Genomic DNA, 194,759 nt, shown 5'->3' on the forward strand with positions numbered 1-194,759 from the left:
CCCGCGCGATCGATGCCCTGCTGCTCGTCCTCGAGGGTGAGCACCCCGAAGCCGACGGGCTTGCCCGTGCGCACGGCGACCTCCGTCAGCCCCATGGTGGCGGCGTGCGAGACGTACTCGAAGTGCGGGGTGCCCCCGCGGATGATCACGCCGAGCGCGACCGCGCCGTCGAAGCCGGCTTCGAGCGCGCCCTGCGCGACGACCGGCAGTTCGAACGCGCCCGGCACGGGCAGCTCGACGACCTCCGCGCCGGTCTCCGCGAGCGCGCGGCGCGCGCCCTCCAGCAGGCCGTCCGCGATGCGCTCGTGCCAGCGGCCGTGCACGATCGCGATGCGCAGCCCGCGTCCGTCGAGGCGGTGGGTCTCGGGGCGTCCCTCTCCGGCCATCAGTGCTCTCCCTGCTCGTCGTTCTGGGTGATGACCGCCGGCAGCTGGTGCCCCATGCGGTCGCGCTTCGCCTGCAGGTACTGCTCGTTGAAGGTGCCGACCCCGACGAGCAGCGGCACGAGCTCGGAGACCTCGACGCCGTGCTTCTCGAGCTCCGCCTGCTTGAGCGGGTTGTTCGAGAGCAGCCGGATCGACTCGAGCCCCTGCTGCTTGAGGATCGCCGCCGCGGCGCCGTACTCGCGCGCGTCAGCGGGCAGGCCGAGCGCGAGGTTGGCGTCGAGCGTGTCGAGGCCGTCCTCCTGCAGGCGGTAGGCCTTGAGCTTGTTGATGAGGCCGATGCCGCGCCCCTCCTGCCCGCGCAGGTACACGACCATGCCGTTGCCCGACTCCTGCACCTGCTGCATCGCCGCGTCGAGCTGCGGGCCGCACTCGCACTTGAGCGAGTGGAGGGCTTCGCCCGTGAGGCACTCGGAGTGCACGCGCACGAGCGCGCCGTCGGAGAGCTGCCCGGCGATGATCGCGACGTGGTCGGCGCCCGTCTGGCGGTCGCGGTAGGCGGCCATGCGGAAGGTGCCCCAGCGGGTCGGCACGTTCGTCTCGACCTCGAACGACACGCGCGCCGACTCCTCGTTCGCGCCCTTGCACGCGGTCGGCAGGCCGCCGGCGTCGAGGTAGTCGATGAGGTCGGCGATCGTGATGACGGGCAGGCCGTGCTCCTCGCCGAACGCGATGAGCGAGGGGAGCCGGCGCAGCTCGCCCGAGTCCTCGACGAGCTCGCCGATCGCCGCGACCGGCTCGAGGCCCGCGAGCTGCATGAGCTCGACGGCCGCCTCGGTGTGGCCGGGGCGCTGCCGCACGCCGCCCTCGACGGCGCGCAGCGGCACGATGTGGCCGGGCCGGCGGAGGTCGGCGGGCGTCGCGGCCGGGTTCGCGAGCACGCGCAGCGTGTGCGCGCGGTCGTCGGCGGAGATGCCCGTGCTGTCGCGGTCGGCGGCGTCGACGGTGATCGTGTACGCCGTCTGCCGCGAGTCCTCGTTCTCGAGCACCATGAGCGGCAGCCCGAGCTCGTCGGCCCGCTCGCCCGTGAGCGGCGCGCACAGGTAGCCGGAGCTGTGGCGCACCAGGAAGGCGATCCACTCGGCCGTCGCGAGCTGCGCCGAGAGGATGAGGTCGCCCTCGTTCTCGCGGCCCTCGTCGTCGACGACGATGATCGGCTTCCGGGCGCGGAGCGCCTCGAGCGCCGCGTCGATCGTGGTGATGCTCATCGTGCGTCCTCCCGCTGGAGCATGCGCTCGACGTGGCGAGCGACGATGTCGGTCTCGATGTTGACCCGGTCCCCGACGGCGCGGAACCCGAGGGTCGTCGACTCGAGCGTCTCGGGGATGAGCGAGACCTCGAACCACTGCTCGGCCTCGCTCGGCGCGCTCACGCCCGACACGGTGAGGCTGATGCCGTCGACGGCGATCGAGCCCTTCCGCACCACGAGATGCGCGAGCTCGGGCGCGAGCGAGAAGCGCACCGTGCGCTGGCCGTCGCCGTCGGTGACGGCGAGCACGGTCGCGGTGCCGTCGATGTGCCCCTGCACGATGTGGCCGCCGAGGCGGTCGCCGACCGCGGCGGCGCGCTCGAGGTTCACGCGGTCGCCCGCCCGGCGGTCGCCCAGCGTGGACATGTCGACCGAGATCTGCATGACGTCGGCCGTGAACGCATCCGTCGTCTGCTCGACGACCGTGAGGCACAGGCCGTTGACGGCGATCGAGTCGCCGTGCGACGCGTCGCTCACGACGAGGGGGCCGCGCACGGTGAGGCGCCACGCGTCGCCCTGCTCGGATCGGTGCGGCTCGAACGAGACGATCTCGCCGAGCTCTTCGATGATGCCGGTGAACATCACTGCTCGCTCTCTGTCGTGGCCTCGACCAGCAGGTCGCGGCCGAGCTGCTCGAGTCGCGTGACCGCGAGGCGGCGCTGCTCGTCGATGGTGCCGACGCCGATGGCGTCGATCGCGGTGCGCGGGCCCCCGAGGAGGGTCGGCGCGAGGTAGATCGTGAAACGGTCGGCGAGCCCGGCGCGGATGAACGCGCTCGCGAGCGTCGGGCCGCCCTCGACGTAGAGGGATTGGATGCCGTCGGCGGCGAGGGCGCGGAGCTCGGCCTCGATGTCGCGGCCGGCCGTGCGGAGGCCGCGCGGGTGCGCGCGGAGCGCGGCGGCTGCGGGGATGTCCCGCTCGCCGAAGACGACGGGGAGCGGCTGCGGGGCGTCGTCGACGCCGGGGATGCGCGCGGTGAGCTTGGGGTCGTCGGCGAGCACCGTGCCCGTGCCGACGGCGATCGCGTCGTGCGCGCTGCGCTCGCGGTGCACGTGCGCCCGCGCCTCGGGGCCGGTGATCCACCGACTCGAGCCGTCGGCGGCGGCGGCGCGGCCGTCGAGCGACTGCGCCCACTTGACGGTCACGCGGGGCCGGCCGGTGCGCTGCACGAAGAGCCAGTCGGCGATGAGCGCCTCGCCCTCGGCCTCGTCGAGCCGCTCGACCTCGACGCCGGCCACGGCGAGGCGCGCGGCGCCGCCGGAGGAGGCCTCGCCGGGATCGGCGGCGGCGTGCACGACGCGGGCGACGCCGGCCTCGAGCAGCGCGACCGCGCAGGGGCCGGTGCGGCCGGTGTGGTTGCAGGGCTCGAGGGTGACGACGGCGGTGGCGCCTCGGGCCTCGCCGGGCGCGAGCTTCGAGAGCGCGTCGACCTCGGCGTGCGGAGTGCCGGCGCCGCGGTGCCAGCCCTCGGCGAGCACGCGCCCGTCGGGGGAGAGGATGACGGCGCCGACCTGCGGGTTCACGCCCCGAGGGCCGAGCAGCGCGAGCTCGCGCGCGCGAGCCATCGCGCTGCGCTCCGCCGCGCTGATGCTCGCGGTGCCGTTGCCTGCCATGCCGTTCCCTTCCGAACGCGCGCGGGGAACGGGGGGTCGCGAGCGACCCCACGTGCGCCTCCCCTCCGGACTCTCACCGTCGGTGCTGGAATTCCACCAGCTCAGCCGATCGGCCGCTCGGGTTCGAGCGGGCCTCTCGGGTCGCGGACTGTCACCGCCGGTTCAGACTTGCACTGACCCCGGGCACGTTGCACTTGCCACCCTACAACTCGACTCCCGCGCGCCCCATTCCCGCCCGACGCAGCCCGGCCTCGCGCAGAATTCCGGCACTCTGCGCGGAACGGGCCCGCTGAGCGCAGAGTTCCGGCACTCTGCGGCGGGCGCGGCGGCGGCGGTCAGTCGAGGGGCGGCCAGGGGCGGGCGTCGGCGGGCATGCCCGACGCGACCCGCACGGCGTGGTGCTGCAGCACCGGCTCGCCGCGCTGCGTGCCCTGCTCGGTGCCGAGGTAGGCGAAGCCGGCGGCCTTCGCGACCCGCATCGAGCCGAGGTTGCCGTCGTAGCAGCGCCAGTGCACCTCGGGCCACGTCAAGCAGCCCTCCGCGTGCCCGACCACGGTGCGCAGCGCATCCGCCATGAGTCCCTTGCCCTGCGCGTCGGGGTGCAGCCAGAAGCCGACCTCGCCGCGCTCGGTGCGGAGCCCGATGACCCCCGCGAGCGGCCCGCGCAGCGATTCGCGGATCGCCCACACGCGCTCATCGTGCTCGCCGCGCCAGCCGGCGGGCGCGAACCCCCGCACGAAGCCCTCCGCGTCGGCGCGCGAGTAGGGCCACGGGGTGTCGAGGAACCGCCGCGCCTGCTCGGTCGAGCACGCCTCGACGACCCGGTCGACGTCGTCCTCGCGCAGCGCCGTCAGCAGCACCGTGCGGCCGAGCACCGGCAGCGAGGGTCCCGCGAGCGGCGCGGCGCTCATCGCAGCCCCATCGCCTCCAGCGCGCGGGCGAGCGTCGCGTCGGCCACCTCGGCCGCGCGCTCGGCGTTCGCGGCGAGCAGCCGGTCGAGCTCGGCGGGATCGGCGAGCAGCTCGAGCGTGCGCTCCCGCACTGGCGCGAGCTCGGCGACGACCGCGTCCGCGACCGCGGTCTTGAAGACGCCGTAGCCCTCGCCCGCGAACTCTGCCTCGAGCGACGCGACGGGTGTGCCCGTCATCGCCGAGAGGATGTCGAGCAGGTTCGTCACCCCGGGCTTCGCGGCCCGGTCGGCGCGGATCGAGCCGTCGGTGTCGGTGACGGCCGAGCGGATCTTCTTCGCCGTCCTCGAGGGCTCGTCGAGCAGCCAGATGACGCCCTTGTCGTTGTCGGCCGACTTCGACATCTTCGACTCGGGCGATTGGAGGTCGTAGATGCGCGCGCCGCCCGCGAGGATGACGGGCTTCGGCACCGTGAACGTCTTCCCGAAGCGCTTGTTGAAGCGCTCGGCGAGGTCGCGCGTGAGCTCGACGTGCTGCTTCTGGTCGTCGCCGACCGGCACGACCTCGGTGTCGTAGAGCAGGATGTCGGCGGCCATGAGGATCGGGTACGTGAACAGGCCGACCGAGGCCGCCTCCTGCCCGCCCTTGACCGTCTTGTCCTTGAACTGCGTCATCCGGCTCGCCTCGCCGAAGCCCGTGATGGTCGCGAGCAGCCACTGCAGCTGCGCGTGCGCGGCGACGTGCGACTGCACGTACAGGCACGAGCGATCGGGGTCGATGCCGCCCGCGATGTACTGCGCGGCGAGCGTCCGCACCTGCTCGCGCAGCACATCCGGAGCCTGCGGCACCGTGATCGCGTGCAGGTCGACGATCGAGAAGAAGGCGTCGAAGTCGCCCTGCATCGCGCGCCACTGCTGCAGCGCGCCGATGTAGTTGCCGAGGTGGAGCGAGCCCGAGGAGGGCTGCATCCCCGAGTAGAGGCGGGGGTTGGGCATGGATGCGTTCCTGGGGTTCGTGATCAGAGGTCGTAGTCGACGATGACGGGGGCGTGGTCGGACCATCGCGTGTCCCACGCGCTCGCCCGGTCGATCCGGTAGTCGCGCGCGACCTGCGCGAGGGCGGGGGAGGCCATGTGGTAGTCGATGCGCCAGCCGGTGTCGGTGTCGAACGCCTTGCCGCGCTGCGACCACCACGTGTAGGGGCCCTCGACGTCGGGGTGCGCGGCGCGGCCGACGTCGACCCAGCCGTGCCCGCGACCGCGCTTGCCGTCGACGCCCGTCACCATGCCGGTGCCGAAGAAGCGGTCGAGGTAGCTGCGCTCCTCGGGCAGGAAGCCGGCGTTCTTCTGGTTGCCCTTCCAGTTCTTGATGTCGAGGGGCGTGTGGCCGACGTTGAAGTCGCCCATCACGACGACGTGCTCGGCGTGCTGCCGCAGCTGCGGCAGCCGCTTGGCCATCGACTCGAGGAAGCGGTACTTGTCGTCCTGCTTCTGGCTGCCGACCTCGCCGCCCGAGTGGACGTAGGCCGAGACGACCGTCAGCAGCGTCTCGCCGACGAGGAAGTCGGCCTCGAGCCAGCGGCCCTTCGTGTCGAAGGTCTTCAGCCCGATGTCGGTGCGGTGCTCGATCGAGGGCTCGCGCGAGAGCACGGCGACGCCTGCGCGGCCCTTCGCGGTCGCGGGGTCGTGCAGCACGTGCCAGCCCGGCACGAGCGGCAGCAGGTCCTCGTCGAGGGCGCGCACCTCCTGCAGCGCGACGATGTCGAAGCCGCCGGCCTCGAGCCACTCGCCCATGCCCTTGCGGAAGGCGGCGCGCACGCCGTTGACGTTGACGGAGGCGATGCGGACCATGCGATCGAGCCTACCGAGGCTCGCCGACGCGCGGCTCCGCGGCGGGCGCGCCTCCGCTGCTCAGCGGAGCCGCTTCGCGAGCCGGCGGTGCACCTTCGCGGCGTCGTCGCCGTCGCGGCGGGCGGCCCGCACCTCCTCGAGCAGCTCCGCCGCCCGCTCGGGGGTGAGCGTCGCGTCGAGCCCGCCGATCTCGACGAGCCTCGTGTAGGCGCGGCCCGTGTCGGTGACCGCGACGAGCGCGAGCACGACGAGCAGCACCTGCATGATGAAGCCGAGCCAGATGAGGATGATGACGGGCGCGGCGATCCCCGCGAGCAGCGGGTTGTTCTCGACCCCGCGGAACAGCAGCGTCGCGAGCTGCTTGAGCACGAAGAAGGCGACGCCGCACGCGAGGGCCGCGGGCACCATCTGCTTCGCGGGCAGCCGCAGCCGCCCGCCGAAGCGGTAGAGCAGCAGCACGACCGTCGAGTCGAGCACGAGCTGCACCGCGTAGCCGATCAGCTGCGCCGACCAGCCGAGCCCGAGCGCGTCCGCGAGGCTCTGCGTCACGACGAGCACGGCGGAGGAGACGACGACGAGCAGCCCGATGCCGATCGCGACGCCGAGGTCGCCGAGCTTGAGCAACAGGAAGTTCGACGGTGCCGCGCCGAGGTCGAACATCGCGCGGAAGCCCTCGCGGCTCACCGCGATCCACGCGATCGCGGTGATGAGGATCGCGACCGAGGCGATGAGGCCCGTGTAGCCGACGATGCTCGAGCCCGTGAGCTGCTCGACGTCGAGTGCCCCCTCGGGCCCGAGCAGCCCGGGGATCGCGGATCCGACCGACTCGATGACGGCCTCGCGCAGCACGACGTTGTCGCCCAGCACCGCCATGAAGATGGAGAAGGCGAGGAAGAGGGCGGCGAAGAGCGACAGGAACGCCTGCAGCGTCATGCCCTGCGCGAGCACGGGGCCGCGCATCTCGAGGAAGCGCTGCCACGCCCGCACCGGCCACGACCGCATCACGCGGTCGACCAGCTGCTTCATGGGCCCCCTCGCACGCTCGTGGCAACGCTCGGCGAGGCCAGCGTAGTGTTGCCGCATGAGTGCGCTCGCAGGAGTCGGGGTCGGGCGCGGCATCGCTGCCGCGAAGGTGCTGAGGATGCCGGAGCCGCTCGCCCCGCCGAGCGACGAGCCCCTCGCAGCCGCCCCCGACGCGGAGCACGCGCGCGTGCAGGAGGCGCTCCAGCACGTCGCCGACGAGCTCAACGCTCGGGCCGCCGCCGCGGGCGGCGAGGCGCAGCAGGTGCTCGAGGCGGCGGCGCTCATGGCGCAGGATCCGGCGATCCTCGACGACGTGCGCTCGCGGCTCGAGGGCGGTGCGAACGCCGAGCGGGCGACGTGGGATGCGTACGCGGCGTTCCGCGAGATGCTCACGGCGATGGGCGGCTACATGGGCGAGCGGGCGACCGACCTCGACGACGTGGCCCAGCGGGTCGTGGCGCGGCTGCGAGGCGTGCCGGCGCCGGGCGTGCCGGTCTCGGACGAGCCCTTCATCCTCGTCGCGCGCGACCTCGCGCCCGCCGACACCGCGACCCTCGACCTCGAGCGCACGCTCGCGCTCGTCACCCAGGAGGGCGGGCCCACCTCCCACACCGCCATCCTCGCGCGCTCGAAGTCGCTCCCGGCGGTCGTCGGCGTCGTGGGGCTGCTCGACGCGGCCGCCGACGGGCAGCGCGCGATCGTGGACGCGCGGGCCGGCACGGTCGAGCTCGACCCCGACGACGCATCCGTCGACGCCGCGCTCGCCGAGCGGGAGGCGCGCCTCGCCGCCGCCTCCGCGCCGATCACCGAGGGCGCGCTCGCCGACGGCACGAAGGTGCCGCTGCTCGCGAACGTCGGCTCGCCGAAGGACGCGGCGGCCGCGGTCGCAGCCGGTGCCGAGGGCGTGGGGCTCTTCCGCACCGAGTTCCTCTTCCTGGACGCGTCCGCGGCGCCGAGCGTCGAGCAGCAGACGGCGTCGTACACCGAGCTGCTGCAGGCATTCCCCGGCAAGAAGGTCGTCGCGCGCGTGCTCGACGCGGGCGCCGACAAGCCGCTGTCGTTCCTGAACGACGCGCACGAGGAGAACCCGGCGCTCGGGCTGCGCGGCATCCGCGCGCTGCGCGCGAACGAGGCGATCCTGCGCGACCAGCTCACGGCGCTCGCGAACGCCGACGCGGCGACCGAGGCCGAGCTGTGGGTGATGGCGCCCATGATCGCCGACGTGGAGGAGGCGGAGTACTTCGTCGCGCTCGGCCGCGAGCTCGGCCTCAAGGTCGTGGGCGCGATGGCGGAGGTGCCCTCGATCGCCGTCGTCGCCGACCAGGTGGTCGAGGCGTGCGACTTCGTCTCGATCGGCACGAACGACCTCACGCAGTACACGCTCGCCGCCGACCGGCAGCTCGGCTCGGTCGCGGCGCTGCAGGACCCGTGGCACCCGGCGGTGCTGCGGCTCGTGAAGATGCTGGGGGATGCGGGGGCTCGCGCGGGCACGCCGGTGGGCGTGTGCGGCGAGGCGGCTGCCGACCCCGCGCTCGCGGTCGTGCTCGTCGGGCTCGGCGTCACGACGCTCTCGATGAGCGCGTCGGCGATCGCCGACGTGCGCGCCGAGCTGCTGACGGTGACGCTGGATGAGGCGCGCGCGCGGGCTGAGCGCGTGCTCGCCGCCCGGTCGGCCGCCGAGGCGCGGCAGCTCGCCGCCGCCGTCTCTGCGGGCTGAGGCTCAGCCCACCCCGGAGGTCCGCTTCCGCGAGCCCTGCGCCCGCGCGATCGCGACCGCGAACTCGCGGGCCCGCTCGCGCTCGCCCTCGATCGGCAGCACGACGACCTCGCGCGCCACGGCGCCCACCTGCTTGCGCAGCCGACGCCTCGCGCGCGATCGCCGCGCCGCGCCGACGGCGCCGCCGATGATCGCGCCGACGACGCCGAGCACGACGCCGAGCAGCAGCCCGCCGATGAGCAGGGCGAGCGGGATCGGCCAGCCGTCGAGCCACGTCGCGGTGCCCTCGACCTGCGGGATGACCGGCGCGACCATGCCCCACAGCGGCAGCAGCACCGGCAGCAGCAGCCACACGCCGCCGAGCACGGCGGCGATGAGCGCGAGCCACTGGAGCGCGCCGAGCAGCGGCCACCACCACGAGGCGCGAGCGCCGAGGTCGGTGCGCGCGACCGCCCGGTCGAGCTCGGAGGGCAGCGACTCGAGCGCGACCGCCGCGTGCTCGTGGATCGCCGCCGACCAGCCCTCGCCGAGCCCCGCCGCGGCCGCGTCGGCGTAGCTGCGCACCGCGGTGCCGGCCTGCGCGCGCTGCGCGGCGCTCATCGGCGGCAGGCTCGTGCGGTGCACCTCGGCGTCGCGCCGCGCGTCGCGACCGGGCGAGAGGTGGAGGCGCCGCAGCGGGTCGGGCGCGAGCCGCAGCACCCACGACGTGAGCGGCCAGCCCGTCACCTGCCCGGCGCGCTTGCGGTAGGAGCCGGCGACCGCGTTCGCGACCGCGTCGACGTTCGCGGCGGCCGCGAGGCCGCGCTCGAGCGACTGGGTGTCGGCGGCGCGCACCCTGCCCGGCACGCCCGCGGCCTCGAGCCGGCCCGCGACCGAGCGGATGTCGGCGGCGAGCCGCTGCGACGCCGCCTTCCGCTCCGCCGCGAAGCGGGCGATCACGCGCCGCAGGTCGTCGACCCCCGCGCCCGTCGTCGCCGACACCGGCAGCACGAGCACGTCGCCGAGCCCGTCGCGGCGGAGCAGCCCGCGCAGCGACTCGACGACGCGGCCGACCTCGGCCTCCGGCAGTCGGTCGACCTGGTTGAGCACCGCGGTCGTCACGGCCGCGTGGCTCGCGAGCGGCGCGATGAAGTCGCGGTGGATGACGGCGTCGGCGTACTTCTGCGGGTCGACGACCCAGACGAGCACGTCGACCTGGCCCGCGAGCCGCTCGGCGATCGCCCGGTGCTCGAGCGCCACCGAGTCGAAGTCGGGCAGGTCGAGCACGATGAGCGAGAGGTCCTGCCCCTCGGCGAACGGCCGCTCGACGATGCGCCGGTCGCTCACCTGCAGCCAGTCGAGCAGGGCGGATGCGCCGCGCGGGTTCCAGACGGCGGCGAGCGGCACCGAGGTGGTCGGGCGCCGCACGTGCGTCGTGGCGATCGGCTCGCCGACGAGCGCGTTCATGAGCGACGACTTGCCGGAGCCCGTCGCGCCGAAGAAGCCGACGACGGTGTGCTCCGACGAGAGCGCGCGGCGCTCGGCGGCGCTCGCGACGATGCGCCGCACCGCCTCGAGCTCGTCCTCCGGCACCCGGCCCGCGCCGAGCTCGGCCGCCTCGGAGAGCGCGCCGAGCAGCGCGTCGACGGTCGGCTCGCTCACCGGCCGGCCTCGTCGTCGTGGTCGGGGCGGGCGCGCGGCAGCACCGGCGGCGGCGCCCAGCGCGAGGGCCGCTCGAGCTCACGCACCTCGTCGGCCTCGCCCTCGAGCGGCGGCTCCCCGTCGTCGTCGAGCACCTCCGCCTCGACGAGGTCGCTGCGCTGCACCTCGCGCGAGGTCGGGCTCGCGGCGCCCACCGACCGCATCGCGGTCTCGAGCTCCGCCGCCCGGTCGCGCAGCGCATCCGCCGTCGTGCCCCGCTCGACCGGCTCGAGCAGCGCGTCCCAGCGGGCCGCCTCGGCGTCCATGAGCGCGCGCACGCGGGCGTCGAGGTCGTCGCGCGCCTGCGCGGCGAGGCGACGCACGGCGTCCTCGCCGAAGATCGTCTCGAGCAGCTTCTGCCCGACGACCGCCGAGCCGCCGGCGATCGCGAGCTCGGCGCCCGTGAGGCCGCCGGTCGAGCCGAACACGACGACCATGAGCGCGACCGTGATGACGTTGAGGCCGAGCGACATGACGCGCGCCTTCGTGCGCTTGCCCGCGGCCTGCTCGGTGATGAGCTCGATGAGGCCCTGCTGCCACTCGCGCACGAGCCGGCTCGCGCGCTCGGAGAGGTCGGGGGACGGATGCGCGAGGTCGATGCCGCTCGTCAGCTGCCGCCCGACCGCGCCCTGCCGCACGCGCGACCAGGCGTCGGATGCGGCGCGACCGGCCTCGTCGACCATGACGGCGAGCAGGCCGCTCTCGATCTCGTGCTCGACCTCGACGGCGGGCGCGGGCCTGCCCTGGAACCACGCGACGACGCGGTCGCGCGTGCGGGAGTACCAGGACTCGACGGTGCGGAAGACGTCGGAGGTGCCGACGAAGTCCTGCCAGCGCGCGAGCACCTCGCCGCGCAGCAGCACGCCGTCGCGCGTCGCCTCGTGCACGCGCTCGGCCGCGTCGTCGTGGGCCGTGCGCACCGTGGCGCGCAGATCGCGGACGACGACGAGCTGCTCGTCGCGCGCCTCGGCGACCGCGCGAGCGGTGACCGCGAGCCGCTCGACCGCCCCGGCGAGCGTGCGCCCGGCGACGCGGGCGCGCTCGGCGCGATCGCCGGCGATGCCCTGCAGCCACCCGCCGACCGCCGCGGCGGCGCTCGCGGGCAGCATCCCGCGCTCGTCGAGCGGCGACTCGGTGACGACGAAGACGGGCGCGGTGCCGAGGCCGCGCGCGGCGAGCATCTGCCGCAGGTCGGCCTCGACCTCGGCCTCGGCGCCCGGCGGCACGCGTCCCAGCACGACGCCGACCGTGATGTCGCGCGCGGCGGCGTCGTCGAGCAGCCGCCACGGCACCGCGTCGGCGTAGCGGTTCGCGGTCGTGCAGAAGAGCCACAGGTCGGCCGCGGCGAGCAGCTGCGCCGCGAGCTGCCGGTTCTCGTCGGCGATCGAGTCGACGTCGGGCGCGTCGAGGATCGCGAGCTCGCGCGGCACGCGGTCGTCGGCGACGAGCACGACCGAGCCGACGAGCGCGGCATCGGGGTCGTCGCCCGCCTCGTGCGACGGTGGCTCGCGCACGACGCCCGTGATGCGGGAGAGCCCCGGCAGGATGCGTGAGGAGGCGAACCACGCGGCATCGGCGGGGGAGTGGAGCAGGATCGGCTGCCGGGTCGTCGGGCGGATGACGCCCGTGCGGGTCACGGGGTGGCCGACGAGGGCGTTGACGAGCGTCGACTTGCCCGCACCGGTCGAGCCGCCGACCACCGCGAGCAGCGGCGCGTCGAGGTGCGCGAGCCGCGGCTGGATGTAGTCGTCGATCTGCCGCACCGCGGCCTTCCGGGCGTCGCGCGCGGCGTCGGCGCCCGCGACCGCGAGCGGGAGGGCGACGCCCTCGAGCGCTGCCCGCAGCGCGTCGAGGCGGTCGAGCGCCGCGATCGTGTCGGTCACGCCGCCAGTCTGCCCCATCGCGCGCTCGGGTCGGGTGCGGCGCGGCCGCTCAGCGGCGCCGGCCGCGGAGGCGCGCGACGATCGTCGCGATCGCGATGAGCGCGGCGGCGGCGATCGCCGCGATGCCGGTGGGCACCGACTCCGGCTCGCCGGTGAAGCGGCCGACGGCGATCCACGCGAGGCCCCACGTCATGGCGAGCGCCGGGGCGATGCGGCCGCGGCTCCAGAGCGCGAGCGCGACGCCGATGAGCGCGACGACCGCGAGCACGGCGATCGACCAGGGCTCGAACGGGGAGGGCTCGACGCCGAGGTCGGCGAGGAACGCGGCGGTGTTCGCGGCGGTCGCGACCGAGACCCAGCCGAGGTAGAGGCCGAACGTGCCGTCGACGACGAGGGCCTCGACCCACGAGTCGGGGCGGCCGCGGCGCAGCAGCACGAAGATCGCGATGAGCACCGCGAGCAGCGCGACGATGATGACCTCGGTGAGCCACAGCACGTCGGCCTGCGCGGCGAGGATCCACGCCGCGTTGAGCACGAGCGAGCCGATCGCGAGCCAGCCGGTCGCGCGCTGGCGGCGGTCGGCGTGCTGCTTGGGGAGCACTTGCCACACGGCGTAGGCGGCGAGGCCGAAGTAGATGACGCTCCAGATCGAGAACGCGGGGCCGTCGGGCGCGATCGGCGTCGCGGCGTCGGAGAGCGCGCCGCCCGCCGACGAGCCGATCTCCTGCCCGCCGAAGAGGCCGCCGCCGAGCGTCGCGGCGGCGATCGTGATCGGCAGCGCGAGCAGCGCCGCCCACGCGCGGACGCGGTCGGCAGTCGTGGGTGCGCCGTTCCTCGAGAGCGGGGCGCGGGTCTCGGATGCGGTAGCCATGGCGGCGACGATACGTTGCCAGGCTAACAATCTCCTGGGCCCGGACGACGGAGGGCCGGTCCCGAGCGGGACCGGCCCTCCGTGCAGGTGGCTCGGCTAGAGCTTGACGCCGGAGATGAGCGCCTGCTTGACCTCTGCGATCGCCTTGGTGACCTGGATGCCGCGAGGGCACGCATCCGTGCAGTTGAAGGTCGTGCGGCAGCGCCACACGCCCTCCTTGTCGTTGAGGATGTCGAGCCGCACCTGGCTCGCCTCGTCGCGCGAGTCGAAGATGAAGCGGTGCGCGTTCACGATCGCGGCCGGGCCGAAGTACTGGCCGTCGGTCCAGAACACGGGGCACGAGGTCGTGCACGCCGCGCACAGGATGCACTTCGTCGTGTCGTCGAAGCGCTCGCGCTGCGCGATCGTCTGGTGGCGCTCCTTCTCGGGCTTGCCCGAGGCCTGCAGGAACGGCTGGATCTCGCGGAAGGAGTCGAAGAACGGCTCCATGTTGACGATGAGGTCCTTCTCGAGCGGCAGGCCCTTGATCGCCTCGACATAGATGGGCTTCGAGATGTCGAAGTCCTTCACGAGCGCCTTGCACGCGAGGCGGTTCTTGCCGTTGATGCGCATCGCGTCGGAGCCGCAGATGCCGTGCGCGCACGAGCGGCGGAACGCGAGCGACGGGTCCTGCTCCCACTTGATGCGGTGCAGGGCGTCGAGGATGCGCTCGGTCGGGTACATCTGCACGTCGTAGTCGACCCAGCGCGGCTCGTCGTCGACCTCAGGGTCGAAGCGGCGCACGATGACCGTGACGTTGAACGACTGCGGCGCGTCGTGCGACGGGGCGGGCTGCGTCTCGCGGTCGGCGCCGTCGTACGCGTTCTCGACGGGCTTCGGCTCGGTCGACGACTGCGCGGCGGCCTCGGCGACCTGGTGCGCGCTCGACTGGTCGTCGGTCGAAGCGGTGTCGGGGCGGTCGGCCATCGGCGTCGGCGCGCCGGTGGGGCCGCTCTGCGCGGCGTGCACGCCCGAGTCCTGGCCCTTGGGGTCGCCCTGTGGCAGCTGGTTGTCGCTCATCAGTACTTCCGCTCCGTCGGCTGGTAGTGGGTCACGCGCACCGGCTTCCAGTCGAGGCGGATGCCCTGGCTGGCGCCCGTCTCGGCGGCCGTCCGATACGCCATCGTGTGCTGCATGTAGTTGACGTCGTCGCGCGTGGGGTAGTCGTCGCGCATGTGCGCGCCGCGGGACTCCTTGCGGTTGATCGCCGAGACGACGACGACCTCCGCGAGGTCGAGCAGGAAGCCGAGCTCGACCGCCTCGAGCAGGTCGGTGTTGAAGCGGCGGCCTCGGTCGTGGATGCGCACGTTCGGGTAGCGCGAGCGGAGCTTCGCGATGTCGGCGAGCGCCGTCTGCAGCGTCTCCTCGGTGCGGAACACCTGGGCGTTGCGGTCCATCGTCTCCTGCAGCGCCTTGCGGATCTCGGCGACCGACTCGGTGCCCGTGCCCTCGCGCATCTGCGCGAGCATCTTCACGACGCCGTCCGCCGCATCCGTCGGCAGGTCGACGAAGTCGGCCGTGCGAGCGTACTCGACCGCGTTGTTGCCGGCGCGCTTGCCGAACACGTTGATGTCGAGCAGCGAGTTCGTGCCGAGGCGGTTCGCGCCGTGCACCGAGACGCACGCGCACTCGCCGGCCGCGTAGAGGCCCGGGATGACGGTCTCGTTGTCGGAGAGCACCTCGGCGTCGTTGTTCGTCGGGATGCCGCCCATCGCGTAGTGCGCGGTCGGGTAGACGGGCACGCGCTCGACGACCGGGTCGACGCCGAGATAGGTGCGGGCGAACTCGGTGATGTCGGGCAGCTTCGTCTCGAGCACCTCGGCGCCCAGGTGGGTGCAGTCGAGGTAGACGTAGTCCTTGTTCGGGCCGGCGCCGCGACCGTCGAGCACCTCCTGCACCATCGAGCGGGCGACGATGTCGCGCGGCGCGAGGTCCTTGATGGTCGGTGCATAGCGCTCCATGAAGCGCTCACCCGAGGCGTTCCGCAGGATCGCGCCCTCGCCGCGGGCGCCCTCGGTGAGGAGGATGCCGAGGCCGGCGAGGCCCGTCGGGTGGAACTGGTAGAACTCCATGTCCTCGAGCGGCAGGCCCTTGCGCCAGATGATGCCGACGCCGTCGCCCGTGAGCGTGTGCGCGTTCGAGGTGGTCTTGTAGATCTTGCCGAAGCCGCCGGTCGCGAAGATGACGGCCTTGCCCTGGAAGACGTGGATCTCGCCGGTCGCGAGCTCGTAGGCGACGACGCCCGCGACGCGCTTGCCGAGCGGCGTCTCGGTCATGACGAGGTCGAGCGCGTAGAACTCGTTGAAGAACTCGACGCCGTGCTTGACGCAGTTCTGGTACAGCGTCTGCAGGATCATGTGGCCGGTGCGGTCGGCGGCGTAGCACGCGCGTCGCACGGGCGCCTTGCCGTGGTCGCGCGTGTGCCCGCCGAAGCGGCGCTGGTCGATCTTGCCGTCCGGCGTGCGGTTGAACGGCAGGCCCATGTTCTCGAGGTCGTAGACCGCGTCGATCGCCTCGCGCGTCAGGATCTCGGCCGAGTCCTGGTCGGTGAGGTAGTCACCGCCCTTGACCGTGTCGTACGTGTGCCACTCGTTGCTGTCCTCCTCGACGTTCGCGAGCGCAGCGGCCATGCCGCCCTGCGCCGCGCCCGTGTGGGAGCGGGTGGGGTAGAGCTTCGTGATGACGGCGGTCGACGCCTTCGGGGCGGCCTCGATCGCGGCGCGCATGCCCGCGCCGCCGCCGCCGATGATGAGCACGTCGTGCTGGTGGTAGTGGATGCCGTCGGTGACGGAACTCGTCTCAGCCATGTACCTGGTGGTCTCCGGATCTCGTGCTTAGAGGTCTGCGCAGAACGACGGCAGCAGCGAGGGGTCTGCGGTCGGCGGGCAGGGGTCGAACGTGAAGGTGATGAGCGTGCCCAGCAGGATGAGGATCGCTGCCGCGACCGCGATCGCGCCGAGCGCGATCTGGCGGATGCGCGGCTTGTGCACGTAGTCGTTCACGATCGTGCGCATGCCGTTCGAGCCGTGCAGGATCGCGAGCCACAGCATCGTCACGTCCCACCAGCGCCAGAACGGGTCGGCGAGCTTGCCGCCCACGAAGCCGAAGTCGATGGCGCTGATGCCGCCCGGCGTCCAGATGAGGTTGTAGGCGAGGTGGCCGAAGATGAGCACGACCAGCACGACGCCCGAGGCGCGCATGAAGATCCAGCCGGCCTTCTCGAAGCTCGGGCCGCGCTTCGAGCGCGCGGGGTAGGCGTAGTTCGGGTTCTCGATCGTGGTGCTCATCACTCGGCCCCCTCCATCGGCGAGAAGACGTTGATGAGGTGGTTCGGCACGAAGTAGGCCATCAGCACGACGACGACCCCCATCACGATCCAGAAGAGCGGGCGCTGGTTGCGCGTGGCCCACGGCCACACGTCGACGAGGATGATCCGCAGGCCGTTGAGCGCGTGCAGCACGACGGCGCCGACGAGCACGACCTCGCCGAGCCCCATGATGGGGTTCTTGTAGGTCGCCATGACGGCGTTGTACGCCTCGGGGCTCACCCGGATGAGTGCCGTGTCGAGCACGTGCACCAGCAGGAAGAAGTAGATCGCCACACCGGTGATGCGGTGCAGCACCCACGACCACATGCCCTCGTTGCCGCGATACAGCGTGCCGCTGAACGAGGTCTTCCGGGGCGAGGGGTCGGGGAGGGTGAGGCTGCTCGATGTCTCAGACACGCGCGTTCCCTCCAAGGATTGACCGGGCTAGTGCGTCCATCCTATGCCCGCGGCGCGAGCTGGTCGGGTCCGCTCGCGAACCGGGCCGTCGTCGCGCGCGCTCTGGGCGAACGGCGGCGGGGCGGCGCGGGCTACGCGTCCACGAGCCCGTCGGCGCCGCGCAGCGCGCGCTGCGCCGCCGCCTCGTAGTGGCGCTGCAGCTCGTCGCACACCGCGCCCCACGACCGGCCGAGCACGCGCCGCCGGCCGGCCTCGCCCATCCGCGACCGCATCGCCGGGTCGAGGGCGAGCGCCGAGACGGCGCGGCGGAGCTCGGATGCGTCGTCGGGCTCGAAGAGGAAGCCGGTCGTGCCGTGCTCCACGAGGTCGATCGGCCCGCCCGCGCGGGGCGCGACGACGGGCAGCCCGCTCGCGGCGGCCTCCTGCAGGGTCTGCCCGAACGTCTCCTCCGCGCCCGTGTGGACGAACGCATCCATCGCCGCGTACGCGGCCCGCAGCGACGTGCCCTGCAGCTGGCCGAGGAACACGGGCGCGAGGTCGGCGAGCTGCCGGCGGGTGTCGGCCATGCCGGGTCCGTCGCCGACGATCGCGAGCCGGATGCCGTCGAGGCCCTCGAGCGCTCGCAGCCGCTCGAGCCCCTTCTCGGGCGCGACGCGGCCGACGTAGCCGATGATCGCCTCGCCGTCGGGCGCGATCCGGCGGCGCAGCCGAGCCGCGGCGGGGCCCTGCCGGTTGTCGGGGTGGAAGCGCTCGAGGTCGACGCCGCGCGCCCAGGGGTGCACGCGCTTGACACCGGCTCCCTCGAGGTCGGCGATCGCGGCGCTCGAGGGCGCGAGCGTGCGGTCGGCGCCGTTGTGGATGAGGCGGATGACGTGCCACGCGAAGGCGGCGCCCGCGCCGAGCCGGTTGCGGCGCGCGAACCCCGCGACGTCGGTCTGGTAGATCGCGACGCTCGGCAGGCCGATGCGGGCTGCCTCGGCGATCGCCTGGCCGCCGAGCATGAAGGGGCTCGCGGCGTGCAGTACGTCGGGCTGGAAGCGCGCGAGCAGCGCCGCGACCTGCGGGCTCGGGAGCCCGACGGGGAACTGCCGGTACGCGACCGAGGGCACCTCGTGCACCGGCACGCCGCGGTAGTGGAGCGGCGCGCCGCAGCGCGGCGCGATGACGATCGCCTCGCGGCCGGTGTCGACGAGGTGGTCGAGCACCCGGCACACCGACGTCGTCACGCCGTTGACGGTGGGGAGGAAGCTCTCCGTCACGATGGCCACCCGCTCGATGCGCACGACGCCAACGGTAGGGCGGATGCGTGGCGGCGTCACGAGGGCTCGGTGAACGGCGGGTGAAATGCTCGCCCGGCGCGGAGCGGCCTAGAGTCGTCGGCATGCCCGCCCTCGACGACTTCTGCAGCATCATCCCCGCCGGCGGCGTCGGTTCGCGGCTGTGGCCGCTCTCCCGCGCGGACGCCCCGAAGTTCCTGCACGACCTCACCGGCAGCGGCAAGACGCTCCTGCGCGCGACCTTCGACCGGCTGCAGCCGCTCGCGGGCCCCGGCCGCACGATCGTCGTGACCGGGCGCGCGCACCGCGCGGCGGTCGAGGCGCAGATCCCCGAGCTCGACGACGCGAGCATCGTGCTCGAGGCCGAGCCGCGCGACTCGACCGTCGCGATCGCGCTCGCCGCGGCGATCCTGCGCCGCCGCGAGCCCGACGTCATCGTCGGCTCGTTCGCCGCCGACCACGTCATCGACGACGAGCGCTCGTTCCGGCGCGCGGTCGCCGAGGGCGTCGCGGCGGCCCGATCGGGCCGGATCGCGACGATCGGCATCACGCCGACGGAGCCGGCGATCGGCTTCGGCTACATCCGCACGAACGGCCCGGCCGAGATCGAGGGAGCCCCGAGCGCCGCGATCGTGCGCGAGTTCGTCGAGAAGCCCTCCGCCGAGCGCGCGCGGCGCTACGTCGAGAGCGGCGAGTACCTCTGGAACGCCGGTATGTTCATCGCGCGCGCCGACGTGCTGCTCGAGGAGCTCGCGCGCGAGGAGCCCGAGCTCGCGGCGCACATCGACGAGCTCGCCGAGGTGTGGGACGAGCCGGCGAAGCGCGGCCCCGCGGTCGACCGGCTGTGGCCGCAGCTCAAGAAGATCGCGATCGACTACTCGGTCGCCGAACCGGCCGCCGAGCGCGGCACCATGGTCGTCGTCCCCGGCCACTTCGACTGGGACGACGTCGGCGACTTCTCCGCCGTCGCGAAGCTCCACAACGGCGGTCGCCGCGGCCGGCTCGCGATCCTCGGCACCGCCGGCACCGTGCTCGCCGACTCGGCGAGCGGCATCGTCGTGTCGCAGTCGAACCGCATCGTGTCGGTCGTCGGCATCAAGGACGTCGTGGTCGTCGACACCCCCGACGCGCTGCTCGTCACGACGACGGCGAACGCGCAGCGCGTGAAGAAGGTCGTCGACGCCGTGCGCCTCTCGGGCAACACCGACGTGCTCTGAGCCGCCGCGGCGTCGTTCGCGCTCGACCGGGGCGGGGGCGCCCGATCGGGGCCGGCGCGCCCGGCCCGCTCGGGCGCATCCGCCCCGCTCGGCGCCGGCGAGCGAGCGCGCGCGACCGGGCGGCACCGCGCCGCCCGCGCGACGGTTACGATGGCGCCGACCCGCTCGAAGGAGACACCGTGGCCCGCTCGCTCGCCATCCCTGCGCTCGCCGCCCTGCTGCTGCTCGCCGGCTGCGCCGCGCCGCCGCCCGCCGAGACCGAGGGGCCGGGAGCCTCTGGCGACGCCGAGCAGTCGCTCGAGTGCGCGCAGATGGTCACGAACTCTGGCGGCCTCAACGACCGCTCCTTCAACGAGACGAGCTGGGCGGGCATGGAGCGCGCGGAGGCCGAGCTCGGCGTCGAGGCCAACGTGCTCGTCTCGACGACCGAGAGCGACCTCGCGCCCAACGTGCAGGCGGCGGTCGAGACCGGCTGCGGCTTCGTGCTCACCGTCGGCTTCGAGCTCGCGGCCGCGACCGCCGAGCAGGCCGAGACCAATCCCGACGTGCAGTTCGCGATCGTCGACGAGATCGTCGAGGCGCCCAACGTGCGCTCGATCGTCTTCGACACCGCGCAGGCCGCGTTCCTCGCGGGCTACGCCGCCGCCTCGGTGAGCGAGACGGGCACCGTCGCGACCTTCGGCGGCGGCAACCAGCCGCCTGTCACGCTCTTCATGGACGGCTTCGCGGCCGGCATCGACGCCTACAACGAGGCGAAGGGCACCCAGGTGCAGCTGCTCGGCTGGGACCCCGAGGCGCAGGACGGCACCTTCACGGGCGACTTCGAGAACGTCGCGAACGGCCGTTCGCTCTCGGAGGCCTTCATCGCGCAGGGCGCGGACGTCATCCTGCCCGTGGCTGGTCAGGTCGGCGAGGGCGCGCTCACCGCATCCATCGACGCGGGCGGCGCGGCGCTCGTCATCTGGGTCGACAACGACGGCTTCGAGACGCTGCCGGAGGAGTACCGCGGCATCCTGCTCACGAGCATCATGAAGAACACCGAGGATGCGGTGGTCACCGCGGTCGGGGACGCCGCCGACGGCACGATCTCCGACGAGCCCATCATCGGCACGCTCGAGAACGGCGGCGTCGACATCGCCCCGTTCCACGACCTCGACGCGCGCGTGAGCGACGAGACGAAGGCCGAGCTCGAGGCGCTCCGCGAGCAGATCATCGCTGGCGAGATCGTCGTCGAGTCGCCCTCGAGCCCCTGACGCACCCTCAGGGTTTGCAACGATTGCGTTTCGGTGGCCCGCGGCGGCGGTTGCGGGCGTCGTCGCGGCCCTATGCTCGACCATCATGCGCTCCGCCGCGTCGCGGCGAGCATCCTTTGCACTGGAGGATCCCTTGAAGTTCACCCGTTCCGCCGCGCGCGGCGGCGCCATCGCCCTCGGCGCGGCGCTCCTGCTCGCCGGCTGCGCCGCAGCACCTGACGCCCCGTCGAGCACGACGGACGCGTCGGCCGACCCCGCCGCCACCACCGACATCCAGCCCTGCATCATCTCGGACGCGGGCGGCTTCGACGACCGCTCCTTCAACCAGCTCGGCGCCGAGGGCCTCCGCGCCGCGTCGGAGACGATCGGCGTCGAGCCGATCGAGGTCGAGTCGCAGTCGGACGCCGACTACGCCGCCAACCTCACGAGCGTCATCGACGAGGGCTGCAACATGATCGTGTCGGTCGGCTTCGCGCTCTCCGAGGCGACCGCCGCGGCCGCCGAGGCGAACCCCGACCTCAGCTTCACGATCATCGACGACAACGCGATCGACCTGCCGAACGTCAAGCCGATCATCTACGACACGGCGCAGGCGGCGTTCCTCGCCGGCTACGCGGCCGCGTCGTACTCGGAGTCGGGCGTCGTCGCCACGTGGGGCGGCATGCAGTTCCCGACCGTGACGATCTTCATGGACGGCTTCGCGGCCGGCGTGGAGTACTACAACGAGCAGAAGGGCGAGGACGTCCAGGTGCTCGGCTGGGACGTCGAGGCGCAGACCGGCTCGTTCACGGGTGGCTTCGAGGCCGGCCCGACGGCGCAGCAGATGGCCGACACCTTCATCCAGCAGGGCGCCGACGTGCTCCTGCCGGTCGGTGGCCCGATCTTCCTCTCGGCCGCCGAGGCGATCCGCGACGCGGGCGCCGACTCGGGCATCGCGATGATCGGCGTCGACGCCGACCTCTACGAGACCTCGCCCGACTACGCCGACCTCTTCCTGACGTCGATCATGAAGGGCATGTCGGAGGGCGTCCAGACGGTGGTCGAGGAGGCCGCCGCGGGCAACTTCAGCAACGAGCCGTACGTCGGCACGCTCGAGAACGAGGGCGTGAGCATCGCTCCGTTCCACGACTTCGAGGGCTCGGTCGACCCCGAGCTGCAGGCAGAGCTCGACGAGATCGAGGCGGCGATCATCGCCGGCGAGATCGAGGTCGGCTCGCCCTCGAGCCCGGAGTAACCAGGCACAGCGCGCGTGGGGGTCGGCGCAAGCCGGCCCCCACGCGCGTGCGCGGCCCCGCGGACCGCGCGCCCCCGATACATTCATCAGTCGTCGCCGTCGTCGTCGAAGGAAGGCACATGACCGTCGAGCCAACTCCCCTCGGGGCACCCACCCTCGAGCTGCGCGGCATCACCAAGCGCTTCGGCGCGCTGACCGCGAACGACCACATCGACCTCGAGGTCCGGGCGGGCGAGATCCACTGCCTGCTCGGCGAGAACGGCGCCGGCAAGTCGACGCTCATGAACGTCCTCTACGGCCTCTACCGCGCCGAGGAGGGCGAGATCCTGCTCGACGGCGAGCCGCAGTCGTTCGCCGGCCCCGGCGACGCGATGCGCGCCGGCATCGGCATGGTGCACCAGCACTTCATGCTCATCCCCGTCTTCACCGTCGCCGAGAACGTGCTGCTCGGCCACGAGCGCGAGCTCGGCGGGCTGAGCGGCGCGCGCCAGAAGGTGCGCGAGATCTCGCAGCGCTTCGGCTTCCACGTCGACCCCGACGCGCGCATCGAGGACCTCCCCGTCGGCGTGCAGCAGCGGGTCGAGATCATCAAGGCGCTCTCGCAGGACGCGAAGGTGCTCGTGTTCGACGAGCCGACCGCCGTGCTGACGCCGCAGGAGACCGACGAGCTCATGGCGATCATGCAGCAGCTGCGCGACGAGGGCACCGCGATCGTCTTCATCACCCACAAGCTGCGCGAGGTGCGCGCGATCGCCGACCGCATCACCGTCATCCGGCTCGGCAAGGTCGTCGGCCAGGCGAGCCCCGAGTCGTCGACGACCGAGCTCGCGTCGATGATGGTCGGCCGCGCCGTCGAGCTGACGGTGCAGAAGAACCCGCCGGTGCTCACCGACAACGCGCTCGTCGTGTCGAACCTGACGGTGCTGGATGCGCTGGGCCAGAAGGTCGTCAACGACGTTTCGTTCACGGTACGCGGCGGCGAGGTGCTCTGCATCGCCGGCGTCCAGGGCAACGGCCAGACCGAGCTCACCGAGGCCATCCTCGGCCTGCAGCACCGCGTGACCGGCTCGATCGACCTCAACGGCAACGAGCTCATCGGCGACTCCGTGCGCGAGGTGCTCGACGCGGGCGTCGGCTTCGTGCCCGAGGACCGCAAGGTCGACGGGCTCGTCGGCGACTTCTCGATCGCCGAGAACCTCATGCTCGACCGCTACAGCGGCGCGCCGTTCGTGCGCGCCGGCACCGTCGACCGCGAGGAGCGCGACCGCTTCGCGGCCGAGAAGCTCGAGTCCTTCGACATCCGCGCGCAGGGCATCGAGACGCCCGTCGGCACGCTCTCGGGCGGCAACCAGCAGAAGGTCGTGCTCGCGCGCGAGCTCGGCCGCCCACTCGCCCTCTTCGTCGCCTCGCAGCCCACGCGCGGCCTCGACGTCGGCTCGATCGAGTTCGTGCACAGCCAGATCATCGCGACCCGCGACGCGGGCATCCCCGTCATCGTCGTCTCGACCGAGCTCGACGAGGTCGTCGGCCTCGCCGACCGCATCGCGGTCATGTACCGCGGCGGCATCGTCGGCATCGTGCCGGCCGACACGAGCCGCGACACGCTCGGCCTCATGATGGCCGGCGAGCGCGTCGCCGGCGCCCCGAACCCCGAGCCCTCGAAGGGAGCCGTAGCGTGAACGAGACGCCGCGCGACGCCGACGACCCGATCGAGCCCCACGCCCCGCAGCGACCGGGCGGCTCGCCCGACTCCGGCGCGGCCCCCACGGCCGTCCACGCGCCGGCCGAGGCGGAGGTGCAGGTCGCGGCACCCGTCGCCCCGACCGACGACCGCACCGCCGACGTCGACGACCCGTGGGGGAGCGCCTTCCGTCGCATCATGGGCGGCAACCTCGTGATGGCGGTGCTCGCGATCCTCACCTCGCTCGTCGTCGGCGGCATCCTCATCGCCGCGACCGACGAGCGCGTGCAGGAGACGGCCGGCTACTTCTTCGCCCGTCCCGGCGACATGCTCTCGGCGGTCTGGACCGCGGTCTCGGGCGCCTACCTCGCCCTCTTCCAGGGCGCGGTGCTCAACTTCGCAGCTGCCGATCGCGGCTTCATCTACCTCATCAAGCCGCTCACCGACACGCTGAACTTCGCCACCCCGCTCATCGCCGCGGGCCTCGGCGTCGCGCTCGCGTTCCGGGTCGGCCTGTTCAACATCGGCGGCCGCGGGCAGATGCTGTGGGCCGCCGCGGCCTCCGCGTGGGTCGGCTTCGCCTTCCAGATGCCGCCGATCCTGCACGTCATCGTCGCGATCCTCGTCGGCATCGCCGCCGGCGCGATCTGGGCGGGCATCGCCGGCGCGCTCAAGGCGTACACGGGCGCGCACGAGGTGATCTCGACGATCATGCTCAACTTCGTCGCGTTCTGGTTCATCACCTGGATGTTGCGCACGCCCGGCCTGCTGCAGAACCCCGGCGGCAACAACCCCATCTCGCCGCCCATGCCCGAGACGGCCATCCTGCCGTCGATCTTCGGCCCGCCGTTCGTGCTGCACTGGGGCTTCCTGCTCTCGGTGCTCGCGGTGATCGTCTGCGCGTGGCTCATCAACCGGTCGAACCTGGGCTTCCAGTTCCGCGCGGTCGGCTACAACGCATCCGCCGCCCTCAACGCCGGCATGAACGTCAAGCGCCTCACGGTCTACGCGATGCTCCTCTCGGGCGCCTTCATGGGCCTCGCGGGCGCGCAGCAGGTGACGGGCGCCGTGACGACCGGCTTCACCGCCGGCATCGACGCGGGCATCGGCTTCGACGCCATCACGGTCGCGCTGCTCGGCGGCTCGACGCCGTGGGGCACCTTCTTCGCCGGCCTGCTCTTCGGCGCCTTCAAGGCGGGCGGCTTCCGCATGCAGGCCGCCGAGGGCGTGCCCGTCGACATCATCCTCGTCGTCCAGTCCTTCATCGTGCTGTTCATCGCCGCGCCGCCGCTCGTGCGCGCGATGTTCGGCCTGCCGCAGCCCGGCAGGAAGTCGCGCCGCCAGCGCCGCGACGAGGCCGCGCTCGCCGCGATGACCCAGCAGAAGGGAGCGCAGTCGTGACGACGCAGCAGCCCACCGCCGCGCAGCCGCACGCCGAGACGACGCAGCAGCCCACCGCCGCGCAGCCGCACGCCGAGACGATCGAGCTCGAGCGCGCGGTCGTCAAGCACTGGAAGGCACCGGTCTCGTACGCGGTGCTCACGCTCGTCGCGCTCGTGCTGTTCGTCGTCGCCTCGCGCGACGGCTCGACGACGCTGCGGCTCGCCTCCGTCGGCGACTTCGTCGCCCTCCCGGATGCGGTGCTCCCGGTGCGCGCGACCGGCATCGTCGTCGTCGTGCTCCTCGCCGCCCTCACGGCGGTCTCGACCTGGCTCGTCGCGACGGTGCGGAAGCAGGGCTTCTGGCTGCCGCTCGCGTTCGGCGTGCTCTTCGTCGTCGCGTTCCTCGTCTGGGCCGGCGCCGACAAGATGATCCCGATCCCCGGCCTGCTGTTCGCGACCGTGGGCCTCTCGGTGCCGCTCATCTTCGGCGCGATGGGCGGCGTCATCTCCGAGCGCGCGGGCGTCGTGAACATCGCGATCGAGGCGCAGCTGCTCTCCGGCGCGTTCAGCGGCGCGGTGATCGCCTCGTCGACCGGCAGCGCCGTGCTCGGCATCCTCGGCGCGATGCTCGCGGGCGTGCTCGTCTCGATGGTGCTCGCGGTCTTCGCGATCCGCTACTTCGTCGAGCAGGTCATCGTCGGCGTCGTGCTCAACGTGCTCGTCGTGGGCCTGACGAACTTCCTCTACTCCTCGGTGCTCACCGCGAACCCCGCGCTCAACTCCCCCGACCGGCTCCCGCGCATCCCCATCCCCGGGATCGAGACGATCCCGATCATCGGCCCGGCGCTGTTCGAGCACACGGTCATCGTCTACGCGATGTTCATCATCGTGCCGGTCATCGCGTGGGGCCTGTTCAAGACCACGTGGGGCCTGCGGCTGCGCGCGATCGGCGAGCACCCGCTCGCCGCCGACACCGTCGGCATCAAGGTCAACCGGCTGCGCTTCTGGAACGTCGCGCTCGCCGGCGCCGTCGCGGGCCTCGGCGGCGCCTACTTCACGCTCGACACGACCGGCGCCTTCAACCGCGAGATGACGGCGGGCCTCGGCTACATCGCGCTCGCGGCCGTCATCTTCGGCCAGTGGCACCCGCTCAAGGCGACGGCGGCGGCGCTGCTGTTCGGCTTCGCCTCGGCGCTGCAGCAGACGCTCGGCGCGATCGGCTCGCCGGTGCCGAGCGAGTTCATGCTCATGCTCCCGTACGTCATCACGCTGCTCGCGGTCGCCGGCTTCATCGGCCAGTCGCGAGCGCCGGCGGCGAGCGGCAAGCCGTACATCAAGCAGTAGGCGGCCATGGCTGAGATCGACTGGCAAGCGCTGCACGACGCGGCGGTCGCGGCGACGGAGCGGGCCTACGTGCCCTACTCGAGGTTCCCGGTGGGCGCCGCGGCGCTCGTCGACGACGGCCGCATCGTCGCGGGCGCGAACATCGAGAACGCCGCCTACGGCGTCACGCTGTGCGCCGAGTGCTCGCTCGTGAGCGCGATGGTCATGGGCGGCGGCGGGCGCATCGTCGCGTTCGCGTGCGTCAACGGCGCAGGCGAGCGGCTCATGCCGTGCGGCCGCTGCCGCCAGCTGCTCTTCGAGCACGCGGCGCCGGGCATGCTGCTCGACACCGTGAGCGGCATCCGCACGATGGCCGAGGTGCTGCCGGATGCGTTCGGCCCGGCACAGCTCGACGAGTACGCAGAGCACGAGGAGAGGGAGCACCGTGGCTGAGGCCTTCGACGCCGTCGACATCATCCGCACGAAGCGCGACGGGGGAGCGCTCTCGACCGCGCAGATCGACTGGCTCATCGACGCCTACACGCGCGGCTACGTCGACGACCCGCAGATGGCGGCGCTCACGATGGCGATCCTGCTCAACGGCATGGAGCGCCGCGAGATCCACGACCTCACGACCGCGATGATCGCCTCCGGCGAGCGCATGGACTTCTCGGCGCTCGACAAGCCGACGGTCGACAAGCACTCCACGGGCGGCGTCGGCGACAAGATCACGCTCCCGCTCATGCCGCTCGTCGCCGCGTTCGGCGTCGCGGTGCCGCAGCTGTCGGGCCGCGGCCTCGGGCACACGGGCGGCACGCTCGACAAGCTCGAGTCGATCCCCGGCTGGCGCGCCGACCTGTCGAACGACGAGATGCTCGAGCAGCTCCGCACCGTCGGCGGCGTGATCTGCGCGGCCGGCTCGGGCCTCGCGCCCGCCGACAAGCGGCTCTACGCGCTCCGCGACATCACCGGCACCGTCGAGGCCATCCCGCTCATCGCATCCTCGATCATGTCGAAGAAGATCGCCGAGGGCACGGGCGCACTCGTGCTCGACGTGAAGTTCGGCTCCGGCGCGTTCATGCAGGAGTTCGAGCGCGCGAAGGAGCTCGCCGAGACGATGGTCGCGCTCGGCCGCGACGCGGGCGTCGAGACGCGCGCGCTGCTGACGACGATGGACGTGCCGCTCGGCCGCGCGATCGGCAACGCGAACGAGGTGCGCGAGTCGGTCGAGGTGCTCGCGGGCGGCGGGCCCGCCGACGTCGTCGAGCTCACGGTCGCGCTCGCGCGCGAGATGCTGGATGCGGTGGGGCAGCCCGACGCGGACGTCGAGGCCGCGCTCGCCGACGGCCGCGCGATGGACGTCTGGCGCCGCTTCGTGCTCGCGCAGGATGGCGACCCCGACGCGCCGCTCCCGGTCGCGAACGAGACGCACACGGTCGTCGCCGAGCGCGACGGCGTGCTCGCGCGGCAGGAGGCGCTGCCGTTCGGCATCGCCGCGTGGCGGCTCGGCGCGGGCCGCGCCCGCGCGAGCGACCCGGTCGTGCACGCCGCCGGCATCGACCTGCACGTCAAGCCGGGCGACGCGGTGCGCGCGGGCGACCCGCTCTGGACCATCTCCGCCGACGACGAGAGCCGCATCCCGCGTGCGCTCGAGGCGCTCGAGGGGGCGTGGGAGCTCGCGGCGCCCGGCACGGTCGTCGAGGTGCCCCCGATCGTGCGCGAGCGCATCGCCTGACGCGCGCGCTCTCGGGTCGCGGGTCTTGCGCAGCCTGGCGCGGGCGGCGAGACTGGCGCCGAGGCGGCACCCAGCCGCCGTCCAGGCTCGCGCCGTGCGTCCTGCTTGGCTCGACGCATCCGCACCAGTCAGCCACCCCTGAGGAGCCAGTCGTGACCGATCCCCAGCTCAACCGCCCGAGCAGCGCGTACGTCGGCGACACCACGCAGCCCGCGGGCAGCACCTACGGCGCGTCGGAGCCGAAGACGCTCAGCGTCGTCGCGCTCGTGCTCGGGCTCGCTTCGATCTTCATCGGCGGCTCGATCCTCGTGCCGATCGCGGGCATCGTCGTCGGCGTCATGGCCCGCAAGCGCGAGCCCGCGGGCCGCACGATGGCGCTGTGGGGCATCTGGCTGAGCGTCGCGATGCTCGCGCTGTGGGCGCTACTGTGGATCGTCGCGGGCGGGCTCATCCTCGCGGCGATCGGGCTCGCCGCGTCGGGCGCTTGACGCGACCGGTGCCTCGGTCCGCGGCGGCATGCCGCGGCGCGGCCCCGGCCGATACGATCGAGGCTCAATGCACCCCGATGACGGAGGCGGAATGAGCCGGTACGAGGTCGACGGCGTCGACATCCAGACGCTGCCCAAGGTCAGCCTGCACGACCACCTCGACGGCGGACTCCGGCCGCAGACGGTGCTCGAGCTCGCCGACGAGATCGGGCTCGAGCTGCCGGCGAGCGATGCCGACGCGCTCGGCGCGTGGTTCGCCGCGCAGTCGAACTCCGGCTCGCTGCCGGAGTACCTGAAGACCTTCGACATCACGACCGCGGTCATGCAGACCGAGCACGGGCTGCACCGGGTCGCGAAGGAGTTCGTGCTCGACCTCGCCGAGGACGGCGTCGTCTACGGCGAGATCCGCTGGGCACCCGAGCAGCACCTGCAGCGCGGACTCTCGCTCGACCAGGCGGTCGAGGCGGTGCAGGCCGGCATCGAGGAGGCGATCGACCTCGTCGAGTCGCACGGCCGCGGCATCCGCGTCGGCCAGCTCATCAGCGCGATGCGGCACCTCGACCGCGCCGACGAGATCGCCGAGCTCGCGCTGCGGCACCGCGACAAGGGCGCGGTCGGCTTCGACATCGCCGGTCCCGAGGCGGGCTTCCCGCCGTCGCGGCTCGCCTCGGCGTTCGACCGGCTCGCGAGGGCGCACTTCCCGGCGACCGTGCACGCGGGCGAGGGCGACGGCCTCGCGAGCATCGAGGATGCGCTCTTCGCCGGTCGCGCGCTGCGGCTGGGGCACGGCACGCGCATCGCGGAGGACATCGAGGTCGAGCAGGAGCGTGACGACGCGATCGTCGTGCGCCTCGGCGAGCTCGCCGAGTGGGTGAAGGACCGGCAGATCCCCCTCGAGCTGAGCCCGAGCTCCAACCTGCAGACCGGCACGATCGCGCAGTGGGGCGACTCGCTCGAGGACCACCCGATCGACCTGCTGCTGCAGCTCGGCTTCGCGGTGACCGTCAACCCCGACAACCGCCTGCAATCGGGCACGACGCTCACGCGCGAGCTGGGGCTCATGGTCGAGGCGTTCGAGTGGGACCTCGACGACCTCGAGGAGGTGACGCAGAACGCGGTCGCCGGCGCCTTCTGCTCGCTCGAGGAGCGGGAGGAGCTCGCGGACGAGATCGCCGACGGCTTCGACGACCTCCGATGACGCTGCCGCTCGACGAGGCGACGTTCGCGCCCGGGGTGCACGCCGCCGACTGGCGCGCCGCAGTGCGCGCCGCGGGGGTCGACCTCGTGACCGCGCGCGCGGTCGGCCGCGCGTACGTCGAGGAGCTCGTGCAGCAGATCGAGCAGGCCGGGCCCTACTGCGTCGTCGCACCCGGCGTCGCCGTGCCGCACGCGCGGCCGAGCGCGGTCGTGCGCCGCGACGCGCTCGCGATCGTCGTGCTCGACGAGCCCGTCGCCTTCGGCCACCCGCACCACGACCCCGTGCGGGTCGTCATCGGGATGGCCGCGACGAGCCCGAAGGGCCACTTGCGGATGCTCGCGGAGCTCGCGAACGCGCTCGACGGCGAGGGTGTCGCCGATGCCATCGCGGCCGCCTCGACGCGCGACGACGCGATCGCGGCGCTGCGCCGGTAGGGAACCCCGGCCCGGGACGGGCCGGGGTTCTGGCGTCGCGCCGGAGACCCGAACGGGTCTCCGGCTTCAGCTCTCGCGCGCCAGCAGCGGCCGCACCGCCTCGGCGATCGCCGCGACGCGCTCGCGCGCCGCGCGCACGCGCGCCGCGGGCGGCCCGTCGGTCGACGTCGCGTCGATGTAGACCTTGAGCTTCGGCTCGGTGCCGCTCGGCCGCACCATGACGCGCGAGCCGTCGTCGAGCGTGAAGCGCAGGATGTCGCCGATCTCGCCGTGCTCGGGCAGCGCGAGGTCGTCGGCGGCGACGACCGCCGCGCCCGCGAGCTCGGTCGGCGGCGCCTGCCGCAGCGCCCCCATGAGCGCGGGGATGCGCGCGAGGTCGGTGACGCGCACGCTCACCTGGCCCGACTCGAACGCGCCGAACTCGGCGGCGAGCGCGAGCAGCTCCTCGGCGAGCGACGAGCCGCGCTCGTGCAGCTCGCTCGCGAGCGTGAGGATGCGCACGAGCGCCGAGATGCCGTCCTTGTCGCGCACGGTGCCCGGGTTCACGAGGTAGCCGAGCGCCTCCTCGTAGCCGTAGACGAGGCCAGGCACGCGCGAGACCCACTTGAAGCCCGTGAGCGTCTGCACGAACTCGAGCCCGTGCGCCTCGGCGATGACGCCGAGGCCGGGGGAGGAGACGATCGAGGCGGCGAGCACGCCGTGCCCGCGCGCCGCGCGCGCGGCGTCCCAGCCGAGCAGCAGGCCGACCTCGTTGCCCGTGAGCATCCGCCAGCCGGCCGGCGCCGACGCATCCGGCACCGCGACCGCGAGCCGGTCGGCGTCGGGGTCGTTCGCGAGGATGAGCTCGGCGCCCTCCGCCGTGGCGAGCGCCATCGCGAGGTCGAGCGCGCCCGGCTCCTCCGGGTTCGGGAAGTCAACGGTCGGGAACGCGCCGTCGGGCTCGGCCTGCTCGGGCACGACCGTCACCGGCGGGAAGCCCGCGGCGTCGAGCACGGCGCGCACCGTCTCGAGGCCGACGCCGTGCAGCGGCGTGTAGACGACGCGCGGGCCGCCGGCGCCCGGCATGCCCTGGTCGGGCTGGCCGATCGCAGCGGTCGCCGCGACGTACGACTCCCAGACGCCCTCGCCCGCGACCTCCGGCTCGCCGCGCGGGTACTCGGTCACGGGCACGGCGGCCGCCTCGACGATGCGGGCGGCGATCTCGGCGTCGGCGGGCGGCACGATCTGGCTGCCCTCGTCGGCGCCGCCGAGGTACACCTTGTAGCCGTTGTCGGCGGGCGGGTTGTGGCTCGCGGTCACCATGACGCCCGCGCTCGCGCCGAGGTGGCGCACGGCGAAGGCGGTGACGGGGGTCGGCAGCAGCCGCGGCAGCAGGATCGCCCGCACGCCAGCGCCAGCGAAGACCTCGGCGGCGTCCCGCGCGAAGCGCTCCGAGCCGCGCCGCCCGTCCCAGCCGATCACGACCGAGGGGTAGGGCTCCCGGTCGACGAGGTAGCGCGCGAGCCCCGCGGAGGCCTGCTGCACGACGACGGTGTTCATGCGGTTCGGCCCCGGGGCGATGCGGCCCCGCAGCCCCGCCGTGCCGAACTGCAGGCGGCCGCGGAACGCATCCGTCACCTCGGCCATCGCGGCCTCGTCGCCCGCCTCGGCGGCCGCGATCGTCGCCTCGAGCTCCGCGCGGGTCTCGGGGTCGGGGTCGGCCGCGGCCCAGGCGCGGGCGGCGTCGAGGCTCATGCTCGGGCGCCGATCGCGGCGACGACGTCGGCGAGCAGGCGCGAGATGCGGCCCTCGGCCTCGCGGCCGGCCTCGATGACCTCCTCGTGCGAGAGGGGCGTGGTCTGGATGCCCGCGGCGAGGTTCGTGATGAGGCTCAGGCCGAGCACCTCCATGCCCGCCTCGCGCGCGGCGATCGCCTCGAGCGCCGTCGACATGCCGCAGATGTGGCCACCGATCGCCTTCGCCATCTGCACCTCGGCGGGCGTCTCGTAGTGGGGCCCGCGGAACTGCACGTAGACGCCCTCGTCGAGGCTGCCGTCGACCTCGCGCGCGATGTCGCGCAGCCGCGGCGAGTAGAGGTCGGTGAGGTCGACGAACGTCGCGCCCTCGAGCGGCGAGTCGGCGGTGAGGTTGATGTGGTCGCTGATGAGCACGGGCTGGCCGGGCGTCCAGTGCGGCTTGATGCCGCCCGCGCCGTTCGTGAGCACCATGACGGATGCGCCTGCCGCGGCCGCGGTGCGGACGGAGTGGACGACGCGGCGCACCCCGTGGCCCTCGTAGTAGTGGGTGCGGGCGCCGATGACGAGCGCGCGGCGACCGTCGTCGGTCAGCACCGAGCGGATGGTGCCGACGTGGCCCTCGAGCGCGGGCTTCGAGAAGCCCGTCACCTCGGTCGCGGCGATCTCGTGGGTCGTCTCGCCGATGAGGTCGGCGGCGCGCGCCCAGCCGGAGCCGAGCGTGAGGGCGATGTCGTGCGACTCCACGCCGGTGATGCGGCGGATGTCGTCGGCGGCCTGGCGCGCGACCTCGCGCGGGTCTGCGGGGGCATCGAGGGGGTGCGTCATGGCGCCCACTCTAAGGGCGCTGCGCCCGTAGGCTGGGTCACCATGGCCATCGGCGCGACCGTCCACACCTTCGAGGTGCAGCTCTCCGACGTCGACCGCGGGGTCTACGAGGAGCTCTCGCTCAAGGTCGCGCAGCACCCCTCCGAGACCGCGGCGTTCATGGTGACGCGCGTGCTCGCGCTGTGCCTCGAGCACGAGGAGGGCATCGCCTTCGGCGACGGGCTCTCGGGCGGCGACGAGCCCGCGGTGCTCGTGCGCGACCGCACGGGCGCGCTCGTCGCGTGGATCGAGATCGGCGCGCCCGAGGCCGAGCGCGTGCACCGCGGCAGCATGGCGGCCGATCGCTGCGCCGTCTACACGCACCGCGACCCCGAGAGGGTCGCCGCGCGCTGGGCAGGGAAGCGCATCCACCGCCCCGAGGACGTGCGGCTCGTCTCGTTCGACCCCGGTTTCGTCGACGCGGTCGCCGACGCCGTCGCGCGCCGCACGTCGATGACCGTCTCGGTGACCGAGGGCGTGCTCTACGCCGAGGTCAACGGCCGCGCGCTGTCGACGGCGATCCACGAGCGCCCGGCGGGCTGACGCGCGCTCAGCTCCATCGCGCGGATGCGGGATGATGGAGCACGTGAGTGCATTCGAGCGCAAGCAGCGCGTGGTGATCATCGGCGGCGGACCGGGCGGCTACGAGGCGGCGCTCGCGGGAGCCCAGCTCGGTGCGGAGGTGACGCTCATCGAGCGCGCCGGCGTGGGCGGCAGCGCCGTGCTCACCGACGTCGTGCCCTCCAAGACCCTCATCGCCTCCGCCGAGTCGGCCGCCGCGATCGAGCAGGCCGACGAGCTCGGCGTGCAGCTCTTCGCGCGCGGCGACCGCGACCGGCCGCTGCGCCCCGAGGTCGCGGTCAACTTCACGAAGCTCAACAAGCGCATCCGCCGGCTCGCGAACCGGCAGTCCGACGACATGCGGCAGACGCTCGAGAGCCTGGGCGTGCAGGTCGTCGAGGGCTACGGCCGCTTCACGAGCCCGACGACGGTGGCCGTCTCGACCGGCGGCGCGAACGCGAAGGACTTCGACTCGTTCGAGCTCGACACCGCGGTCGTCTCGGTCGGCGCGCGCCCGCGCGTGCTGCCGAGCGCGCAGCCCGACGGCGAGCGCATCCTCACCTGGACGCAGCTCTACGACCTCGAGGAGATGCCCTCGCACCTGATCGTGGTCGGCTCGGGCGTCACGGGCGCCGAGTTCGCCTCCGCCTACCGGCTGCTCGGCTCGGAGGTCACGCTCGTCTCGAGCCGCGAGCGCGTGCTGCCGGGCGAGGACACCGACGCGGCCGACGTGATCGAGGAGGTGTTCCGCCGCGGCGGGATGCACGTGCTCAACAAGCAGCGCGCGACGAGCGTCGTGCGCGACGGCGACGAGGTCGTCGTGACGCTCTCCGACGGCCGCGAGATCCGCGGGAGCCACTGCCTCATGGCGGTCGGCGCGGTGCCGAACACCGAGGGGATCGGCCTCGACGCCGCGGGCGTGCAGACCACCGACTCGGGCCACATCCGCGTCAACCGCGTCGCGCGCACCTCGGTGCCGCACATCTACGCCGCCGGCGACTGCACCGCGTTCTTCCCGCTCGCATCCGTCGCCTCGGTGCAGGGGCGCACGGCGATCTTCCACGCGCTCGGCGACGAGGTGCGCCCGATCACGCTCCGCAACGTCGCCTCCAACATCTTCACCTACCCCGAGATCGCGACGGTCGGCTGGCAGCAGGCGTCGATCGACGCCGGCGAGCGCGAGGCGCGCATCGTGAAGCTGCCGCTGCGGCACAACCCGCGCGCGAAGATGCAGGGAGTGCAGGACGGCTTCGTCAAGCTCATCGCGGGCACCGACCTCGGCACGATCGTGGGCGGCGTGGTCGTCGCACCACGCGCATCCGAGCTCATCCTGCCGCTCTCGCTCGCGATCGAGCAGCGCCTCACGGTCGACCAGTTCGCGCGCGCGTGGGCCGTCTACCCGTCGCTCTCGGGCTCGATCACCGACGTGGCCCGCTCGATGCACGTCGCGCAGGAGCAGCTCGAGCCCTGAGCCGAGCGCGCCGCCGGTCGCGGCGGGCGGCTCAGGCCTCGTCGGGCGTGATCGAGACGAGGCGGTGGCCCGACGGCACCGTCGCGCCCACCGGTGCGTCGACCGCCGTGACGACCCCGTCGACGGGGGAGGAGAGCGGCTGCTCCATCTTCATCGCCTCGAGCACGACGAGCAGGTCGCCCGCGACGACGCGGTCGCCCTCGGCGACGGCCGCCTTCACGACCGTCGCCTGCATGGGCGAGACGATCGTGCCGGAGCCCACGCCGCCCGCGAGCGCCGTGCGCATCCGCCGCGGAGCGGGCCCCTTGGCGTCCTTCGTGTCGGAGAACAGGCGCTTCGGCATCGACACCGCGATGCGCTTGCCGTCGGCCTCGACCACGACCGTGCGCCGCGGCTCGGGGCCCCCGAGCTCGGAGGGCTCGCCGCCCCACGCGGGGATGTCGTTCTCGAACTCCGACTCGATCCACGACGTGTAGATCGAGAAGGGCGCGTCGCCCTCGGGCGCGAACGCCGGGTGGTCGACGATGCGGCGGTGGAAGGGCAGCACGGTCGGGAGCCCCTCGACCTCGAACTCGGCGAGGGCGCGGCGCGCGCGGGCGAGGGCCTCGGCGCGGTCGCGACCGGTGACGATGAGCTTCGCGAGCATCGAGTCGAAGTTGCCGCCGATGACGTCGCCGGCGACGACGCCGGAGTCGACGCGGATGCCGGGGCCGCTCGGGGCGCGGAACACGCGCACCGGGCCGGGCTGGGGGATGAAGCCGCTGCCCGCGTCCTCGCCGTTGATGCGGAACTCGATCGAGTGGCCGCGCACCTCGGGGTCGTCGTAGCCGAGCGCCTCGCCCTCGGCGATGCGGAACTGCTCGCGCACGAGGTCGATGCCGGTGACCTCCTCCGAGACCGGGTGCTCGACCTGCAGGCGCGTGTTGACCTCGAGGAACGAGATCGTGCCGTCGGCGCCGATGAGGAACTCGCACGTGCCCGCTCCGACGTAGCCGGCGGCGCGCAGGATCGCCTTCGACGCGCGGCGCAGCTCGGCGTCCTGCTCCGCGGTGATGAAGGGCGCGGGCGCCTCCTCGACGAGCTTCTGGTGGCGGCGCTGCAGCGAGCAGTCGCGCGTCGAGACGACGACGACGTCGCCGTGCGCGTCGGCGAGGCACTGCGTCTCGACGTGGCGCGGCTTGTCGAGGTATCTCTCGACGAAGCACTCTCCGCGGCCGAACGCCGCGACCGCCTCGCGGGTCGCGGAGTCGAACTGCTCCTCGACCTCCTCGCGCGTGCGGGCGACCTTGAGGCCGCGGCCGCCGCCGCCGAAGGCGGCCTTGATCGCGACCGGCAGCCCGTGCTCGTCGACGAACTCGAGCACCTCGGCCGCGCCCGCGACGGGGTTGATCGTGCCGGGCGCGAGCGGCGCGCCGACCGACTCGGCGATGTGCCGGGCCGAGACCTTGTCGCCGAGCTGCTCGATCGCGTCGGGGCTCGGGCCGATCCAGATGAGGCCCGCGTCGATGACGGCGCGCGCGAAGTCGGCGTTCTCGGCCAGGAAGCCGTAGCCCGGGTGCACGGCGTCGGCGCCCGAGCGGCGGGCGACCGAGAGCAGCTTGTCGATCACGAGGTAGCTCTCGGCGCTCGTCGAGCCGTGCAGCGCGAAGGCCTCGTCGGCGAGCTGCGCGTGCTGCGCGTCGCGGTCGGGCTCGGCGTAGACGGCGACCGAGCCGATGCCGGCGTCGCGCGCCGCCCGGATGATGCGGACGGCGATCTCGCCGCGATTGGCGATGAGGACCTTGGTGATGCGGCGCATGGTTCTAGAGCCTAAGCGGCAGGACATGGCGGATGCGTGCGCACGCCACACAGGAATGCCCGGTTCGGTTGCGGATTCCCACAGTCGAGGACGCGCAGCGCCCTGTGCGGGGCGGCCCGGCGCGCCTAGCATGGACGCGTGGACCCCGTCGTGCTGGCGCTCGTGGCCGAGTGGTGGTGGATCGCCCCCGCCGGCGCGGGAGCGGGCGCCCTCGGTGTCATCGGCGCGCGACGCGGCCGCCCGGCCGGGCGGCGGCTCGAGCTCGACGCCGCGATGCACGACGTGCGGCGGGCGACGGATGCCGTGACGCGATCGCGCGCGGACCTCAAGGTCGCGCGCGCCGAGCTGCTGCGGACGGAGGCCGAGCAGTCCGCCGGCCGCGTGGGCCTCGGCGCGGTGCTCGAGTCGAAGCGCCGCGTGCAGGCGGCGGAGCGCGCGGTCAAGGTCGCGGTCGCCGACCTCAAGGCCCGGCGCGCGTCGGTGCAGGCGGCGCGCGCGACCCTGCCCGCGAGCCGCGCCCCGCTCGAGGCGATGCCGCTCGCGCGGCTGCGCGACGAGCACGACCGCCTCACAGCGCGTTGGATCGCCTACGAGACCGACGCGGCGAAGGCCATCGACTACCCGGCGATGAGCGACGCGTCGAGCCCCGCGCTGCAGGAGTTCCTGCGCGAGCAGCGGCTCGCGCTCGAGCTGCGCCCCGCGAGCCTCGACACCCGCATGGCGCCCGCCGACTTCGCCGCCTACCGCGACGCCGTGCGGCGCGCGACCCACGCGTTCGACGCCGCCGAGCACGACGCGCGCCGCGGCGCAGGGGAGCGGCCGCCGAGTGCGTCGACGACCACCGACTGGAGCGCGCTCGCCCAGGAGCTGCTCGAGACCGCGCAAGGCGCGATCGCCCGCTCCGCCGAGGCGTGGCAGCGCGACCGGAGGCGCCGCCCCGGCATCTGAGGACCGCGCTTGTGAGTGAGTGCTCACTCATCTACGCTGGGCGCCGTGCCCCCGCCCCGCTTGAGCGCCGACGACCGGCGCGCGCAGATCCTCGACGCCGTGACGCCGGCCGTGCTCGAGCACGGCGCCGCGGTCACCTCGCGCCAGCTCGCCGACGCGGCGGGCGTCGCGGAGGGCACGCTCTTCAAGGCGTTCGGCGACAAGGAGTCGCTGCTCGCCGCGCTCGTCGAGCGCCACATGACCGACGCCGAGCCCGATCTCGACCTGCGCGCCGACTCGGTCGCCGACGTCGTGGCGAGCCTCGTGCCCGTGGTCGTCGAGCGAATGCGGTTCATGTTCAGACTCGTGATGGCGCTCGGTCCCATCGCCCAGCGCGTCGCGGCCGAGCGCCGCGACGACTTCGAGCGCTCGAAGCGCTGCATCGCCGCGCGCTTCGAGCCGTTCGCGCACGACCTGCGCGTCACGCCGCTCGTCGCGGCCGACGTCCTGCGCACGCTCGCGTGGGCCGCCGCCGCGAGCTGGGGCGACGACGAGCCCGTGTCATCGGTCGACGACATCATGCAGGTGCTCCTGCACGGCATCGTCGCCGCCCCCGGTGACGAGCCCCGTGCCGGTGCCGACCCCGAGCGCCGACCCGACGCATCCGCCCTCGAGCCCGTGGAGGCCTGACCCATGCTGTGGAAGCTCATCGTCCGCTACGTGCGGCCGTCGATGCTGTCGCTCCTGCTCGTCGTGCTGTTCCAGTTCGTGCAGTCGGTGCTCACGCTCATGCTGCCGACGATCAACGCCGACATCATCGACGAGGGCGTGCTGCGCGGTGACACCGGCACCGTCTGGCGGCTCGGCGTGCTCATGCTCGCGCTGAGCCTCGGGCAGGTGGCCGCGAACGTGCTCGCCATCCTCTTCGGCGCGCGCCTCGCGATGCGCGCCGGCCGCGACCTGCGCGCCGACCTCTTCGGCAAGGTCGGCGACTTCAGCGAGCAGGACGTGCAGCGCTTCGGCGCCGCGAGCCTCATCACCCGCAACACGAACGACGTGCAGCAGGTGCAGATGCTCATCCTCATGTCGTGCACGATGCTGCTCTCGGCGCCGATGATGGCGATCGGCGGCGTCATCATGGCGATCCGGGCGGATGCGACCCTCTCGTGGCTCATCGCGGTCTCGGTGCCGCTCATGCTCGTCGTGCTCGGCTTCCTCGTCTCGCGCCTCGTGCCGATCTTCCGGCAGCTGCAGGAGCGCATCGACCGCATCAACAAGGTGCTGCGCGAGCAGCTCACGGGCATCCGCGTCATCCGCGCCTTCGTGCAGGAGCGGCGCGAGAAGGCGCGCTTCGCCGTCGCGAACGACGATGTCACCGACGCGATGATCCGCACGGGCAACCTCTTCGTGCTGATGTTCCCGGTCATCATGCTCATCGTCGAGGTCTCGAGCGTCGCGGTCATCTGGTTCGGCGCCGGACTCGTCGATCAGGGCGAGCTCGAGATCGGCACGATGATGGCCTTCCTGCAGTACCTGATGCAGATCCTCATGGGCGTGCTCATGGCCACCTTCATGACGATCATGATCCCGAGAGCGGCGGTCTCCGCCCGCCGCATCGGCGAGGTGCTCGAGACCGAGCCGACGATCGCGCGCGTCGTCGACGGCCGCGAGCAGGCCTCGCCCGGCACGGTCGAGCTGCGCGACGTCGTCTTCCGCTACCCGGGCGCCGAGCACCCCGTCATCGACGGCGTGAGCCTGCGCGCCGAGCGGGGCGAGACGCTCGCGATCATCGGCGCGACCGGGTCGGGCAAGACGACGCTCGTGAACCTCATCCCGCGGCTCTTCGACGCGACGGGCGGCGCGGTGCTCGTCGGCGGGGTCGACGTGCGCGAGCTCGACGCCGAGGCGCTCTGGCGCGGCATCGCGCTCGTGCCGCAGCGCCCCTACCTCTTCGCCGGCACGGTCGCCTCGAACCTCCGCTACGGCAACGAGGACGCGACCGACGAGCAGCTGTGGCGAGCGCTCGAGATCGCGCAAGCGGCGGGCTTCGTGCAGCAGATGCCCAAGCAGCTCGACTCCCGCATCGCGCAGGGCGGCACGAACGTCTCGGGCGGCCAGCGCCAGCGGCTCTCGATCGCCCGCGCCCTCGTCGCCGAGCCCGACGTGCTCGTCTTCGACGACTCGTTCTCGGCGCTCGACCTCACGACGGATGCGCGCCTGCGGTCGGCGCTGCGGGACGCGGTGGGCGAGACCACCCAGATCGTCGTCGCCCAGCGGGTCTCGACGATCGTCGATGCCGACCGGATCGTCGTGCTCGAGCGCGGCCGGGTCGTGGGCTCGGGCACGCACGAGGAGCTGCTCGCGGGCAACGACACGTACCGCGAGATCGTCGAGTCGCAGATGGCAGTGGAGGCCTGAGATGGCACGCGTGAAGAAGGAGCGACCGGCGAAGCCGGAGCCCGAGCTCACCGAGGAGGAGCGGCTCGAGGCCGAGCAGGCTGAGGCCGCGCGCATCGGCGCGGGTGACTGGGAGCCGCCGCCCGGCAAGGCGAAGTCGTTCGGCGCCTCGGCGCTGCGCCTGCTGCGCCTCATGCACCCCTACCGCTGGCTGCTCGCGCTCGTGTTCGCGCTCGGCTCGATCGGCGTCGTGCTCGTGGTGCTCGGCCCGCGCATCCTCGGCGAGGCGACGAACGTCATCGTGCAGGGGCTCGTGCAGCGGCAGATGCCGCCCGGCGCGACGCAGGCGCAGGTCGTCGAGGGGCTCCGCGCCAGCGGCCAGGACGACTTCGCCAACATGATCGAGCGCATGCCCGACCTCGTGCCCGGCGCGGGCATCGACTTCGAGCGGCTCGGCGGCATCCTGCTCGTCGTGCTGGCCGTCTACCTCGCCGGCAGCCTCTTCCAGTGGCTGCAGGGCTTCGTCGTCAACCGGGTCGTGCAGCGCACGGTGCAGGGGCTGCGGCGCGACGTCGAGGAGAAGGTGCACCGTCTCCCGCTCGCGTACTACGACCGCACGCAGCGCGGCGAGCTCCTCTCGCGCGTGACGAACGACCTCGACAACGTCTCGCAGACCGTCTCGCAGACGATGTCGCAGATCGTCACGGGGCTGCTGAGCGTCGTCGGCGTGCTCGTCATGATGCTGACGATCAACGTGTGGCTCGCGCTCATCGCGCTCATCGCGGTGCCGCTCACGGGCATCATCCTCGGCGCCGTGATGGGTCCGGCGCAGGGCCTGTTCAAGGAGCAGTGGCGCCGCACGGGCCGCATGAACGCGATCGTCGAGGAGGCCTTCACCGGCCACGCGCTCGTCAAGGTCTTCGGTCGCGAGCAGGCCGTGCGGGCACGCTTCAAGGAGGAGAACGACGGCGTCTTCGACGCGGCGTTCAAGGCGCAGTTCATCTCCGGGCTCGTCTTCCCGCTCATGACCTTCGTCGGCAACATCGGCTACGTGCTCGTCGCGGTCGCGGGCGGGCTCTTCGTCGCGGCAGGCCAGATCCTCGTCGGCGACGTGCAGGCCTTCATCCAGTACTCGCAGCAGTTCTCGCAGAACCTCGGCCAGATCGGCCAGACCGTCACGATGGTGCAGTCGGGCGTCGCGAGCGCCGAGCGCGTCTTCGAGCTGCTCGACGCCGAGGAGGAGGAGCCCGACGAGGGCGGCGCGACGCCCGCCCCCGGCTCGGGCCGCGTCTCGTTCGAGCGCGTGCGCTTCTCGTACTCGCCCGACAAGCCGCTCATCGACGACCTCTCGCTCGAGGTCGAGCCGGGCCAGACGGTCGCGATCGTCGGCCCGACCGGAGCGGGCAAGACGACCCTCGTCAACCTGCTCATGCGCTTCTACGAGGTCGACGGCGGCCGCATCCTGCTCGACGGCGTCGACACGCGCACGATGACGAGGGATGCGCTCCGCTCGCAGACGGGGATGGTGCTGCAGGACACGTGGCTCTTCGGCGGCACGATCCGCGACAACATCGCCTACGGTCGACCGGACGCGACGGAGGAGCAGATCCTCGAGGCCGCGCGCGCGACGTACGTCGACCGCTTCGTGCACGCGCTGCCCGAGGGCTACGACACCGTCATCGACGAGGACGCGACCAACCTCTCGGCGGGCGAGAAGCAGCTCGTCACGATCGCGCGCGCGTTCCTCGCGCAGCCGAGCGTGCTCATCCTCGACGAGGCCACGTCGTCGGTCGACACGCGCACCGAGCTGCTGCTGCAGCACGCGATGGCGGCGCTCCGCACCGATCGCACGTCGTTCGTCATCGCGCACCGGCTCTCGACCATCCGCGACGCCGACCTCATCCTCGTGATGGAGCAGGGCTCGATCGTCGAGCAGGGCACGCACGACGAGCTCGTCGCGGCGCGCGGCGCGTACTGGCGGCTGCTCAACGCGCAGTTCGAGCAAGCGGCGATCGATCTCGAGGCGGATGCCGGGCTCGCCGAGACGGGCGCGGTGCCGACCCAGCAGTCGACGTAGCCGGTCACGGCTGCAGCGCGCGCCAGGCCTCGAAGTCGTGGATCGCCACGCCCGCGAAGCGAGCATCGCCCGCGAGGCTCCCGGTCACGGCGGCGAGCTCGCGCTCGAGCACGGTGCGGCCGTCGTCGGCGAACGTCTGCCCCGCGCTCGGCTCCGGGTCGCCGACGGGACCCGTCTCGACGCCCACCCGGTAGGGCTTGCGGGCGCCGGCGATCGCACGCCGCGCGGCCGCGCTCGACGCGAGGATGTCGGCCGCGCGGTCGCGGTAGGCCATGAGCGTCACGGCGTCGGCGCGCGCGACGATGTCGCCGAACTGGCGCGGATGCGCTTCGGCGAGCCACGGCGAGAGGTCGACCTCGACCGGCAGGTCGGTGCGCGCCGCGACGTCCCGCACGGTGCGCGCGAGGCCGTCGAGCAGCTCGCGCTCGCGCCCGGCCCAATCGCGGCGGGTCCACGGCTCGACGTCGAGGTGCACGCCCTGGAAGAGGAACGCCGCGGTCGCCCGCTGCATCCACGTCACCGCGTCGGCGCCCGTGGTCCACGAGGGGTCGCCGCCGAGGGCCGAGACGCGCACGCCCGCGCCGCGCAGCGCCGCGACCTGGTCGTGCGTCGCGGGCGTCGGCCCGCCCCACGGCACGCTCACGAACGCCTCGGTCACGCGCTGCTGCACCGCGAGCGCCGCGACCGCGGCCGGGTCCGGCGGCGCGGCCTCGTGCATCCACACCCACATCGCTCGATCCACCACGCTCGTCCCTCCTCGATGCCGGATCCGCGACGCTAGGCGCTCAGCCTGCGAGATCGCAGAGTGCGGTCCGCGGATGCTCGCCGGCTCAGGCGGTGAGCGTCGGCCACGCGACGCCGAGCTCGCGCGCGAGGCGCCGGAGCGCCGGGATGCTCATGCCCACGACCGTCGACGGGTCGCCGTCGATGCGGTCGATGAACGCGGCCCCGCGGCCGTCGATCGTGAAGGCGCCGGCGACCTCGAGCGGCTCGCCGGTGGCGACGTAGGCGTCGATCTCGGCCTCGTCGATGTCGGCGGCGAAGTCGAGGCTCGTCGCCGTCGTGGCGCCGGCCGAGCCGACGACCTCGCCGAAGCGCACGCGCAGCAGCCAGTGCCCCGAGTGGAGCGTCGCCGTGCGGCCGCGCTGCGCGAGCCAGCGCTCCCTGGCGCGCTCGGGCGAGTGCGGCTTGCCGAGCATCGCGCCGTCGAGCTCGAGCGAGGAGTCGCCCGCGAGCACGAGCCCGTCGAAGTCGCTGAGCGGATCCTCGTCGAGGAGCGCCTCGGCCTTCGCGCGCGCGAGCACGAGCACGAACCGCTCGGGCGAGAGCGGCCCGTGCTCCGCCTCGTGCGCCGCGACGAGCAGCTCCTCGTCGAGGTCGGTCGGCCGCACGATCGGCTCGATGCCCGCTTGCCGCAAGAGCGCGAGCCGGGCGGGGGAGGCGGAGGCGAGGATGAGCTGCACGCCACGATCCTCGCATCGGCGGCTGAGCCTCGGCGCCGGGCGATCGGCGCTGCGGCAGTGGCGCGCGAGCGGGCGACTCCCCTAGCGTCGAGCCATGGAGCAGAGCCGACCGACGAAGCTGTCCATCATCGGCGCGGGCGGCGTGGGCGTCGCGATCGCCTACGCCGCGCTCATCCGCGGCTCGGCCGACGTCGTCGCGCTGCACGACCTCGCCGCGGCGAAGGTCGAGGCAGAGGTGCTCGACCTCGCCCACGCGATGCCGTTCCTCGCCGCGAAGAGCATCGAGGGCGGCAGCGACCTCCGCGTCATCGCCGGCAGCGACGTCGTCGTCATCACCGCGGGCGCCAAGCAGGAGCCCGGGGAGCCGAGGCTCGCGCTCGCCGCCCGCAACGCCGACATCGTGCGCGCGCTCGTGCCGGGCATCCGCGAGCACGCGCCCGACGCCATCCTGCTCATCGTGACGAACCCGTGCGACGTGCTCACCGTCGTCGCCCAGCGCGAGAGCGGCCTCGACAGCGCGCGGGTGCTCTCGTCGGGGACGGTCCTCGACACGTCGCGGCTGCGCTGGCGCCTCTCGGAGCTCGTCGGGGTGCACCCGCGCAGCGTGCACGCGCTCATCGTCGGCGAGCACGGCGACAGCGAGTTCCCGCTCTGGTCGCGCGCGAAGATCGGCCCGGTGCTCGTGCGCGAGTGGCGCGAGGACGGCGAGCTGCGCTTCCCGGAGCCCGAGCTCGACCGCATCGCCGACGAGGTCATGCACGCCGCCTACCGCATCATCGAGGGCAAGGGCGCGACCTCGAGCGCGATCGGCGTCTCGACCGCCCGCATCGTCGAGGCGATCCTGCGCGACGAGCGCGCGGTGCTGCCCGTCTCGAGCGTGCTGGGCGGCGAGCTCGGCCTCGAGGGCGTCGCGCTCTCGCTCCCGACCGTGCTCGGGCGCGGCGGTGTCGAGCGCGTGCTCGAGGTGCCGATGGAGCCCGCGGAGCGCGCGGCGCTCGAGCGCAGCGCCGAGGCGATCGCGAGCACGCTGCGCTCGCTCGACTGAGCCGTCCTGCCGCGAGGATGCGGGAGGATGGAGCCATGCCGCAGGACATCGCAGAGGGCCGGATCGTCGAGCTGACGATCGACAACGTCGCGCACGGAGGCCGATTCGTCGGCCGCCACCGCACTGACTCCGATGAGCGCGGGCGGGTCGTGTTCGTGCCCGACACGATGCCCGGTGAGACGGTGCGCGCGCAGGTCGTCGAGGTGAAGAAGTCGTTCGCGACCGCGGTGGCGCTCGAGGTCGTGTCGGCGTCGCCCGACCGCGTCCCGCACGTGTGGGACGAGGCATCCATCGACCGCGCTCCGCTCGAGCGGGCCGGCGGCGCCGAGTTCGGCCACATCGCGCTCCCGCGGCAGCGCGAGCTCAAGCAGCGCGTCATCGAGGACGCGCTCGAGCGCACCGGCGGCATGACGCGCGAGGTGCCGGTCGCGGCGGCGCCCGGCGACGACGAGCGCGGCGGCCTCGGCTGGCGCACGCGCGTGCGGCTCCACGTCGACGACCGCGGCCGCCAGGGCCCGTTCGCGCCCCGCAGCCACGAGGTCGTGCCGGTGGCCGACCTGCCGCTCGCGACCGAGGGCATCCGCCTCTCGGCCCAGCTCGACCAGCGACTGCCGGGCGTCACCGCCGTCGACTACGTGCAGTACGGCGACGAGGTCGACGTCATCGCGATGGAGGGCGCGCCCGAGCGAGGCCGCACCGACACGATCGTCGAGACGGTCGGCGGGCGCGAGTTCGAGCTCGACCGCTCGGGCTTCTGGCAGGTGCACCGCGAGGCGCCCGGCGTGCTGACGGATGCGGTGCGTCGCGCGATCGACGTCGACGCGGTCGACGCGGCGGGCTGGTCGCTCGACCTCTACGGGGGCGTCGGGCTGTTCGCGGCGACGATCGCCGAGGTGCTGGGGGAGCGGACGCGCGTCACGAGCATCGAGGCCGACGAGGTCGCGACCGACCACGCGAGCGAGAACCTCGCGGAGTGGCTCGGCGCGAGCGCCGAGACGGGCCGGGTCGACCGCTGGCTGCGCGAGCTCGCGAAGCGCGCGAGCAAGGCGGAGCGCGAGCGGCTCTCGCGCGGCGTCGTCGTGCTCGACCCGCCGCGCGCGGGCGCGGGCCGCGAGGTCGTCGAGCAGCTCGTCGGGCTCGAGCCGGCGCAGATCGTCTACGTCGCGTGCGACCCGGTCGCGCTCGCGCGCGATGCGAAGCTGTTTGCCGAGCGCGGCTGGAGCGTCGACTCGCTCGAGGCGTTCGACCTGTTCCCGCACACCCACCACGTCGAGGCAGTGGCGTCCTTCCGCCGCTGAGCGATTCCCGACGCCCGGGACGGGCGTCGGCGCTGGCGTCGCGGTGACGGCCCGAAGGGGCCGTCACCCTCAGCTCCAGCGCGCACACCCACCACGTCGAGGCGGTGGCGTCCTTCCGCCGGTAGCCCCATCGCCGAGTGCCGACACTCCGCGATTCGCGGGCCGGGGAGCAGCAGAGTGCCGACACTCTGCGATTCGCGGGCCGGGGAACAGCAGAGTGCCGACACTCTGCGCTGCCGGGCGCAGTAGCATCCGGCATGGCCTTCGACGACGTCCTCGCGAGCCGCTTCGAGCGCGCGAACCTGCTCTACCTCGAGCTCCTCGACGGGCTCTCGCCCGAGCAGCTCGGCTCTCGCCTCCCGGGACTGCCGTCGAGCACGATCGCGGGGCAGCTCTGGTGCGTGCTCGGGGCGCGCGAGAGCTACCCGCGCGCCGCCCGAGCCGGCTCGTGGCAGGGCTTCGGCGGCCCGCTCGAGGAGTGGGAGATGACGGATGCGCCGACGGTGCGCGCCGCCTTCGAGCAGACCGCCGCCGACGTCGCGGTCTGGCTGGGCGAGCTGCGCTCCGATGACGACCTGCGCCTCGCGCTCGCGCTGCTCGAGCACGAGACGCAGCACCACGGGCAGCTCATCCGCTACCTCTACGGGCTCGGCATCCCGCGGCCCGAGTCGTGGCAGCGGCAGTACGCGCTCGACCACGACGACGCGTAGTCAGCCGCCCTTCGCGACGCCGCCCGCTGCGCGCGCCACGACGTGCGCGACGCCGGGGATCGCCGTCGCGCGCCACATCGCGCGCTGCGCCTCGAGCTCGATGCGCGAGTGCGGGGCGAAGGCGCCGGCCAGCCGCCGGCCGCGCGCCTGCTCGCGCTCGAGGACCGGTCGCCACTCGCGCTCGAAGGCGGCGAGCCCGCGCGAGACGTCCGTCGTGTGGCGCGCGAACGCGAGCTCCTCCGCGAGCCGCTCGGCGCCCGCGATCGCCATCGAGGCGCCCTGGCCGGCGAGCAGCGAGACGGCGCCCGCCGCGTCGCCGAGCAGCACGATGCGGCCCCGCACCCACGGCTCGACGACCGTCTGCGCGACCCGGTCGAGGTAGGGCTCGGTCGCGCTGCGCACGGCGCGCCGGCCGAGCACGCCCATGTCGACGACGGCCGCGCGCGCGTCGCGCTCGGCCACGCCGCGCAGCACCGCGAAGCCGGTCACGCCCGTCGTGCCGAGCGGCGCGACGACGAGCTGCCGGTCGAGCTCGACCTGCATCGCGACGCGGCCGCCGAGGTCGGCCGCGAGCTCGGGGTCGTCGCCCGTCCACGCGGCGGCGATGAGGTCGCCCACCGGCCGCACGAAGCGCTCGTGCGGCCCCCACGCGAGCTGCCGCACGCGCGAGCGGACGCCGTCCGCGCCGACGAGCACGTCGCCCTCGAGCCGCTCGCCACTCGAGAGCAGCGCGCTCACGCGACCGCCCTCGTCGTGCACCGTCTCGATCTGCGCGCCCCAGCGCATCCGCACGCCGTCGGGGAGCGCGGCGAGGAGGGCCTCGATGATCTGCGGCCGCAGGATGGTCAGGTAGCGGCCGCCCGCCGCCTGCTCGACGACGGAGATCGGCAGCCGCGAGCGCACGCGCCCCGTGGCGTCGACCGCGCGCACCTCGGGGTAGGACTCGGCGCGCTCGCGCAGCGCCGGCAGCACGCCGAGGCGATCGGCGGCGTCGAAGCCGAGGCCGAAGAAGTCGATGAGGTAGCCGGCGCGGCGCGGCGCGGGAGCCCGCTCGAGCACGTCGACGCTCCAGCCGTCGAGCGCGAGCCGGCCCGCGAGGGCGAGCCCGGCGACGCCGGCTCCGGAGACGATCGCGTGCATCTGCAGACGGTACCGCCTGGAGCGGTGAGCGGGCTCAGCGCAGCAGGTCGAGCAGCGCCCGCTCGCGCGAGCCCTTCAGCCCCATCGTCGCGCCCTGCTCGAAGCGCGCGAAGACCTCCGGGTCGATGTAGCTCGACTTCGCGACCGAGGGGGTGTTGCCGAGCGCCTCCGAGACGGCCTTGATCGCCTCCCGGATGGCCCGGTCGCGCGCGGTCTTCGTGGCGACGTCGCGCGCCTGCGCGAGCGACTCGGCCGCGACGAGGGTGCCGTGCAGGGTGCGGAAGTCCTTCGCCGTGAACTCCCCGCCGGTCGCCTCCCGCACCGCCGCGTTGAGGTCGGCGTCGCGCAGCGCGTGCGCGCCCTCGTCGTCGCGCCACGCGAGCAGCCGCGAGCGGCCCGAGCGCCGCGTCAGCAGCTCCTCGACGCAGCGCGCGAGCGCCGGGTCCTCGATCGTCACGTCGAAGCGCTGGCCGGACTTCGCGGGGAAGCGCAGCCGCACCGCGTCGCCCGTCACCTTCGCGTGCCGGCACAGCAGGGTCATGAGCCCGCGCGTGCCGCGCTCCTCGGCGTACGCGTCGCCGCCCGCGCGGATCGCGACGGCGTCGAGCATGCGGAGCGCCGCCGCGAGCACGCGCTCGCGCGGCAGGCCCTCGAGCGCGAGGTCGCGCGTGACCCGGCGTCGCATCGCGGGCAGCGACTCGGCGAGGTCGAGCGCCCGCTCGTGCTTGACCCGGTCGCGGCGCTCGCGCCACTCGGGGTGGTAGCGGTACTGCGTGCGGCCCGCGTCGTCGACGCCGATCGCCTGGATGTGCGCGCGGGGGTCGGCGGCGATCCACACGTCGGTCCAGGCCGGCGGCACGGCGAGCGACTCCGCCCGCTCGCGGTCCTCCGCCGAGACCCTCCGGCCGTTGTCGTGCACGTACGCCCAGCCGCGCCCCGATCGACGGCGCCGGATGCCCGCATCCGTGCCGGGCTTCGCCCTGCGCAGCCTCGCCATAGCGGGATGCTAGCGACGCGCAACCTGGGAATCCGCCCGCTGCCCGGGACGCACGCGGGGCGCGACGCTACGATGGCCGGTCGGATGCCGGGCGAGTGCCGCGGCGGATCGGCCCACGATGACAGCACCCACGACGCCCCGGCGCCACGACCTGCAGGGTCTGCGCGCGCTCGCGTCGCTGCTCGTGGCGACCTCGCACATCTGGTTCGGCAACGTCTCGGGCGGCGTCGACGTCTTCTTCGCGATCGGCGGCTTCCTGCTCGCGTCGAGCCTCATCGGCGAGATCGAGCGCAGCGGCCGCGTCGGCATCATCGCGGCGCTCTGGCGGCAGGCGAAGCGGCTCTTCCCGATGGCGGGCATCGTGCTCGTCGTGGCGGGCTCGATCGCGCTCATCGCCTCGGGGCCGCTGCTGCTCAACCGCGTCGCGCACGACATCTCGGCGGCGGCGACGTACCGGATGAACGAGCGGCTCGCGTCGACGGCGACCGACTACCTCGGCGCGGGCCTCGCGAAGTCCGAGTTCCAGCACTTCTGGGCCATGAGCGTGCAGGGGCAGTGGACGGCGCTGTGCATCGTGCTCATCGGGCTCCTCGCCGTCGCGCTCGGCGACGGCGCTGCCCGGCGGGCGCGCTCGATCGCGGGCGCCCTGCTCGGCGTCGCCGCCGTCGCGTCGTTCGCCTACGCCAACCAGCAGATCGCGATCGATCCCGTGCCCGCCTACTACGACACGCTCGCGAGGTCGTGGGAGCTCGCGCTCGGCGGGTTCGCGGCTCTCGTGCTCACGCGCATCCCCCTCGCGCCCCTCGCGCGCGCGATCATGGCCGTCGTCGGCATCGCCCTCGTGCTCACCGCAGGCATGCTGCCGCAGCACTTCGCGCAGCCCGGTGCGGTGACGCTGTGGCCCGTGACCGGCGCGCTGCTCGTGCTGCTCGCCGGGCACGGCGCGGACTCGGTACCCGTGGGCCGCCTGCTCTCCTGGCGGCCGCTCGTGTGGCTCGGCGGCATCTCCTACGGGCTCTACCTCTGGCACTGGCCGGTGCTGAAGGGGCTCGTCGCGCTCGACCCGTCGCAGGGCGACGGCGTCGGGCTCCTGCCGGGCGCCCTCGTGCTCGCCCTCTCGATCGCGCTCGCGTGGGGCTCGACGAGGCTCATCGCGCTCGCGAGCCGGCCGCGTCCGCGCGAGTCGCGGTCGGTGCCGCGGCTCGTGCCGCTGCTGCCGGCGGTCGCGACCGCGGCGGCCGTGGCGATCGCGATCGCGCCGGGCATCCAGGAGCGGGCGATCGCGGCCCAGGCGGCTGCGGCGCCCCAGCCCGAGTCGCCCGCCCAGCTGCAGGAGTGGGTCGCGCAATCGGTGTCGAAGCCGACGGCACCGATGCGCGGGGCCGTCTCGGGGGAGGCGGGCCAGTCGTCGGAGTGGCTCGTCGACGAGTGCTCGACGGTCGACGAGCTCGAGCTCGACGCGTGCCGGTACCCCGCGCCGCCCGCGACGCACGGCCGGGAGGCGTGGCTCGTCGGCGACTCGCAAGCGGTCGCGCTCGCGCCCGGCGTGCGCGCGGCCCTCGCGGGCCACGCCGACGTGCAGCTGCTCGGCCGCGAGATGTGCCCGTTCTCGAGCGCGCCGGTCGTCGCGCGCGAGCTCGGCGACGAGGCCGCTGCGTGCGAGGCGCACATCGCGCTCGTGCTCGAGCTCGCCGCGGAGCGCAGGCCCGACCTCGTCGTGATCACCTACGGCGCGTGGTGGGTGGGCGACGGCTACCGCCACCTCGGCGTCGACGTCGGGCGGCGGCTCGCCGAGGGAACGCTCGACCTCATGCGGCAGCTCGACGCGCTCGGCGTGCGCTCCGTGTGGCTCGACAGCGCGCCGCCGTTCGCCGAGATGCAGGAGTGCCTCGACGCGGTCGCGACCGACGACGACCTCACGACGTGCATCGCGCCCCTCGGCGACGAGGAGCTGCGGCGCCACGAGCGCATGGTCGAGACGATCGCGGCCGGCGGCGGCGACCTCGTCGACACGCTCGGCTGGTACTGCGACGTCGAGCGCCTCGCGTGCCCGCTCATCGCGGGCGGCGTCTACACGTGGGCCGACCCGCACCACATCAGCGCGCCCGGCGCGGTGCAGCGCGTCGCGCTGCTCGAGGATGCGCTGCTGCCGCGCGTGCGCGCGACGCAGGAGGGAGCGACCGGCCTGCCCGAGTCGACGGTGCCGGGCAGCGCCTCGGGCGGCTGAGCGCCCGTCAGTCCTGCTGCCATCGCCGGCCGTCGGGGAGCCGGGACTTCGACTGCCACTCGCTCTCGCGGTCGAGCACCCGCCGGTGCTTCGTCTCGGCCCACTCCGCCGCCATCCCGGTGAGCGCCGCCTCGACGGCGGCCTGCTCCTCGGGCGTCGGCGAGCCCGCGACGACGACCATGACCGGCTCGGATGCGTCGTTCACAGCGGGATGTTCCCGTGCTTCTTCTCGGGCCGGTGCACGCGCTTCGTGCGCAGCGCGCGGAAGGCGCGCGTCACCATGACGCGGGTCTCGGCGGGCTCGATGATGCCGTCGAGCTCACCGCGCTCGGCTGCGAGGAACGGCGAGGCCACGTTGTAGGTGTACTCGCTCGCGAGCCGCGACCGCACCTCCGCCACGTCGTGCCCGTCGGCCTCCGCCTGCTTGATCTCGTTGCGGTAGAGGATGTTGACGGCGCCCTGCCCTCCCATCACCGCGATCTCGGCCGAGGGCCACGCGATGTTGACGTCGGCGCCGAGCTGCTTCGACCCCATGACGATGTACGCGCCGCCGTACGCCTTGCGCGTGATGACCGTCACCATCGGCACGGTCGCCTCGGCGTAGGCGTAGAGCAGCTTCGCGCCACGGCGGATGACGCCCGACCACTCCTGGTCGGTGCCGGGCAGGTAGCCGGGCACGTCGACGACCGTGAGGATCGGGATGGAGAACGAGTCGCAGAAGCGCACGAAGCGCGCGGCCTTCTCGCCCGCCTCGATGTTGAGGGTGCCGGCCATCTGGTTCGGCTGGTTCGCGATCACGCCGATCGTGCGGCCCTCGAGTCGGCCGAAGCCGATGACGATGTTGGGCGCGTAGAGCGGCTGCACCTCGAGGAACTCGCGGTCGTCCATGATCGTCTCGATGATCCCGAGCACGTCGTAGGGCTGGTTCGGGGAGTCCGGGATGATCGTGTCGAGGCGGCGGTCGGTGTCGTTGACGACCCGCTCGGCGGTGTGGTCGTAGGCGGGCACCTCCGACTGGTTGTTGTCGGGCAGGTAGGCGAGCAGCGCGCGCACGTAGTCGAGGGCGTCGTCCTCGTCGGCGGCGAGGTAGTGGCTCACGCCCGAGACGGTGTTGTGGGTGCGGCCGCCGCCGAGCTCCTCGAAGCCGACCTCCTCGCCCGTGACGGTCTTGATGACGTCGGGGCCCGTGACGAACATGTGGCTCGACTTGTCGACCATGACGACGAAGTCGGTGAGCGCGGGGGAGTAGACGGCGCCGCCGGCCGCGGGGCCCATCACGATCGAGATCTGCGGGATGACTCCGGATGCGGCGGTGTTGCGCTTGAAGATCTCGCCGTACTTGCCGAGGGCGACGACGCCCTCCTGGATGCGCGCGCCGCCCGAGTCGAGCATGCCGACGATCGGGACGCCCACCTTCATGGCGTAGTCCTGGATCTTGATGATCTTCTCGCCAGCGACCTCGCCGAGCGAGCCGCCGAAGGTCGTGAAGTCCTGCGAGTAGACCGCGACCCGGCGGCCGTGGACGGTGCCGATGCCGGTCACGACGGCATCGCCGTAGGGCCGGTTGCCGTCCATCCCGAACGCGGTCGTGCGGTGCCGCACGTAGGCGTCGAACTCGACGAACGAGCCCGGGTCGACGAACTGCTCGATGCGCTCGCGAGCGGTCTTCTTGCCCTTCGCGCCCTGGCGCTCCTTGGCCCTGGCCTCCTTGTCGACCACCGCCTCGCCGTGGCGGCGGCGGAGATCCTCGATCCGCGCGGCGGTCGTCGTGAGGTCGTTCGAAGCCGGCGTCTCGTGGGTCACGGATGCCACTCTAGACGGGCGCGCATGCCAGGCCTTTGTGGACTCCCACAGCGCTCCAGCGCACTTCGGTGGCGATCGTCTCCATGCGGAGCCGCTCGGCCGCATAGGCTGGGCCCATGCTCTTCCCCGGTGCAGCGCGGGCCGCGAGCGTGATCGAGCTCGGCACGGTCGGCTCGACGTTCGACGCGGTCGACGAGCGCGCCGAGCACCTCACGACGTGGGCGACGCTCGACCAGCGCGCCGGCCGCGGTCGGCTCGGACGCGAGTGGGTCTCGCCGGCAGGCAAGTGCCTCGCCGCGACCGTGCTCGTGCGCACGAAGCGCCTGCGCGAGCAGCAGATCGGGTGGCTGCCGCTCGCGGCCGGCCTCGCGCTCGCCGACGCGCTCGACACGCTCGTCGCCGACCGCGCGTCGATCAAGTGGCCGAACGACGTGCTCATCGAGGGGCGCAAGGTCGCTGGCATCCTGTGCGAGCGGCGGCGGACGGGCGTCGCGGTCGGCTTCGGCGTCAACCTCACGCTCTCGCGCGACGAGCTGCCCACCGAGCACGCGACGTCGCTGACCCTCGAGGGAGCCGAGGGGACCGCGCCGGTGCTCGCCGACGCCGTCCTGTGCCACGTGCTGCGCTCGCTCGACGGCCTGCTGCCGGCGCTCGGCACCGAGCGGCTGCGCGCCGCGATCGCGGCCGAGCTCGCGACGATCGGCCGCGACGTGCGCGTGGCGCTGCCCTCCGGCGAGCTGCGCGGCCGCGCCGTGGGCCTCGGCGCGGACGGCGAGCTGCAGGTCGACACCGGCGACGGGATCGTCGACGTGCGGGCCGGCGACGTCGTGCACGTGCGGTGATGGGGGAGAATCGTCGCGTGCAAGCCGGCGACGAGCGAGTGATCGCGCGCATGCGACCGCATGGTCGCGTGCTCGTCGTGCCCGTGCTCGTCCTGTGGGCGTGCGTCGGGCTCTCGACGCTGCTCGTCGACCGCGTCGACTGGCCGCTCTGGAACGTCGCGGTGCTCACCGTCGCGGGCATCGTGGTCGCGCTGCTCACGATCGTGCCGACCCTCGCGTGGCTCTCGCGCGGCTTCGTGTTCACGACCGAGCGCGTCATCATCCGCAGCGGCTTCGGCGGCACGCGCCGCGAGACGATGCTCTCGCGCGTGCACGACGTGACCGTGCGGCGGCGCGGGCTGCAGGCGCTCTTCGGCGCCGGCGACGTGCTGCTCTCGACCGGGGGCGACCGCGCGGTCGTGCTCGCCGACGTGCCGAGCGCGTCGCTCGTGCAGCGCACGCTGTCGGAGCTGCTGGGTGCGCGGGGCTTCGCGGAGCCCGACCGGGTCGACGCGGCGTGACCCGCCGCTGACGAGATGACGAGGAGCTCCATGAAGATCGCCGTGATCGGCTGCGGCTACCTGGGCGCGGTGCACGCCGCCGCGATGGCCTCGCTCGGCTTCGACACCGTGGGCGTCGACGTCGACGCGTCGAAGGTCGAGCGGCTCGGGCGCGGCGAGCCGCCGTTCTTCGAGCCGGGGCTCCCCGAGCTGCTGCGCGCGGGTGTCGGGGCCGGTCGCCTCCGCTTCACGACCGACGTCGCAGAGGCCGCCGGGAGCGACGTCGTCTTCATCGCCGTCGGCACGCCGCAGCTGCCCGGCTCCGACGCCGCCGACCTCGCCTTCGTCGACGCGGCGATCGCGTCGCTCGAGCCGCACCTCGGCGCCGGCATGCTCGTGGTCGGCAAGTCGACCGTGCCGGTCGGCACCGCGGCGCGGCTCGCCGAGGTCGTGCGGCCGACGGGGGCGCGCCTCGCCTGGAATCCCGAATTCCTGCGCGAGGGCTTCGCCGTCCAGGACACGCTCGCGCCGGACCGGCTCGTCTACGGCGTCGAGCCGGGCGACGACGCGGCGGTCGAGCGCCTCGACGCGGTGTACGCCTCCGTGCTCGAACGCGGCACCGAGCGGCTCGTGCTCGACTTCGCGACGGCCGAGCTCGTGAAGGTGAGCGCGAACGCGTTCCTCGCCACCAAGATCTCGTTCATCAACGCCATGGCCGAGCTCGCCGAGACGGTCGGCGCCGACGTGACGCTGCTCGCAGACGCGATCGGCCTCGACGCGCGCATCGGCCGACGCTTCCTCAACGCGGGCCTCGGCTTCGGCGGCGGCTGCCTGCCGAAGGACATCCGCGCGTTCCAGGCTCGCGCGAGCGAGCTCGGGCACGCCGACACGCTCGCGTTCCTCGGCGAGGTCGACCGCATCAACCTGCGCCGCCGCGACCGCATGGCAGCGCTCATCGAGCGCGAGCTCGACGCCGTCGGCGGCGACCGCGTCGCGATGCTCGGGCTCGCGTTCAAGCCCGACAGCGACGACGTCCGCGATTCTCCCGCGCTCGACGTCTGCCGCCACCTGCAGCGCGCGGGCCGATCCGTCGTCGGCTTCGACCCGCAGGCGCGCGAGACCGCCGGCCGCGTCCTGCCCTCGCTCGAGATCGCCGGCTCCGTCGCCGACGCGGTGCGGGGCGCCGACGTGCTCGCGCTCGGCACCGAGTGGAGAGACTTCCGCGAGCTCGACCCCGTCGAGGTCGCCCAGTGGACCCAAGCGCGCGTCGTCGTCGACGGGCGCAACACGCTCGACGCCGCCCGGTGGTCCGCCGCCGGCTTCCGCGTCGTCGGGCTCGGCAAGCCGGAGGTGCAGCCAGCATGATCGTGGGCGTGGTGGGCGGCGGGCAGCTGGCCCGCATGATGATCCCGGCGGCGGTGGAGCTCGGCATCGAGCTGCGCGTGCTCGCCGAGGCCGATGGCATGTCGGCCGCGCTCGCGGCGACCGCGGTCGGCGACTACCGCGAGGCCGAGACCGTGCTCGCCTTCGCGGAGGGCGTCGACGTCGTGACGTTCGACCACGAGCACGTGCCGCAGGACGTGCTGCGCGCGCTCGTCGACGCGGGGCATCGCGTGCACCCCGGGCCCGACGCGCTGCGCTTCGCGCAGGACAAGCGCGCCATGCGCGAGCGCATGGCCGAGCTCGGCGCGCCGCAGCCCGACTGGGCCCCCGTCGACTCCCGCGCCGACCTCGAGCGCTTCCTCGCCGACCACGGTGGCGTCGGCGTCGTGAAGACCGCGACGGGCGGCTACGACGGCAAGGGCGTGCGCGTCGTGCGCGCCGCGGCCGAGGCCCACGACTGGCTCGACGGCGCGGCGGCGGGAGGCCCGCGGCTGCTCGTCGAGGAGCTCGTGCCCTTCTCGCGCGAGCTCGCGCAGCTCGTCGCGCGCCGTCCCTCGGGCGAGACGCTCGTGTGGCCGCTCGTGCAGACCGTGCAGCGCGACTCGATCTGCGCCGAGGTGCTCGCTCCCGCCCGGCACGCCGAGCGCATCCAGCCGCTCGTCGACGACATCGCGCGCGGCATCGCCGACGGGCTCGGCGTCACGGGCGTGCTCGCGGTCGAGCTGTTCGAGACGAGCGACGGACGCGTGCTCGTCAACGAGCTCGCGATGCGGCCCCACAACTCGGGTCACTGGACGATCGACGGCTCGATCACGAGCCAGTTCGAGCAGCACCTCCGCGCGGTGCTCGACCTGCCGCTCGGCTCGACCGCCCTGCTCGCGCCGGCGAGCGTCATGATCAACGTCATCGGGGGGCCCGCGTCGGGCTCGATGACCGACCGCTACCGCGCGGCGCTCCACGCGCATCCGGACGTCAAGGTGCACTCCTACGCGAAGGCGACGAGGCCGGGCCGCAAGGTCGGCCACGTCACCGCGATCGGCGACGACCTCGACGAGGTCGCCTACCGGGCGCGCGCGGCCGCCGCGCACTTCGACGCCTGAGGCTCGGCACCCGGGTCTCCGGCGGCGGATGCGTCGGGGCGGCGAGGCGATAGGCCGTCCATGGCGAGCGTGCGTACCCTGGAGCCCATGCGTTCGCAGGTCAGCATCATCATGGGATCGGACTCCGACTGGCGGGTCATGGAGGCGGCGAAGGCCGTGCTCGACGAGCTCGGCGTCCCCTCCGAGGTCGATGTCGTCTCGGCGCACCGCACGCCCGACAAGATGGTCGAGTTCGCGCGCGGCGCCGCGGACCGCGGCGTGCGCGTCATCATCGCGGGCGCCGGCGGCGCGGCGCACCTGCCCGGCATGGTCGCGTCGATGACGCGCTTGCCCGTCATCGGCGTGCCGGTGCCGCTCGAGCGGCTCGACGGCCTCGACAGCCTGCTCTCGATCGTGCAGATGCCCGCCGGCATCCCCGTCGCGACCGTCTCGATCGGCGGCGCCCGCAACGCGGGCATCCTCGCGGCGCGCATCCTCGGCACCACCGACGCCGCGCTCGCCGAGCGCCTCGACGCCTTCGCCGCCGACCTCGAGCGACAGGTGGGCGAGAAGGCCGCGGCCCTCCGCGGCCGCGTGGACGCGAGCGCATGACGCTGCTGCAGGCAGCCACCTCGATCCGCGACCCCGACGCGCGTCGCCCGGAGGTCATGGAGCGGCGCGGCTGGTGGCTCGTGCTGCTCGGCTTCGTGCTCCCCGGCAGCGCCCAGGTGCTCGCCGGCAACCGGCGCCTCGGCCGCATCGGGATCGTCGCGACGCTCGCGCTCGTCGCCCTGCTCGCGCTCGGCGCGATCCTGTGGTTCGCGTGGCGCTCGGCGCTGCTGACGCTCATCGGCAACTCGATCGGCCTGCTCGTCGTCGAGGTGCTGCTCATCGCCTACGCGGTGCTCTGGCTCGTGCTCGGCTTCGACACGCTGCGACTCGCCCGGCTCCGCAAGGTGCGCGGGGGAGCGCGCGCCGCGATCGCGGCCGTCGCGGTGTTCGCGACCGTCGCGCCCGCGGCGCTCGCGGGCTACGGCGCGAGCGTCGTCGACGCATCCCGGGGCCTCGTCGCGAACCTCTTCGACTTCGCGCGCCCCGCGGTGGAGCCCGTCGACGGGCGATACACCTTCCTGCTGCTCGGCGGCGACGCGGGCGACGACCGCGAGGGCCGGCGCGCCGACTCGATGACGGTCGTGACCGTCAACGCCGAGACCGGCGCCGCGACGATGATCGGGGTGCCGCGCAACCTGCGGAACGCGCCGTTCTCGGAGGGCTCGCCCATGTGGGGCCCGTGGCCCGACGGCTTCGACTGCTCGTCGAGCGACTGCCTGCTCAACGGCACCTACACGTACGGCGAGGCGCATCCCGAGCTCTACCCCGACGCCGAGGCGCGCGGCTCGAGCCCCGGCATCGAGGCGACGCGCGACGCGGTCGAGGGCGTCACGGGCATCCCGATCCAGTTCTTCGTGCTCGTCGACATGTCGGGCTTCGAGCAGCTCGTCGACGCGCTCGGCGGCCTCGAGCTCGAGGTGACCGAGCGCGTGCCGATCGCGATCGAGGGCGGGCCCGTCGAGGAGTGGATCGAGCCGGGCACGCAGCGCATGGATGGCTACCACGCGCTCTGGTACGCCCGCAGCCGCGCCGGCTCCTCCGACTACGCGCGCATGGCGCGGCAGCGGCAGGTGCAGGAGGCGATCATCGCCCAGTTCACGCCGCAGACGCTGCTGACCAAGTACACCGAGCTCTCGGCCGCGGGCCAGGACATGGTGCAGACCGACATCCCGCAGGCCATGATCGGCGGGCTCTCCGAGCTCGCGCTCGAGACCCGGCGGCTGCCCATCACGAACCTCGAGCTCGTGCCGCCGCAGGTGAACACCGGCGACCCCGACTACGACGCGATCCACGCGATGGTGCAGGCGGCGCTCGCCGATGCCGACGCGCTCACGCCCCCGACGGGGGAGCCCGCCGAGTCGCCGCAGCCGTGAGTCGAGCCGCTGCGCGTCAGTGGCGCTCGAGCAGGTCGCGCGCGACGTCGTAGGCGCCGCGCGAGAAGCGCCGGTAGCGGCCGCGGGCGATGCCGCGCAGCACGCCCCCGATGCGCAGCGGGCGGGCGTCGGGCAGCGCCGCTCGCGAGCGCTCGTGGCGGGCCTTCTCGACGAGCCGCTCGAGCGCCGCGCCGCTCGCGAGGCCGCGCCGCGCCGCCTCCGCGGCGAGCTGCTCGGCCCGCGCGGCCTTCTGCGCGTGCTTGCCCGAGTCCGCCTCGAGCACGCGCCGCAGCTTGCCGCCGAGGCTGAGCCGCTGCACCCCGATCGCGTTGCCGCCGTGCTGGCGGTAGTCGATGGTCGTCTCCGGCACGTAGCGCACCCCGCCGCCGAGCGCCGCGCAGATCGCGAGCCACTCGTCGTGGATCCAGGCGGGCGGCACGGGCAGCGCCGCGACCGCCGCGTCGCGCCGCACGATCGCGGTCGCGCCCGTCACGAGGTTGCGCCGCAGGAGGGCGTCGAGCGCGCGCCCCTCCTCGAGCGCGGCGCGCTCCCACGCCGACATCTCGAGCGACTCCTCGAGCGTCGAGCCGAGCGGTGCGCCGTCGGCGCCGACGAGCCGCGCGTTCGAGTGCACGAGCGCGACCCCCTCGAGGTGCGGCAGCAGCCGCTCGAGCCGGTCGGGGTGCCACACGTCGTCCTGATCGCTCAGCGCGACGACGTCGCCGCTCGTCGCGGCGATCGCGTCGGCGAAGTTGGCGGCGACGCCGAGCGCCACGTCGTGCCGACGGATGCGGATGGGCACCTCGGTCTCGCTCGCCACGCGCCGCACGACGGCGAGGGTGCCGTCGGTCGAGGCGTCGTCGCCCACGACGATCTCGCTCACGGGCCGCGACTGGGCGAGGATGCTGCGCAGCTGCTCCTCGACCCACCGCTCGCCCTGGTGCGTGCACAGGGCGACGCTCACGCGCGCGCTCACAGCTCGGCGTGCAGCTGCCACACCTGCCGGGCAGCCGTCTCCCACGTGAAGGCCCGCGCGCGATCCTGCGCGAGCAGCCGCAGGCGGGCGCGCTCGTCGTCGTCGGCGAGCAGGTCGGCGAGCGCACCCGCGAGCTCGTGCGGGCCGCCGTCGACGGCGACGCTCGCGCCGCTCGCGATCTCGACGAGCGAGCGGGTCGCGGGGTGCACGGTGGGCGTGCCGAGCGCCGCGGCGTCGAGCAGCGACAGCCCGAGCGCATCCTGCTCGGCGACGTGGAGGTGCGCGAGCGCACGACGATGGGCGAGCGCGAGCTCGGCGTCGTCGAGCTGCCCGAGCATCACGAGCCGGCCGGCGGGGATGCCCGCCTCGACCGCGAGTCCCGCGAGCCGGGTCTCGCCCCACTGCACCGGACCGGCGACGACGACCCGGGCATCCGGCATCCTCGGGCTCGCGACCGTCTCGATGAGCCGACGCGCCTGGCCGAGCGCGCCCGGGCTCGTGATCGCGAGCACGAACTCCTCCGGCAGCGAGAGCGGCGCCTCCGACTCGGCCGCGCGCAGCAGCGCGGTCGAGGGAGCGGGGTGCACGACGCGCACGCGGTCGCCGGTGTCGTGCAGGAGGGAGAGGTCCTCGGCGATGGCCGTGGAGGGGACGACGATCCCGTCGGCGAGCTGGAGCGCGCGCCGCAGCGCCCGGTCGAACCACTGCTGCTTGCGCTTCGAGCGGTCCGAGAACGGCTGCAGGCCGTGCACCGTCACGGTGACCTGGTCGCCGTGCGACGGCTCGCGCCGCAGCGGCGCCATGAGGCTCGTCGCGTGCACGAGGCCGCGGACGGGGAGCGTCGTGAACGAGTGCAGCCAAGCCTCGCGCAGCTCGCGGGCCGGCACCGCCGTGCGACGGAGCTCGGCGAGGCCCGGCAGCTGCGCCTCGGCGCGCGCGGCGCGGCCGTCGCTCAGCTTCGCGGCGATCGCCCCGACCTCGACGCCATCCGGCGCCGTCCAGGCGAGCGCGCGCGCCATCTCGGTCGAGTAGCGGCCGACCATCGTCGGCGTGCGCTCCCCGACCTCGTCGAGCACGACCGTCAGCCTGGTCGCCATGGCGCCTCCCGCTCCGTCTCGAGTCGTGCCTCCGGCGGGCGGATGCTGCCCGCCGACGACGAGGACCGCTCGAGGCCGATGGCCCCCGGTCGGCTGCGTCGGAGCTCCGATCCTATCCGGGGGCCCTCCGGCTCAGCGGGTGCCGAAGTCGAGCACGTAGTACCAGGAGCCGTTCGAGCCGCGGTCGACGCCGATGCCGATGTGCGTGAAGCTCGACCGGAGGATGTTGTTGCGGTGCCCCTCCGAGGCCATCCAGGCGCTCATGATGCGAGCGGTGTCGGGGCTCGAGCCGCTCGTGCGGCCGACGTTCTCGCCCCAGCCGCGCAGCGAGCACGCGCGCGCCTCGGCCGTGAGCGAGGGGTTGTGCGCCGAGCCGGCGAGGTTGCCCTCGGCCATGGCGCCGGCCCAGCCGGCCGCCATGCGCGTGAGGCAGCCGTCGGCCGCGAGCGGACGGACGCCGGCGGCCGCGCGCTCGCGGTTGATGCGGTCGAGCAGGTCGGAGGCCGAGGCGTCGAGCGCTCCGCACGGCACGAGCGCGGCGGCGACGGGGGAGACGGTCGTCACACCCCCGAGCACGGTGATGCCGCGACTGCCGACGCGGTCGCGCTCCGCGGCGACGGAGCCGCTCGAGGCGCAGCCGGGTGTCGTGAGGTAGAGCGGCTCGCCGCGGAGGCCGGCGTAGACGGCGCCGACGAGGCCGTCGGGGAAGTCGGTGCCGCTCGCGAGCACGAGCTGACCGCCGCTGCGCGCGGGCGTGAAGCGCTGGTTGATCTGCACCGCGGTCTCGTAGCGGTCGGCGCCGGGGAACCGCGTCACGGTGCGGCCCGTGCTCGAGAGGAGCGACTGCACGTCGGCACCCACGCTCGCGACGCTGCCCGGGATGTGGAATCGCTCGACGCCGCCGATGCGCGCGCTGATCTGCTGGCGGAACGACGCGTCCGCCCCGGTCGTCAGCACGAGGCCGTGGCCGTCGCGCGCGGCGACCGCGCCCGCGGCGAGCGCGTCGGGGAAGTCGGCGCCGCTCGCGACCCAGACGTCGCGGACCGACGTGTGCTTCCGCATCCGGTCGAGCAGCAGCATCGAGGTCTCGACGCGGTCGGCGCCGCCGATGCGCGTCACCTCGGCCCGGGGCGCGGCCTGCGAGGCCTGCGCGGCGACCGCAGCGGAGAGCGTCGCCTCGGAGCCGAGCACGACGACCTCGCTCGGAGCGAGGCGGGCGATCTCCGCCCGCACCGACGTCGGGATGCCGTCGGGGCGCACGAGCAGCAGGTGGGCGCCCTCGGCGGCGGCGACGGGTGCGGCGGCGAGCGCGTCGGGGAAGGAGACGCCCGAGGCGAGGAAGACCGCGTCGCCGGCCGGCAGCTGCCGTGAGGCGAGCACGCTCGTCTCGAAGCGGTCCATGCCGGCGATCCGGCTGTCGGCGGCCTCTGCCGCGGGCGCCGGGCCGAGCACGGCGGCGCCGACCACGGCGGCGAGAGCGAGGGAGGTGAGCGCAAGACGGCGCATGGATCTCATTCCGAGAGGATGATGGGGTACAAGTCGGTTACCCTGCCAGCAAACTTCCGCCACTGTCAAGGGTTGGGCACGCGGCGACTATGGTGATCGCATGCCGGTTCCAGCCCTGCAGCGCTCGATGGCCCGCGCCCGGTCCACCGGTCGGAGGCTGCTGTCGAGGACCGTGGGGGTGCCGCTCCACGAGCAGGCGACCGCCGCTCAGGACGACCGCCCGTCGCCCCGGCTGCTGCGCGAGATCGCCGGCCTGCGCGCGCAGAACCTGCGCTCGCGCGCACCCGTCGTCGATCCGAGCGGCGACGCCGTCGTGACGATGACGACGCACGGAGAGCGCATCCGCCTCGTCTGGGTCGCGCTCGAGTCGATCGCGCGCGGCGACATCCTGCCGCGCCGGCTCATCCTCTTCCTCGATGAGCCCGATCTCGCTCGCCCGCTGCCGTCGCCCCTGCTGCGCCTGCAGCGGCGCGGGCTCGAGATCCTCCCGGCAGCGCCCGGCCTGCGAGTGCACGCGAAGTACTGGCCCTACGTGTCCGCGATCCTCCGCCACGAGCTGCCGCTCGTCGTGAGCGACGACGACATGGTCTATCCCGCCCGGTGGTTGCGGGTGCTGGTCGAGGCGCACCGCGCGCGGCCGGAGCTCGTGCACGCGTTCCGGGCGCACGAGATCCCGTGCCTCGACGGCGCGCTGCGACCGTATCGGGAGTGGCGCCCGGCCTCGGGGACGGCGCCGAGCTTCGCGCACTTCGGGACTGGCGTCTCGGGGCAGCTGCTGCCGGTGGCGCTGCTCGAGCGGCTGCGGGACGAGGGAGAGGGGTTCCTCGAGAGCGCGCCGACCGCTGACGACGTCTGGATCAACGCGGTCGCCGTCAGGAACGGCATCCAGACCGCGCAGGTCGAGGCGCAGAGCCGCAACTTCCCGTTCGTCCCCGCCACGCAGGCGACCGGGCTGTATCGGTCCAACGTCGCAGGCGGCCAGAACGACGTGCAGCTGGAGCGAACGCTCGCCCCCGAGGAGCGCGAGCGCATCTGCGCGGGATCGCGTCCCGCTGCTGTCCGCTCCCGTGCCGCGCCGACGTTCGTGACGTGGGGCCGCTTCACCGACAACCCCTGGCAGGACATCATCGAGACGGGGGTGCGGTCCGCCGGGATCTCGACGATCGACCTCGAGCACGGCGCCTCGCTCGAGAGCGTGCTCGACCGCGCAGCCGACGGGCTCGCGGTGCACCTCAACTGGACTGCTCCCATCACGCAGCGCGCCTCGACCGAGGAGGACGCGTGCGCGGCCGTCGATCGCGCCCTCGCTGAGGTGGACGCGCTCCAGCGCGCCGGCGGCGCGCTCATCTGGACGGTGCACAACGCGGCAGCGCACGAACCGATCAACCCATGCGCCGAGCGCCGCCTCCTGGAGGGGCTGGCCGAGCGGGCCGACATCGTGCACACCATGCACCCGCGCACCGCCGAGGCGATCGAGGAGGCCTGGGGCATCCGGCTCGAGCGGCAGGTCAACATCCCGCATCCCAGCTACCTCGGGGTCTACCCCGATGAGATGGACCGGTCGAGTGCCCGATCCGCGCTCGGCATCCCGGAGAGCAGGACCGCGGTGCTCCTGCACGGGACGCTGCGGGAGTACAAGGGGCTGGACGCGCTGGCCGATGGCTTCCTCGCGGCTCGGGAGCGCGGTGCTGACCTGCACCTGCTCGTCGCAGGACGCCCCGGAGCCGGCTTCGACGCCGCGGCGTTCGAGCAGCGGTTCGCGGACCGTGACGACGTGACGGTGCACGCAGACCACGTCCCCGTCGACGAGGTGCAGCTGTGGCACCGAGCGGCCGACGTCCTCGTGATGCCCTATCGCGAGGGGCTCAACTCGGGTGCGCTGCAGCTCGCGGCGACGTTCGACCTGCCGGTCGTGGCCTTCCCCTGCATGGCGGTCGAGCAGGCGCAGGACGAAGGATGGGCAGTCGTCGTCGACCCTGCTCGTCGCGAGTGGCTGCTCGATGGGCTCGCCGCGCTGCCATCGGCAGCTCGCCGCCGCGCATCCGAGGCGGCGAGGACGCGCGCGCCCGAAGCGACGGCTGAGGCCTTCGCGCGGATCGTCCTCGACGCGATCGCGACCCGCTCGCGCCCGATCGACCCCACGGCAGTCGCTGTGATCGTGAGCTTCGGCTCGGCGGCCCTCATCGAGCGCGGTCTGACGCCGCTCCTCAGCAGGATGCGCTCGGTCATCGTCGAGAATCCGACAGACACTGCCGAGCACGAGCGACTCATGGCCGTTGCCGATCGGCTCCGCGGCGATCTCATCGAGATGCCCCAGAACGTCGGCTTCGGTGCGGCAGTGCGCGCCGGCGTGCAGCGCGCGCTCGAGATGGGCGCTCGGCACGTGCTGCTGCTGAACCCCGACGTGCGCGCGGACGCCCCGACCATCGAGCGCATGCTCGAGCGCTCCCTGGCCGAGCCCGACGCCATGGTCGCCCCTCGCATCCTCACGCCGGACGGCCGCCTGTGGTTCGACGGTGGCGTCATCGACTGGGATCGCGGGATCGCGCGCCATCGTCGACGCGATGAAGCGGATCGGGCGCTCGACTGGTTGACCGGCGCGTGCCTGCTCGTCCCGGTGCACGCGTGGGACCGTCTCGGCGGACTCGACGATGACTACTTCCTCTACTGGGAGGACGTGGACTTCACGCACCGCTGGCTCGCTCACGGGCGGCTCGTCCTCGAGCCGGGCGCACACGTCGTGCACGAGGTCGGCGGGACGCAGGGGAGCGGGGGCAAGTCGTTGGGCTACACCTACTACAACGCTCGCAACCGGATGCTCTTCGCCGCGCGGCACCTGGGGCTTCGTGGGCTCCTCCGCTGGTCGCGCTCCGCGCCGGCGTACCACGACGAGCTCCTCGCCCGCTCCGGTGCGCCGGATGCGGCGGCTCGCGCCCGGCACCGCGCGACCGCTGCGCGAGGAAGCCGCAACGGTGCGCTCCGCGGCGTCGAGCGGCTCGTCCGCAAGCGGCCGGAGAGCAACGACTAGACTCACCGGGGGCCTCTGGCCCGACGACGAATGGAGGCGCGTTGCGCGGCATCATCCTGGCGGGCGGGTCCGGTACTCGGCTGTGGCCGATCACCAAGGGCATCTCGAAGCAGCTCATGCCCATCTACGACAAGCCGATGGTCTACTACCCGCTGTCGACCCTCATGATGGCCGACATCCGCGAAGTGCTCGTCATCACGACCCCCGAGTACAACGAGCAGTTCCGCGCGCTGCTCGGCGACGGCTCCGAGCTCGGCATGCAGATCGAGTACGCCGTGCAGCCGAGCCCCGACGGGCTCGCGCAGGCGTTCATCATCGGCGAGGAGTTCATCGGCGACGAGTCGGTCGCGCTCGTGCTCGGCGACAACATCTTCCACGGCACGGGCCTCGGTTCGAGCCTGCGGCGGCACGGCGACATCGAGGGCGGGCTCATCTTCGCGTACCAGGTCGCCGACCCGGCCGCCTACGGCGTCGTGGAGTTCGACGACGAGATGCGGGCGATCTCGATCGAGGAGAAGCCGAAGCAGCCCAAGAGCCACTACGCGGTGCCGGGCCTGTACTTCTACGACAACTCGGTCGTCGAGATCGCGAAGACCATCGAGCCGAGCGCGCGCGGCGAGCTCGAGATCTCGACGGTCAACGAGCGCTACCTCGAGCGCGGCGCGCTGAGCGTGCAGGTGCTCGACCGCGGCGTCGCGTGGCTCGACACCGGCACGTTCGAGTCGATGATGCAGGCGAGCGAGTACGTGCGCGTCATCGAGGACCGGCAGGGCTTCAAGATCGGCTGCATCGAGGAGATCGCCTGGCGCGCAGGCTGGATCGACGACGAGCAGCTGCGCGCCCTCGCTGAGCCGCTCGTGAAGAGCGGCTACGGGCGCTACCTGCTGACGCTGCTCGAGCGCGCCGCGCGCGACTGAGCAGGCGTCACCAGAGGCCGAGCAGCAGCACCGCGGCGAGCGCGGCACGGTCCGCGCCGCGGCGGCGGAGGCTGCCGACGCCGCGCAGCAGCGCGAGCCGGGCGCCGAGGTCGTCGCGCTCGAGCAGCGCCGCGATCGAGGTGAGCCGCGAGCGCTCGGGCTCGTCGGCGAGCCGAGCCGCGATGCGTGCGATGACCGCGGCCTCGCGCCGGAACTCGCCGGTGCGCAGGCGGCGGAGCCGGCGGCCCGCCTGTCGCCAGCCGACGTTCGCCCCGGCGACGTTCGCGTCGTGCTGGCGGTAGTCGATGACGGGCGCGGGATCGATGTGCCAGCGCATGCCGGCGGCGCGCACGATCGCGTAGACGAGCCAGTCGTGGATGGGCGCGTCGGCGGCCTCGGGATCGTCGAGCACCGTGCGGCGGACGAGGTCGAATGCGCGCGCGGAGAGCACGAAGGTGCAGCCCGGGCCCGCGCTCTCGAGCACGAAGTCGAGCGACCGCTGCGCCTGGGCCTTGTCGATGAGCGTGCGCCGGTCGCCGTAGTCGGCGACGACGTTCGCGCTCACCGCCTCGGCGCCCCGGAGCTGCTCGAGCTGCGCCGCGAGGCGCTCGGCGTGCCAGACGTCGTCCTGGTCGGAGAACGCGACGGCGGCGGCGCCGTCCCACGGCGCTTCGGCGATGAGCCGGAGGAAGTTGGCATGCGCGGAGCCGAGGTCGACCGGCTCGAGCAGCACGATCCGCGGCTCGTCGGCGGCGAGCGACTGCAGCAGCCCTCGAGTGCCGTCGGTCGAGCCGTCGTCCGAGATGACGAGCCGCACGTCGACGCCGCGCTGGGCGAGGATCGATGCCACCTGCTCGCGCAGGAAGCGCGCGCCGTCGTGGGTGGCCATCAGCACGGTCACCGCGGGGAGCGCCGCGGCGGCCGCCGCCAGCTCGCTCACCGCGCCGGCTGCAGCGCTACCGACAGCGGCGTCGACGCGAGCCCCGTGCTGATGCCGTTGTCCGCCACGCGGAACGCGGTCGCCTCCTGGGCGCGTGCGAGCTCGGTGCCGTCGCGGTGCTCGAGCGCGGCCGACACGGTGTAGGCGCCGGGGCCGATCGAGAGCGACGGCATCGAGAACCGGAGGGTCGATCGGCCCGAGAGCTCCGTCATCGGGTCGAGCCCGAGCCGCTCGGTCGAGGAGTAGAGCGCGACCTGCCCGAAGGTGTTGGCGATCGCGATCCCCAGGCGCCAGTCCCGCACCGAGTCGATCGCGTCGACCTCGACCTCGAGCTGCACGTCCTGCCCGATCTCGACGCCCGTCGTCGGCGCTCCCTGCGCGTCGACGAGCCGCACGCTCGGGATCGCCACCCGTGCCCTCGCCGGGGCGCTGAGCGCGTTCTCCCGCTCGAGGCGCTGCGCCGCGTCGGCGTCGCGCTGCGACTGGAAGCCGCCGCGCAGCATCCCGACCGCGTCGATCGGCGCCCCGTCGAAGACGACGTTGCCGTGCGAGAGCACGATGCCCCGCGTGCACAGATCCGTGATCTGGCTCAGCGTGTGGGTGACGAGCACGATCGTGCGCCCCTCGAGCTGGAACGAGCGGATCTTGTCGAGGCACTTCTGCTGGAACGCCTCGTCGCCGACGGCGAGCACCTCGTCGACGAGCAGCAGGTCGGGGTCGACGTGCACGGCGACCGCGAACGCGAGCCGCACGTACATGCCCGAGGAGTAGAACTTCACCTGCGTGTCGATGAAGTCCTCGATGCCCGAGAAGTCGACGATCGCGTCGAAGTACCGGTCGATCTGGCGCTCGGTGAGCCCGAGGATCGAGGCGTTGAGGTAGACGTTCTCGCGACCGGAGAGGTCGGGGTGGAAGCCGGCGCCGAGCTCGAGCAGCGCCGCCATGCGGCCCCGGCGCACGACGCGGCCGCTGCTCGGATGGATGATGCCGCCGATGGTCTTCAGCAGCGTCGACTTGCCCGAGCCGTTCGGGCCGATGAGGCCGACGGTGTTGCCCGAGTGGATGTCGAGCGAGATGTCGTGCAGCGCCTCGAAGGTCTCGGCGTGCCTCCTGCCGAGCGCGGCGTTGACGACGCGCTCCTTGAGGCTCTTGTCCTTGCGCACGGTGAAGTGCTTCGAGACGTTCTCGACCTGGACGATGGGGACGGCTTCCATCACAGCTCCTGGGCGAAGTCGCCCTGCAGTCGGGCGAAGACGCGCTGCGCGACGATGACGAGCACCGCGCTCACGCCGGTCGCGATGAGCATGTTGACCCACAGGTGCGGCACGAAGTCGGCGCTCGCGCCCGCCTGCCAGAACGCCTCCTGGAATCCCAGCACGGCGAGCGTCAGCGGGTTGTTGATGTAGAGCTGCGTGAGCCACTCGAAGGCGCCCCCGGCGAGCCGGTCGCGCACCATGGCGATCGAGTACAGGATCGGCGAGCCCCACATGAGCAGCACGAGCACGACGTCGACGAGGTAGGAGACGTCGCGGAGGTAGACGTTCGTCGCCGCGAGCACGAGCGCGAGCGCCGCGCTCAGCACCACGATGAGCACGATCGACAGCAGCGCGTAGAGCAGGTGGGGACCCAGCGACAGGCTGCCCGTCACCGCCGAGGCGACGATGAGGATGACGAGCTGGATGCCGAGCGTGAACAGCGCAGGACCGATCGTCGCGAGCGGGAAGATCTCGCGCGGCAGGTACACCTTCTTGATGAGGCCCGAGTTCGTGACGATCGAGCTCGTGCCCGCGCCGACGGTCTCGGAGAAGAGCGTGTAGATCGCGAGGCCCGCGAAGATGTAGATGCCGAAGTTCGGGATGCTGCGCGCGGCTCCGAGGAACTCGCCCACCACGAGCGCGTACACGAAGAGCATCGTGAGCGGCCGCACGAGGCTCCACACGAAGCCGAGCCGGGAGTCCTTGTACCTCGCCTTGAGCTCGCGCTTCGTCAGCCGGCCGAAGAGCTCGCGGTAGCGCCAGAGCTCGCGGATGGTCGTGACGAAGCCCTGGAGGCCGCGCCCGGAGACGCCGGCGTCGATCCAGGGCTCAGCGGCCAGCCGTGCCGCGCGATCGCGCGCGATGTCGGTCATGGAGACCTTCCTGGGGAGCGGATCAGAACGACCCATCCTATCGCCGCCGTCCCTGCCGGCCCCGCCCGGTCGCCGACGCTCCGACGGGCCTCTCGGCTCCGGCATAGCGCGCTTGTAGACTTGCCCGCGGTGCTGTCACGGAACTGTTGAGGGGTTTGCGCGTGGAGAAGCGGTCTTGGAGCCGGGCCCTCGTGGCGTCCGTCGCCGTCCTGGGGGTGCTCGTGTCGGGCCTCGTGACGGCGCCGACGACCGCGGAGGCGGCGAGCGCATCGAGCTTCGACCCCGGCGAGCTCATCAGCGACGAGAACTTCTACGCGGGCGGCTCGATGGATGCCGGCGCCGTGCAGCGCTTCCTGGACGAGCGGCGTCCGCAGTGCGTCAGCGGCTACACGTGCCTCGTCGACTACAAGCAGGCGACGCCGTCGATGCCCGCCAACCGCTACTGCACCGCGATGAACGGCGTCGCGAACGAGTCGTCGGCGAGCATCATCGCCCGGGTCGGCGCGGCGTGCGGCATCAATCCGCGAGTGCTGCTCGTGCTGCTCGAGAAGGAGCAGTCGCTCGTCACCCACCGCTCCCCGAACGCGACGCGCTACGCGAAGGCGACGGGCTTCGCGTGCCCCGACACCGCGCCGTGCGACAGCAGCTTCGGCGGCTTCTTCTACCAGGTCTACTACGCGGCCCGGCAGTTCCAGGTCTACAAGACGTTCCCGCAGAACTACAACCACATCGCCGGCCGCGTCAACAACATCCTGTACCACCCCAACGCCGCGTGCGGCTCGAGCCCCGTGCTCATCCGCAACCAGGCCACCGCGGGGCTGTACAACTACACGCCCTACCAGCCGAACGCCGCGGCCCTCGCGAACCTCTACGGCACCGGCGACTCGTGCTCCGCATACGGCAACCGGAACTTCTGGCGCATCTGGACCGACTGGTTCGGCGACCCGCGCTCGAGCAACGGCGTCGACCCGTTCGGCTCGATCCAGTCCGTCTCGACGACGCCGGCGAGGGCGATCGCCACGGGCTTCGCGATCGACCCCTCCGCGCCCGCGCAGGCGATCTCCGTCAACCTGTACCTCGACGGCGTCTGGCAGCGCACGTACCGCGCGGACCAGTCGAACGCCGCGGCGGGCCAGGCGCTCACGGGAGCCGGGAACAACCACGGCTTCTCGATCGAGTTCGCCATGCGCGGCGTGCCCGTGGAGATGTGCATCGCGGCGCTCAACGTCGGCGCAGGCAAGGATCAGTGGATCGGCTGCCGCACCGTGCAGCCGCCCACCGGTCAGCCCGTCGGCCGCATCGACCACGCGTCCGCCTCCGGCCGGACGGCGAACATCAGCGGCTGGGCGCTCGACCCCGACACCGCCGCGTCGATCAACGTCCACGCCTACCTCGACGGCCGCTACGCCGGGGCCTTCACCGCGAACACCTCCCGGCCGGACGTCGGCCGCGTCTACCGCGACTACGGCGACAGGCACGGCTTCGCCTTCCAGCTGCCGATCCCGGTCGGCACGAGCGAGGTCTGCGTCTACGCGATCGCGGTGCCGATGGGCGACAACCCCCTGCTCGGGTGCCGAGAGGTCTCCAACGCATCCGGCCCGCCGCGCGGTCAGCTCGACGGCACGTCGGCCGGTCCCGGCTCGGTGAGCGTCTCGGGCTGGGCGCTCGACCCCGACACCGCGGCATCGATCGAGGTGCAGATGCTCGTCAACGGCCGGGTCGTCACGACCGGGCGCGCCGACCGGAGCCGACCCGACGTCGGCCGCGTGTTCCCCGGCTATGGCAACAACCACGGCTACGCGATGACCGCGAGCGTCGCGGGCGGCACGAACACCGTGTGCGTGCGAGCCCTGAACGTCCGCTCCGGCAGCGATGTGCAGCTCGGCTGCCGCGTCGTCGAGACGCCTTCGGGCTCGCCGTTCGGCAACATCGACTCGCTCGTCGTCGACAGCGCGACCGGGGCGCTCACCGTGAACGGCTGGGCGATCGACCCCGACTCGACGGCGCCGGTGACCGTGCGCGTCTACGTGAACGGCGCGGTGCGCGCTGAGTACGCGGCGAACGGCAGCCGTCCGGACGTCGCGCGCTACTACCCGGCCTACGGCGCGCAGCGCGGCATGCAGTCCGGTCAGCTCACGCTGTCGCCCGGCGTGAACAGCATCTGCATCTGGGCGCTCAACACCGGAGCGGGCGACCCGAAGCTGCTCGGCTGCAAGACCGCGAACATCACCGGCTCGCCGTTCGGGCGGATCGACTCCGCGAGCGTCGACCCTGCGACGGGAGCGCTCCGGCTGAACGGCTGGGCGATCGACCCCGACACGGCCGCGTCGCCGCTCATCAACCTCTACCTCGGCGGCGACCTCGTCGCCCAGGAGCGGGCGACGGCGTCCCGCCCTGACGTCGCGCGGGTCTACCCGCTCTACGGCGCGCAGCGCGGTCTCGGCTCGCTCACCACCACCGTGCCGCCCGGCTCGCACCGCGTGTGCGCCTGGGCGGTGAACGAGGGAGCGGGCTCGAGCGTCCTGCTCGGCTGCCCGGTCGTCACCCGATGACGGCGGAGGTCGCGGCGGACCCCGGCGAGCGGGTCCGCCGGGCCGTCCGCTGGGCGCTCGCGGGCATCGTCGTGCTCGCGATCGCGCTCGTGGCGACGTCCGTGCAGCGGCAGGCGCCGTTCAGCCCCTACGACGAGTACGTCTACTTCGACTACCTCACGAAGGTCTCCTCGCAGGGGTTCGTCCGCACCGGTGAGGAGGTGGGGGAGTTCGCCCGCGCCGAGCTCGAGTGCCGCGGCGTCGCGTCCTACGGCTCGTACGGCGACGGCTGCGGGATCGGCGACGTCGACGACGACGCCCTCTTCCCGTACCACGGGCTCACGGGCGCCGATCTCTACACCCCGGTCTACTTCGCGATCACGCGCGTGCTCGCGCAGCCGCTCACGTGGTTCGGCATGGGCCTGCTCGACGCGGGCCGGATGGTGGGCGGGCTCTGGCTCGCCGCGGCCGCATCGATGACGTTCCTCGCGCTCCGCCGCTTCCGCGTCGGCCTCGTCCCCGCCGTAGGGCTCGTGCTGCTCGGCATGGCGACGCCGGTCGCGCAGTCGTCGTTCGCCTACATCTCGACCGACGCCGCGGCGATCACGGCCGGTGCCGCCCTCGCCCTCCTCGCCGCGCGAGTGGTCACCGGCGCCTCGAGCGCGTGGTGGCTCGTGCCGGTCGGGCTCCTCGGCGTGCTCGCGAAGCCGCAGGCCATCGGGGCGCTCGGTGCCGCGCTCCTCATCGTCGTCGTCCACGCGCTCGTCACGCAGGGCCGATGGCGAGAGGCGAGCGCGTGGCGCGGGACCGTGCTGCCGGCAACGGTCGCGGGCGTCGTCGCGCTCGCATCGCAGCTCGTGTGGGGACGCATCCGCTCGGCGACGGCCGTCGGCCCCGGCGCGAACCTCGGCGTCGGCTCCGAGCACCTGCCGCCGGACGGCATCGTGCGCCTGCTCGACAACGTGCTGCTCAACGTCGGTGCGGTGCAGCCGGTCGAGGCGCAGGCCTCGATGGAGATCGCGGTCGCTGCCGCGACGGCGCTCGCGTGCGCGGGCATCGTCGCCGGCGTCGTCGGGCTCGCCCGCCAGTCGACGCCGACCGGGGCTGCCAGCGCGCGCAGCTGGGCGATCGGCACCGGAGCGCTCGCCGTGCTCATGATCCCGGTGCTCATGCTCATGACGTGGGTGCTCGACGGCAGCTACTTCGAGCCGCCGCTGCGCTACGGCGCCGCGCTGCTGCCGTTCCTGCTCGTGAGCGCCGGCATGCTGCTCGCTCGCAGCCGCGCGATCGGGTGGGCCGTCGTCGCGCTCTCGACGGTGCTGATCGGCCTCTCCTGGAGCTGATCCTCAGCCGCGGCGGCGCAGCCGCCTGACAGCCTTCGAGCCGGCGCGCATCGCGAGGTGCCGCGCCCGAGCGACCGGCCCGCCGGCGCCGAAGCGGCGCTCGACGAGCTCGAGGGCGGATGCGTCGACCGAGATCCGCTCGACCCGCTCGGCGCGGATGACGATCTCCCGACCGGCAGCCGGCCCGGAGACCAGGTAGGCGGGATCGTGGCTCGAGAAGAGGTCGACGCCGCGCGACCGGGTGCCGTTGAGCGGCACGATGCGCAGCTCGGCCGGTTCGATCAAGATGCCCTCCACGAGCGCGCCGGCGCCCTCCAGCGGGTCGAAGCGCACCCCGAGCGCGTCCTCCGGCACCCGGACGCGCACCTCGAGCGAGCCGCCCGCGCGCCGCTCGAACGACCTCGAGGTCGCGTGCGCGAAGCCCGGTCCGACGTCGAAGAACACCGTGGCGGTGATCGCGCGCTGATCGACGCGGGCGAGCGTGGCCTCGAGCCCCTCGCCGTCGACGGCGCCCGCGGCGCGGTTGATGCTCGCGTAGGCGGCGGAGGAGACCGCCGCGAGGGTCTCGGCGAGGTCGCGGGAGATGCCGCGGCGCACGCGCCAGCCGAGCCGCGGGAGCACGGCCGTCATGATGGCGAGCCAGTCGTGGGGCTGCAGGCGCCGCTCGGCGCGGTCGCGCTCGGCGGCGGGCATCGCGTCGACCGCGGCGCTCCACTGCGCAGCCGTCGCCCGCCGGATCCAGAGGCCCGCGCCCGGGGCCGCGTCCGCGAGCGCGCGAGCATCGACCCCGAGGGCGCCGCACGCCGCCTCGAGGGCCGCGAGGCGACGCTCGGGCCGCGCGCCGCCGATGCCGCCGTAGAAGTTGCGGGCGGGGGAGGGCGGCGCGAGCACCATGCCGAGGAGCGCCGACTCGCGGAACGCGCGAGCCACCCGGCCGAGCTCGTCGCGCTCCCAGCCGAGCGCCTGCCGCGCGTGCTCGAAGGCGATCCGGGCGTCGGCCTCGTGGCGCGCCGCATCGATCGACGGCAGCACGTACAGCAGCTCGGCGTCGACGCTCGCGAGGGCGAGGTGCGGCGGGCGAGTGCCCGTGCGGACCACCTCGGCGCCGTCGACCCGCGTCAGGGCGTCGCCGTCGCGCGCGAGCAGCACCGTGCGCATCCCCGCGGCGAGCATGCCCGACGCCTGCTGCGCCGCGAGCGGGCCGGGCAGCACCACGACCGCGACGGTCGAGGCGTCGTCGGCGGGACCGGTGTCGATCGAGACGAAGTCCTGCAGCGCGAGGTCGAGGTCGGCGGAGCGCATCGTGCGCGCGGCGTGGCGCTCGAGCGCATCGATGTCGACGCCGGGCGCGTCGCGGAGCCGCTGCCACAGCTGCCTCGAGACCGATCCGGCGGTGTGCGCGAGGAGCCCGCCGGCGCCGACGTAGAGGAGCCGCCGCTTGAAGACGGGGCAGCCGCGGTCGAGCAGCGCCGGGGCCATCGCGATGAGCGGGTTCTCGGCGAAGGGCTCGAGGTCGCTCGTGTTGACGAGCGTGTCCCACGAGAACCCTGCGTCCTCGAAGTAGCCGGTCATGACCATCTCGTGCGCCTGCACCGCGTCGGCGTAGTCGCGGATCGGCGGGAGGTCGCGCCAGTAGGCGCGGAACGCCTCGGAGCGCAGCACCGAGCTGCGGAAGGCGGTGAAGTACGACTGGATGTGCGCGCGCTCCGCGCGCGGGGCGCGGCCGCGGCCGCTCGCGGCGCCGCCGAGCGCCGCGTGCCGGGTCATCCCCCAGAAGTCGACGTCCCGCGCATCCATCGCCGCGAGCGCGTCCGCGAGCGACCCCACGGGCCCGAAGACGGAGGAGTTCGCGACGAGCAGCTCGTCCACCTCCGCGAGGTGCTCGCCGAGCGCGTCGAGGCCGGCCTTGAAGGCCCAGATGTCGTAGCCCTCGTTCGAGCGCTGCAGCACGGTCGCGCCGAGGGCCTCGAGCCGAGCGCGGCTCTCGGGCTCGAGCCCGCCGTTGACGACCACGATCGAGCGCTCGGCGAGCGCGACGAGCGCGCTGACGTAGGCGAGGTACGCGTCGTCGACGATGCCGTCGACGTCGTGGAACGCGAAGACGAGCGCGCGGCGGGGGCTGTCGAGGCGCACGTCAGCCTCCGTTCACCGACCGGATGGCGAGGAGGTAGCTGCGGCCGAACTGCTCGGTCGGCTCGAGCACGGCCGACTCCGCCCACTCGTTCCACGCGTTGACGAACACGAGCCGCTCGTCGGCCGGTCGATCGGCGACCGCGTCGACGCACGCCGCGAGCCAGCGCCGGAACGTGTAGGGGTTCGAGCCGGTGAAGACGTCGGGGTTCCACTGCCGCCGCGCGGTGTTGTCGAACGTGACCATCATGCCGGGGTGGTGCCCGGCGGGCGTGCGGGGCAGCGCCTCGATCGCCGCGTCGGCCATGCCCCGGTAGCTCATCATGTTGCCGGTGAAGCGATCGTCCTTCGGCGCGGCGGCGACCTCGGAGAGCATCCACGGGAAGTTGTGCGGGGCGAACCCGAGCGAGCCGTCGACGACGTCCGCGGCGCCGGCGCGCTCGAGCCCGCCCATCGCCTCGCCGACGTCGACCTGCAGCAGCAGCAGCTCGCCGACGCCCTCCTGGCGGCAGCGCTCGCGCCAGTGCCGCACGGTCGCGGCGGGGTCGGGCAGCTGCGCGAGCTTGTAGACGGCCAGCACGACCGCGCCGCCCGCGCGGAGGTAGCGCGGGTCGCGCAGCAGCGGCATGACGTCGTCGATGAACTGCTCGGCCGGCACGGAGTCGTACTCCTGCGCGATGAGCACGTCGGCGGTGCCGCCGTCCCACGTGCGCGTCCAGTTCTCGTTCGCCCACATGATGCAGAACGGCTGGTCGAGGTCGCTCGCGAGCAGCGCCTCGATCGGCCGCTCGAGCAGCTTGTGCCCCGCGAACCAGTAGTAGTAGTACATGAACGCCTCGATGCCGTGCGAGCGGGCGAGGTCGCGCTGCTCGGCGCGCACCGAGTCGAGCTCGAGCGAGTAGTAGCCGAGCTCGGTCGGCCGCAGCGGCACGACGTGGCCCGGGTAGATCGGCTCGGCCTTGACGACGTTGTACCACTCGGTGAAGCCCGTGCCCCACCAGCGGTCGTTCTCGGCGACGCGGTGGAACTGGGGCAGGTAGAAGGGCACGATCCGCGCGCCCGCGTCCTCGGCCGGCGTCGCGCCGCGGGGCACCTCGCGGCGCTCGAGCACCCGCATCCCCGCCTCGGTGCTCAGCAGTCCGATCATCCGCTCGATCGCGTGCGCGCACGTGCCGTCGATCTGGCCCGCCTCGGGCTCGAAGTCGTCGCGATCGAAGCGGAACGCGCGCAGGCCCTGCAGGACGAAGCCGCGGATCCAGTACATCGAGCCCGCGGGGAAGCGCAGCGATTCCGGGTCGAGCGGCATCGAGAGCCGCCGGTAGATGCCGCGGACGAGGTCGAGGTCGCCGCCCCAGTGCTCCGTCCCGACGACGCTGCCGTCGGCAGTGACCGCCGCGATGTCTCGGTCGGCGCGCATCGCGGCGACGATCTCGGCGACGTTGTCGGCGGAGCCGAGCAGCGCGCTCGTGAGGCTCGAGCGCCACGTCGCGCCGTCGCCCGCGAGCTCGGGGTGCTCCTCGCGCCACGCGCTCTTCTTCGTGTGCACCTTGAGCACGACGTCGTAGGGGTCGAGGATGCCGGCGTTGACCACCTGCACGAGCGGCCAGATGTCGCGGCCGTGGTTCTCGACCGTGAGCACCTCGACGTGCCGCGCGCCCTCGACGACGAGCCGGTCGGCGGCGATCGCCTCGCCCGACGAGTTGGTGACGTAGAGGTCGAAGGGCTCGCCGATCGCCGCGAGGCTCGCGACGAGGTCGTCGAGCAGGTCGATGAAGTGGCAGTGGAGCACGACCGCGATGGGCGCCGGCGTCGCCGGTCCGCGGCGCGAGTAGCGCCAGTACGACGGGAAGCCGACGAAGCGCGAGCCCTGCATGCGCCGCTGCCATGACTCGAACGACGACGGCGCGGCCGAGGGCGCTGCCTCCACGACCTTGGGCGACGCCTGCCGGCGGATCGTGCGCTCGGCGAACCGCCGGCCCATGCCGCCGATGCGCCTCGCGCGACCGACCCAGACCTTCGGGTCCCACGGGTCGGGCCGCGCGGCCAGCTGCTCGGCGGCCTGCAGCTCCCGGCGGGCGCGCGCGAGCTCCTGCTGCAGCTCCACGATCTGGTTGCGCTCGGACGAGGGCTCGTTCGTCGGTTCCGTCACCGTGCGAGTCTATCGAGCGGCCCCGAGGGCCGCCTCGGCGCGGCCGAGCCGCTCAGCGGCCGTCGCGCGAGCGGTAGAAGAGCACGCGGTAGGTGCGGCGGAGCGCCTGTCGGGGGAGGGCGCGGAACGCGGCGCGCGCGCCGAGGTTGAACCACGACCGGGGCCGCGAGACGAGCCCGTAGTCGACGAGGTTGCGCTGCATCGCGCGCTCCGCGGCGAGCATGCCGCGCGCGGCGCGGCGGTTGAACATCGCCTCGCCCGCGCGGAACAGCACGAGCGGCTCCGCGAGGTTGCGGAAGACCGAGCCGTGGGCGAGCAGCCGCGCGTAGACGTCGTAGTCCTCCATGAGCGGCACGTGGCGGTAGCCGCCCACCGCCTCGAGGTGCGCGCGCCGGATGACGGCGCTCGGGTTGTTGACGGGGCTGTTGATCCTCGCGTAGCGGGCGATCGCGTCGTGCTCGAGCGGCAGCGTGCGCGTGCCGACGAGCCGGCTCTCCTCGCCGTCGAACTCGCTCATCGCCGAGCCGATCACGTCGATGCCGCCGCGGCGCAGCTCGCCCATCTGGATCTCGAGGCGGTGCGGCAGCGAGACGTCGTCGGCGTCCATGCGCACGATCCACGGGTGGCGGGCGACCTCGAGCCCCGCTTGCGACGCGATCGCCGAGCCGCGGTTCTCAGGCAGCGCGACGCGCACGAGCGGGATGTCGCGGCCCTCGAACGAGGCGAGCACGTCGAGCAGCCCCGGGCCGAGCGGCCCGTCCTCGACGACGATGATCTCGTCGGGCGCGAGCGACTGCGAGAACATGCTCTCGAGCGCCCGCTCGAAGTGGTCGGGCTCCACGCGGTGGTAGACCGTCATGAGGACCGAAGTGCCCCAGTCGTCCATTCAGCGAGCCTTCCCCGTGCGCGCGATCGCCACGGCGTGCCAGCCTATCCCGATGAGCGGCCCGGCCAGCAGGGCGACGATCGTGCGCGTCGACAGGTCGAGCGGCAGCAGCAGCAGGGCGAGCGTCGCGATCGTCGCCGCCCACCAGCCGAGCACGTAGGCGCCGTGGCGCTCGTGCGCGAGGGCTGCCGCGCCCGAGAGGAAGAGGGCCGCGGTCGTGCCCGAGGCGACGGTGAGGCCCGCGAGATGCGCGCCGGGCACGTCGAAGCCCTCGCCCATGAACGCGAGGATCGGCGGGCCCACGAGCCACGCCGCGGCGGCGCCGAGCACCGCGACGCCGAGCACCGCGACGACCGGGAGCGCGAGGGCGCGCGCCCGGGCCTCCCGCCGGTCGGCGAAGTGGACGACGATCGCGTTCTGGAAGGACGTCAGCGGCACGAGCAGCGGCGCGCGGGTGAGCGTCACCGCGAGGATGAGCCCGCCGAGCACCTGCGGATCCTCGGCGCCCGCGGTGGCCTTGAGCAGCACGGGGAAGCCGACGACGAGCGCGGCGGTCGCCGATGCCGCGACCATCGCCTGCAGCACGCGCGAGAGGAAGGGGCGCAGCGCGACGTCGGCGCGCAGGCGCAGCGCGGCTCGGCACCCGGGCGAGAGCGCCACGAGCAGGAGCCAGGTGACCGAGCCGCAGACGGTCGCGACGAGCAGGCCGATCTCGGGCAGCCCCAGCAGCGCCGCGGCGAGCGCGACGACGAGCCGGAGCGCTGCGTCGATCGTGAGGAGCGCGCCGTAGAGGCCCCACCGCCCCGAGCCGGAGAGCGCGCCGCTCAGCGCGGCCTGCAGCGTGAAGCTCGCGATCGCGGCGGCGAGCAGCCCGACGCCGACGCCGGTGTGCTCCGGCACGAGCCGTTCGGCCCAGAGCGGAGCGGAGAGGAGCACGAGGAGGGCGACGACGGCGCCGACGACGGTCGCGACGATCGCAGGCCGGGCGCCGTCGCGGCGATCCGACTCGAGCGCGGCGTGCACCGCGCGGGTCGACTCGTGCATGAGCCCGTTCACGATGCCGGTGAGCGCGAAGAAGGCCGACCAGTAGACGGCGAAGACGTCGTACCGCTCCGCACCGAGGCTGCGGGCGGCGATGAACAGCACGAGGTAGCCGGAAGCGGCGGAGAAGACCGTCGCGCCCGCGACGCCCGTGAGCCCCGACCTCGCGGCGGTCGTCATGCGCCGTCGTCGCCGCGCGAGCGAGCGGAGGCGAGGCGCGGTCCCATGCCTGCCAGCCTACGTCTCGCGTGCCGCCCGGGACGGCGCGGGCGTCCTCGGGCGCCCGCCGGTAGACTGCCCGGGTGGCAGCAGGAGGCGACTTCGACGGTGCGCCGCTCGCGACCCCCGAGATCGCTCGCGGCACGTGGCTCGTCGTCCCGCTGTTCAACGAGGCGCCCGTCATCCGCGAGGTGATCGAGCACACGCGCCGCACCTTCCCCAACGTCGTGTGCGTCGACGACGGCTCGTCCGACGGCTCGGCCGACGAGGCGCGAGCCGGCGGCGCGCACGTCGTGCAGCACGCCGTCAACCTCGGGCAGGGGGCAGCGCTGCAGACCGGCATCCGCTACGCCCTCCAGGACCCGGGCGCGCGCTGGATCGTCACCTTCGACGCCGACGGGCAGCACCGGACCGAGGATGCGCTGCGCATGGTCGAGCGGCTGCGAGCGGAGCCGCTCGACATCGTGATCGGCTCGCGGTTCCTCGACGGCCGCACGAAGCCGGGCCTCGCCAAGCGGCTCGTCCTGCGCGCGGCCGTCATCTTCCAGCGCGTCACGAGCGGCGTGCGCCTCACGGACGCCCACAACGGCCTGCGCGCGATGACGCGCGAGGCCGCGGGACGCATCCGGATCACCCAGAACCGGATGGCGCACGCCTCCGAGATCGTCGACCAGCTCGGCGAGCTCGAGCTGCGCTACGCCGAGGAGCCCGTGCACGTCATCTACACCGACTACTCCCGCTCGAAGGGGCAGTCGCTCTGGAACTCGGTGAACATCCTCAGCGAGCTCATCTTCAAGTAGGGCGGGAGCATGGACACCGGCAAGATCGTCATCCAGATCATCCTCATCATCGGGCTCGCGGTGCCCGCGGTCATCCTGGTGCTGCCGACGAAGGGGGCGCGAGGGCTCGCGATCCGTCGGCTGACGATGCTCGCGGCGCTCGTCGTCGGCATCATCGCGGTGATCTTCCCGTCGCTCGCGAACGCGGTCGCGAACGCCGTCGGCGTCGGCCGCGGCGCCGACCTGCTGCTCTACGGGCTCATCATCGTCTTCATCGGCTACGGCCTGTCGACCTCGGCGCACCTGCGCAGGGTCGACCGGCAGATCTCGGAGCTCACGCGCGAGCTCGCGATCGCCGAGGCGAAGCCGCCGGCGCCCAGCTCGACGGGCGTCGAGGAGCGCTGAGCGCCGCGGCGCGGCCGGGCAGGAATCGCCCACCGACGCCCACTACGATCGGCATCCTGCCCCTGGACGGAGATCCATGCCGAGAACCATCGTGCTCATGCCGACGTACGACGAGCGCGAAGCGCTGCCGGTCACGGCCGACCGGCTGCTCGCGGCCGTCCCCGACGTCACGCTGCTCGTCATCGACGACGGCAGCCCCGACGGCACGGGCGACGTGGCGGACGCGATGGCCGCGGTCGACGCGCGCGTGCGCGTGCTGCACCGCTCGAGCAAGCAGGGCCTCGGAGCCGCGTACCTCGCGGGCATGCGGCTCGCGATCGACGAGGGCTTCGACCTCGTCGTCGAGATGGATGCGGACGGCTCGCACCCCGCGGATGCGCTGCCCGCGATGCTCGCGGCCGCCGAGCGCGCCGACCTCGTGATCGGCTCGCGCTGGGTGCCCGGTGGCGGGATCGTCGACTGGCCGGCGCACCGGCAGCTCATCAGCCGTGCGGGCACGCGCTACGCGCAGCTCGCGCTCGGCATCGACGTCGCCGACATGACCGCCGGCTACCGCGTCTACCGCGCCGAGCTGCTGCGCGAGATGCTCGCGTGCGAGATCTCGAGCCAGGGCTACTGCTTCCAGATCGACATGACGCGTCGCGCGGCCGACCTCGGCGCGCGCATCGAAGAGGTGCCGATCACCTTCCGCGAGCGCGAGCTCGGCCGCTCGAAGATGTCGAGCGGCATCATCGTCGAGGCGCTCGTGCGCACGACGGCGTGGGGCATCGGCCGGCGGTTCGGCCAGCTGCGCTCGAGCGCCGAGGCGGTCAGGCGAACGCCGACGCTCCGGTGATCGCCTTGCCGACGATGAGCGAGTTCATCTGGGCGGTGCCCTCGTAGGTGTAGAGCGCCTCGGCGTCGACGAAGAAGCGCGCGACGTCGAAGTCGGTCACGATGCCGTTGCCGCCGCACACCTCGCGGCACCACGCGACGACCTCGCGCATGCGCGCCGTCGTGTAGGCCTTCGCGAGCGCCGAGTGCGCGTCGCCCTGGCGGCCCTCGTCGAGCATGCGCGAGACCTGCACGCACAGCGCGATCGACGCGGTGATGTGCCCGAGCGACTTCGCGAGCAGGTCCTGCACGAGCTGGTGCGCCGCGATGGGCTTGCCGAACTGGGTGCGCTCGGTCGTGTAGCGCACCGCCGCCTCGTAGGCGCCGACCATGACGCCGACCGCGCTCCACGCGACCTCGGCGCGCGTGAGGCGCAGCACGCGCGCGGTGTCGCGGAAGCTCGAGGCGCCCTGCAGCCGCATCGACTCGGGCACGCGCACGCCGTCGAGCACGATGTGGCCGTTCTGCACCATCCGCAGCGAGATCTTGCGCTCGATCTTGGAGACCGAGTAGCCCTCGCTCGACGTGGGCACGATGAAGCCCTTCACCTCGCCGTCGGCGTCGTCGCGCGCCCACACGACGACGACGTCGGCGTGGGTCGCGTTGCCGATCCAGCGCTTCTCGCCGTCGAGCACCCACTCGTCGCCGTCCCGCCGCGCGGTCGTCGCGAGGCCCTTCGACGCATCCGAGCCTGAGCGCGGCTCGGTGAGCCCGAACGCGCCGATCACGGAGCAGTCGGCGAGCCGCGGGAGCCACTCGGCGCGCTGCTCGGGGGATCCCGCGACGCCGATCGAGCCGCATACGAGGCCGTTCTGCACGGCGGCGAAGGTCGAGACGGATGCGTCGACGCGGCTCATCTCGAGCGCGATCCAGCCGCGGTAGACGGCCGAGCTCTCGAATCGCGCCGACTCGGCCCACGCGGGGCCGATGACGCCGAGCGCGGCGATGCCGGGGATGAGGTGCATCGGGAACGCGTCGGCGTGCCAGTGCTCGTCGATCTCGGGCCGCACGCGCGTCTCCATGAACTCGCGGATCTCGGCGAGCGAGGCCTGCTCGGCGGCGGTGAGGTCGTGCGCGAAGCCGTAGAAGTCGCTCTCGAGCGGCGTGAAGTCCATGGTGCTCCCGTCAGGATCAGCGGTCGCTCCGCACGCTAGGCCAGCGGGGGCCGTCCGGCCGCCCGTTGGTAGCCTCGACCCAACTGTGCCCGAAGGAGCCGCCCCCGTGCTTGTGCGCATCACCAACGAGCCCCGCGACTACGCGTGGGGCAGCGCGTCGGCGATCCCCGACTACCTCGGCGTGCCGACGATCGGGCGACCGCAGGCCGAGCTGTGGCTCGGCGCCCACCCCGGGTGCCCGTCGCGCGTCGACGGCAGGCCGCTCGACGAGGTGCTCGACGACGCGGGCGTCGAGCAGCCCGGGATGCTGCTCAAGGTGCTCGCGGCCGCCGCGCCGCTCTCGCTCCAGGCGCACCCCGACGCGGCGCAGGCCGCCGAGGGCTTCGCGCGCGAGGACGCCGCGGGGCTGCCGCGCGATGCGCCGACGCGCACGTACCGCGACCCGCACGCGAAGCCCGAGCTGCTCGTGGCCGTCACGCGGTTCGAGGCACTGAGCGGCTTCCGCCCCCTCGACGCGTCGCTGCCGGTGCTCGACGCGCTCGCGGCGCTCGACGAGCGCGTGGCCCCGTTCGCCGAGCGCGTGCGGGCCTCCCTCGAGCGCGCGGTCGGGTGGATGCTCGCCGGCGGCGAGGAGGCGCGCTCGGTCGTGCGCGGCATCGTCGCGGCCGCCGAGCGGCTGCCCGCGGGGCTCGAGGCCGAGCGCGACACCGTGCGCCGGCTCGAGGCCGCATCCCCCGGCGATCCCGCCATCGCGATCGCGCTGCTGCTGCACCGCCTCTCGCTCGAGCCGGGGGAGGCGCTCTTCCTCGCGGCGGGCAACCTGCACGCCTACCTCGAGGGCCTCGGCATCGAGCTCATGGGGCCGAGCGACAACGTGCTCCGCGGCGGGCTCACCCCGAAGCACGTCGACCGCGACGAGCTGCTGCGCATCCTCGACTTCACGCCGCTCGACGACCCGAGGCTCGCTCCCGTCGAGCTGCCCGGCGCGACCGCCTGGCGTCCCGATGCACCGTTCGAGCTGCGGCGCGTGCGCGGCCGGCACCGCGCCTCGGCCGAGCAGGCGATCGTGCTCGCCGTCGCGCCGCTCTCGATCGTCGCGGGCGGCGAGCGGCTCGAGCTCGCGCGCGGCGAGGCCGCCTTCGTCGCGGGCGCGAGCGAGCTCGAGCTCGAGGGCGATGACGCGTGGGCGGCGCTCGCGGGCGCCGCGCCCGACCGTAGGATCGCCCCGTGACCCTCGTGCTGACGATGATGGTGCGCGACGAGGCCGACATCATCGCGGCGACGCTCGAGCACCACCTCGCGGAGGGGGTCGACCGCATCCTCGTCACCGACAACGCATCCGTCGACGGCACGCGCGAGCTCCTGCGCGAGTACGAGGCGGTCGCGCCCGTGACCGTCTTCGACGACCCGGAGCACCGCAAGCAGCAGGGCGAGGTCGTCACCCGGATGGCGAGGCTCGCGCACACCGAGTTCGGTGCCGACTGGGTCGTGAACGGCGACGCGGACGAGTTCGTCGTCGCGCGCGACGCGTCGCTCACGCTCCGCGAGGCCTTCGAGCGCATGCCGCGCGAGCTCGGCGCGTTCGACGTGCCGGTCGTCAACCTCGTGGGGCCGATGGCGCGCCGCGGCAGCGGCATCCGGCGGCTGCGCTACCGCGACGAGCGCTCCGACGAGCAGCTGCGCGCCGCGGGCGTGCTGTCGCACCCGACGCCGAACGCGATCCACGTCGGCTCGCCCGACGTCGAGGTCGCGCAGGGCAACCACTTCACCTCGATCGAGCAGCACGGCGAGGTGCCCGAGGCGCTCGCGCTCGAGGTGCTCCACCTGCCATGGCGGTCGATCGACCAGCTGTCGCGGAAGACCGAGAACATGGGGCGCGGGTACGAGGCGAGCCCGCACTTGCGCCCGTCGCCCCGGCACCACGGCATGCGCGACTGGCGCAGGCTCCAGGCCGGCGTGCTCGACGACTTCCTCGCCCTGCGGAGCCCGACGGGGGCCGAGCTCGAGGCCGGCGGCTTCGTGGCCGACGACGGCCTGCGCGAGCGGCTCGAGCGGCTCGTCGGCTCCGCGGTGCTGCCGGCGCTGCTGCGCGCGAGCCTCGACGACACGGACGACGACGTGCTCTCGGACGAGGACGTCGAGGCGAAGCGCGCGCTCGCCCGCGCGATCCGCGACGCGGAGGAGCCCCTCTACCGGGAGCTCACGGGCCTGCGGATGCACGCCGACGGCCTCGAGCGCGCGCGCGACGAGATCGCCGCCGAGCGCGACGAGCAGGCGCGTCGCCGCACGGAGGAGAGTGCCGCGGCGCAAGCGCTCGTCGCCGCCCAGGCGGCCGAGCTCGATCGGGTCCGCGCCGAGCTCGCCGCCGTGCGAGTGCGGCTCGACCGGTTCGAGCAGCACGCGCTCATGCGCGCCGCTCGACGGCTGCGCCGGGCGCTGCCGCGGCGCTCGTAGCACCGCGACACGCCGCGGCGCGACGGTCCCACGCGACACGCCACGCCTATGATCGCCGACTTGACGCGGCGCGAACTACACCGATGTAATTGTCCGCAGCGGGCCCGGCCGGGGGCCGCAGAACCGGGGGACGCCATGCGAGAGGGACAGCAGCGCAACGACGCGCCGACGCACCGACAGCACTCGATCACGAACGGCGGTCTGCACCGCCCGATCCCGGACGACTGGTTCGTCGACCCCGTCGAGCTCGGCGTGCCCGGCGCGCGTCGCGCGGCCGAGGTCGACAGCGCGCTGGCGTGGCAGGCCGACGCGCTGTGCGCCGAGACCGACCCGGAGGCGTTCTTCCCCGAGAAGGGCGGCTCGACGCGCGACGCGAAGCGCATCTGCGAGTCCTGCGAGGTGCGCGCGGAGTGCCTCGAGTACGCGCTCGAGAACGACGAGCGCTTCGGCATCTGGGGCGGCCTCTCCGAGCGGGAGCGCCGGAAGCTCCGCAAGCTCGCCTGATCGCCCCGCAGCTCGCGGTCGCCGCCGCACCCGCGAGCGCCGCATGGCACGATGGATCGGTGCACCATCAGCGCCGCCGCGCCGTCCTCGCCACCTGGGTGGTGGTCCACACGGCGGCAGGCGACGCGGTCCGGAACCTCATCGGCTACCCAGCGTGGGGGGCCCTCATCGTGGCGACGATCGTATGGGTCGTCATCGAGCTCGTGCTCCTGCGGGTGCGGCTCTCGCGGGTGCCGCGATCGATCGCGATGTTCACGGCGCTCGCCGTCGCCTCGGCCGCGTGGGCGATCTCCCCGGGCGCGAGCCTGCTCGGCTCGATCGGCCTCATGGGGATGGTCGCGAGCGCCATCTTCATCGCCGCGCTGCCGTACCGGCTCATCCTCGCGGTCTTCCACTGGAGCCTGCAGGGACTGCTGCTCGGATCGCTCGCGTTCGAGCTGCTCGTCGCGGTCGTGCTGCGGGGACCGCTCTTCCCGCTCTGGTCCGACTACCCGCCCGGCACGACGCTCGAGTTCGCGTGGTCCGGTGGACTGCTCCTGCGCGGCGAGCGCATCCAGGGCCTCATGGGCAACGCCAACCTGCTCGCGATGGTCGCGCTCGTCGCGCTCATCGTTGCGGTGTGCCGAGCCGTCGCGCGGCTCGATCGCCTCTGGCCGATCTGGGTGCTGCTGCCGGCGATCACGCTCGCGCTCGCGCGCAGCGCGACCGTCACGTTCGCGCTGCTCGCGGTCGCGATCATCGGCGGGCTCATCGTCGCGTGGGTGCGCTGGCGGGGCGCCGCGTTCTACCGGATCTTCGCGATCGTCATCGCCGCGGGGCTCGTCGCGATCGGCCTCATCATCGCGAACTGGCCGCACGTCGCCGAGTTCCTCAACCGCGATGCCGACCTCACGGGCCGCTTCGACATCTGGGGGCGCGTCGTCGACCTCGCGCTCTCGAGCCCCGTCGTCGGCGTCGGCTACCTCGGGTACTGGCAGCCGTGGGTGCCGCCGTTCGACGTGCTCGGCCGGGTGGGCGACGTCGCCTACCTGCAGGCGCACAACGTGTGGCTCGACGTCTTCATGCAGCTCGGCATCGTCGGGGTCATCCTGTGGGCGGCGATGCAGTGGCGCGCGATGGTCAACTGCCTCGGCGCGATGTACCGCTCGCGGCCCGAGGAGTACGCGATGAACGCGGCCCCGCTGCTGCTGTGGGTGGCGTTCTTCGTGCAGGGCCTCGCCGAGTCGCGCCCGTGGATCGAGTACGGCATGATCCTGCTGCTCATCCTCACGATCGGGCGCCGACGCAGGGAGATCGTGCCGCGCGCGCCCGAGACGGTCGCGATCAGCACCGTCGGCTGACCGATCGCGCGGCACACCGGCGCCAACCCGGAGGCACGGCGAGCCGCGCGCCTAGCCTTGCCGGGTGCATCCGAGGGTCTTCGCCGTGCTCGCGGCCAGTGATGGCGCCGAGTACCTGCCGGCGACCCTCGACGCGATCGCGGCGCAGCGCGTCGCGCCCGACGCGCTCGTCGCGGTCGACGGCGGGTCCAAGGACGCATCGCGCGGGCTGCTCGAGCGGTCGGGCGCGCGGAGCGTCGTCATCGCGCCGAGGCTGCCGTTCGGGCAGCTCGTCGCTCGCGGCGTGGCGGCGCTCCCGCCCGCCGAGGCGGGCGACTGGCTGTGGCTCCTCGCGCACGACGCGGCACCGCACCCCCGGGCGCTGCAGGCGCTCCTGAGCCACGTCGACGTGCACGAGAGCGTCGCGCTCGTGGGCCCGAAGGTCATGCGCGCCGACTCGCCGGATCGCTTCGCCGAGTTCGGCCAGTCGATGACGCGCTTCGGCCGCAGCCTGCTGCTGCGCGAGGGCGAGCTCGACCAGGGGCAGCGCGACGACGACTCCGACACGCTCGGCGTCGCCGAGACCGGCATGCTCGTGCGACGCGACGTCTTCGACGCGCTCGGCGGCTTCGACCCTGTGCTGCGCTCGATCGACGCGGGTCTCGACCTCGGGGTGCGAGCGCGCCTCGCGGGCCATCGAGTCGCGCTCGAGCCGCGCGCGCGAGCGCGGCGCGCCGGGGGTCCCGAGCACTTCGCGGCGCGCGCGGTGAGCGACGCGCAGCGCGTCGGCATCGCTCGCCGCGCGCAGCTGCACCGGCGGCTCGCCTACGCGAACCCTGTCGCGCTCGTGCTGCACTGGCTGCTGCTCCTGCCGCTCGCCGTGCTCCGCACCGTGGGCCACCTGCTCGCGAAGCGGCCCGCGGCTGTGCTCGCGGAGTGGCGCGCGACGCTCGCGGCGCTCGTCTCGATCGCGCCGGTCGCCCGGGCGAGGCGCCGCATCGCGCGCTCGCGCACCGAGCGCTGGAGCGCGCTGCGCGGCCTGCGCGTGCCGTGGCGCGCGATGCGGCTGCAGCGGAGGGCGGTCGGCGACCCGGCGCGGATGCGCGCGGTGCCGGTCGAGCGCGTCGGGTTCGTCGAGGGCGCGGGGCTCTGGGTCACGGCGCTCGCCGTCGTCGTCGGCCTCGTGCTCTCGCCCCAGCTCATCACGGCGGGCGCCGCGACGGGCGGAGCGCTCCTGCCGCTGCCCGGCTCGCTCGGCGACCTGTGGGCGAGCGTCCTCGGCGGCCAGCGGGACGCGCTCGGCGCGGTCCACGGCGCCGCCGACCCGTTCGCGCTCGTGCTCGCGGTCCTGGGCTCGCTCACGCCGTGGGGCCCGTCGACCGCGATCGTGCTCCTGCTGCTGCTCGCCCCCGCGATCGCCTCGGTCGTCGGCTTCTTCGCCGCCCGCCGCCTGACTGGCTCGCGCTGGGCGCCCGCGGTCGCCGCCGCGGTGTGGGCCCTCTCGCCGACGCTGCTGCTCGCCATCACCGAGGGCAGGCTCGGGGCCGTCGTCGCGCACCTCGCGCTGCCGCTCGCGCTCGTCGGGATGCTCCGCGCGCACCGCTCGTGGCGTGCCGCGGGAGCGGCCGCGATCCCGCTCGCGCTCGTCGTCGCGAGCGCCCCGGTGCTCGTGCCCGCGATGGCGCTGCTCGTCGTGCTCGCGGCCTCGATCGGCTGGCGCTCGCCGCTCCGGCCCCTCCTCGCGGCGCTGCCCGCGATCGCGCTCATGGCACCGATCGTCGTCGAGCGCTGGCGCGCCGGAGTCCCGCTCGCGGCGCTCGCCGACCCGGGCGTGCCGTTCGGGAGCGAGCCCCCGACGGCGCTCGACGCGGCGCTCGCCGCCCCCGACGGCACGCTCGCGGCGCTCGAGACGGCGCTCTCGGCGATGGCGCCCGGCGTCGCGGCGGGCTGGATCGCCCTCGGCCTGCTCGCGCCCCTCGCGCTCGCGGCGCTCGCGGGCGTCGTGCTGCGACCGGCGCGCGCGTGGCCGGCCGCGCTCCTGCTCGTCGCCGGCTACGGCACGGCCGTGCTCGCCTCGCGGCTCGCCGTCGCGACGCTCGAGGGCGAGAGCGTCGCCGTGTGGGCGGGGCCCGGCGCCTCGCTCATGCTGTTCGCCCTCGTCGTGCTCGCCGCGCTCGCGGTCGACGTCGACGACCGCATCGGTGCCGTGCCGGGCGGCATCGTGGCGCTCGCCGCCGTCGCGGCGGCGCTGCCGGTCGTCGCCACCTCGTTCCTCGCGCCCGCGACGGTCGTGCCGGCCCCCGAGCGCCGCATGCCCGCGTTCGTCGAGGCGGCGGCCGCCGAGGATCCGGGGGTCGGCACGCTCGTGCTGCGACCGCTCGCGGAGGACGTGCTGCGCGTCGAGGTGGAGCGCGGGCTCGGCGAGACGCTCGACCGGGCCTCGACGGCCCGGCACGCGCGCGAGTCGCCCGACGCCGTCGAGGAGGAGCTCGCGCAAGCGGCGGTCGACCTCGCGTCGGGCGCCGACGTCGACGTGTCCGCGCTGCTCGACAGGCTCGGCGTGCGCTTCGTGCTCGTCGAGCAGGAGCGCGAGGGCGCCGCGGGGCTGCACGACCGCGCGCAGCGCTCGCTCGACGCCCGCGGCGACCTGCAGGCGATCGGCCAGACGCAGGCCGGCCTGCTGTGGCAGCGCACGGCGGCAGCGGCATCGACGACACCGCCCGTGCCCGCGTGGGCGGGCTGGCTGCTCGCCGCGCAGCTCGCGGCGATCGCCGGCGCGATCGTCGCCGCGCTGCCGTCGCTGCGGCGCGGCGCGCGCGTGCGCACGAAGCGGCTCGAGGGAGCGGAGGCGTGGCAGTGACCGATCGAGACGGCCCCGGAGCGATCGACGATTCGCAGGAGTTCGACGACGACTCTCCCATCCGCGACGACGAGGGGCCCAGGCAGCGCACGCCGTCGGCCGAGGAGCTCGCGGTCGAGGCTGAGGCGCCCGTCGCGGACGGCGACATCGCGACGGACGTCGCGCTGACGGATCGGGAGGCCGCCGCGAACGACGCGGCCGACGGCGCCCGTCGCGTCGAGCGCCGCGACATGCTGCGCTGGGGCGGCAGGGCCGCGGCGGGGCTCGGCGCGGTGCTCCTCGTGACCGGTGCCGTGCTCGGGGCGGGCGCGCTGCCGGCCGAGCCGCTCGAGCGCGTCGAGGCGCCCACCTCGCAGGTGCTGCCCTCCTCGCCGCTCCAGTCGCGCGTGTGCGCCGGCCCGGCGCTGCGCGTAGGCACGAGCGACGGCAGCGACGCGCTCGCGCTCTCGACGGTCGCCGAGCCGCAGGTCGCGATCGGCAGCCTCGGCGGCGAGATCACCGAGCAGCGGCTGCCGGTGCCGACGCGCGACGACATCTCGGGCGGCGCCGCGATCGCCCAGCGCGGCGAGGCGACGACGCTCTCGGCCGCGCAGTCGCTCCCCGTCGACGTCGACGACGCGCGCGGGCTCGCGGTGAGCGAGTGCGGCGAGACGCGGCTCGACCAGTGGCTCGTCGGCGGCTCGACGCGCACCGGCCGCCAGTCGACGCTCACGATCGCCAACGCGTCCCAGGTGAGCGCGAGCGTCGACGTGACGGTCCACGGGCCCGAGGGCCCCGTCGAGACGGTCGGCTCGACCGGCATCAGCGTGCCGCCCGCCTCGCAGGCCGTGCTCGACCTCGCCGCGATCGCCCCGGGCGTCGACGACGTCGTGGTCCGCGTCGTCTCCACGGGCGCGCCCGTCTCGGCGCACCTCCAGCAGTCGACGACGCGCGGGCTCGAGCGGGGCGGCTTCGAGGTCGTCGACGCGGTCTCGGCGCTCACGACCGCGGTGCTCCCCGGGGTCGTCGTGACGGAGCCCACGGGCATCGAGACGCAGGAGGGCTTCGACGACGCCGCGCCGGCGCTGCGCCTCCTCTCGCTCGAGGGCGGACCCGTGCGGGTCGTGTTCGAGGCGGAGGACGGCTCCGTGATCGAGTCCGAGGGCGACCTCGAGGCCGGGCGCGTCACCGACTTCGAGCTCGAGGAGATCCCGGTCGGCGTCACCACGATCCGCATCTCCGCCGACTCGCCGATCGTGGCCGGCGCTCGCCAGGTCGCGATCGCCGCCGACGGCAACGACTTCGACTGGGTCGCGGGCGGTCAGCCCCGCTCGGGCAGCTCCGCGATCGCCGTGCCGCCGGGGCCGGGCGCGACGCTCCACGTCGTGAGCGCCTCGGAGGAGCCGCAGGAGATCACCGTCGACGGCCGAGCCGTCGAGCTCGGTGCGCTCGGTGTGCACCGGCAGCCGGTCGAGGCGGGCTCCGTCGTCGTGGCGGGGGAGGCGCTCGTCGTGGGCGTGGGGTATCGCGACGCGAGCCGCGTCGCCGGGTTCACGGCGAGCCCGCAGGGGCCGACGGCCGGCGGCGTCACGGTCGTGCACTGAGCCTGGTGGGGGTCTCGGTACGCCGGCCCCTGGTCGGCTACTCGACCTTGAGCCCTCCGCGCGCAACGCGGCCGCGCCGCATTGCGCGTTGCGGGCTCAATGCTGCCGCCAGCGGTCCGGCGCGACCTCCCACGGGTCACGGCCGATGAGCTCCGCCGCCGCGCGGAACACCGCGCCCTCGATCGCGATCTGCCGGTGCCACTCGTCCTCGATGTGCACGCGCGGCAGCCGCTGGAGCGGCAGCCGGTAGACCGTGATGGTCCGCCGCGACGGGTCGACCGCCCACTCGGGCACCTCGTCGACGCGCTCGGCGAGCGCTCGCGGCGGCATGTCGGCCCACTGGAAGCGCACGTCGCCGAGCTCGGCCGGCCACAGCGACTGCACGTAGTCGGCAGCGTCCGCCGCGATGTCCTCGAAGCGCGTCTCCCGCGACGACAGGAACGGCAGCACCGGCCCCGCGAGCGACGATCGCGCCTCACGACCGTGGCGGGATCCGCGAGAATGCTGGCGCGCGGGCATGCCGCCATCCTACGTCGCCGACCCGCGGCACTACGCTGAGGCGGATGGACGAACGGATGTGCTCCAGGCCCGGCTGCCGCCGGTACGCCGACCGCACCGTCACCGTCGACTACGGCGCGCAGCTGCTCGTCGTCGGCCCGCTCCAGCCCGCGAGCCGCCGCGGCGCGATCGAGGGCAGCTACGACCTGTGCGAGCCGCACGCAGAGCGCGCGACCGGCCCCGCCGGGTGGCAGGTCGCCCGACACGAGCCGGGCCGCGCGGCCTGGTGACCCCGCACCCAGAACGAAGGAGAACCATGGCGCTGTCCGAGATCGTCAAGGCGTACGACGTGCGCGGCCTCGTCGACGGCCAGCTCACCGAGGAGGTCGTGCGGGCCCTCGGCGCCGCGTTCGCCGACGAGGTGGGCACCGACGCGCCGATCGCGATCGGCCACGACATGCGCCCCTCCTCGCCCGCGCTCGCGGCGGCCGCCGCCGACGGCGCCATGGCGCGCGGCGCCGACGTCGTCTCCCTCGGGCTGTGCTCGACCGACGGCTCCTACTTCGCCTCCGGGAGCCTCGACGCGCCCGCGATGATGTTCACGGCATCCCACAACCCCGCCGCCTACAACGGCATCAAGTTCTCGCGCGCCGGGGCTCGCGGCGTGAGCCTCGACACCGGCCTCGCGGCCATCCGCGACCGCGCGCAGCACTACCTCGACCACGGCATCCCCGAGGCCTCGCGCCGCGGCTCGCGCAGCGAGCGCGACATCCTCGCCGACTACGCCGCGCACCTCCGCTCGCTCGTCGACCTCTCGCGCATCCGACCGCTCAAGGTCGTGGTGGATGCGGCCAACGGCATGGGCGGCCTCACCGTGCCTGCGGTGCTCGGCGATGCCGCCGGCCTCGGCGCCCTGCCGATCGAGGTCGTGCCGATGTACTTCGAGCTCGACGGCACCTTCCCCAACCACGAGGCCAACCCGCTCGACCCGAAGAACCTCGTCGACCTGCAGGCTGCGGTGCTCGAGCACGGCGCCGACCTCGGCCTCGCGTTCGACGGCGACGCCGACCGCTGCTTCGTCATCGACGAGCGCGGGGGAGCGGTCTCGCCGTCGGCGGTCGCCGCGATCGTGGCGGAGCGTGAGATCGCGCGCGTGCGGGCGGAGGGAGAGGAGGACGTCGTCGTCATCCACAACCTCATCACGAGCCGCGTCGTGCCCGAGGTGGTCGCGGCGGCGGGCGCGACGCCCGTGCGCACGCGCGTGGGCCACTCGCTCATCAAGGACCGCATGGCCGAGACGGGCGCGGTCTTCGGCGGCGAGCACTCCGCCCACTACTACTTCCGCGACTTCTGGAGCGCCGACAACGGCATGCTCGCCGCGATGCACGTGCTCGCGACGCTCGGGGCGCACGCCGAGCCGATGTCGGAGCTCGCGGCGCGCTACTCGCCCTACGCCGCCTCGGGCGAGATCAACTCGACCGTCGCCGACGTGCCCGCCGCGTACACCCGCATCGTCGAGGCCTTCGCCGGCCGCGGCGACGTCGACGAGCTCGACGGCCTCACCATCACGGCGCCCGACGGCGCGTGGTGGTTCTCGGTGCGCCCGTCGAACACCGAGCCGCTCCTGCGGCTCAACGCCGAGGCCGAGACCGAGGCCGACATGGTCGCGATCCGCGACGAGGTGCTCGCGCTCATCCGCGCCTGAGCCCCCGCGGGCCGGGCCGCCCGTCGGCGGACAGTACGCTGGAGCCCATGAGCAAGCTCCTCGTGACCGGCGGCGCCGGCTTCATCGGCTCGAACTTCGTGCACCACGTCATCGCCCACAGCGACCACGACGTCGTCGTGCTCGACAAGCTCACCTACGCGGGTGACCGAGCGACGCTCGAGGGGCTCCCGGAGGACCGCGTGCAGCTCGTCGTGGGCGACATCGCCGACCCCGAGGCCGTCGACCCGCTCGTCGCCGAGACCGACGCGGTCGTGCACTTCGCCGCCGAGTCGCACAACGACAACTCGCTCTCCGACCCGTCGCCGTTCGTGCAGACCAACCTCATCGGCACGTTCACGCTGCTCGAGGCCGCCCGCCGGCACGGCACGCGCTTCCACCACATCTCGACCGACGAGGTCTACGGCGACCTCGAGCTCGACGACCCCGCGAAGTTCACGCCCGAGACGCCCTACAACCCGTCGAGCCCCTACTCGTCGACGAAGGCCGGCTCCGACCTGCTCGTGCGCGCGTGGGTGCGCTCGTTCGGGCTCGAGGCGACCATCTCGAACTGCTCCAACAACTACGGCCCGCGCCAGCACGTCGAGAAGTTCATCCCGCGGCAGATCACGAACGTCATCGACGGCGTGCGGCCGCGCCTCTACGGCGCGGGCGAGAACGTGCGCGACTGGATCCACGCCGACGACCACTCGAGCGCGGTGCTGCGCATCCTCGAGCGCGGACGCATCGGCGAGACCTACCTCATCGGCGCCGACGGCGAGCGCAACAACCTCGAGGTCGTGCAGGCGATCCTCCGCCTCATGGGCCAGGAGGCGGATGCGTTCGACCACGTGAAGGACCGCGCGGGCCACGACCTGCGGTACGCGATCGATGCGACGAAGCTGCGCGAGGAGCTCGGCTGGGAGCCCGCGTACACCGACTTCGAGGCGGGCCTCGCCGCGACGATCGAGTGGTACCGCGAGCACGAGTCGTGGTGGCGCCCGCAGAAGGCCGCCGCGGAGGCGAAGTACGCCGCGGCAGGTCACTGACGATGGCCGACGTCGCGACCGGCAAGCCGCTGCGGATCCGCGAGACGCCCATCCCGGGCTTCCTCGTCGTCGACCTGCCCGTCCACGGCGACAACCGCGGCTGGTTCAAGGAGAACTGGCAGCGCGAGAAGATGCTCGCGCTCGGCCTGCCCGACTTCGGGCCCGTGCAGAACAACATCTCGTTCAACGCCGCGCCCGGGGTGACGCGAGGCATCCACGCCGAGCCGTGGGACAAGTACATCTCGGTCGCCTCCGGCCGGGTCTTCGGCGCGTGGGTCGACCTGCGCGAGGGCGACTCCTTCGGCGCGACCTTCACGATCGAGATCGATCCGTCGATCGCCGTCTTCGTGCCGCGCGGCGTCGGCAACGCGTTCCAGGCGCTCGAGGTCGACACGGCCTACAGCTACCTCGTGAACGATCACTGGTCGGCCGATGCGCAGGACGAGTACACGTTCCTCAACCTCGCGGACCCGACCGCGGCGATCGAGTGGCCGATCCCGCTCGCCGACGCCGAGCTGAGCGACAAGGACCGCGCCCACCCCATGCTCGGCGACGTCGAGCCGATGCGGCCGCGGCGGACCCTCGTGCTGGGCGCGAGCGGCCAGCTCGGCCGTGCGCTGCGGCAGCAGTGGGCCGGCCGAGCCGACGTCGACTACGTCGGCCGCGACACCGTCGACCTCGCCGACCCGTCGACGCTCGACGCCGTCCGCTGGTCGCACTACGACACGGTCGTGAACGCCGCCGCGCACACCGCGGTCGACGGCGCCGAGACCGCCGAGGGCCGCCGCGATGCGTGGGCGGCGAACGCGAGCGGTCCCGCGCGCCTCGCCGCGATCGCCGCGGAGCACCGGCTCACGCTCGTGCACGTCTCGAGCGACTACGTCTTCGACGGCACGGTGCCCGAGCACGACGAGGCCGAGCGGTTCGCACCGCTCGGGGTCTACGGGCAGTCGAAGGCCGCGGGCGACCTCGCCGTCTCCGTCGCACCGCGCCACTACATCCTCCGCACCTCGTGGGTCGTCGGCGAGGGCAAGAACTTCATCGCCACGATGGCCTCGCTCGCGGAGCGCGGCATCGACCCCGCGGTCGTCGGCGACCAGGTGGGGCGGCTGACGTTCGCGAGCGAGCTCGCGCGCGCGATCGATCACCTGCTCGCGACCCGCGCGCCCTTCGGCACCTACAACGTCTCGAACGGCGGGGAGCCCGCATCCTGGGCCGACATCGCGGCGCGCGTGTTCGAGCGCACCGGCCACGACGCATCCCGGGTCACCCCGGTCACGACCGAGGAGTACTACGCCGGCAAGGAGGGCATCGCGCCCCGGCCGCTGCAGAGCACGCTGAGCCTCGCGCGGCTCGAGTCGACGGGCTTCGAGCCGCGCGATCAGCTCGAGATGCTCGACGCGTTCGTGCGCTCGCTCTGACGTCCGGCGAGGCGATCGCGCACGCGCCGCCGCTGCGAGCGGAAGCGCGGCATCTCGAACACGTGGCGCAGCCCGATCCTGCGCAGCGCCCGCTCGAGCCCGATCGACAGCACCACGATGAGCAGCAGCTCGACGATCGGCAGCAGGAACGCGAGCCACGGGCTGGCGGCGATCGTCTCGAGCACGTGCGGGGTGTCGCGCAGGAAGCGGTTTGCGGCGATGATGAGCAGCGGGTGGAGCGCGAAGATCACGAGCGTGTTGCGGCCCACGCGTCGGATGGGCCGGAGGGCGCGCCAGTGGGCGATCCGCGGCAGCAGCATGAGCACCGCGGCGACGCACACCGCGCTCATGACGAGGTGGCTGATCGCCGGCAGCGGCAGCTCCCGCCGGATCGCCACCAGGGCCACCGCGAGCGCGAGCAGCGCGAGGCCGTGCCGCCAGTCGGTGCGCTCGGTCAGCGCCCGGATCGCCTGCGGCGCGCGCACGCCGACCACGAACGGCAGGAAGCCGGCGACGATGCTCTTCCACGAGCCCACGTCGACGAGCTCGACGGAGATCGCGGCGAGCGCCGCGGCCCCGACGACGAGCCAGTCGGGCAGCCGCTGGGTGGCCTTCGCGACGAGGAAGAAGGCGGCGAGCGCCCAGATGTACCAGAGCACGCCGGTCGGCTGCCACAGCTCCGAGACGAAGTAGCCCCACGCGTCGTAGTCCTCGCCGTCCCAGGCCGCGAAGCCCCACAGGGTCGCGGCGGTGATGGCGAGCCAGACGACGTAGAGGTAGGCACGAGGCGCGATGCGGCCCGAGATGCCCGCGCGCCACGAGCGCTGCAGCATCCGCGCCGAGAGGTAGCCGGAGACGACGAAGAAGAGCGGCATCCGCAGCGGCGTCGTCCAGTCGACGATGGGCTTGTGCCACACCGTCGCGGCGGTGCCGTGCAGCAGCGGCACGAGCTGCAGGTACATGAGGTGCATCGCCACGACGAGCAGCACCGTCGCGCCGCGCGCGAGGTCCGGCCACAGCGCCCGAGCGGCGATCGGGGAGGTCGCGCGATGGGTCGCCGACGCGCCGACGGTGATCGGCTGACTGGGCATGGAGGATCGATCCTACCGCGAGGCGCTCGTGGGAGGATGGTCTCCATGACCGACACCGCCTCCCGCATCCTCGAGCACCAGGTGCGCGACCTCGGCCTCGCCGAGGCCGGCCGCCACCAGATCCGCCTCGCCGAGCACGAGATGCCCGGGCTCATGGAGCTGCGCCGCCGCTACGCCGACGCGCAGCCGCTCGCGGGCCAGCGCATCGCGGGCAGCCTCCACATGACGGTGCAGACGGCGGTGCTCATCGAGACGCTCGTCGCGCTCGGCGCCGACGTGCGCTGGGCGAGCTGCAACATCTTCTCGACGCAGGACGAGGCGGCCGCGGCCATCGTCGTCGGCACGGGCACGCCCGAGGCGCCCGCGGGCGTGCCGGTCTTCGCCTGGAAGGGCGAGACGCTCGAGGAGTACTGGGACTGCGCCAACCGCATCTTCGACTTCGAGGAGGGCCCCACGCTCATCCTCGACGACGGCGGCGACGCCACGATGCTCGTGCACCGGGGGCGGGATGCGGAGCTCGCCGGGGCCGCGCCGGTCACGCCCGAGGGCGCCTCTGACGAGCTGCGCGTCTTCGACGCGCTCATCGGTCGCACGCTCGCCGAGGACCCGCAGCGCTGGACGCGCATCGCCGAGCAGCTCCAGGGCGTCACGGAGGAGACGACGACGGGCGTGCACCGCCTCGAGCAGCTCTTCGCCGAGGGGCGGCTGCTGTTCCCGGCGATCAACGTGAACGACTCGGTGACGAAGTCGAAGTTCGACAACCGCTATGGCATCCGGCACTCGCTGCCCGACGGCCTCAACCGCGCGACCGACGTGCTCATCGGCGGCAAGACCGCCTTCGTGGTCGGCTACGGCGATGTCGGCAAGGGCGCTGCCGAGGCGCTCCGCGGCCAGGGCGCGCGCGTCATCGTGAGCGAGGTCGACCCGATCTGCGCGCTCCAGGCGGCGATGGACGGCTTCCGCGTCGCGCGCGTCGAGGACTGCCTCGACGAGGCCGACATCTGGATCACGACGACCGGCAACGAGCACGTCATCACGCTCGAGCACCTGCAGGGCATGAAGCACCTCGCGATCGTCGCGAACGTCGGGCACTTCGACAACGAGATCGACATCGCTTCCCTCGAGCGCTCCGGTGCCGAGCGCATCGAGATCAAGCCGCAGGTGCACGAGTGGCGCATGCCCTCGGGTCGATCGATCCTCGTGCTCTCCGAGGGGCGCCTCATGAACCTCGGCAACGCGACCGGCCACCCGTCGTTCGTGATGTCGAACTCGTTCTCGAACCAGGTGCTCGCGCAGATCGAGCTCGCGACGAAGCACTACGAGCTCGGCGTGCACCGCCTGCCGAAGGTGCTCGACGAGGAGGTCGCGCGCCTCCACCTCGAGGCGCTCGGCGCGAAGCTCACGACCCTCCGCCCCGAGCAGGCCGAGTACATCGGCGTGCCGATCGAGGGCCCCTTCAAGCCCGAGCACTACCGCTACTGACGCGGTGGCACGCCGCGGGATGCGCCTCGCTCGGCCCGACCTGGTCGTGCTCGCGGGGCTCCCGGGCGTCGGCAAGAGCGCGGTCGCGAACGCGACGGCCGGGCTGCTGGGCTGCACGCTCGTCTCGGTCGATCCGCTCGAGGCGGCGATGTGGCGAGCGGGCATCTCGCACGACGCGCCCACGGGTCTCGCCGCCTACGTGGTCGCTGAAGCGGTCGCCGAGGGACAGCTGCGCCTCGGTGCTCCGGTCGTCGTCGACGCGGTCAACGACCATCCGGCGGCACGGCAGCAATGGCAGGACCTCGCGACGCGGACGGGCGCGATGCTCACCTTCGTGGAGGTGCGGCTCGCGGACCGCTCGGAGCATCGCCGGCGGCTCGAGGGTCGCGTGCGCGACCTCGATGGATTCCCGGAGCCGAGGTGGTCGGAGGTCGAGTCGCGTCGGGCCGCCTTCGAGTCGTGGACCGAGGATCGTCTGCGCGTCGACGCCTCCGAGCCCGTCGGCCGCGTCGCGCGCCGCATCATCGACGCGCTCACGCCCAGGCAGCCCTAGACCATCGCGTCGCTGAGCACCCGCAGCAGCTCGGCGAGCCGCGCCTGGTCGTCGGCGGGGATCCCGCGCAGCAGCCGGCGCTCGGCGTCGAGCAGGGCGTCGAGGGCGACGTCGACCCGGTCGATGCCCTCGTCGGTGAGCGTCACGAGCCGCACGCGCCGGTCGCTCGCGCTCTCGACGCGCTCGACGAGACCGGATGCGATCAGGTTGTCGATGCGGTTCGTCATCGTGCCGCTCGTCACCATCGTCTGCGCGATGAGGTCCTTGGGGCTCAGCGGGCCGTCGGCGCGGCGGAGCGCCGCGAGCACGTCCCACTCCCACGGCTCGAGGCCCGCGAGCTGGAACGCCTCGGCGCGGATCCGCGCGAGCTGGCGCGAGATGCGCGTCATGCGGCTCAGCACGTCGAGCGGGGTGACGTCCGCATCGGGCCGCACGCGCATCCACTGCTCGATGATGCGATCGACGTCATCGCCGCGGAGCTCGGTCATGCGGTCAGTCTCGCACGGCGCTCACCACGGGTAGGGCGGCGCGGCGAGCACCGCGACCATCACCGCGATCGCGATGAGCACGGCGAGCACGAGCGTCGCGCCAGGGCGCCGCGCGTGGAGCGGCAGCCCCGAAGGGAGCTCGCCGCTGCGCCGGAGGATCGACAGCGGAGCGAAGGGCACGCCGAGCGCGGCACGGAAGGCGTCGACGTCGGCGGCGGCGAGTCCCTCGGTGCTCGCGCTCGCGAGCACGCGGTTGTCGCGGTCGACGAGCCACCAGCGCTCGTGCGCGCGAGTGATGGGGATGCCGCGCGACGAGGCGCCGCCCGCGTGCTGCACGACGACGCCGGCGATGTCGGCGATCGGGACGGCGCGCGATGCGCCCGCGCCGAAGCCGAACGCCGCGTCGGGACCGGGCGGATCGAGCGCCCACACCGAGCGCGCCACGCGGAGCTCGACGAGGACGAAGGCGGCGATCGAGACGACGCCGAGCAGCGTCCAGCCGATCCCGTAGAGCGCGAGGAGCGCGAACACCGCGATGCCGAGGAAGGTGAGCAGGCGTCCCCCGACGGATGCGTAGCGGCGGCTGACGCGCGCCTCGGCGCGCAGACGAGGGGCGAGGGTCACGGGAACACGGTGCCACGGATGGGGGTGGGCTCCGCCCTCGCTCGCTGACGCTCGCGACTGGTGGCGTCGCCGACGACCCACCAGGTCGTCGGCTCCGCCACCAGGATTCGAACCTGGACAAACGGCTCCAAAGGCCGCTGTGCTGCCGTTACACCATGGCGGAAGGCAGGTTCCAGGGTAGTCGCGGCCGATAGCCTGAGCGGACGACCACCGCCAACGATGGGAGAAGCTGTGCCCTCGATCGCCGTCATCGTGCTCGCCGCAGGCGCTGGCACGCGCATGAAGAGCCGCACGCCGAAGCCGCTCCACCCGCTCGCGGGCAAGCCGCTCATCGCCCACGTGCTGAGCGCGGCGGGAGAGCTGCACCCCGACCGCATCGTGGCGGTCGTGCGCCACGAGCGCGACCGGATGGCGGAGGCGGTGCTCGAGTTCGCGCCGCACGTCGTGATCGCCGACCAGGACGAGATCCCCGGCACCGGCCGCGCCGTCGAGCAGGGCCTCGAGGCGCTCGCCGACTTCGAGGGTCACGTCGTCGTGCTCTCGGGCGACGTGCCGCTCATCGACGCCGACACGCTCCGCGCGCTCATCGAGCGGCACGAGCGCGAGGGCAACCAGCTGACCCTGCTCTCGGCCCACTTGAGCGACCCGAGCGGCCTCGGCCGCATCGTGCGCGACGAGGCGGGCGCGTTCCTGCGCATCGTCGAGCAGAAGGACGCGAGCGACGCCGAGCGCGCCATCGACGAGGTGAACGGCGGCATCTACGTCTTCGACGCGACCGCGCTCCGGCAGGCGCTCGGCACGATCGATCGCGCCAACGCGCAGGGCGAGATGTACCTCACCGACGCGGCCGTGCGCATCCAGGCGACCGGCGGCCGCATCCAGGCGGTGCCCGCGCCCGACGAGTGGGCCATCTGGGGCATCAACGACCGCGTGCAGCTCGCCGCCGCCGCGCACGTGCTCAACGACCGCATCATCCGCCGCTGGCAGCGCGAGGGCGTCACGATCGTCGACCCCGCCTCGACCTGGATCGACGTCGACGTCACGCTCGCCGAGGACGTCACGATCCTCCCCGGCACGCAGCTGCACGGCGCGACCGCGATCGCGGCCGGCGCCACGATCGGCCCCGACACGACGCTCGTCGACACCGAGGTCGGCGAGGACGCGGTCGTGAAGCGCACCGACGCGACCCTCTCGGTGATCGGCGCCCGCGCATCCATCGGTCCCTGGGCCTACCTCCGCCCGAACTCGGTCGTGGGCGAAGACGGCAAGATCGGCACCTTCGTCGAGACGAAGAACACGCAGCTCGGCGCGGGCAGCAAGGTGCCGCACCTGTCGTACATCGGCGACGCGACGATCGGCGAGGGCTCGAACATCGGCGCCGGCACGATCACCGCGAACTACGACGGGGTCGAGAAGCACCGCACGACGGTCGGCTCGCACGTGCGCACCGGGAGCGACAACGTCTTCGTCGCCCCCGTGACGATCGGCGACGGCGCCTACACTGGAGCAGGCACGATCGTCCGGAAGGACGTCGAGCCGGGCGCGCTGGCGATCTCGGTCGCACCGCAGCGCACCATGTCGGGCTGGGTCGAGTCGAATCGGCCGGGTTCGAAGGCAGCCGACGCGGCAGCAGCGGCGGGCACGCAATCACCGAACGCCTAGGAGGCACCCGAGTGGGATCGATCGTCGCGAAGAACCGCAAGCACCTCGTGCTCGCGACCGGCAGGTCGCACCCCGAGCTCGCGCGAGCGGTGGCCGCGGAGATCGGCACCGACCTCATGGAGGTCGACTCCCGCACCTTCGCGAACGGCGAGATCTACGCCCGCTACACGGGCTCGGTGCGCGGCTCCGACGCGTTCATCCTGCAGTCGTACGGCCGCCCGGTGAACGAGTGGCTCATGGAGCAGCTCATCATGGTGGATGCGCTCAAGCGCGCGAGCGCGAAGCGCATCACCGTGGTCATGCCGTACTACCCCTACTCCCGGCAGGACAAGAAGGGCCGCGGCCGCGAGCCGATCTCCGCGCGGCTCATCGCCGACCTGTTCAAGACCGCGGGCGCCGATCGCATCATGTCGATCGACATCCACGCATCGCAGATCCAGGGCTTCTTCGACGGTCCCTTCGACCACCTGTTCGCGATGCCGGTGCTGCTCAAGCACTTCCAGGACACGATGCCGGCCGACAACCTCACGGTCGTCTCGCCCGACATGGGCCGCGTGCGCGTCGCCGACGTCTGGAGCGACAAGCTCGGCGCGCCGCTCGCGATCATCCACAAGCGCCGCGACCCGCTCGTGCCCAACCAGGTCTCGGTGCACGAGATCGTCGGCACGGTCGAGGGCCGCACGTGCCTGCTCGTCGACGACATGATCGACACCGGCCGCACGATCGTGAAGGCGGCGGAGGCGCTCAAGGCCAACGGGGCGACGAACGTCGTCGTCGCCGCGACGCACGCGATCTTCTCGGAGCCGGCCCCGAGCATCCTGAACTCCGACTTCATCGACGAGGTCGTCGTCACCGACACGCTGCCGCTGCGCGACGACCAGCGCTTCCACAAGCTGCGCGTGCTGTCGATCGCGCCGCTGCTCGCGCGCGCGATCACCGAGGTCTTCGAGGACGGCTCGGTCACGAGCCTGTTCGACGGCGCCGCCTGACGGAGCCGCGCGGGTGACGTGGCACCGCGCCGGAGGCGGCCAGCCGACCGACGACGGGCCCGGCGCCGCGCCGCGCGAGCCGGTCACCCCGAGCCCGATCGGCCCCGCGCGGGCGATCGTGGCCGGCGCCGCAGCCGTCACGCTCGCCGCCGGGGTCGCAGCGGCGATCCTGCTGATCATCACGATCGTGGTGGCGATCCTCGTCGAGGAGCTCGCGCCCGACCACGGCGTCGACCTCGTGGCCCGCGGCGCGCTCGCGAGCCTCGGCATCCTCGTGCTGATCGGGGTGATCGGCGAGCCGCTCCGACGGGGCGTCGCACGGATGATGCTCGCCCGCGACGTCGCACGCCTCCCGCGCGGGGCGACGCCGCCCACAGTCGAGCGCACGGGCCTGCACGCCGGTCCGCACGGCGCCTTCATGGGCGCCGGGACGGCCGCGATCATCGTCGGCGCCATCCTGTTCCCGATCGGGCTCCTGCTCACGACCGACGACCGCGAGGCGCTCGCGGCGCGCGTGCTCGTGCCGACCGTCGGAGCGGTGCTGCTCGCCGGCGGCATCGCGCTCGTCAACCTGCACCACCTCACGGGGCCCGCGCGACGGCGATGGTCGGCGCGCTACGAGGCGCTCTCGGCGCGGTGGGGACGCGCGACGCTGCCCGTGCCGCGCGCGCACGAGCAGCGCCGCCACCGCATCCTCAACGTCGCGAGCGGACTGACGGGCGTCGGCGGGATGATCTTCGTCGCTGGCATCCTCATGCGCCAGCCCGGCCGCTGGGCCGATCCGGTCTCGTGGGACGAGCGAGGGGAGCAGGCGATCGACGGGCTCCTGCTCACCGGCGCGACGGTCATGGGTGCCGCCCTTGCCGTCGTGCTGCTCATCCAGGCCGGGCTGCTCGTCTGCACAGGCGTGCGCGACGGCCGCACCGTGCGCGCGCTCGAGCGCGGCGATCGCGTGCGCCTCGAGCACGTCGACGCCGTGCTGCTCGACGCCGCCTCGCTCGAGCGCGTCGCGATGGTGCTCGGGGTCGTCGGCTGGCTCGTCGCTTCCTACGGTTGGGCGCCGACCTTCATCGGGGCGGTCGAGTCGGCCGAGGAGGTCGCTGACATCCAGCACGTCACCGCGCTCGCCCTCCCCGGGCTCGCGTCCGTCGCGGCCGGATGGCTGCTCGGCTCGATCGGCGCCGCGCGTCTGCGCACCCGTCGCGCGCGCATCCAGGCCGTGCTGCTGCGCGACCCGCGACCCGTGCCGCCGACGCCCTCCGAGCGCGCCGACCGACGCGCGGACGCCGTGCGCGACGTCGCGCTCAACGCCGGCGGCACGATCCTCTGAGGCGCGCCCGGTAGGGTCTGCCGCACGGAGGTCCAGATGGCGACATGGCTCGGTCCCGCGCTCAGGTTCATCGGCGGGAACGCGGTGCGGTACGGCCCGCTCGCGCTCGCGTGGCTGCAGCAGAACCCCGACGTCGCCGACCGCATCCAGGAGCAGGTCAGCAAGCTCCGACGCTCAGATGCCCAGAGCCCCGAGGCGATGCGGAAGACGCTCGAGTCGATGCGCGAGCAGGTCGAGTACTTGCGCGACAGCGCCGACGACGGGCCGGAGCGGATGCGCGCGAAGGCGTGGGCCGCGTCGCTGACGAAGCTCGAGCACGCGGTGAAGATGCTGAGCGGCGGAGCCTCGAAGGCCGACCTCAAGCGGCTGCGCGCGAGCATCGACCGGCTCCGCGGCGAGATCCTCGACGCCTTCCTCGCCGAGCAGATCGAAGACGCCGGGGGACCGGCGCCGCTCGAGCGGGGCGCTCAGCCCGAGCGCTGACGCGCTGACCCCGCGTAGGCTGGCGGGATGCAGCCGCGCACGTCGATCGCGCTCGAGTGCGCCTACTTCGACGCCGATCGCTGCCGCTCGTGCACGCTGCTGCCGACGCCCTACGAGCGGCAGCTCGCCGACAAGCAGCGCGCGGTCGAGGCGGCGCTCCCGGCGATGGCGTGGGATGCGCCGCACGCCAGTGCCGTCGGCGGGTTCCGGAACAAGGCCAAGATGGCGGTCGCCGGCACCGTCGACGCGCCCACGATCGGCATCCTCGCCGCCGACGGCTCGGGGATCGACCTGCAGGCGTGCCCGCTGCACGAGGCGCCGATCGTCGCCGCGATGCCGGTGCTCGAGCGGCTCGTGCGCGAGGCGCGGCTCACCCCCTACGACGTGCCGAGCCGGCGGGGCGAGCTCAAGCTGCTCATCGTCACCGCCTCGCCCGACGGCGAGCTCGCGGTGCGCCTCGTGCTGCGCTCGACGGAGTCGCTGTCGCGCATCCGGAAGCATCTCGGCGTGCTCGACGCGCTGCCGATCGCGTCGCTCTCGGCCAACCTGCAGCCCGAGCACAAGGCGGTGCTCGAGGGCGAGGAGGAGCTGCTGCTCGCGGGCGACGGCGTGCTCGTGATGCGCGTCAACGGCATCGGGCTGCGGCTTCGGCCGCGCAGCTTCTTCCAGACGAACACCGCCGTCGCGGCGGGGCTCTACCGGCAGGCGACCGCGTGGATCGACGAGGCGGCGCCCGCGAGCGTGCTCGACCTCTACTGCGGCGTGGGCGGCTTCGCGCTCCACGCCGCGCGCTCCGGCCGCCGCGTCGAGGGCGTCGAGGTGACCGCCGAGGCGATCGACGCGGCGCGCGAGAGCGCGGCGGAGCTCGGGGCGGATGCGTCGTTCTCGGTCGGCGACGCGACCGCGGTCGACCTCGAGGGCGCGCGTGCGCCGGAGCTCGTCGTCGTGAACCCGCCGCGCCGGGGCATCGGCGCGCTCGCGGCGCGACTCGACGCATCCGCCGTCGACCGCGTGCTCTACTCGAGCTGCAACCCGGATTCGCTCGCGCGCGACCTCGCGGCGATGCCGGGCTTCCGCCCCGTGCGGGGCCGCGTGTTCGACATGTTCCCGCACACGGGGCACGCCGAGGTGCTCGTGGAGCTCGAGCGCCGCTGAGCCGATCGCGGGCGGTCGGCCGTCGCTGTCGATTGGCCATGCTCCGCCATTGCTGACATGGTGGAAGCACTGGCCACGGGCCAGCACCGGCGCTCGAACGCCATGACCGGGTCGCATGCTCCGCATCGCTGATCCGAAGGCGGTGCCGGTGGCGCTCCGCGGGAGACGCTCGCGGGATCGAGCCGGGCTCGACGAGAGCCGTGCGCGCGGCATGCCCTCCGGCGTGCCCGCACGGCGGCCTCGAAGCGCTGAACGAGAGGAACCGGATGCCGCCTTCGCAGGAGATCGCCCAGCTGGGGATCGTCGTCGTCATCGTGCTGCTGATCGTCTTCTACGGCGGCACGATGCTCATGACCCTCGGGATCGGCCGGAAGCGCGAGAACGCCGACGGCTACATGACCGCGGGCAACCGGATCGGCTTCGGCATCTCCGCCGCGTCGATGACGGCCACCTGGATCTGGGCCTCGTCGATGTACGCGTCGGTGACCGCGGGCTACACCTACGGCGTCTCCGGCCCCATCCACTACGGGCTCTGGGGCGCGCTCATGATCCTGTTCATCTACCCGTTCGGCAAGCGCATCCGCGCCGTCGCGCCGCGAGCGCACACGCTCGCCGAGGTGATGTACGCGCGGCACGGCCGCTCCTCGCAGCTCATGCTCGCGGGCTCGAACGTGCTCGGCTCGCTCATCTCGCTCACCTCCAACTTCATCGCCGGCGGCGCCCTCATCGCGATGCTCTCGCCGCTGAGCTTCGGCACCGGCATCCTCATCGTCGCCGGGGGAGTGCTGCTCTACACGCTGTGGTCGGGATTCCGCGCTTCGGTGCTCACCGACTTCGCGCAGGTGCTGTGCATGCTGGGCGCCGCGGTCGTCGTCATCCCGGTCATCTTCTTCGCCGCCGGCGGTCCGGGGATGTTCGAGGCCGGCGTCGCCGCGGGCTCGGTGACGCCGCAGCAGCAGGACTTCCTGTCGTCGGAGGCCTTCCTCAACCAGGGCGCTCCCTACATCGCCGCGGTGCTCGCCTACGCCATCGGCAACCAGACGATCGCGCAGCGCCTCTTCGCGGTGCGCGAGGACCTCATCAAGCCCACCTTCATCACGGCGACCGTCGGCTACGGCGCCACCGTCATCGGTGTCGGGATGCTCGGCGTGATGGCGCTCTACCTCGGCATCACCCCGCTCGACGGCGACGTCAACAACCTGCTCCCGCAGATGGCGGCGACCTACTTGCCGTGGGCGCTGCTCGCGCTCGCATTCCTGATGATCATCGGCGCGCTCTCCTCGACCGCGGACTCCGACCTCTCGGCGCTCTCGTCGATCGTGATGGCCGACGTCTACGGGCAGTCGGTCGGCAAGGACAAGGCCAACCCGAGGACCATGCTGCTGATCGGCCGCATCACGATGATCGTCGCCACCGGCGCCGCGCTCTTCTTCGCGACGAGCCAGTTCAACATCCTCGACCTGCTCGTGTTCGTCGGCGCGCTCTGGGGCTGCCTCGTCTTCCCCGTCATCGCCTCCTTCTACTGGAAGAAGGTCACGAACATGGCCTTCACGGTGTCCGTCATCGCGGCGCTCGTGGTGTTCCTGCCGGTGCGCTTCGAGTGGGTGTCGCTCACCGGCGTCCTCGCGCTGCCGATCGAGGTGCTCGCGACCGTGGGCATCGGCGTGGTGCTCGGCATCATGGCGTTCGGCTTCTTCGGCCTGCGGGTCGGGGTGGGGGTCGGGATCGCCGCGACCCTCGCGGCCGCGCCCTTCACGCTCTTCTTCCTCCGCGACTACACGGTGCTCTCCGCGTCGCTCGTCGCCTACGCCGTGTCGTTCCTCGTCTGCTGGGCGCTGTCGGTGCGGTCGAAGCAGCGCTTCGACTTCGCCACGATCCGCCGCCTGACGGGCGACTTCGACACCGGGGAGACGCCGGTGACCGGGGCACCGGCGGACGACGACTCGAGCCGCCGGCCCGGCGACGGCACCCCCGCCCACGCCCGCGACTGATCGGAGCACCGCATGACCATCGCACTGACCGCATACGTCCTCGTCTGGCCCGTGATCGTCGCGGGCGTCCTCGCCGTCATCTCGCGAGGCTTCTTCCGCGAGCTGCGCGCCGCCAAGAAGGAGGGCCGCCCGATCATCTGAGCCCCGCCCGCTGCGCACGGGGAGGAGCGCGGCACCGGCCGTTCACCGCGCGGCGCTACGGTCGCGTCGTGAGCACCCTCGAGCGGCGGATCGGCGTCCCCGGCGCGATCGCGATCGGGCTCGGCTCGATGATCGGCGCCGGGCTCTTCTTCGTCTGGGTGCCCGCTTCGCAGCTCGCCGGACCGCTGCTGTGGCTCGCGCTGCTGCTCGCGGGGGCCGTCGCGACGCTCAACGCGATGTCGACGGCGCAGCTCGCGACGCGGCACCCCGTCTCCGGCGGCGCCTACGCCTACGGGCGCGCCGAGGTGTCGCCCGCGGTCGGCTTCGCCGCCGGCTGGATGTTCCTCACCGGCAAGACCGCCTCGGCGGGCGCGATCGCGCTCATCGCCGCGCGCCACGTCTGGCCCGAGCAGGCGCCGTGGATCGCGGCAGCGCTCATCGCGGCGCTCGCGATCGTGAACATGGCCGGCATCCGCTCGACCGTGCGCGTCACGACCGTCGTCGTCGCGATCGTGCTCGCGCTCGTGGCCGCCGCGCTCGCGTGGTCCGCGCTCGGGCTGCCGACCGCATCCGACGCCGGTCTCGAGACCCTCGCGCCCGTGGCCGCCAACCGCGTCGCGGGTGCGCCGGAGGGGCCGCTCGGCGTGCTGACCGCCGCGGGCGTGGTGTTCTTCGCGTTCGCGGGCTACGCGCGCATGGCGACGCTCGGCGAGGAGGTGCGCGACCCCGAGCGCACCCTGCCGCGGGCGATCGGCGCGGGGCTCGCGATCGTGCTCGTGCTCTACGGCCTCGTCGCGTGGGCGACGACGGCGACGCTCGGGGATGCGCTGCCGGCGTCGGCCGCGCCGGTGGCTGACCTCGTCGGCGCGGGATGGCTGCACGCCCTGCTGCTCGGGGCGGCGGCGCTCGCGAGCGTCGGCAGCCTCACCGGCATCCTCGCCGGGCTCTCGCGCACGGGCCTCGCGATGGCGCGCCACCGCGACCTGCCCGGACCGCTGTCGTTCGTGTCGGCGCGCTCGAAGGCGCCGGTCGTCGCCGAGGCGGCGACCGCCGCGGTCGCGATCGCGGGCGTGCTGCTGCTGCCCGTGGCGCAGCTCGTGGCGTTCTCGTCGACGTGCGTGCTGACCTACTACGCAGTGGCGCACCTCAGCGCGATCCGGGGCGCTCGACGGACGACGGATGCGTCGGGGCCGCGGGCGCGCTGGTGGCTGCCGCGCTGGGTGCCGGTCGCGGGCCTCGCGCTGTGCGCGCTGCTCGTGGGCACGCTGCCGTGGCCGGGCGTCGTCGCGGCCGCGGCGTGGCTCGCCCTCGGCCTCGCCGCCCGCGCCCTCCTGCGCCGCTGACTGCTCGCCCCGCCGCCCCGCAGTCGCAGAGTGTCGGGACTCTGCGCTTCCGAGGCTGCGAGCGGGCGTCAGTGCGTGTCGACCGCGGCGATCTCCGAGCGGTCGCCCGACCACTGCGTGTGGAACGTGCCCTCGCGGTCGACGCGGCGGTAGGTGTGCGCGCCGAAGAAGTCGCGCTGCCCCTGCACGAGCGCGGCGGGCAGCCGCTCGGCGCGCAGCCCGTCGTAGTAGGCGAGGCTCGACGAGAACGCGGGGGAGGGGATGCCGGCCCGCGCCGCCGCGACGACGACGCGGCGCCACGCCTCCTGCGTGCGCGCGATCGCGTCGCGGAAGTACGGCGCGACGACGAGCGCCGGCAGCGCCGGGTCGGCAGCGTACGCCTCGGTGATGTGGTTGAGGAACTGCGCCCGGATGATGCAGCCGGCGCGCCAGATGCGGGCGACCTCGCCCTTCTGGATGTCCCACCCGTACTGCTCGGCCGCCGCGACGATCTCGTCGAAGCCCTGCGAGTACGCGACGATCTTCGACGCGAACAGGGCCTGGCGCACGTCCTCGACGAACGCATCCGCGTCGTCCACGCGCCACGAGCCCGAGGGTCCCGGAAGGTCGCGCGCCGCCGCCCGCTGGTCGAGCCGCGACGAGAGCGAGCGCGCGAAGACCGCCTCGGCGATGCCCGAGACCGGCACGCCGAGGTCGAGCGCCGTCTGCACCGTCCACGCCCCGGTGCCCTTCGCGCCGGCCGCGTCGAGGATGACGTCGACGAGGGGCTGCCCCGTCGCGGCGTCGACCTGCCGCAGCACCTCGGCGGTGATCTCGATGAGGTACGACTCGAGCTCGCCCCGGTTCCACTCGTCGAAGACGTCGGCGATCTCGGCCGGGCTCTTGCCCGTGCCGCGGCGGATGAGGTCGTAGGCCTCGGCGATGAGCTGCATGTCGGCGTACTCGATGCCGTTGTGCACCATCTTGACGAAGTGGCCCGCGCCGTCGGCGCCGATGTGCGTCACGCACGGCTCGCCGTCGGCGACCGCCGCGATCGAGCGCAGGATCGGGCCGAGCGTCTCGTACGACTCGACCGTGCCGCCGGGCATGAGCGAGGGGCCGTTGAGGGCGCCCTCCTCGCCGCCCGAGATGCCGCAGCCGACGAAGTGGATGCCCGTCTCGCGCACCGCGGCCTCGCGCCGGATGGTGTCGGTGAACAGCGCGTTGCCGCCGTCGACGATGATGTCGCCCGGCTCGAAGACGCGCACGAGCTCGTCGATGACCGCGTCGGTCGGGCGGCCCGCCTTCACCATCACGATCGCGGTGCGCGGCCGCTGCAGCGAGGCGGCGAGCTCCTCCATCGTCGCCGCCTTCACGAAGCCCGCCTCGGGGTGCGCGGCGATGAGGTCGTCGGTCTTCGACGTCGTGCGGTTGTACACCGCGACGGTGTTGCCCTCGCGCGAGGCGAGGTTGCGGGCGAGGTTCGAGCCCATCACGGCGAGGCCGACGACGGCGATGTTGGCGGTGGTCACAGCGGGTCCTCCTGGAGGCTCGGGGATACCGCCAGGCTACCGAGAGGCGGATGCGCGGGGCACGCGAGCCGCGGAGCGCGCCCGGGCGGGCCGCGGCGAGCCCGGGCGGGCTCCCAGCAGGCGGGGCTACCGTGCCGCGCATGCAGATCGGGTACAAGCTCTTCGCCGAGGACGTCGCCCCGAAGGAGCTCATCCGCCGCGCGGTCGAGGCCGAGCGGGCGGGCTTCGACTTCGTCGAGATCAGCGACCACTTCCACCCCTGGCTCCCGGAGCACGAGCACTCGTCGTTCGCGTGGGCGATCCTCTCGGCGATCGCCGCGAAAACCGAGTCGCTGCGGCTCGCGACGGGCGTCACGTGCCCGTCGATCCGCTACCACCCGGCGATCATCGCGCAGGCGGCGGCGACGCTGCAGATCATCTCCGACGGCCGATTCACGCTCGGCATCGGCGCGGGCGAGCGGCTGAGCGAGCGCATCGTCGGCGAGGGCTGGCCCGAGGTCGGCGACCGCCACCGGCGGCTCCGCGAAGCGCTCGAGATCATCCGGATGCTGTGGTCGGGCGGGGTGCACTCGTACCGCGGCGAGTTCCTGCGGCTGACGGACGCGCGGGTCTACGACCTGCCCGAGGTGCTGCCCGAGATCGTCGTCGCGGCGGGCGGGCCGCAAGCGGCCGAGCTCGCGGCCGAGCTCGGCGACGGCATCTTCTCGACCGATCCGGATGCGTCCCTCGTCGAGGCGTGGACGGCCGCGGGCGGCGACGGCCCCCGGTACGCCGAGGCGCCGACCGCGTTCGCGCCCGACGTCCGCTCGGGCGCCGAGTCGGCGCACCGGGCCTTCCGCTTCGGCCCCCTCGGCTGGAAGGTGCTCGCTGAGCTGCCCGACCCGGCCGCCTTCGACGAGGCGACCGCGGCGATCGACGTCGACGCGATGGAGGAGGCCTTCGCGTGCGGGCCCGACGTCGAGCGGCACCTCGAGGTGATCGAGCCCTACCGCGAGGCGGGATTCGACCACATCGCCCTCATGGACGGCGGACCCGACCCCGACGCCTTCTTCGCGTTCTTCGCCGACGAGCTCGGGCCACGCCTGCGGGCGTGATCGGCGAGCGCGGCGACGCGCCTCAGCGCTCTGCGATCGCCCGGCGCGTGACCGACATGTCGCGGTCGCCGTACCCGCGCTCGACGATCTCGTCGAAGAAGGCGCGGAGCGTCGGCAGCAGCGCGGGGTCCGTGCCGGTCGCCTCGGCGACGTCGGCGGCGAAACCGAGGTCCTTCACGAGGTAGCGCGCGATGCCCGACGGCGAGTCGTCGCCGCGCACGAGCCGGTCGCGTCGGCTCTCGAGCAGGTTCGAGCCCGCGTAGCCGCCGCCGAGGAGCGTCCAGAGCGCCTCGAGGTCGAGGCCGGAGCGCTCGGCGAGCACGGTCGCCTCGCCGAGCGCGCTGATCGTCGCGGCGACGACGAGCTGGTTGCACGCCTTCGCCACCTCGCCTGCGCCGAGCGGGCCGAGGTGCACCGCGCGCCCGCACGGCGCGAGCATCGTCGCGGCGCGGGCTGCGTCGGCCGGGTCGCCGCCGAGCATGATCGAGAGGGAGCCGGCCTCCGCGCCGTCGACGCCGCCCGAGACGGGGGAATCGACGACCCGCGCCCTGCCGCCCGTGGCGTCGGCGAGCCGAGCCGCGAGCTCGCGCACGCCCGTGGGCGACGAGGTCGAGCCGATGAGCACGAGCAGCTCACGCTCGCCGCCGAGTCCCGCGAGCAGCCCGTCGGGCCCCTCGAGGGCCGCCTCGAGCTCGGGCAGGTCGGGCAGCATCGACAGCACGGTCGCGGCGCGCTCCGCGAGCTCGCGCGGCGTGCCGGCCCACGTGGCGCCCGCCTCGACGAGCGCGGGTCGCGCCGATCGGCTCGAGATGACCGTCGAGCGGCCGGCGGCGAGCAGTCGGCGCACCATGGGCTCGCCCATCGCGCCGGTGCCGATGACGCCGAGGGTCTCGTCGCGCGAGGAGCGGGTCGATGCCGTGTCCATGCGTCGAGGCTACGGCCGCCCTCCGCGTCGACCAGCATGCCGAACGATGTCCACTCCGCTGGCGTGGGCCGTAGGGTGGCGGCGACGACTCGACCGCGAAGGAGCGGAAGCCATGCCCCAGCCCGACGGCCCGACCGAGCGCGACCCGGCACCCGCGGTCTCGCGCGCCCTGCGCATCCTGACCGCCCTCGCCGATGCGGACGGCGCGCCCATGACGCTCAGCGACATCGCGCGCGCGCTCGGGCTCGCGAAGTCGTCGACCGCCAACCTGTGCGCGGCGCTCGAGGACGGGCGCATGCTCGAGCGCGAGGCCGGGGGCTACCGGCTCGGGCGCCGCACGGCGGAGCTCGGCGGCGCGTTCGCGCAGCAGTTCAACCAGGTGCGCGAGTTCTACCGCGTCGTGGCCGCCTCGCCCGTGCTGCAGCGCGAGGTCGTGCAGATCGCGATGCTCGACGGCACCGACGCGCTCTACCTCGCGCGCCACGAGGGCCGCTCGCCCTACCGGCTCGGCACCCCGCTCGGCTCGAAGCTGCCGGCGGCGCTCAGTGCGACCGGCGTGGCGCTCCTCGCCGAGCTCGACGACGACGCGGTGCGCGCGCTGCTCGCGCCGACGGAACCGTTCCCGCGGCTGACGCCCGGCAGCATCACGACGGTCGACGAGCTGCTGCCGCAGCTGCTCGAGGTGCGCGAGCGCGGCTACGCGGTCGACCGCGGCGGCTCCTTCGGCGGCATCACGGGCGTCGCCGTCGCGCTCGAGCCGTGGGCGCCGGCGGATCCGCCGCTCGCGATGGGCGCCGCGCTCCCGGCCGAGCTCGCCGACGAGCAGCGCATCGCCGAGGTCGGGGAGGGGCTCCTCGCCGCCGTCGCCGTGCTTACCAACCCGCTGCGCGGTCCGCGCTCCTGACACATCCTCGCTGCTGTTCACAGTATTGAACAGCGTTCACTCCGCTGGTACAGTCGCCGGCAGCAACGACGCGATTGCACGACTGTCGAAGGAGATGGACCGTGTCCGACACCACCGCGCAGCACCCCGCGCACACCGACGACCCCGAGTACGCGGCGAACCTCCGCCGCGCGACGCTCGCCTCGAGCGTCGGGAGCGCGCTCGAGTACTTCGACTTCGCGCTCTACGGCCTCTTCTCGGCCCTCATCTTCGGCCAGCTGTTCTTCTCGAACCTGCCGCCGGAGTTCGCGGTCGTCGCCTCGCTCGCCTCCTTCGGCGTCGGCTTCCTCGCCCGCCCGCTCGGCGGGCTCTTCTTCGGCACGCTCGGCGACCGGCTCGGGCGCAAGTGGGTCCTCGTCGTCACGATCGGGCTCATGGGCGGCGCGACGACGCTCATCGGCGCGCTCCCGACCTACGACCAGATCGGCATCTGGGCGCCCATCCTGCTGACCGTCCTGCGGCTCGCGCAGGGCTTCGGCGCGGGCGCCGAGCAAGCGGGCGCGACGGTGCTCATGGCCGAGTACGCGCCGGTCAAGCGGCGCGGCTTCTTCTCCGCCCTGCCGTTCATCGGCATCCAGCTCGGCACGCTCCTCGCGGGCCTCGTGTTCTCGCTCATGTCGCTCCTGCCGGATGAGGTCTTCTTCGGCTGGGCCTGGCGCATCCCGTTCCTCGCGTCGTTCCTGCTCATCCTCGTCGCGCTCTTCATCCGCCTGCGGCTGCGCGAGACGCCGACGTTCGTCGAGCTCGAGAAGCACGACCAGATCTCGCAGCGCCCGATCCGCGAGATCTTCACGAAGGGCCTCCCCGGGGTCACCGTCGGCGTCGGGCTGCGGATGGCCGAGAACGGCGGCTCCTACATGTTCCAGACGCTCGCGCTCGCGTTCGTCGCGGGCAACTTCCTCGCGAGCCCCGTCGACCGCGGCATCGCGGCGTGGGGCGTCACGATCGGAGCGCTCATCGCGATCTTCGTGCTCCCGCTCACCGGGCACCTCTCCGACCGCTTCGGCCGCCGCATCGTGTACCGCACCGGCGCCGTGCTCATGCTCGTCTACGCCTTCCCCGCGTGGTGGCTGCTCTCGCTCGGCGACCCGGTGACCGTCGTGGCCGTCATCGCGCTCGGCGTCGGCATCGCCGTCAACACGATGCTGGGGCCGCAGTGCGCGATGCTGCCCGAGCTGTTCGGCAACCGCCACCGCTACCTCGGCGTCGCGATGGCGCGCGAGATCTCGGCGGTGCTCGCCGGCGGCCTCGCGGGCGTGCTCGGCGCGTACCTGCTCGCGGTCTCCGACGGCGACTGGCTGCTGCCGGCCATCTACATGGCGACGCTCGCGCTCATCACGACCGCCTCGACGTTCCTCGTGCCCGAGACGCGCGCCCGCGACCTGCTGCGGCTCGACGACGCCGTGCGGGTCTCGCGCGACGAGTCCCGCAGCGACGCCGAGATCGAGGCAGAGCTGCAGCGGGCCTGATGCGCATCGCGAGGATCGCCGCCGGCGGCGCCGTGCTCCACGCGCGCGCCGTCGGCGGCGCCGCCGAGGTCGGCGCCTGGGTGCCGATCGAGGATCCCTACGCGGCGTTCGCCGATGGCCGGCCGGCGGCCGACATCGGCGAGCCGATCGCCGGCGCCGAGGCGCGGCTGCTGCCGCCCGCCGCGCCGACGGTGCTCGTCGGCATCGCGCAGAACCGCGGGGCGTCGGAGCGGCCGCTGCCCGTGCAGGCGTGGCTCAAGAGCCCGCGCTCCGTCGTCGCGCACGGCGAGCCCGTGCGCGCGCGGCGCGATGCGGGTCGGCTCGTCGTCGAGGCCGAGATCGCGATCGTCATCGGCCGCGACACGGGCGATCCCACCGCGCCCCTGCTCCACGAGCGGAACGCGCACGAGTTCGTGCTCGGGGTGACTGCCGTCGACGACATCTCGTACCCCGACCGCGCCGAGCTCGACGAGCGCAACTTCGAGTCGAAGGGCGGCGACGGGTCGACCCCGCTCGGTCCCTGGATCGACACCGACGCCTCCATCGACGACCTCGCGCTCGCCCTCGAGCTCGACGGCGAGCGCGTGCGCGACTCGAGCGCGAGCGCGATGCCCGTGCCGGTGCGCGAGTCGCTCGCCTACGTCGCGCGCTGGGTGCGGCTCGGAGCGGGCGACGTCGTGATGGCCGGCGCCCCGCTCTCCAACCACGAGGCCCGGCCCGGCCAGACCGCTGCCGTCGTCGTCGGCGACCTGCGGCTCGAGACGCCCCTGCGCTGAGCCCGCGCCATCACTAGCCTGAACCGAGAAGGAGTCGCCATGCCCGAGCCCACCCTGAAGGTCGCCGTCGCGGTCAGCCTCGACGACACATCCGCCGATCGCATCCGCGAGCTCGAGCCCCGCGTCGAGCTGCTGCGCGACGCAGCGCTCACGCGGCCGTGGCGCTGGCAGGGCGACTGGGAGGGCGACCCCGACTGGGAGCGCAGCCCCGAGCAGCAGTCGCGCTTCGAGGCGATGCTCGACGAGGCGGATGCGCTCTTCGGCATCCCGGACGTCTCGCCCGCCGCGCTCGCCCGCACCGTGCGCGCGAACGAGCGGCTGCGCTGGGTGCACACGACCGCCGCGGGCGGCGGCGGGCAGGTGCGGGCCGCGCAGCTCACGGAGGCGGAGCTCGAGCGCGTCGTCGTCACGACGAGCGCCGGCATGCACGCCTCGACGCTCGCCGAGTGGGCGCTCTTCGGCGTGCTCGCGGGCGCGAAGGGGCTGCGGCGGCTCGAGGCCGACCAGGCGTCGCGCACGTGGGGCGACGGCCGGCGCCTCATGCGGCACGTGAGCGAGATGACCGTGCTCGTCGTCGGCCTCGGCGGCATCGGCAAGGTCGTCGCGGAGCGCTTCGCCGCGCTCGGCGCGACCGTGTGGGGCACGACCCGCTCCGGCGAGCCCGTGCCGCACGTCGACCGGCTCGTGCCGATCGACGAGCTCGCCGACGCCGCCGCGCACGCCGACGCGATCGTGTCGACGCTGCCCGGCACCGAGCGCACGACGGGACTGCTCGGCGCCGACGTCTTCGGCGCCCTCCGCGACGACACCGTCTTCGTCAACGTCGGCCGCGGCACGGTCGTCGACGAGGACGCGCTGCTCGACGCCCTCGACGCCGGCCGCGTCGGCTTCGCGGCCCTCGACGTCACCGCCGTCGAGCCGCTCCCGGCCGAGTCGCGGCTGTGGGAGCACCCGGGCGTGCTGCTGAGCCCCCACACCGCGGCGCTCTCGGTGCAGGAGCCGCGCCGGATCGCCGAGCTCTTCGCCCGCAACGCGACGCGGCTGCTCGACGGCGAGCCGCTCGAGAACGTCATGAGCACGAAGGAGTTCTACTGATGGACGCGCCGCGCGGCACCGCGCTGTTCGACCTCTCGGGCCGCACCGCGCTCGTCACGGGCTCGAGCCAGGGGATCGGCCGAGCGCTCGCGCAGGGCCTCGCCGAGGCCGGCGCGACGGTCGTCGTGCACGGGCGCGATGCGGCGAAAGCCGAGCGAGCGGCTGCCGAGATCGCCGAGTCGACCGGGCGCGAGACGCACGTCGCGCTCTTCGACGTGACGGATGCGGCCGCGGTCGACGCCGGGATCGCCGACGTCGAGGCGCGGCTCGGCACCCCCGACATCCTCGTGAACAACGCCGGCATCCAGCGCCGCAACCCGATCGCCGACTTCACCGACGAGGACTGGCACGACCTCGTGGCGACGAACCTCACGAGCGCGTTCCTGCTCTCGCGACGCGTCGCGCGCGGCATGATCGCGCGCGGCTCGGGCCGCATCGTCTCGATCGGCAGCGTGCAGTCGCAGCTCGCGCGCCCGTCGATCGCGCCCTACAGCGCGACGAAGGGCGCGATCGTCATGCTGACGAAGGGGCTCTGCGCCGACCTCGCGCCGCACGGCATCAGCGTCAACGCGCTCGCTCCCGGCTACTTCGCGACCGAGCTCACGCAGCCGCTCGTCGACGACCCTGCGTTCTCCGCGTGGGTCGCTGGGCGCACGCCGGCAGGCCGCTGGGGCAGGGTCGACGACCTCGTCGGCACGCTCGTGTTCCTCTCGAGCGACGCGAGCGCCTTCGTGCACGGGCAGACGATCTTCGTCGACGGCGGCATGACCGCCGTCGTGTGACGACCGGGGGAGGAGCGGACGGATGAGCGACGACCGGATGGCGGACAACCTCGGCCTCGTGGCCCACGCGAAGGAGGACGTGCGCGTCGAGGCGCTGCCCGAGCCGGTGCCAGCGGCCGACGAGGCGGTCGTCGAGATCGCCTTCGGCGGCATCTGCGGCTCCGACCTCCACTACTGGCTGCACGGCGCCGCGGGGCAGTCGATCCTGCGCGAGCCGATGCTGCTCGGCCACGAGATCGTCGGCACGGTGCTCGAGCCGGCCGCCGACGGCACCGGCCCCGCGGCGGGCACGCGCGTGGCGGTGCACCCCGCGACGCCGATCGACGACGGCTCCGCGCCCTTCCCCGCCGATCGGCCCAACCTGAGCCCTGCGGGCACGTACCTCGGCTCGGCCGCGCGCATGCCCCACACCGCGGGCGCGTTCGCGCGCCGGGTCGCGCTGCCCGCGCGCATGCTCCGGCCGCTCCCGGCGGGCCTCGACCTCCGGCTCGCATCGCTCGCGGAGCCCGCGGCCGTCGCGTGGCACGGCGTCGGCCAGGCGGGCGACGTCGAGGGCCAGCGCGTGCTCGTGATCGGCACGGGCCCGATCGGCGCGCTCGCGATCGCGGTCGCGCGGCGCCACGGCGCGGCCGAGGTCGTCGCGACCGACCTGCACGAGCACCCGCGCGCCCTCGCCGAGCGGCTCGGCGCGCGCGCGATGGACGCGCGCGACGCCGAGGGCATCGCCGCGCTCCACGCCGACGTCGTGATCGAGTCGTCCGGCACCGTGCCGGGGCTCGCCGCCGCGATCAGCGGCGCCCGCCGCGGCGGCACGGTCGTCATGCTCGGGCTCCAGCGGGCCGGCGAGATCGCCGTGCCGATGGCGAGCGCCATCACGCGCGAGCTCACGCTCGTCGGCTCGTTCCGCTTCAACGACGAGATCGACGACGTGCTCGAGGCGCTCGCCGACGGCTCGCTCGACGCGGCGCCCGTCATCAGCCACGAGCTGCCGATCGAGCGCGGCCTCGACGCCCTCGAGCTCGCCCGCGACGCATCCGTATCCTCGAAGGTGCTGCTGACGTTCGGCGAGCACGAGGGAGTGGATGCATGAGCGAGACGCGATACCCGTCCATGATCATCATGGGCGTGCAGGGCTCCGGCAAGACGACGATCGGGCGGGCGCTCGCCGACCGGCTCAACATCCAGTTCATCGACGGCGACGACCTGCACCCCGCGGCCAACAAGCAGAAGATGGCCGGCGGCACGCCGCTCACCGACGAGGACCGCGTGCCGTGGCTCAAGGCGATCGGCCACGCGATCGCGACGGGCCGCGCCGAGGGGCGCATCACGATCGTCGCGTGCTCGGCGCTCAAGCGCTGGTACCGCGAGCTGCTGCGCGCGAGCGATCCGCAGCTCGTCTTCGTGCACCTCGTGGGCGAGAAGGGCCTGCTCGCCGACCGCATCGCGCACCGCGACCACGAGTACATGCCCTCGACGCTGCTCGACAGCCAGATCGAGACGCTCGAGCCGCTCGCCGAGTGGGAGCACGGCATCGCGATCTCCGTCGACCAGACCCCCGCGGCGATCGTCGAGGAGGTCACCCGCATCCTCATCGGCCGCGCGGCAGGCCGCACGGTCGAGCCCGGCCCAGAGACCACCATCACCGGCACGATCCCCCTGCCCGGGCGCTGACCGGCCCCGGCCCACCGCCCGCGCACCGCGGCAGCGAACGAAGGAGACGCACGATGGACGACCTCGTCCTCAACTGGGACCTCGGCACGGGAGGACTGCTGCTGCTCGCGGCCGGCTCCATCGCGCTGCTGCTCGTCCTGATCATGGCGTTCAAGATCCACGCCTTCCTCGCCCTCATGATCACGAGCCTGCTGACGGCGTTCGCGGCGGGCATCCCGTTCGACCAGCTGCTGCCCGCGCTGCGCTTCGGCTTCGATCCGACGCTCGGCAGCGTCATGCTGCTCGTCGCGCTCGGCGCGATGCTCGGCCGCATGATCGAGACGTCGGGCGGCGCGAGGGTGCTCACCGACAAGCTCATCGGCTGGTTCGGCGAGCAGCGCGCGGCGATGGCCGTCGGCGTCGCGAGCCTGCTGATGGGCTTCCCGATCTTCTTCGACGCGGGGCTCGTGGTGATGATGCCGATCATCTACGCCGTCGCGCGCCGCCTGGGCGGCTCGCTCCTGACCGTCGCGTTCCCCGCGGCGCTCGCCTTCAGCTCGATGCACATCTTCGTGCCGCCGCACCCGGGCCCCGTGTCGGCATCCGCGATCCTCGGCGCCGACGTCGGCCTCGTGCTCGTGCTCGGCCTCGTCGTCGCGATCCCCGTCTGGTACGTCGTCGGCGTGCTGTTCGGCGGCTGGGTCGGCCGCCGCTACGACATCGGCGTGCCCTCGATCCTCTCGGGCTCCGAGGAGGAGCACCGCGGGATGGAGTCGAACCCGGGGTTCGGCAAGATCGTCTTCCTGCTCGTGCTGCCGCTCGTGCTCATCCTGCTCAACACGGGCCTCAACATGTTCGCCGCGACGACGGACGACCCGGATGCGTTCCGGGCCGAGCCCGTCGTCGCGCTCCTGCGCACCCTCGGCGAGACGCCCGTCGCGCTGCTCATCACCGTGCTCGTCTCGATGTGGCTGCTCGGCTGGGGGATGGGCAAGGCCGGCTCGCTCATCGAGAAGGTCGCCGACAGCGCCCTCGGGCCGATCGCCTCGGTCGTGCTCGTCACGGGCGCGGGCGGCATGTTCGGCGGCGTGCTGCGCGTCACGGGCATCGGCGACGCGATCGCCGAGTCGCTCAACTCGATCGGCATGCCGGTCATCGTCGCGGCCTTCCTCATCTCGCTCATCGTGCGCATCGCGCAGGGCTCGGCGACCGTCGCCCTCACGACCGCGGCGTCGCTCATGGCGGGCGTCGTCGTCGACGGCGGCTTCAATCCCGTCGAGGTCGCGGCGATCGTGCTCGCGACCGCGGCCGGCTCGGTCGGCTTCAGCCACGTGAACGACTCGGGCTTCTGGCTCGTGAGCAAGTTCTTCGGCCTCGACGTCAAGACGACGCTGAAGACCTGGACCGTCGCCCAGGGCCTCATGGCGATCGTCGGCTTCGTGCTGAGCTACGCGATCTACCTCATCGCGGGCGCGTTCGGCTGATCCGCGAGCCCGGGTGCCGGCCCGCGCGGCCGGCACCCGGGCGATGCGGTAGGCTCGGGGGCTGAACTTCGGCGAGGGATGCGGACGCATCCGTGATCGACGCGGTGGCAGCAGCAGGCACAGTCCTCACGCTTGGCGCGTTCGAGTCGACCTACGACGGGCTGCGGCCCACCAAGGAGCACTTCCATGAGCGACGACAACAAGCTCGAGACCGAGCCCCGCACCTCCTTCGGCAAGGGCGCGGCGCGCAAGATCCGCGCCGCCGGCAAGGTGCCCGCGGTCCTCTACGGCCACGGCACCGAGCCCAAGCACCTCACGCTCGACGCGCACCAGGTCTTCCTGCTCGTGCGCCGCTCGAACGCCATCCTCGACCTGCAGATCGAGGGCCAGTCGCAGCTCGCGCTCGTGAAGGACGTGCAGCGCAACCCCGTCATGCAGGGCATCCAGTCGATCGAGCACCTCGACCTCCTCATCGTCCAGCGCGGCGAGAAGGTCATCGTCGACGTGCCTGTGCACCTCGAGGGCGAGTCGGCCCCCGGCACGATCAACAACCTCGAGGAGACCGCGATCTCGATCGAGGTCGACGCGCTCAGCATCCCCGACTCGATCGTCGTCTCGATCGAGGGCCTCGAGGAGGGCGCGCACGTGCTCGCCGGCGACATCCAGCTGCCCGCGGGCGCGACGCTCGTCAGCGAGCCCGACACGCTCGTCGTCGGCATCATGGTGCCGGCCGCCCCGGCGCTCGATGACGAGGCGCCCGAGGGCGACGTCGTGCCGAGCGGCGAGGCCTCGCAGCAGACCGACGCCGAGTAGTCCACCGAGGCTCCGCGCTCGATGGCGCAGTCGTGGCTCGTGGTCGGGCTCGGGAACCCCGGGCCCGACTACGCGCGCACGCGACACAACATCGGCCAGATGGCGCTCGCCGAGGTCGAGCGGCGAGCGGGCGCGACGCCCAAGCGGCACGGCCGCGCCGCCGCGCTCGTCGCCGAGTCGCGCATCGTGGGCGGGCCGAAGGTCGTCACGGCCTTCCCGACGACCTTCATGAACCGCTCGGGCGGCCCCGTCGCGCAGCTCATGGACTGGTACGGCATCGAGCCCGAGCACGTCATCGTGCTGCACGACGAGCTCGACCTCCCGCTCGGCGAGATCCGGCTCAAGCAGGGCGGCGGCCACGGCGGCCACAACGGCATGCGCGACATCATCGCCGCGCGCGGCGGCGACGTGCTGCGCGTGCGGCTCGGCATCGGCCGTCCTCCCGGGCGCCAGGATCCGGCCGACTTCGTGCTCAAGCCCTTCGCGAAGGCCGAGCAGGCCGAGGCCGAGCTGCTCGTCCAGCTCGGCGCCGACGCGGTCGAGCGCATCATCGCCGAGGGCTTCCTCGCGGCGCAGCAGCGCATCCACGCGCGCGGGAGCTGAGAGCGAAGGCCCTTTCGGGCCTTCGCCGCGACGCCAGCGCCGAGGCCCGTCTCGGGCCTCGGTCATCCGTCCCGACCCCGCAGGCACCGCCGCTAGCATGGGATGCCGATCGGAAGGAAACCCGCCAGTGCGCCGAACCGCCATGCTCGCGACCATCGTCGTCGCGGCGACCGTCGCGCTCGCCGGCTGCTCGAGCGGCGGCGGCGACGAGGAGCAGGTGCAGGGCCCGCACGGCTACACGCTCTCCGCCCGCAGCCCCGAGGGCTCGCTGCTGTGGTGGGACCGCTCGCCCGAGTCGGGGCTCACCGACCTCATCCTCGAGGACCCCGACGGCCGCTTCCTCGCCTCGTGCCTCGGCGCGGGGCCGCTGCTGTGCGTCGCGGGGCCGGACGCGGCGAAGGGCGCGCTCGTCATCGCCCCCGCGGGCGCGGAGCGCGCCGTCATGACCTGGTACGGCCAGGAGATCGAGCTCACGCGCGGCGAGAACGTGCCCGACGACGCGCCGCCCGTCTTCGTCGGCGTCATGCCGCCCGCGCAGGCCGAGGGCGGCTACTCCCTGCAGGTCCTCGACGGCGCGGGCACCGTCGTCATGAGCCAGTGACAGCGGGCCAGTGAGCCTCGAGCCCCTCCTCGAGCTGCTCGAGCGCGGCGCGCTCGCCCCGGTCGTCGAGGCTCGGCGCGGCGGCGCGCTCAGCGGCATCGAACCGATGCGCGCGCCGGTCGTCGCCTCGCTCGCGAGCGCCTCCTCCCGCCCGCTGCTCGTCATCACCGCGACCCGCCGCGAGGCCGACGCGGTGCGCGACGACCTCGAGGCCTGGCTGCCGAGCGCGCAGGTGCTGACGCTCCCGGCATGGGAGACGCTGCCCCACGAGCGCTTGAGCCCCTCGGCCGAGACGGTCGGCCAGCGCGGCGCAGCGCTCCGGGCGGTCGCCGAGCGCGACCCCGCGACGCCGACGGTCGTCATCGCCTCCGTGCGCGCGGCGCTGCAGCCGGTCGCCGACAACCTGCTCGACGTCGAGCCGGTCGAGCTCGTCGCGGGCGCTCGCGGCGTCGACCTCGCCGAGCTCTCGCGCCGGCTCGTCGACCTCGCCTACCTGCGCGTCGACATGGTCACCCGCCGCGGCGAGTTCGCGGTGCGCGGCGGCATCGTCGACGTCTTCAGCCCCGCCGCCGACCACCCGGTGCGCATCGAGCTCTTCGGCGACGAGGTCGAGCAGATGCGCTGGTTCCACGTCGCCGACCAGCGCAGCGACCCGACGCCGCTCGAGCGCGTCGTGCTGCCGCCGAGCCGCGAGCTGCTGCTGACGGATGCGGTGCGCGCGCGGGCGCGCGAGCTCGCGCCCGAGTTCCCCGGCATCGCGCAGATGCTCGAGAAGATCGCCGAGGGCATCCCCGTCGAGGGCATGGAGTCGCTCGCGCCCGCGCTCCTGCCCCGGCTCGTGCCCGTCACCCACTACCTGCCCGACGCTGGCGTCGTCGTGCTCGGGCCCGAGCGCATCCGGGACCGCGTCGCGAGCCTCAACGAGACCAACCAGGAGTTCCTGCAGGCCGCGTGGAGCGCGGCGACCGCCGGCGGCGACGCCCCGGTCGACCTCAGCAGCGGCTTCTTGAGCCTCGACGAGCTGCACGACGCGGTCGACGGCCCGTGGTGGACGCTCTCGACCCTGCAGGCCGACGAGTCGGTCGACGCGATCGACGCGCACGCCGTGCCGAGCTTCGCCGGGCGTGCCGACGGCGCCGTCGAGCACCTCCGGGAGCGCTCGCGCGAGGGCTGGCGCGTCGTCGTCACCGCGGCGGGCCACGGCATGGTCGAGCGCGCGGTGCAGGTGCTCGGCGAGCACGGCGTCGCCGCGCGCGAGGTCGAGGCGCTGCCCGCCGAGCTCGAGCCCGGCATCGTGCACGTCACGCGCGCCGCGATCGAGCACGGCTTCTCGCTGCCCGAGGAGCGCGTCGAGCTCGTGAGCGAGGCCGAGTTCTTCGGCCGCGCCGTCGGCGTCGACAGCCGCCAGCCGCACAAGCTCGCCGGCCGCCGGCGCTCGGTCGTCGACCCGCTGCAGCTCAAGGCGGGCGACTACGTCGTGCACGAGACGCACGGCGTCGGGCGCTTCGTCGAGCTCACCCAGCGCACGGTCTCGAGCGGCGGGCGGAACCCCGTGAAGACGACGCGCGAGTACCTCGTGATCGAGTACGCGCCCTCGAAGCGCGGCCAGCCGGGCGACCGGCTGTCGGTGCCGACCGACCAGCTCGACCAGCTCAACCGCTACGTGGGCGGCGAGGCGCCGCAGCTGTCGAAGATGGGCGGCAGCGACTGGCAGCAGGCGAAGTCGAAGGCGCGCCGGGCGGTGCGCGACATCGCGGTCGAGCTCGTGCAGCTCTACTCGAAGCGCATGGCGTCGAAGGGCCGCGCGTTCGGCCCCGACTCGCCGTGGCAGCGCGAGCTCGAGGACGCCTTCCCCTACGCCGAGACCCCCGATCAGCTCACGACGATCGAGGAGGTCAAGCGCGACATGGAGCGGCCGGTGCCGATGGACCGGCTGCTCTCGGGCGACGTCGGCTACGGCAAGACCGAGGTCGCCGTGCGTGCCGCCTTCAAAGCCGTGCAGGACGGCACGCAGGTCGCGGTGCTCGTGCCGACGACGCTGCTCGTGCGGCAGCACTTCGAGACCTTCGCGGCCCGCTTCGCCGGCTTCCCCGTGCAGGTGCGCGCGCTCAGCCGCTTCCAGACCGACAAGGAGGTGCGCGAGACGATGGCGGGGATCGCCGACGGCACCGTCGACGTCGTCATCGGCACCCACCGCATCCTGGGGGAGTCCGTCAGCTTCAAGGAGCTCGGACTCGTCATCATCGACGAGGAGCAGCGCTTCGGCGTCGAGCACAAGGAGAAGCTCAAGGCGCTCAAGGCCAACGTCGACGTGCTCGCGATGTCGGCGACGCCCATCCCGCGCACGCTCGAGATGGCCGTCACCGGCATCCGCGAGATGTCGACGCTCGCGACCCCGCCCGAGGCGCGCCACCCCGTGCTCACGTTCGTCGGCGCCTACAACGAGCAGCAGGTCGCCGCGGCGATCCGTCGCGAGCTGCTGCGCGAGGGCCAGGTCTTCTTCGTGCACAACCGCGTCTCGTCGATCAACCGCGTCGCGGCGCAGCTCGCCGAGCTCGTGCCCGAGGCGCGCATCGGCGTCGCGCACGGCAAGATGGCCGAGTCGCAGCTCGAGCGCGTCATCGTCGACTTCTGGGAGAAGGAGTACGACGTGCTCGTCTCGACCACGATCGTCGAGACGGGCCTCGACATCCCGAACGCCAACACGCTCATCGTCGACCGCGCCGAGCGCTACGGCCTCAGCCAGCTGCACCAGCTGCGCGGGCGCGTGGGCCGCGGCCGCGAGCGCGCCTACGCCTACTTCCTCTACGACGCCGACAAGCCGCTCTCTGAGACGGCGCACGATCGGCTCGAGACGATCGCGGTGCACAACGAGCTCGGCGCGGGCATGCAGGTCGCGATGAAGGACCTCGAGATCCGCGGCGCGGGCAACCTGCTCGGCGGCGAGCAGTCGGGGCACATCGCGGGCGTCGGCTTCGACCTCTACCTGCGGATGGTGGGGGAGGCGGTCGCGGTCTTCCGCGGCGAGGAGGACGAGGGGCCGCGCGAGCTGCGGCTCGAGCTGCCCGTCGACGCCGTGATCCCCGAGGACTACGTCGACTCGGAGCGGCTGCGGCTCGAGGCGTACCAGAAGATCTCCGCCGCGGCCTCGGCGCGCGACGACGGTGCGATCGACCAGGTGCTCGACGAGCTGCGCGACCGCTACGGCGAGCCGCCCGCGCAGGTGACGTCGCTCATCGCGATCGCGCGGCTGCGGCGCAAGGCGCAGCGCGCGAAGCTCTCGGAGGTCATCACCGTCGGCCCCAACCTGCGCGTCTCGCCCGCCGACCTCGCCGAGTCGACGCAGCTGCGGCTGCGGCGCATGTACCCGGGCGCGAAGCTCAACGCGCAGGCGGCCTCGCTCGTCGTGCCGATCCCGACCGCCGGCGGCGGCCGGCTCGCGGGCACGCAGGCCGAGCCGCTGCCCGACGCCGAGCTCATCGCGTGGGTCGACGGGCTGCTGACGGCGATCTTCCCGCCGCCGAAGGAGCCGGTCGACGCCGAGGCACGCGACGGGGAGCGGTCCGAGTGACCGCGCTCGACGAGCTCGTCGCCGTCATGGCGCGGCTGCGGGGCCCGGGCGGCTGCCCGTGGGACGGGGAGCAGACGCACGCGTCGCTCGCGCCCTATGTCATCGAGGAGGCGCACGAACTCGTCGAGGCGATCGAGGCCGGCGATGACGAGCACCTCCGCGAGGAGCTCGGCGACGTGCTGCTGCAGGTCGTGTTCCACGCCGACATCGCGCGCGCCGAGGGCCGATTCGACCTCGAGGGCGTCGCGCGGGCGCTCACCGAGAAGCTGCGCCGCCGCCACCCGCACGTCTTCGCGGACGTCGCCGTCGACGGCGTGGGCGACGTCGTCGCCAACTGGGACGCGATCAAGCGCGCCGAGAAGCCCGAGCGCGACAGCGCCCTCGACGGCATCCCCGCGAGCCTGCCGGCGCTCGCGCGCGCCGAGAAGGTCATCCGTCGCGCGGGCAGAGCCGGGCTCGCGCTGCCCGAGGAGACGGCGACGGATGCGTCGGCGCCCGAGACCGAGGACGAGCTCGGCCGGGCGCTCCTCGCGCTCGCGCGCGGCGCGGCCGAGCGCGGACTCGACGCCGAGCGGGCGCTGCGCACCGCGACGCGCGAGCTCGAGCAGCGGCTGCGCGACGCCGAGGCCGCAGCGAGCGGCCCGGACGGCGCCGCTGCGCGATGATGGAGGGGTGACTCCCGCCCCGCGAGACGAGCGCCTCGACCGGCGCCGTCGCGCGATCCTGGCCGCGCTCGTCGTCACGGTCGTCACGACCGCCCTCACGGGCAGCGCCCACGCGATCGGCGGCGGATCGCCCCCTGACGCGCTGCTGCTCGGGGCCGCCGCGGTGCTCACGCTCGTCGTGCTCGCGCCCGTGCTCGGCGCTCGCGGCCTGACGGCGGCGCTGCCCCGCCAGGCGCTCGCGGTCACCGCCGCGCAGCTGCTGCAGCACGCGCTCTACGCGGTGCCCGAGTCGAGCGCGCCGCTCGCCGCGGCCGCGGGCGGGCACGCTGCTCACGCGCACGGTGCGCACTCGGGCGCGAGCCTCGCGGGCGCGGTGCTGCACGCGCACGCCGCGATGCCGCTCGCGCACCTCGTCGCGGGCGCGCTCGCGCTCGGCCTGCTGCGGCTCGCGCCGCGGCTCGTCGACGCCCTGCTCGAGGCCGTCTCGCTCCGCGTCGCCCTCGCGGTGCTCGCGTGGCCGGGCCCGCGCCCGGCGGGCACCGCATCCGTCGCTGCCGAGCGCCGCGCGAGCCGTCGCGCGCTCGACGCGCTGCGCGGCTCGCTCGAGCGGCGCGGGCCGCCGCTCGCCATCGCCTGACGCGAGCCCGCCGCGCGCCCCTGGCGCGCCACCCCGCCGCGCGCCCCTGGCGCGCCATCCCGCCGCGCGCCCCACGGCGCGCGGCCCGGCGACCGCGACCGCGGTCGCCCGCAGTCGAGCGCGCCCCGAGCGCGCAGCAAGGAGCGCCCATGACCACGTCCACCGATCGAGCCCGCCGACGCATCCGGCCCTTCCGTCCCCTGCCAGTGCTCGCTGGCGCCGCCGCCGCGGCCGCCCTCGTGCTCGCCGCACCCGTCGCGGCGAGCGCCCACGTGCACGCCGAGCCGTCGAGCACCGAGCCGGGCGCGCGCGCCGACATCGCGTTCGCGATCGGCCACGGCTGCGACGGCTCGCCCACGACAGCCGTCGAGATCGAGGTGCCGGCCGAGATCGCGGCGGTCGGCCTCATCGCGAACCCCGGCTGGGACGTCGCGATCGACACCGCCGACGGCACCCGCACCGTCGTCTTCACGGCTGACGAGCCGCTGCCCGACGGCGTGCGCGACACGCTCGAGCTGAGCGCGACGCTGCCCGACGACGCCGCCGACGGCACGGTGCTCGCGTTCCCGACGCGCCAGGTGTGCGAGGTGGGCGAGTCGGCGTGGACCGACGCCGACCAGGCCTCCGACACCCCCGCGCCGATCGTGACGATCGGTGCGGCGGATGCGCACGGCCGCGGTGCGGACGCGGGCCACGACGCCGCTGCGGGCGCCAAGGGCGCCGACAGCGACGCCTCCGCGGCGACCGCCGGGGATGACGGGGCAGCCGCGATGCCGATCGCGATCGCCGCGCTCGTGGTCGCGCTCGCGGCCGCGGCGCTCGCGGCCGTCGCCGCCGTCCGCCGCCGCGCCTGACCCGAGCAGAGTCCCGGCACTCTGCGCTCTCGCGGGCCCCGTCTCGCAGAGTGCCGGAGCTCTGCGGGGGAGATCGGCTACGGAGCGGTGGACGCGGGGCCGGGCGGGTCGGCCGCGGCGGCGGCGCGAGACGACTCGCGATGCCGCAGCCGCCCGACGCCCGCGACGACGAAGATCCCGATCACGAACGCGATGAGCACCTGCCCCGTCGGCCACACGAGCCCGGCCCAGCCGCCGTGCACGGCCGGGTCGAGGAACGGGTAGGGGAACCAGCCGTCGACGAGCCCGCCGCGCAGCCACGCGGCGACGAGGTACCCCACGGGGTAGGCCATCCACCACGCCGCCGCGGCGAGCGAGATCCGCCGCGCGGTCGGCACGAGCAGCCAGTCGAGCCCCACCATCCACGGGATGAAGCGGTGCTGCGCCGCGTTCGTGAACTCGATCGACCACGCCCACACCTCGTCGGGCTCCGCGAGCAGCACCGCGTAGACGAGCCCGGTGAGCACGATGTACGCCGTGATCGCGCCGCGCACGTGGTCGAACCATCGCGGCCTGCGCCACTCCGGCACGAGCAGCATCCACACCATGAGCGCGATGACGAACAGGTTCGACTGCACGGTGAAGTAGGCGAAGTGCTCGGTGGGCGGCTCGCCCGACTGCAGCATGTTCTTGATGTTCCACGCCTCGGCGAAGACCGCCGTGAGCAGGATGAGGATGCGCCACGCCGCGACGGGCACGGCGCGATCGGTGAGGAGTCGGGGTCGTCGCACGCGGTCATCGTGCCATCGACGGATGCCCGGGCGGGCGAAGGGCGCGCCCGGGGTGCGGGAGAATGGTCGCCATGGCAACCCAGGTGCACCCGCCGCGCGGCATGCGCGACTTCCTGCCCGTCGAGAAGCGCCGCCGCGAGCGCGTGCTGCGCGTCATCCGGGACGCCTACGAGGACCACGGCTTCGAGGAGATCGAGACGCCCGTCGTCGAGGACGCCGAGCGGCTCCACGCGGGCCTCGGCGGCGACAACGAGAAGCTCGCCTTCGCCGTCATGCGCCGCGGCCTCGGCGTCGAGGACCTCCGCGGTGCGAGCGCGCCGCTCGAGCTCGCCGACCTCGGCCTGCGCTTCGACCTCACCGTGCCGCTCGCGCGCTTCATCGCGACGAACCGCGCGGCGCTCCCGCCCGTCTTCCGCGCGATCCAGATCGCGCCCGTGTGGCGCGCCGAGCGCCCCCAGCGCGGCCGGTACCGCCAGTTCATGCAGTGCGACATCGACATCGCCGGCGAGCCGGGCGTCACGGCCGAGCTCGAGCTGCTCTCGGCGACGGCGGATGCGCTCACCCGACTGGGCATCCCCGACGCGTTCGTGCGCGTCAACGACCGGCGCATCCTCGCCGCCGCGCTCGAGCACGCGGGCATCGAGGAGGCGCTCCGCGAGGGCGCGCTCATCACGGTCGACAAGCTCGACAAGATCGGCAGCGACGGCGTCGTCGCCGAGCTCGCCGAGCGCGGCATCGACGGCGCGCGGCTCATGGCGACGCTCGAGGCGATCCGCGGCGGCGACCTGCCGGAGGGCTTCGACGCCGCCGTGCTCGACGACGTGCGCTGCCTGCTCGACGCGAGCGTGGGCATCCGTCTGGAGTTCGACCCGACGCTCGTGCGCGGCATGGGCTACTACACCGGGCCGATCTTCGAGGTCGCGCACCCCGAGCTGCCCTTCTCGATCGGCGGCGGCGGGCGCTACGACGGCATGATCGGCCGCTTCCTCGGCCAGTCGATGCCGGCCGTCGGCATCTCGCTCGGCTTCGAGCGGCTCGTCGACCTCGTCGAGCTGCCCGGCGGGGCGGGCCGCGACGCGCTCGCGCTGCTCGTCGACAAGCAGGTCGAGCCGGCCGCCGCGATCGCGATCAAGCGCGACCTCGTCGCGGCGGGGGAGACGGTGCGCATGCAGCGGCGCCCCAAGAACGTGACGGGCCTGCTGACGCAGCTCGCCGCATCCGGTGCCGACCGCTTCGCCTTCGTGCGGCCGGGCGACTCGGCGGCGACCCTCGAGATCAAGCCCATCGGCCCCGCCGACCCCTCGGCTGAGTAGGCTCGGGGACGGCCGACCCGACGCGCCGACACCGACACCAAGGAGCACCCGTGGCACTCATCGACACCCTGCAGGCTCGCGAGATCCTCGACTCCCGCGGCAACCCGACCGTCGAGGTCGAGGTGCTGCTCTCGGACGGCACCGTCGGCCGCGCCGCCGTGCCGAGCGGCGCCTCCACCGGCGCGTTCGAGGCCTACGAGCTGCGCGACGGCGACGCGGGCCGCTACGCGGGCAAGGGCGTCGAGCAGGCGGTCGACGCCGTGAACGAGGAGATCGCCGACGCGATCGAGGGCCTCTCGGCCGACGACCAGCGCATCATCGACACGACGCTCATCGAGCTCGACGGCTCGGGCAACAAGAAGAACCTCGGCGCGAACGCGATCCTCGGCGTCTCGCTCGCGGTCGCGAAGGCCGCCGCCGACTCGGCCGGCCTGCCGCTGTTCCGCTACCTCGGCGGACCGAACGCCTTCCTGCTGCCGGTGCCGATGATGAACGTCATCAACGGCGGCGCGCACGCCGACACGGGCGTCGACATCCAGGAGTTCATGATCCTGCCGATCGGCGCGGAGACGTTCCGCGAGGGGCTGCGCTGGGGCACCGAGACGTACCACGTGCTCAAGGGCATCCTCAAGGAGCAGGGCCTCTCGACCGGCCTCGGCGACGAGGGCGGCTTCGCGCCGGACCTGCCGAGCAACCGCACGGCGCTCGACCTGCTCGTGCAGGCGATCGAGAAGGCCGGCTTCACCCCGGGCACCGACATCGCGCTCGGGCTCGACGTCGCCGCCTCCGAGTTCTTCGAGAACGGCGTCTACCGCTTCGAGGGCCAGGACCGCTCGTCGGCCGACATGGCCGACTACTTCGCGGAGCTCGTCGACGCCTACCCGCTCGTCACGATCGAGGACCCGATGAACGAGGAGGACTGGGAGGGCTGGACCGCCATCACCGAGCGCCTCGACGACCGGGTGCAGCTCGTCGGCGACGACCTCTTCGTCACGAACCCCGAGCGCCTCATCGACGGCATCGAGCGCGGTGCCGCCAACGCGCTGCTCGTGAAGGTCAACCAGATCGGCACGCTCTCCGAGACGCTCGACGCGATCCGCATCGCGACGCAGGCCGGCTACGGCTCGGTGCTCTCGCACCGCTCGGGCGAGACCGAGGACACGACGATCGCCGACATCGCGGTCGCCGTCAACGCCGGCCAGATCAAGACCGGCGCGCCCGCCCGCAGCGAGCGCGTCGCGAAGTACAACCAGCTGCTGCGCATCGAGGAGGAGCTCGGCGAGGCGGCGGAGTACGCCGGCGCCGGCGCCTACCCGCGCTTCGAGGGCTGACGCCGCTCGACCGGCCGCGGGCCTGACCGCAGCGGAGGGCACCCACCGATATCCTCGGCGGGTGCCCTCCGCTCGTCCCGCCCCGCAGCTGCGCGTCTCGTGGCTGCTGCTCGTGGTCGTCGGGCTCGTGGTCGCGGGCTTCGTCGTGCTCGCGCCCTCGGTCGGCCTGCTGATCGAGCAGCGCCGCGACATCGCCGCGCTCGAGGAGCAGGTGGCCGCGCAGCAGGCGAACGTCGAGTCGCTGCAGGAGCAGCAGGCGCGCTGGGACGACCCTGCCTACATCGAGGCGCAAGCGAGGGACCGGCTGTTCTTCGTCTATCCGGGCGAGACGAGCTTCGTCGTGCTCGACGACCGCACGACGCTCGAGACCGCGACCGCCGACGTGCCGTCCGCGACCCTCGAGGAGCCCGAGGATGACTGGGCGGCCGCCGCGGCCTCGTCCTTCCTCATCGCGGGCCTCACGACCGCCGGCCCGTCGAGCTTCGGCGAGCCCGCCGAGATCGGCGAGCCGCAGTGACCGGCCGGCCCGCCATCGACCCCGCGAGCGAGCGCGACCTCGAGATCATGGCGGCGCAGCTCGGCCGCTCGATGCGCGGCGTGCTCGGCATCGGCGCCCGCTGCGCGTGCGGCGCGCCGACGGTCGTCGTGACGAGCCCGCGCCTGCCCGACGGCTCGCCCTTCCCGACCTTCTACTACCTCACCCACCCCGCGGCGACCGCCGCCGCGTCGCGGCTCGAGGCCGACGGCACGATGGCGCAGCTGCAGGAGCGCCTCGCCGAGCCGGCGATCGCCGAGGGCTACGCCGCCGCGCATCGCGCCTACCTCGCCGACCGCGAGGCGCACGGAGCCGTCGACGAGATCGCGGGCGTGAGCGCGGGCGGGATGCCGACCCGCGTCAAGTGCCTGCACGCCGTGCTCGCGCACTCGCTCGCCGCCGGGCCCGGCGTCAACCCGATCGGCGACCTCACGCTCGAGCTCGCCGACTGGTCGCCCGCGGTGTGCGCGTGCGCGCCGGACGCTCGAGGCTCCGCAGAGGGATAGCGGATTCCTAGGGGCGTTAGAATGTCGTGACCCCTCATCTGATACCGGGAAGAAGTGTGTGTCCGTGAACAAGATCCTGATCGTCGGAGGCGGCTACGCCGGCCTGTACACCGCTCGGGGGCTCGAGCGACTGCTGGGCGAGTCCGAGGCTGAGATCACGATCGTCGACCCGCTGCCGTACATGCAGTACCTGCCGTTCCTGCCGGAGGTCGCCGCGGGCTCGATCGAGCCCCGCCACGCGATCGTGCCGCTGCGCCGGCACCTCAGCCGCACGCGCGTCGTGCAGGCGAAGGTCACGGGCGTCGACCACGCGAGCAAGGTCGCCACGATCCAGCCCGAGGTCGGCGAGGCCTCGACGATCGAGTACGACGTGCTCGTCATGACGGCCGGCTCGGTCTCCCGCACCTTCCCCATCCCGGGCGTCGCCGACGAGGCGATCGGCATGAAGACGATCGAGGAGGCCGTCGCGGTGCGCGACCGCCTGATCTCGAACTTCGCGAAGGCCGCGCAGCTGCCCGCCGGCCCCGAGCGCGACCGGCTGCTCACGACCGTCGTCGTCGGCGGCGGCTTCGCCGGCATCGAGACCATCGCCGAGCTCCGCGACCTCGCCACCCACCTCCTCTCGCGCTTCCCCGAGATCGCGTTCGACGACGTGAAGTTCCACCTCGTCGAGGCGATGGGCCGCATCATGCCCGAGGTGTCCGAGCAGACCGCGCTCTGGGTCGTCGACGACCTGCGCAAGCGCGGCGTCGACGTGCACCTCGAGACGCAGCTGCAGAGCGCGCTCGAGGGCGTCGTCGAGCTGTCGACCGGCGAGCGCTTCGGCTCCGACCTCATCATCTGGACGGCCGGCGTCATGGCGAACCCCGTCGTGCGCACGACCGACCTGCCGCTCGACGACCGCGGCCGCATCACGGCGCTCCCGACGCTGCAGGTCGCGCGCGACGGCGTCGTGGTGCCGGATGCGTGGACGGCCGGCGACGTCTCGGCGGTGCCCGACATCTCCAAGACCCCCGGCCCCGGCGGCTTCTGCGTGCCCAACGCGCAGCACGCGGTCCGCCAGGCGAAGCTGCTCGCGAAGAACATCGCCGCGGTCATCCGCGGCGACGCTCCGCGCGAGTACATCCACGACAACCAGGGCGCCGTCGCGGGCCTCGGCCTCTGGAACGGCGTGTTCCAGAAGGGCAAGATCGCCATCAAGGGCCCGCTCGCCTGGCTCGCGCACCGCGGCTACCACGGCCTCGCGATGCCGATGTGGGAGCGCAAGCTGCGCGTCTTCGGCGACTGGATCGGCGGCTTCTTCCTCGGTCGCGACATCGCCGAGATCTCGCAGCGCGAGCAGCCGCGCGAGGCCTTCGAGACCTTCGCCTCCCGGCCGAAGCCCAAGGTCGACGCCTGATCATCGACTGAACCTTCCTCAGCGCCGCGCCCCACGGGGCGCGGCGCTGTCGTACACTCCATCTCGGACGGCTGTCCCAGACGGCAGAGATCGGAGCCCGAGTGACCCGCAAGCCTGCGAGCGTGCGCCGCCAGGACCTCGTCGAGGCGGGGCTGCGCGTCATCGCGCGAGAGGGGATGCACGGCGCCACCGTGCGCGCGATCGTCGCCGAGGCGGGCGTGCCGCTCGCGACGTTCCACTACATCTTCGCCTCGCGCGACGAGATGATCGGCGCCGCGTACGCCTACATCTCGGAGGTGCCGGGGACGGGCGCCGCGCTCCCCGAGGACGCGTCGGTCGAGGACGTCGTGCGCGCGTCGTTCCTGCGCTGGTTCGAGCGCTTCCTCGAGCACCCCGAGTACGAGCTCGCGATCATGGAGATCATGGCGTACTGCAGCCGCACGCCGTCGCTCGCGCACCTCCCCGGCAAGGTGCAGGAGCACTACCTCGAGGCGCTCGGCGAGCTCCTCGACCACGTCCGGGAGCAGCTCGGCATCACAGCTCCCGCGATGCCGACGCGCGAGGTCGCGACCCTCGTGCTGCACGCGACGGATGGCCTCACCTACGCGTGGCTGCGCACGCGCGACAGCGAGGCGTCACGGCGCTGGATCGAGGCCGTCGTCCCCATGCTCGCCGCGGCGCTCGGGGACGAGCGGTGAGCGAGCTGCGGCTCGCCGCGGCCCGACCCTGGGCAGCAGAGGGCCACTGGTCGCGCATGGACGCCGCGACCGCCCACCTCGACGGCCCCTTCGCAGCCGTCTCGCTCGACGCCCTCGCGCGCAACGCGAGCGACATGGTGCGGCGAGCAGGCGGCACCCCGCTCCGCATCGCGACGAAGTCGGTGCGCAGCCGCGCTGTGATCGAGGCGGTGCTCGCGACCCCCGGCTGGCACGGCGTGCTGTCGGCGACGCTGCCGGAGGCGCTGTGGCTCGCCGGTTCGATCGACGACGTCGTGGTGGGCTACCCGACGACCGACCGCGACGGACTCCGGGCGCTCGCGCGCGACGAGCGGGCGCTCGAGCGCGTGACGCTCATGGTCGACAGCGTCGACCACCTCGACCTCATCGACCGCGTCGTCCCCGGCCACCCCGAGCTGCGCATCGCGATCGAGCTCGACGCGTCGCTGCGCCTCGGGCCCATCTACGCGGGCGTGCGACGATCCCCGCAGCGCACGCCCGCCCAGCTCCTCGACCTCGCGCGCGCCGTCGTCGACCGGCCGGGCTTCCGGCTCGTCGGGATCATGGCCTACGAGGCGCAGATCTCCGGCGTGCAGAACACCGTGCCGCGGGGGCTCGTGCCGCCCGCCGTCCTGCGGCTCATGCAGCGGCTCTCGGCGCGCGAGCTGCTCGAGCGACGCGGCGCGGCCGTCGCGGCCGTGCGCGAGATCGCCGAGCTCGAGTTCGTCAACGGCGGCGGCACGGGATCGATCGACACGACGGCGAAGGAGGCCGCGGTCACCGAGATCGCCGCGGGCAGCGGGCTGTTCGGCGCCCACCTCTTCGACGGCTACCGCGCGTTCACCGTCGCGCCCGCGCTCGCCTTCGCCCTGCCCGTCGTGCGACGGCCAGGGCCCGGCTGGGTGACGCTCCTCGGCGGCGGCTGGGTCGCCTCGGGGCCGGCCGGGCACGACAAGGAGCCCATCGCGGCCTGGCCGGAGGGGCTGCGCCTCGACCGCGAGGAGGGCGTCGGCGAGATCCACACGCCCGTCCACGGCCGCGCCGCCGACGCCCTCGCGATCGGCGACCGGGTCTGGATGCGGCACGCGAAGGCGGGCGAGCTGTGCGAGCGCACCGACGAGCTGCACGTCGTCGCCGGCGCTGAGGTCGTCGCCAGCGTGCCCACGTATCGTGGCGAGGGCAGGAAGCTGCTCTGAGCTGGGAGGCCGTGCGTGACGTGGAGGAACTGGGGCCGCTCGCAGCGGGCTGAGCCGAGCGAGGTGCACGTCGCGGAGGGGATCGACGACGTGCGCCGGGCGCTCGAGCGGGTCCGCGAGCGCGGGGGCACGGTCCGGCCCGTCGGGAGCTGCCACTCCTTCTCGGCCGTCGCTCGCCCCGACGACGCCCACGTGCGCATCGACGGGCTCCGCGGCCTCGAGTCGGTCGACGTCGAGGCTCGCCGGGCGACCGTGCTCGCCGGCACGACCGTGCGCGAGCTCTCGGCGCTGCTCGCCGAGCACGGCCTCGCGCTCGACTGCCTCGGCGACATCGACGCGCAGACGATCGCGGGCGCGATCTCGACCGGCACGCACGGCACCGGCCTCCGTCACCGCTCGATCGGCGCATCCGTGGTCGCCGCGACGCTCGTGACGGCCGACGGCGAGCTGCTGCGCGTGAGCGAGACGGAGCGCCCCGAGCTGCTGCCGGCCGTGCGGCTCGGCCTCGGCGTGCTCGGCGTGCTCGTCGACGTGACGGTGCAGGCTGTGCCGGCGTTCGCGCTCGAGGCGATCGAGTCGACCGTGCGGCTCGACGTCGTGCTCGACGAGTGGATGCACCTCAACGAGCGCACCGACCACTTCGAGCTCTACTGGTTCGCGGCGACGCGCCTCGCGGCGACGAAGTCGAACACGCGCGTCGCCGGCCCCCTCGCTCCGCGCCCGACGGTGGCGCGGTTCCTCGACGAGCGCGTGCTGACCGACTACGGGCACCGCGCGCTGCTCTCGATCGGCCACGCGGTGCCGCCGACCGCGCCGGCGCTCAACGAGCTCGCCGCGCGCCTCATGCCGCGCGGCCGCTTCGTCGAGCCGAGCCACGACGTCTTCACGTCGCCCCGCCGCGTGCGCTTCCGCGAGCTCGAGTACGGGGTGCCGGTCGAGGCGGTGCCCGAGGCGCTGCGCGAGATCGACCGGGCGCTGCGCCGCGTCGACCTCGTGCCGACGTTCCCGTTCGAGGTGCGTGCCATCGCCGCGGACGATGCCCACCTGTCGACCGCGAACGGCAGGGCGACGGGCTACATCGCGGCGCACCGCTGGTGGCGCGAGGACCCGCGCCCGCTCTTCGACCTCGTCGAGCCCATCCTGCTCGCGCACGACGGGCGCCCCCACTGGGGCAAGCTCCACTCGCTGCGGGCGCCGCAGCTCGCCGAGCGCGTGCCGGGCTTCGCGGCGTTCCTCGCCGCGCGCGACGAGCTCGACCCCGAGCGGCTCTTCTCGAGCGCCTGGACGCGCCGCGTCCTCGGCGACTGACGCGCTTAAGGTGGATCGCATGGATCCCCAGCTCATCACCTGGATCGTCATCGGCGCGCTCGCCGTCCTCGCCGTCATCGCGATCGCCTGGATCGTCTCGGCCTCGGTCTCGATGCGCCGGCTCGGCGCGAGCGTCGACGAGCGCTGGGCGGCGCTCGCCGAGACGCTCGAGCGACGCCGCTCGGTCGCCGCGCCACTGCTCGAGGTGGCGAGCGAGCCGCAGCGAGCACAGGTGACGGATGCCTTCGCGGCGCTCGAGCGCGCGAGCGGGCCGGGGGAGAAAGCGGCCGCCGAGGCGGAGCTGCAGCGGTCGCTGCGCCCGCTCGTGCAAGCGGCGGCATCGCAGCCGGTCGGTTCCACGGCCGCGGAGGCGCGCACGGCGCTCGCGGCGCTCGACGACGACGCGCAAGCGCGGCGGCGCGACTACAACACCGGTGCGCGCGAGCTCAACGCGAAGGCCCGTCGGTTCCCGACGTCGCTGTTCGCGGGCTCGGCGGGCGGCCGGCGCGACTTCTTCGAGGTCGACCAGTCCGGCGCGGTCGCCGAGCCGCCCCGCATCCAGTTCTGACGGCTCACACCGCCGCGGCCACCTCCCGAGCCCACGTCCCCGCGCCCGCGACCTCGACGCGCTCGAGCCCCTGCCACGCCGCCGCCTCCCGCAGCGACGGCGCGACGCGCTCCGCGAGCTCTCCCGCTCGCTCGGCGTGGGCCGGCTCGACGTGCGCGTGCTGCACGCGCAGCACGCCCGCCTTGCGGTCGCTCTTGAGGTCGACGCGGCCCACGAGGTGGTCGTCGACGAGCACGGGCAGCACGTAGTAGCCGTGCTCGCGCTGCGCCGCCGGGGTGTAGATCGAGATGCGGTAGGCGAAGCCGAAGAGCCGCTCCGCCCGCGGCCGGTGCCAGACGAGCGGGTCGAACGGCGACAGGAGCGCCGTCGACCGCACGGCGCGCGGGCTCCGAGCGCAGACGCTGCGGTAGGCGGGGCGGCCCCAGCCCTCGACCTCGACCGGCTCGAGCGCGCCCGCGTCGACGAGCGCCGCGATCGCGACCTTCGTGTCGGCGATCGGGAGCCGGTGGTAGTCGGCGAGGTCGTCGACGGTCGCGATGCCGAGCGCGATCGCCGCTCGGCCGACGAGCGTGCGGTGGGCGTCGACGGCGCCGAGCTCCGCGCGCGCAGCCTCCGGGAGCACCGCGTCGGCGACGGCGTACCGGCGCTCGAAGCGCGAGCGGCCGACGGTGACGAGCTCGCCCCGACGGAACAGGATCGCGGTCGCCCAGTACGCATCCGACTTGTTCCACCACCCGCCGGGCAGCCGCTCGTGCGCGGGGTGCTCCATCTCGCTCGGCCGCATCGGTCCGCGCTCGGCGAACTCGGCGCGGACGTCGTCGATGAGGGTCGCGTGCTCAGCGGCCCACGCGTCGGTGCTGCCGCGCATCGGCTCGCGCCGCTTCCACGCCCACAGCGGCCAGTCGGCGACCGGGATGACCGCCGCCTCGTGCGCGACGTACTCGGTGTAGGCGCCGAGCGAGCGCCCGTGGTCGTGGTGGAGGAGGCGGTCGAGCGCCGGTCGATCGTAGGGGCCGAGCCGGGCGAGCAGCGGCAGGTAGTGGCTGCGCTCGAAGACGTTGACGGAGTCGAGCTGCAGCAGGCCGAGCCGCCCGATCGCGCGCTCGAGCGTGCGAGGGCCGACGCGGCCCCGTTCGCCGGGCACCGCGCCGTCGAGCCCGCTCGCGGCGACCGCGATGCGCCGCGCCTGCGCGGCGGAGATCCTCGTCGAGCGCGTCATGCGAGGCAACCTAGCAAGGGCCGCCGACGCATGCCGGTCGCGTGAGGCTCCCCGACCGTAGGATCGACCAATGATCTTCGGACGCGCGCGCGAGGCGCAGCCCCAGCCGATCGTGACACCCGCGCCGCTGGGGGTGCCGAACGGGATGCGCATCGCGGGCAGCTGGGCGTGGCGCGTCGTCGCGATCGCCGCCGCGACGGCGATCGTGCTGTGGCTCGTCGTCGTGTTCCGCATCGTCGTCATCCCGCTCGTGATCGCGGCGCTCCTCACGACCGCGCTCATGCCGATCGTCGACCGGCTGCACCGCGCGCGCTGGCCGAGGGGGCTCGCGGTCGCGGTCACGATCGTGGCCCTGCTCGTCGCCGTGACGGGCCTCGGCTGGCTCGCGGTGTCGCAGATCCGCGGCGAGTACCCGGAGCTGCAGGAGAAGGCGGTCGACTTCTGGGCCGACACGCAGGACTGGCTGCTCTCGCTCCCGTTCGGCATCACGCAGCAGGACCTCGCCGAGTTCGGCACGAACATCCTCGGCACGCTGCGCGAGGACCTCTCGTCGATCCTCTCGCAAGCGGTCTCGGTCGGCTCGACGGTCGGGCAGGTGCTCGCGGGCGCCATCCTGACGATCTTCGCGCTCATCTTCACGCTCAAGGACGGCCGGCCGATCTGGCGCTGGATCATCGGCGTGCTGCCGCGCGCCGCGCGCCCCGCGACCGACGGCGCCGGCCACGCGGGCTGGGTCACGCTCGGCAACTTCGTGCGCGTGCAGGTGCTCGTCGCGTTCATCGACGCGGTCGGCATCGGCCTCGGCGCGTGGATCCTCGGGCTCTTCTTCGGCGGCATGCCGCTCGTCCTGCCGATCGCGATCCTCGTGTTCCTCGGCTCCTTCATCCCCATCATCGGCGCGGTCGTCACCGGCGCGATCGCCGTGCTCGTCGTGCTCATCTCCTTCGGCATCTGGCCGGCGGTCATCATGCTCGGCATCGTGCTGCTCGTGCAGCAGATCGAGGGCAACGTCCTGCAGCCGATCGTGATGGGCACGGCCGTCAAGGTGCACCCGCTCGCCGTCGTGCTCGCGGTCGCCGCCGGCTCGACGATCGCTGGCATCGCGGGCGCCTTCTTCGCGGTGCCGGTCGTCGCCTTCCTCAACGTCTTCATCGCCACGATCGCCTCCGGCTCGTGGCGCACGAACCCCCGCCCGAGCGTCGAGGACGTCGTCGATGAGCGGCGCTGAGCCGGCGCTCGCGCTCGCCGACTTCGAGGCGGCCCGCGAGCGGCTCGCCGGCATCGCGCAGGAGACGCCGATGGAGCGCTCCCGCTACCTGAGCGGCATGCACGGCGCCGAGGTCTTCCTCAAGTGCGAGAACCTGCAGCGCACGGGCGCGTACAAGATCCGCGGCGCCTACAACATGCTCGCGAAGCTGCCGCCCGAGGCGCGTGAGCCCGGCGTCGTCGCAGCCTCGGCCGGCAACCACGCGCAGGGCGTCGCCTTCGCCGCGACCGCGCTCGGCATGCCCGCGACGATCTTCATGCCGGTCGGGGTCGCGCTGCCGAAGCTGCAGGCGACGCGCGACTACGGCGCGGCCGTCGAGCTGCGCGGCCTCGACTTCCAGACCGCGCTCGCCGCGGCGCTCGAGCACGTCGAGCGCACGGGCGCGACCTTCGTGCCGCCCTACGACCACCGCGACGTCATCGAGGGGCAGGGCACGGTCGGTCTCGAGATCCTCGACCAGGTGCCGGATGCGTCCACGGTCGTCGTGCCGATCGGCGGCGGCGGGCTCGCGGCCGGGGTGGCGTCCGCCATCCGGCTGCGCGCGGCGGCCCAGGGCCGCGAGGTCCGCATCGTCGGCGTGCAGGCGGAGCGCGCGGCGAGCTACGTGCCGTCGCTCGCCGCGGGGGAGCCGACGACCATCGATGCGCTCCCGACGATCGCCGACGGCATCGCGGTCGCGCGGCCCGGCGCGCTGCCCTTCGCGATCATCCGCGATGCGGTCGACGAGGTCGTGACCGTGAGCGACGACGACATCGCCCGCGCGATGATCATGCTGCTCGAGCGGGCGAAGCTCGTCGTCGAGCCCTCCGGGGCGGTCGCGACGGCGGCGATCATGACGGGACTCGTCGCCTCCGACGGTCCCACGGTCGCGGTGCTCTCGGGCGGCAACATCGACCCGCTGTTCATGGAGCGGGTGATCTCGCGCGGCCTCGCCGCGTCGCAGCGCTACCTCAAGGTGCGCATCGCGCTGCCCGACCGACCCGGCCAGCTCGCGATCATCGCGCAGATCGTCTCGGACGAGCAGGCGAACGTCGTCGAGGTGCTGCACTCGCAGCACAACGCCTGGACCTCGATCAGCGACGTGTCGATCGACATCTCGGTCACGACGCGCGGACCGGAGCACGCCGATCGCGTGCTCGAGGCGCTCCGGCGCGCGGGCTACGAGCCGCAGGTGCTCTGAGGCCTCAGGCTCTCAGCTCCACCGCTCAGCCGCGGTACGTCTCGACGTTCTTGATCTCGACCTGGATCGTCGCGCCGGTGGGCGTCTCGTAGGTCGCGCTCTCGCCGATGCGCTTGCCGATGATCGCGCGGCCCAGGGGGCTCGCCTCGCTGTAGACGTCGAGGTCGTCGCCAGCCTCGGCGATCTCGCGGTTCCCGACGAGGAACGTCGCCTCGTCCCCCGCGATCGTCGCGGTCACGACGGTGCCGGGCTCGACGACCCCGTCGGCCTCGGGCGCCTCGCCGACCTTGGCGGTGCGGAGGAGCTGCACGACCTGCGCGATGCGGGCCTCGACCTGCGCCTGGTCGTCCTTGGCGGCGTGGTAGCCGCCGTTCTCCTTGAGGTCGCCCTCGTCGCGGGCCTCTTCGATGCGCTTGGCGATCTCGGCGCGCACGGGGCCCTGGAGGTGCTCGAGCTCTGCCTGCAGGCGGTCGTACGCCTCCTGCGAGAGCCAGGTCGCCGTGGTGCCGTTCATGTCGTCTCCTGATATGCACAGAACCGGCCCCGAGTGGGCCGGTCCGTCACCCAGTCTATGGCAGCCAGCACTCCGAGACCAATCCCGTGGTCGGGCGCTCGGTCGTGCGCACCTCGAGCACATGGGTCTCGGTGCGGCGTTCCGAGGCCGGCAGATCGGTCTCGCGCCAGCCCACGATCGTGTACGCGCTGTTGAGCGCCTCGACGGCGCAGCTGACCGGTGTGCCCGGTTCGACCGTCACCTCGAAGACGACCTCGATCGTCGAGTCGTCGACGATCTCGAAGCCGAGGTCGCGAGTCTGGAGCGTCGTGCGGGAGAGATCGGTGCCGAGCGACCACACCCACAGCGTCGCCGTGACGAGCACCGCGAGGCCCGCGACGATGCCGAGCGCCCGTTCGCGGCGCGACCACGCGCGCGTTCGCCCGTAGCGGGCTTCGAGATGGGTCATCGGGGCCTGTCGTGGGAGGATGGACGGTGGATCCAGCCTACTCGCCGCGCCGATCGGCGCTGTGGGGGCTGCGGGGGAGGGAGATGCCGTGCGACGGCTGCTCGCGGTGCACGCGCACCCGGACGACGAGTCGAGCAAGGGCGCGGCGACGCTCGCCCGGTACGCCGCGGAGGGCGCCGAGGTCACCGTCGTCTCCTGCACGGGCGGCGAGAGCGGGAGCGTGCTCAACGAGCGCTTCGAGGACCGCGCCCGAGCGGCGCGCGACATGGCGGGCCTGCGCAGGATCGAGATGCGCGCGGCCCAGCAGGCGCTCGGCATCGACCACGCGTGGCTCGGCTACCTCGACTCGGGGCTGCCCGACGAGGGGGAGCCGCTGCGCTCGCTCTCCTTCGCCACGATCCCGGTCGAGGTCTCCGGGCGCGCGCTCGTGCGACTCGTCCGTCGCCTCAAGCCGCAGGTCGTCATCACCTACGACGAGACGGGCGGCTACCCGCACCCCGACCACATCCGCTGCCACGAGGTGACGATGTGGGCGCTCGAGCACGCGGCGGAGGGGCTCCCGGAGCTCGGCGAGCCGTGGGAGGTGCAGAAGCTCTACTTCGACCGCTCGATGACGGGCGTGCGCCTGCAGGCGCTGCTCGCGGCGCTCGAGGCAGCGACGCCCGACGACGAGCGGCTGCCGATGGTGCGCGAGTGGGCGGCGCGGCTCGCGGAGCGCCCCGCGACGATGACGACGCGCGTGCACGTCGGCGATCACTTCGAGGCCCGCGACACGGCCCTTCGCGCCCACGCGAGCCAGGTCGATCCCGAGTCGCGCTTCTTCTTCTGGCCGAACGAGCTGCTGCGCTCGACGTGGCCGACCGACGACTACCAGCTGGTGCGATCGCGCATCGCCGCGGCGGACGATGAGGACGACCTGTTCGCGGGCGTCGAGGAGGACTGATGCTGCTGCGCACGCCCGACGAGCTCGGCTTCGACCCCAACCAGGTGACGCCGGGCTGGATCGGCTTCACCGCGACCGCCCTCGTCGGCGCCGTCATCATCCTGCTGCTGTTCGACTTCAACCGCCGCGTGCGCCGCATCAACAACCGCGCCGAGGCGAAGGAGCGCATCGAGGCGGAGCTCGCGGCCCGCGACGCCGCGCTCGAGGGCGCCGAGCCTCCGCTCGACGAGCGAGCGGGAGGCGACGCCGAGCAGGACCGCGCCGCCGACGTCGGCCCGCCGCAGGGGGACTCCGGCCGCACGGGCGCCTGACGCGCATCAGAGGACGTTCACGGACGTCGCGCGCCACTTGCCGTCGAGCCCCTCGAGCCGGATCGCGACGGCGCGCGTGCGCCCGGCCGAGCGCACCACCGCGGCGCCCTCGACCACGCCGTCGGCAGGATGGCACGCGCGCACGCTGCTGACCTCGAACCCCGGCACGGTGCGGGTGAGCTGTCGGCCGCGCCGACGGCGCGCGGCGAGCGCCCGCTCGGTGAGCTGGTCGTAGGTCGACTCGGTCACCCAGCGCGCGATCTGCTGCACGTCGCGCACCCCGAGCAGGATCTCGATCACGCGTGCGGTGAGGTTCTCGAGCAGCGGCACGGGGTCGGGCAGCTCTGCCGACGAGCAGGGCTGGAAGTCGAAGAACTCCTCCGCGTCGACCGATGTCATCCGTCGTCTGTGGGTCTCCACGCGCCGCCCCCTCGCATCCGCCGTGCCCCCGCGGCGGCCCGAGAAGGCACCGTCGTGGGGGCGAACATAGTCGTAACGGTGTTCTGCGCGTGATGGGCAGTTCTGCCCTGTGGAGAACGCGGTGGGCGCGAGAGGCCGCCGCGGTTAGATTCGCCCGCGTGCGGTTCGAGGACCTCTTCGACGATCTCGAGAGCCAGCTCGAGGCCGAGCTGGGCGCCGAGCGGCGCGATCTCGAGGCCGAGGAGGAGCGCTTCCGCATCGGCCGGCTCGAGCTGCGCGACCGCATCGCGGCGGCGCCGCGCACGCTCGACCTCGCCCTGCGCGCGGGCGGACGACTGCGGCTGCGGCGCATGGCGCTCGGCCGCGACTGGCTCAACGGCATCGTGCTCGAGGGCGCGCCGGCAGAGAGCGGCGCGATCGTGCCGCTGCACGCGATCGTCGGCGTCGAGCTCGATCACGACGGAGTGCTGGAGTCCGCGCGCGCGGTGCGAGAGCCCGGCGACCTGCAGGCGCGGCTGAGCTTCGGCTTCGCGCTGCGCGACCTCGCCCGCCGTCGCGCGACCGTCATCCTCGAGGGCCGAGCGCCGATCGCGGGGACGATCGACCGCGTCGGTCGCGACCACCTCGACCTCGCGGTGCACGAGCCGGGGGAGCGCCCGCGCCGCTCGAGCGTGCGCGCGTGGCGGCTCGTGCCCTTCTCGGCCTTCGACTGGGTGCGGCTGCCCTGACCCCGCCTAGTGCTGGCCGAAGAGGTCGGCGACGCTCGCCGACTGCGCCTGCCGCCACAGGCCTCGGCGGCGCTCGAGCTCGAGCTCCCGGTCGATCCACGCCTGCACCTCGTCGTCGGCGATGCGCCACGCGCCGCGCACGCGCACCCCGACGAGGTCGCCGGCCTCGAGCAGCTCGACGACCGCGGTCGGCGAGGTGCCGAGCACCTCGGCGACATCGGCGAGGGCGAGGAATCGCCGCGGTGGCATCGACATGGCCCCATTGTGGGCCAGTCCCGGTGGGAGTGCCCCGAGCCTGTGGAGAACTTCAGCGAAGCCGTGCGCGGCTCTGCGACGCTCGAGCGATCCGGGAGGGGAGGACGCCGTGGCCGCTCGCCGCACGTGGATGGACCCGAGGCTCGTGATCGGCGTCGCCCTCGTGCTCGCCTCGCTCGCGGGCGTCTGGCTCGTGGTGCAGCAGTCGTCGAGCAGCGATCGCGCGTGGGCGGCGACGCGCACGCTCCTGCCGGGCGACACCATCGCGGCGGGCGACGTCGCGCCGGTCGACGTGCGGCTGCCGCAGTCGCAGGAGCGCTACCTCGACGCGAGCGCCTCGCCGATCGGGATGGTGGTCGCCTCGACGATCGGCGAGGGCGAGGTGCTCCCGGTGCGCGCCGTCGGCGGGGCGGCGTCCGCGTCGCGCTCGGCCGTCGTGATCGAGCTCGACGGCGCGCTCCCGACCGCCGTGCGCGCCGGTGCGCTCGTCGACGTGTGGACGGCCGCGCCGAGCGACGACGGCTTCGAGGCGCCCGGGGTGCTCGTCGACGAGGCGATCGTCGTCGGGCTCGTCGAGGACGACGGCATCCTGGCATCGGCGGCGGCGCAGCTCGAGCTGCTCGTGCCGACCGATGCCACGGCCGCGCTGCTCGAGGCGATCGCCGACGAGCACGCGCTCAGCGTCGTGCCGCTCGCGCAGCCGGTCGAGGCGGCGCCGTGAGCGTGCTCGCCGTCTCCGCGCCGCTCGAGCGGGAGGATGCGATCGTGCGCGAGGCCGCGCGGCACGGGCACCGCGTCGCGATCCGCGCCGCGACGGCCGCCGATCTCATCGACCGGCTCGCCGCGAGGTCGAGCGACGCCGCGCCGGCGCTCGACCTCGTGCTCGTCGTCGCCGACGAGCACCACGCGAGTCGGGCGCTCGTCGACGCGTGCGACGCCCGCGGCCTCCGACTCGTGGCGCTCGCCGACGATGCCGCCGAGCGCGCGAGGGCGCGCACGCTCGGGCTCGAGGCCGTCGCGTGGGCCGACGGGTTCGCGGCGATCGAGGCCGCGGCGGCACCCGCGGCCGCGGGGCTGCCCTCGCGCTCGCGCCCCCGCGGGAGGGTCATCACCGTGTGGGGGCCTGCGGGAGCACCGGGTCGCACGACGACGGCGATCGCGCTCGCCGCGGAGCTCGCGCTGCTCGGCGGCTCGACCGCGCTCGTCGACGCCGACACGACGAGCGCCTCGATCGCGCCCGCGCTCGGCCTGCTCGACGAGTCGCCCGGCTTCGCGGCGGCCGCGAGGCTCGCCCGCGCGGGGAGCCTGACGGTCGACGAGCTCGACCGCATCGCGCAGCAGGTGCCCACGATGGGCGGCGTGCTGCGCGTGCTCACCGGCATCGGCCGCGCGAGCCGCTGGCCCGAGCTCGGCGCCGACCGCGTCGCTGAGGTGCTCGAGCGCTGCCGTGACTGGGCCGACGCGACGGTCGTCGACGTCGCCTCGAGCCTCGAGCAGGACGAGGAGATCTCGAGCGACATGTTCGCGCCGCGCCGGCACGCCGCGACGCTCGCGGCGCTCGAGGCGGCCGACGAGGTCGTGGTCGTCGCGAGTGGCGACGCCGTGGGCGTCGCGCGGCTCGTGCGGGCCCTGCCGGAGCTGCGGGCGATCGCTCCGAGCGCGCGCACGCGCGTCGTCGTCAACAAGCTGCGCCCGTCGGCGGTCGGCGTCGCGCCCGAGCGCGCCGTGCAGGAGACGCTGCGGCGGCTCGCGCAGGTGAGCCCCGCCGCGTGCTGGCCGTTCGATGGCCGGGCGGCCGACGCGGCGCTGCTCGAGGGACGACCGCTCGTCGACGTCGCGGGCCGCTCGCGGCTCCGGCGGCGCGTGCAGGAGCTCGCGCTCGCGCTCCAGCCGCGGGAGGCGCAGCCGAGCCGAGCGTCGCTGCGCGCGGCCGAGCGGCCGCGGCGCGCGTGGAGGGCCGCGGTACGCTGATCGGGTGACGAGCCTCACGTCGATCGCCCAGCGCTACGGGACCGTCGATGACGACGATCTGCGCTGGCTGCACCGGCTCGTCTCCGACTTCCAGCTGCTCGCCGACCTCGCCATCGGCGACATCGTGCTGTGGCTGCCGACCGGCGACGACGACGGCTTCATCGCCGCGCAGCACGCCCGCCCCGCAGGTGCCGCGACGCTCTTCTACCGCGACATCGTCGGTCAGCCGGTGCGGAACGCCTGGCGCGAGCAGGTCTCGCGCGCGTTCGCCGAGGGCGTCGCGCTCACGGGCGACTCGCCCGTGTGGGGGGCGGAGGGCGACGCGAAGGTGCGTGCGATCCCGGTGCGACGGCGCGAGGCGGAGCCCTCGACCCGAGTGGTCGAGCGGCCGATCGCCGTCATCACGCGGCACTCGAACTACGCCGACACGCGCAGCGCCGGTCGGCTCGAGCGCACCTTCAAGGAGTGCGCCGACGAGCTCTTCCGCATGATCGCGGGCGCCGACTTCCCCGACCAGGCCGCGCCCACCGAGCCCAGGCGCGGTGCCGTGCGCGCATCCGACGGGCTCATGCGGCTCGATCAGGCGGGCGTCGTGACGTTCGCGAGCCCGAATGCCCTCTCGGCGTTCACGCGGCTCGGCTTCGACGGCGAGCTCGAGGGCGAGTCGCTCGCGGAGATCACGACCGAGCTGCTCGACGACTCGCACGAGGTCGACGAGGCGCTGCCGCTCGTGGTCACCGGCCGCGCGCCGTGGCGCACCGACATCGAGACGCGACACGTGACGCTCTCGCTGCGCGCCGTGCCGCTGCGCGCGGGCGCCGAGCGGCTCGGGGCGATCGTGCTCGTGCGCGACGTGACCGACCTCCGGGTGCAGGAGCAGACGCTCATCACCAAGGACGCGACGATCCGCGAGATCCACCACCGGGTGAAGAACAACCTGCAGACCGTCGCCGCGCTGCTGCGCATCCAGTCGCGCCGCACGAAGAGCGACGAGGCGCGCACGTCGCTGCAGGATGCCGAGCGACGCGTCTCGTCGATCGCGGTCGTGCACGACACCCTCTCGGAGGGGCTGAGCCAATCGGTCGACTTCGACGCCGTCTTCGATCGCGCGATGAAGCTCACGAGCGAGCTCGCGTCGCTGCACGCGGCCCGGGTGCGCACCGAGCGCATCGGCTCGTTCGGCGTGCTGCCGAGCGGCTACGCGACGCCGCTCGCGCTCGCGCTCACGGAGCTCGTGACGAACGCCGTCGAGCACGGCCTCTCCGGCAAGCAGGACGGCCTCGTGCGGATCACCGCGCGGCGCGAGGCTGGCTGGCTCACGGTGCAGGTGTGTGACAACGGCGTGGGGCTGCCCGCCGGCCGCGTCGGCTCCGGGCTCGGCACGCAGATCGTGAAGACGCTCGTCACGGGCGAGCTCTCCGGCACGATCGACTGGGGAGCCCGCGCGGTCGAGGGCACCGAGGTGACGGTGCGGGTGCCGCTCGCCTACATCCGCGAGCCCGACGAGGACTGAGCCCGACGCATCCGCCCACGAAGAAGCGGGGCCGCCCTCAGGCGACCCCGCTCTCGATGCTGCTGCTGAGCGTCAGCCGGCGCGACGGGCGCGCGCGGCGCGGCGCTTGAGCGCGCGGCGCTCGTCCTCGGAGAGGCCGCCCCACACGCCGGAGTCCTGGCTCGTCTCGAGCGCGTACTGCAGGCACATCTCGGTGACCGGGCACGTCGCGCACACGGCCTTCGCCTTCTCGATCTGCTCGAGCGCGGGGCCGGTGTTGCCCACCGGGAAGAACAGCTCGGGGTCTACCGTCAGGCAGGCAGCGTCATCACGCCAGTCCATACATGTGCTCCTTGTACATTGGAGGGGGAGAGCGCGCTCGCGGAACAGCCGCAGCGCAGAAGTCTTTGGGCGCTGCAGCACTGCCGCCCGACGTTCCATGCTTCCACAGGCACTCCGGAGAGGCAAGGGTTTTCTGCTGTGAGCGATGACGCGAGGGTGCGCCCGAGCACCGCGACGACGGTCGGGATCCTGCTGCTCCTGGAGGGCCTCGGCATGATCGCGGTGGCCGTGTGGCTCACGTTCGGAGCGCTCGGGAGCGCGGCCGAGCACATCGCCGGCGGCCTGTTCCTCGCGGTGCTCGCGGCGGGCGCCGCGCTCTTCCTCGCGCTCGCCGGCAAGGCGATGCTCGACGGCCGCGCGTGGTCGCGAGCGGCCGCCGTCGTGTGGTCGGTGCTGCAGCTCGGCGTCGCCCTCGGCACGTTCGACGGCGGCGAGGGTCCCGTGTGGCTCGCGCTCATCCTCGCGGGCCTCTCGGCCGCGATCTTCATCCCCGTGCTGCGGCGCAGCGTGACGGAGTGGCTGCGCCGCGAGGAGTGAGCCGGCGGCTCAGCCGCGGAAGGCGAGCCGCTTGTCGAGCATGTCGAGGTGGCCCTTCGCCTTGGTGTTGTAGAAGGCGTGCGTGATGACGCCCTCCTCGTCGAGCACGAAGGTCGAGCGGCGCACGCCCTCGACGATGCGGCCGTAGCTGTTCTTCTCGCCGAACGTGCCCCACGCGCGGTGCACCTCGAGGCTCTCGTCGCTCAGCAGCGGGAACGTGATGCCGTCCTTGTCGCGCGCCCGCGCGAGCTTCTCGACCGGGTCCTTCGAGATGCCGACGACCGCGTAGCCCTGCTCGCCGAGGTCGGGGAGCGCGTCGCGGAAGTCGCACGCCTGCTGCTTGCACGCGACGGTGAGCGCCTCGGGGTAGAAGTAGACGATCACCTTCTGGCCGCGGAGGTCGGCGAGCGAGACGCTCGAGCCGTCCTGGTCGGGGAGGGTGAAGTCGGGTGCGGGCATGCCGGGAGCGAGGTGGGTCATCCACTCCATCCAAGCAGAGCGGATGCGTCGGCCCGGCCCGAGCGAGACGGCTCGGTCGAGGTGCGCCCGCCGACTGTGCTATCGTTGTTCCTCGGTCGAGAGACCATGCACCTCTAGCTCAATTGGCAGAGCAGTTGACTCTTAATCAATTGGTTCCGGGTTCGAGTCCCGGGGGGTGTACAGCGAGAGGGCCCGGCGTGATGCCGGGCCCTTCGTCATGCGGCGAGCGCTACTGCCGGTACGACGCGAGGAAGTTGCCGATCCGCTCGACCGCGGTCTCGAGGTCGCGCTTCCACGGGAGCGTGACGATCCGGAAGTGGTCGGGCGCGGGCCAGTTGAAGCCCGTGCCGTGCGTCACGAGGATCTTCTCCTGCCGCAGCAGGTCGAGCGCGAGGCGCGCGTCGTCGTGGATCTCGTGCACCTCGGGGTCGAGCCGCGGGAACGCGTAGAGCGCGCCCTTCGGGTTCACGACGCTCACGCCGGGGATCGCGTTCAGGCCCTGCACCGCGGCGTCGCGCTGCTCGAGCAGGCGCCCGCCCGGCAGGATGAGGTCCTCGATCGACTGGTGGCCGCCGAGCGCCACCTGGATGCCGTACTGCGCCGGCACGTTGGGGCACAGCCGCGTCGAGGCGAGCAGCGTGAGCCCCTCGAGGAAGCCCCGCGCGTGGTCCTTCGGGCCCGTGATCGCGAGCCACGCGGCGCGGAAGCCCGCCGCGCGGTAGGTCTTCGACAAGCCGTTGTAGGTGAGCGTCAGCAGGTCGGGCGCGAGCGTCGCGATCGAGACGTGCTCGGCGTCGTCGTAGAGGATCCGGTCGTAGATCTCGTCGGCGAGGATGAGCAGCGAGTGGCGCCGCGCGAGGTCGACGATGCCCTGCAGCACCTCGCGCGAGTAGACCGCGCCCGTCGGGTTGTTGGGGTTGATGACGACGATCGCCTTCGTGCGCGGCGTGATCTTGGCCTCGACGTCCTCGAGGTCCGGCGCCCAGCCCGCCGACTCATCCGTCAGGTAGTGGATGGGCGTGCCGCCGCCGAGCGACGTCATCGCCGTCCAGAGCGGATAGTCGGGCGCCGGGATGAGCACCTCGTCGCCCGCGTCGAGCAGCGCCTGCATCGTCATCGTGATGAGCTCCGAGACGCCGTTGCCGAGGTAGACGTCGTCGACCGTGAGCTGCGGGAAGCCCGGCACGTCCTCGTAGCGCGCGACGACCGCACGGCGTGCGGGCAGCACGCCCTTCGAGTCGGAGTAGCCCTGCGCGGCGTGCAGGTTGGCGATCATGTCCTGCACGATCGTGTCGGGGGTCTCGAAGCCGAACGGCGCGGGGTTGCCGATGTTGAGCTTCAGGATGCGGTGGCCCTCCGCCTCGAGCCGCGCCGCCTCGGCGGCCACCGGGCCGCGGATCTCGTAGAGCACGTGCTTGAGCTTCGACGACTGGTCGAGCGACTTGAGAGCCATTGCCCCATGCTAGGCGCGCGCCCGTGCCGCAACCGTCAGCCCGGCAGCTGCAGCAGCCCTCCCGGCGAGCGGGTCGTCGCGGCCGCGACCGCCATCGCGCGCTCGAGCGGACCGACCCAGCCGCCCTCGTGCTCGCGGGCGATGACGGATGCGGTGAGGGACGCGAGCACGCTGTCACCGGCCCCGATCGTGTCGACGATGGGCGCCGCGAGCGCGGGCACCGCCGCGTCGACCGCGCCGTCGCCGGTCACGATCGTGGCTCCGCCCGGACCGCGCGTGACGGCGACCGCCCGGGCGCCCGCCGCGATGAGCCGCGCGGCCGTGTCGTCGGCGTCCTCGCCGTAGACGAGCTCGGCGTCCTCGTCGGAGAGCTTCACGAGCAGCGCGCGGGCCGCGAGCGCGTCGAGGCCCGCGGCGAAGCGCTCGACGGCACCAGCCGCGCGCAAGTAGGCCGGTCGCGCGTTCGGGTCGATCAGCAGCCGCTCGCGGGAGCGGTCGAGCTCGAGGAGCGGCGCGATCTGCCGCTCGTGCTCGAGCGCGAGGCACGAGACGACCACGAGCGGCGCCTCCTCGAGCACGTGCTCGAGCCCGCCGAGCTCGACGAAGCGTCCGACGCCCGCGGCGTTGAACTCGTAGCGCATCGTGTCGCCCTCGCGCACGGCGGTCGCGACCGCGGTGCCGAGCGGCGCGGCGGTCGCGACGAGCTCGAGGCCGTGGCGCTCGCAGTGCTCGCGCAGCACGCGGCCCGGCTCGTCGTCGCCGACCATCGCGACGAGGCGCGCCGGCACGCCGAGCCGGGTCAGGCCGACCGCGACGTTGAGCGCGGCGCCGCCGGGATGGGCTGCGCCGTCGATCGCGTCGACGAGCGCATCGCCGATGACGACGACCGGCGCGGTCATCGGTGCTCCGGGCATCCGCTCAGCGGCGCTTCTTGGCGGCCTTCTCGAGCTCGCGCTCGAGCTCCTGCTGGCGCGTGCCCTCGTCGCGCTGGTTCACCGCGCCGATCGCGAGCGCGACGCCGATGCCCCAGCTGACCCACAGCAGGGCGAGTCGCCAGTCGCGCGGCCCCTTCTGGGTCGCCTTCGCGACACCGATGCCGCTTGCCACCGACGACAGCACGCCGGCGTTGAACAGGTACTTGCGCATCCCGCCTCCTCGTCGGGCCAAACCTAGCGCGCGTGCGTGCACGGATGCCTGGAGCACCCTCGCGAGCGCTCTCCACAGGTGCTCCTCGCGCCCGCTCGCGTGTGGGTGGTGCCGAGGAGAATCGGGGCATGACGACGAGGCCGGGCGAGGGGGCGGAGGCGCTGGAGGCGCCCCCGCTCGAGCCGCGCTCGGCTGCCGAGATCGCGGCGGATGCGGAGCTCGATGCATTCTGGCTCGAGCTGTCGGCGCAGGTCGCGGCGATGTCGGCGGAGCAGGTGACGGCTGCGGCCGAGCACGGCGCGCCGATCCCGCCGCTGCCGCGCCCGCCGGAGTCGGCGGCCGAGCGGCGCTCGCGGCTCGACGCGGAGTTCGTGGAGCGGTTCGCGGCGCTCGAGGCCGAGACGTCGCGCATCGAGGGCGAGCGGCGGGCGCTCATGGCCGAGCACCTGCAGCGGATGATCGACCAGCCTGGCGACACCGGCGCGATGCTGCGCGAGCTCGCGTCGTTCGCGGCGGTCGAGGTCGGGCTCGCGTCGACGACGGTCGAGCGGCGCATGAGCGACGCGTGGGCGATCGTCACGACGCTGCCGGCCGCGCACGAGGCGGCGGCCGAGGGCAGGATCACCGTCAGCCACCTGCGCGTGATCGAGGCGGAGACGCGGCCGCTGCGCGAGGACGAGCAGCTTGACGCCGCTGATCGTGAGCGCGTCGTGGCGGCGCTCGTCGATGCGGCGGAGTGCTCGAGCGTGAGCCGGCTGCGATCGCGCGCGAAGCAGGTCGTGAACGACGTGCTCTCGACGCCGTTGCAGGTCCGGCACGATGCGGCGCGGCAGCGGCGGCGGGTGGAGGTGTCGGATGCGGGGGATGGGATGGCGCACCTGTACGCGTTCCTGCCGGCGCTGGAGGCGTACGCGGTGCACGATCGGCTGACGCAGGCGGCGCGCGGGAAGCCGAAGGAGGATCTTCGCTCGTTCGACCAGTTCCGGGCGGATGCGTTCCAGGAGCTGCTGCTGTCGGGTGTGGTGCCGGAGGACCTGCACGGCACGTCCGGCATCCGGGTGAAGCCGATGATCGCGATCCCTGCGGGCGGGCTGTGCTTCGACGGCACGGCGGCGGAGGCCGAGGCTGCTGGTCACCGGTTCCCGGCGATGCTCGACGGGAAGGTGATCGTCGATCTCGACACGGCGCGCCGGCTGGCGGGGGAGGCGTCCACGTGGCTGCGGCTGTTCACGCATCCGGTGACCGGTGTCGCGGTCACGGTCGACTCGTACACGCCGACCGCGGCGCAGCGGCACGTCCTGCTCGGCCGCGACGTGCGCTGCCGAGCACCCGGCTGCGACCGGCCGGCCCGCCGCGCCGATCTCGACCACACGATCGCGTGGTCACAGGGTGGCGAGACGAGCCTGTCGAACCTCGCCCACATCTGCCGCCGTGACCACTGCCTCAAGCACGACTCGCGCTGGGCCGTCGAGCAGCTGCCCGGTGCCGTGCTGCGCTGGACCTCACCGCTCGGACAGGTGATCGACGACGTCCCGGAGCCGGCCGGGCCGGTCTTCACCGACATGCCCCGCACGAGGCCGAGGCCGCCGAAGCGCACGGCTGCGCAGCGGCGCGCCGACCAGCGCGCAGCGCTCGATCGACTCGGCCGCTGGGACGATCCGACGACCTGGACCGAACCCGATCCCGCGGTGCTGCGCGAGTGGCACGGGGCCCCGCTCGAACCAGCCGCGCATGGCGATCCGAACGCTCCTCCGCCGCCGTTCTGACCGGCCCCGCGACACGCGCCGCACCGTGCGACTGACCGATCGGTCGAACTCTGACCGATCGGTCAGTACGATGGTCGATCGTGACCACTCGCGACACGATCCTGCAGGCGGCGCTCGAGCGCTTCGCCCGCACCGGGTACCTCGGCAGCTCGATCCAGCAGATCGCCGACGACGTCGGCACCTCGAAGTCGTCGGTGCTGTACCACTTCGAGTCGAAGGAAGCACTCCTCGAGGCGGCGATGCAGCCGGCGATCGACGCGATGTCGGCGCTCGTCGCGGCGCTCCCGCACGCGGGCCCCGACAAGCTCGAGGCGGTGCCGGCGCTCGCGACCGGCTTCGTCGACGTCCTCATGGCGCACAGCGCCGCCGTCTCCGTCTTCGTCACCCAGCGCGGCGCGCTCCGAGACGTGCCGGTCATCGGCCGCGCGAACGCCCTCGTCGACGCGATCGCGAGCACCCTCGTGCAGGAGGCGCCGAGCGCCCGCGTGCTCACGCGCGTCTCGATCGGGCTCGCGGGCGTCGCCTTCATCCTCGGCGACGCGCTCGACGACGACCGCGAGCACGTCCACCCCGCCGAGATGCGCGAGATCTTCATCGACACGCTCCTCGAGCTGTGCCTGGCGCAGCCCGAGTCCCTCGAGAGCGCCCGCTGATGGCGACGTGGCTCTCCCGCATCGGCGCCGGATCGATGCGCCGCGCCCGCCTCGTCATCGTCGCGTGGCTCCTCGCCGTCGCCGCGGTGCTCGGTGGCGCCTTCGCACTCGGGCCCGACATGCAGGAGTCGTTCGACATCCCGGGCACCGAGTCGCAAGAGGCCCTCGACCGCCTCGGCAGCGTCTTCCCGCAAGTCGCGGGCGCCGCGGTGCAGGTCGTCTACGAGGCGCCCGAGGGCGACTCGATCGAGCAGCACCGCGACGCGATCGAGCGGCAGGTCGACGAGATCACCGCGATCGACGGCATCGCGACCGCCGTCGCGCCGTGGGACGAGTTCGCCGCCGACCAGATCTCCGACGACGGCCGCATCGCCTACGCACAGGTGCAGTTCGAGCCGCGCGAGACGGGCGGCACGCCCGCGGGCCTCGACGAGCTCGTGGCGACGGCGGATGCGCCGCGCGAGACGGGCCTCGCCGTCGAGTTCGGCGGACAGGTCTTCCAGGCCTCGAGCGTGCCGATCTCCTGGGTCGAGGGCGTCGGCGTGCTCTTCGCCGGGATCGTGCTGTTCGTCACCTTCTGGTCGCTGCTGACCGCTGGGCTGCCGCTCATCACCGCGCTCGTCGGCGTCGGCATCACGATGGGCGGGGTGCTGGGCGCCTCGGCGCTCGTGACGGTCTCGAACTCCGCGCCGCTCATGGCGCTCATGATCGGTCTCGCCGTCGGCATCGACTACGCGCTCTTCATCCTTTCGAAGCACCGCTCGCAGCTCGCGCGCGGCATGGGCGTGATCGAGTCGGGCTCGCTCGCGGTCGGCACCGCCGGCACCGCCGTGCTCTTCGCGGGCCTCACGGTCGTCGTCGCCCTCGCGGGCCTCCTGATCGTCGGCATCCCCTTCCTCTCGATCATGGGCATCGGCGCCGCGATCTCGGTCATGATCGCCGTCGCGGCCGCCGTGACGCTCCTGCCGGCGATCATGGCGCTCCTCGGCGAGCGGCTGCGGCCGAAGCCCGGCAGCCGCGCCGCGCGGCTCGCCGAGCGCGACGTCGACGAGCGGCCGACGCTCGGCATGCGGTGGGTCACGGGCATCACGAAGCGCCCGTGGCTCGCCGTCGTCGGCGTGCTCGCCGTCATGGGCGTCGCCGCCATCCCCGCCGCGAGCCTCGAGCTCGCGCTCCCCGACAACGGCCGCGAGGCGCAGGGATCGACCCAGCGCATCGCCTACGACACCCTCCAGGAGGGCTTCGGCGAGGGCGTGACCGGCCCGCTCGTGGTGATGGCCGACATCACCCAGGTCACCGACGTGCTGCCCGTGCTCGAGGCGCTCGCCGACGACCTCGCAGAGATCCCGGGTGTCGAGCGCATCGGCAGCGCCTTCCCCGACGAGACCGTCGACACGGCGATCGTGCAGGTGATCGCCGAGACCGGCCCCGCCGACCCGGCGACCGCCGACGTCGTGCGCGCGATCCGCGACGCCGCGCCGGCGCTCGAGGAGGAGCACGGCACCGCCATCGCCGTCACGGGCGCGACGGCCGTGCAGATCGACGTCTCGCAGCGCCTGCAGGAGGCGCTCCTGCCGTTCGGCATCGTCGTCGTCTCGCTCGCGATCGTGCTGCTCATGCTCGTGTTCCGCTCGATCCTCGTGCCCGTCACCGCCGCGCTCGGCTTCATCGGCTCGGTGCTCGCGGCCTTCGGCGTCGTGGTCGCGGTCATGCAGTGGGGCTGGGGCATCGAGCTCCTGCACGCCGAGCCCGGGCCGATCCTCTCGTTCATGCCCGTGCTGCTCATGGCGGTGCTCTTCGGGCTCGCGATGGACTACCAGATGTTCCTCGTCTCCGGCATGCGCGAGGCGCACGCGCACGGCCACGACGCGGTGAGCGCCGTCCGCCACGGCTTCGCGGCGAACGCGCGCGTCGTCACCGCCGCCGCGCTCATCATGTTCTTCGTCTTCTTCGCCTTCGTCCCCGAGGGCATGGCGATGATCAAGGCGATCGCGCTCGGCCTCGCGGTCGGCGTCGCCGTCGACGCCTTCCTCGTGCGCATGACGCTCATCCCTGCGCTCATGACGCTCATGGGGGAGCGGGCGTGGTGGCTGCCGCGCTGGCTCGACCGCGCGATGCCCGAGATGGACGTCGAGGGCGAGACCCTCGGTCGGCACCGCGACGCGCTCTCGTGGGCGGCGGATGCGGGTGGCCACCTCGCGCTCGAGCACTTCCGTCCCGAGGTGGACTGGCAGCAGCCGGGCGACGCGTCGTGGACGCTCACCGCGCCGCGCGGCGCGGTCGTGCGCCTCGGCGGCGGCTTCGCCGACCGCCAGCGGCTCGCGCACGCCCTGGTCGGCGACGTCGACGCAGCGGGTCGTGCGCAGCTCGGCGGCGCCGCGCTGCCCGGCGACGTCGCGACCCTCCGGAGCCGCGTCGCGATCGTCGACCTCGACGGCCACGTCGAGTCGGCGCACCAGGCGGCGCGTGCCGCGCTCGCGCTGCGGAGCCCCTTCGCGCCCGGCCCCGTGCTCGACCGCCGCGCGGACGCGCTCGTCGCCCGCGCCGGCGAGGCGCTCGGCGCGCCCATCGACGCGGCCGCGCCGCTCTCGCGCCTCGCGCCGCTCGAGCGGGCCGCCGTGCTCATCGCGATCGCGGTGCTGCGCGCACCGAGCCTCGTCTGGATCGACGCCGCCGCGGGCGCCCCGACCGGCGCCGCTCGGCTCGCGGCGCGGCTCGCGGGCCCGGACGCCACGATCGTCACGAGCGAGGCTGCGCCCGAGGCGCACGGTCGCGCCGCGATCGACGTCGAGCCCGCCGACGCGGCCGAGGAGGACCGCCTCGCCGCCGAAGCCGCATCCGCCGCCGACGCCCAGCAGACCGACCCGCCCGCCGAGGCGCTCGCGACCACGGGAGCAGACCGATGACCAGCTCGCTCAAGAAGGCCGTCGCGCTCACGACGGCGGCCGTCACGCCCTTCGCCGTCGCCGCGCTCGCGGCGTGGTCGATCGGCCCCGCGCTCGACGGCGACCGCGACGTGCCCGCCGCCGTCGTCAACAGCGACCGCATGCTCACGACGACCGCGGAGGACGGCACCGAGTCGGTCATGTTCGCCGGCCGGCAGGTCGTCACCGACCTCGTGGGCGACGAGGACGACGGCTTCGAGTTCCGCATCCTGAACGCGGACGACGCTGCGGCCGCGCTCGCGGAGGGCGAGGTGCGCGCCGTCGTCACGATCCCCGCCGACTTCTCGGAGCGCGTGCTGAGCCTCCAGGGCGACGACCCGCAACAGGCCGGCATCGAGATCGTCACCGACGCCGCCTCGAGCGGGCTCGCGTCGAGCCTCGCGACCGAGACGGGGGAGTCGATCGTCGCCTCCTTCGGCGACGTCGTCACGACCGGCTTCATCTCGGGGCTCTACGGCGGCCTCGGCACGCTCGGCGAGCAGCTCGGCACCGCGGCCGACGGGGCGGATGCGCTCGGCGCGGGCGGCACGCAGCTCGAGTCGGGGCTCGGCGACCTCGCCGACGGCCTCGACCAGCTCGGCGCCGGGGCGGGCTTCGCCCAGGACGGCGCGGACCAGCTCGCCGACGGCGCGGGGCAGCTCGCGACCGGGCTCGGGGGCGCCGACGCCGGCATCGGCCAGCTCTCGAGCGGGGCGGCACAGCTGCGCGACGGCCTCGACGCCTACACCGGCGGCGTCGACGCGCTCGCCGGCGGCGCTCGCTCGCTGAGCGACGGCGTCGACGCCTACACCGACGGCGCCGAGGCCTTCGCGCGAGGCGTGCAGCAAGCGGGGGACGAGCTGCGCACTGGCCTCGGCGGCGCCGCGGAAGCGGGTGGCATCGGCCAGCTCGAGGACGCGCTCGACGGCCAGGCGGCGCTCGCGGCATCGCTGCTCGCGGCGCTGGAGGCCGACCCCGCCACCGACCCCGCTGCGATCGTGCAGGCGCAGCAGCTCGCGGGCGCGCTCGCGCAGCTCTCGCAGCAGGACATCAGCGGTGCGCTCACCGCGGGCCTGCTCGCGGCGACCGCCGACCTCTCGGCGCTCGACACCGCAGCCGAGCAGCTCGTCGGGGGCGGTGCGCCGCTCCGCGACGGCGCCGCGCAGCTCGCCGACGGCGCGGCCCAAGCCTCGGCGGGGTCGCCCGCGCTCCGATCGGGCGCCTCGCAGCTCGCGAGCGGGCTCGCGCAGCTCGACGGCGGCTTCGGCGCATCGGTCTCGGGCGCCTCGCAGCTCGCCGGCGGCGCCGACGAGCTCGCGGCCGGGCTCGGCGACCTCGGCTCGGGCGTCGGCCAGCTCGCCGCGGGTGCGCGCTCCGCGCAGTCCGGTGCCGGTGACCTCGGCGATGGCGCGCGCGAGCTCGGCGACGGGCTCCGCCAGGGCGTCGACGCCCTGCCGCAGCTGAGCGAGGGCGAGCTCGACGACCTCGCCGACGTGGCGACGAACCCCGTCGGCTTCGACCTCGAGGAGCGCCGCGCGCTCCCGAGCGGCGAGGCGCGCATCGGCGCGCTCGCCGTGCCCGTGGGCCTGTGGCTCGGCGCCCTCGCGCTCGTGCTCGTGCTCGCCCGCTCCGCTCGCCGGGTCGCGGCATCCGCCGAGACCGACGGCCGCGTGCTCGCCGCGCTGCTCGTGCGCTCCGCGTGGATCGTCGCCCTGCAAGCGGTGCTCGCGGCGCTCGTCGTGCACGCGATCGGCGGCGTCGCGTGGTCGGCGCTGCCCATCACGCTCACCGTCTCGCTGCTCTTCGGCGCGGTCGCGACGCTCGCGAACCTCGCGCTCACCGCGTGGCTCGGACCGGTCGGCGCGGTCGTCTCGCTCGTGCTGCTCGTGCTCCAGGCCGTCGCCGCGGGCGGCGTGCTGCCGCGCGACGTGCTCGGCTCGTCGTTCGCGTCGATCGCGCCGGTGCTGCCGATGACGCACGCCGTCGACGCGCTCGTCGCGGCCGCGGCCGGCGCCGGGTGGTCGGGCGGATCGATCGGGATGCTCGTGCTCTTCGCCGCGATCGGGCTGCTCGCATCCCTGCTCGCCGTGCGGTCGATGCGCAGACGGGAGACCGCGGCGCGCATCCGGGCGCTCGATAGCCTGGCGCCCGCGACGGCATGAGGGAGGACGACGTGGATCGAGAGGGCGTCAGCGCGCGGCCGTGGCTGCGGCACTACGGCGAGGGCGTGCCGGCCGAGATCGAGGTGCCCGACGGCTCGCTCATCGACCTGCTCGGCGACGCGGTGCAGCGCTTCGGCGACCGCGTCGCGCTCGAGTTCTTCGGCGCCGAGACGACCTACGCCGAGCTCGGCCGCCGCGTCGCGCGGGCCGCGGAGGGCCTGCGGCGGCTCGGCGTGGGAGCGGGCGACCGCGTCGCGATCGTGCTGCCCAACTGCCCCGAGCACATCGTCGCCTTCTACGCCGTGCTCCGCCTCGGCGCGGTCGTCGTCGAGCACAACCCGCTCTACACGCGCGGCGAGCTCGAGCACCAGTTCCGCGACCACGGCGCGACCGTCGCGATCGCGTGGGACAAGGTGGCTCCGCTCGTGCGTGAGATGCCGGGCGTGCGGCACGTCGTCGCCGTCGACATGACCGCGAGCATGCCGCTCGGCAAGCGCCTCGCCCTGCGACTGCCGATCGCCAAGGCGCGCGCCGCGCGTGCCCAGCTGACGGCGCGCGCGCCGGGCGCGACGCCATGGCCGCGGCTGCTCGACCAGGGTGCGGTCTTCGAGTCGCACGCGCGCCCCACCGCCGACGACCTCGCCGTCATCCAGTACACGAGCGGCACGACCGGCTCGCCGAAGGGGGCGATGCTCACGCACCGGAACCTGGGCGCGAACGCCGCCCAGGGCCGGGCGTGGGTGCCGGGCCTCGTCGCCGGGCGCGAGGTCGTGTACGCGGTGCTGCCGATGTTCCACGCCTACGGGCTCACGCTGTGCCTCACCTTCGCGATGAGCATCGGCGCGCGGCTCGTGCTCTTCCCGAAGCCCGACGTCGAGCTCGTGCTCGCGGCCGCCAGGAAGCATCCGCCCACCTTCCTGCCGGCGGTGCCGCCGATCTACGACCGGCTGGCGCGCGCCGCGGTCGAGCGCGGCATCGACCTCTCCTCGGCACGCTTCGCGATCTCGGGCGCGATGCCGCTCACGACCGAGATCCTCGAGCGGTGGGAGGCCGCGACGGGCGGCCTGCTCGTCGAGGGCTACGGCATGACCGAGGCATCGCCCGTCGTGCTCGGCAACCCCGTCGGCCGCTCGCGTCGGCCCGGCGCGGTCGGCGTGCCCTTCCCGAGCACCGAGATCCGCGTCGTCGACCCCGAGGAGCCGAGCCGCGACCGCGCGCCCGGCGAGGCCGGCGAGCTGCTCGTGCGCGGGCCGCAGGTGTTCGGCGGCTACTGGGGCAAGCCCGACGAGACCGCGGCGACGCTGCTGCCGGGCGGCTGGCTCCGCACGGGCGACATCGTCGAGGTCGACGCCGACGGCTTCGTGACGATCGTCGACCGCATCAAGGAGATCATCATCTCCGGCGGCTTCAACGTCATGCCCTCGGAGGTCGAGGCGACGCTCGTGCGGTTCGAGGGGGTGACGGATGCGGCGGTCGTCGGCCTGCCGCGCGACGACGGCTCCGAGCAGGTCGTCGCGGCGGTGACGGTCGACGGCGACGTCGACCTCGAGGCCCTCCGCGAGCACTGCCGCGGATCGCTCGCCGCCTACAAGGTGCCGCGGCGCATCGAGGTCGTCGACGAGCTGCCGCGCTCGCAGATCGGCAAGGTGCTGCGGCGCGAGGTGCGGGAGCGGCTGCTCGCGGACTGACGCGCGCGCTACGGCTGGGCGGGATCCGCGGCGGACCTGGCGTCGTCGGCGGCGTCCGCCGACGCATCGACCGCGAGGTGCTCGCGCGCGAACTCGAGCGTCTCGGTGAGCATCCGGAGCCGCTCGCGCTCGTTGCGGGCGTAGCGGGTCTTGATCTCGGCGACGACCTGCCCCGTCCATCGCCGCTCGGCGAGCATGCGCAGCACCTCCGCGACGGGCTCGTTGCCGCGGCCCGGCAGGAGGTGCTCGTCGAAGATGCGCCCGCCCTCGGCCGCGACCCCGTCGGTGAGGTGGAGGTGCCGCAAGCGGTCGCCGAGGTCGAGCGCGAGCTCCATCGAGTCGCGCTTCGCGAGCGCGCAGTGCGAGAAGTCGAGGGTCGCGTGCTCGACGTCCATCTCGCTCGGGTCGATGCCAGGCAGGTACGCCTGCCGGTCGATGCCGCCCGCGGCCCACGGGAACATGTTCTCGACCGCGACCTCGACGCCGTGCTTCCGCTCGGTCTGCCGCACCGCATCCTCGAACGTGCGCGCGTACTTGCCCTGCCAGCGGAACGGCGGATGCACGACGACCGTCGGCGCGCCGACGGCGACGGCGAGCTCGGCCGAGCGGTCGAGCTTCACGAACGGGTCGCGGCCCCACACGAACGTCGTCAGCAGCACGACGGGCGCGTGGATCGCCATGATCGGCTGCTCGTACTGCGCCGAGAGCTCGAGCAGCCGCTCGGGGCTGCGCGTCTTCGCGTCGGTCGTGACCATCACCTCGACGCCGTCGTAGCCGGCCTCGGCCGACAGGCGGAAGCCGTCCTCGACGCCCTTGGGGAAGACGGAGATCGTGCTCAGCCCCACCGTGATCATGGTCACGACGGTAGACCCTCCGGGTGAGTGCCGCGTTCCAGGCAGCGGCCGCGGCGCTGATCTGACATCCCTCGCGGCGTAGGATCGGGCCATGCCTGAGATCGACATCAAGCCGCGCTCGCGCGCCGTCACGGACGGCGTCGAGGCCACGACGAGCCGAGGGATGCTGCGGGCCGTCGGCATGGGCGACGGCGACTGGGAGAAGCCCCAGATCGGCATCGCGAGCTCGTGGAACGAGATCACGCCGTGCAACCTCTCGCTCGACCGCCTCGCGCGCTCGTCGAAGGAGGGCGTGCACGCGGGCGGGGGCTACCCGCTGCAGTTCGGCACCGTCTCGGTCTCGGACGGCATCTCGATGGGCCACGAGGGCATGCACTTCTCGCTCGTGAGCCGCGAGGTCATCGCCGACTCCGTCGAGGTCGTCGTGAACGCCGAGCGCCTCGACGGCACCGTGCTGCTCGCGGGCTGCGACAAGTCGCTCCCCGGCATGCTCATGGCCGCCGCGCGGCTCGACCTCGCGAGCGTCTTCGTCTACGCCGGCTCGATCGCGCCGGGCTTCGCGAAGCTCAGCGACGGCACCATCCCGCAGTCGATGACGATCATCGACTCCTTCGAGGCCGTCGGCGCATACAAGGCCGGCAAGATCTCGGCCGAGGACCTGCACCGCATCGAGTGCGGATTCGCGCCCGGCGAGGGCGCGTGCGGCGGCATGTACACGGCCAACACGATGGCGTGCATCGCCGAAGCGCTCGGCATGAGCCTCCCCGGCTCGTCGACGCCGCTGTCGGCCGACCGCCGCCGCGACTACTACGCCCGCCGCTCGGGCGAGGCGGTCGTCGAGCTCCTCCGCCGCGGCATCACCGCCCGCGACATCCTCACGAAGGAGGCGTTCGAGAACGCCATCACCGTCGCCATGGTGCTCGGCGGCTCGACGAACGCGGTGCTCCACCTGCTCGCGATCGCGCACGAGGCGCAGGTCGAGCTCGACCTCGAGGACTTCCGCCGCATCGGCGCGCGCTCGCCGCACCTCGCCGACGTCAAGCCCTTCGGCGCCTACGTCGCGCAGGACTTCGACCGCGTCGGCGGCATGCCGGTCGTGATGAAGGCGCTCCTCGACGCGGGCCTGCTGCACGGCGACGCGCTGACCGTCACGGGCCGCACGCTCGCCGAGAACCTCGCCGAGCTCGACCCGGCGCCGATCGACGGCACCGTCGTGCGCGCGCTCGACGACCCCATTCACGCGACCGGCGGCCTCACGATCCTCGACGGCTCGCTCGCGCCCGAGGGCGCCGTCGTCAAGACGGCCGGCTTCGACGCCGAGGTCTTCGAGGGCCCCGCGCGCGTGTTCGACCGCGAGCGCGCCGCGATGGACGCGCTCACGAACGGCGAGATCCGCGCGGGAGACGTCGTCGTCATCCGCTACGAGGGCCCGAAGGGCGGCCCCGGCATGCGCGAGATGCTCGCGATCACCGCCGCCATCAAGGGCGCTGGGCTCGGCCGCGATGTACTACTGTTGACGGACGGCAGATTCTCAGGCGGCACAACCGGCCTGTGCATCGGCCACATCGCCCCTGAGGCGGTCGACTCCGGTCCGATCGCCTTCGTGCGCGACGGAGACCGCATCAGGGTCGACATCGCCGCTCGCTCGCTTGACCTGATCGTCGACGAGGCAGAGCTCGCCTCCCGGCGTGAGGGCTGGGAGCCGCTGCCCCCGCGCTACTCGCGCGGAGTCCTCGCCAAGTACGCCCGTCTCGTGCAGTCCGCCGCTCGCGGAGCCGTCACGGGCTGACGACACGTCCGTCAGCAGCCAGGAGAGCCATGCCCATCACCGCCAGGCCTGCGCCGCCGCGCAGCGCCGAGCCCCCGACCCTCACCGGCTCGGGAGCCGTCCTCAAGTCGCTCGAGCTGCTCGGCGTCACCGACGTCTTCGGCATCCCCGGCGGCGCGATCATCCCCTTCTACGACGAGCTCATGCAGCAGTCGGCCATCCGTCACATCCTCGTGCGCCACGAGCAGGGCGGCGGCCACGCCGCCGAGGGCTACGCGGCCGCGACCGGCCGGGTCGGCGTGTGCCTCGCGACGAGCGGTCCGGGCGCGACGAACCTCGTCACCGCGCTCGCCGACGCCTACATGGACTCGGTCCCGATGGTCGCGATCACCGGCCAGGTGTTCAGCCACCTCATCGGCACGGATGCGTTCCAGGAGGCCGACATCACCGGCATCGTGATGCCCATCACGAAGCACACCTTCCAGGTCACGCGCCCCGAGGACGTGCCGGGCGCGCTGCGCGCGGCGTTCCACATCGCATCCACGGGTCGTCCCGGCCCCGTGCTCGTCGACATCACGAAGGACGCGCAGCAGGACTCCGCGCCGTTCGTGTGGCCCGATCGCGTCGACCTGCCCGGCTACCGGCCGGTCGTCAAGGCGCACGGCAAGCAGATCACCGCCGCGGCGCAGCTGCTCGCGAGCTCCGAGCGCCCGCTGCTCTACGTCGGCGGCGGCGCCATCCGCGCGAAGGCGTCGGCGGAGCTGCTCGAGTTCGCCGAGTCGACCGGGGCGCCGGTCGTGACGACGCTCATGGCGCGCGGCGCCTTCCCCGACTCGCACCCGCAGCAGCTCGGCATGCCCGGGATGCACGGCACGGTCCCCGCGGTGCTCGCGTTCCAGGAGTGCGACCTCATCGTCGCGCTCGGCGCTCGCTTCGACGACCGGGTGACCGGCAAGGTCGCCGAGTTCGCGCCGAACGCGAAGGTCATCCACGTCGACGTCGACCCCGCCGAGATCTCGAAGATCCGCACCGCCGACGTGCCGATCGTGGGCGACGTGCGCGAGGTGCTGAGCGACCTCTCGATCGCGTTCCAGGAGCTCGCGGCGAACGAGCGCCCCGACCTCACCGACTGGTGGGAGCGGCTGCACGGACTGCAGGAGCGCTTCCCGCTCGGCTTCCCCGAGCCGAGCGACGGCAAGCTCTCGCCGCAGCACGTCATCCAGCGCATCGGCGAGCTCACCGGCCCCGAGGCGATCTACGCGTCGGGCGTCGGCCAGCACCAGATGTGGGCGGCGCAGTTCATCCAGTACGAGCGCCCGAACGCGTGGCTCAACTCCGGCGGCGCCGGCACGATGGGCTACGCCGTGCCGGCCGCGATGGGCGCGAAGGTCGCCGAGCCCGAGCGCGTCGTGTGGGCGATCGACGGCGACGGCTGCTTCCAGATGACCAACCAGGAGCTCGCGACCTGCACGCTCAACGACATCCCGATCAAGGTCGCGGTCATCAACAACTCGTCGCTCGGCATGGTGCGGCAGTGGCAGAGCCTCTTCTACGAGGGCCGGCACTCGTTCACCGACCTCGAGACCGGCGACGACGCGAAGATGATCCCCGACTTCGTCAAGCTCGGCGAGGCCTACGGCTGCCTCGCGATCCGCGTGACGAAGCCGGAGGAGATCGACCCGGCCATCAAGCTCGCGCTCGAGACGAACGACCGACCGGTCGTGATCGACTTCATCGTCTCGAAGGACGCGATGGTGTGGCCCATGGTGCCGCAGGGCGTCTCGAACTCCTTCGTGCAGTACGCCAAGGAGCACAGCCCGGTGTGGGAGGAGGAGTGATGAGCACGCACGTCCTGTCGCTCCTCGTCGAGGACAAGCCGGGCCTCCTGACCCGTGTGGCGGGCCTGTTCGCCCGCCGCGGCTTCAACATCGAGTCGCTCGCGGTCGGCAAGACCGAGGTGCCGGGCCTGTCCCGCATCACCGCCGTCGTCGACGTCGAGGACCTGCCGCTCGAGCAGGTCACGAAGCAGCTCAACAAGCTCATCAACGTCGTGAAGATCGTCGAGCTCGAGCCGGCCCAGTCGGTGCAGCGCGAGCACATGCTCATCAAGGTGCGCGTCGACAACTCGACGAGGTCGCAGATCCTCGAGGCCGCGACGCTCTTCCGCGCGCGCGTCGTCGACGTCACGACCGATGCGCTCGTGATCGAGGTCACGGGCGACTCCCCGAAGTGCCAGGCGCTGCTGCGGCTCCTCGAGCCGTACGGCATCAAGGAGATCGCGCAGTCGGGCCTGCTGGCCATCGGCCGCGGCGGCAAGTCCATCAGCGAGCGCGCGCTCAAGCAGAGCTCCTGATCCACAGAACCAGACGAAGGAGACAGCATGACTGAGGTCATCTATGACGACGGTGCCGACCTCGGCATCATCCAGGGCAAGAAGGTCGCCATCATCGGCTACGGCTCGCAGGGCCACGCGCACGCGCAGAACCTGCGCGACTCGGGCGTCGAGGTCCGCGTCGGGCTCCAGCCCGAGTCGAAGAGCCGCCAGAAGGCGACCGAGCAGGGCTTCGAGGTCGGCACGCCGGCCGAGGTCGCCGAGTGGGCCGACGTCGTCGTGCTGCTCGCCCCGGACCAGCACCAGCGCCACATCTACAGCGGCGAGGTCGCCCAGCACATGGGCGAGGGCAAGACGCTCCTGTTCAGCCACGGCTTCAACATCCGCTACGGCTACATCGAGGCGCCCGAGGGCGTCGACGTCGTGCTCGTCGCACCGAAGGGCCCGGGCCACACGGTGCGCCGCGAGTTCCAGGCCGGCCGCGGCGTGCCCGTGATCGTCGCCGTCGAGAAGGATGCGTCGGGCTCGGCGTGGCAGACGGCGTGGTCGTACGCGAAGGCCATCGGCGGCCTCCGCGCGGGCGGCATCACGACGACCTTCACCGAGGAGACCGAGACCGACCTGTTCGGCGAGCAGGCCGTGCTGTGCGGCGGCACGTCGCAGCTCGTGCAGTACGGCTTCGAGACCCTCATCGAGGCCGGCTACCAGCCCGAGATCGCCTACTTCGAGGTGCTCCACGAGCTCAAGCTCATCGTCGACCTCATGTGGGAGGGCGGCATCGCGAAGCAGCGCTGGTCGATCTCCGACACCGCCGAGTACGGCGACTACGTCTCGGGCCCGCGCGTCATCAGCCCCGACGTGAAGCAGAACATGCAGGCCGTGCTCGCCGACATCCAGTCGGGTGCGTTCGCGAAGCGCTTCATCGAAGACCAGGACGCCGGCGCGCCGGAGTTCACGAAGCTCCGCGAGCAGCAGCAGGGCCACCCGATCGAGGAGACCGGCAAGAAGCTGCGCGCGCTCTTCGCCTGGGAGCAGCCCGACGCCGACTACACGGACGGCTCGGCCGCCCGCTGACGACCGGCTCTTGACGAGGAGGGGACCCCGAGCGGGGTCCCCTCCTCGCATCCGCACTCACGGTGACCACCGGCCTCCCGCGAGATGCACGCTCTTGCGGTCCGGCGCGCGCAGAGGCCGCAGGAGCGTGCACATGATCGGGCGATGGCGCTCGGTGCGGCTCGCTCACAGCCAAGCGCGCTTGGGTGGGCCGCATGGCTTCGCTCTGGCTCGACACCGCGCCCCCGATCGGCTTCGACGAGGCGGGCCGGCGCGACGCCGACGTCGCCGTCGTGGGCGCCGGCATCACCGGCCTCATGACCGCGGCGCTGCTCGCCGGACGCGGCGCTCGCGTCGTCGTGCTCGAGGCGCGCGACCACGTCGGCGCCGTCGCGACCGGCAACACGACCGCGAAGGTGAGCCTCCTGCAGGGCGATCGGCTGCACCGCGCGCTCGGGCTCGCGCGGCGCGACGCGGTCGAGGCCTTCGTCGAGGGGTCGATCGCGGGCCAGTCGCGGCTCCGCAGCCTGCTCGCCGCTCGCGGCGCGCCCGCCGAGGAGCGCACGGCGATCTCGTTCGCGTTCACCCCCGCGGGCGTCGCGGCGCTCGAGCGCGAGGTGGAAGCCGCGCGCGGGCTCGGCATCCCGGTCGAGTCGAGCGGCGCGGAGGCGCTGCCGTTCCGCGTCGCCGGCGCGATCCAGCTCATCGAGCAGGCGCAGGTGCAGCCGGTCGCGATGCTCGCCGCGCTCGCCGCCGAGCTGCGCGAGCACGGCGGGCGCATCGTGCGCGCGGCGGTGCGCTCGGTGCGCACGGTCGGGCGCGGCGTCGAGCTCGAGACCGGCAGCGGCGTCTGGCGCGCGGGCACGGCGGTGCTCGCGACCGGCTCGCCGGTGCCGGCGCGCGCGACATCGGCGCTGCTGACCGCGAGCCGCTCCTACGCCGCCGCGTACCGCACGAGCGCCCCGCTGCCCGAGCCGATGGCCATCAGCGTCGACTCGCCGAGCCGCTCGATCCGCAGCGCCGCCGGCCCGGGCGGTGCGGTGCTCGTCGCCGGCGGCCCCGGCCACGCCGTCGGCCGGCACGCCGACCCACGGCGGCTCGTCGACGAGCTCGACCGCTGGGTGCGGTCGTACTGGCCCGACGCCGAGCGCACGCACGTGTGGAGCGCGCAGGACTACGCGACGCCCGACCTGCTGCCGTGGATCGGTGCGCGACCGGGCTCGCGCGGGCGCGTGCTGCTCGCGACCGGCTTCGACAAGTGGGGCATGTCGAGCGGCGCGATGAGCGCGCTCGCGCTCGCGGGCCGCATCGCGGGGGAGGAGCCCGAGTGGGCGCGCACCCTGCGCCGGCGCGGCACGACGATCGCGGCGCTCGGCCAGGCCGCGGGCGCGTTCGGCGCCGTCGTCGCGGCCGATGCGCGCGCGACCGCGTCGGCGCTCAAGCCCGCGAGCACGCCCGCGGAGGGCGAGGGCGAGCTCGGCCGCGAGGGCCTCCGGCTCGTCGCGACCTCGACGGTCGACGGCGAGACCCGGCGGGTCTCCGCCCACTGCCCGCACGTCGGGGCGCTCGTCGCCTGGAACACGCAGGACCGCAGCTGGGACTGCGTCGCGCACGGCTCGCGCTTCGCGCCCGACGGGTCGCGCCTCGAGGGGCCCGCCGACTGCCCGCTGCGCGCGCTCCGCCGCGCGCCGCGCGAGCCCGTCGCGGGCTGAGGGCCGACCTCCGAGGACCGTGGCAGGGTGGTCGCCGTGGACGACGTCACCCAGCCGGGATCCGTGGCCGCCTCGTACCGCCGCTGGGCGGAGGTCGAGGCGGAGGGGCGCTCGCCGCTCTACGCCGAGTGGGCGCGCGGCGTCGCCGACGACGAGCCGCTCTGCGCCGCGCTCGCACAGCTCGAGCCCATCAAGCGGCAGCCCAACCTGCTCTTCGCGGCCGCGCGCTTCGAGGGCGTCCCGCTCGTGCCGTGGAGCGACGCGCGCGACCTGCTCGCCCGCGGGTGGGAGCGCATCCGCTCGACGATGCTCGCCCGCATGACGCAGACGAACGAGGCGAGGCGCATGGCGACCCTGCTGCCGGCGATCGCGCACCTCGAGGGGCCGATCGCCCTCGTCGAGGTCGGCGCCTCGGCTGGGCTGTGCCTCTACCCGGACCGCTGGCGCTACCGATTCGGGGCGGGCCGGTACGTCGGCGACGCCGGCCTGCCGCTGCTCGAGACCGACGCCTCGCCGTCGACCCCGCTGCCCGCGAGACCGCCCGTCGTGGCATGGCGCGGCGGCATCGACCTGCAGCCGCTCGATCCCGCCGACCCGGCGACGAGGGCGTGGCTCGAGGCGCTCGTGTGGCCGGATGCGTCGGGCGGGCTCGACGGCGCGCGCGTCGACCGGCTGCGCACCGCGCTCGCGATCGCCCGGCGAGAGCCGGCCCACGTGCGGCGCGGCGACCTGACGGTCGATGCGCGCGCGATCGTCGAGGAGGCCGCCCGGCACGCGCCGACGGTCGTCGTCTGGCACTCGGCGGTGCTCGCGTACGTCTCCGCGCTCGAGCGCGCGACGTTCGCGGATCTCATGGGCGAGCTGCCCGTCACGTGGGTCGCGAACGAGGGAGCGTCGCTCGAGATCGGTCCGCCCGCTCCGTGGGCCGACGCCGGCGACTTCGTGCTCCGGCGCGACGCCGAGCCGATCGCGGTCACCGATCCGCACGGCGCCTCGATCACCTGGCTCGCCGACCTCGCGACGTGAGCCGGCGGCTAGGCTGGATCGAGTGAGCCGCGACGACGACGCCCTCCGCTGGGAGGGGGATGAAGACCTCGACCTCGAGCCCTCCGCCGACGACGGCGATCGCGCGCGATCCGGGGCGGCGGCCCCCGCCGCGCGCGAGGCCCGGCCCCGGGGCCCGCTCGGCTGGCTCGCGCTCGTGCTCGCGCTCGCAGCCACCGTGGGCTGGATCGTCGTGATGTTCGCGAACCCCGTGCAGCAGCCGAGCCTGCTCGGCCTCGTGATGTACCAGCTCGGCGAGCTGCTCGCCGTGATCGCACCGCTGCTGTGGTGGTGGTGCGTCGACCGGCTCGCACCGCTCGAGCGCCGCGCGCCGTGGTGGATCGCCGGCCTCGTCGTGACCGCACCGTGGCCGCTCGTCGCGGGGGTGCTCGCGTGAGCGCGCGGCAGCCGCACGAGGAGCGCCCCGGCGACGCGTGGATCGTCGCGCTGCTGTTCGCGCTCGCATTCGGCTACGACACCGTCGAGGCGGTCACGAACCTGCAGCAGCTGCCGCTGCTCTACGCGAGCGCGGGCATCGAGGCGTCGACGCCGTGGTGGCTGCTCATCGCGAGCGTCGCGCTGCCCGCCGTGCTCTTCGCGCTGTCGCTCTGGATCGGGCGGCGGATGCGGCTGGTCGGCAAGGCGGGCGTCATGCTCGTCGCGCTCGCGGTGAGCGCGCAGGCGAGCCTGCTCGCCGAGCAGCTCGCGCGCCAGATCGCGGTCGCGGCGCTCGGCGGCTGAGCCGGCGCGGCCTCCGGCTCAGATCACCGAGACGAGCACGAGCGCGCCGAGCACGACCTGCCCGACGGCGCGCGGTGCGATCGGCACCGCGGCGGCGCCGAAGCGCTCGGGCTCGCGCGCGGCCTGCACGTTCGCGGGGAAGACGGCGATGAGCAGCGCGATGAGCGCGATGCCGGCCGCGAAGCGCACACCCCACCACGGCGCGAGGAGCGCAGCTCCGGCGACGATCTCGACGACGCCGGAGATCGCGACGAGCGCGGGCGCCCAGCGCCGCTCGGGGCCGGCGAACGCTGCCGGGATCATCGCCTGCATCGCCCGGCGCACGCGCGGCACGAAGTGGGTGATGCCCATGCCGACGAAGACGAGGGCGAGGATGATGCGCAGCACGAGCTGCGCGAGAGCGAAGGCGTCCATCGCCTCCATTCTCCCGCACCCGCAGGCCCGCCCGGTCCGCCACGGCCACCACGCGCGCGGTGCGGCACGCGACGCTCAGTAGGCTGTGCTCAGCACGACGAGGTGCTGCCCGCGATCGCGATCCCTCCACCCGTGCAAGGAGCCCCGCATGACCAAGCCCGTCGTCCTGATCGCCGAGGAGCTCTCGGCCGCCACCGTCGACGCCCTCGGGCCCGACTTCGACGTGCGCCACGTCGACGGCACCGACCGCGAGGCGCTCTTCGCCGCCCTCGCCGACGCATCCGCCGTGCTCGTGCGCAGCGCGACGCGCATCGACGCCGAAGCGCTCTCGCACGCGCCGCGCCTCAAGGTCGTCGCGCGCGCGGGCGTCGGCCTCGACAACGTCGAGATCCCCGCCGCGACGAAGGCGGGCGTCATGGTCGTCAACGCGCCGACCTCCAACATCGTCTCGGCCGCCGAGCTCGCGATCGCGCACCTGCTGGGGCTCGCGCGCCACATCCCCGCGGCGGATGCGTCCCTCAAGCGAGGCGAGTGGAAGCGGTCGGCGTTCACGGGCGTCGAGCTCTACGAGAAGACCGTCGGCATCGTCGGCCTCGGCCGCATCGGCGTGCTCGTCGCCGAGCGGCTCGCGGCCTTCGGCACGAAGCTCGTCGCCTTCGACCCCTTCGTGAGCCCGGCCCGTGCCGCGCAGCTCGGCGTCGAGCTGCGCTCGCTCGAGGAGCTCATGGCCGAGAGCGACTTCATCACGATCCACATCCCGCGCACGCCCGAGACCGTCGGCCTCATCGGCGCCGCGGAGCTCGCGCTCGCGAAGCCGACGCTCCGCATCGTGAACGCCTCGCGCGGCGGCATCATCGACGAGGCGGCGCTCGCCGAGGCGCTCCGCAGCGGCACGATCGCCGGAGCGGGCATCGACGTCTTCGTCACCGAGCCGCCGACCGACGACGCCCTGACGAGCGCGCCGAACATCCAGGTCACGCCGCACCTCGGCGCCTCGACCGACGAGGCGCAGGAGAAGGCCGGCATCGCGGTCGCGCGCTCGGTGCGGCTCGCGCTCTCGGGCGACCTCGTGCCGGATGCGGTGAACGTCGCCGGCGGCGTCATCGACGAGTACGTGCGACCCGGCATCGCGCTCGCCGAGCGGCTCGGGCAGTTCGCGGCCGGCCTCGCCGCCGGTCCCGTCGAGGCGGTCGACGTCGCGGTGCACGGCGAGCTCGCCGCCTACGACGTCAAGGTGCTGCGGCTCGCGGCGCTCAAGGGCTTCTTCTCGTCGATCGTGAGCGAGCAGGTGACGTTCGTCAACGCGCCCGTCATCGCCGAGTCGCGCGGCGTGACGAGCGAGCTCACGGCCGACGAGCGCAGCGACGAGTACCGCAACGTCGTCGAGGTGATCGTCGCGCGCAGCGACGGCCGCCGGGTGAGCGTCGAGGGCACCCTCACGGGCCCGAAGCAGGTCGAGAAGATCGTCGGCGTCAACGGCCAGTCGGTCGAGGTGCCGATGGCCGACCACTTCGTCGTGATGGAGTACGAGGACCGGCCCGGCATCGTCGCGGCCTACGGCTCGGCGTTCGGCGAGGCGAGCATCAACATCGCCGGCATGCAGATCGCCCGCACGCGCGCGGGCGGCGAGGCGCTCTCGATCATCACGATCGACCAGGCCGCGCCCGACGCGCTCGTCGAGCAGCTCGGCGCGACGATCCAGGCGAAGACGATCCGGCAGATCTCGATCCGCGAGCTCTGAGCGGCCGCTCCGGCTCGCTCAAGCGCCGCGGATGAGGCCGTCGAGCCGCGCGATCACGCGGTCGACGGAGTCGGCGGGGATCGACTCGCTCCCGCCGAGCGCCGACCGCAAGTAGATGCCGTCGCTCAAGCGCACGATCACGAGCGCGAGGTCGCGGTCGCCGATGCTCGACTCGAGCGCCGCGAGGTAGTGGTCGTCGAGCCGCGTGAGGGCGTCGCGCGCGGCCCCGTGCTCCTCGAGCTGGCCGAGCTGCAGGAGCGCGAGCAGCGTGCGGTCCACGGGCTGGTCGGCGATGACCGACTCGCGGAGGAAGACCGCGACGGCGTCCTCGGTGCCGCGCAGCCGCGCCTCCTCCGCCTCGCCGAAGCGATCGAGGCGCTCGGCGAGCCCGGCCACGAGCGCGGCCTTCGAGCCGAAGTGGTAGAGCAGCCCGCCCTTCGAGACGCCGGCGGCCTCGGCCGTCGCGGCGAGCGTGCCGGCGCGCTCGCCGCGCTCGATCACGAGCGCCTCGAACGCGTCGAGGATGCGGTCGCGGGTATCGGCTGCCTTGCTCACGCCCTCACCATACCTTGCCATCAAACCGTCCGGACGGTACAGTAATCGGGTGACTCGATCGAACCCCTCCGCCATCGCCGCGCCCGCTCGAGCGGGAGCGCGCGAGTGGGGCGCGCTCGCGGTGCTCATGCTCCCCGTGCTGCTCATCTCGATCGACACGACCGCGCTCTCGTTCGCGCTGCCCGAGATCGCGGTCGCGCTGCAGCCGACGGCCGCCCAGCAGCTGTGGATCGTCGACGCCTACTCGCTCGTGCTCGCGACCCTGCTCGTCGCGATGGGCAACCTCGGCGACCGCGTCGGCCGCCGCCGGCTGCTCCTCATCGGCGCGACCGGCTTCGCGATCGTCTCGGTGCTCGCCGCCTTCGCGCCGACGCCCGAGCTCCTCGTCGCGGCGCGCGCCGCGATGGGACTCTTCGGCGCGACGCTCATGCCCGCGACGCTCGCGCTGCTGCGCACGACGTTCCTCGACCGCGGCCAGCGGCGGCTCGCGGTCGCGATCTGGGCGACCGCGTTCTCGGTCGGCGCCGCGGCCGGCCCCGTCGTCGGCGGCCTGCTGCTCGCGCACTTCCCGTGGGGCTCGATCTTCCTCATCGCCGTGCCGTTCCTCGTGCCGCTCCTCGTGCTCGCGCCGCTGCTCATCACCGAGTCGCGCGACCCCGCGCCCGGCCCCATCGACCCGATCGGCATCGTCCTCTCGATGCTCGCGCTCGGCGGCCTCGCGGCGGGCGTCAAGGAGCTCGCGGTCGCGGGCCTCGACCCGATCGGCGTCGCGCTCGTCGCCGTCGCCGCGCTCGCGGGCTGGCTCTTCGTGCGCCGCATGCGCCGCCGGGCGAACCCGATGCTCGACGTCGCGCTCTTCCGCGTGCCGCAGTTCTCCGGCGCGCTCGTCGTCAACCTCCTGAGCGTCGTCGCGCTCACGGGCTTCCTCTTCTTCGTCACCCAGCACCTGCAGCTCGTCGAGGGGCTCCCGGTGCTCGACGCCGCGCTCGTGCTCGTCCCGGGCGTCGTCGCGATGATCGTCTCGGGCCTCGCGGTCGTGCGCGTCGTCCGCGCCGTCGACCCCGGCATCGCGGTCGTCGTCGCGCTCGGCGGCTCGGCGGCGGCCTACGGCATCCTCGCGGTGCTCGGCGAGGACGTGAGCATCGCCGGCATCGTCGGCGCCTTCGCGCTGCTCGGCATCGGCATCGGCGCCGCCGAGACCGTCTCGAACGACCTCGTGCTCAGCGCCGTCCCGCCCGCGAAGGCGGGCGCCGCATCCGCCCTCTCCGAGACGGCGTACGAGTTCGGCGCCGTGCTCGGCACGACGCTGCTCGGCGGCCTCGTCACGGCGGTGTACCGCTCGACGCTCGCGCTGCCGGCCGGCATCGACGCCGACGTCGCGGCGGCCGCGCGCGAGACGCTCGGCGGTGCGATCGCGGCCGCGCCCGGGGCGGGCGGGGCGGCGGATGCGGTGGTGGAGGCCGCGCGGACGGCGTTCGACCACGGCGTGGTCGCCACGAGCGCGCTCGGTGCCGGCCTCATGCTCGTCGCGATGCTCGTCGCGTTCCGCACCCTGCGGCACCCAGCGCACTGAGCCGCCTGCCCGGGGCGCCTGGCGCACGTGGGCGGCGCGGGCTAGCGTCTCGCCATGGACACCGCCGGAGGCGCCGTGCGCGCCCGAATCGTGCTCGTCCCCGGCTTCTGGCTGGGCGCCTGGGCGTGGGATGAGGTCGCGGCGCTGCTGCGCGAGCGCGGCCACGACGTCACCGCGCTGACGCTGCCGGGGCTCGAGCCCGATCACGCCGACCGCGGAAGCGTGCGGCTCGACGACCACGTCGCCGCGATCGAGGCGGCGCTCGAGGGGGAGGGGCCGGTCGTGCTCGTCGCCCACAGCGGCGCCGCCTCGCCCGCGACCGTCGCGATCGACCGCCACGTCGACCGCGTCTCGCGCTCGGTGTGGGTCGACACCGCGCCGGTCGTCGACGGCCACGCGATGGACGCCACGTTCGAGGGCGACGAGATGCCGCTCGAGGCCGCGTGGGAGGACGAGCTCGAGCAGGGCTCGATGCAGGGGCTGACGGACGAGCAGCTCGACGAGTTCCGCGAGCGAGCCGTGCCCGAGCCCGCGGGAGCCGTGCGCGACGCCGTCGCGCTGCGCGACGACCGCCGGCTCGACGTGCCGGCGACCATCATCTGCACGGCGTTCTCGGCGGCCGACTACCGCGCCTACGCCGAGCAGGGCGTGCCGTTCCTCGCGGGCGTGCTCGAGCACCGCGCGCTCGAGCTCGTCGACCTGCCGACGGGCCACTGGCCGATGTGGTCGAAGCCGCGCGAGCTCGCGGAGCGCATCGCCGAGGTCGCCGAACGCGCCTGACCGGCCACGACGGTCGCGGGCTCAGTCCCCTGCGGGCAGCAGCACCCAGACGCTCGCGCCGCCGAGCGCCGAGTCGTCGATGCCGATCCGGCCGCCGTGCGCCTGCGCGATGCGACGGCACGTCGAGAGCCCGATGCCGAGCCCCTCGACGCCCGCCTCGACCTCGGCGCGGTCGCCGCGCTGCATGAGTCCGAACACGCGCTCGCGCTCCTCGGCCGGCACGCCAGGGCCGTCGTCGTCGACCGTCAGGCGCCACCCGCCCGAGAGGCGCTCCGCGCGCACCTCGACGCGCGGCCGGGCGCCGTCGGCCGACGCGAACTTCACCGCGTTCGCGAGCAGGTTCTGCGCGAGCGCGCCCAGGAGCGTCGCGTCGCCCTGCACGACCGGCAGCTCCCCGACGTCGACGGTCGCGCCCGCCGCGTCGATCTGCGCATCGAGATCGGCGATCGCGGCACGCACGACGTCGCCGAGCGCCACGGGCCGCCGGCGGGCGCTGCCGCCGATGCGGGCGAAGTCGAGCAGGTCCTCGACGAGCGCGGCCATGCGCTCGGCCGCCGACTCCGCGCGCGAGAGCGCCTTCGTCGCATCCGGCGCGCCCGCGAGCTCGGGGCTGTCGGCCGCGAGCTCCAGGTAGCCCGTGAGCGCCGCGAGCGGATTGCGCAGGTCGTGGCTCACCTGGCCCGCGAACTGCGCGAGCTGCTCGTTGGAGCGGCGCAGCTCGCGCGTGAGGCGGCGCAGCTCGAGCACGTCGACGACCTGCTCGGCGAGCAGGCCGAGGCTGCGAGCGCCGTGCTCGTCGAGCTCGCGCACCTCGTCGTCGAAGACGCACAGGCTCCCGATCGGCAGGCCGCCGGGCGTTCGGAGTGGACTGGATGCGTAGAAGCGCACGTCGGCGATCTCACCCGTCACGAAGGGGTTCTGCGCGAACCGCGCGTCCGCGCGCGCATCGGCGACGATCGTCTGGTCGGGGCCCTCGAAGACGCGGCTGCACATCGAGTCCTCGCGCGAGCACACCGACGCCTCGAAGCCGACCGCGGCGATCTGGTGCTGCTGCCGCTCGTCGATGATGTTGATGACCGCGTTCGGCACGCCCGCGACCGCGGCGGCGAGCTCGGTGAGCCCCCGCAGGTCGGCACCTCCCGCGTCGGCGGCAGGCGCTTCGGCGAGCACGCCGTAGTCGGCGATCGCCGCCGCGCGGACGACATCCTGGGCGTTCGGCACGCGGGCTCCCTCCGTCCGAGCCTCCGCTCGGTCGGCTCCATCCTGGCCGATGCCGGGGCGCGGGCGCGCCCGGGACGCGGCCGGAGCCGGTCCCGGGTCGCCGTCGCGCGTCAGATGACGTCGTCGCGGCGCTCCGTGCGCTCGACCCGCATGCCCGTGTCCGGGTCGACGCGCGAGCGCGAGACCTGGCTCGAGCGGCCCGAGCGCGCCGCCATGATGATGCCGAAGAGGGTCACGAGGGCGCCCGCGCCCAGCAGGATGTAGCCGATGAGGGTCCAGTTGGCGCCCTCGACCTGCCACAGACCCGGCAGCGCCCACGCGACGATCGCGCCGACGGCCATGAGGAAGATGCCGAAGCCGATGCTCAAGGTGCTCTCCATTCGTCCGGGCGCCCCGGGACCAGCGCGCCTGCCGCGGAACATACCGACCGAACCTGCGAGCGTCGTGGGGGATCCGAGGCCGCCAGTAGGCTGGGGAGCACGGCTCCGCGCGGGTGCGGCGCCGGTCGACGCGCACCTCGCGTGCGCCTGGGAGGAACTGTGCAGCAGCTGCGGCTCGCGGTGATCGGTGGGGACGGCATCGGGCAGGAGGTCACGCTCGAGGCCCGGAAGGCGATGCGCGCCGCGCTCGACGGCGTCGAGCTCGTCGAGACCGAGTACGACCTCGGGGCGGCGCACTACCTCGAAACGGGCGAGATCCTCGACGACGCGACCCTCGCGTCGCTCGCCGAGCACGACGCGATCCTCCTCGGCGCCGTCGGCGGCGACCCGGCCGACCCGAGGCTCGCGGGCGGCATCATCGAGCGCGGTCTGCTGCTGCGGCTGCGCTTCGCCTTCGACCACCACGTCAACCTCCGCCCGACGCGCCTGCACCCCAAGATCGGCAGCCCGCTCCGCGAGCCGGGCGACATCGACTTCGTCGTCGTGCGCGAGGGCACCGAGGGCCCCTACGTCGGCAACGGCGGCGCCCTGCGGGTCGGCACCGAGCACGAGATCGCGAACGAGACGAGCGTCAACACCGCCTTCGGCGTCGAGCGGGTCGTGCGCTTCGCGTTCGAGCTCGCCGAGCAGCGCCGCCGCCGCCTCACGCTCGTGCACAAGAAGAACGTGCTCGTGCACGCCGGCGCGCTCTGGCAGCGGATCGTCGACGAGGTCGCGGTCGACCACCCGGAGGTGTCGGTCGACTACCTCCACGTCGACGCCGCGACGATCTTCCTCGTCGACGACCCCAGCCGCTTCGACGTCATCGTGACCGACAACCTCTTCGGCGACATCCTCACCGACCTCGCGGGCGCCGTCGGCGGCGGCATCGGGCTCGCGGCCTCCGGCAACCTCAACCCGTCCGGCGCCTTCCCGAGCATGTTCGAGCCCGTGCACGGCTCCGCGCCCGACATCGCCGGGCGCGGCATCGCCGATCCCACCGCGGCGATCCTCTCGGCCGGCCTGCTGCTCGAGCACTCGGGCCTGCGCGACGCGGCCCAGCGCATCCGCGACGCCGTCGACGCCGACATCGACGCGCGCGACGGGAGCCGCCGCACCACGAGCGAGGTCGGCGACGCCATCGCCGACCGCATCCGCGCCACCGCGAAGGAGCACGCATGACCCTCGAGTTCACCCTCACGCGCAACCCGAGCCCCGCCTCCGCCGAGGCGCGCGCGGCGGTGGTCGCCGAGCCCGGCTTCGGCCGCCACTTCACCGACCACATGGTCTCGATCGACTGGACGCTCGAGGGCGGCTGGAGCGACGCGCGCGTCGAGCCGTACGGCCCCCTGCAGCTCGACCCCGCCTCGGCGGTGCTGCACTACGGCCAGGAGATCTTCGAGGGGATGAAGGCCTACCGCCGCGCCGACGGCTCGGTGTGGGCGTTCCGGCCGGAGGAGAACGCGAAGCGCATGCAGCGCTCGGCGGCGCGGCTCGCGCTGCCGCAGCTGCCGGTCGAGCTCTTCGTCGAGGCGGTCCGCCAGCTCGTCGAGGTCGACGAGGCGTGGGTGCCCGCGGGCGGCGAGGACTCGCTCTACCTGCGGCCATTCATGATCGCGAACGAGGTGTTCCTCGGCGTCCGCGCCGCGCAGACCGTGCGGTTCATGGTCATCGCGAGCCCCGCGGGCCCCTACTTCGCGAGCGGCGTCAAGCCGGTCTCGATCTGGCTCTCGACCGAGTACAACCGCGCCGGCAAGGGCGGCACGGGGGCCGCGAAGTGCGGCGGCAACTACGCCGCGAGCCTGCTGCCGACGCAGCAGGCGGCCGAGCACGGCTGCGCCCAGGTGCTGTTCCTCGACGAGTCGGGCAGCGACCTCGAGGAGCTCGGCGGCATGAACGTCGTGCTCGTGAAGGCCGACGGCACGCTCGTGACGCCGGAGTCGGACTCGATCCTCGACGGCATCACGCGCAACTCGCTGCTGCAGCTCGCCGCCGACGCGGGGCACGCCGTCGAGCGCCGCGCCGTGACGCTCGCGGAGTGGCGCGAGGGCATCGCCGACGGTTCGATCACCGAGGCGTTCGCGTGCGGCACCGCCGCGGTGCTCACGCCGATCGCCGCGCTCAAGAGCCCGACCGAGACGATCGGCGACCCGGACGCGCCCGCGGGGCCCGTCGCGCTCGCGCTCCGCAAGCAGCTCACCGACATCCAGTACGGCCGCGCCGAGGACCCGCACGGCTGGATGGTGCAGATGGTGGAGGCCCGCTGATGCGCGTCGCCCGCTTCGCCCACGGGGAGCGCATCGGCTACGGCGTCGTCGACGACGACGCGCTCGTCGTGCTCGTCGGCGACCCGATCGTCGCCGGCTTCGACACGACCGGCGAGCGCGTGCCGCTCGCCGAGGCGCGGCTGCTCGCGCCGGTCATCCCGCGCTCGAAGGTCGTCGCCGTCGGCCGCAACTACGCGAAGCACGCCGCCGAGCTCGGCAACGAGGTGCCGAGCGAGCCGCTCGTCTTCCTCAAGCCCAACACCTCCGTCATCGGGCCGAACGACGCGATCGTGCTGCCGCCCGAGTCGACCGACGTGCACTTCGAGGGCGAGATCGCGCTCGTGATCGGCCGGGTCGCGCGCCGCCTCACGCGCGCGAACGCGATGCACGCCGTCTTCGGCGTCACGGTCGCGAACGACGTCACCGCGCGCGACCTCCAGCAGCGCGAGCCGCAGTGGGCGCGCGCGAAGGGCTTCGACACCTTCTGCCCGCTCGGCCCGGCGATCGAGACGGAGCCCGACTACGACGCGCTGCGGCTCATCACGCGCGTCGACGGCGACGTGAAGCAGGACGGCGTCTCGAGCGACTGGATCTTCGACGCGCCGACGGTGCTCGAGTGGATCACCGCGTCGATGACGCTGCTGCCCGGCGACGTCGTGCTCATGGGCACGCCCGAGGGCGTCGGGCCGCTCCGCGCCGGCGAGACCGTCGAGGTCGAGGTGCCGGGCGTCGGCACGCTGCGGAACCCCGTCGTCGCGCAGGCCGTCGCGGGCTGATGCCTGCGTGCAGGCTGTCTCCATATGGAGGCAGCCCACGGCTAGACTGCCCGCATGGCTTCCCCTGATGCCCTCCGCGGCCACGTCGACGCGATGCTGCTGTCGGTGCTCGCCGACGGGCCCGTGCACGGCTACGGTGCGATCGAGCGCATCCGCGAGCGCTCCGACGGCGCGCTCGACTTCCCGAGCGGCACGGTCTACCCCGCGCTCAAGCGGCTCGAGGGCCGCGGGCTCATCGAGGGGGAGTGGGCCTCGAGCGGCCGCTCGAAGCGCGTCTACCGGCTGACGCCGGCGGGCACGCGCGCCCTCGCCGACGAGCGCAGCGACTGGGCCGCGACGTCGACGGTGATCAGCCGAGTGCTCGGCGCGGCGCGAGCCTGACGGCGCCCCACCGCACGAGCAGCGCCGCCGCGGCGGCCGCGAGCGCGCCGCCGAGCGTCAGCGTGAGCGCCACGAGCGCGACGAGCAGGCCGACCCCAGCGGGCGGTACCGCGACGGCGCCGACCATCGCGATCGCGCCCGCGACGAGCGCGACCGCGAAGGCGAGCTGGAGCGCCGCGACCGCGACGAGCGCCGCGAGCGAATCGGCGCGGCGCAGCGCGACCCAGCCGGCGAGCGCGGCAGCCGCCACGAACGGCCCCGCGACGTCGAGCGCGCGCGAGACCCGCAGCATCCATCCCGCCTCGACGGGCACGCCGAAGCCCGGCACCGCGGCGAGCGACGTCATGCCCGCGAACCACGCGGCGAGCAGCGCGACCGCAGCGAGGGCGGCGAGCGGGGCGAAGCGGCGGCCGTGCGCCGCGAGCAGCGCCCGCGAGAGCTCCGCGGCGATCGCGCGCGGGTCGCCGAACTCCGCGACGACGGCGGCGGCTGCCGCTGGCTCCGCCGCGCCGGCGACGACGCGATCGGCGACGGCCTCGCGCAGGTCGCCCTCGATCTCTCGAGCGAGCTCGGCGCGCCGGCGCGGCGACGCGACGACGGCGCGCTCGAGGCGGTCGACGAGCTCGCCGACGGGGTCGGCCGCGGCGCGGGAGACCGGGCGGGAGCGGGGCACCGATCGATCCTCCCACGCCTAGGATGGGAGGCATCATGAGCGTCCCCTTCTCGACCGCCACGGGCGGCGACGTCGTCGTCCGCTTCTGCCCCTCGCCCACCGGCACACCGCACGTCGGACTCATCCGCACGGCGCTGTTCAACTGGGCGTACGCGCGCCACCACGGCGGGAAGATGGTCTTCCGCATCGAGGACACCGACACGGCGCGCGACAGCCAGGAGTCGTACGAGCAGCTGCTCGAGGCGATGCGCTGGCTCGGCATCGACTGGGACGAGGGCGTCGAGACGGGCGGCCCGCACGAGCCCTACCGGCAGTCGCAGCGCGGCGAGATCTACGCCGAGCTCATCGAGCGGCTGCAGGCCGCCGGTCACCTCTACGAGTCGTTCGCGACCGCGGAGGAGATCGAGGCGCGCAACGTCGAGCGCGGCCGCGACCCGCGCCAGGGCTACGACAACTTCGAGCGCGACCTCTCCGACGCCGAGCGCGCCGCGCTCCGCGCCGAGGGGCGCCAGCCGAGCCTGCGCCTGCGGGTGCCCGACGAGGACCTCTCGTTCGACGACCTCGTGCGCGGCGAGATCACCTTCCCGGCGGGCTCGTTCTCCGACTTCGTCGTCGTGCGGCCGAACGGCGCGCCGCTCTACACGTTCGTGAACCCCGTCGACGACGCGCTCATGGGAGTCACGCACGTGCTGCGCGGCGAGGACCTCCTCTCGTCGACGCCGCGCCAGATCGCGCTCTACCGCGCGCTCGCCGACATCGGCGTCGCGACCGCGATCCCGCGCTTCGGCCACCTGCCGTACGTCATGGGGGAGGGCAACAAGAAGCTCTCGAAGCGCGACCCGCAGTCGAACCTCTTCCTGCTGCGCGAGGCGGGCTTCATCCCCGAGGGGCTGCTGAACTACCTCGCGCTGCTCGGCTGGTCGATCGCGCCAGACCGCGACGTCTTCTCGCGCGACGAGCTCATCGCCGCCTTCGACGTCGTCGACGTCAACCCCAACCCCTCGCGCTTCGACCCGAAGAAGGCCGAGTCGATCAACGGCGACCACGTGCGCATGCTCGCGCCCGACGACTTCGCCGCCCGCCTCGAGCCCTACCTCGGCCGCGTCTTCGACGGCGCACCGAGCGACGAGCAGCGCGCCCTGCTCGCGAAGGCCGCGCCGCTCGTGCAGGAGCGCATGCAGCTCATCGGCCAGGCCGAGGACATGCTCGGCTTCCTCTTCCTCGACGACGAGGACATCCGCCACGACGCCGACGCGGTCGCGAGCCTCGGCGACGACGCGCTCGCGGTGCTCGAGGCGTCGCGCCGCGCGCTCGCGGAGCTCGAGTCGTTCGACACCGCGTCGATCGAGGCGATCCTCCGCGAGATGCTCATCGACGGCCTCGGCATCAAGCCCCGCTTCGCCTTCACGCCGCTGCGCGTCGCGGTCACCGGCCGGCGCATCTCGCCGCCGCTGTTCGAGTCGATCGAGCTGCTCGGCCGCGAGTCGACGCTGCGCCGCATCGAGCGGCTGGCCGCGAGCGCCTGATGCGGCCCGACGTCGACGTCGTCGTCATCGGCGCGGGGCCCGCGGGCCTCGCCGCGACGCTCAACCTCGCGCGCGCGCAGCGCTCGGTGGCGCTGCTCGACTCGAACCGGCCGCGGCACGCGGCGACGCTCCAGTCGCACGGCTTCATCACGCGCGACGGCATCTCGCCGCTCGAGCTGCGCGGCATGGGCCGCGAGGAGGTGCTGCGCTACCCGACCGTGTCGTTCGAGCGCACGACGGTGCGCCAGGTCGTGCGCGTCGACGGCGGCTTCGCCGTGCAGGCCGAGCAGCGCGGCGCGAGCGCCGAGAGCGAGACCCGGGCGTCGGCCGTGCTCATCGCGACGGGGCTGTCGGAGACGCTGCCCGCGTCGCAGCACGTGCGCCCCTGGTACGGCACGAGCCTGCACTCGTGCATGGACTGCGACGCGTACGACAAGCGCGGCCAGGCGCTCGCGCTCATCGGCGAGACGCCCGACCTCGTCGACCGCGCCATGGTCATCCGCCGCCACACCGACGACCTCGCGGTGTTCACGAACGGGTCGGATGCGGTGAGCGAGGCGGGCGCGGAGCGGCTCGCCGCGCACGGGGTCGCGCTCGAGCGCACGCCCATCGCCGCGATCGAGGGCGACCGCGACGGCATGCGCGCGATCGTGCTCGAGGACGGCCGGCGGAGCGAGCGCACCGGCGGCTTCGTGCGCCCGTGGTGGCACCCGCAGCTCGAGTTCGCCGAGCCGCTCGGCCTCGACACCGACGACGACGGGCTCGTCGTCGTCGACCGGGCCCAGCGGGCCTCCGTCGAGGGCATCTACGCGGCCGGCGACATCACGCCGGGCTTCCGGCAGCTCTCGGTCGCCGCGGGCGCGGGCACGATCGCCGCGTCGGTCATCAACCGCGACCTCATCGCGCGCGAGCTCTAGCCTCCTCGCTCCTCCTCCGCTCATCGAGTAGGCCCGAAGGGCCGTATCGAGATGACGGGCCCCGGTTGTACCCTGGTGAGCGCGCGGCCACCGCCGCTGAGGAGGCCACCGATGACGATCACCGAGGAGCGACCCTCGTCGGCGACGAAGCTCTCGCCGCCCGAGCGGAAGGCGCGCCGCAAGCGCATCCTGTCGTGGGTGCTGCCAGCGATCGGCGTCGCCCTCATCGCCGGCCTCTTCCTCCTCACGCAGCACCTGCTCGCGAACGGCCTCGGCCAGCCCCGCGAGGCGCTGCCCGAGGAGGTCTCGGCGAACAACACGACCCAGTTCGGCGAGGCGGGAACCTCGTACGCCGTGCAGTACCAGGTCGTGACCCTCAACCTGAGCGAGCGGCCGATCGCCGCCGCCGACCTCTCGATGGCCGACGACGCCCAAGCGGTCATCGCGCCGGGCTACGGCTTCCTCGACACGACGATGTACGTCGGCGAGGGCGGCGGCATCAACGGCCAGGGCTACTTCTCGGAGATGATGTCGTCGGTCGCGGCGACCACCGAGCGCGGCACCGTGACCCGCATCGACATGCAGCGAGCGCCCGTGGGCTGGGCGGAGTTCCCGAACGCGATGAACGCCGTCGAGCTCGGCGCAGTCGCCTTCGGCTGGGACGTGGACCAGGTCGACATCGACGCCTTCACGACGCGCACCGCGGAGTCGGTGCGGCGGGGCGAGCCCATCTCGTGGGAGATCGGCGCGGCCGGCGCCATGGGCGTCCCCGTCAGCGGCGCGGTCAGCTGCTCGGGCGAGGGGCTGTGCGTCGTGAGCTACTCGGTCGACGTCTCGGGGCAGTCCGTCGGCGACTGACGCCGGCGCGCCGACCGCGGTCGCGGCCGACCGGGATTCGCGCTCGGCGGCGGGAGTTGCTATGCTCGACTCTTGGTTCGCAGTGCCTCGGCGCGCGAGCATTGGGGTATGGTGTAATTGGCAACACGGAGGTTTCTGGTACCTTTGTTCTTGGTTCGAGTCCAGGTACCCCAGCGTTCGGAGCCCCGCGGAAGCGGGGCTTCTTCCGTTTTCGCGGCACGGTTCCTCAGGCGCGGTAGAGGTCCCCGGCGAGGTACTTCAGCCCCGAGTCGGTCGCGACCGTCACGACGGTGCCGCCCTCACCGATCCGCTCGGCGAGGCGCAGCGCTCCCGCCACGTTGACCGCGCTCGACGTGCCGGCGAAGACGCCCTCCTCGCGCGCGAGCCGACGCGCGAGCCCGCGCGCCTCGGCCTCGTCGACCGTCGCCGCCTCGTCATGGGTACCGGGCGCGAGCAGCGGCGGGACGATGCCCGTCGCGATGCCCTCGACGCGGTGCGGCCCCGCTCTGCCCTCGGTGAGCATCGGCGAGGTCGTCGGTTCGAGCGCGACGACCCGCACGGGCGCGGACTGCCGCCGCAGCGCGCCGGCGGCGCCGACGAGCATGCCCGCGGTGCCGACGCCCGCGCAGAACGCGTCGACGCGACCGCCGCTCGCGCCCACCGCCTCGAGGATCTCCCGGCCGAGCGCCGCGTAGCCCGTGAGCGCATCCGCGTTGTGGAACTGGTCGACCCACCACGCGTCCTCGCCCTCGACGATGCGCTCGACCTCCTCGCGCATCCGCACGAACAGGTCGGGCGTGATGCGCCCGCCGTCGCTGGCGACGAGGGTGACCTCGGCGCCGAGCGCGCGCATGGTGTCGAGCTTCTCCTTCGCGAAGGCGTCGGACGAGACGATCGAGAGCGCGTAGCCCTTGACCGCGCACACGAAGGCGAGCGACGAACCGGTGCTGCCGCCCGAGTACTCGACGACTCGCCTGCCCGGCCGCAGGTCGCCGCGCCCCTCGGCCGCCTCGACGATCGCCCTCGCCATCCGGTCCTTGTAGCTGCCGGTCGGGTTGCCGCCCTCGAGCTTCACGAGCACGCGCGCCGCCCGCGGCGGCACGAGGCGGCGCAGCTGCACGAGCGGCGTGCCGCCGATCGCATCGAGCGGCGAGGAGAGGATGCCGTGCTCGCCCATGCGCCCTGCTTCCCGCGAGTGTGCGCCACTCGAGCGCGGCGCTCGCTCCAGTCATGCCACACGAGCGCGTCCGCGGCAAGCCCGCGCTTCGCTCGGCCACGATCCGAGCCCGACTGCCTAGACTGCGGCGCATGGACCTCGCCGTCATCGCGTGCATCGCGGCCGCGCTCGCCGCAGCCGTGCACGGCTACATCTTCGTGCTCGAGACGCTCCGCTGGGAGGAGCCGGGCACGCGCCGCGTCTTCGGCACGACGCCCGAGCAGGCGGCGCTCTCGAAGCAGCTCGCCGCCAACCAGGGCGTCTACAACCTGCTGCTCGGCATCGCCGCGGTCGCGAGCGTCATCCTCATCGTCACGGGCCTCCGCGGCCCGGGCATCGCGCTGCTGCTGACGATCACGGGCATCATGCTCGCCGCGGCGCTCTACCTCGTCGTGAGCGATCGCTCGAAGGGGAGGGCCGCCGTCGTGCAGGGATTCTTCCCGCTCGTCGCGGTCGTCACCGGCCTCGTCGCCCTCGGCCAGAGCGTCTGATGGCCGGCATCCGCACCGCCGCTCGCGTGCTGCTCGGCGCCTCGCTCGTCTTCGCCGGCGTCAGCCACCTCACGTTCGCGCGAGACGAGTTCCGCGCCCAGGTGCCAGAGCTCGTCACCGAGCTCGCGCCCGTGAGCGAGGACGCGGTCGTGCTCGGCTCCGGCGTCGCCGAGGTCGCGCTCGGCGGCGCGCTGCTGCTCGCCCCGCACGGGCGGCGCCGCGCCGTCGGCCGCGTCGCGGCGGCGTTCTTCGCCGCCGTCTTCCCCGGCAACATCTCCCAGTGGCTGCACCGGCGGGATGCGTTCGGGCTCGACACCGACGACAAGCGCTTCACGCGACTGCTCTTCCAGCCCGTGCTCATCGCGTGGGCGCTGTGGTCGACGCGGCCTCCGCGCCGCTGACCGGTCAGTCCTTCCGGGGGAAGATCCCGAGGAACTTGCGCTTGGCGGGACGCGCCTCGCTCGAGGCGCGGACGCCGGCGCGATCGCCGCGACCGCCGTCGTCGTCGCGACCCCGCGCATCCGCCCGATCGTCGTCCTCGGTGTCGTCGCTGTGCTCCTCGCGGATCTCGCGGCCCTCGGCCTCGAGCTTGTCGCGCGCCTCGGCCTTCTTCTCGACCTTCTTCGTCGAGCGGGGCGGCAGCTGGATGGTCGCCTCCGCCTCGATGCCGGTCTGCAGCTGCCGCGCGCGCTCGGTCTCGGCGTCGACCTCGGCGCCGAGGATCAGCACGATGTTGAAGATCCAGAGCGCGAACAGCAGCGCCATGACCGTGCCGATCGTGCCGTAGGCGCTGTAGCCGGTGAGGAGCGTGAAGTAGAGGTAGAGGCCCACTGCAGCGATCGCGATGCCGACGATCGCGAAGATCGAGCCGAGGCTCACCCACGTGAACTTCGGCTGCTGCACGTTCGGAGCGAGGTAGTAGAGCAGCGCGATCATCGCGATCACGATCGCGAGCATCACGGGCCACTTCACCCACGCCCAGATCGGCAGGAAGGTCTGCAGCATGAAGGCGAGCAGCCCGCCGAGGCCGAGCGGCTCGGCGATCGGCCCGAGCACGCCCTCGACGAGCGACTCGTTGAGGGCGAGCGAGACGAGCAGCAGCACGACGCCCACGAGCAGCGCGATCGTGATGAGGAGCATCGTCGCGGTCTGCTTGATGAGGCCGCGACCCTCCTCCATGCCGTAGATGATGTTCATCGAGCGCGAGAACGCCTTGACGTAGGCGGAGGCCGACCACACGGCCGTCGCGATGCCGATGATGAGCGCGATCACGCCGCCGGTGGCCGAGCTCGTCATCGTCTCGACGAGGTCGACGACGAGCGATCGGTAGTCCTCCGGCACGCGCTGGGCGAGGTCGTCGACGAGGCTCGTGACGGTGCTCGCGTTGTTGGCGAGCACGAGCGCGATGATCGAGAAGACGGCGAGCAGTCCAGGCGCGAGCGAGAGCACCATGTAGTAGGTGAGCATCGCGGCGAGGTCGGTGCCGCCGTCGGTGCCGAACTCCTTGATGGCCCGCTTGAGCGCGTACTTCCAGCTCGCGCCCTCGAGCTTGGGCGGGGAGTCGGGCTTCGCGTCGTGATCCGGCGCCGGCGCGTCTGCGGCATCGAGTGTCGCGTCGAGGCGGTCGCTGCTGTCCGACATGCGGTTCTCCCATCGTCCTCCGGGAGCCCCCGGTGCGGGCGACTGTACCCCAGCGAACCGGCCCGAACTTGGGAGTCGACAGGACGTCGGGCGAGAGGCGTCAGGGCGCCACGAGGCGGTCGACGAGGCGGTCGAAGGATGCGTCGACGTCGGTCGCGAGACCGAAGCCGCCCGCGGCCTCGAGCGTCGCGAAGCCGTGCGCGGCCGCGCGGAGCGCCCGGAGCGCGTGGATCGCGTCGTCGCCCGAGAGGCCGTCGACGGCGCGCGCGGCGATCCCGAGCACGCGCTCGCCCGCCGCCTCGAGCAGCGGATGGCCGAGGGGATGCACCGGGAGGGCCCGGTAGCGCTCCGGGTGCCGCACGGCGAAGGCGCGGTACGCGTGCAGGAACGCCCGCGCGGCATCCGCCCGCTCGAGCCCTGCCGTCGCCGCCTCGAGCTCGTGGCCGAGGTCGTCGTAGATGCGCGCGCCGACGAGCGCCTCGAGCTCGGCGAGGCCCGCGACGTGCTTGTAGATCGAGGGCGGCTTGACCCCCGCGCGCGCGGCGATCGCGCTGATCGACAGCGGACCGCCGCCCGCGTCGAGCTCCTCGAGCGCGACGTCGACGAGCGCGGCGGGGGAGAGGCCCGCCCTAGGCACGCGCCGAGCCCACGGCCCACCCGACGCGGCGCGCGAGGGCGAGCACCGCATCCGCCGTCTCGACCGGTCGCTCCGCGTGCGGGTAGTGCCCCGCGCCGGCGACCGTGCGCACCTCGGCGACGCCCGCGGGCATGGCCTCGGCGTAGGCGCGGGCTTCAGCCACGGGGTCGCGGAAGTCGGGGTCGCGCTCGCCCATCACGACCGCGACGGGGGCGGTCTGCGTCGCTCGGGCGCCGATCGCGTCCTTCCCGCTGCCCTCGCCCATCGCCCGGAGCGCGGCGGTGCCGTGGGGACGCCGCATCGATGCGACGATGTGGCGGCGGTGGTCGCCGAGGTCGACGGGCGGCGTGCGGTGCAGCGAGCGGTAGAAGAGCGACCACAGCAGGGCGCTGCTCGTCACGGCGCGCGTCGCGACGCGCATGGCGGGCGAGGGCGGCGCGGTGCTCGCCCAGGGGGCGATCGCGACGGCGCCGACGATCGCGTCGGGCGCGAGCTGCGTCGCGAGCAGCGCGCTGTCGGGCGTGTAGGAGTGCCCGACGACGATCGCGGGGCCGCCGAGGTGCCGGGCGAGCGCGACGGCCGCGCGAGCGATGTCGCGCTGGCCGACGAGCGGCTCGGCCGTCGCGTCGGAGTCGCCGTGCCCGGGCAGGTCGAGCGTCGCGACGCGCATGCCGTGCGCCACGAGCTCGGGCATGAGGTGGCGGTAGGCGCTGCGGAGGTCGCCCATGCCGGGGAGGCACACGACGAGCGGGCCGGCGCCCGCGACGTCGAAGGCGAGCGAGCGGCCGTCGAGGGCAAGCCGGGCGGTCGTGGCAGTGGTCATGGCGCAAGGCTAATCCAATTAGCCAACCCCGCGCAAGGCGCACCAAGCACGCGCGAGGCCCGCACCGAGTCGATCATGACTGCGGCGCGGGCCCCCGGCACTGCTCGTCAGGCTTCGGCCGACACCTTCGCGCGCGCTTGCTGCAGCGCGCCGGGGCGCGGCTCGATCTCGACGGCCGGGTCGTGCTGCGGGTCGGCCGGCAGCAGCACGCCGTCGAAGAACTCGGCCAGCAGCTCCGGGCGGTCGAGCGGCAGCACGGTCGCGACGAACATGTCGGGCCGGACGACCACGACGCATCCGTCGCGGCTCACGCCCCGGCGCTCGAAGATGTCGTCCTTCGGGTCGGCCGCGTACACGAGCTCGTCGTCGCGCAGCTGGAACGGGCCGAAGCGCGGCCGGAAGACGTCGTCGACGTCGTGCGGCTCGATCGCGTCGTGGTCCTGCTGCCAGACGACCTTGACGTCGAAGACGCTGCCGGCGTCGTCGCCCTCGCGGCGCGTCCGCACGTACGGCGACTCGGGCGAGGTGCGCACCCACTGCGCCCACGCCTCGATCGCGCCCCCCTGCCCGGGCGCCTCGCGGCCCGCGAAGGCGTAGAGGCGCCAGCGGCCGTCGGCGCGCATGTGGTGGCCGAGCTCCATCGGCACCGCATCGCACACGCGCACGACGGGCGCCGACCAGAAGCGCTTGCCGATCGGGTAGCCGCTCGCGAGGTGCTGGTGCTCGCCCGATTCGGTGATCATCGAGGGCTCGTAGTGGGTGCCGAAGCCCGAGGCCTGCACCTCGCTCTTGAGGTAGTGCGCCGTGACCTCCTTGGGGTCGACGCCGCCGAGCTCGGGGTGCTCGGGGTCGAGCACCTTCGCGCCCATGAGCGTCGACCACTCGCGGTCGAAGTCGATGAGCTTCTGCGCGACGACCTGGCGCTCGACCGAGTAGGTGTCGAGCAGCGACTCGGGCGAGCGCCCCGTGAGCACCGAGCCGAGCTTCCAGCCGAGGTTGAAGGTGTCCTGCATCGAGACGTTCATGCCCTGCCCGGCCTTCGCCGAGTGCGTGTGGCACGCGTCGCCCGCGATGAACACCCGCGGCTCGACCGTGCCGCGCTCCTCGGGCTTCACGTCGTCGAAGGTGTCGGTCAGGCGCTGGCCCACCTCGTAGATGCTCCACCACGCGACGTCGCGCACCTCGAGCCGGTAGGGGTGGAAGATCGACTGCGCGATCTCGACGATGCGCTCGAGCGGCGTCTCGCGCACCTTGCCGTGGTCCTCGGGCGAGATGTCGCCCATGTCGACGTAGATGCGGCACAGCGCGTTGCCCTCCCGGGGGATGAGCAGGATGCTGCCGGCCTCCGACTGGATCGCGCACTTCGTGCGGATGTCGGGGAAGTCGGTGTCGACGAGCACATCCATGACGCCCCACGCGTGGTTGCGCGAGTCGCCGAGCAGCTGCCCGCCGATCGACTTGCGCACGACCGAGCGGGCCCCGTCGCAGCCGACGGCGTACTTCGCGCGCACGACGCGCTCGGTGCCCGCGTCGGGGCCGGCCGTGCGGCGGAGCGTCGCCTTCACGGGGTGGGTCTCGCCGTCCTCGACCTCGAGCCCGAGCAGCTCCCAGCCGAAGTCGGGGCTCATGCGGCTCGGCGAGTTGGCCATGTACTCGCAGAAGTAGTCCTGCACGCGCGCCTGGTTGCAGATGACGTGCGGGAACTCGCTGAGCGTCGAGCCCTCGACGCCCGCGGAGTCGAGCGTCGCCTCCGCGCGGTAGATGCGCGAGCGGTCGGCGGGGTCGGGGCGCCAGAACTGCATCTCGGTGATGCGGTAGGCCTCCTGCAGCAGCCGCTCGGCGAAGCCGAACGCCTGGAAGGTCTCGATCGAGCGCGCCTGCAGGCCGTCGGCCTGGCCGAGCTCGAGGCGGCCCTCGCGGCGCTCGATGATGCGCGTGTGCACCTCCGGGTACATCGACAGCTGCGCGCCGAGCAGCACGCCCGCCGGACCGGTGCCGACGATGAGCACGTCCATCTCGGCGGGGAGCTCCGCGGGCCGGTCGAGGCCGATGCCCGCGGCGGGCAGGATGCGCGGGTCGCCCTTGACGTAGCCGTGGTGGTGGAACTGCATGGCTTCTCCTTCGAAGGCTCTCTAGTAGCTGTCTGCGGCGGCGCGCGTGTCGCGGATGCGGGCGACGGCCGCCTCCGAGCCGCGCGCCATGAGCGTGACGTCGGCCGAGACGAAGACGAACGCGGCGCCGCGCGCGAGCACGCGGTCCTGGTCGGCCTCCGCGAACGCGTTGACGCCGACCGGCTTGCCCGCGCCGCGCACGGCGTCGATCGCCGCGTCGACCGCGGCGACGACCTCGGGCGCTCCGGGCGAGCCGGGGAAGCCCATCGAGCCGGCGAGGTCGGCGGGGCCGATGAAGACGGCGTCGACGCCGTCGACCGCCGCGATCTCGGCGGCGTTCGCCACCGCATCCGCCGTCTCGATCTGCACGACGACCGACACGTGCCGGTCGGCGTCGCCGACGTAGCCGGCCGCGCGGCCCCAGCGGGCCGAGCGGGCGAGTGCGGAGCCGATGCCGCGCGCGCCGGCGCGCTCGCCTGCCGCGCCCGGGTAGCGGGCCGCGCGCACGGCGGCCTCGGCGTCGGCGGCGCTCGAGACCATCGGCACGACGATGTTCTGCGCGCCGAGGTCGAGCACCTGCTTGATGCGCACGGGGTCGTTCCAGGGGATGCGCACGATCGTCGTGACCGGGTAGGCCTCGGCCGCCTGCAGGATCTGCAGGATGTCGCGCAGCTCGATCGGCCCGTGCTCGCCGTCGACGAGCAGCAGGTCGGCGCCCGAGCCCGCCATGAGCTCGGCGGCGATCGGGCTCCCGGATGCGTTCCACAGGCCCACGAGGGCGCGGTCGGCTCCCGCGAGCACGTCGCGCAGTGTCGGCTTGAGCGCCGTCATCGGAACGCCACCTCGACCATCCCCGCGTCCTGGAACTCGACCCGCACGCGGTCGCCCGGGTGCACCCACACGGGGCGCGTGAACGAGCCGGCGAGGATGAGCTCGCCCGCCTCGAGCCGGTCGCCGTGCTGCGCGAGCTTGCCCGCGAGCCACGCGACGCCGTGCGCGGGGTGGCCGAGCACGCCGCCGGAGACGCCCGTCTCGATCACCTCGTCGTTGACGAAGCACTGCGCGCCGATCCAGGCGAGGTTGCGGTCGCGCGGGCCGAGCTCGACGTCGCCGACGACGACGGCGCCGAGCGCCGCGTTGTCGCTGATGGTGTCGACGATCGTGCGGCCCGCGAGCTCGATGTGCGAGTCGAGGATCTCGAGCGCCGGCACGACGACCTCGGTCGCGTCGAGCACCTGCTCGATCGTGAGCCCCTCGCCCTCGAGCGGCGAGCGCAGCACGAAGGCGAGCTCGACCTCGACGCGCACGTTCGACCACTGCGCGTGCTCGACCGTGTCGCCCGAGCGGTAGGCCTGGTCGGCGAAGATCACGCCGTAGTCGGGCTCCGTGATGCCCGTCGCATCCTGCATCGCCTTGCTCGTGAGGCCGATCTTGCGGCCCACGAGCCGCGCCCCGGCCTCCTCGCGGCGAGCGCGCCAGATGCGCTGCACCGCGTAGGAGTCCTCGATCGTCGCCTCGGGGTAGCGCGTCGAGATGCGCTCGATCGTGCCGCGCGAGCGCGTGGCCTCGGCGAGCTCGTCGGCGATCGCGGTGACCGTCGCGTCGTCGAGGCCCCGGCCAGGGCGCAGGTGGTCCGTCGTCACAGCTGGTTGCCGATCTTGAAGCCCTTCGCGGCCTCGCCCTTGTAGGTGCCGTCCTCGTCGCCCTTGCGCGTGTACGAGAAGCCGTCGGCGCCGACGGTCACCTCCATCTCGCTCGAGTCGGTGCGCTCGACGATCTCGACGACGTTGCCGTCGAGGTCGAGCACCGGCGAGGCCTCGGTGTACCAGGAGGGCACGACCGGGTTGCCCCACCAGTCGCGGCGCTGGTTGTCGTGCACGTCCCACGTGATGACGGGGTTGTCGGGGTCGCCGGTCCAGTAGTCCTGCGTGTA

Annotated in this window: 180 protein-coding genes, 3 tRNA genes, 1 pseudogene and 1 riboswitch (1 of these 185 running past the window's edge); of the genes and pseudogenes, 116 read left to right on the forward strand and 68 right to left on the reverse strand. The window is 73.6% G+C overall.

What is annotated here, in order from left to right:
• From ribH to L332_RS19265, 8 genes are all read right to left on the reverse strand, one after another.
• Positions 1-386 carry the 5' portion of a 6,7-dimethyl-8-ribityllumazine synthase gene (gene ribH / locus L332_RS19230; RefSeq protein ID WP_021009880.1) on the reverse strand. Its footprint begins 97 nt before the window's first position, so only the first 386 of its 483 coding nucleotides appear in the window; the start codon lies at positions 384-386; its stop codon lies off the left edge, out of view.
• Positions 386-1,651: a 3,4-dihydroxy-2-butanone-4-phosphate synthase gene (gene ribB / locus L332_RS19235; protein ID WP_021009881.1), complete on the reverse strand. Its 1,266-nt coding sequence runs from the start codon at positions 1,649-1,651 to the stop codon at positions 386-388. Before ribB ends, ribH begins: the two co-directional genes overlap by 1 nt.
• Positions 1,648-2,274 carry a riboflavin synthase gene (locus L332_RS19240; RefSeq protein ID WP_021009882.1) on the reverse strand — a complete coding sequence of 209 codons (627 nt, stop codon included), beginning with the start codon at positions 2,272-2,274 and terminating at the stop codon, positions 1,648-1,650. The genes ribB and L332_RS19240 overlap by 4 nt, the downstream gene beginning before the upstream one ends.
• Entirely contained in the window at positions 2,274-3,305 is a 1,032-nt protein-coding gene (gene ribD, locus L332_RS19245; protein ID WP_021009883.1) for a bifunctional diaminohydroxyphosphoribosylaminopyrimidine deaminase/5-amino-6-(5-phosphoribosylamino)uracil reductase RibD, read from the reverse strand. The genes L332_RS19240 and ribD overlap by 1 nt, the downstream gene beginning before the upstream one ends.
• Before the next feature lie 49 nt (positions 3,306-3,354).
• Positions 3,355-3,495, reverse strand: a riboswitch (FMN riboswitch).
• Positions 3,496-3,640: 145 nt separating this feature from the next.
• Positions 3,641-4,216 carry a GNAT family N-acetyltransferase gene (locus tag L332_RS19250; protein ID WP_021009884.1) on the reverse strand — a complete coding sequence of 192 codons (576 nt, stop codon included), beginning with the start codon at positions 4,214-4,216 and terminating at the stop codon, positions 3,641-3,643.
• Positions 4,213-5,208, reverse strand: coding sequence for a tryptophan--tRNA ligase (gene trpS / locus L332_RS19255; protein ID WP_021009885.1), 996 nt, complete (start codon positions 5,206-5,208; stop codon positions 4,213-4,215). The genes L332_RS19250 and trpS overlap by 4 nt, the downstream gene beginning before the upstream one ends.
• A gap of 23 nt (positions 5,209-5,231) precedes the next feature.
• Positions 5,232-6,062 carry an exodeoxyribonuclease III gene (locus L332_RS19260; protein WP_021009886.1) on the reverse strand — a complete coding sequence of 277 codons (831 nt, stop codon included), beginning with the start codon at positions 6,060-6,062 and terminating at the stop codon, positions 5,232-5,234.
• 60 nt (positions 6,063-6,122) lie between these two features.
• Positions 6,123-7,088 (reverse strand): YihY/virulence factor BrkB family protein, encoded by a 966-nt coding sequence (locus L332_RS19265; protein ID WP_021009887.1) that lies wholly within the window; start codon positions 7,086-7,088, stop codon positions 6,123-6,125.
• A gap of 55 nt (positions 7,089-7,143) precedes the next feature.
• On the opposite strand from L332_RS19265, the gene ptsP reads away from it, so the two are divergent.
• Positions 7,144-8,802: a phosphoenolpyruvate--protein phosphotransferase gene (gene ptsP, locus L332_RS19270; protein WP_021009888.1), complete on the forward strand. Its 1,659-nt coding sequence runs from the start codon at positions 7,144-7,146 to the stop codon at positions 8,800-8,802.
• 3 nt (positions 8,803-8,805) lie between these two features.
• Here ptsP and L332_RS19275 read toward each other — a convergent pair whose 3' ends face one another.
• From L332_RS19275 to L332_RS19300, 8 genes are all read right to left on the reverse strand, one after another.
• A complete protein-coding gene (locus L332_RS19275) occupies positions 8,806-10,443 on the reverse strand; it encodes a GTPase family protein (RefSeq protein WP_021009889.1) in 1,638 nt (545 codons plus the stop codon).
• Positions 10,440-12,365 carry a dynamin family protein gene (locus L332_RS19280; protein ID WP_021064920.1) on the reverse strand — a complete coding sequence of 642 codons (1,926 nt, stop codon included), beginning with the start codon at positions 12,363-12,365 and terminating at the stop codon, positions 10,440-10,442. The genes L332_RS19275 and L332_RS19280 overlap by 4 nt, the downstream gene beginning before the upstream one ends.
• A gap of 49 nt (positions 12,366-12,414) precedes the next feature.
• Entirely contained in the window at positions 12,415-13,236 is an 822-nt protein-coding gene (locus L332_RS19285; protein ID WP_021009891.1) for a TspO/MBR family protein, read from the reverse strand.
• A 96-nt stretch (positions 13,237-13,332) separates the two neighbouring features.
• On the reverse strand, positions 13,333-14,202 hold the full coding sequence (locus L332_RS0114870) for a succinate dehydrogenase iron-sulfur subunit (RefSeq protein WP_081646044.1): 870 nt from the start codon (positions 14,200-14,202) through the stop codon (positions 13,333-13,335).
• 92 nt (positions 14,203-14,294) lie between these two features.
• Complete coding sequence (sdhA, locus tag L332_RS19290; protein ID WP_021009893.1) at positions 14,295-16,082, reverse strand: succinate dehydrogenase flavoprotein subunit; 1,788 nt, start codon at positions 16,080-16,082, stop codon at positions 14,295-14,297.
• A 27-nt stretch (positions 16,083-16,109) separates the two neighbouring features.
• The gene (locus L332_RS19295) at positions 16,110-16,562 is read right to left on the reverse strand and encodes a succinate dehydrogenase hydrophobic membrane anchor subunit (protein WP_031223354.1); all 453 of its coding nucleotides are present in this window, start codon (positions 16,560-16,562) and stop codon (positions 16,110-16,112) included.
• Positions 16,562-16,999, reverse strand: coding sequence for a succinate dehydrogenase, cytochrome b556 subunit (gene sdhC / locus L332_RS0114880; protein ID WP_021009895.1), 438 nt, complete (start codon positions 16,997-16,999; stop codon positions 16,562-16,564). The genes L332_RS19295 and sdhC overlap by 1 nt, the downstream gene beginning before the upstream one ends.
• A 131-nt stretch (positions 17,000-17,130) precedes the next feature.
• Positions 17,131-18,282, reverse strand: a complete 1,152-nt coding sequence (locus L332_RS19300; protein WP_021009896.1) for a glycosyltransferase family 4 protein — start codon at positions 18,280-18,282, stop codon at positions 17,131-17,133.
• 98 nt (positions 18,283-18,380) lie between these two features.
• Here L332_RS19300 and L332_RS19305 point away from each other — a divergent pair, with 98 nt between their 5' ends.
• From L332_RS19305 to L332_RS19355, 11 genes are all read left to right on the forward strand, one after another.
• The gene (locus L332_RS19305) at positions 18,381-19,493 is read left to right on the forward strand and encodes a mannose-1-phosphate guanylyltransferase (RefSeq protein WP_021009897.1); all 1,113 of its coding nucleotides are present in this window, start codon (positions 18,381-18,383) and stop codon (positions 19,491-19,493) included.
• 179 nt (positions 19,494-19,672) lie between these two features.
• Positions 19,673-20,746: a BMP family lipoprotein gene (locus L332_RS19310; RefSeq protein ID WP_021009898.1), complete on the forward strand. Its 1,074-nt coding sequence runs from the start codon at positions 19,673-19,675 to the stop codon at positions 20,744-20,746.
• Positions 20,747-20,831: 85 nt separating this feature from the next.
• Complete coding sequence (locus L332_RS19315) at positions 20,832-21,980, forward strand: BMP family lipoprotein (protein WP_081646021.1); 1,149 nt, start codon at positions 20,832-20,834, stop codon at positions 21,978-21,980.
• A 119-nt stretch (positions 21,981-22,099) separates the two neighbouring features.
• Entirely contained in the window at positions 22,100-23,659 is a 1,560-nt protein-coding gene (locus L332_RS19320) for an ABC transporter ATP-binding protein (RefSeq protein WP_021009900.1), read from the forward strand.
• Complete coding sequence (locus L332_RS19325; protein ID WP_021009901.1) at positions 23,656-25,062, forward strand: ABC transporter permease; 1,407 nt, start codon at positions 23,656-23,658, stop codon at positions 25,060-25,062. The genes L332_RS19320 and L332_RS19325 overlap by 4 nt, the downstream gene beginning before the upstream one ends.
• Positions 25,059-26,387, forward strand: coding sequence for an ABC transporter permease (locus tag L332_RS19330; RefSeq protein ID WP_021009902.1), 1,329 nt, complete (start codon positions 25,059-25,061; stop codon positions 26,385-26,387). Before L332_RS19325 ends, L332_RS19330 begins: the two co-directional genes overlap by 4 nt.
• A 6-nt stretch (positions 26,388-26,393) precedes the next feature.
• Entirely contained in the window at positions 26,394-26,819 is a 426-nt protein-coding gene (locus L332_RS19335; RefSeq protein WP_021009903.1) for a cytidine deaminase, read from the forward strand.
• Entirely contained in the window at positions 26,812-28,101 is a 1,290-nt protein-coding gene (locus L332_RS19340; RefSeq protein WP_021009904.1) for a thymidine phosphorylase, read from the forward strand. The genes L332_RS19335 and L332_RS19340 overlap by 8 nt, the downstream gene beginning before the upstream one ends.
• 152 nt (positions 28,102-28,253) lie before the next feature.
• A complete protein-coding gene (locus L332_RS30295) occupies positions 28,254-28,589 on the forward strand; it encodes a DUF4190 domain-containing protein (protein ID WP_021009905.1) in 336 nt (111 codons plus the stop codon).
• Between the two features lie 91 nt (positions 28,590-28,680).
• A complete protein-coding gene (locus tag L332_RS19350) occupies positions 28,681-29,787 on the forward strand; it encodes an adenosine deaminase (protein ID WP_021009906.1) in 1,107 nt (368 codons plus the stop codon).
• A complete protein-coding gene (locus L332_RS19355; RefSeq protein ID WP_021009907.1) occupies positions 29,784-30,221 on the forward strand; it encodes a PTS sugar transporter subunit IIA in 438 nt (145 codons plus the stop codon). The genes L332_RS19350 and L332_RS19355 overlap by 4 nt, the downstream gene beginning before the upstream one ends.
• A 66-nt stretch (positions 30,222-30,287) precedes the next feature.
• Here the strand turns inward: L332_RS19355 and L332_RS19360 are convergent, their stop codons facing one another.
• Both L332_RS19360 and L332_RS19365 read right to left on the reverse strand, forming a co-directional pair.
• On the reverse strand, positions 30,288-31,955 hold the full coding sequence (locus tag L332_RS19360) for a phospho-sugar mutase (protein WP_021009908.1): 1,668 nt from the start codon (positions 31,953-31,955) through the stop codon (positions 30,288-30,290).
• Positions 31,952-32,782, reverse strand: coding sequence for a purine-nucleoside phosphorylase (locus L332_RS19365; RefSeq protein ID WP_021009909.1), 831 nt, complete (start codon positions 32,780-32,782; stop codon positions 31,952-31,954). The genes L332_RS19360 and L332_RS19365 overlap by 4 nt, the downstream gene beginning before the upstream one ends.
• Positions 32,783-32,824: 42 nt before the next feature.
• Between L332_RS19365 and L332_RS19370 the strand changes: the two genes are divergently transcribed.
• The gene (locus L332_RS19370; protein ID WP_021009910.1) at positions 32,825-33,364 is read left to right on the forward strand and encodes a YaeQ family protein; all 540 of its coding nucleotides are present in this window, start codon (positions 32,825-32,827) and stop codon (positions 33,362-33,364) included.
• A 34-nt stretch (positions 33,365-33,398) separates the two neighbouring features.
• Positions 33,399-34,853, forward strand: a complete 1,455-nt coding sequence (locus L332_RS19375; protein ID WP_031223360.1) for an NAD(P)H-quinone dehydrogenase — start codon at positions 33,399-33,401, stop codon at positions 34,851-34,853.
• A 31-nt stretch (positions 34,854-34,884) separates the two neighbouring features.
• Here the strand turns inward: L332_RS19375 and L332_RS19380 are convergent, their stop codons facing one another.
• The gene (locus L332_RS19380; protein WP_021009912.1) at positions 34,885-36,651 is read right to left on the reverse strand and encodes an acetyl/propionyl/methylcrotonyl-CoA carboxylase subunit alpha; all 1,767 of its coding nucleotides are present in this window, start codon (positions 36,649-36,651) and stop codon (positions 34,885-34,887) included.
• A gap of 138 nt (positions 36,652-36,789) precedes the next feature.
• On the opposite strand from L332_RS19380, the gene L332_RS19385 reads away from it, so the two are divergent.
• From L332_RS19385 to L332_RS19400, 4 genes are read left to right on the forward strand one after another with little or no spacing between them, the layout of a single operon-like run.
• Positions 36,790-37,599, forward strand: coding sequence for a hypothetical protein (locus L332_RS19385; protein ID WP_021009913.1), 810 nt, complete (start codon positions 36,790-36,792; stop codon positions 37,597-37,599).
• Positions 37,600-37,644: 45 nt separating this feature from the next.
• Positions 37,645-38,268, forward strand: a complete 624-nt coding sequence (locus L332_RS29305; protein WP_158316694.1) for a TetR/AcrR family transcriptional regulator — start codon at positions 37,645-37,647, stop codon at positions 38,266-38,268.
• Positions 38,269-38,271: 3 nt separating this feature from the next.
• Positions 38,272-39,996 carry an ABC transporter ATP-binding protein gene (locus L332_RS19395; RefSeq protein WP_021009915.1) on the forward strand — a complete coding sequence of 575 codons (1,725 nt, stop codon included), beginning with the start codon at positions 38,272-38,274 and terminating at the stop codon, positions 39,994-39,996.
• A 1-nt stretch (position 39,997) separates the two neighbouring features.
• On the forward strand, positions 39,998-42,052 hold the full coding sequence (locus L332_RS19400; protein ID WP_021009916.1) for an ABC transporter ATP-binding protein: 2,055 nt from the start codon (positions 39,998-40,000) through the stop codon (positions 42,050-42,052).
• 4 nt (positions 42,053-42,056) lie between these two features.
• Here L332_RS19400 and L332_RS19405 read toward each other — a convergent pair whose 3' ends face one another.
• Both L332_RS19405 and L332_RS19410 read right to left on the reverse strand, forming a co-directional pair.
• A complete protein-coding gene (locus tag L332_RS19405) occupies positions 42,057-42,797 on the reverse strand; it encodes a hypothetical protein (RefSeq protein ID WP_144061017.1) in 741 nt (246 codons plus the stop codon).
• Positions 42,798-42,882: 85 nt separating this feature from the next.
• Entirely contained in the window at positions 42,883-43,515 is a 633-nt protein-coding gene (locus tag L332_RS19410) for a Maf family protein (RefSeq protein WP_021009918.1), read from the reverse strand.
• A gap of 94 nt (positions 43,516-43,609) precedes the next feature.
• Between L332_RS19410 and L332_RS19415 the strand changes: the two genes are divergently transcribed.
• The 3 genes from L332_RS19415 (at position 43,610) to L332_RS19425 (ending at position 46,568) form a co-directional block, all read left to right on the forward strand.
• Positions 43,610-44,560, forward strand: coding sequence for an L-lactate dehydrogenase (locus L332_RS19415; RefSeq protein ID WP_021009919.1), 951 nt, complete (start codon positions 43,610-43,612; stop codon positions 44,558-44,560).
• A gap of 35 nt (positions 44,561-44,595) precedes the next feature.
• Positions 44,596-45,858, forward strand: a complete 1,263-nt coding sequence (locus tag L332_RS19420) for a class I SAM-dependent RNA methyltransferase (RefSeq protein ID WP_021009920.1) — start codon at positions 44,596-44,598, stop codon at positions 45,856-45,858.
• Positions 45,859-46,115: 257 nt separating this feature from the next.
• Positions 46,116-46,568 carry a hypothetical protein gene (locus tag L332_RS19425; RefSeq protein WP_021009921.1) on the forward strand — a complete coding sequence of 151 codons (453 nt, stop codon included), beginning with the start codon at positions 46,116-46,118 and terminating at the stop codon, positions 46,566-46,568.
• Here the strand turns inward: L332_RS19425 and L332_RS19430 are convergent, their stop codons facing one another.
• Both L332_RS19430 and L332_RS19435 read right to left on the reverse strand, forming a co-directional pair.
• A complete protein-coding gene (locus tag L332_RS19430) occupies positions 46,569-47,708 on the reverse strand; it encodes an FAD-dependent monooxygenase (RefSeq protein ID WP_021009922.1) in 1,140 nt (379 codons plus the stop codon).
• Positions 47,709-47,742: 34 nt separating this feature from the next.
• Positions 47,743-48,705, reverse strand: coding sequence for a DNA topoisomerase IB (locus L332_RS19435; protein WP_021009923.1), 963 nt, complete (start codon positions 48,703-48,705; stop codon positions 47,743-47,745).
• 118 nt (positions 48,706-48,823) lie between these two features.
• Here L332_RS19435 and L332_RS29310 point away from each other — a divergent pair, with 118 nt between their 5' ends.
• On the forward strand, positions 48,824-50,932 hold the full coding sequence (locus tag L332_RS29310; RefSeq protein WP_021009924.1) for an acyltransferase family protein: 2,109 nt from the start codon (positions 48,824-48,826) through the stop codon (positions 50,930-50,932).
• Positions 50,933-50,939: 7 nt separating this feature from the next.
• On the opposite strand, the gene L332_RS19440 is transcribed toward L332_RS29310, so the two are convergent.
• Together L332_RS19440 and L332_RS19445 are read right to left on the reverse strand one after the other, a co-directional pair.
• Positions 50,940-51,137 (reverse strand): acyl-CoA carboxylase subunit epsilon, encoded by a 198-nt coding sequence (locus L332_RS19440; RefSeq protein ID WP_021009925.1) that lies wholly within the window; start codon positions 51,135-51,137, stop codon positions 50,940-50,942.
• Complete coding sequence (locus tag L332_RS19445; RefSeq protein ID WP_021064923.1) at positions 51,134-52,735, reverse strand: acyl-CoA carboxylase subunit beta; 1,602 nt, start codon at positions 52,733-52,735, stop codon at positions 51,134-51,136. The genes L332_RS19440 and L332_RS19445 overlap by 4 nt, the downstream gene beginning before the upstream one ends.
• Positions 52,736-52,851: 116 nt before the next feature.
• Here L332_RS19445 and L332_RS19450 point away from each other — a divergent pair, with 116 nt between their 5' ends.
• The 6 genes from L332_RS19450 (at position 52,852) to L332_RS19475 (ending at position 58,503) form a co-directional block, all read left to right on the forward strand.
• Complete coding sequence (locus L332_RS19450; RefSeq protein WP_021009927.1) at positions 52,852-53,577, forward strand: biotin--[acetyl-CoA-carboxylase] ligase; 726 nt, start codon at positions 52,852-52,854, stop codon at positions 53,575-53,577.
• Positions 53,578-53,627: 50 nt separating this feature from the next.
• A complete protein-coding gene (locus L332_RS19455) occupies positions 53,628-54,077 on the forward strand; it encodes a PH domain-containing protein (protein ID WP_158316696.1) in 450 nt (149 codons plus the stop codon).
• Positions 54,078-54,107: 30 nt separating this feature from the next.
• Positions 54,108-55,421, forward strand: a complete 1,314-nt coding sequence (locus L332_RS19460) for a UDP-glucose dehydrogenase family protein (protein ID WP_021009929.1) — start codon at positions 54,108-54,110, stop codon at positions 55,419-55,421.
• The gene (locus L332_RS19465; protein WP_021009930.1) at positions 55,418-56,539 is read left to right on the forward strand and encodes a 5-(carboxyamino)imidazole ribonucleotide synthase; all 1,122 of its coding nucleotides are present in this window, start codon (positions 55,418-55,420) and stop codon (positions 56,537-56,539) included. The genes L332_RS19460 and L332_RS19465 overlap by 4 nt, the downstream gene beginning before the upstream one ends.
• 87 nt (positions 56,540-56,626) lie before the next feature.
• The gene (gene purE / locus L332_RS19470; RefSeq protein WP_021009931.1) at positions 56,627-57,130 is read left to right on the forward strand and encodes a 5-(carboxyamino)imidazole ribonucleotide mutase; all 504 of its coding nucleotides are present in this window, start codon (positions 56,627-56,629) and stop codon (positions 57,128-57,130) included.
• Positions 57,127-58,503: an LCP family protein gene (locus tag L332_RS19475; RefSeq protein ID WP_021009932.1), complete on the forward strand. Its 1,377-nt coding sequence runs from the start codon at positions 57,127-57,129 to the stop codon at positions 58,501-58,503. Before purE ends, L332_RS19475 begins: the two co-directional genes overlap by 4 nt.
• Positions 58,504-58,519: 16 nt before the next feature.
• On the opposite strand, the gene L332_RS19480 is transcribed toward L332_RS19475, so the two are convergent.
• The 3 genes from L332_RS19480 to L332_RS19490 form a co-directional block, all read right to left on the reverse strand.
• Positions 58,520-59,467: a glycosyltransferase family 2 protein gene (locus tag L332_RS19480; RefSeq protein ID WP_158316698.1), complete on the reverse strand. Its 948-nt coding sequence runs from the start codon at positions 59,465-59,467 to the stop codon at positions 58,520-58,522.
• Between the two features lie 8 nt (positions 59,468-59,475).
• Positions 59,476-60,576 (reverse strand): glycosyltransferase family protein, encoded by a 1,101-nt coding sequence (locus L332_RS19485; RefSeq protein ID WP_021009934.1) that lies wholly within the window; start codon positions 60,574-60,576, stop codon positions 59,476-59,478.
• Positions 60,577-60,708: 132 nt separating this feature from the next.
• On the reverse strand, positions 60,709-62,082 hold the full coding sequence (locus tag L332_RS19490; RefSeq protein WP_021009935.1) for a cell wall-binding repeat-containing protein: 1,374 nt from the start codon (positions 62,080-62,082) through the stop codon (positions 60,709-60,711).
• Positions 62,083-62,182: 100 nt separating this feature from the next.
• Here L332_RS19490 and L332_RS29315 point away from each other — a divergent pair, with 100 nt between their 5' ends.
• Both L332_RS29315 and rfbA read left to right on the forward strand, forming a co-directional pair.
• The gene (locus tag L332_RS29315; protein WP_081646029.1) at positions 62,183-65,110 is read left to right on the forward strand and encodes a glycosyltransferase; all 2,928 of its coding nucleotides are present in this window, start codon (positions 62,183-62,185) and stop codon (positions 65,108-65,110) included.
• Between the two features lie 41 nt (positions 65,111-65,151).
• Entirely contained in the window at positions 65,152-66,027 is an 876-nt protein-coding gene (gene rfbA, locus L332_RS19495; RefSeq protein WP_021009937.1) for a glucose-1-phosphate thymidylyltransferase RfbA, read from the forward strand.
• 7 nt (positions 66,028-66,034) lie between these two features.
• Here the strand turns inward: rfbA and L332_RS19500 are convergent, their stop codons facing one another.
• Genes L332_RS19500 through L332_RS19510 form a run of 3 tightly spaced genes read right to left on the reverse strand, consistent with a single transcriptional unit; the run spans position 66,035 to position 69,095 of the window.
• Complete coding sequence (locus L332_RS19500) at positions 66,035-66,967, reverse strand: glycosyltransferase (protein WP_021009938.1); 933 nt, start codon at positions 66,965-66,967, stop codon at positions 66,035-66,037.
• Positions 66,964-68,181: an ABC transporter ATP-binding protein gene (locus L332_RS19505; RefSeq protein WP_021009939.1), complete on the reverse strand. Its 1,218-nt coding sequence runs from the start codon at positions 68,179-68,181 to the stop codon at positions 66,964-66,966. The genes L332_RS19500 and L332_RS19505 overlap by 4 nt, the downstream gene beginning before the upstream one ends.
• On the reverse strand, positions 68,181-69,095 hold the full coding sequence (locus L332_RS19510; protein ID WP_021009940.1) for an ABC transporter permease: 915 nt from the start codon (positions 69,093-69,095) through the stop codon (positions 68,181-68,183). Before L332_RS19510 ends, L332_RS19505 begins: the two co-directional genes overlap by 1 nt.
• A gap of 161 nt (positions 69,096-69,256) precedes the next feature.
• Between L332_RS19510 and L332_RS19515 the strand changes: the two genes are divergently transcribed.
• Both L332_RS19515 and L332_RS19520 read left to right on the forward strand, forming a co-directional pair.
• A complete protein-coding gene (locus tag L332_RS19515; protein ID WP_021009941.1) occupies positions 69,257-71,647 on the forward strand; it encodes a hypothetical protein in 2,391 nt (796 codons plus the stop codon).
• Positions 71,644-72,969: a hypothetical protein gene (locus L332_RS19520; RefSeq protein ID WP_021009942.1), complete on the forward strand. Its 1,326-nt coding sequence runs from the start codon at positions 71,644-71,646 to the stop codon at positions 72,967-72,969. The genes L332_RS19515 and L332_RS19520 overlap by 4 nt, the downstream gene beginning before the upstream one ends.
• Before the next feature lie 3 nt (positions 72,970-72,972).
• Here L332_RS19520 and L332_RS19525 read toward each other — a convergent pair whose 3' ends face one another.
• From L332_RS19525 to L332_RS19540, 4 genes are read right to left on the reverse strand one after another with little or no spacing between them, the layout of a single operon-like run.
• A complete protein-coding gene (locus tag L332_RS19525) occupies positions 72,973-75,102 on the reverse strand; it encodes a rhamnan synthesis F family protein (RefSeq protein ID WP_021009943.1) in 2,130 nt (709 codons plus the stop codon).
• A gap of 1 nt (position 75,103) precedes the next feature.
• The gene (locus tag L332_RS19530; RefSeq protein WP_021009944.1) at positions 75,104-77,248 is read right to left on the reverse strand and encodes a glycoside hydrolase family 99-like domain-containing protein; all 2,145 of its coding nucleotides are present in this window, start codon (positions 77,246-77,248) and stop codon (positions 75,104-75,106) included.
• 52 nt (positions 77,249-77,300) lie between these two features.
• Positions 77,301-78,134 carry a glycosyltransferase gene (locus tag L332_RS19535; RefSeq protein WP_021009945.1) on the reverse strand — a complete coding sequence of 278 codons (834 nt, stop codon included), beginning with the start codon at positions 78,132-78,134 and terminating at the stop codon, positions 77,301-77,303.
• The gene (locus tag L332_RS19540) at positions 78,135-79,355 is read right to left on the reverse strand and encodes a hypothetical protein (protein ID WP_021009946.1); all 1,221 of its coding nucleotides are present in this window, start codon (positions 79,353-79,355) and stop codon (positions 78,135-78,137) included.
• Between the two features lie 122 nt (positions 79,356-79,477).
• On the opposite strand from L332_RS19540, the gene L332_RS19545 reads away from it, so the two are divergent.
• The 3 genes from L332_RS19545 (at position 79,478) to L332_RS19555 (ending at position 81,413) form a co-directional block, all read left to right on the forward strand.
• The gene (locus tag L332_RS19545) at positions 79,478-80,194 is read left to right on the forward strand and encodes a glycosyltransferase family 2 protein (RefSeq protein ID WP_021009947.1); all 717 of its coding nucleotides are present in this window, start codon (positions 79,478-79,480) and stop codon (positions 80,192-80,194) included.
• Between the two features lie 9 nt (positions 80,195-80,203).
• Complete coding sequence (locus tag L332_RS19550) at positions 80,204-80,578, forward strand: DUF2304 domain-containing protein (RefSeq protein ID WP_021064926.1); 375 nt, start codon at positions 80,204-80,206, stop codon at positions 80,576-80,578.
• A gap of 76 nt (positions 80,579-80,654) precedes the next feature.
• Complete coding sequence (locus tag L332_RS19555) at positions 80,655-81,413, forward strand: polyprenol monophosphomannose synthase (RefSeq protein WP_021009948.1); 759 nt, start codon at positions 80,655-80,657, stop codon at positions 81,411-81,413.
• Here the strand turns inward: L332_RS19555 and L332_RS19560 are convergent.
• Positions 81,388-82,566, reverse strand: a complete 1,179-nt coding sequence (locus L332_RS19560; protein WP_021009949.1) for an acyl-CoA dehydrogenase family protein — start codon at positions 82,564-82,566, stop codon at positions 81,388-81,390. The two genes, L332_RS19555 and L332_RS19560, sit on opposite strands and share 26 nt — an antisense overlap.
• Positions 82,567-82,672: 106 nt before the next feature.
• Between L332_RS19560 and manA the strand changes: the two genes are divergently transcribed.
• The 6 genes from manA to L332_RS19585 all read left to right on the forward strand — a co-directional run bounded on the left by manA (position 82,673) and on the right by L332_RS19585 (position 91,286).
• Positions 82,673-83,797, forward strand: coding sequence for a mannose-6-phosphate isomerase, class I (gene manA / locus L332_RS19565; protein WP_021009950.1), 1,125 nt, complete (start codon positions 82,673-82,675; stop codon positions 83,795-83,797).
• Positions 83,794-85,020: a glycosyltransferase family 2 protein gene (locus tag L332_RS19570; protein WP_021009951.1), complete on the forward strand. Its 1,227-nt coding sequence runs from the start codon at positions 83,794-83,796 to the stop codon at positions 85,018-85,020. Before manA ends, L332_RS19570 begins: the two co-directional genes overlap by 4 nt.
• Before the next feature lie 135 nt (positions 85,021-85,155).
• Positions 85,156-85,524 (forward strand): WhiB family transcriptional regulator, encoded by a 369-nt coding sequence (locus L332_RS0114910; RefSeq protein ID WP_021009952.1) that lies wholly within the window; start codon positions 85,156-85,158, stop codon positions 85,522-85,524.
• A gap of 170 nt (positions 85,525-85,694) precedes the next feature.
• Positions 85,695-86,864, forward strand: coding sequence for an O-antigen ligase family protein (locus L332_RS19575; RefSeq protein ID WP_144061018.1), 1,170 nt, complete (start codon positions 85,695-85,697; stop codon positions 86,862-86,864).
• A 64-nt stretch (positions 86,865-86,928) separates the two neighbouring features.
• Entirely contained in the window at positions 86,929-89,703 is a 2,775-nt protein-coding gene (locus tag L332_RS19580) for a glycosyltransferase (protein WP_021009954.1), read from the forward strand.
• The gene (locus tag L332_RS19585; RefSeq protein ID WP_021009955.1) at positions 89,700-91,286 is read left to right on the forward strand and encodes a DUF5719 family protein; all 1,587 of its coding nucleotides are present in this window, start codon (positions 89,700-89,702) and stop codon (positions 91,284-91,286) included. The genes L332_RS19580 and L332_RS19585 overlap by 4 nt, the downstream gene beginning before the upstream one ends.
• A 96-nt stretch (positions 91,287-91,382) precedes the next feature.
• Here the strand turns inward: L332_RS19585 and L332_RS19590 are convergent, their stop codons facing one another.
• Positions 91,383-91,805: a hypothetical protein gene (locus tag L332_RS19590; protein ID WP_021009956.1), complete on the reverse strand. Its 423-nt coding sequence runs from the start codon at positions 91,803-91,805 to the stop codon at positions 91,383-91,385.
• Between the two features lie 44 nt (positions 91,806-91,849).
• On the opposite strand from L332_RS19590, the gene L332_RS19595 reads away from it, so the two are divergent.
• Genes L332_RS19595 through L332_RS19610 form a run of 4 tightly spaced genes read left to right on the forward strand, consistent with a single transcriptional unit; the run spans position 91,850 to position 95,956 of the window.
• Positions 91,850-92,074 carry a DUF3499 family protein gene (locus tag L332_RS19595; RefSeq protein WP_021064928.1) on the forward strand — a complete coding sequence of 75 codons (225 nt, stop codon included), beginning with the start codon at positions 91,850-91,852 and terminating at the stop codon, positions 92,072-92,074.
• A gap of 26 nt (positions 92,075-92,100) precedes the next feature.
• Positions 92,101-93,489 (forward strand): phosphomannomutase/phosphoglucomutase, encoded by a 1,389-nt coding sequence (locus L332_RS19600; RefSeq protein ID WP_021009957.1) that lies wholly within the window; start codon positions 92,101-92,103, stop codon positions 93,487-93,489.
• Positions 93,490-93,536: 47 nt separating this feature from the next.
• Positions 93,537-94,535 (forward strand): dTDP-glucose 4,6-dehydratase, encoded by a 999-nt coding sequence (gene rfbB, locus L332_RS19605; protein ID WP_021009958.1) that lies wholly within the window; start codon positions 93,537-93,539, stop codon positions 94,533-94,535.
• A 2-nt stretch (positions 94,536-94,537) separates the two neighbouring features.
• Positions 94,538-95,956 (forward strand): sugar nucleotide-binding protein, encoded by a 1,419-nt coding sequence (locus L332_RS19610; protein WP_021009959.1) that lies wholly within the window; start codon positions 94,538-94,540, stop codon positions 95,954-95,956.
• Here the strand turns inward: L332_RS19610 and L332_RS19615 are convergent.
• On the reverse strand, positions 95,917-97,047 hold the full coding sequence (locus L332_RS19615) for an acyltransferase family protein (protein ID WP_021009960.1): 1,131 nt from the start codon (positions 97,045-97,047) through the stop codon (positions 95,917-95,919). The two genes, L332_RS19610 and L332_RS19615, sit on opposite strands and share 40 nt — an antisense overlap.
• Positions 97,048-97,083: 36 nt before the next feature.
• Here L332_RS19615 and ahcY point away from each other — a divergent pair, with 36 nt between their 5' ends.
• Both ahcY and L332_RS29320 read left to right on the forward strand, forming a co-directional pair.
• Entirely contained in the window at positions 97,084-98,529 is a 1,446-nt protein-coding gene (ahcY, locus tag L332_RS19620) for an adenosylhomocysteinase (RefSeq protein WP_031223376.1), read from the forward strand.
• A 4-nt stretch (positions 98,530-98,533) separates the two neighbouring features.
• The gene (locus L332_RS29320; protein ID WP_235045064.1) at positions 98,534-99,082 is read left to right on the forward strand and encodes an AAA family ATPase; all 549 of its coding nucleotides are present in this window, start codon (positions 98,534-98,536) and stop codon (positions 99,080-99,082) included.
• Here the strand turns inward: L332_RS29320 and L332_RS19630 are convergent.
• The 3 genes from L332_RS19630 to L332_RS19640 all read right to left on the reverse strand — a co-directional run bounded on the left by L332_RS19630 (position 99,079) and on the right by L332_RS19640 (position 100,357).
• Positions 99,079-99,570 (reverse strand): MarR family winged helix-turn-helix transcriptional regulator, encoded by a 492-nt coding sequence (locus L332_RS19630; RefSeq protein WP_021009963.1) that lies wholly within the window; start codon positions 99,568-99,570, stop codon positions 99,079-99,081. The genes L332_RS29320 and L332_RS19630 overlap by 4 nt on opposite strands.
• 21 nt (positions 99,571-99,591) lie before the next feature.
• Complete coding sequence (locus L332_RS19635; RefSeq protein ID WP_021009964.1) at positions 99,592-100,194, reverse strand: hypothetical protein; 603 nt, start codon at positions 100,192-100,194, stop codon at positions 99,592-99,594.
• A 92-nt stretch (positions 100,195-100,286) separates the two neighbouring features.
• Positions 100,287-100,357, reverse strand: a tRNA-Gln gene (locus L332_RS19640).
• A 68-nt stretch (positions 100,358-100,425) separates the two neighbouring features.
• Between L332_RS19640 and glmU the strand changes: the two genes are divergently transcribed.
• The 8 genes from glmU to L332_RS19680 all read left to right on the forward strand — a co-directional run bounded on the left by glmU (position 100,426) and on the right by L332_RS19680 (position 109,288).
• On the forward strand, positions 100,426-101,856 hold the full coding sequence (glmU, locus tag L332_RS19645; protein ID WP_021009965.1) for a bifunctional UDP-N-acetylglucosamine diphosphorylase/glucosamine-1-phosphate N-acetyltransferase GlmU: 1,431 nt from the start codon (positions 100,426-100,428) through the stop codon (positions 101,854-101,856).
• Between the two features lie 11 nt (positions 101,857-101,867).
• Positions 101,868-102,845 (forward strand): ribose-phosphate diphosphokinase, encoded by a 978-nt coding sequence (locus L332_RS19650; RefSeq protein WP_021009966.1) that lies wholly within the window; start codon positions 101,868-101,870, stop codon positions 102,843-102,845.
• Positions 102,846-102,858: 13 nt separating this feature from the next.
• The gene (locus tag L332_RS19655) at positions 102,859-104,175 is read left to right on the forward strand and encodes a hypothetical protein (protein ID WP_021009967.1); all 1,317 of its coding nucleotides are present in this window, start codon (positions 102,859-102,861) and stop codon (positions 104,173-104,175) included.
• A gap of 36 nt (positions 104,176-104,211) precedes the next feature.
• Complete coding sequence (locus L332_RS19660) at positions 104,212-104,658, forward strand: hypothetical protein (RefSeq protein WP_021009968.1); 447 nt, start codon at positions 104,212-104,214, stop codon at positions 104,656-104,658.
• Positions 104,659-104,685: 27 nt separating this feature from the next.
• Positions 104,686-105,813 carry a methyltransferase domain-containing protein gene (locus tag L332_RS19665; protein WP_021009969.1) on the forward strand — a complete coding sequence of 376 codons (1,128 nt, stop codon included), beginning with the start codon at positions 104,686-104,688 and terminating at the stop codon, positions 105,811-105,813.
• Positions 105,814-106,079: 266 nt separating this feature from the next.
• Positions 106,080-107,804 carry a sodium:solute symporter family protein gene (locus L332_RS19670; RefSeq protein ID WP_021009970.1) on the forward strand — a complete coding sequence of 575 codons (1,725 nt, stop codon included), beginning with the start codon at positions 106,080-106,082 and terminating at the stop codon, positions 107,802-107,804.
• A gap of 12 nt (positions 107,805-107,816) precedes the next feature.
• Complete coding sequence (locus L332_RS30700) at positions 107,817-107,945, forward strand: putative transporter small subunit (protein WP_021009971.1); 129 nt, start codon at positions 107,817-107,819, stop codon at positions 107,943-107,945.
• 68 nt (positions 107,946-108,013) lie between these two features.
• Positions 108,014-109,288, forward strand: a complete 1,275-nt coding sequence (locus L332_RS19680) for an APC family permease (protein ID WP_021009972.1) — start codon at positions 108,014-108,016, stop codon at positions 109,286-109,288.
• A 68-nt stretch (positions 109,289-109,356) separates the two neighbouring features.
• Here the strand turns inward: L332_RS19680 and gndA are convergent, their stop codons facing one another.
• Positions 109,357-110,799, reverse strand: a complete 1,443-nt coding sequence (gene gndA, locus L332_RS19685; protein ID WP_021009973.1) for an NADP-dependent phosphogluconate dehydrogenase — start codon at positions 110,797-110,799, stop codon at positions 109,357-109,359.
• Positions 110,800-110,939: 140 nt separating this feature from the next.
• Here gndA and L332_RS19690 point away from each other — a divergent pair, with 140 nt between their 5' ends.
• Positions 110,940-111,893, forward strand: coding sequence for a TIGR03557 family F420-dependent LLM class oxidoreductase (locus L332_RS19690; protein WP_021064929.1), 954 nt, complete (start codon positions 110,940-110,942; stop codon positions 111,891-111,893).
• A gap of 22 nt (positions 111,894-111,915) precedes the next feature.
• Here L332_RS19690 and L332_RS19695 read toward each other — a convergent pair whose 3' ends face one another.
• Positions 111,916-112,818: an NAD(P)-dependent oxidoreductase gene (locus L332_RS19695; protein WP_021009975.1), complete on the reverse strand. Its 903-nt coding sequence runs from the start codon at positions 112,816-112,818 to the stop codon at positions 111,916-111,918.
• Between the two features lie 112 nt (positions 112,819-112,930).
• On the opposite strand from L332_RS19695, the gene L332_RS19700 reads away from it, so the two are divergent.
• From L332_RS19700 to L332_RS19765, 15 genes are all read left to right on the forward strand, one after another.
• Positions 112,931-113,722 carry an IclR family transcriptional regulator gene (locus tag L332_RS19700; RefSeq protein ID WP_021009976.1) on the forward strand — a complete coding sequence of 264 codons (792 nt, stop codon included), beginning with the start codon at positions 112,931-112,933 and terminating at the stop codon, positions 113,720-113,722.
• Between the two features lie 101 nt (positions 113,723-113,823).
• Positions 113,824-115,230 (forward strand): MFS transporter, encoded by a 1,407-nt coding sequence (locus L332_RS19705; RefSeq protein WP_021009977.1) that lies wholly within the window; start codon positions 113,824-113,826, stop codon positions 115,228-115,230.
• A complete protein-coding gene (locus L332_RS19710) occupies positions 115,230-116,006 on the forward strand; it encodes a fumarylacetoacetate hydrolase family protein (RefSeq protein WP_021009978.1) in 777 nt (258 codons plus the stop codon). The genes L332_RS19705 and L332_RS19710 overlap by 1 nt, the downstream gene beginning before the upstream one ends.
• 39 nt (positions 116,007-116,045) lie before the next feature.
• A complete protein-coding gene (locus L332_RS19715) occupies positions 116,046-117,101 on the forward strand; it encodes a D-2-hydroxyacid dehydrogenase (RefSeq protein WP_021009979.1) in 1,056 nt (351 codons plus the stop codon).
• Positions 117,101-117,883 (forward strand): SDR family oxidoreductase, encoded by a 783-nt coding sequence (locus tag L332_RS19720; protein ID WP_021009980.1) that lies wholly within the window; start codon positions 117,101-117,103, stop codon positions 117,881-117,883. Before L332_RS19715 ends, L332_RS19720 begins: the two co-directional genes overlap by 1 nt.
• Positions 117,884-117,905: 22 nt before the next feature.
• Positions 117,906-118,973: an L-idonate 5-dehydrogenase gene (locus L332_RS19725; protein ID WP_021009981.1), complete on the forward strand. Its 1,068-nt coding sequence runs from the start codon at positions 117,906-117,908 to the stop codon at positions 118,971-118,973.
• Positions 118,970-119,554, forward strand: a complete 585-nt coding sequence (locus L332_RS19730) for a gluconokinase (protein ID WP_052588614.1) — start codon at positions 118,970-118,972, stop codon at positions 119,552-119,554. Before L332_RS19725 ends, L332_RS19730 begins: the two co-directional genes overlap by 4 nt.
• Before the next feature lie 53 nt (positions 119,555-119,607).
• Positions 119,608-121,017 carry a GntP family permease gene (locus L332_RS19735; RefSeq protein WP_021009983.1) on the forward strand — a complete coding sequence of 470 codons (1,410 nt, stop codon included), beginning with the start codon at positions 119,608-119,610 and terminating at the stop codon, positions 121,015-121,017.
• Positions 121,018-121,203: 186 nt separating this feature from the next.
• Positions 121,204-121,830, forward strand: coding sequence for a 50S ribosomal protein L25/general stress protein Ctc (locus L332_RS19740; protein ID WP_021009984.1), 627 nt, complete (start codon positions 121,204-121,206; stop codon positions 121,828-121,830).
• Between the two features lie 21 nt (positions 121,831-121,851).
• On the forward strand, positions 121,852-122,433 hold the full coding sequence (pth, locus tag L332_RS19745; RefSeq protein ID WP_021009985.1) for an aminoacyl-tRNA hydrolase: 582 nt from the start codon (positions 121,852-121,854) through the stop codon (positions 122,431-122,433).
• Between the two features lie 127 nt (positions 122,434-122,560).
• Positions 122,561-123,034 carry a hypothetical protein gene (locus tag L332_RS19750; protein ID WP_021064930.1) on the forward strand — a complete coding sequence of 158 codons (474 nt, stop codon included), beginning with the start codon at positions 122,561-122,563 and terminating at the stop codon, positions 123,032-123,034.
• Positions 123,035-123,044: 10 nt separating this feature from the next.
• A complete protein-coding gene (gene mfd, locus L332_RS19755; protein WP_021009987.1) occupies positions 123,045-126,605 on the forward strand; it encodes a transcription-repair coupling factor in 3,561 nt (1,186 codons plus the stop codon).
• On the forward strand, positions 126,602-127,270 hold the full coding sequence (locus L332_RS19760) for a MazG family protein (RefSeq protein WP_021009988.1): 669 nt from the start codon (positions 126,602-126,604) through the stop codon (positions 127,268-127,270). The genes mfd and L332_RS19760 overlap by 4 nt, the downstream gene beginning before the upstream one ends.
• Before the next feature lie 7 nt (positions 127,271-127,277).
• The gene (locus L332_RS29325; protein WP_021009989.1) at positions 127,278-127,907 is read left to right on the forward strand and encodes a hypothetical protein; all 630 of its coding nucleotides are present in this window, start codon (positions 127,278-127,280) and stop codon (positions 127,905-127,907) included.
• Positions 127,908-128,056: 149 nt separating this feature from the next.
• Positions 128,057-128,761, forward strand: coding sequence for a YcnI family protein (locus tag L332_RS19765; protein WP_052588616.1), 705 nt, complete (start codon positions 128,057-128,059; stop codon positions 128,759-128,761).
• A 77-nt stretch (positions 128,762-128,838) separates the two neighbouring features.
• Here the strand turns inward: L332_RS19765 and L332_RS19770 are convergent, their stop codons facing one another.
• Entirely contained in the window at positions 128,839-129,531 is a 693-nt protein-coding gene (locus tag L332_RS19770; RefSeq protein ID WP_021009990.1) for a Pr6Pr family membrane protein, read from the reverse strand.
• Positions 129,532-129,602: 71 nt separating this feature from the next.
• Here L332_RS19770 and L332_RS19775 point away from each other — a divergent pair, with 71 nt between their 5' ends.
• The 9 genes from L332_RS19775 to L332_RS19815 all read left to right on the forward strand — a co-directional run bounded on the left by L332_RS19775 (position 129,603) and on the right by L332_RS19815 (position 138,403).
• Positions 129,603-130,844: a histidine--tRNA ligase gene (locus L332_RS19775; protein WP_021009991.1), complete on the forward strand. Its 1,242-nt coding sequence runs from the start codon at positions 129,603-129,605 to the stop codon at positions 130,842-130,844.
• 50 nt (positions 130,845-130,894) lie between these two features.
• Entirely contained in the window at positions 130,895-132,175 is a 1,281-nt protein-coding gene (eno, locus tag L332_RS19780; RefSeq protein ID WP_021009992.1) for a phosphopyruvate hydratase, read from the forward strand.
• 61 nt (positions 132,176-132,236) lie between these two features.
• The gene (locus L332_RS19785; RefSeq protein ID WP_021009993.1) at positions 132,237-132,692 is read left to right on the forward strand and encodes an FtsB family cell division protein; all 456 of its coding nucleotides are present in this window, start codon (positions 132,237-132,239) and stop codon (positions 132,690-132,692) included.
• Positions 132,693-132,739: 47 nt separating this feature from the next.
• Positions 132,740-133,216, forward strand: a complete 477-nt coding sequence (locus L332_RS19790) for a DUF501 domain-containing protein (RefSeq protein ID WP_052588639.1) — start codon at positions 132,740-132,742, stop codon at positions 133,214-133,216.
• A gap of 64 nt (positions 133,217-133,280) precedes the next feature.
• Positions 133,281-134,615, forward strand: coding sequence for an NAD(P)/FAD-dependent oxidoreductase (locus L332_RS19795; RefSeq protein WP_021009995.1), 1,335 nt, complete (start codon positions 133,281-133,283; stop codon positions 134,613-134,615).
• A gap of 101 nt (positions 134,616-134,716) precedes the next feature.
• Positions 134,717-135,313, forward strand: a complete 597-nt coding sequence (locus L332_RS19800) for a TetR/AcrR family transcriptional regulator (protein WP_021009996.1) — start codon at positions 134,717-134,719, stop codon at positions 135,311-135,313.
• Positions 135,310-136,527, forward strand: a complete 1,218-nt coding sequence (locus tag L332_RS19805) for an amino acid deaminase/aldolase (RefSeq protein ID WP_021009997.1) — start codon at positions 135,310-135,312, stop codon at positions 136,525-136,527. The genes L332_RS19800 and L332_RS19805 overlap by 4 nt, the downstream gene beginning before the upstream one ends.
• A gap of 15 nt (positions 136,528-136,542) precedes the next feature.
• Positions 136,543-137,835 carry a D-arabinono-1,4-lactone oxidase gene (locus L332_RS19810; RefSeq protein ID WP_021009998.1) on the forward strand — a complete coding sequence of 431 codons (1,293 nt, stop codon included), beginning with the start codon at positions 136,543-136,545 and terminating at the stop codon, positions 137,833-137,835.
• Between the two features lie 19 nt (positions 137,836-137,854).
• Positions 137,855-138,403 (forward strand): LemA family protein, encoded by a 549-nt coding sequence (locus tag L332_RS19815; protein WP_021009999.1) that lies wholly within the window; start codon positions 137,855-137,857, stop codon positions 138,401-138,403.
• A gap of 4 nt (positions 138,404-138,407) precedes the next feature.
• Here the strand turns inward: L332_RS19815 and L332_RS19820 are convergent, their stop codons facing one another.
• Complete coding sequence (locus tag L332_RS19820; protein ID WP_021064934.1) at positions 138,408-139,622, reverse strand: winged helix-turn-helix domain-containing protein; 1,215 nt, start codon at positions 139,620-139,622, stop codon at positions 138,408-138,410.
• Positions 139,623-139,692: 70 nt separating this feature from the next.
• On the opposite strand from L332_RS19820, the gene L332_RS19825 reads away from it, so the two are divergent.
• Both L332_RS19825 and ilvA read left to right on the forward strand, forming a co-directional pair.
• Positions 139,693-140,850: an AI-2E family transporter gene (locus L332_RS19825; protein ID WP_021010000.1), complete on the forward strand. Its 1,158-nt coding sequence runs from the start codon at positions 139,693-139,695 to the stop codon at positions 140,848-140,850.
• A complete protein-coding gene (gene ilvA, locus L332_RS19830; protein ID WP_021010001.1) occupies positions 140,837-142,069 on the forward strand; it encodes a threonine ammonia-lyase in 1,233 nt (410 codons plus the stop codon). The genes L332_RS19825 and ilvA overlap by 14 nt, the downstream gene beginning before the upstream one ends.
• Before the next feature lie 25 nt (positions 142,070-142,094).
• Here the strand turns inward: ilvA and greA are convergent, their stop codons facing one another.
• Both greA and L332_RS19840 read right to left on the reverse strand, forming a co-directional pair.
• A complete protein-coding gene (greA, locus tag L332_RS19835) occupies positions 142,095-142,583 on the reverse strand; it encodes a transcription elongation factor GreA (RefSeq protein WP_021010002.1) in 489 nt (162 codons plus the stop codon).
• A 55-nt stretch (positions 142,584-142,638) separates the two neighbouring features.
• On the reverse strand, positions 142,639-143,031 hold the full coding sequence (locus L332_RS19840) for a DUF4307 domain-containing protein (RefSeq protein WP_021010003.1): 393 nt from the start codon (positions 143,029-143,031) through the stop codon (positions 142,639-142,641).
• Between the two features lie 88 nt (positions 143,032-143,119).
• Here L332_RS19840 and mca point away from each other — a divergent pair, with 88 nt between their 5' ends.
• Both mca and L332_RS0114925 read left to right on the forward strand, forming a co-directional pair.
• Positions 143,120-143,974 (forward strand): mycothiol conjugate amidase Mca, encoded by an 855-nt coding sequence (gene mca / locus L332_RS19845; RefSeq protein WP_021010004.1) that lies wholly within the window; start codon positions 143,120-143,122, stop codon positions 143,972-143,974.
• Complete coding sequence (locus tag L332_RS0114925) at positions 143,974-144,285, forward strand: hypothetical protein (RefSeq protein ID WP_021010005.1); 312 nt, start codon at positions 143,974-143,976, stop codon at positions 144,283-144,285. The genes mca and L332_RS0114925 overlap by 1 nt, the downstream gene beginning before the upstream one ends.
• 6 nt (positions 144,286-144,291) lie before the next feature.
• On the opposite strand, the gene L332_RS19850 is transcribed toward L332_RS0114925, so the two are convergent.
• Positions 144,292-144,684 (reverse strand): Rv3235 family protein, encoded by a 393-nt coding sequence (locus L332_RS19850; protein WP_021010006.1) that lies wholly within the window; start codon positions 144,682-144,684, stop codon positions 144,292-144,294.
• A gap of 179 nt (positions 144,685-144,863) precedes the next feature.
• Here L332_RS19850 and L332_RS19855 point away from each other — a divergent pair, with 179 nt between their 5' ends.
• Entirely contained in the window at positions 144,864-145,433 is a 570-nt protein-coding gene (locus tag L332_RS19855) for a hypothetical protein (RefSeq protein WP_021010007.1), read from the forward strand.
• Positions 145,434-145,439: 6 nt separating this feature from the next.
• On the opposite strand, the gene L332_RS30300 is transcribed toward L332_RS19855, so the two are convergent.
• Positions 145,440-145,688, reverse strand: a complete 249-nt coding sequence (locus tag L332_RS30300) for a helix-turn-helix domain-containing protein (protein WP_021010008.1) — start codon at positions 145,686-145,688, stop codon at positions 145,440-145,442.
• Positions 145,689-145,797: 109 nt separating this feature from the next.
• Here L332_RS30300 and L332_RS19865 point away from each other — a divergent pair, with 109 nt between their 5' ends.
• The 3 genes from L332_RS19865 to L332_RS19875 are packed head-to-tail and all read left to right on the forward strand — an operon-like array spanning position 145,798 to position 149,172.
• Positions 145,798-146,409, forward strand: coding sequence for a membrane protein (locus L332_RS19865; protein WP_021010009.1), 612 nt, complete (start codon positions 145,798-145,800; stop codon positions 146,407-146,409).
• Positions 146,406-147,659 carry an AAA family ATPase gene (locus L332_RS30705; RefSeq protein ID WP_021010010.1) on the forward strand — a complete coding sequence of 418 codons (1,254 nt, stop codon included), beginning with the start codon at positions 146,406-146,408 and terminating at the stop codon, positions 147,657-147,659. Before L332_RS19865 ends, L332_RS30705 begins: the two co-directional genes overlap by 4 nt.
• Positions 147,660-147,663: 4 nt before the next feature.
• Complete coding sequence (locus tag L332_RS19875; protein WP_021010011.1) at positions 147,664-149,172, forward strand: sensor histidine kinase; 1,509 nt, start codon at positions 147,664-147,666, stop codon at positions 149,170-149,172.
• 72 nt (positions 149,173-149,244) lie between these two features.
• Here the strand turns inward: L332_RS19875 and L332_RS19880 are convergent, their stop codons facing one another.
• Positions 149,245-149,493 carry a WhiB family transcriptional regulator gene (locus L332_RS19880; protein WP_021010012.1) on the reverse strand — a complete coding sequence of 83 codons (249 nt, stop codon included), beginning with the start codon at positions 149,491-149,493 and terminating at the stop codon, positions 149,245-149,247.
• Between the two features lie 138 nt (positions 149,494-149,631).
• Between L332_RS19880 and L332_RS0114930 the strand changes: the two genes are divergently transcribed.
• Positions 149,632-150,030, forward strand: coding sequence for a hypothetical protein (locus L332_RS0114930; protein ID WP_021064935.1), 399 nt, complete (start codon positions 149,632-149,634; stop codon positions 150,028-150,030).
• 9 nt (positions 150,031-150,039) lie between these two features.
• On the opposite strand, the gene bcp is transcribed toward L332_RS0114930, so the two are convergent.
• Complete coding sequence (bcp, locus tag L332_RS19885; RefSeq protein WP_021010014.1) at positions 150,040-150,510, reverse strand: thioredoxin-dependent thiol peroxidase; 471 nt, start codon at positions 150,508-150,510, stop codon at positions 150,040-150,042.
• Positions 150,511-150,617: 107 nt separating this feature from the next.
• Here bcp and L332_RS19890 point away from each other — a divergent pair.
• Positions 150,618-150,690, forward strand: a tRNA-Lys gene (locus tag L332_RS19890).
• A gap of 49 nt (positions 150,691-150,739) precedes the next feature.
• Here L332_RS19890 and L332_RS19895 read toward each other — a convergent pair.
• Genes L332_RS19895 through L332_RS19905 form a run of 3 tightly spaced genes read right to left on the reverse strand, consistent with a single transcriptional unit; the run spans position 150,740 to position 153,109 of the window.
• On the reverse strand, positions 150,740-151,963 hold the full coding sequence (locus L332_RS19895; RefSeq protein WP_021010015.1) for a pyridoxal phosphate-dependent aminotransferase: 1,224 nt from the start codon (positions 151,961-151,963) through the stop codon (positions 150,740-150,742).
• A gap of 35 nt (positions 151,964-151,998) precedes the next feature.
• Positions 151,999-152,862 carry a PfkB family carbohydrate kinase gene (locus tag L332_RS19900; protein WP_021010016.1) on the reverse strand — a complete coding sequence of 288 codons (864 nt, stop codon included), beginning with the start codon at positions 152,860-152,862 and terminating at the stop codon, positions 151,999-152,001.
• A gap of 19 nt (positions 152,863-152,881) precedes the next feature.
• Positions 152,882-153,109 (reverse strand): hypothetical protein, encoded by a 228-nt coding sequence (locus tag L332_RS19905; protein ID WP_021010017.1) that lies wholly within the window; start codon positions 153,107-153,109, stop codon positions 152,882-152,884.
• Positions 153,110-153,237: 128 nt separating this feature from the next.
• Between L332_RS19905 and L332_RS29330 the strand changes: the two genes are divergently transcribed.
• From L332_RS29330 to L332_RS19920, 5 genes are all read left to right on the forward strand, one after another.
• Positions 153,238-154,875: an HNH endonuclease signature motif containing protein gene (locus L332_RS29330; protein WP_021010018.1), complete on the forward strand. Its 1,638-nt coding sequence runs from the start codon at positions 153,238-153,240 to the stop codon at positions 154,873-154,875.
• An 80-nt stretch (positions 154,876-154,955) separates the two neighbouring features.
• Entirely contained in the window at positions 154,956-155,528 is a 573-nt protein-coding gene (locus L332_RS29335) for a TetR/AcrR family transcriptional regulator (protein ID WP_021010019.1), read from the forward strand.
• Positions 155,528-158,434 (forward strand): MMPL family transporter, encoded by a 2,907-nt coding sequence (locus L332_RS19910; RefSeq protein WP_021010020.1) that lies wholly within the window; start codon positions 155,528-155,530, stop codon positions 158,432-158,434. The genes L332_RS29335 and L332_RS19910 overlap by 1 nt, the downstream gene beginning before the upstream one ends.
• Complete coding sequence (locus L332_RS29340) at positions 158,431-160,614, forward strand: YhgE/Pip domain-containing protein (RefSeq protein WP_021010021.1); 2,184 nt, start codon at positions 158,431-158,433, stop codon at positions 160,612-160,614. Before L332_RS19910 ends, L332_RS29340 begins: the two co-directional genes overlap by 4 nt.
• Before the next feature lie 11 nt (positions 160,615-160,625).
• A complete protein-coding gene (locus L332_RS19920; RefSeq protein ID WP_021010022.1) occupies positions 160,626-162,302 on the forward strand; it encodes a long-chain-fatty-acid--CoA ligase in 1,677 nt (558 codons plus the stop codon).
• 8 nt (positions 162,303-162,310) lie between these two features.
• On the opposite strand, the gene L332_RS19925 is transcribed toward L332_RS19920, so the two are convergent.
• Positions 162,311-163,156: a sugar phosphate isomerase/epimerase family protein gene (locus L332_RS19925; protein WP_021010023.1), complete on the reverse strand. Its 846-nt coding sequence runs from the start codon at positions 163,154-163,156 to the stop codon at positions 162,311-162,313.
• A gap of 91 nt (positions 163,157-163,247) precedes the next feature.
• On the opposite strand from L332_RS19925, the gene ilvD reads away from it, so the two are divergent.
• The 8 genes from ilvD (at position 163,248) to L332_RS19965 (ending at position 171,806) form a co-directional block, all read left to right on the forward strand.
• Positions 163,248-164,945 carry a dihydroxy-acid dehydratase gene (gene ilvD / locus L332_RS19930; protein WP_021010024.1) on the forward strand — a complete coding sequence of 566 codons (1,698 nt, stop codon included), beginning with the start codon at positions 163,248-163,250 and terminating at the stop codon, positions 164,943-164,945.
• Positions 164,946-164,974: 29 nt separating this feature from the next.
• A complete protein-coding gene (locus L332_RS19935; protein ID WP_021010025.1) occupies positions 164,975-166,762 on the forward strand; it encodes an acetolactate synthase large subunit in 1,788 nt (595 codons plus the stop codon).
• A complete protein-coding gene (gene ilvN / locus L332_RS19940) occupies positions 166,762-167,277 on the forward strand; it encodes an acetolactate synthase small subunit (protein WP_021010026.1) in 516 nt (171 codons plus the stop codon). Before L332_RS19935 ends, ilvN begins: the two co-directional genes overlap by 1 nt.
• Positions 167,278-167,304: 27 nt before the next feature.
• Positions 167,305-168,330 (forward strand): ketol-acid reductoisomerase, encoded by a 1,026-nt coding sequence (ilvC, locus tag L332_RS19945; protein ID WP_021010027.1) that lies wholly within the window; start codon positions 167,305-167,307, stop codon positions 168,328-168,330.
• Positions 168,331-168,524: 194 nt separating this feature from the next.
• Positions 168,525-170,021: an FAD-dependent oxidoreductase gene (locus L332_RS19950; RefSeq protein WP_021010028.1), complete on the forward strand. Its 1,497-nt coding sequence runs from the start codon at positions 168,525-168,527 to the stop codon at positions 170,019-170,021.
• Positions 170,022-170,057: 36 nt separating this feature from the next.
• A complete protein-coding gene (locus tag L332_RS19955) occupies positions 170,058-171,047 on the forward strand; it encodes a DUF2332 domain-containing protein (RefSeq protein WP_021064936.1) in 990 nt (329 codons plus the stop codon).
• Between the two features lie 22 nt (positions 171,048-171,069).
• Positions 171,070-171,462, forward strand: coding sequence for a hypothetical protein (locus tag L332_RS19960; RefSeq protein WP_021010030.1), 393 nt, complete (start codon positions 171,070-171,072; stop codon positions 171,460-171,462).
• Positions 171,459-171,806, forward strand: coding sequence for a hypothetical protein (locus tag L332_RS19965; protein WP_031223400.1), 348 nt, complete (start codon positions 171,459-171,461; stop codon positions 171,804-171,806). Before L332_RS19960 ends, L332_RS19965 begins: the two co-directional genes overlap by 4 nt.
• A gap of 18 nt (positions 171,807-171,824) precedes the next feature.
• Here L332_RS19965 and L332_RS19970 read toward each other — a convergent pair whose 3' ends face one another.
• Positions 171,825-172,220: a DoxX family protein gene (locus L332_RS19970; protein WP_021010032.1), complete on the reverse strand. Its 396-nt coding sequence runs from the start codon at positions 172,218-172,220 to the stop codon at positions 171,825-171,827.
• Between the two features lie 148 nt (positions 172,221-172,368).
• Here L332_RS19970 and serA point away from each other — a divergent pair, with 148 nt between their 5' ends.
• Positions 172,369-173,961 carry a phosphoglycerate dehydrogenase gene (gene serA / locus L332_RS19975; protein WP_021010033.1) on the forward strand — a complete coding sequence of 531 codons (1,593 nt, stop codon included), beginning with the start codon at positions 172,369-172,371 and terminating at the stop codon, positions 173,959-173,961.
• An 18-nt stretch (positions 173,962-173,979) separates the two neighbouring features.
• Here the strand turns inward: serA and L332_RS30865 are convergent, their stop codons facing one another.
• A complete protein-coding gene (locus tag L332_RS30865) occupies positions 173,980-174,516 on the reverse strand; it encodes a TetR/AcrR family transcriptional regulator (protein WP_021010034.1) in 537 nt (178 codons plus the stop codon).
• On the opposite strand from L332_RS30865, the gene L332_RS19985 reads away from it, so the two are divergent.
• Together L332_RS19985 and L332_RS19990 are read left to right on the forward strand one after the other, a co-directional pair.
• Positions 174,485-176,089, forward strand: a complete 1,605-nt coding sequence (locus tag L332_RS19985; RefSeq protein WP_081646037.1) for an MFS transporter — start codon at positions 174,485-174,487, stop codon at positions 176,087-176,089. The two genes, L332_RS30865 and L332_RS19985, sit on opposite strands and share 32 nt — an antisense overlap.
• Positions 176,090-176,143: 54 nt before the next feature.
• Positions 176,144-176,869, forward strand: a complete 726-nt coding sequence (locus tag L332_RS19990) for an alpha/beta fold hydrolase (RefSeq protein ID WP_021010036.1) — start codon at positions 176,144-176,146, stop codon at positions 176,867-176,869.
• Positions 176,870-176,890: 21 nt separating this feature from the next.
• Here the strand turns inward: L332_RS19990 and L332_RS19995 are convergent, their stop codons facing one another.
• Together L332_RS19995 and L332_RS20000 are read right to left on the reverse strand one after the other, a co-directional pair.
• Complete coding sequence (locus L332_RS19995) at positions 176,891-178,090, reverse strand: sensor histidine kinase (protein ID WP_021010037.1); 1,200 nt, start codon at positions 178,088-178,090, stop codon at positions 176,891-176,893.
• 110 nt (positions 178,091-178,200) lie between these two features.
• Positions 178,201-178,458, reverse strand: coding sequence for a DUF6458 family protein (locus L332_RS20000; RefSeq protein ID WP_021010038.1), 258 nt, complete (start codon positions 178,456-178,458; stop codon positions 178,201-178,203).
• Positions 178,459-178,629: 171 nt separating this feature from the next.
• Between L332_RS20000 and L332_RS20005 the strand changes: the two genes are divergently transcribed.
• The 4 genes from L332_RS20005 to L332_RS20020 are packed head-to-tail and all read left to right on the forward strand — an operon-like array spanning position 178,630 to position 181,933.
• Complete coding sequence (locus L332_RS20005; protein WP_021010039.1) at positions 178,630-179,691, forward strand: 3-isopropylmalate dehydrogenase; 1,062 nt, start codon at positions 178,630-178,632, stop codon at positions 179,689-179,691.
• Complete coding sequence (locus L332_RS20010; RefSeq protein WP_021010040.1) at positions 179,688-180,776, forward strand: branched-chain amino acid aminotransferase; 1,089 nt, start codon at positions 179,688-179,690, stop codon at positions 180,774-180,776. Before L332_RS20005 ends, L332_RS20010 begins: the two co-directional genes overlap by 4 nt.
• Positions 180,776-181,552: a fumarylacetoacetate hydrolase family protein gene (locus L332_RS20015; RefSeq protein WP_021010041.1), complete on the forward strand. Its 777-nt coding sequence runs from the start codon at positions 180,776-180,778 to the stop codon at positions 181,550-181,552. Before L332_RS20010 ends, L332_RS20015 begins: the two co-directional genes overlap by 1 nt.
• Positions 181,553-181,606: 54 nt before the next feature.
• Entirely contained in the window at positions 181,607-181,933 is a 327-nt protein-coding gene (locus L332_RS20020) for a helix-turn-helix transcriptional regulator (RefSeq protein WP_021010042.1), read from the forward strand.
• Here L332_RS20020 and L332_RS20025 read toward each other — a convergent pair.
• On the reverse strand, positions 181,902-182,606 hold the full coding sequence (locus L332_RS20025; RefSeq protein ID WP_021010043.1) for a permease prefix domain 1-containing protein: 705 nt from the start codon (positions 182,604-182,606) through the stop codon (positions 181,902-181,904). The genes L332_RS20020 and L332_RS20025 overlap by 32 nt on opposite strands.
• A 35-nt stretch (positions 182,607-182,641) precedes the next feature.
• Between L332_RS20025 and gltX the strand changes: the two genes are divergently transcribed.
• The 4 genes from gltX (at position 182,642) to L332_RS20045 (ending at position 186,081) form a co-directional block, all read left to right on the forward strand.
• Positions 182,642-184,132, forward strand: a complete 1,491-nt coding sequence (gene gltX / locus L332_RS20030) for a glutamate--tRNA ligase (protein WP_021010044.1) — start codon at positions 182,642-182,644, stop codon at positions 184,130-184,132.
• A complete protein-coding gene (locus L332_RS20035) occupies positions 184,132-185,049 on the forward strand; it encodes an NAD(P)/FAD-dependent oxidoreductase (protein WP_021010045.1) in 918 nt (305 codons plus the stop codon). The genes gltX and L332_RS20035 overlap by 1 nt, the downstream gene beginning before the upstream one ends.
• Before the next feature lie 111 nt (positions 185,050-185,160).
• Complete coding sequence (locus L332_RS20040) at positions 185,161-185,907, forward strand: hypothetical protein (protein WP_021010046.1); 747 nt, start codon at positions 185,161-185,163, stop codon at positions 185,905-185,907.
• A 102-nt stretch (positions 185,908-186,009) separates the two neighbouring features.
• Positions 186,010-186,081, forward strand: a tRNA-Gln gene (locus L332_RS20045).
• A gap of 52 nt (positions 186,082-186,133) precedes the next feature.
• Here L332_RS20045 and L332_RS20050 read toward each other — a convergent pair.
• Complete coding sequence (locus tag L332_RS20050) at positions 186,134-187,084, reverse strand: PLP-dependent cysteine synthase family protein (protein ID WP_021010047.1); 951 nt, start codon at positions 187,082-187,084, stop codon at positions 186,134-186,136.
• A 131-nt stretch (positions 187,085-187,215) separates the two neighbouring features.
• On the opposite strand from L332_RS20050, the gene L332_RS20055 reads away from it, so the two are divergent.
• Both L332_RS20055 and L332_RS20060 read left to right on the forward strand, forming a co-directional pair.
• Positions 187,216-187,614, forward strand: coding sequence for a DUF1304 domain-containing protein (locus tag L332_RS20055; protein ID WP_021010048.1), 399 nt, complete (start codon positions 187,216-187,218; stop codon positions 187,612-187,614).
• Entirely contained in the window at positions 187,614-188,015 is a 402-nt protein-coding gene (locus L332_RS20060) for a DoxX family protein (RefSeq protein ID WP_021010049.1), read from the forward strand. The genes L332_RS20055 and L332_RS20060 overlap by 1 nt, the downstream gene beginning before the upstream one ends.
• A 4-nt stretch (positions 188,016-188,019) precedes the next feature.
• Here L332_RS20060 and L332_RS20065 read toward each other — a convergent pair whose 3' ends face one another.
• The 7 genes and pseudogenes from L332_RS20065 to L332_RS0114950 all read right to left on the reverse strand — a co-directional run.
• Positions 188,020-189,255 (reverse strand): YihY/virulence factor BrkB family protein, encoded by a 1,236-nt coding sequence (locus tag L332_RS20065; RefSeq protein ID WP_021010050.1) that lies wholly within the window; start codon positions 189,253-189,255, stop codon positions 188,020-188,022.
• 100 nt (positions 189,256-189,355) lie between these two features.
• Positions 189,356-189,892, reverse strand: a complete 537-nt coding sequence (locus L332_RS20070) for a TetR/AcrR family transcriptional regulator (protein ID WP_031223404.1) — start codon at positions 189,890-189,892, stop codon at positions 189,356-189,358.
• Positions 189,885-190,715 (reverse strand): alpha/beta fold hydrolase, encoded by an 831-nt coding sequence (locus L332_RS20075; protein WP_021010052.1) that lies wholly within the window; start codon positions 190,713-190,715, stop codon positions 189,885-189,887. Before L332_RS20075 ends, L332_RS20070 begins: the two co-directional genes overlap by 8 nt.
• Positions 190,716-190,822: 107 nt before the next feature.
• Positions 190,823-192,826 carry an FAD-dependent monooxygenase gene (locus tag L332_RS20080; RefSeq protein ID WP_021010053.1) on the reverse strand — a complete coding sequence of 668 codons (2,004 nt, stop codon included), beginning with the start codon at positions 192,824-192,826 and terminating at the stop codon, positions 190,823-190,825.
• Positions 192,827-192,847: 21 nt separating this feature from the next.
• Positions 192,848-193,657: an HpcH/HpaI aldolase family protein gene (locus L332_RS20085; RefSeq protein WP_021064938.1), complete on the reverse strand. Its 810-nt coding sequence runs from the start codon at positions 193,655-193,657 to the stop codon at positions 192,848-192,850.
• Positions 193,654-194,469, reverse strand: coding sequence for a 2-keto-4-pentenoate hydratase (locus L332_RS20090; protein ID WP_021010055.1), 816 nt, complete (start codon positions 194,467-194,469; stop codon positions 193,654-193,656). The genes L332_RS20085 and L332_RS20090 overlap by 4 nt, the downstream gene beginning before the upstream one ends.
• Positions 194,466-194,759, reverse strand: a pseudogene (locus L332_RS0114950) (3,4-dihydroxyphenylacetate 2,3-dioxygenase); the annotation flags it as partial. The gene L332_RS20090 and the pseudogene L332_RS0114950, both read right to left, overlap by 4 nt.

Source organism: Agrococcus pavilionensis RW1, from assembly GCF_000400485.1.
GTDB classification, from domain to species: Bacteria; Actinomycetota; Actinomycetes; order Actinomycetales; family Microbacteriaceae; genus Agrococcus; species Agrococcus pavilionensis.

Bases quoted from the DNA above. Each gene is read 5' to 3' on its own strand.
- L332_RS19895 (WP_021010015.1), bottom strand. From the start codon at position 151,963: ATGGCTCTCAAGTCGCTCGACCAGTCGTCGAAGCTCAAGCACGTGCTC.
- rfbB (WP_021009958.1), top strand. From the start codon at position 93,537: ATGAGCAAGCTCCTCGTGACCGGCGGCGCCGGCTTCATCGGCTCGAAC.
- L332_RS19695 (WP_021009975.1), bottom strand. From the start codon at position 112,818: ATGGACACGGCATCGACCCGCTCCTCGCGCGACGAGACCCTCGGCGTC.
- L332_RS19950 (WP_021010028.1), top strand. From the start codon at position 168,525: ATGGCTTCGCTCTGGCTCGACACCGCGCCCCCGATCGGCTTCGACGAG.
- L332_RS19295 (WP_031223354.1), bottom strand. From the start codon at position 16,562: ATGAGCACCACGATCGAGAACCCGAACTACGCCTACCCCGCGCGCTCG.
- L332_RS20035 (WP_021010045.1), top strand. From the start codon at position 184,132: ATGCGGCCCGACGTCGACGTCGTCGTCATCGGCGCGGGGCCCGCGGGC.
- L332_RS29340 (WP_021010021.1), top strand. From the start codon at position 158,431: ATGACCAGCTCGCTCAAGAAGGCCGTCGCGCTCACGACGGCGGCCGTC.
- ilvC (WP_021010027.1), top strand. From the start codon at position 167,305: ATGACTGAGGTCATCTATGACGACGGTGCCGACCTCGGCATCATCCAG.
- L332_RS29310 (WP_021009924.1), top strand. From the start codon at position 48,824: ATGACAGCACCCACGACGCCCCGGCGCCACGACCTGCAGGGTCTGCGC.
- ahcY (WP_031223376.1), top strand. From the start codon at position 97,084: ATGGTCTCCATGACCGACACCGCCTCCCGCATCCTCGAGCACCAGGTG.
- L332_RS0114910 (WP_021009952.1), top strand. From the start codon at position 85,156: ATGCGAGAGGGACAGCAGCGCAACGACGCGCCGACGCACCGACAGCAC.
- L332_RS19425 (WP_021009921.1), top strand. From the start codon at position 46,116: ATGGCCTTCGACGACGTCCTCGCGAGCCGCTTCGAGCGCGCGAACCTG.
- L332_RS19415 (WP_021009919.1), top strand. From the start codon at position 43,610: ATGGAGCAGAGCCGACCGACGAAGCTGTCCATCATCGGCGCGGGCGGC.
- L332_RS30700 (WP_021009971.1), top strand. From the start codon at position 107,817: ATGACCATCGCACTGACCGCATACGTCCTCGTCTGGCCCGTGATCGTC.
- L332_RS19250 (WP_021009884.1), bottom strand. From the start codon at position 4,216: ATGAGCGCCGCGCCGCTCGCGGGACCCTCGCTGCCGGTGCTCGGCCGC.
- L332_RS19520 (WP_021009942.1), top strand. From the start codon at position 71,644: ATGACGGCGGAGGTCGCGGCGGACCCCGGCGAGCGGGTCCGCCGGGCC.
- L332_RS19710 (WP_021009978.1), top strand. From the start codon at position 115,230: ATGCGCATCGCGAGGATCGCCGCCGGCGGCGCCGTGCTCCACGCGCGC.
- L332_RS20010 (WP_021010040.1), top strand. From the start codon at position 179,688: ATGACCCTCGAGTTCACCCTCACGCGCAACCCGAGCCCCGCCTCCGCC.
- L332_RS19560 (WP_021009949.1), bottom strand. From the start codon at position 82,566: ATGGACTTCACGCCGCTCGAGAGCGACTTCTACGGCTTCGCGCACGAC.
- L332_RS19740 (WP_021009984.1), top strand. From the start codon at position 121,204: ATGAGCGACGACAACAAGCTCGAGACCGAGCCCCGCACCTCCTTCGGC.
- L332_RS19690 (WP_021064929.1), top strand. From the start codon at position 110,940: ATGCAGATCGGGTACAAGCTCTTCGCCGAGGACGTCGCCCCGAAGGAG.
- bcp (WP_021010014.1), bottom strand. From the start codon at position 150,510: ATGACCCACCTCGCTCCCGGCATGCCCGCACCCGACTTCACCCTCCCC.
- L332_RS19615 (WP_021009960.1), bottom strand. From the start codon at position 97,047: ATGCCCAGTCAGCCGATCACCGTCGGCGCGTCGGCGACCCATCGCGCG.
- L332_RS19535 (WP_021009945.1), bottom strand. From the start codon at position 78,134: ATGGACGACTGGGGCACTTCGGTCCTCATGACGGTCTACCACCGCGTG.
- L332_RS19540 (WP_021009946.1), bottom strand. From the start codon at position 79,355: ATGACGACCGCCGCGAGGTCGGGGCTCACGGGCGTCGCGGGCGCGACG.
- L332_RS19905 (WP_021010017.1), bottom strand. From the start codon at position 153,109: ATGCGCAAGTACCTGTTCAACGCCGGCGTGCTGTCGTCGGTGGCAAGC.
- greA (WP_021010002.1), bottom strand. From the start codon at position 142,583: ATGAACGGCACCACGGCGACCTGGCTCTCGCAGGAGGCGTACGACCGC.
- ilvA (WP_021010001.1), top strand. From the start codon at position 140,837: ATGAGCGGCGCTGAGCCGGCGCTCGCGCTCGCCGACTTCGAGGCGGCC.
- L332_RS0114870 (WP_081646044.1), bottom strand. From the start codon at position 14,202: ATGGCCGACCGCCCCGACACCGCTTCGACCGACGACCAGTCGAGCGCG.
- L332_RS19815 (WP_021009999.1), top strand. From the start codon at position 137,855: ATGGATCCCCAGCTCATCACCTGGATCGTCATCGGCGCGCTCGCCGTC.
- L332_RS19285 (WP_021009891.1), bottom strand. From the start codon at position 13,236: ATGGCTACCGCATCCGAGACCCGCGCCCCGCTCTCGAGGAACGGCGCA.
- L332_RS19375 (WP_031223360.1), top strand. From the start codon at position 33,399: ATGGAGCACGTGAGTGCATTCGAGCGCAAGCAGCGCGTGGTGATCATC.
- L332_RS19700 (WP_021009976.1), top strand. From the start codon at position 112,931: ATGCCCCAGCCCGACGGCCCGACCGAGCGCGACCCGGCACCCGCGGTC.
- L332_RS19315 (WP_081646021.1), top strand. From the start codon at position 20,832: ATGCGCTCCGCCGCGTCGCGGCGAGCATCCTTTGCACTGGAGGATCCC.
- L332_RS19670 (WP_021009970.1), top strand. From the start codon at position 106,080: ATGCCGCCTTCGCAGGAGATCGCCCAGCTGGGGATCGTCGTCGTCATC.
- L332_RS19475 (WP_021009932.1), top strand. From the start codon at position 57,127: ATGACGCTGCTGCAGGCAGCCACCTCGATCCGCGACCCCGACGCGCGT.
- L332_RS19550 (WP_021064926.1), top strand. From the start codon at position 80,204: ATGGACACCGGCAAGATCGTCATCCAGATCATCCTCATCATCGGGCTC.
- L332_RS19465 (WP_021009930.1), top strand. From the start codon at position 55,418: ATGATCGTGGGCGTGGTGGGCGGCGGGCAGCTGGCCCGCATGATGATC.
- purE (WP_021009931.1), top strand. From the start codon at position 56,627: ATGCGTTCGCAGGTCAGCATCATCATGGGATCGGACTCCGACTGGCGG.
- L332_RS19260 (WP_021009886.1), bottom strand. From the start codon at position 6,062: ATGGTCCGCATCGCCTCCGTCAACGTCAACGGCGTGCGCGCCGCCTTC.
- L332_RS19400 (WP_021009916.1), top strand. From the start codon at position 39,998: ATGGCACGCGTGAAGAAGGAGCGACCGGCGAAGCCGGAGCCCGAGCTC.
- L332_RS19320 (WP_021009900.1), top strand. From the start codon at position 22,100: ATGACCGTCGAGCCAACTCCCCTCGGGGCACCCACCCTCGAGCTGCGC.
- L332_RS19350 (WP_021009906.1), top strand. From the start codon at position 28,681: ATGAGCCGGTACGAGGTCGACGGCGTCGACATCCAGACGCTGCCCAAG.
- L332_RS19355 (WP_021009907.1), top strand. From the start codon at position 29,784: ATGACGCTGCCGCTCGACGAGGCGACGTTCGCGCCCGGGGTGCACGCC.
- L332_RS19435 (WP_021009923.1), bottom strand. From the start codon at position 48,705: ATGGCGAGGCTGCGCAGGGCGAAGCCCGGCACGGATGCGGGCATCCGG.
- ilvD (WP_021010024.1), top strand. From the start codon at position 163,248: ATGCCTGAGATCGACATCAAGCCGCGCTCGCGCGCCGTCACGGACGGC.
- L332_RS19850 (WP_021010006.1), bottom strand. From the start codon at position 144,684: ATGACATCGGTCGACGCGGAGGAGTTCTTCGACTTCCAGCCCTGCTCG.
- L332_RS19910 (WP_021010020.1), top strand. From the start codon at position 155,528: ATGGCGACGTGGCTCTCCCGCATCGGCGCCGGATCGATGCGCCGCGCC.
- L332_RS19335 (WP_021009903.1), top strand. From the start codon at position 26,394: ATGGCTGAGATCGACTGGCAAGCGCTGCACGACGCGGCGGTCGCGGCG.
- L332_RS19935 (WP_021010025.1), top strand. From the start codon at position 164,975: ATGCCCATCACCGCCAGGCCTGCGCCGCCGCGCAGCGCCGAGCCCCCG.
- ribD (WP_021009883.1), bottom strand. From the start codon at position 3,305: ATGGCAGGCAACGGCACCGCGAGCATCAGCGCGGCGGAGCGCAGCGCG.
- L332_RS19840 (WP_021010003.1), bottom strand. From the start codon at position 143,031: ATGACCCATCTCGAAGCCCGCTACGGGCGAACGCGCGCGTGGTCGCGC.
- L332_RS19775 (WP_021009991.1), top strand. From the start codon at position 129,603: ATGGCAACCCAGGTGCACCCGCCGCGCGGCATGCGCGACTTCCTGCCC.
- L332_RS19825 (WP_021010000.1), top strand. From the start codon at position 139,693: ATGATCTTCGGACGCGCGCGCGAGGCGCAGCCCCAGCCGATCGTGACA.
- L332_RS20050 (WP_021010047.1), bottom strand. From the start codon at position 187,084: ATGGGCGAGCACGGCATCCTCTCCTCGCCGCTCGATGCGATCGGCGGC.
- L332_RS19485 (WP_021009934.1), bottom strand. From the start codon at position 60,576: ATGGCGACCAGGCTGACGGTCGTGCTCGACGAGGTCGGGGAGCGCACG.
- L332_RS20080 (WP_021010053.1), bottom strand. From the start codon at position 192,826: ATGCAGTTCCACCACCACGGCTACGTCAAGGGCGACCCGCGCATCCTG.
- L332_RS19590 (WP_021009956.1), bottom strand. From the start codon at position 91,805: ATGCCCGCGCGCCAGCATTCTCGCGGATCCCGCCACGGTCGTGAGGCG.
- L332_RS19395 (WP_021009915.1), top strand. From the start codon at position 38,272: ATGCTGTGGAAGCTCATCGTCCGCTACGTGCGGCCGTCGATGCTGTCG.
- serA (WP_021010033.1), top strand. From the start codon at position 172,369: ATGACCAAGCCCGTCGTCCTGATCGCCGAGGAGCTCTCGGCCGCCACC.
- gltX (WP_021010044.1), top strand. From the start codon at position 182,642: ATGAGCGTCCCCTTCTCGACCGCCACGGGCGGCGACGTCGTCGTCCGC.
- L332_RS19985 (WP_081646037.1), top strand. From the start codon at position 174,485: ATGCGGTCGCGGGTATCGGCTGCCTTGCTCACGCCCTCACCATACCTT.
- L332_RS19610 (WP_021009959.1), top strand. From the start codon at position 94,538: ATGGCCGACGTCGCGACCGGCAAGCCGCTGCGGATCCGCGAGACGCCC.
- L332_RS20015 (WP_021010041.1), top strand. From the start codon at position 180,776: ATGCGCGTCGCCCGCTTCGCCCACGGGGAGCGCATCGGCTACGGCGTC.
- L332_RS19430 (WP_021009922.1), bottom strand. From the start codon at position 47,708: ATGCACGCGATCGTCTCCGGAGCCGGCGTCGCCGGGCTCGCCCTCGCG.
- L332_RS20060 (WP_021010049.1), top strand. From the start codon at position 187,614: ATGGCCGGCATCCGCACCGCCGCTCGCGTGCTGCTCGGCGCCTCGCTC.
- L332_RS19505 (WP_021009939.1), bottom strand. From the start codon at position 68,181: ATGGAAGCCGTCCCCATCGTCCAGGTCGAGAACGTCTCGAAGCACTTC.
- L332_RS19715 (WP_021009979.1), top strand. From the start codon at position 116,046: ATGCCCGAGCCCACCCTGAAGGTCGCCGTCGCGGTCAGCCTCGACGAC.
- L332_RS19450 (WP_021009927.1), top strand. From the start codon at position 52,852: ATGCTCTTCCCCGGTGCAGCGCGGGCCGCGAGCGTGATCGAGCTCGGC.
- L332_RS19765 (WP_052588616.1), top strand. From the start codon at position 128,057: ATGACCACGTCCACCGATCGAGCCCGCCGACGCATCCGGCCCTTCCGT.
- pth (WP_021009985.1), top strand. From the start codon at position 121,852: ATGGCGCAGTCGTGGCTCGTGGTCGGGCTCGGGAACCCCGGGCCCGAC.
- L332_RS19510 (WP_021009940.1), bottom strand. From the start codon at position 69,095: ATGACCGACATCGCGCGCGATCGCGCGGCACGGCTGGCCGCTGAGCCC.
- L332_RS0114925 (WP_021010005.1), top strand. From the start codon at position 143,974: ATGCTGCTGCGCACGCCCGACGAGCTCGGCTTCGACCCCAACCAGGTG.
- L332_RS19420 (WP_021009920.1), top strand. From the start codon at position 44,596: ATGCCGCAGGACATCGCAGAGGGCCGGATCGTCGAGCTGACGATCGAC.
- L332_RS19305 (WP_021009897.1), top strand. From the start codon at position 18,381: ATGCCCGCCCTCGACGACTTCTGCAGCATCATCCCCGCCGGCGGCGTC.
- L332_RS20020 (WP_021010042.1), top strand. From the start codon at position 181,607: ATGGCTTCCCCTGATGCCCTCCGCGGCCACGTCGACGCGATGCTGCTG.
- L332_RS19880 (WP_021010012.1), bottom strand. From the start codon at position 149,493: ATGGACTGGCGTGATGACGCTGCCTGCCTGACGGTAGACCCCGAGCTG.
- L332_RS19370 (WP_021009910.1), top strand. From the start codon at position 32,825: ATGGCCATCGGCGCGACCGTCCACACCTTCGAGGTGCAGCTCTCCGAC.
- L332_RS19630 (WP_021009963.1), bottom strand. From the start codon at position 99,570: ATGACCGAGCTCCGCGGCGATGACGTCGATCGCATCATCGAGCAGTGG.
- L332_RS19730 (WP_052588614.1), top strand. From the start codon at position 118,970: ATGAGCGAGACGCGATACCCGTCCATGATCATCATGGGCGTGCAGGGC.
- L332_RS19925 (WP_021010023.1), bottom strand. From the start codon at position 163,156: ATGATCACGGTGGGGCTGAGCACGATCTCCGTCTTCCCCAAGGGCGTC.
- L332_RS19555 (WP_021009948.1), top strand. From the start codon at position 80,655: ATGCCGAGAACCATCGTGCTCATGCCGACGTACGACGAGCGCGAAGCG.
- L332_RS19665 (WP_021009969.1), top strand. From the start codon at position 104,686: ATGCAGCCGCGCACGTCGATCGCGCTCGAGTGCGCCTACTTCGACGCC.
- L332_RS30300 (WP_021010008.1), bottom strand. From the start codon at position 145,688: ATGTCGATGCCACCGCGGCGATTCCTCGCCCTCGCCGATGTCGCCGAG.
- L332_RS19380 (WP_021009912.1), bottom strand. From the start codon at position 36,651: ATGCGCCGCATCACCAAGGTCCTCATCGCCAATCGCGGCGAGATCGCC.
- L332_RS20055 (WP_021010048.1), top strand. From the start codon at position 187,216: ATGGACCTCGCCGTCATCGCGTGCATCGCGGCCGCGCTCGCCGCAGCC.
- L332_RS19735 (WP_021009983.1), top strand. From the start codon at position 119,608: ATGGACGACCTCGTCCTCAACTGGGACCTCGGCACGGGAGGACTGCTG.
- L332_RS19660 (WP_021009968.1), top strand. From the start codon at position 104,212: ATGGCGACATGGCTCGGTCCCGCGCTCAGGTTCATCGGCGGGAACGCG.
- L332_RS19365 (WP_021009909.1), bottom strand. From the start codon at position 32,782: ATGACGCACCCCCTCGATGCCCCCGCAGACCCGCGCGAGGTCGCGCGC.
- L332_RS19595 (WP_021064928.1), top strand. From the start codon at position 91,850: ATGGACGAACGGATGTGCTCCAGGCCCGGCTGCCGCCGGTACGCCGAC.
- L332_RS19790 (WP_052588639.1), top strand. From the start codon at position 132,740: ATGGCGGCGCAGCTCGGCCGCTCGATGCGCGGCGTGCTCGGCATCGGC.
- L332_RS20040 (WP_021010046.1), top strand. From the start codon at position 185,161: ATGACGATCACCGAGGAGCGACCCTCGTCGGCGACGAAGCTCTCGCCG.
- ilvN (WP_021010026.1), top strand. From the start codon at position 166,762: ATGAGCACGCACGTCCTGTCGCTCCTCGTCGAGGACAAGCCGGGCCTC.
- L332_RS19990 (WP_021010036.1), top strand. From the start codon at position 176,144: ATGGACACCGCCGGAGGCGCCGTGCGCGCCCGAATCGTGCTCGTCCCC.
- L332_RS19820 (WP_021064934.1), bottom strand. From the start codon at position 139,622: ATGACGCGCTCGACGAGGATCTCCGCCGCGCAGGCGCGGCGCATCGCG.
- L332_RS20065 (WP_021010050.1), bottom strand. From the start codon at position 189,255: ATGTCGGACAGCAGCGACCGCCTCGACGCGACACTCGATGCCGCAGAC.
- L332_RS19970 (WP_021010032.1), bottom strand. From the start codon at position 172,220: ATGGACGCCTTCGCTCTCGCGCAGCTCGTGCTGCGCATCATCCTCGCC.
- ribB (WP_021009881.1), bottom strand. From the start codon at position 1,651: ATGAGCATCACCACGATCGACGCGGCGCTCGAGGCGCTCCGCGCCCGG.
- L332_RS19600 (WP_021009957.1), top strand. From the start codon at position 92,101: ATGGCGCTGTCCGAGATCGTCAAGGCGTACGACGTGCGCGGCCTCGTC.
- L332_RS19725 (WP_021009981.1), top strand. From the start codon at position 117,906: ATGAGCGACGACCGGATGGCGGACAACCTCGGCCTCGTGGCCCACGCG.
- L332_RS19900 (WP_021010016.1), bottom strand. From the start codon at position 152,862: ATGACCGCGCCGGTCGTCGTCATCGGCGATGCGCTCGTCGACGCGATC.
- trpS (WP_021009885.1), bottom strand. From the start codon at position 5,208: ATGCCCAACCCCCGCCTCTACTCGGGGATGCAGCCCTCCTCGGGCTCG.
- L332_RS29315 (WP_081646029.1), top strand. From the start codon at position 62,183: ATGCCGGTTCCAGCCCTGCAGCGCTCGATGGCCCGCGCCCGGTCCACC.
- L332_RS19360 (WP_021009908.1), bottom strand. From the start codon at position 31,955: ATGAGCCTCGACGCCGCCCGCGCCTGGGCCGCGGCCGACCCCGACCCC.
- L332_RS20075 (WP_021010052.1), bottom strand. From the start codon at position 190,715: ATGACCACTGCCACGACCGCCCGGCTTGCCCTCGACGGCCGCTCGCTC.
- L332_RS19455 (WP_158316696.1), top strand. From the start codon at position 53,628: ATGCGACCGCATGGTCGCGTGCTCGTCGTGCCCGTGCTCGTCCTGTGG.
- L332_RS19720 (WP_021009980.1), top strand. From the start codon at position 117,101: ATGGACGCGCCGCGCGGCACCGCGCTGTTCGACCTCTCGGGCCGCACC.
- L332_RS29330 (WP_021010018.1), top strand. From the start codon at position 153,238: ATGACGACGAGGCCGGGCGAGGGGGCGGAGGCGCTGGAGGCGCCCCCG.
- sdhA (WP_021009893.1), bottom strand. From the start codon at position 16,082: ATGGCTGAGACGAGTTCCGTCACCGACGGCATCCACTACCACCAGCAC.
- L332_RS19460 (WP_021009929.1), top strand. From the start codon at position 54,108: ATGAAGATCGCCGTGATCGGCTGCGGCTACCTGGGCGCGGTGCACGCC.
- L332_RS19490 (WP_021009935.1), bottom strand. From the start codon at position 62,082: ATGCGCCGTCTTGCGCTCACCTCCCTCGCTCTCGCCGCCGTGGTCGGC.
- L332_RS20085 (WP_021064938.1), bottom strand. From the start codon at position 193,657: ATGACGGCGCTCAAGCCGACACTGCGCGACGTGCTCGCGGGAGCCGAC.
- L332_RS19240 (WP_021009882.1), bottom strand. From the start codon at position 2,274: ATGTTCACCGGCATCATCGAAGAGCTCGGCGAGATCGTCTCGTTCGAG.
- ptsP (WP_021009888.1), top strand. From the start codon at position 7,144: ATGAGTGCGCTCGCAGGAGTCGGGGTCGGGCGCGGCATCGCTGCCGCG.
- L332_RS19265 (WP_021009887.1), bottom strand. From the start codon at position 7,088: ATGAAGCAGCTGGTCGACCGCGTGATGCGGTCGTGGCCGGTGCGGGCG.